At 38.4% G+C, this 230,686-nt stretch carries 217 protein-coding genes, 9 tRNA genes, 1 other RNA gene, 1 pseudogene and 1 riboswitch (2 of these 229 cut by a window edge); of the genes and pseudogenes, 101 read left to right on the top strand and 127 right to left on the bottom strand.

The annotated features are described in order from the left end of the window. The 9 genes in view from TEL01S_RS05125 to TEL01S_RS05085 are tightly spaced (at most 11 nt apart) and all read right to left on the bottom strand, a layout consistent with a single transcriptional unit that may run on beyond the window. Nucleotides 1–1,317, bottom strand: the 5' portion of a protein-coding gene (locus TEL01S_RS05125) for a helix-hairpin-helix domain-containing protein (RefSeq protein WP_012003063.1). 1,218 nt of this gene lie to the left of the window's left edge; only the first 1,317 of its 2,535 coding nucleotides appear in the window; its start codon is at nucleotides 1,315–1,317; its stop codon lies off the left edge, out of view. 5 nt (nucleotides 1,318–1,322) lie between these two features. Beyond that, complete coding sequence (locus tag TEL01S_RS05120; protein WP_028843208.1) at nucleotides 1,323–2,219, bottom strand: RluA family pseudouridine synthase; 897 nt, start codon at nucleotides 2,217–2,219, stop codon at nucleotides 1,323–1,325. Continuing rightward, nucleotides 2,182–2,643 (bottom strand): signal peptidase II, encoded by a 462-nt coding sequence (gene lspA / locus TEL01S_RS05115; RefSeq protein WP_012003061.1) that lies wholly within the window; start codon nucleotides 2,641–2,643, stop codon nucleotides 2,182–2,184. The genes TEL01S_RS05120 and lspA overlap by 38 nt, the downstream gene beginning before the upstream one ends. Nucleotide 2,644: 1 nt before the next feature. Then, nucleotides 2,645–3,460, bottom strand: coding sequence for a CheR family methyltransferase (locus TEL01S_RS05110; RefSeq protein ID WP_012003060.1), 816 nt, complete (start codon nucleotides 3,458–3,460; stop codon nucleotides 2,645–2,647). After that, entirely contained in the window at nucleotides 3,429–4,196 is a 768-nt protein-coding gene (locus TEL01S_RS05105) for a hypothetical protein (RefSeq protein ID WP_028843210.1), read from the bottom strand. Before TEL01S_RS05105 ends, TEL01S_RS05110 begins: the two co-directional genes overlap by 32 nt. Further along, on the bottom strand, nucleotides 4,193–4,954 hold the full coding sequence (locus tag TEL01S_RS05100) for a YebC/PmpR family DNA-binding transcriptional regulator (RefSeq protein WP_012003058.1): 762 nt from the start codon (nucleotides 4,952–4,954) through the stop codon (nucleotides 4,193–4,195). The genes TEL01S_RS05105 and TEL01S_RS05100 overlap by 4 nt, the downstream gene beginning before the upstream one ends. A gap of 11 nt (nucleotides 4,955–4,965) precedes the next feature. After that, the gene (locus TEL01S_RS05095; protein ID WP_028843211.1) at nucleotides 4,966–6,327 is read right to left on the bottom strand and encodes a PP2C family protein-serine/threonine phosphatase; all 1,362 of its coding nucleotides are present in this window, start codon (nucleotides 6,325–6,327) and stop codon (nucleotides 4,966–4,968) included. Continuing rightward, on the bottom strand, nucleotides 6,317–6,691 hold the full coding sequence (locus TEL01S_RS05090) for a response regulator transcription factor (protein WP_012003056.1): 375 nt from the start codon (nucleotides 6,689–6,691) through the stop codon (nucleotides 6,317–6,319). The genes TEL01S_RS05095 and TEL01S_RS05090 overlap by 11 nt, the downstream gene beginning before the upstream one ends. Then, nucleotides 6,673–7,308 carry a DUF2344 domain-containing protein gene (locus TEL01S_RS05085; protein ID WP_028843212.1) on the bottom strand — a complete coding sequence of 212 codons (636 nt, stop codon included), beginning with the start codon at nucleotides 7,306–7,308 and terminating at the stop codon, nucleotides 6,673–6,675. Before TEL01S_RS05085 ends, TEL01S_RS05090 begins: the two co-directional genes overlap by 19 nt. Before the next feature lie 106 nt (nucleotides 7,309–7,414). Between TEL01S_RS05085 and TEL01S_RS05080 the strand changes: the two genes are divergently transcribed. From TEL01S_RS05080 to TEL01S_RS05070, 3 genes are read left to right on the top strand one after another with little or no spacing between them, the layout of a single operon-like run. Continuing rightward, nucleotides 7,415–8,914: an HD domain-containing protein gene (locus TEL01S_RS05080; protein ID WP_028843213.1), complete on the top strand. Its 1,500-nt coding sequence runs from the start codon at nucleotides 7,415–7,417 to the stop codon at nucleotides 8,912–8,914. 1 nt (nucleotide 8,915) lies between these two features. Continuing rightward, nucleotides 8,916–10,715, top strand: a complete 1,800-nt coding sequence (locus TEL01S_RS05075; protein ID WP_028843214.1) for a polysaccharide biosynthesis protein — start codon at nucleotides 8,916–8,918, stop codon at nucleotides 10,713–10,715. Then, entirely contained in the window at nucleotides 10,712–11,587 is an 876-nt protein-coding gene (locus tag TEL01S_RS05070; protein ID WP_012003052.1) for a glycosyltransferase family 4 protein, read from the top strand. The genes TEL01S_RS05075 and TEL01S_RS05070 overlap by 4 nt, the downstream gene beginning before the upstream one ends. Here TEL01S_RS05070 and TEL01S_RS05065 read toward each other — a convergent pair. Genes TEL01S_RS05065 through TEL01S_RS05050 form a run of 4 tightly spaced genes read right to left on the bottom strand, consistent with a single transcriptional unit; the run spans nucleotide 11,492 to nucleotide 14,858 of the window. After that, nucleotides 11,492–12,382, bottom strand: a complete 891-nt coding sequence (locus TEL01S_RS05065) for a DUF1385 domain-containing protein (protein ID WP_012003051.1) — start codon at nucleotides 12,380–12,382, stop codon at nucleotides 11,492–11,494. The genes TEL01S_RS05070 and TEL01S_RS05065 overlap by 96 nt on opposite strands. Before the next feature lie 11 nt (nucleotides 12,383–12,393). Next, nucleotides 12,394–13,689 (bottom strand): sensor histidine kinase, encoded by a 1,296-nt coding sequence (locus TEL01S_RS05060; RefSeq protein ID WP_012003050.1) that lies wholly within the window; start codon nucleotides 13,687–13,689, stop codon nucleotides 12,394–12,396. Next, nucleotides 13,673–14,287, bottom strand: coding sequence for a response regulator transcription factor (locus TEL01S_RS05055; protein ID WP_012003049.1), 615 nt, complete (start codon nucleotides 14,285–14,287; stop codon nucleotides 13,673–13,675). Before TEL01S_RS05055 ends, TEL01S_RS05060 begins: the two co-directional genes overlap by 17 nt. Nucleotides 14,288–14,306: 19 nt before the next feature. Next, nucleotides 14,307–14,858, bottom strand: a complete 552-nt coding sequence (locus TEL01S_RS05050; protein ID WP_012003048.1) for a transglycosylase SLT domain-containing protein — start codon at nucleotides 14,856–14,858, stop codon at nucleotides 14,307–14,309. Nucleotides 14,859–14,912: 54 nt separating this feature from the next. On the opposite strand from TEL01S_RS05050, the gene dnaX reads away from it, so the two are divergent. From dnaX to tpiA, 5 genes are all read left to right on the top strand, one after another. After that, on the top strand, nucleotides 14,913–16,310 hold the full coding sequence (dnaX, locus tag TEL01S_RS05045) for a DNA polymerase III subunit gamma/tau (RefSeq protein ID WP_012003047.1): 1,398 nt from the start codon (nucleotides 14,913–14,915) through the stop codon (nucleotides 16,308–16,310). A 6-nt stretch (nucleotides 16,311–16,316) separates the two neighbouring features. Continuing rightward, nucleotides 16,317–16,661 carry a YbaB/EbfC family nucleoid-associated protein gene (locus TEL01S_RS05040; protein ID WP_012003046.1) on the top strand — a complete coding sequence of 115 codons (345 nt, stop codon included), beginning with the start codon at nucleotides 16,317–16,319 and terminating at the stop codon, nucleotides 16,659–16,661. A gap of 78 nt (nucleotides 16,662–16,739) precedes the next feature. Next, nucleotides 16,740–17,738: a type I glyceraldehyde-3-phosphate dehydrogenase gene (gene gap / locus TEL01S_RS05035; protein WP_012003045.1), complete on the top strand. Its 999-nt coding sequence runs from the start codon at nucleotides 16,740–16,742 to the stop codon at nucleotides 17,736–17,738. Nucleotides 17,739–17,791: 53 nt separating this feature from the next. Beyond that, nucleotides 17,792–18,985 carry a phosphoglycerate kinase gene (locus TEL01S_RS05030; protein WP_012003044.1) on the top strand — a complete coding sequence of 398 codons (1,194 nt, stop codon included), beginning with the start codon at nucleotides 17,792–17,794 and terminating at the stop codon, nucleotides 18,983–18,985. An 8-nt stretch (nucleotides 18,986–18,993) separates the two neighbouring features. Next, the gene (gene tpiA / locus TEL01S_RS05025; protein WP_353738046.1) at nucleotides 18,994–19,740 is read left to right on the top strand and encodes a triose-phosphate isomerase; all 747 of its coding nucleotides are present in this window, start codon (nucleotides 18,994–18,996) and stop codon (nucleotides 19,738–19,740) included. Between the two features lie 8 nt (nucleotides 19,741–19,748). On the opposite strand, the gene TEL01S_RS05020 is transcribed toward tpiA, so the two are convergent. The 10 genes from TEL01S_RS05020 to TEL01S_RS04975 all read right to left on the bottom strand — a co-directional run bounded on the left by TEL01S_RS05020 (nucleotide 19,749) and on the right by TEL01S_RS04975 (nucleotide 29,444). Beyond that, nucleotides 19,749–20,423 carry a 2-phosphosulfolactate phosphatase family protein gene (locus tag TEL01S_RS05020; protein WP_012003042.1) on the bottom strand — a complete coding sequence of 225 codons (675 nt, stop codon included), beginning with the start codon at nucleotides 20,421–20,423 and terminating at the stop codon, nucleotides 19,749–19,751. Nucleotides 20,424–20,425: 2 nt separating this feature from the next. Continuing rightward, the gene (locus tag TEL01S_RS05015) at nucleotides 20,426–20,662 is read right to left on the bottom strand and encodes a glutaredoxin family protein (protein ID WP_012003041.1); all 237 of its coding nucleotides are present in this window, start codon (nucleotides 20,660–20,662) and stop codon (nucleotides 20,426–20,428) included. Between the two features lie 50 nt (nucleotides 20,663–20,712). Then, nucleotides 20,713–21,390 (bottom strand): hypothetical protein, encoded by a 678-nt coding sequence (locus TEL01S_RS05010; protein WP_012003040.1) that lies wholly within the window; start codon nucleotides 21,388–21,390, stop codon nucleotides 20,713–20,715. A gap of 110 nt (nucleotides 21,391–21,500) precedes the next feature. Next, nucleotides 21,501–22,127, bottom strand: coding sequence for a bis(5'-nucleosyl)-tetraphosphatase (symmetrical) YqeK (yqeK, locus tag TEL01S_RS05005; protein WP_012003039.1), 627 nt, complete (start codon nucleotides 22,125–22,127; stop codon nucleotides 21,501–21,503). A 1-nt stretch (nucleotide 22,128) separates the two neighbouring features. Next, nucleotides 22,129–22,410, bottom strand: a complete 282-nt coding sequence (locus TEL01S_RS05000; RefSeq protein ID WP_012003038.1) for a DUF503 domain-containing protein — start codon at nucleotides 22,408–22,410, stop codon at nucleotides 22,129–22,131. A gap of 40 nt (nucleotides 22,411–22,450) precedes the next feature. Continuing rightward, complete coding sequence (gene fusA / locus TEL01S_RS04995; RefSeq protein ID WP_012003037.1) at nucleotides 22,451–24,511, bottom strand: elongation factor G; 2,061 nt, start codon at nucleotides 24,509–24,511, stop codon at nucleotides 22,451–22,453. Between the two features lie 16 nt (nucleotides 24,512–24,527). Next, on the bottom strand, nucleotides 24,528–26,180 hold the full coding sequence (locus tag TEL01S_RS04990; protein ID WP_012003036.1) for a phosphodiester glycosidase family protein: 1,653 nt from the start codon (nucleotides 26,178–26,180) through the stop codon (nucleotides 24,528–24,530). Next, nucleotides 26,177–27,469 (bottom strand): thymidine phosphorylase, encoded by a 1,293-nt coding sequence (locus tag TEL01S_RS04985; protein ID WP_012003035.1) that lies wholly within the window; start codon nucleotides 27,467–27,469, stop codon nucleotides 26,177–26,179. Before TEL01S_RS04985 ends, TEL01S_RS04990 begins: the two co-directional genes overlap by 4 nt. Beyond that, nucleotides 27,456–28,721 (bottom strand): sensor histidine kinase, encoded by a 1,266-nt coding sequence (locus TEL01S_RS04980; RefSeq protein WP_012003034.1) that lies wholly within the window; start codon nucleotides 28,719–28,721, stop codon nucleotides 27,456–27,458. The genes TEL01S_RS04985 and TEL01S_RS04980 overlap by 14 nt, the downstream gene beginning before the upstream one ends. Nucleotides 28,722–28,724: 3 nt before the next feature. Continuing rightward, nucleotides 28,725–29,444, bottom strand: coding sequence for a response regulator transcription factor (locus TEL01S_RS04975; protein ID WP_028843216.1), 720 nt, complete (start codon nucleotides 29,442–29,444; stop codon nucleotides 28,725–28,727). A gap of 167 nt (nucleotides 29,445–29,611) precedes the next feature. Between TEL01S_RS04975 and TEL01S_RS04970 the strand changes: the two genes are divergently transcribed. The 3 genes from TEL01S_RS04970 to TEL01S_RS04960 are packed head-to-tail and all read left to right on the top strand — an operon-like array spanning nucleotide 29,612 to nucleotide 32,366. Next, complete coding sequence (locus tag TEL01S_RS04970) at nucleotides 29,612–30,097, top strand: type II secretion system protein (protein WP_028843217.1); 486 nt, start codon at nucleotides 29,612–29,614, stop codon at nucleotides 30,095–30,097. Between the two features lie 5 nt (nucleotides 30,098–30,102). Continuing rightward, entirely contained in the window at nucleotides 30,103–32,058 is a 1,956-nt protein-coding gene (locus TEL01S_RS04965) for a hypothetical protein (RefSeq protein ID WP_232504377.1), read from the top strand. Next, nucleotides 32,055–32,366 carry a type II secretion system protein gene (locus TEL01S_RS04960; protein WP_012003030.1) on the top strand — a complete coding sequence of 104 codons (312 nt, stop codon included), beginning with the start codon at nucleotides 32,055–32,057 and terminating at the stop codon, nucleotides 32,364–32,366. The genes TEL01S_RS04965 and TEL01S_RS04960 overlap by 4 nt, the downstream gene beginning before the upstream one ends. Before the next feature lie 12 nt (nucleotides 32,367–32,378). Here the strand turns inward: TEL01S_RS04960 and TEL01S_RS04955 are convergent, their stop codons facing one another. The 8 genes from TEL01S_RS04955 to hflK form a co-directional block, all read right to left on the bottom strand. Then, complete coding sequence (locus TEL01S_RS04955; protein ID WP_028843219.1) at nucleotides 32,379–34,103, bottom strand: ABC transporter ATP-binding protein; 1,725 nt, start codon at nucleotides 34,101–34,103, stop codon at nucleotides 32,379–32,381. A 41-nt stretch (nucleotides 34,104–34,144) separates the two neighbouring features. Next, nucleotides 34,145–34,963 carry a peptide chain release factor N(5)-glutamine methyltransferase gene (gene prmC / locus TEL01S_RS04950; protein ID WP_028843220.1) on the bottom strand — a complete coding sequence of 273 codons (819 nt, stop codon included), beginning with the start codon at nucleotides 34,961–34,963 and terminating at the stop codon, nucleotides 34,145–34,147. Then, entirely contained in the window at nucleotides 34,960–35,259 is a 300-nt protein-coding gene (locus tag TEL01S_RS04945) for a metal-sulfur cluster assembly factor (protein WP_012003027.1), read from the bottom strand. Before TEL01S_RS04945 ends, prmC begins: the two co-directional genes overlap by 4 nt. 12 nt (nucleotides 35,260–35,271) lie before the next feature. Further along, nucleotides 35,272–35,754, bottom strand: a complete 483-nt coding sequence (locus tag TEL01S_RS04940; RefSeq protein ID WP_012003026.1) for a ferritin-like domain-containing protein — start codon at nucleotides 35,752–35,754, stop codon at nucleotides 35,272–35,274. A 4-nt stretch (nucleotides 35,755–35,758) separates the two neighbouring features. Continuing rightward, nucleotides 35,759–36,247, bottom strand: coding sequence for a ferritin (locus TEL01S_RS04935; protein ID WP_012003025.1), 489 nt, complete (start codon nucleotides 36,245–36,247; stop codon nucleotides 35,759–35,761). A 56-nt stretch (nucleotides 36,248–36,303) separates the two neighbouring features. Continuing rightward, nucleotides 36,304–36,936, bottom strand: coding sequence for a peroxiredoxin (locus tag TEL01S_RS04930; RefSeq protein WP_012003024.1), 633 nt, complete (start codon nucleotides 36,934–36,936; stop codon nucleotides 36,304–36,306). A gap of 133 nt (nucleotides 36,937–37,069) precedes the next feature. Continuing rightward, nucleotides 37,070–37,918, bottom strand: coding sequence for a protease modulator HflC (gene hflC, locus TEL01S_RS04925; protein WP_012003023.1), 849 nt, complete (start codon nucleotides 37,916–37,918; stop codon nucleotides 37,070–37,072). Further along, nucleotides 37,915–38,835: an FtsH protease activity modulator HflK gene (gene hflK / locus TEL01S_RS04920; protein WP_012003022.1), complete on the bottom strand. Its 921-nt coding sequence runs from the start codon at nucleotides 38,833–38,835 to the stop codon at nucleotides 37,915–37,917. Before hflK ends, hflC begins: the two co-directional genes overlap by 4 nt. A gap of 106 nt (nucleotides 38,836–38,941) precedes the next feature. On the opposite strand from hflK, the gene cysE reads away from it, so the two are divergent. The 4 genes from cysE to TEL01S_RS04900 are packed head-to-tail and all read left to right on the top strand — an operon-like array spanning nucleotide 38,942 to nucleotide 41,415. Beyond that, on the top strand, nucleotides 38,942–39,568 hold the full coding sequence (cysE, locus tag TEL01S_RS04915) for a serine O-acetyltransferase (RefSeq protein ID WP_012003021.1): 627 nt from the start codon (nucleotides 38,942–38,944) through the stop codon (nucleotides 39,566–39,568). Beyond that, complete coding sequence (cysK, locus tag TEL01S_RS04910) at nucleotides 39,498–40,376, top strand: cysteine synthase A (protein WP_012003020.1); 879 nt, start codon at nucleotides 39,498–39,500, stop codon at nucleotides 40,374–40,376. The genes cysE and cysK overlap by 71 nt, the downstream gene beginning before the upstream one ends. A 56-nt stretch (nucleotides 40,377–40,432) precedes the next feature. Next, on the top strand, nucleotides 40,433–40,933 hold the full coding sequence (gene moaC / locus TEL01S_RS04905) for a cyclic pyranopterin monophosphate synthase MoaC (RefSeq protein ID WP_028843222.1): 501 nt from the start codon (nucleotides 40,433–40,435) through the stop codon (nucleotides 40,931–40,933). A 29-nt stretch (nucleotides 40,934–40,962) separates the two neighbouring features. Beyond that, nucleotides 40,963–41,415, top strand: coding sequence for an MOSC domain-containing protein (locus tag TEL01S_RS04900; protein ID WP_012003018.1), 453 nt, complete (start codon nucleotides 40,963–40,965; stop codon nucleotides 41,413–41,415). Between the two features lie 27 nt (nucleotides 41,416–41,442). On the opposite strand, the gene TEL01S_RS04895 is transcribed toward TEL01S_RS04900, so the two are convergent. The 11 genes from TEL01S_RS04895 to TEL01S_RS04845 form a co-directional block, all read right to left on the bottom strand. Then, nucleotides 41,443–41,766 carry an SPW repeat domain-containing protein gene (locus TEL01S_RS04895; RefSeq protein WP_012003017.1) on the bottom strand — a complete coding sequence of 108 codons (324 nt, stop codon included), beginning with the start codon at nucleotides 41,764–41,766 and terminating at the stop codon, nucleotides 41,443–41,445. A 115-nt stretch (nucleotides 41,767–41,881) separates the two neighbouring features. After that, nucleotides 41,882–43,390, bottom strand: coding sequence for a YifB family Mg chelatase-like AAA ATPase (locus tag TEL01S_RS04890; RefSeq protein WP_012003016.1), 1,509 nt, complete (start codon nucleotides 43,388–43,390; stop codon nucleotides 41,882–41,884). Between the two features lie 5 nt (nucleotides 43,391–43,395). Further along, nucleotides 43,396–43,776: a divergent PAP2 family protein gene (locus tag TEL01S_RS04885; protein ID WP_038051162.1), complete on the bottom strand. Its 381-nt coding sequence runs from the start codon at nucleotides 43,774–43,776 to the stop codon at nucleotides 43,396–43,398. Continuing rightward, the gene (ychF, locus tag TEL01S_RS04880) at nucleotides 43,748–44,833 is read right to left on the bottom strand and encodes a redox-regulated ATPase YchF (protein ID WP_012003014.1); all 1,086 of its coding nucleotides are present in this window, start codon (nucleotides 44,831–44,833) and stop codon (nucleotides 43,748–43,750) included. The genes TEL01S_RS04885 and ychF overlap by 29 nt, the downstream gene beginning before the upstream one ends. Continuing rightward, entirely contained in the window at nucleotides 44,830–45,138 is a 309-nt protein-coding gene (locus TEL01S_RS04875) for a DUF1844 domain-containing protein (protein WP_012003013.1), read from the bottom strand. Before TEL01S_RS04875 ends, ychF begins: the two co-directional genes overlap by 4 nt. A 118-nt stretch (nucleotides 45,139–45,256) precedes the next feature. Continuing rightward, on the bottom strand, nucleotides 45,257–45,688 hold the full coding sequence (locus TEL01S_RS04870; protein ID WP_012003012.1) for a macro domain-containing protein: 432 nt from the start codon (nucleotides 45,686–45,688) through the stop codon (nucleotides 45,257–45,259). Between the two features lie 11 nt (nucleotides 45,689–45,699). Continuing rightward, a complete protein-coding gene (locus tag TEL01S_RS04865; RefSeq protein WP_012003011.1) occupies nucleotides 45,700–46,113 on the bottom strand; it encodes an OsmC family protein in 414 nt (137 codons plus the stop codon). Nucleotides 46,114–46,147: 34 nt separating this feature from the next. Next, on the bottom strand, nucleotides 46,148–46,750 hold the full coding sequence (locus TEL01S_RS04860) for a histidine phosphatase family protein (protein ID WP_407635793.1): 603 nt from the start codon (nucleotides 46,748–46,750) through the stop codon (nucleotides 46,148–46,150). Nucleotides 46,751–46,813: 63 nt separating this feature from the next. Further along, nucleotides 46,814–48,085: a HAMP domain-containing sensor histidine kinase gene (locus TEL01S_RS04855; protein ID WP_028843224.1), complete on the bottom strand. Its 1,272-nt coding sequence runs from the start codon at nucleotides 48,083–48,085 to the stop codon at nucleotides 46,814–46,816. Next, nucleotides 48,082–48,768 (bottom strand): response regulator transcription factor, encoded by a 687-nt coding sequence (locus TEL01S_RS04850; protein WP_012003008.1) that lies wholly within the window; start codon nucleotides 48,766–48,768, stop codon nucleotides 48,082–48,084. Before TEL01S_RS04850 ends, TEL01S_RS04855 begins: the two co-directional genes overlap by 4 nt. Then, nucleotides 48,734–49,258 (bottom strand): hypothetical protein, encoded by a 525-nt coding sequence (locus TEL01S_RS04845; RefSeq protein WP_012003007.1) that lies wholly within the window; start codon nucleotides 49,256–49,258, stop codon nucleotides 48,734–48,736. The genes TEL01S_RS04850 and TEL01S_RS04845 overlap by 35 nt, the downstream gene beginning before the upstream one ends. Nucleotides 49,259–49,382: 124 nt before the next feature. On the opposite strand from TEL01S_RS04845, the gene TEL01S_RS04840 reads away from it, so the two are divergent. Then, nucleotides 49,383–50,156 (top strand): TatD family hydrolase, encoded by a 774-nt coding sequence (locus TEL01S_RS04840; protein WP_012003006.1) that lies wholly within the window; start codon nucleotides 49,383–49,385, stop codon nucleotides 50,154–50,156. Here TEL01S_RS04840 and TEL01S_RS04835 read toward each other — a convergent pair. Continuing rightward, nucleotides 50,142–51,323 carry an MFS transporter gene (locus tag TEL01S_RS04835; RefSeq protein ID WP_012003005.1) on the bottom strand — a complete coding sequence of 394 codons (1,182 nt, stop codon included), beginning with the start codon at nucleotides 51,321–51,323 and terminating at the stop codon, nucleotides 50,142–50,144. The two genes, TEL01S_RS04840 and TEL01S_RS04835, sit on opposite strands and share 15 nt — an antisense overlap. 198 nt (nucleotides 51,324–51,521) lie before the next feature. On the opposite strand from TEL01S_RS04835, the gene TEL01S_RS04830 reads away from it, so the two are divergent. From TEL01S_RS04830 to TEL01S_RS04795, 8 genes are read left to right on the top strand one after another with little or no spacing between them, the layout of a single operon-like run. Continuing rightward, nucleotides 51,522–51,746 carry a (2Fe-2S) ferredoxin domain-containing protein gene (locus tag TEL01S_RS04830; RefSeq protein WP_028843225.1) on the top strand — a complete coding sequence of 75 codons (225 nt, stop codon included), beginning with the start codon at nucleotides 51,522–51,524 and terminating at the stop codon, nucleotides 51,744–51,746. Continuing rightward, on the top strand, nucleotides 51,743–53,341 hold the full coding sequence (locus tag TEL01S_RS04825) for a [Fe-Fe] hydrogenase large subunit C-terminal domain-containing protein (RefSeq protein WP_028843226.1): 1,599 nt from the start codon (nucleotides 51,743–51,745) through the stop codon (nucleotides 53,339–53,341). The genes TEL01S_RS04830 and TEL01S_RS04825 overlap by 4 nt, the downstream gene beginning before the upstream one ends. 1 nt (nucleotide 53,342) lies before the next feature. Next, the gene (locus tag TEL01S_RS04820; RefSeq protein WP_012003002.1) at nucleotides 53,343–54,482 is read left to right on the top strand and encodes a SpoIIE family protein phosphatase; all 1,140 of its coding nucleotides are present in this window, start codon (nucleotides 53,343–53,345) and stop codon (nucleotides 54,480–54,482) included. Nucleotides 54,483–54,494: 12 nt separating this feature from the next. Then, on the top strand, nucleotides 54,495–54,974 hold the full coding sequence (gene nuoE, locus TEL01S_RS04815) for an NADH-quinone oxidoreductase subunit NuoE (protein ID WP_028843227.1): 480 nt from the start codon (nucleotides 54,495–54,497) through the stop codon (nucleotides 54,972–54,974). Beyond that, nucleotides 54,964–56,844 carry an NADH-ubiquinone oxidoreductase-F iron-sulfur binding region domain-containing protein gene (locus TEL01S_RS04810; RefSeq protein ID WP_028843228.1) on the top strand — a complete coding sequence of 627 codons (1,881 nt, stop codon included), beginning with the start codon at nucleotides 54,964–54,966 and terminating at the stop codon, nucleotides 56,842–56,844. Before nuoE ends, TEL01S_RS04810 begins: the two co-directional genes overlap by 11 nt. A gap of 11 nt (nucleotides 56,845–56,855) precedes the next feature. Next, nucleotides 56,856–58,817 (top strand): [Fe-Fe] hydrogenase large subunit C-terminal domain-containing protein, encoded by a 1,962-nt coding sequence (locus tag TEL01S_RS04805; RefSeq protein WP_028843229.1) that lies wholly within the window; start codon nucleotides 56,856–56,858, stop codon nucleotides 58,815–58,817. Beyond that, the gene (locus TEL01S_RS04800; RefSeq protein ID WP_012002998.1) at nucleotides 58,798–59,454 is read left to right on the top strand and encodes a redox-sensing transcriptional repressor Rex; all 657 of its coding nucleotides are present in this window, start codon (nucleotides 58,798–58,800) and stop codon (nucleotides 59,452–59,454) included. Before TEL01S_RS04805 ends, TEL01S_RS04800 begins: the two co-directional genes overlap by 20 nt. 57 nt (nucleotides 59,455–59,511) lie before the next feature. Then, complete coding sequence (locus TEL01S_RS04795; RefSeq protein ID WP_070104253.1) at nucleotides 59,512–59,826, top strand: YkvA family protein; 315 nt, start codon at nucleotides 59,512–59,514, stop codon at nucleotides 59,824–59,826. Here TEL01S_RS04795 and TEL01S_RS04790 read toward each other — a convergent pair. Continuing rightward, the gene (locus TEL01S_RS04790) at nucleotides 59,809–60,951 is read right to left on the bottom strand and encodes a lysoplasmalogenase (RefSeq protein ID WP_028843231.1); all 1,143 of its coding nucleotides are present in this window, start codon (nucleotides 60,949–60,951) and stop codon (nucleotides 59,809–59,811) included. The two genes, TEL01S_RS04795 and TEL01S_RS04790, sit on opposite strands and share 18 nt — an antisense overlap. 126 nt (nucleotides 60,952–61,077) lie before the next feature. Further along, a riboswitch (Fluoride riboswitch) is annotated at nucleotides 61,078–61,139 on the top strand. A 32-nt stretch (nucleotides 61,140–61,171) separates the two neighbouring features. Here TEL01S_RS04790 and TEL01S_RS04785 point away from each other — a divergent pair. From TEL01S_RS04785 to TEL01S_RS04755, 7 genes are all read left to right on the top strand, one after another. Beyond that, a complete protein-coding gene (locus TEL01S_RS04785) occupies nucleotides 61,172–61,849 on the top strand; it encodes a DUF6062 family protein (protein ID WP_028843232.1) in 678 nt (225 codons plus the stop codon). Then, a complete protein-coding gene (locus tag TEL01S_RS04780) occupies nucleotides 61,825–62,769 on the top strand; it encodes an AAA family ATPase (RefSeq protein ID WP_012002994.1) in 945 nt (314 codons plus the stop codon). The genes TEL01S_RS04785 and TEL01S_RS04780 overlap by 25 nt, the downstream gene beginning before the upstream one ends. Then, on the top strand, nucleotides 62,753–64,033 hold the full coding sequence (locus tag TEL01S_RS04775) for a DUF58 domain-containing protein (RefSeq protein WP_028843233.1): 1,281 nt from the start codon (nucleotides 62,753–62,755) through the stop codon (nucleotides 64,031–64,033). The genes TEL01S_RS04780 and TEL01S_RS04775 overlap by 17 nt, the downstream gene beginning before the upstream one ends. Next, nucleotides 64,014–65,354, top strand: a complete 1,341-nt coding sequence (locus TEL01S_RS04770) for a hypothetical protein (protein ID WP_028843234.1) — start codon at nucleotides 64,014–64,016, stop codon at nucleotides 65,352–65,354. Before TEL01S_RS04775 ends, TEL01S_RS04770 begins: the two co-directional genes overlap by 20 nt. A gap of 248 nt (nucleotides 65,355–65,602) precedes the next feature. Next, nucleotides 65,603–66,838, top strand: coding sequence for an ornithine--oxo-acid transaminase (rocD, locus tag TEL01S_RS04765; protein ID WP_012002991.1), 1,236 nt, complete (start codon nucleotides 65,603–65,605; stop codon nucleotides 66,836–66,838). After that, entirely contained in the window at nucleotides 66,831–67,934 is a 1,104-nt protein-coding gene (locus TEL01S_RS10700; RefSeq protein ID WP_028843235.1) for a hypothetical protein, read from the top strand. Before rocD ends, TEL01S_RS10700 begins: the two co-directional genes overlap by 8 nt. Next, nucleotides 67,931–69,826 (top strand): S9 family peptidase, encoded by a 1,896-nt coding sequence (locus tag TEL01S_RS04755; protein ID WP_028843236.1) that lies wholly within the window; start codon nucleotides 67,931–67,933, stop codon nucleotides 69,824–69,826. Before TEL01S_RS10700 ends, TEL01S_RS04755 begins: the two co-directional genes overlap by 4 nt. Nucleotides 69,827–69,848: 22 nt before the next feature. Here TEL01S_RS04755 and TEL01S_RS04750 read toward each other — a convergent pair whose 3' ends face one another. The 15 genes from TEL01S_RS04750 to asnS form a co-directional block, all read right to left on the bottom strand. Continuing rightward, nucleotides 69,849–71,666, bottom strand: coding sequence for a heme NO-binding domain-containing protein (locus tag TEL01S_RS04750; protein WP_028843237.1), 1,818 nt, complete (start codon nucleotides 71,664–71,666; stop codon nucleotides 69,849–69,851). Beyond that, nucleotides 71,663–72,988: an HD domain-containing phosphohydrolase gene (locus tag TEL01S_RS04745; RefSeq protein ID WP_028843238.1), complete on the bottom strand. Its 1,326-nt coding sequence runs from the start codon at nucleotides 72,986–72,988 to the stop codon at nucleotides 71,663–71,665. Before TEL01S_RS04745 ends, TEL01S_RS04750 begins: the two co-directional genes overlap by 4 nt. Nucleotides 72,989–73,041: 53 nt before the next feature. Beyond that, nucleotides 73,042–73,941, bottom strand: a complete 900-nt coding sequence (locus TEL01S_RS04740; RefSeq protein WP_028843239.1) for a TIGR01212 family radical SAM protein — start codon at nucleotides 73,939–73,941, stop codon at nucleotides 73,042–73,044. Next, complete coding sequence (locus tag TEL01S_RS04735; protein ID WP_028843240.1) at nucleotides 73,920–75,161, bottom strand: amidohydrolase; 1,242 nt, start codon at nucleotides 75,159–75,161, stop codon at nucleotides 73,920–73,922. The genes TEL01S_RS04740 and TEL01S_RS04735 overlap by 22 nt, the downstream gene beginning before the upstream one ends. Next, nucleotides 75,145–76,584, bottom strand: a complete 1,440-nt coding sequence (locus TEL01S_RS04730) for a phospho-sugar mutase (RefSeq protein WP_028843241.1) — start codon at nucleotides 76,582–76,584, stop codon at nucleotides 75,145–75,147. The genes TEL01S_RS04735 and TEL01S_RS04730 overlap by 17 nt, the downstream gene beginning before the upstream one ends. Continuing rightward, on the bottom strand, nucleotides 76,581–78,152 hold the full coding sequence (locus TEL01S_RS04725) for a DNA repair protein RecN (protein ID WP_028843242.1): 1,572 nt from the start codon (nucleotides 78,150–78,152) through the stop codon (nucleotides 76,581–76,583). The genes TEL01S_RS04730 and TEL01S_RS04725 overlap by 4 nt, the downstream gene beginning before the upstream one ends. Nucleotides 78,153–78,167: 15 nt before the next feature. Then, a complete protein-coding gene (locus TEL01S_RS04720; protein WP_081706821.1) occupies nucleotides 78,168–80,051 on the bottom strand; it encodes an ATP-dependent helicase in 1,884 nt (627 codons plus the stop codon). A gap of 34 nt (nucleotides 80,052–80,085) precedes the next feature. After that, nucleotides 80,086–81,048, bottom strand: coding sequence for a hypothetical protein (locus tag TEL01S_RS04715; protein WP_028843244.1), 963 nt, complete (start codon nucleotides 81,046–81,048; stop codon nucleotides 80,086–80,088). Nucleotides 81,049–81,185: 137 nt separating this feature from the next. Beyond that, the gene (locus TEL01S_RS04710; protein WP_232504376.1) at nucleotides 81,186–84,503 is read right to left on the bottom strand and encodes a YjgP/YjgQ family permease; all 3,318 of its coding nucleotides are present in this window, start codon (nucleotides 84,501–84,503) and stop codon (nucleotides 81,186–81,188) included. Further along, the gene (gene phoU / locus TEL01S_RS04705) at nucleotides 84,478–85,182 is read right to left on the bottom strand and encodes a phosphate signaling complex protein PhoU (protein WP_012002979.1); all 705 of its coding nucleotides are present in this window, start codon (nucleotides 85,180–85,182) and stop codon (nucleotides 84,478–84,480) included. The genes TEL01S_RS04710 and phoU overlap by 26 nt, the downstream gene beginning before the upstream one ends. Further along, complete coding sequence (locus TEL01S_RS04700; protein ID WP_028843246.1) at nucleotides 85,163–85,957, bottom strand: NAD(+) kinase; 795 nt, start codon at nucleotides 85,955–85,957, stop codon at nucleotides 85,163–85,165. The genes phoU and TEL01S_RS04700 overlap by 20 nt, the downstream gene beginning before the upstream one ends. Beyond that, the gene (locus TEL01S_RS04695) at nucleotides 85,954–86,250 is read right to left on the bottom strand and encodes a YggT family protein (RefSeq protein ID WP_012002977.1); all 297 of its coding nucleotides are present in this window, start codon (nucleotides 86,248–86,250) and stop codon (nucleotides 85,954–85,956) included. The genes TEL01S_RS04700 and TEL01S_RS04695 overlap by 4 nt, the downstream gene beginning before the upstream one ends. Before the next feature lie 5 nt (nucleotides 86,251–86,255). Then, nucleotides 86,256–86,927: a YggS family pyridoxal phosphate-dependent enzyme gene (locus TEL01S_RS04690; protein ID WP_012002976.1), complete on the bottom strand. Its 672-nt coding sequence runs from the start codon at nucleotides 86,925–86,927 to the stop codon at nucleotides 86,256–86,258. Then, nucleotides 86,896–87,927, bottom strand: coding sequence for a Holliday junction branch migration DNA helicase RuvB (gene ruvB / locus TEL01S_RS04685; RefSeq protein WP_012002975.1), 1,032 nt, complete (start codon nucleotides 87,925–87,927; stop codon nucleotides 86,896–86,898). The genes TEL01S_RS04690 and ruvB overlap by 32 nt, the downstream gene beginning before the upstream one ends. A 12-nt stretch (nucleotides 87,928–87,939) precedes the next feature. Then, nucleotides 87,940–89,235, bottom strand: a complete 1,296-nt coding sequence (gene asnS, locus TEL01S_RS04680) for an asparagine--tRNA ligase (protein WP_028843247.1) — start codon at nucleotides 89,233–89,235, stop codon at nucleotides 87,940–87,942. A 97-nt stretch (nucleotides 89,236–89,332) separates the two neighbouring features. Between asnS and TEL01S_RS04675 the strand changes: the two genes are divergently transcribed. The 4 genes from TEL01S_RS04675 (at nucleotide 89,333) to TEL01S_RS04660 (ending at nucleotide 92,624) form a co-directional block, all read left to right on the top strand. Further along, nucleotides 89,333–89,408: transfer RNA gene (locus TEL01S_RS04675), tRNA-Cys, on the top strand. A 74-nt stretch (nucleotides 89,409–89,482) separates the two neighbouring features. After that, entirely contained in the window at nucleotides 89,483–90,880 is a 1,398-nt protein-coding gene (locus TEL01S_RS04670) for an RtcB family protein (protein WP_012002973.1), read from the top strand. Next, nucleotides 90,877–92,241 carry an MFS transporter gene (locus TEL01S_RS04665; protein WP_012002972.1) on the top strand — a complete coding sequence of 455 codons (1,365 nt, stop codon included), beginning with the start codon at nucleotides 90,877–90,879 and terminating at the stop codon, nucleotides 92,239–92,241. The genes TEL01S_RS04670 and TEL01S_RS04665 overlap by 4 nt, the downstream gene beginning before the upstream one ends. Next, entirely contained in the window at nucleotides 92,217–92,624 is a 408-nt protein-coding gene (locus TEL01S_RS04660) for a SoxR reducing system RseC family protein (RefSeq protein WP_012002971.1), read from the top strand. Before TEL01S_RS04665 ends, TEL01S_RS04660 begins: the two co-directional genes overlap by 25 nt. Here TEL01S_RS04660 and TEL01S_RS04655 read toward each other — a convergent pair. From TEL01S_RS04655 to hutU, 5 genes and pseudogenes are all read right to left on the bottom strand, one after another. Next, nucleotides 92,614–93,063, bottom strand: coding sequence for a ferritin-like domain-containing protein (locus tag TEL01S_RS04655; protein WP_012002970.1), 450 nt, complete (start codon nucleotides 93,061–93,063; stop codon nucleotides 92,614–92,616). The genes TEL01S_RS04660 and TEL01S_RS04655 overlap by 11 nt on opposite strands. A 16-nt stretch (nucleotides 93,064–93,079) precedes the next feature. Beyond that, on the bottom strand, nucleotides 93,080–94,240 hold the full coding sequence (locus TEL01S_RS04650; protein ID WP_012002969.1) for a 2-oxoacid:acceptor oxidoreductase subunit alpha: 1,161 nt from the start codon (nucleotides 94,238–94,240) through the stop codon (nucleotides 93,080–93,082). Continuing rightward, nucleotides 94,233–94,460, bottom strand: coding sequence for a 4Fe-4S dicluster domain-containing protein (locus tag TEL01S_RS04645; protein ID WP_012002968.1), 228 nt, complete (start codon nucleotides 94,458–94,460; stop codon nucleotides 94,233–94,235). Before TEL01S_RS04645 ends, TEL01S_RS04650 begins: the two co-directional genes overlap by 8 nt. 13 nt (nucleotides 94,461–94,473) lie before the next feature. Continuing rightward, a pseudogene (locus tag TEL01S_RS04640) lies at nucleotides 94,474–95,579 on the bottom strand (sodium ion-translocating decarboxylase subunit beta). Nucleotides 95,580–95,594: 15 nt separating this feature from the next. Further along, nucleotides 95,595–97,241, bottom strand: coding sequence for a urocanate hydratase (gene hutU / locus TEL01S_RS04635; protein ID WP_012002966.1), 1,647 nt, complete (start codon nucleotides 97,239–97,241; stop codon nucleotides 95,595–95,597). Nucleotides 97,242–97,327: 86 nt separating this feature from the next. Here hutU and TEL01S_RS04630 point away from each other — a divergent pair, with 86 nt between their 5' ends. After that, nucleotides 97,328–98,176, top strand: a complete 849-nt coding sequence (locus tag TEL01S_RS04630) for a fumarate hydratase (protein WP_012002965.1) — start codon at nucleotides 97,328–97,330, stop codon at nucleotides 98,174–98,176. Next, the gene (locus TEL01S_RS04625; RefSeq protein ID WP_012002964.1) at nucleotides 98,148–98,633 is read left to right on the top strand and encodes a FumA C-terminus/TtdB family hydratase beta subunit; all 486 of its coding nucleotides are present in this window, start codon (nucleotides 98,148–98,150) and stop codon (nucleotides 98,631–98,633) included. The genes TEL01S_RS04630 and TEL01S_RS04625 overlap by 29 nt, the downstream gene beginning before the upstream one ends. Nucleotides 98,634–98,687: 54 nt before the next feature. Here TEL01S_RS04625 and TEL01S_RS04620 read toward each other — a convergent pair whose 3' ends face one another. From TEL01S_RS04620 to TEL01S_RS04550, 15 genes are all read right to left on the bottom strand, one after another. Further along, on the bottom strand, nucleotides 98,688–98,951 hold the full coding sequence (locus TEL01S_RS04620; protein WP_012002963.1) for a stage V sporulation protein S: 264 nt from the start codon (nucleotides 98,949–98,951) through the stop codon (nucleotides 98,688–98,690). Nucleotides 98,952–99,010: 59 nt separating this feature from the next. Then, a tRNA-Arg gene (locus TEL01S_RS04615) sits at nucleotides 99,011–99,086 on the bottom strand. A 6-nt stretch (nucleotides 99,087–99,092) separates the two neighbouring features. Further along, a tRNA-His gene (locus TEL01S_RS04610) sits at nucleotides 99,093–99,168 on the bottom strand. 6 nt (nucleotides 99,169–99,174) lie between these two features. Then, nucleotides 99,175–99,251: transfer RNA gene (locus TEL01S_RS04605), tRNA-Arg, on the bottom strand. Beyond that, nucleotides 99,252–99,326, bottom strand: a tRNA-Gly gene (locus TEL01S_RS04600). It abuts the tRNA gene before it with no gap. Between the two features lie 169 nt (nucleotides 99,327–99,495). Further along, a complete protein-coding gene (gene lacZ / locus TEL01S_RS04595; protein WP_028843249.1) occupies nucleotides 99,496–102,768 on the bottom strand; it encodes a beta-galactosidase LacZ in 3,273 nt (1,090 codons plus the stop codon). A gap of 13 nt (nucleotides 102,769–102,781) precedes the next feature. Then, nucleotides 102,782–103,783 carry a LacI family DNA-binding transcriptional regulator gene (locus tag TEL01S_RS04590; protein WP_028843250.1) on the bottom strand — a complete coding sequence of 334 codons (1,002 nt, stop codon included), beginning with the start codon at nucleotides 103,781–103,783 and terminating at the stop codon, nucleotides 102,782–102,784. Nucleotides 103,784–103,785: 2 nt separating this feature from the next. Beyond that, complete coding sequence (locus TEL01S_RS04585) at nucleotides 103,786–105,579, bottom strand: glycosyl hydrolase 53 family protein (protein WP_028843251.1); 1,794 nt, start codon at nucleotides 105,577–105,579, stop codon at nucleotides 103,786–103,788. Between the two features lie 12 nt (nucleotides 105,580–105,591). After that, nucleotides 105,592–108,081 carry a sugar ABC transporter permease gene (locus TEL01S_RS04580; protein ID WP_038051174.1) on the bottom strand — a complete coding sequence of 830 codons (2,490 nt, stop codon included), beginning with the start codon at nucleotides 108,079–108,081 and terminating at the stop codon, nucleotides 105,592–105,594. Next, nucleotides 108,081–109,811, bottom strand: coding sequence for a DUF4896 domain-containing protein (locus TEL01S_RS04575; protein ID WP_028843253.1), 1,731 nt, complete (start codon nucleotides 109,809–109,811; stop codon nucleotides 108,081–108,083). The genes TEL01S_RS04580 and TEL01S_RS04575 overlap by 1 nt, the downstream gene beginning before the upstream one ends. Nucleotides 109,812–109,861: 50 nt before the next feature. Continuing rightward, the gene (gene malE, locus TEL01S_RS04570; RefSeq protein ID WP_028843254.1) at nucleotides 109,862–111,037 is read right to left on the bottom strand and encodes a maltose/maltodextrin ABC transporter substrate-binding protein MalE; all 1,176 of its coding nucleotides are present in this window, start codon (nucleotides 111,035–111,037) and stop codon (nucleotides 109,862–109,864) included. A gap of 190 nt (nucleotides 111,038–111,227) precedes the next feature. Continuing rightward, complete coding sequence (locus TEL01S_RS04565) at nucleotides 111,228–114,245, bottom strand: efflux RND transporter permease subunit (RefSeq protein ID WP_028843255.1); 3,018 nt, start codon at nucleotides 114,243–114,245, stop codon at nucleotides 111,228–111,230. Between the two features lie 10 nt (nucleotides 114,246–114,255). After that, nucleotides 114,256–114,933, bottom strand: coding sequence for an aspartate/glutamate racemase family protein (locus TEL01S_RS04560; protein WP_028843256.1), 678 nt, complete (start codon nucleotides 114,931–114,933; stop codon nucleotides 114,256–114,258). 11 nt (nucleotides 114,934–114,944) lie between these two features. Then, nucleotides 114,945–116,177, bottom strand: a complete 1,233-nt coding sequence (locus tag TEL01S_RS04555) for a PhoPQ-activated protein PqaA family protein (RefSeq protein WP_028843257.1) — start codon at nucleotides 116,175–116,177, stop codon at nucleotides 114,945–114,947. Between the two features lie 45 nt (nucleotides 116,178–116,222). Continuing rightward, nucleotides 116,223–117,131, bottom strand: coding sequence for a hypothetical protein (locus TEL01S_RS04550; RefSeq protein WP_028843258.1), 909 nt, complete (start codon nucleotides 117,129–117,131; stop codon nucleotides 116,223–116,225). A gap of 80 nt (nucleotides 117,132–117,211) precedes the next feature. Between TEL01S_RS04550 and TEL01S_RS04545 the strand changes: the two genes are divergently transcribed. From TEL01S_RS04545 to TEL01S_RS04535, 3 genes are all read left to right on the top strand, one after another. Then, nucleotides 117,212–118,201 (top strand): polysaccharide deacetylase family protein, encoded by a 990-nt coding sequence (locus TEL01S_RS04545; RefSeq protein WP_012002952.1) that lies wholly within the window; start codon nucleotides 117,212–117,214, stop codon nucleotides 118,199–118,201. Between the two features lie 19 nt (nucleotides 118,202–118,220). After that, nucleotides 118,221–119,075 carry a glucosaminidase domain-containing protein gene (locus TEL01S_RS04540; protein ID WP_012002951.1) on the top strand — a complete coding sequence of 285 codons (855 nt, stop codon included), beginning with the start codon at nucleotides 118,221–118,223 and terminating at the stop codon, nucleotides 119,073–119,075. Nucleotides 119,076–119,145: 70 nt separating this feature from the next. Continuing rightward, nucleotides 119,146–119,547, top strand: a complete 402-nt coding sequence (locus tag TEL01S_RS04535; RefSeq protein WP_028843259.1) for a type II secretion system protein — start codon at nucleotides 119,146–119,148, stop codon at nucleotides 119,545–119,547. 26 nt (nucleotides 119,548–119,573) lie between these two features. On the opposite strand, the gene folP is transcribed toward TEL01S_RS04535, so the two are convergent. Both folP and TEL01S_RS04525 read right to left on the bottom strand, forming a co-directional pair. After that, a complete protein-coding gene (folP, locus tag TEL01S_RS04530; protein WP_174375654.1) occupies nucleotides 119,574–120,755 on the bottom strand; it encodes a dihydropteroate synthase in 1,182 nt (393 codons plus the stop codon). After that, nucleotides 120,752–121,267, bottom strand: coding sequence for an NUDIX hydrolase (locus TEL01S_RS04525; protein WP_012002948.1), 516 nt, complete (start codon nucleotides 121,265–121,267; stop codon nucleotides 120,752–120,754). Before TEL01S_RS04525 ends, folP begins: the two co-directional genes overlap by 4 nt. A gap of 196 nt (nucleotides 121,268–121,463) precedes the next feature. On the opposite strand from TEL01S_RS04525, the gene TEL01S_RS04520 reads away from it, so the two are divergent. From TEL01S_RS04520 to TEL01S_RS04480, 9 genes are all read left to right on the top strand, one after another. Continuing rightward, nucleotides 121,464–122,543 (top strand): NAD/NADP-dependent octopine/nopaline dehydrogenase family protein, encoded by a 1,080-nt coding sequence (locus TEL01S_RS04520; protein ID WP_012002947.1) that lies wholly within the window; start codon nucleotides 121,464–121,466, stop codon nucleotides 122,541–122,543. Next, on the top strand, nucleotides 122,540–124,174 hold the full coding sequence (locus tag TEL01S_RS04515) for a cobalamin B12-binding domain-containing protein (protein WP_028843261.1): 1,635 nt from the start codon (nucleotides 122,540–122,542) through the stop codon (nucleotides 124,172–124,174). Before TEL01S_RS04520 ends, TEL01S_RS04515 begins: the two co-directional genes overlap by 4 nt. Continuing rightward, a complete protein-coding gene (locus TEL01S_RS04510) occupies nucleotides 124,171–125,088 on the top strand; it encodes a D-alanine--D-alanine ligase family protein (RefSeq protein WP_028843262.1) in 918 nt (305 codons plus the stop codon). Before TEL01S_RS04515 ends, TEL01S_RS04510 begins: the two co-directional genes overlap by 4 nt. Further along, nucleotides 125,078–125,752, top strand: coding sequence for a ribonuclease HII (locus TEL01S_RS04505; protein WP_028843263.1), 675 nt, complete (start codon nucleotides 125,078–125,080; stop codon nucleotides 125,750–125,752). Before TEL01S_RS04510 ends, TEL01S_RS04505 begins: the two co-directional genes overlap by 11 nt. Nucleotides 125,753–125,842: 90 nt before the next feature. Next, a complete protein-coding gene (gene glnA / locus TEL01S_RS04500) occupies nucleotides 125,843–127,162 on the top strand; it encodes a type I glutamate--ammonia ligase (RefSeq protein ID WP_028843264.1) in 1,320 nt (439 codons plus the stop codon). Nucleotides 127,163–127,196: 34 nt separating this feature from the next. Continuing rightward, nucleotides 127,197–127,811, top strand: a complete 615-nt coding sequence (locus tag TEL01S_RS04495) for a response regulator (protein WP_012002942.1) — start codon at nucleotides 127,197–127,199, stop codon at nucleotides 127,809–127,811. Further along, nucleotides 127,795–128,226 carry a potassium channel family protein gene (locus tag TEL01S_RS04490; RefSeq protein ID WP_012002941.1) on the top strand — a complete coding sequence of 144 codons (432 nt, stop codon included), beginning with the start codon at nucleotides 127,795–127,797 and terminating at the stop codon, nucleotides 128,224–128,226. The genes TEL01S_RS04495 and TEL01S_RS04490 overlap by 17 nt, the downstream gene beginning before the upstream one ends. Further along, nucleotides 128,223–128,882 carry a potassium channel family protein gene (locus tag TEL01S_RS04485; protein WP_012002940.1) on the top strand — a complete coding sequence of 220 codons (660 nt, stop codon included), beginning with the start codon at nucleotides 128,223–128,225 and terminating at the stop codon, nucleotides 128,880–128,882. Before TEL01S_RS04490 ends, TEL01S_RS04485 begins: the two co-directional genes overlap by 4 nt. Nucleotides 128,883–128,885: 3 nt before the next feature. Beyond that, entirely contained in the window at nucleotides 128,886–130,376 is a 1,491-nt protein-coding gene (locus tag TEL01S_RS04480; protein WP_012002939.1) for a TrkH family potassium uptake protein, read from the top strand. On the opposite strand, the gene TEL01S_RS04475 is transcribed toward TEL01S_RS04480, so the two are convergent. From TEL01S_RS04475 to TEL01S_RS04455, 5 genes are all read right to left on the bottom strand, one after another. Further along, nucleotides 130,341–132,272 carry an outer membrane protein assembly factor BamB family protein gene (locus tag TEL01S_RS04475; protein ID WP_028843265.1) on the bottom strand — a complete coding sequence of 644 codons (1,932 nt, stop codon included), beginning with the start codon at nucleotides 132,270–132,272 and terminating at the stop codon, nucleotides 130,341–130,343. The two genes, TEL01S_RS04480 and TEL01S_RS04475, sit on opposite strands and share 36 nt — an antisense overlap. A 32-nt stretch (nucleotides 132,273–132,304) precedes the next feature. Next, on the bottom strand, nucleotides 132,305–133,447 hold the full coding sequence (locus tag TEL01S_RS04470; RefSeq protein WP_051366173.1) for an MFS transporter: 1,143 nt from the start codon (nucleotides 133,445–133,447) through the stop codon (nucleotides 132,305–132,307). A gap of 135 nt (nucleotides 133,448–133,582) precedes the next feature. Further along, a complete protein-coding gene (feoB, locus tag TEL01S_RS04465; protein ID WP_028843267.1) occupies nucleotides 133,583–135,610 on the bottom strand; it encodes a ferrous iron transport protein B in 2,028 nt (675 codons plus the stop codon). After that, nucleotides 135,611–135,847: a FeoA family protein gene (locus TEL01S_RS04460; RefSeq protein WP_012002935.1), complete on the bottom strand. Its 237-nt coding sequence runs from the start codon at nucleotides 135,845–135,847 to the stop codon at nucleotides 135,611–135,613. A 3-nt stretch (nucleotides 135,848–135,850) separates the two neighbouring features. Continuing rightward, the gene (locus TEL01S_RS04455; RefSeq protein WP_028843268.1) at nucleotides 135,851–136,516 is read right to left on the bottom strand and encodes a metal-dependent transcriptional regulator; all 666 of its coding nucleotides are present in this window, start codon (nucleotides 136,514–136,516) and stop codon (nucleotides 135,851–135,853) included. Between the two features lie 127 nt (nucleotides 136,517–136,643). On the opposite strand from TEL01S_RS04455, the gene moaA reads away from it, so the two are divergent. The 4 genes from moaA to TEL01S_RS10695 are packed head-to-tail and all read left to right on the top strand — an operon-like array spanning nucleotide 136,644 to nucleotide 141,355. Next, nucleotides 136,644–137,573, top strand: coding sequence for a GTP 3',8-cyclase MoaA (moaA, locus tag TEL01S_RS04450; RefSeq protein WP_028843269.1), 930 nt, complete (start codon nucleotides 136,644–136,646; stop codon nucleotides 137,571–137,573). A 16-nt stretch (nucleotides 137,574–137,589) separates the two neighbouring features. Then, on the top strand, nucleotides 137,590–138,669 hold the full coding sequence (wecB, locus tag TEL01S_RS04445; protein WP_028843270.1) for a non-hydrolyzing UDP-N-acetylglucosamine 2-epimerase: 1,080 nt from the start codon (nucleotides 137,590–137,592) through the stop codon (nucleotides 138,667–138,669). Beyond that, the gene (locus TEL01S_RS04440; protein WP_012002931.1) at nucleotides 138,666–139,733 is read left to right on the top strand and encodes a Gfo/Idh/MocA family protein; all 1,068 of its coding nucleotides are present in this window, start codon (nucleotides 138,666–138,668) and stop codon (nucleotides 139,731–139,733) included. The genes wecB and TEL01S_RS04440 overlap by 4 nt, the downstream gene beginning before the upstream one ends. Beyond that, nucleotides 139,730–141,355, top strand: a complete 1,626-nt coding sequence (locus tag TEL01S_RS10695) for a sensor domain-containing diguanylate cyclase (protein ID WP_051366170.1) — start codon at nucleotides 139,730–139,732, stop codon at nucleotides 141,353–141,355. Before TEL01S_RS04440 ends, TEL01S_RS10695 begins: the two co-directional genes overlap by 4 nt. Here the strand turns inward: TEL01S_RS10695 and TEL01S_RS04430 are convergent. From TEL01S_RS04430 to TEL01S_RS04410, 5 genes are read right to left on the bottom strand one after another with little or no spacing between them, the layout of a single operon-like run. Continuing rightward, nucleotides 141,352–143,865, bottom strand: a complete 2,514-nt coding sequence (locus TEL01S_RS04430; RefSeq protein WP_028843271.1) for an ATP-binding protein — start codon at nucleotides 143,863–143,865, stop codon at nucleotides 141,352–141,354. The genes TEL01S_RS10695 and TEL01S_RS04430 overlap by 4 nt on opposite strands. Then, nucleotides 143,862–144,485, bottom strand: a complete 624-nt coding sequence (locus TEL01S_RS04425; RefSeq protein WP_012002928.1) for a hypothetical protein — start codon at nucleotides 144,483–144,485, stop codon at nucleotides 143,862–143,864. Before TEL01S_RS04425 ends, TEL01S_RS04430 begins: the two co-directional genes overlap by 4 nt. Beyond that, nucleotides 144,482–146,476: an alpha-amylase family protein gene (locus TEL01S_RS04420; protein ID WP_028843272.1), complete on the bottom strand. Its 1,995-nt coding sequence runs from the start codon at nucleotides 146,474–146,476 to the stop codon at nucleotides 144,482–144,484. Before TEL01S_RS04420 ends, TEL01S_RS04425 begins: the two co-directional genes overlap by 4 nt. A 12-nt stretch (nucleotides 146,477–146,488) precedes the next feature. Then, on the bottom strand, nucleotides 146,489–147,694 hold the full coding sequence (locus TEL01S_RS04415; protein WP_012002926.1) for an adenosylhomocysteinase: 1,206 nt from the start codon (nucleotides 147,692–147,694) through the stop codon (nucleotides 146,489–146,491). Nucleotides 147,695–147,704: 10 nt separating this feature from the next. Continuing rightward, nucleotides 147,705–148,745 carry a DUF362 domain-containing protein gene (locus tag TEL01S_RS04410; RefSeq protein ID WP_012002925.1) on the bottom strand — a complete coding sequence of 347 codons (1,041 nt, stop codon included), beginning with the start codon at nucleotides 148,743–148,745 and terminating at the stop codon, nucleotides 147,705–147,707. A gap of 100 nt (nucleotides 148,746–148,845) precedes the next feature. Here TEL01S_RS04410 and TEL01S_RS04405 point away from each other — a divergent pair, with 100 nt between their 5' ends. Beyond that, nucleotides 148,846–149,754: an AEC family transporter gene (locus tag TEL01S_RS04405; protein ID WP_012002924.1), complete on the top strand. Its 909-nt coding sequence runs from the start codon at nucleotides 148,846–148,848 to the stop codon at nucleotides 149,752–149,754. Nucleotides 149,755–149,820: 66 nt separating this feature from the next. Here TEL01S_RS04405 and TEL01S_RS04400 read toward each other — a convergent pair whose 3' ends face one another. After that, entirely contained in the window at nucleotides 149,821–150,423 is a 603-nt protein-coding gene (locus tag TEL01S_RS04400; RefSeq protein WP_028843273.1) for a hypothetical protein, read from the bottom strand. 148 nt (nucleotides 150,424–150,571) lie between these two features. Between TEL01S_RS04400 and TEL01S_RS04395 the strand changes: the two genes are divergently transcribed. Then, complete coding sequence (locus tag TEL01S_RS04395) at nucleotides 150,572–152,239, top strand: DUF4910 domain-containing protein (RefSeq protein ID WP_028843274.1); 1,668 nt, start codon at nucleotides 150,572–150,574, stop codon at nucleotides 152,237–152,239. Further along, a complete protein-coding gene (gene gndA, locus TEL01S_RS04390; protein WP_012002921.1) occupies nucleotides 152,236–153,639 on the top strand; it encodes an NADP-dependent phosphogluconate dehydrogenase in 1,404 nt (467 codons plus the stop codon). The genes TEL01S_RS04395 and gndA overlap by 4 nt, the downstream gene beginning before the upstream one ends. Nucleotides 153,640–153,661: 22 nt before the next feature. Here the strand turns inward: gndA and TEL01S_RS04385 are convergent, their stop codons facing one another. Together TEL01S_RS04385 and panD are read right to left on the bottom strand one after the other, a co-directional pair. Next, the gene (locus TEL01S_RS04385; RefSeq protein ID WP_038051277.1) at nucleotides 153,662–153,907 is read right to left on the bottom strand and encodes a hypothetical protein; all 246 of its coding nucleotides are present in this window, start codon (nucleotides 153,905–153,907) and stop codon (nucleotides 153,662–153,664) included. 333 nt (nucleotides 153,908–154,240) lie between these two features. Beyond that, the gene (panD, locus tag TEL01S_RS04380) at nucleotides 154,241–154,591 is read right to left on the bottom strand and encodes an aspartate 1-decarboxylase (RefSeq protein WP_028843275.1); all 351 of its coding nucleotides are present in this window, start codon (nucleotides 154,589–154,591) and stop codon (nucleotides 154,241–154,243) included. A 77-nt stretch (nucleotides 154,592–154,668) separates the two neighbouring features. Between panD and TEL01S_RS04375 the strand changes: the two genes are divergently transcribed. The 8 genes from TEL01S_RS04375 to TEL01S_RS04340 all read left to right on the top strand — a co-directional run bounded on the left by TEL01S_RS04375 (nucleotide 154,669) and on the right by TEL01S_RS04340 (nucleotide 161,939). Continuing rightward, nucleotides 154,669–155,904, top strand: coding sequence for a patatin-like phospholipase family protein (locus TEL01S_RS04375; RefSeq protein WP_028843276.1), 1,236 nt, complete (start codon nucleotides 154,669–154,671; stop codon nucleotides 155,902–155,904). A gap of 130 nt (nucleotides 155,905–156,034) precedes the next feature. Continuing rightward, nucleotides 156,035–157,582: a bifunctional UDP-sugar hydrolase/5'-nucleotidase gene (locus tag TEL01S_RS04370; RefSeq protein WP_012002917.1), complete on the top strand. Its 1,548-nt coding sequence runs from the start codon at nucleotides 156,035–156,037 to the stop codon at nucleotides 157,580–157,582. Between the two features lie 100 nt (nucleotides 157,583–157,682). Next, on the top strand, nucleotides 157,683–158,561 hold the full coding sequence (locus TEL01S_RS04365) for an RnfABCDGE type electron transport complex subunit D (RefSeq protein WP_012002916.1): 879 nt from the start codon (nucleotides 157,683–157,685) through the stop codon (nucleotides 158,559–158,561). Then, on the top strand, nucleotides 158,558–159,166 hold the full coding sequence (locus tag TEL01S_RS04360) for an FMN-binding protein (protein ID WP_012002915.1): 609 nt from the start codon (nucleotides 158,558–158,560) through the stop codon (nucleotides 159,164–159,166). The genes TEL01S_RS04365 and TEL01S_RS04360 overlap by 4 nt, the downstream gene beginning before the upstream one ends. Then, the gene (locus TEL01S_RS04355; protein WP_012002914.1) at nucleotides 159,163–159,768 is read left to right on the top strand and encodes an Rnf-Nqr domain containing protein; all 606 of its coding nucleotides are present in this window, start codon (nucleotides 159,163–159,165) and stop codon (nucleotides 159,766–159,768) included. Before TEL01S_RS04360 ends, TEL01S_RS04355 begins: the two co-directional genes overlap by 4 nt. Continuing rightward, nucleotides 159,765–160,352: an NADH:ubiquinone reductase (Na(+)-transporting) subunit E gene (locus TEL01S_RS04350; RefSeq protein WP_012002913.1), complete on the top strand. Its 588-nt coding sequence runs from the start codon at nucleotides 159,765–159,767 to the stop codon at nucleotides 160,350–160,352. Before TEL01S_RS04355 ends, TEL01S_RS04350 begins: the two co-directional genes overlap by 4 nt. Before the next feature lie 10 nt (nucleotides 160,353–160,362). Next, nucleotides 160,363–161,475 (top strand): NADH:ubiquinone reductase (Na(+)-transporting) subunit F, encoded by a 1,113-nt coding sequence (locus TEL01S_RS04345; RefSeq protein ID WP_012002912.1) that lies wholly within the window; start codon nucleotides 160,363–160,365, stop codon nucleotides 161,473–161,475. A gap of 14 nt (nucleotides 161,476–161,489) precedes the next feature. Further along, nucleotides 161,490–161,939, top strand: a complete 450-nt coding sequence (locus TEL01S_RS04340) for a hypothetical protein (RefSeq protein ID WP_012002911.1) — start codon at nucleotides 161,490–161,492, stop codon at nucleotides 161,937–161,939. A gap of 1 nt (nucleotide 161,940) precedes the next feature. On the opposite strand, the gene TEL01S_RS04335 is transcribed toward TEL01S_RS04340, so the two are convergent. Genes TEL01S_RS04335 through TEL01S_RS04315 form a run of 5 tightly spaced genes read right to left on the bottom strand, consistent with a single transcriptional unit; the run spans nucleotide 161,941 to nucleotide 165,607 of the window. Continuing rightward, the gene (locus TEL01S_RS04335; protein WP_012002910.1) at nucleotides 161,941–162,612 is read right to left on the bottom strand and encodes an amino acid ABC transporter permease; all 672 of its coding nucleotides are present in this window, start codon (nucleotides 162,610–162,612) and stop codon (nucleotides 161,941–161,943) included. Next, nucleotides 162,609–163,364, bottom strand: a complete 756-nt coding sequence (locus TEL01S_RS04330) for an amino acid ABC transporter ATP-binding protein (RefSeq protein ID WP_012002909.1) — start codon at nucleotides 163,362–163,364, stop codon at nucleotides 162,609–162,611. The genes TEL01S_RS04335 and TEL01S_RS04330 overlap by 4 nt, the downstream gene beginning before the upstream one ends. Then, on the bottom strand, nucleotides 163,361–163,999 hold the full coding sequence (locus tag TEL01S_RS04325) for an amino acid ABC transporter permease (RefSeq protein WP_228369049.1): 639 nt from the start codon (nucleotides 163,997–163,999) through the stop codon (nucleotides 163,361–163,363). Before TEL01S_RS04325 ends, TEL01S_RS04330 begins: the two co-directional genes overlap by 4 nt. A gap of 59 nt (nucleotides 164,000–164,058) precedes the next feature. Beyond that, a complete protein-coding gene (locus tag TEL01S_RS04320; RefSeq protein WP_012002907.1) occupies nucleotides 164,059–164,784 on the bottom strand; it encodes a basic amino acid ABC transporter substrate-binding protein in 726 nt (241 codons plus the stop codon). A gap of 37 nt (nucleotides 164,785–164,821) precedes the next feature. Beyond that, nucleotides 164,822–165,607, bottom strand: coding sequence for a DUF368 domain-containing protein (locus TEL01S_RS04315; RefSeq protein ID WP_012002906.1), 786 nt, complete (start codon nucleotides 165,605–165,607; stop codon nucleotides 164,822–164,824). Between the two features lie 84 nt (nucleotides 165,608–165,691). Between TEL01S_RS04315 and TEL01S_RS04310 the strand changes: the two genes are divergently transcribed. Continuing rightward, nucleotides 165,692–167,191, top strand: a complete 1,500-nt coding sequence (locus tag TEL01S_RS04310; RefSeq protein WP_012002905.1) for a methyl-accepting chemotaxis protein — start codon at nucleotides 165,692–165,694, stop codon at nucleotides 167,189–167,191. On the opposite strand, the gene TEL01S_RS04305 is transcribed toward TEL01S_RS04310, so the two are convergent. The 5 genes from TEL01S_RS04305 to TEL01S_RS04285 form a co-directional block, all read right to left on the bottom strand. Then, nucleotides 167,188–168,147 (bottom strand): ABC transporter ATP-binding protein, encoded by a 960-nt coding sequence (locus TEL01S_RS04305; protein ID WP_028843277.1) that lies wholly within the window; start codon nucleotides 168,145–168,147, stop codon nucleotides 167,188–167,190. The genes TEL01S_RS04310 and TEL01S_RS04305 overlap by 4 nt on opposite strands. Nucleotides 168,148–168,159: 12 nt before the next feature. After that, nucleotides 168,160–169,122, bottom strand: coding sequence for an ABC transporter ATP-binding protein (locus TEL01S_RS04300; protein ID WP_012002903.1), 963 nt, complete (start codon nucleotides 169,120–169,122; stop codon nucleotides 168,160–168,162). Between the two features lie 3 nt (nucleotides 169,123–169,125). Continuing rightward, a complete protein-coding gene (gene nikC / locus TEL01S_RS04295) occupies nucleotides 169,126–170,022 on the bottom strand; it encodes a nickel transporter permease (protein WP_012002902.1) in 897 nt (298 codons plus the stop codon). Between the two features lie 2 nt (nucleotides 170,023–170,024). Further along, the gene (locus TEL01S_RS04290) at nucleotides 170,025–171,035 is read right to left on the bottom strand and encodes an ABC transporter permease (protein ID WP_012002901.1); all 1,011 of its coding nucleotides are present in this window, start codon (nucleotides 171,033–171,035) and stop codon (nucleotides 170,025–170,027) included. A gap of 72 nt (nucleotides 171,036–171,107) precedes the next feature. Beyond that, entirely contained in the window at nucleotides 171,108–172,682 is a 1,575-nt protein-coding gene (locus tag TEL01S_RS04285; protein ID WP_012002900.1) for an ABC transporter substrate-binding protein, read from the bottom strand. 109 nt (nucleotides 172,683–172,791) lie between these two features. Here TEL01S_RS04285 and TEL01S_RS04280 point away from each other — a divergent pair, with 109 nt between their 5' ends. Genes TEL01S_RS04280 through TEL01S_RS04270 form a run of 3 tightly spaced genes read left to right on the top strand, consistent with a single transcriptional unit; the run spans nucleotide 172,792 to nucleotide 175,322 of the window. Then, nucleotides 172,792–173,478, top strand: a complete 687-nt coding sequence (locus TEL01S_RS04280) for a rhomboid family intramembrane serine protease (protein WP_012002899.1) — start codon at nucleotides 172,792–172,794, stop codon at nucleotides 173,476–173,478. A gap of 4 nt (nucleotides 173,479–173,482) precedes the next feature. Beyond that, nucleotides 173,483–173,662, top strand: coding sequence for a hypothetical protein (locus tag TEL01S_RS11015; protein ID WP_028843279.1), 180 nt, complete (start codon nucleotides 173,483–173,485; stop codon nucleotides 173,660–173,662). Next, a complete protein-coding gene (locus TEL01S_RS04270) occupies nucleotides 173,628–175,322 on the top strand; it encodes a glycoside hydrolase 5 family protein (RefSeq protein ID WP_028843280.1) in 1,695 nt (564 codons plus the stop codon). The genes TEL01S_RS11015 and TEL01S_RS04270 overlap by 35 nt, the downstream gene beginning before the upstream one ends. Before the next feature lie 4 nt (nucleotides 175,323–175,326). Here TEL01S_RS04270 and TEL01S_RS04265 read toward each other — a convergent pair whose 3' ends face one another. The 3 genes from TEL01S_RS04265 to TEL01S_RS10690 all read right to left on the bottom strand — a co-directional run bounded on the left by TEL01S_RS04265 (nucleotide 175,327) and on the right by TEL01S_RS10690 (nucleotide 179,755). Next, nucleotides 175,327–177,045, bottom strand: a complete 1,719-nt coding sequence (locus TEL01S_RS04265) for a hypothetical protein (protein WP_028843281.1) — start codon at nucleotides 177,043–177,045, stop codon at nucleotides 175,327–175,329. Between the two features lie 167 nt (nucleotides 177,046–177,212). After that, on the bottom strand, nucleotides 177,213–177,725 hold the full coding sequence (locus tag TEL01S_RS04260; RefSeq protein WP_028843282.1) for a hypothetical protein: 513 nt from the start codon (nucleotides 177,723–177,725) through the stop codon (nucleotides 177,213–177,215). Beyond that, nucleotides 177,722–179,755 carry an HD domain-containing phosphohydrolase gene (locus TEL01S_RS10690; RefSeq protein ID WP_028843283.1) on the bottom strand — a complete coding sequence of 678 codons (2,034 nt, stop codon included), beginning with the start codon at nucleotides 179,753–179,755 and terminating at the stop codon, nucleotides 177,722–177,724. Before TEL01S_RS10690 ends, TEL01S_RS04260 begins: the two co-directional genes overlap by 4 nt. 76 nt (nucleotides 179,756–179,831) lie before the next feature. Between TEL01S_RS10690 and mnmA the strand changes: the two genes are divergently transcribed. From mnmA to TEL01S_RS04205, 10 genes are read left to right on the top strand one after another with little or no spacing between them, the layout of a single operon-like run. Continuing rightward, nucleotides 179,832–180,881, top strand: a complete 1,050-nt coding sequence (mnmA, locus tag TEL01S_RS04250; RefSeq protein ID WP_028843284.1) for a tRNA 2-thiouridine(34) synthase MnmA — start codon at nucleotides 179,832–179,834, stop codon at nucleotides 180,879–180,881. Between the two features lie 43 nt (nucleotides 180,882–180,924). Beyond that, complete coding sequence (locus tag TEL01S_RS04245; protein WP_028843285.1) at nucleotides 180,925–181,617, top strand: rhomboid family intramembrane serine protease; 693 nt, start codon at nucleotides 180,925–180,927, stop codon at nucleotides 181,615–181,617. A 27-nt stretch (nucleotides 181,618–181,644) separates the two neighbouring features. After that, a complete protein-coding gene (gene gatA / locus TEL01S_RS04240) occupies nucleotides 181,645–183,036 on the top strand; it encodes an Asp-tRNA(Asn)/Glu-tRNA(Gln) amidotransferase subunit GatA (RefSeq protein WP_038051289.1) in 1,392 nt (463 codons plus the stop codon). Continuing rightward, nucleotides 183,033–184,469, top strand: a complete 1,437-nt coding sequence (gene gatB, locus TEL01S_RS04235; RefSeq protein ID WP_028843287.1) for an Asp-tRNA(Asn)/Glu-tRNA(Gln) amidotransferase subunit GatB — start codon at nucleotides 183,033–183,035, stop codon at nucleotides 184,467–184,469. Before gatA ends, gatB begins: the two co-directional genes overlap by 4 nt. Next, entirely contained in the window at nucleotides 184,466–185,233 is a 768-nt protein-coding gene (locus TEL01S_RS04230; RefSeq protein ID WP_028843288.1) for a hypothetical protein, read from the top strand. The genes gatB and TEL01S_RS04230 overlap by 4 nt, the downstream gene beginning before the upstream one ends. Beyond that, nucleotides 185,220–186,323 (top strand): radical SAM family heme chaperone HemW, encoded by a 1,104-nt coding sequence (gene hemW, locus TEL01S_RS04225; RefSeq protein WP_028843289.1) that lies wholly within the window; start codon nucleotides 185,220–185,222, stop codon nucleotides 186,321–186,323. Before TEL01S_RS04230 ends, hemW begins: the two co-directional genes overlap by 14 nt. Before the next feature lie 5 nt (nucleotides 186,324–186,328). After that, entirely contained in the window at nucleotides 186,329–186,910 is a 582-nt protein-coding gene (locus TEL01S_RS04220; protein ID WP_012002887.1) for a flavin reductase family protein, read from the top strand. 14 nt (nucleotides 186,911–186,924) lie between these two features. Next, nucleotides 186,925–187,716: a substrate-binding domain-containing protein gene (locus TEL01S_RS04215; protein WP_232504375.1), complete on the top strand. Its 792-nt coding sequence runs from the start codon at nucleotides 186,925–186,927 to the stop codon at nucleotides 187,714–187,716. Further along, a complete protein-coding gene (locus TEL01S_RS04210; protein WP_028843291.1) occupies nucleotides 187,713–188,372 on the top strand; it encodes an ABC transporter permease in 660 nt (219 codons plus the stop codon). The genes TEL01S_RS04215 and TEL01S_RS04210 overlap by 4 nt, the downstream gene beginning before the upstream one ends. Continuing rightward, on the top strand, nucleotides 188,353–188,991 hold the full coding sequence (locus TEL01S_RS04205; RefSeq protein WP_028843292.1) for an ABC transporter ATP-binding protein: 639 nt from the start codon (nucleotides 188,353–188,355) through the stop codon (nucleotides 188,989–188,991). Before TEL01S_RS04210 ends, TEL01S_RS04205 begins: the two co-directional genes overlap by 20 nt. Nucleotides 188,992–189,519: 528 nt before the next feature. Here TEL01S_RS04205 and TEL01S_RS04200 read toward each other — a convergent pair. The 5 genes from TEL01S_RS04200 to TEL01S_RS04180 all read right to left on the bottom strand — a co-directional run bounded on the left by TEL01S_RS04200 (nucleotide 189,520) and on the right by TEL01S_RS04180 (nucleotide 198,697). Continuing rightward, complete coding sequence (locus tag TEL01S_RS04200; RefSeq protein ID WP_028843293.1) at nucleotides 189,520–190,845, bottom strand: NAD(P)-dependent malic enzyme; 1,326 nt, start codon at nucleotides 190,843–190,845, stop codon at nucleotides 189,520–189,522. Nucleotides 190,846–190,884: 39 nt separating this feature from the next. Then, nucleotides 190,885–191,256, bottom strand: a complete 372-nt coding sequence (locus tag TEL01S_RS04195) for a CoA-binding protein (RefSeq protein WP_028843294.1) — start codon at nucleotides 191,254–191,256, stop codon at nucleotides 190,885–190,887. 6 nt (nucleotides 191,257–191,262) lie between these two features. Then, complete coding sequence (locus tag TEL01S_RS04190) at nucleotides 191,263–192,264, bottom strand: D-alanine--D-alanine ligase family protein (protein ID WP_051366168.1); 1,002 nt, start codon at nucleotides 192,262–192,264, stop codon at nucleotides 191,263–191,265. Between the two features lie 149 nt (nucleotides 192,265–192,413). After that, nucleotides 192,414–197,201, bottom strand: coding sequence for an Ig-like domain-containing protein (locus TEL01S_RS04185; protein WP_169728190.1), 4,788 nt, complete (start codon nucleotides 197,199–197,201; stop codon nucleotides 192,414–192,416). Further along, a complete protein-coding gene (locus tag TEL01S_RS04180; RefSeq protein WP_028843296.1) occupies nucleotides 197,198–198,697 on the bottom strand; it encodes a hypothetical protein in 1,500 nt (499 codons plus the stop codon). The genes TEL01S_RS04185 and TEL01S_RS04180 overlap by 4 nt, the downstream gene beginning before the upstream one ends. A gap of 85 nt (nucleotides 198,698–198,782) precedes the next feature. Here TEL01S_RS04180 and TEL01S_RS04175 point away from each other — a divergent pair, with 85 nt between their 5' ends. The 12 genes from TEL01S_RS04175 (at nucleotide 198,783) to TEL01S_RS04115 (ending at nucleotide 207,591) form a co-directional block, all read left to right on the top strand. Further along, nucleotides 198,783–199,712: an alpha/beta fold hydrolase gene (locus tag TEL01S_RS04175; RefSeq protein ID WP_028843297.1), complete on the top strand. Its 930-nt coding sequence runs from the start codon at nucleotides 198,783–198,785 to the stop codon at nucleotides 199,710–199,712. 120 nt (nucleotides 199,713–199,832) lie between these two features. Further along, entirely contained in the window at nucleotides 199,833–200,177 is a 345-nt protein-coding gene (gene rpsF / locus TEL01S_RS04170; protein ID WP_028843298.1) for a 30S ribosomal protein S6, read from the top strand. A gap of 9 nt (nucleotides 200,178–200,186) precedes the next feature. Then, a complete protein-coding gene (locus tag TEL01S_RS04165; protein WP_028843299.1) occupies nucleotides 200,187–200,624 on the top strand; it encodes a single-stranded DNA-binding protein in 438 nt (145 codons plus the stop codon). 14 nt (nucleotides 200,625–200,638) lie between these two features. Next, nucleotides 200,639–200,875 carry a 30S ribosomal protein S18 gene (gene rpsR, locus TEL01S_RS04160; RefSeq protein ID WP_012002875.1) on the top strand — a complete coding sequence of 79 codons (237 nt, stop codon included), beginning with the start codon at nucleotides 200,639–200,641 and terminating at the stop codon, nucleotides 200,873–200,875. Between the two features lie 78 nt (nucleotides 200,876–200,953). Continuing rightward, the gene (gene arcC / locus TEL01S_RS04155) at nucleotides 200,954–201,889 is read left to right on the top strand and encodes a carbamate kinase (RefSeq protein ID WP_028843300.1); all 936 of its coding nucleotides are present in this window, start codon (nucleotides 200,954–200,956) and stop codon (nucleotides 201,887–201,889) included. A gap of 66 nt (nucleotides 201,890–201,955) precedes the next feature. Beyond that, nucleotides 201,956–202,030, top strand: a tRNA-Val gene (locus tag TEL01S_RS04150). Between the two features lie 7 nt (nucleotides 202,031–202,037). After that, a tRNA-Phe gene (locus tag TEL01S_RS04145) sits at nucleotides 202,038–202,113 on the top strand. 407 nt (nucleotides 202,114–202,520) lie between these two features. Continuing rightward, nucleotides 202,521–203,285 (top strand): DeoR/GlpR family DNA-binding transcription regulator, encoded by a 765-nt coding sequence (locus tag TEL01S_RS04140; RefSeq protein ID WP_028843301.1) that lies wholly within the window; start codon nucleotides 202,521–202,523, stop codon nucleotides 203,283–203,285. A 14-nt stretch (nucleotides 203,286–203,299) separates the two neighbouring features. Then, the gene (locus tag TEL01S_RS04135; RefSeq protein ID WP_028843302.1) at nucleotides 203,300–204,769 is read left to right on the top strand and encodes a tagaturonate epimerase family protein; all 1,470 of its coding nucleotides are present in this window, start codon (nucleotides 203,300–203,302) and stop codon (nucleotides 204,767–204,769) included. Between the two features lie 13 nt (nucleotides 204,770–204,782). Then, complete coding sequence (locus tag TEL01S_RS04130; RefSeq protein ID WP_028843303.1) at nucleotides 204,783–205,607, top strand: SDR family oxidoreductase; 825 nt, start codon at nucleotides 204,783–204,785, stop codon at nucleotides 205,605–205,607. Between the two features lie 4 nt (nucleotides 205,608–205,611). Beyond that, complete coding sequence (locus TEL01S_RS04125; RefSeq protein ID WP_144313072.1) at nucleotides 205,612–206,889, top strand: lactate racemase domain-containing protein; 1,278 nt, start codon at nucleotides 205,612–205,614, stop codon at nucleotides 206,887–206,889. A gap of 627 nt (nucleotides 206,890–207,516) precedes the next feature. Then, a tRNA-Glu gene (locus TEL01S_RS04115) sits at nucleotides 207,517–207,591 on the top strand. Between the two features lie 368 nt (nucleotides 207,592–207,959). Here TEL01S_RS04115 and iscB read toward each other — a convergent pair. From iscB to TEL01S_RS04100, 3 genes are all read right to left on the bottom strand, one after another. Beyond that, on the bottom strand, nucleotides 207,960–209,075 hold the full coding sequence (iscB, locus tag TEL01S_RS04110) for an RNA-guided endonuclease IscB (RefSeq protein ID WP_232504374.1): 1,116 nt from the start codon (nucleotides 209,073–209,075) through the stop codon (nucleotides 207,960–207,962). 342 nt (nucleotides 209,076–209,417) lie between these two features. Beyond that, nucleotides 209,418–209,600, bottom strand: a complete 183-nt coding sequence (locus TEL01S_RS04105) for a hypothetical protein (protein WP_038051184.1) — start codon at nucleotides 209,598–209,600, stop codon at nucleotides 209,418–209,420. 24 nt (nucleotides 209,601–209,624) lie between these two features. After that, nucleotides 209,625–210,590 carry a nitroreductase family protein gene (locus tag TEL01S_RS04100; RefSeq protein ID WP_028843306.1) on the bottom strand — a complete coding sequence of 322 codons (966 nt, stop codon included), beginning with the start codon at nucleotides 210,588–210,590 and terminating at the stop codon, nucleotides 209,625–209,627. Between the two features lie 332 nt (nucleotides 210,591–210,922). On the opposite strand from TEL01S_RS04100, the gene TEL01S_RS04095 reads away from it, so the two are divergent. Continuing rightward, nucleotides 210,923–210,999 (top strand) — tRNA-Ala (locus tag TEL01S_RS04095). A 31-nt stretch (nucleotides 211,000–211,030) separates the two neighbouring features. After that, complete coding sequence (locus TEL01S_RS04090; protein WP_028843307.1) at nucleotides 211,031–211,852, top strand: metal ABC transporter substrate-binding protein; 822 nt, start codon at nucleotides 211,031–211,033, stop codon at nucleotides 211,850–211,852. On the opposite strand, the gene TEL01S_RS04085 is transcribed toward TEL01S_RS04090, so the two are convergent. The 4 genes from TEL01S_RS04085 to pyrH all read right to left on the bottom strand — a co-directional run bounded on the left by TEL01S_RS04085 (nucleotide 211,815) and on the right by pyrH (nucleotide 215,343). Beyond that, nucleotides 211,815–212,333: a GNAT family N-acetyltransferase gene (locus TEL01S_RS04085; protein ID WP_228369048.1), complete on the bottom strand. Its 519-nt coding sequence runs from the start codon at nucleotides 212,331–212,333 to the stop codon at nucleotides 211,815–211,817. The genes TEL01S_RS04090 and TEL01S_RS04085 overlap by 38 nt on opposite strands. Nucleotides 212,334–212,337: 4 nt before the next feature. Next, nucleotides 212,338–213,276, bottom strand: a complete 939-nt coding sequence (locus TEL01S_RS04080) for a cation diffusion facilitator family transporter (RefSeq protein WP_028843308.1) — start codon at nucleotides 213,274–213,276, stop codon at nucleotides 212,338–212,340. Between the two features lie 65 nt (nucleotides 213,277–213,341). Continuing rightward, nucleotides 213,342–214,628 (bottom strand): phosphopyruvate hydratase, encoded by a 1,287-nt coding sequence (gene eno / locus TEL01S_RS04075; protein ID WP_028843309.1) that lies wholly within the window; start codon nucleotides 214,626–214,628, stop codon nucleotides 213,342–213,344. A 13-nt stretch (nucleotides 214,629–214,641) separates the two neighbouring features. Next, complete coding sequence (gene pyrH, locus TEL01S_RS04070; protein ID WP_028843310.1) at nucleotides 214,642–215,343, bottom strand: UMP kinase; 702 nt, start codon at nucleotides 215,341–215,343, stop codon at nucleotides 214,642–214,644. Between the two features lie 143 nt (nucleotides 215,344–215,486). On the opposite strand from pyrH, the gene TEL01S_RS04065 reads away from it, so the two are divergent. The 9 genes from TEL01S_RS04065 (at nucleotide 215,487) to TEL01S_RS04025 (ending at nucleotide 224,059) form a co-directional block, all read left to right on the top strand. Further along, nucleotides 215,487–215,858 carry a DUF2089 domain-containing protein gene (locus TEL01S_RS04065; RefSeq protein WP_012002862.1) on the top strand — a complete coding sequence of 124 codons (372 nt, stop codon included), beginning with the start codon at nucleotides 215,487–215,489 and terminating at the stop codon, nucleotides 215,856–215,858. After that, entirely contained in the window at nucleotides 215,855–216,070 is a 216-nt protein-coding gene (locus tag TEL01S_RS04060) for a hypothetical protein (protein WP_012002861.1), read from the top strand. The genes TEL01S_RS04065 and TEL01S_RS04060 overlap by 4 nt, the downstream gene beginning before the upstream one ends. An 11-nt stretch (nucleotides 216,071–216,081) precedes the next feature. Continuing rightward, nucleotides 216,082–216,879, top strand: coding sequence for a DUF4097 family beta strand repeat-containing protein (locus TEL01S_RS04055; protein ID WP_012002860.1), 798 nt, complete (start codon nucleotides 216,082–216,084; stop codon nucleotides 216,877–216,879). 38 nt (nucleotides 216,880–216,917) lie between these two features. Further along, complete coding sequence (locus TEL01S_RS04050; protein ID WP_012002859.1) at nucleotides 216,918–218,681, top strand: DUF2207 domain-containing protein; 1,764 nt, start codon at nucleotides 216,918–216,920, stop codon at nucleotides 218,679–218,681. A gap of 89 nt (nucleotides 218,682–218,770) precedes the next feature. Continuing rightward, nucleotides 218,771–219,778, top strand: coding sequence for a TolC family protein (locus tag TEL01S_RS04045; RefSeq protein WP_012002858.1), 1,008 nt, complete (start codon nucleotides 218,771–218,773; stop codon nucleotides 219,776–219,778). Between the two features lie 6 nt (nucleotides 219,779–219,784). Next, entirely contained in the window at nucleotides 219,785–221,092 is a 1,308-nt protein-coding gene (locus TEL01S_RS04040; RefSeq protein ID WP_028843311.1) for a TolC family protein, read from the top strand. A 1-nt stretch (nucleotide 221,093) separates the two neighbouring features. Next, entirely contained in the window at nucleotides 221,094–222,143 is a 1,050-nt protein-coding gene (locus TEL01S_RS04035) for an efflux RND transporter periplasmic adaptor subunit (protein WP_028843312.1), read from the top strand. A gap of 16 nt (nucleotides 222,144–222,159) precedes the next feature. Then, entirely contained in the window at nucleotides 222,160–222,861 is a 702-nt protein-coding gene (locus TEL01S_RS04030) for an ABC transporter ATP-binding protein (protein ID WP_012002855.1), read from the top strand. After that, complete coding sequence (locus TEL01S_RS04025; protein WP_228369047.1) at nucleotides 222,854–224,059, top strand: ABC transporter permease; 1,206 nt, start codon at nucleotides 222,854–222,856, stop codon at nucleotides 224,057–224,059. Before TEL01S_RS04030 ends, TEL01S_RS04025 begins: the two co-directional genes overlap by 8 nt. 4 nt (nucleotides 224,060–224,063) lie before the next feature. Here TEL01S_RS04025 and ssrA read toward each other — a convergent pair. The 8 genes from ssrA to TEL01S_RS03990 form a co-directional block, all read right to left on the bottom strand. Continuing rightward, nucleotides 224,064–224,419: a transfer-messenger RNA gene (gene ssrA / locus TEL01S_RS10835) on the bottom strand. Between the two features lie 44 nt (nucleotides 224,420–224,463). After that, nucleotides 224,464–225,975, bottom strand: coding sequence for an HD-GYP domain-containing protein (locus TEL01S_RS04020; RefSeq protein WP_028843314.1), 1,512 nt, complete (start codon nucleotides 225,973–225,975; stop codon nucleotides 224,464–224,466). Between the two features lie 4 nt (nucleotides 225,976–225,979). After that, a complete protein-coding gene (locus tag TEL01S_RS04015) occupies nucleotides 225,980–226,981 on the bottom strand; it encodes an ABC transporter substrate-binding protein (protein ID WP_012002852.1) in 1,002 nt (333 codons plus the stop codon). Beyond that, a complete protein-coding gene (locus TEL01S_RS04010; RefSeq protein WP_012002851.1) occupies nucleotides 226,978–227,841 on the bottom strand; it encodes a DegV family protein in 864 nt (287 codons plus the stop codon). Before TEL01S_RS04010 ends, TEL01S_RS04015 begins: the two co-directional genes overlap by 4 nt. A 93-nt stretch (nucleotides 227,842–227,934) precedes the next feature. Continuing rightward, nucleotides 227,935–228,660: an ABC transporter ATP-binding protein gene (locus tag TEL01S_RS04005; RefSeq protein ID WP_228369035.1), complete on the bottom strand. Its 726-nt coding sequence runs from the start codon at nucleotides 228,658–228,660 to the stop codon at nucleotides 227,935–227,937. Further along, nucleotides 228,657–229,418 (bottom strand): ABC transporter ATP-binding protein, encoded by a 762-nt coding sequence (locus TEL01S_RS04000; protein ID WP_049753397.1) that lies wholly within the window; start codon nucleotides 229,416–229,418, stop codon nucleotides 228,657–228,659. Before TEL01S_RS04000 ends, TEL01S_RS04005 begins: the two co-directional genes overlap by 4 nt. 14 nt (nucleotides 229,419–229,432) lie before the next feature. Next, a complete protein-coding gene (locus TEL01S_RS03995; protein ID WP_012002848.1) occupies nucleotides 229,433–230,494 on the bottom strand; it encodes a branched-chain amino acid ABC transporter permease in 1,062 nt (353 codons plus the stop codon). 4 nt (nucleotides 230,495–230,498) lie between these two features. Beyond that, nucleotides 230,499–230,686, bottom strand: the 3' end of a protein-coding gene (locus TEL01S_RS03990; RefSeq protein ID WP_012002847.1) for a branched-chain amino acid ABC transporter permease. 721 nt of this gene lie beyond the right edge of the window; the window shows 188 of its 909 coding nt (coding positions 722–909); its start codon lies off the right edge, out of view; it ends in the stop codon at nucleotides 230,499–230,501.

The raw sequence follows: 230,686 nt of genomic DNA, 5'->3' as shown, positions 1-230,686 counted from the left end.
CCTTGCAATTAGTGGGCCTGGCCTGTTGATTGCAAGTAATACCGAGAGTTCGTTAAACTCTTGAGGCCTTACTTGTCTGCAAAGCGATCGAACTGGCAATGATTCAAGCTGAAAGATCCCTGTTGTTTTTCCAGAAGATATCATTTCATAGGTTGAAAAATCATCTACAGGCACAGAATCTATTTTCAGAGTTTTTTTCATATTAGAAATCATTGTTAGAGTTGTCAAACCAAGCAAATCTATCTTTGTAACGCCTATTCCCTGTAAGGAATCCATGTCGTACTCAAGTATGCGAAAATTGGAATCTCTCACCATGGGGAGGTTCAAAACTTCATTTGCTATGATTAGGCCGGCAGCATGCACGCTTCTTCGGTACGGAAGTTTGTTCAGTAATTTGATATGTTCATCTTTGATAGTCAAATTCAACCTCCTGGCCTCAGCATTTATGGATTTTAAAGACAGTGTAGAAAAACTGGAAATTTGAGCACAAAAGGGAAACACGCGTATTAACTGTTCTATGAGCATAGATCTTTTTCTATCCTCAACATCTATATCAATATCTGGAGGTTCCTGTCTGTACTCGTTCAAAAATCGTTCAAAAAGCAAATCATGTTTAACAGGGTCGATTTGGGTTATACCAAGAATGAATGCAACCAACGATCCAACAGCACTTCCTCTTCCAGGACCAACGCAAATATTCATGGACCTGGCAGTATCCACTATCTTTTTAACGGTATAAAAATACGACTCGAGATTCATTTTTTCTATTATCTCAACTTCGGATTCGAATCTGGGCTGATAGCCCGGTGGTACTTTTTTTGAAAAATTTCTCAGCCATCCTTTTTCGGGTTTTGGAAAACTCATCTGCACTTTCAGGTCATAAGGCTTGCAATTCAACGCGTCTGCGACATCTGTAAGATTATTTTCAAAATAAGCGCCTTTTTTTGGTTGAACGGATAATAACTGGCATAAAAAAGCGTGTGCTTCATAATCTGATTCTCTGAGGTAATAGATCAATTTGACTGAATCAATATTTACCCATGGCGTTTTGGGCTGAGATGATTCGTTATATGCTTTAATCAATTCTTCATACTGGTCGCGGTCCTGCGCGTAAAAGATTTTTTCATCAATTCTCAGGGCATGAACGGGGATAATTCCATTACTACGACAAATTTTATTGAAGTGTACACAGGCATGAAAATTTTGATCAGCAAGCATGAGCGATTTCAAGCCAAATGATTTTGCTGCATTGACAACCTCTTCAAGTCTCAGAATAGATCCTTCAAAAGAGTAGGGTGACACTATACAAGCGATCACGGCTTTCACACTCCGGATGAAATTAACCGAATAGTCTCTTTAAAATCTTCTGGAAGAGGCGCGATAAATTCAATCCACTCATGTGTTCTTGGATGGTAGAAACCAAGTTTGGTTGCGTGGAGCATTTGCCTTGAAGCGCCTGAACCTTTTCCATACAATTTGTCCCCTAATATGGGGTGATTTATACATTTCATATGTACTCTTATTTGATGTGTCCGACCAGTTTTTGGAAATGCCATGAGCAAAGTCGCATGTTCAAAATATTTGATAACTTTATAATGTGTAACAGCGATTCTCCCGATTTCACTGGCAGCCATTTTTGTGCGCAAAACTGGATGACGGGCAATGGAAATTTGTATATCTCCTTCCAAATGCTCCACCTTTCCGCTTACCAGCGCAAGATACATTTTGAAAACTTTCCTGTCTTTAAATTGATTCGACAAATTATGATGCGCAAAATCATTTTTGGCTACAACCATAACTCCCGATGTATCTTTGTCTAATCTGTGAACAATTCCCGGTCTCAACTCACCACCAATACCTTTCAAATCCTTGCAATGATATAAAAGAGCATTAACCAATGTACCGGAATTGTGTGAAGGTATAGGATGAACAATCATACCAGCAGGCTTGTTTACAACTATAATATCTTCATCTTCGTAAATAACAACAATCTGTATTGGTTCGGGTTCTATTGAGATGCTCTGGGCGTTACTCGGTATGGAAATTTTTACCACATCACCGAATTTTACCCGATAGTTCGGCTTGCGGATGACATCATTTACAGTCACTTTTCCCTCTTTTATGGCCCTTTGCACAAAACTTCTGGAAATCGCTTTTGGTATCCTCTGGAGGAGGAAGAGATCAAGTCTTAGGTTCACTTCGCTTTTCTCGACCGTCATCTGCAAAACTTCTCTCTCCCCTCAAAAGGCTCAGTAAAATCAATATACCTCCAATAGTTATGAATGAATCTGCAATATTGAATATTGCCGGAAAATATCTCACGCTTATAAAATCCACAACATAACCAAATCGAAATCTATCAATCATGTTACCTATAGCACCACCAACCACCATTTGTAAACCTACTCTGGTAAGCAGAGAACATCTAATAAAAATTGGCAAAGCCGCAAGAAGGAATGTGACTGCAAATGTTATCCAGAGAACCCAGGGAGATCTTGAAAACATTCCAAAAGCTATACCTGTATTACGAGTATATGTAAACCACAAAATCCCCGGAATAGCAAAAAACGGCTGAACAAGATATTTCTCAACTATCATTTTTGAAAGCTGATCCATTAGTATCACAAAGGTTACCCAGAACATATCACTTCACCCTTTGGTAGAAAAAAGGGCTTATTACTTTCAAATTAAGTTCGGCATAATTGAAAATACGCTCGGTGCTTCCAACAAACAAAATTCCACCGAGCTTAAGAGATTTCGCAAAATTTCTGTAGAGCTTATCTTTTGCTTCTGGTTCAAAATATATAACTACATTTCGGCAAATTATAAGGTCTACGGATTCAGGAAAAGGATCCTGGAGCATATTATGTTTTCTGAACAGAACCCTTTTCTTGGCGTTTTCTTTTATTTTGTAAGTCCCATCTAAAAGATCAAAATATTTGTCGAGATATGATTTTGGTGTACTAACCATTGATCTTGCTTCATAAATACCTGATCTTGCTTCCTCCAGGGCTCTTTCATCAAGATCAGTTGCCAGGATCGAGGCAGATAACGGAGCTCTTAATTCTTCCAGTAAAATAGCAAGAGAATACGGCTCCTCACCGCTTGCACAACCAGCACTCCAGGCTTTGAAATGCCCTCTCGAAGCATTTAAGAGCCCTGGTAGGTGCCTATCTCTGAGCTCCCACCATTTTTCTGGATTTCTGAAAAATTCAGTGACGTTTATAGTCAATTTGTCAAGAAATTCCTCTTTCGCTTGCTCATTTGCAAGCAAAAACCTTAAGTATTCCTGAAACGAGTTGAGTTTATATTTTCTTATCAATATTTCTATTCTCCGTTTTACCCTGTGAGGTTTATAACCAGACAGGTCGAGTCCAAAATATCTGTTGACTTCTCTAACGAACCATTGAAAATCTTCCAGGGGTAGCTCACCAGAAAACTGGGAAAGAAAGTCCTGCATACCATCTCTCCTTCTCAAATTTCGCAATCAGGTAAATATCCAGTATTTTTTTTCTAAAATCAATTGATTCATTTGTCGCAATGATCCATTCATCTTTGTTAAACCATCCAAAACCTATTTTTGTTTCAAATCCCATGTATTGTAGAAAAAAGTACATTCTGTTTAATGCCAGAGCGAATCTCATGCCTACATTTGGTATAACGAAAATTAAAGCGTTCTGATAAACGATTTCTAAACCATAACCATAGTTGGAAACAAAAGGTTCGAGCTCAAAGTTATAAAACTTTAATGGCACACCAAGATGATAACTTCCATTGTTACTCAACGATATGGAAAAATAACTTGACCTGAAAAATATCGAATAATCTTCCTGTACAACTCCTCCAATTGCCCCATTAAATGCCCACAGGCTTGTCGTATAAGGCTCGTAATCTACGTTGCTGTAACGAAGCCAGCTCATATCCGGCATTGAAAATTTGATCCCAGACGTATCAAAATCAAGCGAAAGATATTTAAGGCTATCGAAAGGCTTAAGCAAAGGAAACAACACCGGTTCTTTAGAATCACTGACAACACCACCGGTAAAAGCCAGATCGGCCTGGACTTTCCAGAACTCAATATGTGGCAATAGCGTAAAGCCAAACCACCGAGCACTACCAGGCGCAAAATCGAGATTTACCGTGGCAGCAAAACAGCTCAGTGGTATCAGTAGAAATACCAGCCAGATTCTTTTCATTGATTCATCTGAGAAAGTATAGCCTCCATTTCTGCGTCGTCCATTTCGAAATTCGAATAAACATCTTGAACATCATCCATATCTTCAAGTGCATTAAGCAATGCCAGAATTTTTTCAGCATCCTTGCCTGTGACCTGAACAGTATTTTTGGGAACGTAAGATATACCCGCTTCAGCCTTATACCCATTTTTTTCAAGTTCTTCTTTCACGCTCATGAGATTATCCGGCGAAGTTGTGATTCTAACTGGGTCGTCCTGATCGTCTATGTCCTCTGCGCCTGCGTCTATTGCCATCATGACAAGTTCCTCTACATTGGCAACCTGATCGCGCGGAACACTTATTATGCCTTTTCTCTCAAAAATCCACCCCACCGCTCCAAGGTCTGCGAGGCTTCCTCCGTGCCTGCTCAATACATGCCGAAGTTCTTGAGCGGTTCGATTTTTGTTGTCTGTAAGAGCGCGTATGTACAGAGCTACTCCACCTGGACCATAAGCTTCATAGATAATTTCCTGGTATTCTACACCTTCAAGCTCTCCTGTTCCACGCTTGATTGCCTTTTCGATATTTTCTCTTGGCATATTAGCTTCTTTGGCCTTTTCAATTGCTGTTCGTAACCTTGAATTCGTTTCCGGGTCTCCTCCGCCTTCGCGAGCGGCAACGATCAATTCACGAATAAGTTTAGTGAATAATTGCGATTTTTTCGCGTCCTGGGCCATTTTTCGATGTTTTATATTCGCCCACTTGTTGTGACCTGACATTTTCTTCCCTCCTAAGTTAGATTCTCTCCAAGATATTTTATCACCGTTATAGTTGTATCGTCATGTCTCTGAGTACCGTACGAAAAATCATCAACGTCTGCTTTTATCCTTTCGATAATTTCAACTGCTGTTTTCTCTCTGGTCATTAGAATCTGGTTATATAATCTTTCGAATCCATATTCATTTCCGTTCTTATCTCTTGCTTCAGTAACACCATCCGTATACGCAACAAGAAGATCGCCAGGTTTCATCTTTGCTTCAAACATTTTATACGTTATATCCTTTATTATCCCAAGCGGCATATCTTGAGCCCGAATCGATTTCAAATCAGATCCGGATAATAATAATACAGGATTATGCCCGGCATTGACAAGTTGAAGAACGCCGTTCGAATGTAAGCAAAGCAATATCATTGTCACAAACCGATCTTCCTCAAGATCATCACACAGCGCATTATTCAACTCAATAGCGAGCTTAGAAATATCATCAATTGTCCTGTACAAAGTCCTTAGAGCACTTCTCAAAGAAGTCATCATCAATGCTGCTGGTATACCTTTCCCCGATACGTCAGCAACTGTCACGAAAACTTTGTCGTCCTTTACAAGGATATCATAATAATCTCCTCCAACCTGTATTGCTGGTATGCTATCGGCACTGATTTCTACGTAACTCAAAGATGGCAACCTCGAAGGAAAAAGCTTTTTTTGAATTTGCCTTGCTATCTCAAGCTGCTCTTTGAGCCTCTGCCTTTCAACTTCTCTTTTAAGTCTGACATATCTTTCACATATTGAAGCCAATAACTGAGCAGTAGCTTCGAGAATTTTTCTGTCTGCTGCTGTAAAAAAATCCGGAGATCTTTCAACCAGGGTAATCCTCCCCCATACAATATCACTACTTTTTACAGGAACAGATAAAAGATTCCGCACTAAATTATTCTGAGATGGTTCTATTAGCAAAACCTGATCATCTTGCTCGATCAGTCTAATAGACCTTTCGAACAAATCTCTATCAAAATCAAACAACTGCTCATAATTCGTATGTTTGTCCATAACATCCAGCTCAATTGAAATAGCAAAAAATGGAATAGTTTGCTTTAAGAGTTCTACAAGGGCATCCAATTTTTCTTCCGGATCCATTACGTTGGCAAGCAAATTATTGAGTTCAAAAAGAGTGGCTATTTCCTGGTATGTTTTCGATAGTTCCTCTATGTGTTCTTCCAAAAGCTTTGTACAATCTTTACGGCGTTCGTTGAGCTCAATTAAAATTTTATCCATAGCGTTCGCTATATCTTTCAAACTCGCAAATCCTTTGTAAGGGGGGAGCTCAACGGCTTTTGAAATACGTTCATAAATTTCCTTAAGGTCACTTTCCACGCTGAATCACCCTTCTAACTTCCTCGAGCAATTTCAAAGGGCTGAACGGTTTTGTCAAAAAGCTATTTGCGCCAAGTTCAAGAGCCGTTTTTGGATCACTTTCGCCACCTTTTGCCGTCAACATTATTACCGGGATTTCTTTCAAATTCTCATCTTTTCTCATTGTTCTGAGGACTTCAAAACCATCTATATACGGCATCATAATATCAAGTATTACCAGATCTGGTTTTTCCTGTCTCAATTTTTCAAGCGCTTCTCTGCCGTCTTTTGCCTCCTGCACGGAATAACCTTCTTTGATTAAATTGAAACTAACTATTTTTCTTAAAACCTCAGAATCATCCACAACTAACACTCTGTATCCCATGAAGATTCCTCCAGAATCTCAGATAATGGTCTTTCATTACAAAAAGCCTCTGTGCATTCAATCAGCAGAAAACCATCTCTTCTGTTTAAAATAGATTCGTACAAATATTTGGCGTGAACCATTTTATCCTTTGGTTGTAAATATTTTATCACAGCAAAATCACCTTTAAAGTCAAAAGACACCTGATGAAAAAAATCTTTCATAAGGCCATATTTTCTTTTTTCAGGCACTTCCAGTGGTTTTTCTTCATCATATTTGGAAATATCCACACTGCTTTTTGGAATGATCAGTCTAAACTCATAGGAAGTAACAAGCCTGTTCATATTCATTTCTGTCCACCATAATTTGACTGGATAAAGACCACAAAGAGATGTTCTCTTCAATTTGTTGAGGGCTTCTACTTTATTTTTAAATGCAATCCTCACATACAGCGCTAAATTGATCACACCTGTTGGCACAGGGTCCAGATATGACACTTTTACCTTCTGATGAAACCCCTCTGTCATAATCAAAGGCAATCCAGAGCGCCGCAAGTTTCTTTCGATCGCATTTGAAGTTTCTATCGCTGAAAGAAATCTTATCAACCCGTATTTTTTGTATCTTACGATTGCAAACATTTTTCCTCCTGAAATATTAGACTCAATAATTATACTACGAAAAAATGTAGTCGAATTCAATTGCTTGGAGTATAATGTACTGTGAGGATTAAAAGGAGTGACGAACTTGTACTATAAGGTTTCGCGTGATCCTATACATTCAGAAATTTTTCTGTACCCCCTGGAGATTCTGGCAATTGACACAAGGCCTGTTCAAAGACTTCGCTATTTATCTCAGCTTGTTGGAGCCGAACTGGTTTATCCCGGAGCAACTCATAACAGATTTGCACACTCACTTGGTGTTATGCATATTTGCGGTTTGTATGCATCAAAGTTATTTGAAGAACCCGCTAAGAGAAGAATTATAAGACTTGCTGGTTTATTGCACGATATAGGTCATGGTCCATTCAGTCATCAATTCGATGACATAGTTTACAGGAGAATGGGATTTAACGATGGCCACGATCAATTCAGGGAAAGAATATTATTAGAGTTAATGCCAAATGAAATGATGGATTCTTACAGGAGAATCTCGGACAACAGAATGAGAAAAGCCATTGCTGAAGATTTGCGCGAAACAATGCAAACAGAAGAGATATCTTTAGAAGTTTTTCGAAAATTGATGGAATTAGTGAACAAAATTTTCAAGGGAGAAGAATCCGGGAGTGTTGAATTCAATATTGTTCAGGGCCCACTTGGGGCAGATAGATTTGATTTTCTCTTAAGGGATTCTTATTACAGCGGGACGAGGCATTTTGGAGTGGGAGCTCTCGATAGAATCATAAGGAATTCTTTCATAAAAGAGAAAGATTCCAAATCCATCCTTTGCTACCACGTGAAAATACTCGATCAAATTTATACAAGTTTGTTTGGAAGATTTATGATGTATAAAAATGTTTATTTTCATAAAACATCGAGGGCAGCTGACCTTATGATACAGGAAATACTTTCCTGTATTTACGAACCCCTCAGGCTCGCCGAAAAAGTTAATAACCTTGAGGAATTTCTCGAACTAACAGACCAGTCTATATTCGCTTTGATCAAAAATGAATTCCGTAAACTCCTGGAAAAATATGATGTAGAGGAAGAAGATCTCCTTGAAGAAAAGACAGAAGTCAATTATGTAGAGCGTCTTTTAATAAAAGCGTACAGATTGCTGAGAAGATTCGAGTCGCGGAATCTGTGGAAACTTTTAACTGAAACAAGTTTTACCGCTTCTGGAGCGGACCCTTCAGTGATGAGCAAAGCAGTAGCCAATAACACTCTTGAGAAAATAAAACTAAGATTAGAGGAACTCGAAAAATCTGCGGAAATACCGGAAGAAGACAGGCAGATTCTGTCAGAAATATTGGAGAATTTCAACGAATTTTTCAAAATCGATACGCCATACAAACTTTCCTTAATACATCCTAATGAGTTCATAAAAAGCAACGTTTTTCTATACGACCCTTCAAGAGAAGAGATCTACTCTATGGAAGATTACCTGAAAGAACACCCTGCTTATCAATTGATGGCAAGTAACCTCGTTCAAATAGTGCGAGTGTATGTAACGCAGGATATCCGGCAAATCCTTAAAAAATACAATATTTTACCAGATAATGGCCTGGAGCTGACAACGAGGTGGTGAAGTGAAAAGGAAGATGGCACTTTTCCTTATCGACATTAGCTTGACTTTTTTTGCCGGTGTAGTAGCTCTTTTTGTGAGATTAGGCTTCGACTGGCCTGAGCTTGCAAAATATTTTTTAAGTATACCTATTTACTGCACAATAGCTGCCATTGTGTATATTGCGAATGGGACATACAAAATAGTTTGGCTTTATGCTTCCTTTAAAGATATGGTGCTGTTGATGAGAGGAACAATTATCGCATATCTTTTAAATGTGGTTTTTTTTCACCTGACGAATTTTGTTGTTTTGCCCCGATCAGTTGGAATGATGACTTTTCTCGGCTCAACAATGATTCTCATAGCGAGCAGATTTTTCTGGCAATGGCTAAACACCGTCCCACCCTCAGCAGGAAAACGTGTACTGATAGTTGGTGCAGGTAGTGCCGGAACCATGCTACTTGAAGATTTTGAACACCGCCCACAGCTCGGCAAGGTAGTTGGATTCATCGACGATTCACCAAGAAAGATAGGCAGGAAAATTCATGGTGTGCCTGTGTACGGTCCCGCTGATAGAGCTATGGAAATTGTAGAGATGCTCAAAATCGACGAAGTTATTATAGCTATACCTTCAGCCACAGCTGAGCAGATGAGGAGGATCATTTCTCTGATAAATCCAAGAAGAGTAAAGATAAGAACTCTTCCTGGCATATATGAATTAACAGATGGTCAAGCAAGAGTGGGATCGCTCAGGGAAATAAAAATAGAAGACTTGCTTGGAAGAGAAGAAGTAAAAGTTGATCTGCAGCAAATAAAATCGTACATAAACGGTAAAAGAATAATGGTTACCGGTGCCGGCGGGAGCATAGGAAGTGAATTATGCAGGCAGCTATCAAAACTTGAACCTTCTACTCTTATACTGCTTGGTAAAGGAGAAAATAGCATATATAAAATTGACGAAGAACTCCGTGTAGAAAATCCATCCGTAGAAAGAATAAGGGTAATAGCAGATATATCAGATCCAACCAGAATGGAACAAGTTTTTCGACTAACAAGGCCACAGATAGTTTTCCATGCTGCTGCACATAAACATGTCCCGTTGATGGAAGAAAATCCTTATGAAGCCCTGAAGGTAAATACACTCGGAACAAAAATCGTTGCTGAATTGTGCTGTAAATTTGAAGCCGAAAAAATGATATTCATATCAACAGATAAAGCCGTTAATCCTTCTTCAATAATGGGTGCAACAAAACGATTAGCTGAATTACTTCTTCTCTCAATGAATCAGGGTTGCAAAACCAATTTCGTTATTGTGAGGTTTGGCAATGTTATAGGTAGTCGAGGAAGTGTAGTTCCAAAATTCATGGACCAAATTTCAAAAGGTGGCCCTGTTACAGTAACAGATCAGCGCATGGTGAGATATTTTATGAGCCTTTCAGAAGCAGTATCTCTGGTTTTACAAGCTGGAAGTTTTGGAACAAACAAAGATCTTTTTGTTCTTGACATGGGTAAACCCATATCCATAGATGAACTTGCAAGAACAATGATTTTGCTCAATGGGTTGATACCAGAGCAAGATATAAAGATTGTTTACACAGGCAGTAGAAGTGGCGAAAAAATGTCTGAAGAATTATTCTATGAAGATGAGTTCGTTGAGGCAACGAAGCATCCAAAGGTCAAAATGGTGAAAACAAAAAAGAAGATAGCTTATGAAGAACTCTGTAAATCACTTGAAGAAATGATAAAACTGTCAATAGACAAACCTGGAGAATTGATAGAATACGTGAAACGCTTTCTGAGATCCATTGAAGAGGGGAAAAAATGACTTTTATTGTTTCATTCTTTTTAAATCTGCTTTTCGTGGGATTTTTTGCAAGAAAATTTCCTCTCGATATGCCAAACTCAAGAAAGATTCACACCATACCCATACCATTAACTGGTGGTGTAGCTATATTCATTGCACTACTTGTAACTGAAAAAAATCTCTTAACCATAATTCCAGTTGTTTTAGCTTTTTCACTCGGATTTCTGGATGATATAGAAGATTTGTCTTACAAAATCAAGTTACCTGTTCAATTCTTAATAGCCCTGAGCGCTCTTTTTGTGGTTTCTCAGAAAATAACTTTTTTTGGAATAACATTAAACAATACATTGGGCAGAGTAATTGAATTATTCTGGTTCATGTCAATGCTCAATGCAATCAACATGATAGACGGTATAGATGGACTTGCATGTTCCACAACAATGATAAGTTCACTCCTATCAAAAGAATACAGCCTTGCTTTGGCCGTTGCGGGGTTTTTACCATTCAACTTGCCCAGAGCAAAATCTTTCCTTGGTAATAGTGGCGCAACATTGCTTGGAATATATCTTCCCATGAGGGTGCTTGAATTTTTTGATGGCGATCTGGGATTTGCCACAATCTTTCTCGGATATCCGGCTTTCGAGATACTGAGCAGCTTTACGCGCCGAATAATAAAACACAAAAATCCACTCGTTGCAGATAAAGAACATACCCATCATCTATTGATCAAAAAAACCAATATCTATAAGACTTTAATTGTTCTACTCTCTTTTTCGCTGCTTTGTAACCTCCTCGGCCTATCCAAAAAACTCTGGTCCTTCGTGATCTACTTGTGCATCTGCGCTGTTTTCTTCGCTTATTGCTTCCTTCAGCGCCGCGATAGCAACCGCTAACTGCGATTCATCAGGTTGGGCAGTTGTTAATTTCTGCAGAAGCAGGCCTGGCAAAATGAAGATCTTGCTGATCTTTGATCTTCTGGCAGAAATTCTGAGAAACTCGTACGCAACACCTATGACCAGTGGTATAAAGACAACTCTAATCACTACTCTCCAGGCCAAACTGTTCGGTTTTACTATACCCAGCAAACTGAAAACAATTATAGAGGCTATAAGAAAAATCATAGCAAAATTTGTACCACACCTTGGATGAATAGTACTATGTTTTACTGCATTTTCGACGGTCAACTCTTCTCCGGCCTCGTATGTATGTATACTCATATGTTCTGCTCCATGATACTGGAAAATTCTTTTTACATCTTTCAAAAATGAGATAATACCGACGTAGATAAGAAACATCGCGATTCTTATTAAGCCTTCTGTGAGTGAAAACAAAAACTCATTTTGTTTTAAGAATCCCAGGAGATTTGTTATCATGACAGGAGAGATTATAAATAAACCGACAGCCATCACTACAGCTAAAAAAATAGACCAGAATGTTTCTGATTTTTTCATTTTCTGTCCGGAGCTTATCTCGGCTGATCTGTCCAGAGCGTATATTCCATAATAGAGAGAGTAAAATAGACTAACAATTCCTCTTAGAAAAGGAATTTTGAAGAACTTCGATTGTGAAGGAGATTTTTTTGCTATTTCCTCTATTACTATCTTTCCCTCACTGTTCCTAACCGCAACAACAACTTTTTTGCCCATCATCAGAACACCTTCGATTACAGCCTGTCCACCTACTTTCATATCGTCCCTCCTTAGTTGCACGGTGGCATTTTTACGATAAATTCACTGCCTTTGTTGAGTTCGCTTTCTACTTCAATCTTACAATTCATGGTTTTCGCAAGTTTTTCCACCAGTGATAATCCCAATCCATATCCTTCGCTTGATCGAGATTTATCCCCTTTGTAAAACTTGTGGAATATTTTGTTTTTTTCAAATTCACTCATACCTATTCCAAAATCTTTTACACTTACCCAGCTATCACCACATTTGAGAATTATTTCTTTTCTGTCTTTTGAAAACTTCACAGCATTTTCAACCAATGCTTTTACAATGATTTCAAGTACCCTCGGGTCTGCGTATCCACAACCTTGACCTTCGACATATATTGAAAATTCCTTGAACTGTAATCGAAACTGCTCTGCAAGGTTATGTAAAAAAGTGTTGAGCTCTATATTTTGAAATTCTACTTTCGTAACAGGTTTCGAAAGCGATAGCAGAGTTTCAACCAGCTTTGCAAGTTTAATAGAAGTATCCTGGATCGTTCTGGCAGACTCAATAACTATTTCTTTGTTGTATGAAAACTTTTGCATCAATTCTGCATAACCCTGTATAGTTGCCAGCGGCGTTTTCAACTCATGGGAAACATCATTTATGAAATCATTCTGTGCTTCAAATCCAACCTGGAGCCTGTCAAGCATCTCATTGATTGTCTTTGCCAGTTTTGAAACCTCATCATTTGTTTCAGGATCATGGACTCTCTTGGCTAAATCCGCAGCATTTATATCTTTCAGTTCATCTGTTATTCGACGCATTGGTGTGAGAGATTTGTTTACAAAATAATTCCCAAGTACAAAAGAAAAAACACTGAAAATCACCCATAGCATGAAAAAGGACCTGGCAAGAATTCTAAGAAAATCACCCATGCCTCCAGCCGGAGAGAGCAGGTAATAATCTCTTTCTTTGTTAAGAACAACGAACTTTGCTTTGAAAACAAGATATTCATCTTCACCCAGTTTTATGTAGGCGGGATTTTTAACTGAGAAAACACGAGAAAGAAAATGATCAAAATTTTCATGCTCAGTATTTATAGAGCCCGCTATTAAATTACCATTTTCGTCAATAATAGCTACACCTGGGGGTAAAGCAAAATTTCTCATAACCCCGGGCATTCTGAGAAATTGAAGAACATTCTGCCTCAAAGACTCGACAGATCGGTTTAAATGTATATTTTTCACCAGCTTATAAGCACTAATCAATCCAAAGCCAAGAATTATCGAAAAAAATGTCGTATACCAGAATACCATTTTCCATTTAAGCGTCGAGAACATAACCAGTCCCTCTCACAGTTTTAATAAAATCTGCGTATTCTCCAAATTTATCCCTCAAGTACTTTATATAAACATCAACTATGTTTCGGCTTATATAACTGTTGTTTCCCCATACTTCTTTGAGCAATTCATCTCTACTCACAACTTTTCTCATGTTAACATAGAGGTGGTATAAAAGAGCACTTTCCCTGTCTGAAAGAATTGTTTCTCTGCCATCAGGAAAGCTAAGAATTTTCGATTTCATATCAAATGTCAATGGACCTATTTTCAACAAATCTGTTTTTCTAACCCTTCTGGCTACAGCTTCGACACGCGCCAGCAATTCATCCAGGTGAAAAGGTTTTGGGAGATAATCATCGGCTCCTTTTTTCAAGCCGCGTATCTTATTTTCAACCTCACCTCTGGCAGTTAGAATAACTATACCAACTTCTGCATCGGTTGATCTTATTTTTTCCAAAACCTCAAAACCATCCATACCTGGGAGCATCAGATCAAGCACAACAACCACTGGATTTTCCAGTAAAAATGTTTGCCATCCATCCTCACCATTATGAGCCACATATACTTCATAGCCGTTATTTTCAAAAAGAATCTGCAAAAGACGGGCTATTTTCGGATCATCTTCTACTATCAGTAATCTGATAGGCCATCAACTCCTTGTATTGCTGAAAAATCCTGTTGGCATACTCTGTTTTCATACTACCACCATTGTACAACTCAAGCGCCTTTAAAAGATTGCCGGAAGTTCTTTGAATCAAATATTTGAGATATAAGACACCGTATTCAATGTTCAACTCATAGTTCCAAAGCAGGGTTATCCATCCTTCTTCAGGCTCAGATAAGTCGTAGATTTGCGCGACAAATTGTGCTGTCTGTGGTTTGATTTGAACTAAACCAAGCTCACCATACATGCCAACAACATTCCTGAACTCACTTTCCACTTTTATTAGGGCTATTATTATCAAAGGATCAAGATCATATTTTTCTGATATTTCAATAATACTCTCATACAAATCATCTATTATTTGTTCATCCACGATCAGACCGTGACCAGATCGGCTTTCTATAACGAGCTCCTTAAACCAGCTCGGAGTCGTGTTAGCTACAAATGTGACACTGAAAAATACGAGAATCAATAAAAAGCCTGTTTTTAATCTCGAATATACCATTTTGCACCTCCACAAAAGTCTTATCTGTTATAATTTAATCAAAGGAGGAACCACATGGAAGCCCTTTATCGAAAATATAGGCCAAAGAACTTCGATCAAATAATAGACCAGCTTCAAGCAAAATTGGTTCTCCAAAATGCATTACTCAAAAATAAGATATCACATGCATATATATTTTCAGGCCCCCGGGGAACCGGCAAGACCTCTGTTGCGAGAATTCTCGCGAAGGCTCTGAATTGCTCAAACAGAAAGGGATATGAGCCATGCTGTGAATGCGAAAGTTGTCTCTCTATCGACAGAGGAACGCACCCAGATGTTATAGAGCTTGATGCAGCTTCAAACAGAGGTATTGATGAAATTCGCAAAATCAGAGACGCAGTTGGATTTAAACCAATGCTCTCGTCGCACAAGATTTATATAATTGATGAGTTTCACATGTTAACTCGTGAAGCATTTAATGCTTTACTGAAAACTCTTGAAGAGCCTCCTGAAAAAGTACTTTTTGTGCTCGCGACAACCAATCTTGAAAGAGTACCACAAACGATAATATCGAGATGCCAGGTCATAGAATTCAGAAATTTTAGCGAAGATGCTATCCTTGAAAACATCAGAAAGGTTGCCCATTTTGAGTCGATAGAGTTGCATGAGGACGCAGCAAGAATGATAGCTAGAAGAGCATCTGGCGGTATGCGTGATGCGTTATCTTACTTAGAGCAAATTGCAAATTATGCTGATGGTCAAGTGATAACGCCACAGGTCGTGGAAAAAGCCCTTGGACTCGTACCAGATGAAATAGTTCAAAGGTACATTAAAGCCATCAGAAACGGACTGGTAAAAGAAGTCGGGGAACTGGTGGATGAGGTACATAGAAGTGGCTTAGATGTCGATCAGTTATTGCAGTCATCTATCGAAATCATAGAAGAAGAAATTTCACGAAATCCATCAAGAGATCTAATATCAATTGGTGAAAATTTGGTTTTGATTCTCAGAGAGCTCAAATATAGTGAGAATAGAAAAGCTATTTGCAAACTCCTTTCGATGAATCTTGCTTCGAAGTTTGAATCACCTGAAAAAATTGAGCATGATTATGAAATCAAAAATAAATCAACCGAAAAATCAGAACCCGTAGAAGAGAAAAAAAGTTCAAAAGAAAAAAGCAAAATAGAGGAACTTCTGAGTTATTTGAAGGAACAGGGCGATATGGCTATTTGTATAGCTTTGTTACAGTCTAAAATCTCAGACAGAGGAGATAGTATTGAGATATCCTTACTACCTTCACAGAGATTTCAGTACGAGTATCTGAGGGAAAAAATCCTTGAAGTTGAATATTTGTTTAAAACATATGTGAAAAGAAACTGCGTGGTAGATATACGCTTGGACGAAGACCGAGAAAGGAGAATCCTCCAGAAACTCCAGGAAAGTTTTCCGGGAAAAATTCGTATAGAGGAGTGAAGTTGAGTGAAAAAAATAAAAGGGTTTGGTGGAAAAAGTTATGGCAAAATTGATAAGAGTAGCGGGTTTGAGCAGATTCAACAAAAAATGAGAGACGAGATTGAGAAACTCGAAAATTCTTTTGAAAACATAGAAGTTTCATCTACATCGGGTGGCGGAGCAGTAAAGGTAACAGCCAAGTGCAATTATGAAATTGTCTCTATTGAGTATGAAGATTCTTTGCTGGAAGATAGAGAAATGTTCAATGACTTGATAGTTGCGGCTATTAATGAGGCGTTGCGAGAGGTAACAAAAAAACGCGAGGAGGAGCTTTCAAAAATAGTTGGGTTGAGTGGATTACCTGGTTTGTGAGATTTTACACAAAGTGATCACCATTTTAAACAAAGATGATATAACATAATACTGAACATTCAAAAGGGAGGGAAAAGCATGAAAATAGCAATTAACGGGTTTGGACGTATTGGAAGAATCGTGCTCAGGGAAATCCTTAAGAGAAATTCGAAAGATATTGAAGTTGTTGCTATCAACGACATAACCGATACCGCTACTCTTGCTCATCTTTTTAAGTATGATTCTGTTCACAAGATTTATCCAGGTGAGGTTTCGGCTAAGGAAAATGAACTGATTATCGATGAAAAAAGCTACAAAGTTTTCAGCGAAAAAGATCCATCGAAATTACCGTGGAAAGATCTTGGTGTTGATATAGTCATTGAATCAACAGGAATTTTTAGGGACAAGGAAAAAGCTTCACTCCACCTTCACGCAGGAGCAAAGAAAGTGATAATTACTGCACCGGCAAAAGGAGAAGATATAACCGTAGTTATAGGTTGCAATGAGAAAAATTTGAAACCAGAACATACAGTGATTTCATGTGCTTCATGTACAACAAACTCAATAGCACCAGTAATCAAAGTGCTCCACGAAAAATTCAATATTTTGAGTGGTTTCTTAACAACAGTTCATGCTTATACAAATGATCAAAGAGTTCTTGACCTTCCTCATAAAGATTTGAGAAGAGCGAGAGCTGCTGCGGTGAATACCATTCCTACCACAACTGGTGCAGCAAAAGCAGTTGCCCTGGTTGTTCCAGAATTGAAAGGAAAACTTGACGGTGTAGCATTAAGAGTTCCAGTTCCAGATGGCTCAATCACAGATTTTGTTGCAGTAGTTGAAAAATCAACCACAGCTGAGGAAGTAAACGAAGTTATGAAAGAGGCATGCGAAACATCACTTAAGGGAATTGTCAAATATAATACTGATGAAATAGTAAGTAGCGATATAGTGGGGACACCATACTCGGGTATTTTTGATGCAACGTTGACAAATGCTAAGGGCAATTTGATAAAGGTGTTCTCCTGGTACGATAATGAATACGGTTATAGCTGCCGTGTTGTTGATACAGTTGAACTGGTTTCAAAAATGATTTAACTCAAAAGAGGGGTGTTATCCCCTCTTTTCACAAGTCAACAGGAGGTGATAAGATGAAAAAATTGACAATAAAAGATATAGATCTTTCAAATAAAGCAGTGATAATGAGAGTTGATTTTAACGTCCCTATCGGTAAAGATGGAAAAGTATCTGACGACACACGAATCACAGCCGCTCTTCCAACAATCAAATATGCTGTCGAGAAAAAAGCAAAAGTTATATTGCTTTCTCACTTGGGCAGGCCAAAAGGATCATTTGATCCAAAGTATAGTTTAAAGCCGATCGCGGAGCATTTAAAAAATATATCAGGTTTGAATGTAATCTTTGTTCCACATGTAGTTGGTGAAGAAGTAAAAGAAGCTGTGAAAAATATGAAGGTTGGCGATGTACTTTTACTTGAAAATACCAGATTTCATCCTGGCGAAGAAAAGAACGACCAGGAATTGGCTAAAGCCTGGGCGGAGCTTGCTGATATTCACGTAAATGACGCGTTTGGTACAGCACACAGGGCACACGCCTCAAATGTCGGTATTGCAAATTTCATACCCAGTGTCGCAGGGTTCCTTATGGAAAAGGAAATTGATTTTCTGAACAAGGTCACTTATGAACCAGATCACCCATATGTAGTTGTGCTTGGTGGTGCGAAAGTATCGGATAAAATAGGGGTAATAACTAATCTCTTAAACAAAGCTGATAAACTCCTCATCGGTGGGGCTATGATGTTCACATTTCTCAAAGCCCAGGGATTAAAAGTCGGATCCTCCCTGGTCGAAAATGACAAACTGGATCTTGCAAAACAAATACTTGAGCAAGCAAAGGAAAAGAAAGTTGAGATAGTCCTCCCTGTGGATGCCATCGTTGCCCAAAAAATAGAAGCCGGCGTTGAGAAGAAAACAGCTGACTTAAAAGATGGAATAGATGATGGGTGGATGGGATTGGATATAGGTCCAAAAACAATAAAAGTATTCGAAGAAGCTTTGAAAAACGCTAAGACTGTCGTTTGGAATGGTCCTATGGGCGTTTTCGAAATTGAAGATTTTGCAGGGGGAACGAAAGCTGTTGCTGAAATGATAGCCAAAATAAAAGGAACAACTGTTATAGGCGGGGGAGATTCTGCGGCAGCTGTTGCCAAATTCGGTTTGGAATCAGCTTATTCGCATGTCTCGACAGGAGGAGGAGCATCACTCGAATTTCTTGAAGGAAAGGATCTCCCAGGTATAAGGAGTATTGCTGATAAAAAAAAATAGATAGAGTCATATTAGCTGGTAACTGGAAAATGAACAAAACTAATGAACAGGCTAAATTCTTTGTTAATAAACTTGTTCAGGATCTGGCGGGTATGAATTTCAAGATAGTATTGTGCCCGCCTTTTGTTTGCCTCTCCGATATTACAGAAATACTCAAGGGAAGTAACTTACATATAGGTGCACAGAATTGTTATTACGAAAATTTTGGAGCCTTCACCGGTGAAATCTCTCCTGTGATGCTTAAGGAATTGAATATTGAATATGTAATCATCGGCCATTCCGAACGTCGTCACATTTTTGGTGAAACAGATGAAATGATCAACAAAAAGATCAAAGCTGTACTCAGCAATGGTATGAAACCAATCATATGTATTGGTGAAACAAAAGAAGAGAGGGAAAAGGGATTAACCTTTTGCGTCATTGAATCTCAGCTGAGACAAGCATTGTTTGGTCTGAACGAAGATGATGTCAGAAAGATTGTAATAGCTTATGAGCCAGTGTGGGCTATTGGAACGGGGATAGTTGCAAAACCACATCAGGCTCAACAAGTGCATATGTTTATACGAAAGTTGCTTGAACAACTTTATGGTCAGGAATTTGCTCAGCAGATACCCATTTTATATGGAGGTAGCATTAAGCCTGATAATTTCCTTGGGTTAATGATTCAGCCGGATATTGATGGCGGCCTGGTAGGTGGAGCAAGTCTTGATGATCAGTTTGTTGAACTTGCAAAGATAGCCTCCTGGTTAGTATAAACAAGCCCCTATGGGGCTTGTTTTATAAAGCGATCTTCAACAAAAACCGGTACAATGCTGTATAAATCTGTTTGAGAACAGAATGTTATATCTGACGAGAATCCATATTCAGCGAGTTCTTGAGCATGCTGCGATTCAAAGAGAAGTTTTGAAAGATCCTTTCTCCTGGATTGCTTCCATAATTCTCTTGATATTCTTGCTCCATCCGTCAATTTATCATTTAGTTCATAGACAATTGCACCGGCACAGAGTACATCTTCATACGCAATCTTTCCTTTTTGCCCGGAACATACAATTGTCACATGGTCATGATTTCTCAGCTGTTCGATAACTGCATGTAAATTTAGAAAACAAGCTGCATACAATTTCTGTGAATTGATCATTGATATAGCTCTTGTGCCATTTGTTGTTGTGAGAATAACCTCTTTGTCTTTCACAGTGAAATACTCTATAGGAGAATTTCCGAGATCAAACCCTTTTGGTTTTATTCCTTTTCTTTCCCCACAGATCAGAATATTTTCCGCTTTTCTCTTTTTAGCCTCTGCTATCTTCCTGACAGGTACCACACATCTGGCACCATTCGCAAGTGCTGTGACAATAGTACTTGTTGCTCTCAAAACATCCACAACAACACAAACATGTTGCTGTGATACAGGTTCAGGTAAAAACAGAACATCAATCAATTTTATCTCACTCCGAGGAGTTTATCTATTCTCGCTCTATCAAAACCAATTACAAGCTGGTTCCCTATTTCAACAACAGGGACACCTGTTTGACCGGTCCTTCTCACAAGTTTTTCAGCATCTTTTTGGCTTTTTGATACATCTACCTCTGTAAATTTAAGACCAAGTTCCCTGAGATAGCTTTTCACTTTGACACAATAAGGGCAACCTGGCGCGGTATAAACTGTTATTTTATACATTTAGCCACCTCCGACAAATATTGTACTCTTTTTGTCGGAATTTTCAATACCTATTTTTTTATATCATCTCTTATGGACTGTATACTATTTGCATCCAGGTAAACCCGCTGATATGTTTTCCCATCAACAACAATCTGTATGGGTTTATCGGTAATAGATTCAGGATAGTAATATCTTGAGGCATTCCTTTGCAACTCATACATTAATTTTGCAAGGCCAGCAGGGGTAAAAGTTGTCTCTGGCTTTAGTGCTGACACCCATTGTTTAAAAAACAAATAATCAAAGGTTTTTGAATTCCTGTTTGATAGCTTCTTCAGAAGGTTTTCAAAATTATCCTCCTCCTGGCCCAAGACCTGTTTTGAAAATTTCGAGATCTGTTCCTTGCTTACAACGGCGTAATATCTTCTGTTTGAAGTTGACTCGATCATTGCTTCTGAGAAGCTGAAAACTTCCAGTGGGTTTTGTACGTCCAGGGATCTGTTGGTCAATGGATTAAAAGAGTACTGTGGAAATCTTAAAATGTATATCATTCTCTTAGTTGTGTCAACTCGTATGAAATAAGCCACATTGTCATCTTTGCATACAAAAGCAAAATGGACAGTCTCGGACAAAAATTCTTCCGAGTTCTTGATAGCATTTGAACTTAGCAAAAACCACAGGCCAAAACTTCCGGCAGCAATAACAGCCACTAACAGAAACCACAAGAAGCCGCTTCTTCTTTTTTTCATAATCTCATGCCTCCCTCACGACTGCTGTCAAATTAGCTTCTTTCATCAATAACTGCTTTTTTTCGTAAGCTAATATTGGTTAAATAAATTCAAATATGAATCACTTAACCTCATTTGCTCTTATTTAAATCTACCGCTGAACCACGCCAGTTCCAGTTGGAATTTCCCTTTTGCAATTCTATCAGCCAATTCCACATCCTCACAGTTTCAGGCAAGATAAATAAACCTCTCTTAATTGCATACTGTATTTTGTTTTCAACTATCAAAAAAAGTGCCTGGTTCAAATCTTGTTTTGCTACTTGCCTTAGCCAATTAATATTGTCATAGATTCTGTTTTCCTCAAGTGAATCTGACAGAAAAACAATCTTTCCTATGTCTGCAAGATTTTCCTTGCCGCTTGTGTGGTATGCAATAGCCTGTAGAATTTCTCTGTCGCGCAGATTAAACCTTCTTTTGACAAATTCTGCCGCAATTTTACCATGCAGGAGAATCGGGTTCAATCTTTCGAGCTTTGTAATTCTAATTCTGTACGCAACAGCCATTCTCAAAAGAACATCCGGTTTTACATCTCTAAAGATATCATGCGCAAATCCAGCAACAGCCACACGATCCTCATCTACTTCATGAATTTTTGCAAGTTGTACGGCAAAATCTACACAGGATTTGATGTGTAAAAAACGTTTATTGCTGAGCAACAAATCAGAAATTTTATGTAACTCCCGAAAAATCTGATCCATCTCACCAACCTTCTCTTTCAATTTCAACTATCTCAAGGCCCATGGTGTTTTCTATCAATGCTGTTATATCCTCAACCACGGCATCGAGTATGCTTTGTGATGAAGAAACGATCGCAACTCCCAATTCTGACCATGTTTTTGAATCACTGTATCCAATCTCACATGCAGATACATTGAATTTTGCTCTAATCTCATTGATAAGTTTTTTCAATAATGAGCGCTTTTCTTTGAGACTGGCTATGCCAAACAATCTCAATTTATAACTCAAAACAGCTACGTGCATCCAAAATCACCTTAAAAATAGGGGGAATTTCCCCCCTTTATCATGCATTTTGACTTTCTTGCTTTCTCTCCTGGATTACTTTTTCCTGAATATTGGGTGGAACTTCCTGGTATCGTACAAATTTCATCGTGAAATAACCACGACCACTGGTAATTCCAGAAAGCTTTCCAGAAAAATCAAGCATTTCTGCTAGAGGAACTTCTGCCTTCACTTTTGACATACCCCTCCCGATTGATTCCATTCCCTGCGGCCTTCCTCTTCTGCTTGTTACCTCACCTATGACATCTCCTGCAACTTCATCGGGACAGAATATTTCGACTTCCATTATAGGTTCCAGCAAAACTGGTCTTGCTTCTTCCATACCTTTTCGGAATGCTTGAATGGCTGCGATCTGGAAAGATATATCTGAGGAATCAACTTCATGATATGAACCATCGAAAAGCGTTACTCGAACATCAACAACCGGATAACCAGCCACAGAGCCTCTTTTCATTGCTTCAACGATACCTTTCTCAACAGAGGGAATAAAATTCTTTGGTATGACTCCACCAAAGATTTTATCGACAAATTCAAAACCCGCTCCTCGCGGAAGTGGTTCCAGCTCTATTTTGACATGTCCGTACTGTCCATGACCTCCTGTTTGCTTTTTATGTTTGTATTCGGCTACCGCTTTTTTCGTAATAGTTTCTCTATAAGCTATCTTTGGCTTTCCCACTTCTACATCCACGCCAAAGGTGCTTTTCAATCTTTCAATCATTACATCTAAATGGATATTCCCTAAACCGGAAACTACTGTCTCTCCGGTTTCAGGATCGTATTCCCATTTGAATGCAGGGTCTGTCTCAGACAGCCTTGATAATCCATTACTAATTTTATCAATATCTGATTTGGATTTTGGATTAACTGATCTTGAGAACATTGGTTCTGGAAATGCCGGGGTTACAATAGTTAGTTTTCGATCTTTGTGTGTAAACGTTTCACCGACGGAACCTTCTTTGAGCTTTGGTAAAACAACTACATCCCCACATGAAGCCTGGTCCACTTCTATCTGATCTTTTCCACGTGGAAGATAAATTCGACCAAATTTATCCGATGTACCTCGATTGACATTCACATACGTATCGCCAGGTTTCACTGCACCGGCTATGATTTTTATATAACTGACACGTCCCACGAATGGATCGACCACTGTTTTAAAATTATATGCGCAGAATGGTTCTGTCTCAGAAGGTTTAATTTCGACCTCTTCTCCAGAATCAAGCCTCGCCATGTACGAAGTTGTTTCAGATGGACTCGCACCAAGTAGAGAAACATAATCCAAAATCAGGTCAATACCTATGTTTTTTTCAGCAGACCCACAAATAACAGGAACTATTTGGCAGGTCTTGTAGGCTTTGATCATAGCATGTATTAATTCTTCAGAACCTATTTCCTGCCCATCGAGGTATTTTTCCATGAGTGTATCATCTGATTCAACAACGTCTTCAATGAGCCTCAATCTTAACTCCTGAACTTTTTCGGAAAATTCTGAAGGTACGGGGATTTCCTCGCGTTTTCCAGAGTTGTATACATAAGCTTTCTCGGATATGAGGTCGATTAATCCTCTGAAATTTGCCTCGCTCCCTATTGGAAGAGTAACAGCAACTATTTTTCTATCGAAAGATGAGGCAAGCTCATTCACGGCACTTTCGAAATTTGCTCGTTCTTTGTCCATTTGATTTATAAAAACCATCACAGGTTTTTTCATATCTTCAGCCATCTGCCAGGTTCGCTCTGTCTGGATTTCTACTCCGGCGACAGCATTCACAACACTCAGGGCGTTTTCGCTGACAAACAAAGAATTTATAACTTCAGAGATGAAATCACCAAAACCAGGAGTATCAATAACTGTGAAACTAAAATCGTTCCAATCGAAGGAATATACATGAGAAGAAACACTTGATCCTTTAGATTCTTCAATCGGATCTGTATCAATTAGTTTTGAGTTAATTCGATCCATCAGGCCAGAGTTAAATAACATAGCACTGAGCAATAAACTCTTTCCTGATCCGTTATGCCCTATCAGTGCTATGTTTCTTTTTTTGTCGATTGGCCTACTCATATATCCACCTCCACATTTATTTGTTGTCCTTTTTTACAACAAGCAAGGATGCAGGAACTGCCCTTACCCAACCTGTTGGAACCTTACTAACTACTCTGTCAAAAATAACCATTATCGATGAACTTCCACCATCGAAATTCATAGCCGAATAAAAACCTTTTTTTAAGGAAAATTCAACAAGCTCGTCGTAATTGACTCCCCCAGAACCATCTTGATCATTGATTACAGCCAGCACCACTTTACCATCTGGAAGAGTAGCGGCTAATGTTCTGGTTGCACTCGCCCTTGCAATGCTTCCCCCATACCTGTTCTTTTCGTCATTTCTATCTGGTATTGGTGAACCTTCATAAAGAATCAGAGGACCTGCTTCTATTGCATGTTTTATGGGATAAGGAAAGTTTGTGTTCACGATATACTCAACGGTATCACCGATTTGAATCCCCTCAAGATATTTTTTATATTTCGATGAAATAGCAAGTACAAAACCATTTTTGGGAGCTTTCGATAGCCATCCAGTGCCATTAACTTTTCCATCAACAACGGAAAAATAGACCATTTCATCTCGATAAGGAATCGAGAGACCAAACTCCGGAGTAAATATAAGAACTTCACCTTGGGCGATCGTGTTAATTCCTTTAACAAGAAAAAGTAATTGCCCTACTTTAATATTCACATCAAAATATATTCTGCTTATATAAACCTCGTTCGAAAAAGTTTGAATAAATACAGGTCTATCACCATATGGCATAGATAAAATTTTACCATCTACAATCAGCAAACCGATTGGTAATCCTGTGTTAGTATCAAAATAATTTGCATTAACACCAGCTACTGCATTTTTTCTAATGACCATTTTTTCAACACTTTCAAGACTACCTATTCCCCCAGAACTGATCTCAGGTTTGAGATCAACAAACTGTGGATCTATCCACAGGTAATTTACAAGCATATCCTTATTTCCAATTTTCTCGACTTTCTGCTCCCAGTAGACTCCTTTTGCAATCTGTTCTCTGCCAAGCTGAGGAAAGCTCACAGTAATTACGAAAGAATTGTCCTGAAGTTTTGTCGAAAGAACCGGTTTTGCTTCGGTATCAAGAAAAATTTCCATCTGCAATTTGTAACCATTCTGGTTGATTTTAATCTGATCTGTAGAAACGACCTCAGATAAAACGGGCGAAAGCTCGAGAACCACTTTCGATTCTTCGGACTTTATCTCAAGCATTTCTTCAAAAGGAGAACCCATAAAATCGAGTTTCAATTCATTATGAGAATAATCTACAGAGGTGAGAACACATACTTTATCAATAAAGGCTTCCATGCCTGCTGGAGTTACATATTTTGAAAGTCCTAAAATTTTCGAAAGTAAATCAACACTTATCATTATTTTATCCGATGTATATAGTGCAGCATTTTCATAAATATCTAAAAAATCCACCGTCACTGTCCCGCTTTTCTCAACAATAATGATCTGATTTTTATAAATAAGGTATGCCCTTTCAGATCTATTTGAAATCACTATTGAAAAGCCTAAGGATTCAAGTGATTTTATGTCGATGAAACCATTATATTCTTGAACAGTGACAAATTTTCCATTTACTCCAACAAGTACTTGTGAAATCAAAATAGAACTGTACAGTATAAAAAAGGCGAAGATTAGAAAACGTTTCATTTGATCACCTCAAGCAAAATTTCAGGACTCTGTGGTCGATCATTCGAGATTTTATAGGCACTTTTTATCAATTTTATAGCCGAATCAATATCACTTTTTTCAGAAACGTAGATCCTTGCGACAGGTTCATTCGCTTCAACAAAATTTCCAACCTTTTTGAGCACCTCTAAACCAACGCCTGGATCGATTTCGTCTTCCTTTTTGACTCTGCCAGCGCCAAGTAACATAGATGCAACCCCAATTAATTCTGCATCTATTCTGTTTACATAACCTGACTCACCAATTCTGACATCCATAGTTTTGCTGCTCACGGGAAGTAAATCATAATTCTCTATTACCTCAGGATTGCCGCCTTGCATTCTGAGAAAATCTGCAAATTTGCCCAAAGCCTTTCCACTATGAATTGTATCGTAAATTTCATCCTCTTCTGCCTTCAATCCGGCAAGATCAAGCATCTCTCTGCAAAGAATCAAACACAGCTCAGTAAAGTCGTCAGGCCCTTTTCCCTTAAGAGTTTCTATTGCTTCTATTACCTCGAGAGAGTTTCCCACCATTCTCCCAAGTGGTTGATCCATATTTGACAGCACTGCTGATGCTTTTCTGCCAAATTTTCTGAGGATATTTATCATCAAATTGGCTAATCTTCTCGCCTCATCAACTGTCTTCAGGAAAGCTCCTGATCCCACTTTTACATCAAAAATTACACCATCTGCACCGCCTGCCAGCTTTTTGCTCACAATACTTGAAGCAATGAGCGATATGTTATCCACAGTAGCTGTTGCATCTCTAAGGGCGTATATTTTTTTGTCAGCTGGAACAAGTTCACCTGTTTGCCCCGCAATAGAGAAACCAATATCACGAACTATGCTGTAAAATTCATCTTCTTTCAGATTTGTCCTCATACCAGGAATTGATTCAAGTTTGTCAATGGTGCCACCTGTATGTCCGAGTCCCCTGCCAGACATTTTAGCGATCTTCAAGCCAAAACACGCTACCATTGGGAGTACGACCAGAGTCGTCTTATCCCCAACACCACCTGTGGAGTGTTTATCGATTTTAAATCCATCTATACTGGATAAATCGAGCATTTTTCCGGAATTTGCCATGGAAATAGTTAGATCATATGTTTCTCTCTCACTCATTTTTTGAAAATACACTGCCATAAGAAAAGCAGCCATTTGATAATCCGGTATTTTTCCGTTCACATACCCCTTAATTACGAAATCTATTTCATCACTCGTAAGTTCGTAGCCATCTCTCTTCTTCTTTATGATGTCATACATTCTCATCCAGATCGATCCTTTCAACAGGTAATTTTACAGTAAAACTTGTTCCTGCGCCGGGCTCGCTCTCAACAAAAATCTGTCCATTATGCCGATCAACGATTGTTTTAACTATAGAAAGTCCTAAGCCAGAGCCTCCCATTTTTCTGCTTCGTCCTTTATCGACTCTGTAAAACCTGTCAAAAATCCTGTTTAATGCATCTCTCGGCATGCCCGGACCGGTATCTGATACCCTAATTACAGCCTGCGAACCTTCTTTCTTAACAGAAATAGAAACCTTTTTCTCGCCAGATTCTTTGAGTGATGTATATTTTACAGCATTATCCGCTAAATTGAGTAACATTTGAATCAATCTATCCTGATCTCCGTCAATAGTTACCTCTTCACAATCATATTCAACCTTAACATCATAATCAATTGATAAAGGTTCAGTTATAGACACAACATACTTAACAACGGAGCAAAGGTCAATCTTTTGAAAATCAAATCTCGCTTCCCCAGATTCCAATCGTTCCAGATCCAGTAGATCATTTATCAACCTCGACATTCTGGCAGACTCATTTTCTATAATCTTGAGAAATCTGTCTCTCGTTTCTGCATCCATATCAGGATCGTTCAAAAGTGTTTCGGCATAGCCGTGAATGGATGTCAGAGGAGTACGTAGCTCGTGTGAAACGTTAGATACAAATTCGCGTCTCATCTCATTTAATTCGTATTCTTTTGTCATATCATGCAACAATATAACTACCCTTCTCTCACCGCGAGGCAATAACACAGGTGTCATTTTGCAGGAATAATATCTCTTTTTCCCCTCAACGTGCATAACTACGTTGCCTTCCTGAATATGCCAGCTTTTGACAGCTTCATCAAACATTTCGATTAAGTAATAATCTTCGAGAGCTTCGTATATTTTTCTGGTTGTAACTATTGGTCGCGACATCTTTTGTGCAGCTGTGTTGGCAAATAATATCTCTCCGCTGCTACTGTCCACAAACAAGATTGGATCCATTATACTGTCAAGGAGCGTCAGCGTATTTTCTCGACTTTTCTGAGCCATCGATAGTTCATCTTCAAGATTTTTGATTTTTTTCCTCAAAGATTCCAAAACATAATAAGGTGGCGAGTCATCAGGAACATCTGCCAACTCCGCCACCCTAACAACAAATCTCTTATATTTTTCAATTCTTTTGGATGTTATAAGTTCATAGAAAATTAAGGTTGCTGCCGATGCAACAAGGATTGCAAAAAAAACCAGCACGCATTATTCTTCCTTCCCTGGGTCTCTGAATTTGTAGCCTTTTCCTCTAACTGTAATTATATACTTTGGATTTGATGGATCTTCTTCAATTTTTGTTCTCAATCTTCTTATATGAACATCCACAGTTCGTGTGTCTCCGTAATAATCATAACCCCAGAGCTTATCTAAAAGAACATCTCTGCTGAAAACTTTGCCCTCGTTTTCTGCGAGAAATCTCAATAGCTCAAATTCAAGAGGTGTCAGGCTAACTTTTTGATCATGGACTTTAACTTCATATCTTTCAACGTCAATTTCTAAACCTTTTGCTACTATCTTTTTAGGCCTTTCTTCTCTTTCCTGTGCGCTCAGCTGTATTCTCCTGAAAACAGCCTTAATTCGAGCTATCATTTCTCTAATACTGAATGGCTTCGTAATATAATCATCTGCTCCAAGCTCCAGACCAAGCACTTTGTCAAATTCTTCGCCTTTAGCACTCAAGAAAACTACAGGTGTGTTCCTGTATTTTTCCATGGAACGGAGCTGCCTGACGAGTTCGAAACCGTCCATTCCGGGTAACATGATATCCACTATGAACATGTCAACAGATTCGTTCCCAACAACCTTTAAAGCTTCCTCTGCATCATAAGCTTTAAGAACATCATAACCTTCGCGTGCCAGATTGTAACTCACTAACTCGATGATAGACGGATCGTCATCGACAACAAGTATTTTCTTTTTCGCCATATTTTCACCCTTTACGGGTACACCTCCCCTTCTGAAAAGTACGTTTTTTCGAAACTCACTCCATGTTAACATTATAACAGAAACCTGTGAGATTGTAACATAAATTCTCATTCAATTCCATCAATTAAACAAAAAGTGATAAAATGAAGGCACAGGAGGTAAGGTATTTGAAAAAAGGATTCAGTTTATTTGAATTACTTATTGTACTGGCCGTGTTTTCGGTTTTCTTGATAGTTTTGTCAATTGTGCTGAATGATTATTTAAAAAAAGCAGAACAAAATATTGAAGTACTCGACGCGCTTAAAAGACTCACCGAAGCGTCAAATAAAGTTACTCAATATCTTTTGAGGGCATCAGGGGATGCTATATCGGTAAAAATAGCATCTTCTACAGAAATAACCTTTGATATAATAATTGCGGGCGAGAAAATCAACGCCAAACTTCAGGTAGCCGACGAAAACACGGTTCTGTATTACGAGAACAACCTTTCAGAAACAATTAAAGTTGAAAATGTCGAAATTAGGTTTGAAAAAGCTGATCCTTCGTCAGAGATAGACTTGCCTGTAAAACTAACTGCTAAGACGAGAAATCCTTTCAATAAAGATTCCAATCTTGTAATTGAATCGACGATTTACCCACCTGGAGTGAGGTGATCACCGTGAAATCAAAGGGTGGATATGTGGTTGTCTTGAGCATCCTACTTGTTTTTGTATCATCGATAGTAGCTATTGCCATATTTTCTCAAGTTGAAGCAACTACAAGGAAGGTTTCTTTAACGATCCAGAAGATGGAAAATCAATCAGATGCTCTCAAAATCCTTGCAACAGCAGCAGCATATTTAAGAAGTAGATACAGTGTTGCAAACGGTTTTTATCTTGCAGATCATCCTCAATCTCAAGAGTTCGACGCGGCAAAAGAATTCATAATTAGCAGCTCTGGACCGGTAGAAAAAACAATCTGGCAAAGTTTTTTCCAAGGAGATGCAGAAGAGATAACATTCACGGTTGCCAAAAATTTGCTCCTAACAGGCAGCACTGACTCTGATTTGAAGAAAGCTTTGAATAAGAGCAAAGAACGAGGTTTAATCAACGCAGATCTTTCGAAAGTGAAAGTTCTTGCTTTTTCTGAATCTAACGAGCGATCCTGGTCAGTGCTTCTTTATGTGAACGTAGATTCATCCTGGTGCTGGGCACTTACTGGCCCTGAGGGATTTTTTAACTATGCCGTTTTCTTACCAAACGGAATACCTTCTTACGCTTACTATAGCACGGGTGAAGTAATAGATGGCCCAAGCTGGTTTGGAGTCGATGATAATGGAAAAGGCGGACTTGGCATAGGAGGAAACCCGGGTCCGAGATTTTATGGAAAAACTTTTTATCGATTGCTCAGAAAATACTCAAATCTCAATGAAGAGAATATTTTCATAGGCGGTAGAGTGGTCCTTTCTGATGAGGATGTTGCCGCATTCAAAAATGCCTATCAGGGAAAAACTTATTGGGAAGCTCAGATGACCGCAATCGATAAAGTAGATATAATCGATCTTGTTACCGGACAGCTTCAGGCACCTGAAAACCCAGCAGGCTTAATTTTAACTTACTCAAAAGACCCCGGAAACCAGCCTGAAGATCTGATAATGACTTCAACTATTCAAAAAATCAACGGTGAAGATACCCAGGTAGTTAAATTTTACGGATACGATGGCAAATTCAGATTAGATAACAGTAATTATGAAATAGAGCTTTTGATCCCTTATCCCGGTCCTCCAAATGTACCTGTAACTATCGTGGCAACTGAAACAAAACCGAATGGAGATACAAACGTGTATACTGCAAATTTGCCATCATTTAATGGATTTCTTGGTCTTTTTTGTGATACGACCAATTCGTCTATTGCATTGGGAGAGAAAAATAAATGGATCAAGAATGTGTTCATGGGAGACTGGACTGTTCTCGTGATGGGAAATAAAGGAAGACAGCAAGAACAGACACCATGGGACGTGGTTAATATATACAGCGATGTTGAATATTACAGCGCACGCGATGATTCAACAATGATCGTCGAAACATCAAATGCAAGTTATACAGTATACATGAACCCATTTTTCTATGATGGTACGCCTATTCCAAATCAAAGAAATGTTGTCGGTAGACTCAAACTCACTGATGGGAGCCCGACTTCTGAACTTGTCGATGGAAAAAGTTTCTGGGACGCATGGTATAAGAAATTGTCACAGACAAGCACGAGAGATCATTTAAATTTCATAACAACAGGCGATATATCAACCCCCTGGCATGATGGATACAAAATCAGCTCGAAGATTAGAAATATAAGATTAGATATGAGTGTCTTTACCATGTACTGGGACAGAACCAGGAAACCCGGACATGGAAATAACGTATTGATTCCAACTCTGGAGGTTGACTACAGAAATTTCAAGGGGCTTGGCTACAGAGTTGTTTTTGGCTCTATTGCCTCGGAAGCTGTTACAGCAACGTGGGATGGAAGCAAAGGCTTGAAAGAGTTCAACATTTTTGACAACCGGTTGTACTCAGCAAGGAGGGGATTCTCTCCAATGACAGGAGCTATTTTGCTCGAAGGATTGAGATTAAGATGAAAGGTTACTCTATAATCGAGTTGATTATAAGCCTTTTTGTTATCGCAATAGCAGCACTCATATTTTCGCTGTCTATAAATCAAGCGGTGGCTTCTTTTTCAAAATCAAGTGAAAAATTGATTGAAAAAATGACATTCTTCTCTAACGTTACAAGCAATTTTGCCGGAAAAAGTTCAGGCACAATCGTCAACACTCTTGACAAAATCCTTGGATATGATCTATCAGGTTCATATGCATTTTTTGATGCTATAGAAGTAAGGCAGACAGAAAACGGATATGTCTATTCATTAAAAGATACAACTTTTTGAAAACAGCGTTTTCTATGCAAATTGTATTTGATAGAGTTTGTAATAGACTCCCTTTTTTGAAAGCAGCTCGCTGTGTTTGCCCTCTTCAACTATCTTACCGTCGTGAACTACAATTATTCTATCCGCTCCCTTTACGGTGGATAATCTGTGAGCGATCATTATAACTGTCTTTTCCTTCGACAAATCTTTGACAGCTTTTTCAATCCTTGATTCTGTTTCAACGTCGATATTACTTGTGGCTTCATCGAGAATCAGGATTTTTGCATCAAACAATACAGCACGCGCAAGTACAATAAGTTGTCTTTCTCCCGCCGACAGTGTAGACCCTCTTTCGATTATTTTTGTATCTATGCCGTTACCAAGCTTGTTAATCACGTCATAAGCGTAAACTTTTTTCAGTGCTTCTATGACCTGGTCTCTTGAATATTCTTCGTGAAACAATCTGATGTTATCAAAAACAGTGCCAGAAAAAAGAACAACATCCTGTGGGACCGCGGCAATCTGCTTTCTAATTTTCCTGAGATCGTAATCAAACATTTCTTTTCCATCAATTAAAATTCTTCCTTTCTGAGGCACGTACATACCATTTATCAGGTTCATCAGAGATGTTTTTCCCGCACCAGTTTCACCAACAATAGCTGTAAGCTCTCCAGGTTTGAAAGAAATATTCACACTTTTTAGCACCCATTTTTCAGAATTATAGCTGAACCAAACATTTTCGAAAGTAAGCTGGCCTGTTTTTATGAATTCAGTATTATTTGGATTTCCGAGAGGCTCTGGTTTTTCATCCATAAGCGAAAATATCTTTTCGCAGGATGCCGCAGTATTTTGAACTATATCATATTTTTCGGATATATCACTCAACGGTCTCATAAAAGTATCGATATACGCGACAAAGGCATACAATTCGCCAAACTGTATAGTTCCACCAACTATGTACTTTGCACCAAACCATATTACGAAACTAAGTACGAGGTAATGTATGAAATCTATAAATGGTCTAAAGATAGCAAAAACATAGAGCTGTTTTACCAGACAACGATAAAGATCTCTATTCACAGAATCGAATTCTACAGCTTTATATTTCTCTGCCCGAAACAGTTTTATTACACTCATTCCACTAATATGTTCAGCAAGATAAGCATTGACTCTTGCAAGATTGGTTCGTACCTGCCTGTAAACTTTTAAATCGAAATACCTGAACAAAAATATGGCAAGTACTATTACGGGAAACATAAACCCTATGTTTGCAAGAAGTCTATAGCTTATTCTGAGCATAAAAAAAATGACTCCTGCAAGCAGGAATACGTCCTTAACCATAGCCGTTACAACTGTTGAGAAGAATTCCTGGATATTCTGAGTATCATTAACAATTCTTGTATTGATCCTTCCTGATGGGTTCTTATCAAAGAAAGACATAGGTAGATCAAGCACTTTTCCATAAAGATCGCTTCTTATATCGTAAACGATCCTGTTTCCCAGAAAAGAATTGAGGTATGTACTCAAATAACCCAGTAAAAATTGCATACCAAATATGCCTAAAAGAATCAGCGCCATCTGAGAAACACCTTTCAAGCTCTGATCAGCACTGAGCTCAGGGTTATTCATATAATTATCTATTGCCATTCTGATGAATTGCGGTGGTAAAAGATCAATAACAGCGGCTATAAGAACTGTTATTATTGCAAGCACAAAAAACCAGAAATATGGTTTTGCATAACCTAAAAGCCTCTTCAACGTTTATTCACTCCGTATCGTTAGTCTCACGAAGTATTTTACTACTGTACAATCAGAGAAAAAAATCTAATTTTTCCAAATTGATCTTTAAAAAATGAAATTTTTCCAAAATAGTTGCAAATTTTCTGTATCTCTTCTTTTTGATCTGGAGAAAATTCCATGATCAGTATTTTGTTTTTCAAAAGATCTGGCTCTGAAAAAATTTGTCTATAGAAGTCAAGTCCATCATTGCCTGCAAAAAGTGCTTCATGCGGCTCATGTATAACATCTTTCGGTAACTTTGAAGATACAGGAATATAAGGAGGATTAGAAACAATCAGCTGTATCTCATTTATTATGTGTTTAACAGGGGTTAGAAAAGCACCTCTGAAAAACTCTATTTTTGCGGCGTAATCAGCTGCATTTTTCATAGCTGTTGAAAGTGCCTTTTTGCTGATATCTGACGCATAAACTTTACAGTTAGTGTTCAATGCAATAGCAAGGGCGATGGCACCAGATCCGGTTCCAATATCCAATACAGTAGAAAGCTTGTTCTTTCCGATAATATCAAGTGCAATATCTACCAGCACTTCTGTTTCAACGCGCGGAATAAAAACACCCTCTTCGACAGAAAGCTCCAGGCCGTAGAAATAACACTTCCCTGTTATGTACTGCAAAGGAATCCCAGAAGCGCGTGATTCAGCTAATTTGAAAGCCTCTTCTGATATTGAATAAGGAACTTCGTCCTCAAATAAAAGCAAAATCTGCTCCTTGGTCATGTTTCCAGCCTTTGACAACAACAAAAGTGCCTCCGTTGCAGGTGAATCAGAGGCACTTTCCAGCATATTTTTCATCAGTATGTAAAGTTGCCTGAATGTCATATACCAAGTTTTTCTCGCAAATCTTCGCTCATTCTGTCTGGCGTCCAGGGTGGATCAAAAGTGAGATCAATCTTTACATCCTTAACGCCATTTATCTGCCTTATTTTATCTTCGGCATCTTGCAAAATCATTCCTGCCAGCGGACAGGCCGGTGTAGTCATAGTCATGGTCACGGAAACATTGTCATCACTGTCTACAGAAATATCATAAACAAGTCCGAGGCTCACAATATCAAGACCAAGTTCGAAATCAATAACATTTTTCAACGCATCAAGAACCTGCTCTTTACTAACCATAAACTACCCCTTTCATAAACTCTCCAGCAAATCTGTTAGAGTCGCCACATGTTGCATTTCTTCTTTTACTATTAGATCTATTTTTTCTTTGCCAAGTTTTTCGTTCACTGCTTCCTTTATTCCAAGATAAAAAATAATAGAGTCTTTTTCTATATCTATAGCCACTCTTAAAAGATCGGAAATTGATTGCACATTTTTGAATTTAGTTTCAGGATCAGAAATCAGATCAAAAACCTTACTGTTTGCTATTGATCTGAGGTACTGAATCGCCTCACCTTGCGGATCTAAAAATTGAGAGATCTCCCTCTCTTTTCCTGCAAGTTCTAATCTCATCTCATGAAATCTTTTTTCGTGCTTTCTTTCCATGTCTGCAAGATTTAAGAAAACTGATTTCTTCGTGTATTCCGAAAACTTTTCAGCCGCTCTTGTATAAAAAATTACTCCGTTTCTCTCGATTTGCTCAGCAATTTCGAATATCTCGTCAATATTAAACATTTTCTCACTCCCTGCTGGCAAGTTGTCTGTCAAGCATTATTATACCAACAGAATTGTCCTTGATTTTCTCCAGAATTTCCAGAATCTTCAATGCATTTGCTTCTTCTTCAACCTGCTCATCAACAAACCACATAAGCATAGAGTAAGTCGCATGATCGTTTTCTTTTTTTGCAAGGTCAACAAGGTTGTGTATGCTTTCAGTAACTTTCTTCTCGTGTTCGTAGACATTTTTGAAAACTTCATATGGATCTTTCCAGTCCATGGGGGGTTTTTCAAGGGCGAAAAACTCTACTTTTCCTCCACGTTCATTGATATGATTGTAGAATTTCATAGCATGGTTGAATTCTTCCTTGGCCTGCAATTTCATCCAGTGTGCCATTCCCTCGAGATTTTCGGAATCAAAATAAGCCGCCATTGATAAATAAAGATATGCAGAATCAAGTTCCTTTTTTATCTGTTCGTTTAGAGCTTTCAAGATAATCTGACCTATCATCTCAATCAACCTCCTGAGTATATTATAAACCCCGAGCGACAAGCCCGGGGCAATTTTCAAATTTTCTTATGACATAACCACCAATCCAGGCATTCATATTGCTCTTTTCTCTTTTTCGCCTCTTCAACTGTCGTTGGCGGTGGAATTATAACTTCATCTTTAAACAATTCATTTTCTGGCCAGTTTGCCGGCATAGCTACTTTGTTCCTGTCTGCTATTTGAAATGCCTTAACAATTCTAACAACTTCGTCTATATTTCTACCAAGTTCTTGCGGATAATAAAGAATAGTTCTGATAACACCATTAGGATCAACAACAAAAACGGCTCTCACAGTATTGCTGCCTTTAGCAGGGTGAATCATACCGAGGGTCTCGGCTACTTTTCCTGTGTCTGCGATAATTGGAAATTCGATCTCAACTCCAACTTTTTCTTTGATCCACTCTACCCATTTGATATGAGAAAAAACCTGATCAACACTTAAACCTATTAACTCTGCTCCCAATTTTTTAAATTCATCATATCTCTTCTGAAAGCCTATAAACTCTGTTGTGCAAACCGGTGTAAAATCTGCCGGATGGCTGAAAAGCACAAACCACTTTCCCTTATAAACATCTGGAAGTTTTATTTTTCCATGTGTTGTGAGAACTTCCATTTCCGGAAATTTTTCACCCAAAAGTGGTATACCCATCAAAATCACCTCCATGTTAAATATAGCACACAAATTTCAAGGAAATTATAATAAATCCATATCTAATATAAAACGTATCAAAATAGTAATATTATTAAATAAAAAGTAAGATGGAGCTTCAGCTCCATCTCAATTATTTCATCTGATCCAGTATACTAAGATCTTCACCTACCAGAACCACGCTATCAGGAATAATCGATTTATAACTTTCAAGAGTTCTGAGCAATCTATAGAAATCATAATTTGCAGCGAAGGCTTCTGCATATATTCTGGTGGCGCTCGCTTCTCCTGTTCCTCTTATTCTTTCAGCTTCACTTACTGCTTCAGCTCTCAATATGGTAGCCTTTTTCTCTGCTTCTGATCTAATTTTCTGAGCTTCTTTTTGTCCTTCTGCTCTTATCAATGCTGCTATACTCTGCCTCTCTGATTTCATTCTCTCGAAAACAGCCTGCTGGTTTTCAGTTGGTAAATCGGTGTGCTTTACACGAACGTCTATAATCTCAATACCGAAATCAGCAAGATTACTTCTGGAAAAATTCGTTATATCTGCCAGATATTCCCGTTCACCCGTAACGATATCATCGAAGTCAAGTTTTGCAAGCGTGTTTCTCAGGCCAGAATAAACGACGTCATCTATTCTTGAAAGCGCAAGAGATACAGTTTTAATTGATTCAATGAATCTCTTTGGGTCATCTATTCTCCAGATAGCATAAGAATCAACCAGCAGAGTTTTTTTATCCAGAGTGATCACTTTTTCAACAGGTATATCGTAAATATGATACCTTTTTCCAAATCTGACAACATTATCAACAAACGGGGTTCGCAAATAAAGCCCGGGTTCCGATATAATTTTTCTTATTTCACCAAATCTCAATACAATGGCATACTCAGTTTGATCGACTATGAAAAACGAAAAGCCAAGAAAAATAATAGCTATCACCACTATAATTGCCAAACTGATCAAAATCGCTATCTTTTTCATTTAGAACCACCACCTATCAAATCCTCAAAGTTTAACAGGGCGATATTTTGTGCGTCACTCAGCAATATAATTCTTTTTGCTTTCGGTAAAACTTCTTCGAGTGTTTCGATCTTTAATCTTATTTCAGTTATTTCTGGAGAGGTTTCGTACTCTTTTAAAATACTCAGGAATCTTTGGGTTTCACCAACAGCTTGCAAAACTTTTTGCTGAGCATAAGCTTCCGCATCAAGAACTATTTTTCTTGTTTCACCTTCGACAGAAGGTATTAAATTATTTGCATATTTTGTTGCTTCATTAATGTATCTTTCTTTGTCCTGCTTTGCGTTGTTTACATCATCGAAAGCCGCTATAACCGGTTGCGGTGGGACAACTTCCTGAAGTAAAACATTCAGCACTGTTACACCTACATCATATTGATCCAGCAGCTGCTGCGCAATTTGATGGGTTTCATACGCAACGGTATCTCTTTCTGAAGTGAGAATATCATCCACTGTTCTTTTTGATATCCTATCTCTCAAAGCTGATTCAGTTGTAAATTTTACAAGTTCTTCGGGATTTTCAACATTAAAAACAAATTTTATTGGATCATTTACTCTGTACTGAACAACTGCTTCAACACTAACTATATTCCCATCTTTGGTTAAAATCAAAGCTTCATCCTGTTTTTGTACATATTGCCCCGGTCTCACCGTTCTGAATCCAATTTCCTGTTTTCTGACCGTTTGTACATCAACAATCACATGAGTCTGAAATGGAAATGGTGCGTGAAAATGTATACCCGGTCCGGATGTATGGCTATATTTGCCAAAAGTTTTCACTAAGGCAACCTGCGACGGATTAACCTGATAAACACCTGTCGCAAGATACAAAAACAAAGCTACAACTACAATCACAAGGACAATTACCTTAGTTTTCATTCTGACACCTCCCATTCCAGAATATCAGAACTTTGAAACACAAACTTTAAGATTATAAGTTAAACTCAAATTAGACTAAATTTGGAGGTGTTTATATGTTGCTGGGGTGCGAATATTCAGATTCTGGTCAGATTTCATCAATGTTTTTAGAGCTATTTCCGAAGATATAGCTTATTATTTAAAACTTGATCCCTCATCAACGAGTAGATTCCATGTGTTATTTTTTAACGCTTCCTTCCATGGTTTAGTATGCTACAGATTCTCGAACTTTTTTTATAGACACAAACTCAAAATTCTTGCCCACGTCATTCATTACTTTTCAAGAGTACTTTTCTCTATGGACCTTCATCCTGCAGCAACCATTGAACCGGGAGTAGTAATCGATCATGGTATTGGTGTTGTAATTGGGAGCACCGCTACGGTTGGAAAAGGAACATTAATTTATCACGGTGTTACACTGGGAACAAAAAAAGTTTGCCCGGGCAAGAGACATCCAGATATTGGAAAAGATGTTGTTATAGGTGCTGGAGCAAAAATATTAGGACCGATAAGCGTTGGAGACAGAGCAACCATTGGAGCCAATGCAGTGGTCTTGCACAATGTTCCAGAAAATAGCCTTGCGGTTGGAATCCCGGCAAAAATTTTGAGAAAGGAGGTTTTCAATGCTCAATTTGATAGGCAACACACCAATGATCAGGTTAAAGAGCGAACCGAAAGTATTTGTGAAACTTGAAAAGTATAATCCATGGAGCAGTATTAAAGATAGGCCAGCACTTTTTATGGTAGAAGCAGCAGAGAAACACGGAAAAATTAAAAACAATGTGATTGTTGAACCAACAAGCGGGAATACAGGCATAGCTCTATCCGGCATAGGAGCTTTAAAAGGTTACAGAGTTATTCTTACCATGCCAGAAAATGTAAGCAAGGAAAGGATATCTCTTTTGAGGGCTTTAGGCGCTGATGTAATTTTGACTCCTTCTGATAAAGGGATGAAAGGAGCAATAGACAGAGCAATTGAAATAAGAGATGAAACAGGTGGTTATATGCCAAATCAATTCGAAAATCCCTACAATCCTCTGTCCCATAGAATTACCACCGCCTGCGAGATACTCAGACAAACTAATTATCATATCAATGTATTTGTAGCAGGAGTTGGAACAGGAGGCACTATAACAGGTGTTGGAAAATTGCTTAAAGAACTTTACGGGCAAAAAGTCAAAATCGTTGCAGTCGAACCAGCAAAATCTCCTATGCTTTCGAAAGGTGTAGCCGGGAAGCATGGAATACAGGGTATTGGGGCTGGCTTTATCCCAAAAATTTTGGATCGTAGTGTTATAGACGAAATAGTAACTGTTGAAGACGAAGAAGCTATTGCAACAACCAAATTTTTATTGCACAAAGAAGGTTTAACAGTAGGAATATCAAGTGGAGCAAACATTTCGGTTGCTATGAGGATCGCTCAGAATATGCCAGAGAATTCGGTAATAGTGACAATAGCCCCGGATCATTATGAAAGATATCTCAGTGTCATTGACCGGTGAAAATTTGGTAGAATGCAAAGTGAATTTGAGTTTCTGGAAAGGGAGCTGGTAAAAAAATGACTGGGGATTTTTCCCATATTGATAAAAAAGGAAATATTCGGATGGTTGACATAACCTCTAAAGAAAACACCGAAAGAATCGCAAAAGCACTTGCTATTGTTCAGATGAATCGAGAAACCCTATTTAAAATAAAAGAAAACGAAGTAAAAAAGGGAGATGTTATAACAACAGCCAAGATTGCTGGAATAATGGCTGCGAAGAGAACATCTGAATTAATACCGCTATGTCACAATATCAATTTAACTCACGCAGAGATAGAATTCATTTTGAGAGAAGAACAAAATTCGATAGAAATAATATCAACAGTCAAATGTAGAGAAAAGACAGGTGCGGAAATGGAAGCTTTAACAGCAGCCTCTGTTGCAGCACTTACCATTTATGATATGTGTAAATCTATTGATAAAAGTATGGTTATAGAAAAAATATGCCTCCTGGAAAAATCCGGAGGTAAATCTGGCCACTGGAAAAGAAATGAGCTATCATCTGATAATACATAGAAACGGTTATTACAGGAGGAGCACAGTACATGACAAAAATTTACGGTAAAATAATTTCAATAAATGTTTCCAAGGTCAAAGGTGTGAAGAAAACACCAGTTGAAGAAGTTATTCTGGTTGAAAATCATGGTATATCAGGTGATGCACACGCCGGAAACTGGCATAGGCAGATTTCAATGTTGTCGATTGAAAGTATAGAGAAGGCAAGAAAATGGGGAATTGATGTAAATGCTGGAGATTTTGCAGAAAACATTACGATTGAAGGTGTAGAAGTTTGGAAATTGCCACTAAAAACCAGAGCTATTATTGGAACAGTAGAACTCGAGATTTCTCAAATTGGCAAACAATGTCATGATAAATGCGAAATAGCAAAAATTGTTGGCAGGTGTGTCATGCCAGCAGAGGGAATTTTCCTGAAAGTTCTTCGTGGTGGAAAAATAAAGGTAAATGATGTCGTAGAATTTTGTATTCCTGACAAATAAAAACCCGGCGAGAGCCGGGTTTTTAGCCTAACTTGCTTTTGATTTTTTCATAAAGAACGAGAGAATGAGGTTGATAATTCCCATAATCAATCCATTCGTCATAGCCGCTGTCTTTGAGCCTGTTATGCTTGGAATGAACGACGAGATGATTAACCAAATTCCTACAATCAAAATTATCCATGCTACAGTTTTCGTCTGTTTAAAATCCATGGCACTGACAGCAGCAAAAATGATTCCAGTGATGAGGAAATTAGCCAGATTTGCTCCTTTTGAGCCTGCGATGTTCGGTATCAGCACTGAGACAATTAGCCAGAGGGCCACTATCAAGATGAGCCAACCTTTCCAACTCATCTTTCCTCACCTCCTGTCAATGGCAAAAGCCACAATAATATTTTCCACCATTTGTATTCAAAATGAGATTATGTTAGGTTACATGATAGTTAAGAGGCTAAAATTAATTCTCAGATCAAAGGTGATCCTGAGTTTTATACTGGATGGCTTCCGCTACATGGTTAAGCTTTATTCGATCACTTTTATCGAGATCGGCTATCGTACGAGAAAGGCGTAGAATTTTATCGATGGACCTGTTAGAAAGGTTAAATTTCATGGTAGCTAATTTTAAAATATCTTCGCTTCTGTCATCGAGCTGGATAAAGTGGCGAAGCAACTTTGAGGAAAGTTTGGAGTTAGTCGAAAAATTGTAACCGGCGTACCTTCTGTATTGAATTTCCCTCGCAGCAATAACCCTGTTTCTTATTTCATTGCTACTTTCAGATGCCTGTTTCGAAAAATACTCATCAAATTCCATTTTCTGAACCTGAATTATGATATCAATTCTGTCAAGAACAGGACCTGAAATTTTCTTGTTATACCTTATTATATCGTATGGGGTACAACTGCAAACTGCTTTTGGATCACCGTAATTCCCACATGGGCAGGGATTCATTGCAGCAACAAGCATAAAGCGCGCTGGATATGTTATCGTCATTTTTGCCCTTGCAACGGTAACAGTACCTTCTTCGAGAGGTTGCCTCAATGCTTCAATAACATCCCTGCGAAATTCCGGAAATTCATCTAAGAATAAGACACCGTTATGTGCAAGTGTGACTTCTCCTGGTTTCGCATCGTTTCCTCCACCAATTATGGCAACACTCGAGGCAGTATGATGTGGGGAACGAAATGGCCTGAAGATTCGATTCGAGTTCATCATTCCAACAGTGCTGTAGATTTTCAGAACTTCTATAGTTTCATCATCAGTCATCGGAGGCATTATACTCGGAATTCTTCTGGCGAGCATTGTTTTTCCAGAACCAGGGCTCCCTCTCATCAAAACATTATGAAAACCAGCAGCGGCTATCTCAAGTGCCCGTTTTGCCACTGCCTGGCCCTTTACATCGGCAAAGTCAAGTTCAGATTCATACTCAGCTGGAGGTATTCCCCTAAAAGATACTGGTTCATATTTCACAACTCCATTTATGAACTCAACAACTTCTTTGAGTTCCGCAAACGCGTATAATTTTAATCCGTCAACCATTTGAGCTTCCCGCAGATTTTCTTCTGGAACGACAACTATTCCTTCATAATGAATCTCACTTAAAAAGAGCAGGGTAGTTAAAATTCCGCGAACACTCCTTATCTTTCCGTCAAGAGAAAGTTCCCCGAGGGCAAGAATATCGGCTCTCTGCAAAACTCCAGATGCTTGTAATATTCCAACAGCTATTGGAAGATCCAGCAGCGATCCTTCTTTTTTCAAATCAGCTGGCGCGAGATTGACTACAACTTTACCTTGAGGAAATTTGAATCCAGAGTTTCTCAAAGCACTTTTAACTCTTTTTTTGCTTTCCTTGACAGCTGTATCACCGAGACCAACTATATCAACATCATGTATAATGCTTTTTCTGTCGATATCTACCTCTACTTCTATTGGCGTTACATTCAATCCAACAACTGTTACTGAAGACAATTTGGCTGGCATATTAATCACCACAATGGAATTTTAGCTGGCAAAAGATGAGCAACCGTAAAGCCAACACCAATTCCTGCAAATGCTTGAAGCCAGGTGTGCCCGAGATCTTCTCTCACATATGGTCTTAAATTAACAGCATCTGCAACAACTACCATAAGCAATGCAGTGGCAACAGCAGTTGCTGGTGAATCATAACCGGTACATCTCGCCAGAGAAAAAGCAAGACCCGACATCGCAGCCGCGTGGCCGCTTGGCATGCCACCGTATTTTTTGAACATAGAGAAACTCTTCGAAAATATCACTTTAATAGTTTGAGCAACCAGAAAAGACAAAACAGTTGCTATTAAAGGTGTATTTTTCAAAAGATCAACTATGGAATAAAAAGTGGACAACATCTCCCTCCTTAATCAAATAATCTTTTCCGTGAGCTTTTATTGCCCCTGCTTCCTTGGCTTCCTTCATGCAAGAAAAATTTATGAGTTCGTTGAAAGAGATAACTTCAGCCCTGGCAAATCCTTTTTGGATATCTGTGTGTATAAGTCCTGCCGCTTCGTAAGCAGAGCTGTTTTCAGGAACAACCCAGCTGCGAGCTTCATTTTTTGTCGCAGTTAAGAAACATATTAATCTCAAGCTTTTTTTAATCTCTTCAAATAATCTTTCTTTAATGAATTTTTCAAACCCATACGCTTCGAGAAATTCTTTTGCTTCATCTTTTTCCATCTGCCTCAGTTCGTACTCAAGGCGGGCATTAATTGCCAGAAAACTGAATCCTTTGTTTTTGGCAACGCGCTCTACTTTCTTATTTAGTTCCCTGTCAATACCCCACTCATCAACGTTGGCAATATATATAACGGGTTTCTCGGTTAGAAGAAACAGGGAGTCTATTATCTTACTTTCACTTTCATTTCTTTCAAACATTACAGATAATTTCCCGCTTTCTAAGTGTTCTTTCAATCGTTGCAAAAAAATAAGCTCGTTGCGCGAATCTATATCCCCTGATTTAGCCTGCTTTGATATCTTGGCCATTCTTTTTTCTATCGTCTCAAGATCTTTCAGTATCAACTCAGTTTCCACAATCTCTATATCTCTTTCAGGGTCAACATCACCCATTGGATGCGAAACATCATCTATTTTGAAGCAACGCACAACATGAAGAATCAAATCTACCTTGCTTATATGATCTAAAAACTGATTTCCAAGGCCTTCTCCATGGCTTGCCCCTTTTACTAAACCAGCTATATCGACGATCTGAATGAAAGGATAGATGATTTTCTGCGAACCTTCCATCTGCGCAAGTTTATTGACCCTCTCATCAACAACAGTTAAAACGCCATTGTTTGGCTCAATAGTACAAAATGGATATTCTTCAGCCGGGACATTTTGATCTGTGATCGCGTTAAAAAACGTCGATTTTCCACTATTTGGAAGACCTACTATACCTGCTTTTTTCACGTTTTTTCGCCCTTTGATTTATTATATTGGTTTACATAATTAAGTTTTAGGTTAGATACAATACCTTCTAATTCTCTGTAAATCTCATCTTCGATATTCCCATTTAAGGCTTTCAATATAGCATCAAGTGTATCAATGCCTATTCTGGCTTCTTTAAGATCCTGCCTCATTTCACCATATTCATCTTTCACAAGCCCAAGTCTTGCCCAGCACCGCGCAGCAATTGTATTAAAACTGAGCAATATCAATTCAATCATCGAAAGTTTGACAATTTTTTCTTCTTTCTGATCTGTAATGGTTACCACCCCCAGAATCTTTCAAAGGTTTCCAAAAAAATCTGGCAGGTCTGATGATCTATATTGCAAATTCTTATTGTTTTAAGGGAGTTATCTTTGCATGATATTAAATAATCTTTAATCGCTCTTAAGAAAATCTCCGCGCAGTCTTTTTTGGAAAACCAAATGTACCACTACTTATTGCCGGGATACTTATGGATTTTTCTCTAAGTTCATTAGCCTTAAGCAAAACATTTTTGACCGTATTGTAAAGTTTTACGTGCTCATTTCCTTCACCCCATACCGGTCCAACGGCATGGAAAATATATCTCGCTCTTAATTTTCCAGCCCCCGTCACCGCCACACCAGAAACAGGCACCGAACCGTACTTCTCTATATATTCATCGCTCTCTTTTTGGATTTCCTCGCCACCTGCTTTTACAATAGCCCCTGCAACTCCGCCGCCATGCCTTAAGTATGAGTTCGCCGCATTTACTATAATATCTGTTTCCTGTCTGGTTATATCATCCTCAACAATCTCTACACTCACATCCTCATACCTGAAAGTTCTCAATATCACAAATTTTCACCTCATTCATATACAATTTCATAGGTAATTTCGGCAGCTTTTTTCAACATTCCAGCAACGCTACAGTATTTCTCCTGAGAAAGATTTACAGCTTTTTCCACTTTATCTACGGGTGCTTCACCTTTGAATTTAAATATATATTTAAGGTGTATTTTTGTATAAACTTTCGGATGGTCCTGGGATCGCTCGGAGGAAACTTCCATGGAAAACTTCTCAATATCGTCAAGCACTTTCATCTTCTCAAGTATTGAAACAACATCCATTCCCGTACAACCAGTTAAGGCAGAAAGGACCAGTTCCATTGGTGATGCCGCTGCATGAAGTCCTCCTGCTTCTCTCTTAGCGTCCATCAAAACTTGTCTGCCTGAATCAGTAAAAGAAATGAAGGCTCTCTTGCCAAGCCATTCTGTTTTCATATCTGCACCTCCTTTTTATATAATACAACAATCATCACAAAAGATGGCATGTGTCATTCAAAAGAATAAGCCTGGGGTTATCTGAAAAATCCAGTGCGCTCACCGAGGCATTTTCAATCCTGAAATTTTTGCTAAATGGTATTGGCAGTCCAAGTACCCAGCAAATAATCATCTTAATAGCTATTGCATGAGAAACTACTATGACATTCCCCCTGTGAGAGCTTGATATTTGCTGAATAACACTTACGGTTCTATTCTGTACGTTTTGAAGTGATTCAACCCCTTCAACCGTAGCAAGCGGATTCATAGACCAGTATTTATACTGGTTTTCATATTTTTCAAGTGTCTCGCTCATGGTCAAACCGTTCCAAAGAGATATTTCACATTCCCGCAAGGACGATTCCACAATTGGTTGCTGTAAAAGCACTTTTGAAATTTCTTCTGCAGTTTGATAACTTCTCGATAAAGGGCTGGTATAGATTGCCTCTATTGACAGGCCGGAAAATCTTTGAGCAAGCTTCTTTGCCTGAAGATACCCCTCGTCATTCAAAGGTATATCGACATTACCCTGCCAGAGTCCTCTGTCGTTCCACGATGTTTTTGCATGCCTTATTAGATAAAGAATCAAGACAATCACCCATAAAAAAATTACCATCACATCATCAAACGAATGTTTAAGTTTTGCAAATTTTGTGGCAGATCATTTTGGCAAAGTAAAAAAGAACGTGTTCAACCCATTGAAAACATACTCGACTTTCGCATGGTGTAAATCTGCGATAGCCTTGACTATTGCTAAACCAAGACCGAGTCCATCGCCCTTAGCATTACTGGCTCGATAAAATCTTTCAAAGATCTTTTTTCTGTCTTCCAGGGGTATCGGACTTGCGTGGTTAGAAACAAAAAACTCTACAAAACTATCCTTTTCACTTAATCCAACATAAACTGGCTTGTTCTTATCGGTGTATTTGCAGGCGTTCTCAATCAAGTTTGCGAAAGCATGAAACAGGAGTTCCGAAATACAGCGTGATCTTACACCAGCGGGAATTTCCAGAACAAATTCTACGTCTGGGAATCTCTGCATATTTTGCTCAACAGCCTCTAAAACAACTGTTGAAAGGTCTTCTTCCTCAAACGCATTTTCACTTTGATGTTTGGCGCGAGCAATTAGAAGGAGCCCAGAGGTAATTTGAATCATTTTTTCTACATTTCTCATAATTGCATTGAGATCATTTTTCAAAGAATATGATTCAGGACGGCTCATAGTAACCTCTAACTGCGCTTTTATCGTAGCAAGAGGATTTCTGAGTTGGTGAGATATACTTGAGGCAAATTCTCTAAGCTGATCCATAATACTGTTAAGTTTCTCAAGAGCCATGTTTATTTGTGACTGTAATTCATATGTTTCTCTGCTTGTCAGCTCTACTTCGATTCTTCTGGCGTGACCCTTTGAGATGTCTATCATTTGTTTTCCTATTTCCTCAATCGGTTTGATGAGTCTGTAAGTCAGCCTTGAGCCAAATCTTTTCACAACAAAAAATAAACCCATTACCGTAACTGCAAGGATCACACCAAGTATTGAAATGAAGAAAATCTGATCAGCAATGTTCCTCGATACAACTATTTTATAATCTCCATCGTGAATAAGATAAACCCTATTAAAACCATATGTATAAAATCCCTCTTTTTTGACAGGGATATTTTCTGTCACATTGAAGCTGGCGTAGGTCTTATTTTTCTCAAAAATCTGAAAAGAATAATTTCTTTTTCCGATAATAGCTATTGATTCATTAGCGGGATTATCCAGAAAATGTATGAGGTCGTTCGTAAATGTTAGAATCTCATGGTCAATCTGTGATTGAGTAAAATATTGAACAACGATAAACAGAATTACTGCCATAGAACATGTTGAAACCATAAAAATCGAAAGATAATATTTTTCTATAGATTTTCTCAAGGAACGCATCTCAATCATTCCTCGCAGAATCTGTACCCGTAACCCGGCACGGTTTGTATATATCTGTCGTATCCGTAAGGTTTTAATTTATTTCTCAGATAGAGAATATACACATCAATTACATTGCTTTTTATTATTTTCTCGTTTTCCCAGACTTTTTCCATGATTTCTTCCCTCGAGAAGACTATCCCGGGGTTTCTTAGAAATAGTTCCAGAAGTGCAAATTCCCGTTTGCTCATTTTGAGAACAGTATCCTCAACGGTAACTTGTCTTGATCTACTGTTTAATTTTAAGCCCTTAAAGTTGATTTCCTCTCCTTTTGTAATATTGCTTCGCCTTATCAGGCTTTTTATCCTGGCGAGTAATTCGCGAAAATCAAATGGTTTAGTTAAATAATCATCCGCACCACAACTCAGCCCTCTAACTTTGTCATTAATTGCATCCAGGGCTGTTAAAATTAAAATCGGGACATTTATCAAACTTTCTCTGAGATGTTCGACAAATTCGAAGCCATTTATCCCCGGAAGCAATACATCAACAACTAAACAATCATAATGGTCCTCGATAACCATATCAAAAGCTTGCTCTGCATCTACTGCGCAACTAACATCATAACCTTCTTTTAGCAAAAATTCCTTTATAGAATTAAGTAGATCTTCATTGTCCTCAACGATTAGTACCTTCTCCTTTTTTAGACCCACTTGATTCACCCCTGTTTGATCTACTTTGAATAGAAATCACCACAGGTGCTCTGGTGCTCACAGTTATCAGTTGTTTTGTTGTACCGATGATCCAATTGCTCTGATTTTGTAGAAAAGCAAAAAATATGTCTCGCCCACCTGAAACGAAAGCCAGGGAAATGGCGTCTTCTAAGGAAACAGGGTAGGATATTCTGTAAAGATAGGAATTTGCCGAAACATTCATTCTACCTGTAAATGGGTTGACATATATCGAACTGCTCGCTGTTACCACAACCCAAACGGGAGAATTGTTCACAAAATCAAGATATGCCGCTATCACATCTTTCTGGCCAGTTGCCCTTATGGCATCAAGTATAGAAAGCTTTATTGTATTTAGGTCAAACGAGAAGTAGAAGTCGGAAAGTTCATCTATCCTCTGTAAATAATCACTTTGACAAAATACCCCTGTAAAAATCATCGCAAACAATAAAAAAGAAATATATTTTCTCACAAAATCACCATTTAAATTTTACTCCAAACAACAGGAAAAAACACAGAACTGTATATAATAAGTAGTTGTAAAGATTTAAATTTTCTACTGCTTTCAAATGATTTTTTGGAAAGGTGATGAAATCATGAAATTTGTTGATACTCACGCCCATTTGCATTTTCCACAATTTAAAGATGATCTGGACAAAATAATTTCACTTTTTAAATCGAAACAGATAGAATTCATCGTCAATGTAGGTATAGATGTGGAAGATTCAAAAAGAGCACTGGAATTGTCGAAAAGATCAGAAAATATTTTCTGTGCAGTAGGCGTTCATCCACATGAAGCAGAAAAGGTTGAAAAAGATTATATAAAACAGCTGGAAAAGCTTGCAAAAGATGATAAAGTCGTTGCTCTGGGTGAAATGGGTTTAGATTATTACAGAAACCTTTCTCCAAAAGAAGAACAGTTGAAAGCCTTTAGAGAACAATTGATCCTTGCTAAGGAACTTGATTTACCGGTAATACTACACATAAGAAATGCGTATGATGATGCGTATAAGTTGCTTTCGCAGATAGGGTTACCTGGTCCTGGAGGAGTTGTTCATGCTTTCTCGGCGGACACAGAATGGGCGCTAAAATTTGTCAGACTCGGCGCATTCATTGGTATAGGTGGTCCTATAACTTATCCTAAAAACCACAGTCTACGATCTGTGGTTAGAGTTGTAGGAATTGAAAATATCCTTAGTGAAACAGATTGTCCATATTTACCACCACAGCAATTCAGAGGCAAAAGAAACGAACCAGCCTATGTCAGAATAGTTGTGGAAAAAATATCAGAAATTTTGAACCAAAATGTTCAGAAAGTTTCAGATGTACTGCTTGGGAACGCTAAGGAACTTTTCTCAATCAACTTTTGATTGATAGGCAAACTTTCTTATCCAGGTTGCTGCCGGGAGCGACGCTAAAAGGGCAAAAGCGGAAAATATCGAAGAAATCAAGAATACCTGCTGATAACCCAAGGCCATCGCCACATAAGCAGACAGAACAGGGGTAAAAATTCTGCTGAAAATATTCAATCCCTGAAAAAATCCTTCCCATCTCCCAAGCTCTCTTGGGGCTATCTGAATCTTTATGGTTTCTTTCGCGGGAAACCAGAGAATGAAACCTATACCCATCAAAATATGAGAAATGAAGAAAACATAAACATTTGGTATTACCCATAAGAGAAACGTCGAAAGGATCAGAAAATTTCCTATCATTAAATTGATATGTGCCTTTGTTCGAATGCGTTTCCTCCAGAACCACGACAGAGCAACAGATGCAGAAAAAACCATTTCAAAAAGAAATGGTGAAGAGCTGCTGAGTTTAAAATAATCGATCAGATAATATGAGATAACAAGAAATCCAGAGAAATTAAAAGCAACATAGGAAAGATATTGATGAAGCATGATTGAGAAAAAAGCACGAAAATTTGTGGTAGCAATCACCTGGCCTTTATGTAATACCAAGCCACTTTGAATTTTTGGGAGGATTTTCAAATACGAAAAAGCGTAGAAAAAATTCAACAGAAAGATCATAACAAAAACAGCCTTCAGGAAAGTTTTTCCACCCATAAAAGGAGACAATACAAAAACAAAAAGCGTATAACTGATAGCCTTTGTAGATTCCGTGGCAAAAAATAAATAAGAATACAGAGTTTCTCTATATTTTGGTGGAAATAACGCTCTTTCATACATTACCTGACACGGGTAAAATACATCTGTAAAACTTAACAGCATCTGTGCAATGGCAAATAACCAAAGCCCATTGCATAAAGCAAAAAGTAATGAGCCAAGCGCAAAAGAGATTTTAGCGAGAAATAGACCATAATTTGTGGAAAATTGCTCGAATTTTTTCCCAAGAACATATGTCAAAACTGCCTGCACGATGTAAGAGAAGCTAAACAGCCAACCTACATTTTCTATGGATATATTCATCAATTTTCCAAAAGACGGAACGGCAATAACCGCTGAAAAAGAAAAGCCTGATATGCTGTAAAGCCAGAGATAATTTCTGACGCCTTTATCGAGTTCTCGCCAGACCATTTAATCTGATCACCACGAAACAAGTTTACATTAAGTGATACCCGTTTTGAACAGTGAGGAACGAGTTCATATTCATGTCACTTTTGGTTAATCAACTCTTGATTTTCATTTGAAAAAGCTTCATTGACAGATGGGAAGGAAAGAGATAGAATAAATCGTGAAATAAATAACGATAAAAATATCACGATAGGTGATTTTATGTTGATCAGAGTTTGCATGGGAAGCTCTTGCCATTTAAAAGGATCCTATAAAATTGTCCAAAAAATAGAGCAGCTTAGAAAAAAGTATCCAGAGATACAACTTTATGGATCGCTCTGTTTTGGAAGGTGCTCGGACGGAATTTGCGTGGAAATAGATGGAAAACTCTATACACATGTTGATGACAAAAACATAGAGAAGATTATCGAGGAGGCAAAGACGTGAACGCTATCGTTTCGAACGATGCAAGTTGCATGTACTGTTACAAATGTTTGAGAAATTGCCCTGTCAAATCGATAAGTTTTAACCACGGCAAAGCCAAAATAATTGATGAAGATTGCATACAATGTGGGATATGTATAGAAGTGTGTCCTCAAAAAGCAAGAACATACGTGAAAAGTATAGATGAATTTAAGAAATTCATTGGAAAAAAATTTATGGTATCGTTAGCGCCTTCTTTTTTCGCACATTTCGATCAGCCGTATAAGATCATCTCCCTGTTAAAAAAATTAGGAGCAACAGTTGTTCAGGAAACAGCTGTTGGCGCAGAATTGGTATCAGGAGAATATGCCAGATATTTTTTGAAAAACGAAGAAACGGTGATAAGCACAGCCTGTCCTGTTATTGTCTATCTGGCAGAAAGATATTTTCCAGAGGTACTCGGTCATCTCTTGCCGGTTGTGTCCCCAATGGTCGCGCATGCTACTTTCTTAAAGCAAAAATTTGGGGATTTACCGGTGGTGTTTTTAGGACCATGTGTGGCGAAGAAAAGTGAAAGTCAGCTTGTTGACATTGTGATTACCTTCGAAGAATTCGACGAATTCATTAAAAATGAAAATTTTCAGCTTGATCAATTGATAGATGAATTACCCACTCCGCCTTATCCAGATAAGGCAAGAATGTACCCAACTTCAGGAGGTATAAATTACACAATTGATGGCGATTGGAAAACCCACATATCTATTGAAGGCATAGAAAACGTAATGAACATTTTTTCAAAAATAGACGAAATCAAAACTGGATTTTTTATAGAGGCATCTGCGTGCATTGGAAGTTGCATAAATGGACCTGCTATTAGAAAAGACATAAATATCCTCGAAAAAAGACGAAGAATAATGAATCATTCTGCTAATCTGAATACAGAGAAAAATTTGATTGAATTTGAAGCACCTTCTATTGATTTGCATAAAAAATTCTCCTCTAAATTTTCAAAGGTTTATGTGGATGAAAAAGCTGTTCAGCAAGTACTCAAATCGCTTGGAAAGGATGATATGAAAAAACAACTCAATTGTGGAGCCTGTGGTTATGAAAGTTGTAAAGACAAAGCTGTAGCAGTTGTTTTGGGAAAAGCGGAAAAAGAAATGTGTATCACGTATCTGGTGGATAAACTAAAGGCTGCCACAAATAGAGTTGTAGAAGAGTCGCCAAACGCTATTTTCATATATAAAGGCAACTGCCTAATCTACAAAAATAAAGCGGCTGAAAAGCTTTTCTTAGATACAGCCAATTTAATTTCACTGCTGAATGAAATAAAAATATTTTCTAACCGCATCTATGAAATTCCAGATAAGGGCTTCTTTTTTGTTAAGTCTTTCACTCTTCCTGAAGACAGTGGGGAAGTTTTGTTGCTCGTGGATATGACAAAAGAAAAATTACAGGAAGAAAGACTGAAGGAAATAAAACATGAAACTCTAAATAAAATCGAAGAAATGCTGGCAAGGCAAATGAGAATCGCACAGGAAATAGCTGGATTGTTAGGTGAATCGATAGCCGAGACCAAAAGCCACTTCGTAGAATTAAGAAAATTTATGGAGGAATGAGATGTTAACCTGCGAAATTAATTATGCTTTCAAAAACAAGCAAGGAGAAGAGATCTGTGGTGATTCAATCTGTGTAAAAAAAGGAGAACGCAGAATTGCCGTGAGTGTTTCCGACGGATTAGGGAGTGGTGTAAAAGCAAGCATACTTTCGACATTGACCACCTCCATGGCAACCACGATGCTGTTTAACAATGTTCCAACTGACGAGGTTTTTTCATCGATTCTTGCTACGCTTCCTGTCTGCAAAGTGAGGGGAATAAGTTATGCAAATCTCTGTTCGGTTGTTTTTGATACAGAAACTAACGTGTGCCATATTGTTGAGTACGAGTTTCCGGTCGTTCTTTATTTTAGGGACAAAAAATTACTTCAGATAGATAAAAAACAAATAACTGTTCTTGGGAGAAAGATCTTTTTTTATGAAATATCACCTGTACAGGGCGATCTACTGTTTTTAATGACAGATGGTGTATCTCAGGCAGGAATGGGAACAGATAATTTCCCCTTAGGATTTGGCGTTCAAAATATTGTCAGAGAAATTAAGGTATTACTTGAAAATAGAATAAATTCGTTAAGCATCGTTCGACATTTGGTTAAGCTCACCGAAAGGTTAGACAAAGGAACGAGGGGAGATGATGCACTTGTTGCGGCTATTCACTTCAAACCCTTAGAGGTTGTAAATCTGTTCGTTGGCCCGCCCGAGGACAAATCAAAAGATGAAGAAATAGTGAAAAAATTTCTTTCACGTAAAGGAAAAAAGATCGTATGCGGTGGAACCACAGCCCAGATCTTTGAGAGAGTGCTTGAAAAGAAAGTGAAACTCGATATTATGTCTTTCACCGAGGAACTTCCACCCATTGGCAAAATGGATGGAATCGACCTTGTTACCGAAGGAATAGTTACTTTGACGCATGTCTTTAGATATCTGCAGGGGCAACAAGAAAAATTAGGTTATGGAGCAGCCATGTTGACCGAAATGCTTCTGAAAGCAGACGAAATAAATTTCACCGTGGGGAGGGCTATTAACCCAGCTCACCAAAATCCGCTATTCAGTCACGACATATCTCTGAAATTCAGATTAGTTCAGGACATTGCACAAATCCTGACCAAAATGGGAAAAATCGTAAAAGTTGAATACTGTTAGGAGGTGAAATGAGTGGAAAGGACCTTTGAAAAAGTTGAGGAAATTCTGAAAAAACATCAGTACAAAAAGGAAAATCTCATAAGAATACTCCTCGATGTTCAAAAAAATTACAGACATCTTCCGGAAGATGTTGTTAACTATATCGCTGTGGCTCTTGAATTACCTCCGGCAAAAATATTCGGTGTGGGGACCTTTTATTCCCAGTTTTCTCTCAAACCCAAGGGTGAGTACACCATCCTTGTTTGTGATGGTACTGCATGTCATATGGAAGGGTCATTATCACTTTTAAAAGCAATCGAAGAAGAGCTGAATATAAAGCCGGGTGAGGTAACAAGAGATCTGAAGTTCAGCGTAGACCAAGTGGGTTGTCTTGGTGCATGTGCACTGGCTCCGGCAATGGTCATAAATGATGAAGTATACGGGAATCTTACCCCTGAAAAGGTCAAAGACATAATCAGAAAACTGAAAGAAGGTGAACATAATGCTCAATAGTATTAGTGAAGCTCTTCAATTTATAGAACTTCAAAAGGAAAAGAGAAAAGAAAAGCTTTCTAAGTTATCGATCTACGTGTGCGTTGGCACTGGATGTACCGCGAAAGGTGCTTTGAAAGTTTATGAAGAGTTTCAGAGAGTACTTCTCAGGGAAGGTCTTTTAAATTCGGTAAAATTGGCTAAAATCGAAGATTCAGAAAATCCTTTGAAAAAAACTGGATGCTGCGGAAGATGTTCCAATGGACCCCTTGTCAATATTTTGCCTCACGGTTATTTTTACTCTCATGTCACAGTAAACGATGTTGAAAAAATTGTAGAAAAAACCATCAAGCGAGGAGAACCATTAGAAGAATTGCTGCTGATTGATCCTGTCACAAACGATCGAGTTAGGAGTCTTGAGGACAGTACTTTATACAAAAACCAGAATTTTTATATTATGGAAGATATTGGTAAGTGTGAATGTGACAGCATAGAAGATTATATGGCAAGGGGAGGTTATTCATCGTTAATAAAAGTACTATCGCAAATGCAAGCAGATGAAATTATAGAAATGATAAAAAACGCCGGATTAAGAGGCAGAGGTGGCGGCGGCTTCCCAACGGGCCTGAAATGGGAAGCTGCGAAAAACAGCAAATCTGATGTCAAATTTGTAGTCTGTAATGGAGATGAAGGTGACCCGGGGGCTTTTATGAATAGAACTCTACTCGAAAGAGACCCACATCTTGTTCTTGAAGGGATGATAATTGCAGGATATACCATAGGAGCACAGAAAGCTTATGCTTATATAAGGGCTGAATATCCCATAGCTATTCAGATGTTTCAGAAAGCTATTGATGATGCTAAAAAACTCGGTTTACTGGGTGAGAATATTCTTCAAACCGGGTTTTCTTTTGATGTAGAAATTAAAGAAGGAGCAGGAGCATTTGTTTGTGGAGAAGAAACAGCTTTGTTGGCCTCAATCGAAGGAAAAAGAGGTATGCCGAGACCAAGGCCACCATTTCCCGCCCAATCTGGCTTATGGGGTTATCCAACCCTTATAAACAACGTCGAAACTTACGCAAACATTTCGAGAATAATAAGAGATGGGGTTGAAAAATACAGGTTGCTTGGAACAGAAAATTCTCCCGGAACGAAGATGTTTTCTGTTACAGGCCCCTTGAAGGTCACGGGTATTATAGAAGTTGAATTTGGAACAACGTTAAGAAAAATCATTTACGAAATCTGTGGGGGCCTTTTGTCAGGAGAGGAATTCAAAGCTGTGCAGATAGGAGGCCCTTCCGGAGCATGTCTATCTAAGGAATTTCTCGATATGCCCCTTGATTACGACACGTTGAAATCGGCGGATGCCATGGTTGGCTCAGGGGGTATAGTAGTTATAACAAAAAGGACATGCATGGTTGAGGTTGCAAGATTTTTCCTGGATTTCACAAAAAGAGAATCATGTGGCAAGTGCATTCCATGCAGAGAAGGTACCATGCAGGCTTATAACATTTTGGAGAAATTTACTCAGGCAAAAGCCACAGAAGAAGATCTTGAGAATCTCGAATTTCTTGCTAACCTTATCAAAAAAACTTCTCTGTGTGGGCTTGGTAAAACAGCTCCCAACCCAATATTAAGTACATTGAAGTTGTTTAAAGACGAATACCTGGCCCATTTAAATGGAGTTTGTCCAAGTGGAACCTGCGTTTCATTCAAAAAATACGTCGTCAATGAACAATTATGTAAAGGCTGCGGTTTATGTGCAAAATCCTGTCCACAGAACGCCATTTTCGGTGAGAGAGGAAAACCCTACAAGATAGACCAGGAAAAATGTATTAAATGTGGTCTCTGCGTCCAAAAATGCAGATTCAAAGCCATAGAAATGATTTAGGAGGTGGAAAAATGAGAATATATGTCAATGGCAGAGAAGTTGAGATAAAAGATAATTCAAAAAACGTGCTGGAAGCACTTAAAGATATCGGTATCGAGATTCCAAATCTATGTTATCTCTCAGAAACCTCTGTTTATGGTGCATGCAGAATGTGCCTGGTTGAGGTAGATGGTAAAGACATAGTTACTTCCTGCACATTGAAACCGCGCGAGGGTATGAAGATAAAAACAAACACTCCCGAGATATATGAATTGAGAAGAGGCATTCTGGAATTGATTCTCGCGACACACAACAGAGACTGCACAATCTGTGATAGAAATGGAAGTTGCAAGTTGCAAAAATATGCAGAAGAATTTGGAATTAGAGATATCAGGTTCACCAAGATAAAAAAAGATAACGTAGTTGATAAATCTTCTCCAATTGTAAGAGATAATTCAAAATGCATTCTCTGCGGTGATTGTGTAAGAGTTTGTGAAGAAGTACAGGGTATCGGAGTGATCGACTTTGCCTACCGGGGTTTTTCTACCCAAGTAACTCCTGCTTTTTCAAACGAACTTGCAAAAAGTGAATGTGTCTATTGTGGCCAATGTGTAGCTCATTGTCCAACAGCCGCTTTAACTTTTAGAAACGATCTTGAAAAACTCTATCAGGCGCTTTCTTCAGACAAAATCGTCATAGGTATGGTGGCCCCAGCTGTAAGAGTGGCCATTCAAGAAGAACTATCTCTCGAATCAGATCTTGCTATGGCTGAAAGGATCGCCACATTTTTGAGAATGTCTGGCTTTAACAAAGTCTTTGATGTAGCTTTTGGTGCCGACCTCGTTGCTTACGAGGAAGCTCATGAATTTTATGAAAGGTTGTCGCGACAGGAAAAATTACCTCAGTTTACTTCCTGCTGTCCTGCGTGGGTGAAATATGTAGAACAGTATTATCCGAAATTTGTTGAAAATCTTTCAACCGTTAAATCTCCGCAGCAGGCACTTGGAAGTTTGATCAAAAAAATCTATGCAAAAAAGATGGGGCTAAATCCTCAGGATATTTTCCTTGTTTCCTTTATGCCATGCACCGCGAAAAAATTTGAGGCAGAAAGAGAAGAGCACGCTGGTGTCGTGGATCTGGTTTTGACAACCAAGGAACTTTCCCAAATGATAAAAGCGAGTGGAATAAATATAAAACAGATTTCCCCAGAACCGTTTGATAGACCGTTCGGTATATCCTCCCAGGGCGGACTGAGCTTTGGAAAAACTGGTGGCGTTTTTGGCAGTGTAGTGTCAGTTCTTAGAGACGAGATTGGCATATCACGTGAAGAGTACGACGATTTACTGGAAGGAGTGAAAATTGCAAAAATAACACTGAAAGACGGAAAATCAATAAGGGCGGCAGTGATTTTTGGCCTCGCAAATGCAAGAAAGATAATGAAAAAAATTTCTTCAGGAGAATTCAACGTAGATATTGTAGAAGTGATGGCATGTAATTATGGATGTATTGGCGGTGGCGGACAACCATATCCAAATGACTCCAGAATGAGACAAAAAAGAGCTCACATATTAAGAGAAACTGTAGGAATTAAGACGCTTCTCTCACCTGTGGAAAACTTCTATGTGCAGAAATTGTATCAGGAAGATCTCAGTGATGAACACGCACGGCACATAATTCATACAAATTACAAACCAAGAAAACGAGTTGAATTTCAAGATATAGAAATATTACCACTACCAAAAGAAGAAAAAACGGTTGTCAGGGTTTGCCTGGGTACATCCTGTTACATGAAAGGATCTTATAATCTACTTTCTCAGTTAATTGATTACGTCAGAACGGAAGATCTATCAGATGAAGTAGAGATCACAGGAACATTTTGCTTAGAACATTGTGGAAAGTCTCCAAATGTCATGGTAAATGATAAACTTATCAGTGAAGCAACCTTCGAGAAAATCAAAGAGGTGTTAGAAAAGTATGCAAAATTATCAAAATAAAGAACTAATTTTGATACCAAAACCGACTTTGGACAGATTGAAATTGTACCACAGGTTTCTGAATGAGATCGATTTCGAATACGTTTCATCTGAAATAATGTCTCAAAGGCTCGGGGTAAGCCCCGAGCAAATTCGAAAGGATTTTACATATCTGAAAACAATGGGGAAGCCAAAGGTCGGTTATCACGTCGAAACTCTTCGCAAAGAACTCGATGAATTATTCGGCGTTCGAAAAACAACAAAGGTGATACTGGTTGGCGCAGGACATCTTGGAAAAGCCCTTGTGAATTACCCGGGCTTTACTCAATACGGGATTGAAATAGTTGCTGTTTTTGACAACGACAAAGAAAAAATAGGGAAATTCGTGAACGATCTGGCAATACTTCCCATGAGAGACCTGAGAAGAGTTATAAAGCGATTTGAGGTTGAAATAGGTATAATCTGCGTTCCCAAGGAATCAGCTCAGCAGGTTGCCAATCTGCTTCTCACTAATGGAATAAAAGGTATCTGGAATTTTGCGCCAGTAAGACTCCTTGTTCCAGATGACGTGTTTGTTGTAGATGAAGATATGATTCAAAGCTTATTAACTCTCAAGCACTATTTAGAGTTAAAAAAACAGAAAGAAAAGCATGAGTAAAAATCTCAAAAAAATTTGCTGAGAGAGCTGAATCTTACGATTTCGGCATTGTATCTCATGAATAAAGATAGGGTGCTGACAGGGAAAACAAAAGCTCTCGCTGTTATAACAATAGCCTATGCATTAAATCCACTCGACCTGATTCCTGACTTCATACCTGTATTGGGACAACTGGATGATTTCATCATAATCCCATTACTGATAAAATGTACTCTGAGTTCTATACCAGAAGAACTCTTAAAAGACTACAAAAGCAGAGCAAAAAACTTGAATATCGGAAAAAGATTCAACCTTACAACTGTTTTTATTATTGTTTTCTGGCTTTTAATGATTTTATGGTTGATAGATTCAGTTTTAAAACAAATTAGATAGAGATATAACCCACTGGGCAAAAAAGTATGTCGACAAAATTATCAGGTTTCTTGCGGGCAATTTTCTTACAAATCTGTCATAGGCAATGCATAGATCAGAAAACACAAATAACCCTGCTGATAGAGGCAGCAGAAAACCTATGTAGTACACACCCAGATAAAGCGGGCCAAATGAGAAAACCATCATTGTGGCTATCGCTAAAACATATATGAAGATGGCCAGTTTGTATTCTCCAAGATGCCTGTGAAGAACGAGAAAATATATTGCCATCAGAGTGAAGTAAATCGTTCCAAAAATCAACACGGGAGGTACCGTGAATTTTAATCCAAATCCAAGCGAATACAAAATATGCCCAATCAAAAACATGATCATACCATCTTTGAATTTTTCTGGATTCTCCAGGAAAATATCTCCCAAGAGCCCAAAAAATAAGCCAGCGCTGATAAACCATTCAAAATGAGAGCTGTTCATAACAGCTATTAACAACGCGCAGAGAGTCGTAGAGGCCTTAAAAAAGATTGCATTCTTGGATTTACTTTTTAGTAAGATTGTTAGTACTGATAACACAAACATAGTTAATGATAGAACAACAGCCAAAAGCAATCTAGAAGAATGTTTAAAACTGAAAATCCTTTCAACATCGATTCTTCTTGCCTCAATTTCTTCTTTAACTGAATAATTTTGATATTCAACGCTGGATAATGGCTGAGTGGAAAACATGTGATTCCATGTGCTAACGTAAACAACTATTTTTTCACCGTTTTTCTGAACTTTTTCAATTGGTACCCCGGCATAATTGTGTAAATTGTCGATCTGAAAATAATCTACTGATGGGCAAAAGTCATCCGGAAAAACGATTTTATCTCTCTCCACAAAAAACGTTTCAATATCATAAAAGCGTCCCCATTTAAAGAATCTGTAGACATCGTAGACGAGATCTAATAGAAAATTTGGGTAGTCTTCATCCCAGAAAACAACTGTTACTTCTGTTTTATCATCATGACTGTAGAAATAGATCCTGTGTATTCCATTTTTTTTGTCAAAAGATGGCATTTTGATCTCAACAGAAGCAGACAATCCCGTGATAGAAATAACCAGAAAGAAAAGAAAAACTAATTTTTTCATAAAAGACCTCCCAGTTAATTATATATATTCTTCAAAAATATTAAAACAGGAACTGATAAAAACACGGTGATGAAGGGCCCGCGGTTTGTGGTAGAATAATACTGTGTTTGAAGAGTTCAGGATATGAATAAGCCTGGTGATGGAGTCCACCGTTATTTGCCTTAAAGGCTGATGACTCCTACTTGAATGAGTAGGGGTTTTTTATTTTGGAGGAATCTTTGTGAACCCGAGAAATTTTGCTGAAATAAAAATAATCGAGGCATTCGAAAAGCAAACAGATGATTGTCCTATCTGTGAGTTAATCTACACCAGTGTCGAGAAGTTCGTAGAAGAAATCCTGTATGAATTCGTAAACGATCCAAATACAAGATCCAGACTGAGGCGTGGTATCTGCAGTAAACATGTTCTGGCTATTGAAAACACCCTTAATAACCACCCAGAGCTTGGATTACTTGGCTTAGCAATAATCTATGAAGATATCATGTCTGAAATGATAAAAGATATGGTGAAAAACTGTCATACTGAAAGTGAATGTTTGTTTTGCAAACATGAGTCAGAATCAGAAAAAATTTATGTTGAAACATGCACTTCATTTATATCAGATATATTATCCATATACGAGAAAAGTAAACGTATTTTATGTAGAGACCACTACTGGAAAATTTTCTCAACGACAAATCATATCAATCAAGAAAATTTAAAAGCTATTCAAGTAAAAAAACTTCTGGATTTGAAGAGCAAACTGACTGTTTTTATAGAAAAACACGATTACAGAAAAGACAAGCAAATGGGAGATACACCGAGGGCATGTAAGATTGCAGGAATGTTGATATCCAATAACAGAATTCAAGACGGGAGGAACAGACTATGGTTATGGAGGTTTTTGCCAAAAAGGTAATCACAAACATTTCCAGAGTCATCGTAGGAAAAGAAAAAATCGTTGAAAAGATACTGGCCACAATGTTGAGTGGCGGTCATGTGCTTTTGAATGATGTCCCGGGAGTCGGCAAAACAATGTTAGCAAGAGCCTTAGCCATCTCGACTGGTTTGAGCTTCAACAGAATTCAAGCGACCCCGGATCTTCTTCCGTCAGATGTAACAGGTCTGAATGTACTTGATACAAAATTGAATGAATTTGTTTTTAGAAAAGGACCAGTCTTCACTGATATCTTGCTCGTGGATGAGATTAACAGAACCACACCAAGAACTCAATCTGCCCTGCTACAGGCAATGGCGGAAAAGCAAGTAACTGTGGATGGTATTACCTATCAGCTGAGTGAACATTTCTTCGTTATTGCAACGCAAAATCCTGTCGAATTTGAAGGAACTTTTCCCTTACCTGAAGCTCAACTGGATCGTTTTTCTATTTGCTTATCCATTGGTTATCTCGATAAATCCCAGGAAATAGAAATGTTGAAAAAGCAAGAGATGTCTCATCCAATAGAAAATATCAAACCTGTGAGCAATTTAACAGAACTCGAAGAAGCCAAGAAGAAAACTAAAGAAATTTATATAGACGATTCCATACTGGATTACATAGTCAGAATTGTTGAACGAACCAGAAATCACGATGATCTTGCTTTAGGTGCAAGTCCGAGAGGCGCTATATCGCTTATGAATATTTCGCGGGGACTCGCTGCTCTCAGGGGAAGAGAGTATGTGCTACCGGACGATATCAAAGAACTGTCGGTGGATGTTCTTGCACACCGCATAGTTTTGAAACCGGAAGCGAGGCTGATGAAAAAAACAAAGCAGGAAATCCTGAATGAAATACTCAACACCGAGGAGGCCCCTATTAAAAGTGAAGCTCAAACTTAAATCAAAGTCATCTTCATTTGGTCTTCTTATTTTTATGAGTATTTTGTCATGCGTCTGGGCGCTGCTCAGTTTCAATGTATTTTCAATTACTCTTGTTATTGCCTGCATTTTTCTGTGGCTACAATTTTATGATACAAAAAGAAAATTGACACATCTTGAAATTGAAAGGTGGGTGAACCAGACACGGGCTTTTACAGACCAGGATTTGACGATCAATCATAGGATTCAAAGCCCGTTTGGTGATATAGATGCCTCCATTTCTTCACACGTCACGACGTCAGGTTTTTTGACGTACAATCTTTTTGAAAAAACACTGTTAATAAGAAAATCAGAATCAGTATATGTCCAGTCAAAAATTTCTTTTCCAACCCGTGGCAAAAAAATTCTATCTGACTTTTTTGTTCTCTACGAACACCCCATAAATTTATTCAGGCATTACGCGTGTTATTCAGGCAAAGAAGAAATACTTGTTTTGCCAAAGATTATGTATATAGAAAGCTTTCCATCCAGATTGAGGGAGCTTCTTCCAGCTGAGAGGTCAGAATTCAAACTGCTTGAGGATACCACTCAGATAAAAGGTGTTCGAGAATACTTCAACGAACCTCTCAGCAAAATACACTGGAAAATTTCTGCAAAACTTGGAAAATTGTGCGTAAAAGAACTGGATTACACCGCTATAAGCAACACAGTTCTGTACCTTGATTTGAATCTATCGTCGGAGATTTTTGCCAGAAAAGTATGGGCGCAGATTAGAAAAAATTACGAAGAAGACGCTGTAATCGCAACCTCATCGATAATATATCTGCTCGCCAATAGAGGTAACCTTATAGATCTCGTAGTGGTTGGCAAAGAAGTCTTGAGAAGAAATTACATGGTGAATTCTGACTGGGTGAGTGCTGTTGAGCTTTTAGCAAAAGCTGAAGGAGATGAGAATGGTCCGCAATTATCAGAAGAATTTTTCAAAGATTTGTACAGATTGACGCCTTCCAACACAATTCTAATAATTTCGATGTATCTTACAGATACACTTTTGCCACTACTGATTCAAGCAAGAACCAGATGTGCAAGAGTTATCGTTCTGTTAATTCCATATGGTTTTAGAGATCCCAGGTTTAAACCAGCGAAAACATATGAGATGTACCCACTGGATATGCAAAAACTTATAGAAAAAGCAAAAATCCTCGAGAAGGAGCAAATAATTGTTAGAATAATTAGACCAAATCAGAGCCTTCAGGAGGTTTTCGATGAGATTCAAAGATCTTAGGCAATTTACTATTTTCGGTGCTGGAATAACATCTTTTTATTTACTCAGTGCATTTCTGCCGTTATGGTTCAGCCTGCCTCTGACTGTTTTTTCATCTATTCTGGTTCTATTTCTCTCGGATGAAAATTGCTCTTTGGTGATAGTTTCGCCATTTGTTTTAATAGCAAGTTTCGTGGTTGCAGGTATTGCAAAACTTGGCTTCTCACAAGCATTCTTAATTCTAATAATTGTGGAGTGTGCAGCTTTGATCTTTTCTAAATATACCGTCCCATCATTTATTTCACTGCTGACTGTAGGAATATACCTGAGCATGGCCGGATCGCACGGCGTCAGGTTTGATTCATTATTCTTTGCAGTCCTGACTTTTCTGTGGTATCTGCACAAGACAAAAAAATGTAGAATCCGGCTCATAGTTGTCTATCTGCTGATAGTCCTGATTGCATCAACAATCGTGCCCGATGTGAATTTCTCTCTTTTGAAACCAGTATTTGATCAAAACAACCTTCACAGTGAGAAGATGAGAAAAAGTGAAAATTTACCTGGAGAAGGAAATTATGTAACAGTCGTTCGCCCGGACAAATCTACCGATAAAAATGTGCCAAAAGATAAATTTTCAGAGATACTGGAAAAAATATGGTTTCCATCTGTTCTGATCATTTTCGGGATTTTTCTTATAAGTTTTGCCCTGAACAATTTTGGAATAAGTGGAACGATAAAGTTGTTTCTCACTGGTGCAGCAACTTTTTTAATCATAATAACAGCTCTGTCAATATCACTCTCATTTGTTAAACCAGTTGAGAGAAATGCCGATCAAATGATCTTACATAGAAATTCAATTGTTAATGATCAACAATCTATTTACACAGCACCGGCAACAACGGTTGTAACTCAGAGAGAAAAAATGTTTTCAAACAGAGTAAACATTATCCCTTTTTTGAATGTTGTAAGCGTCGCTGTTTTGTCTCTAATGATAATAGCAGTGATCTACTCGGCAAGAATCTTGAGAAAAAAAGAAGTTCTTAATCAAAAAAAGGGTGATGAACAAGAACAACATATTTTTGAAAACACCCCACCACTCGAATTTGATAAAAGATCCATTCTCAAAGCTTACTGGTGGTTAAGGAGAAAGTATTTTGCACAGTATCACAGCAAAACACCCCATGAAATATTAGATATAGAAGGCGACAAAAATTTATCAATGTTGACCAGTATTTATGTAAAAACGAAATACGGGAGAAAGAAACTCAATGACGAAGAAATAAAAAATTTCTACGACTCTCTAATCTCATTCTGCAAATCGCACGATCAGACAAAAAAATGATTATTTTTTTCATAGAAAATCGCTGTAACAATTTTGCTTAATTGCCTTTTCAAAGAAAAAACTTCCAGCGATAACAGAAGTTAGCATACCTGAGCATAAGAAAGCATAAATGAGAAAGAGAAAGCATACGCATATTATAGAAACTTTGCCAAATATTGCCGTGAATAGCCACAGATTGCCAGATTTTGATCCAGAATCTCTATATGCTACTCTCTTTAAAAGAGGTGTATGTTCAAAGGAGGGTTAAGATGAACAGTTCCTATTTCATGAACCTTGAAGAAAAATATGGCGCTCACAACTATAAGCCGATCCCTGTTGTGATCGAAAGAGGTGAAAGAGTTTGGGTATGGGATGTCGAAGGAAACAGGTATCTGGATATGCTTTCAGCGTATTCGGCATTGAACCATGGTCACAGGCATCCCAAAATTTTAAAAGTTTTGAAAGATCAATTAGAAAAACTAACACTTACATCAAGAGCCTTCTACAACGATCTCTTAGGGAAATTTGAGCAAAGGCTGGCAGAGTTCGCTGGTTACGATAAAGTACTTCCAATGAATACGGGTGCTGAAGCAGTGGAAAGTGCTCTAAAAATTGCGCGAAAATGGGCTTACTACAAACGAGGAATAACTATGAACCAGGGGAACATAATAGTTGTTGAAGGTAACTTTCATGGTAGAACCATAACGATTGTATCCTTTTCAACAGAAGATCAGTACAAAGACGGATTTGGTCCATTTACGCCCGGGTTCAAAGTCGCACCGTTTGGCGATGCAAGGGTTATAAGAGACCTAATAGATGATAAAACGCTCGGTATACTTGTAGAACCGATTCAAGGCGAAGGTGGAGTTCGAGTACCTCCAGAAGGTTACCTGAAGGATCTCAGAGCAATTTCTTCTGAGCATAAAATTTTATTGATGTTTGATGAAATTCAGACAGGTCTCGGTAGAACTGGAAAAATGTTTGCATGGCAGTGGGAAGATGCAAAACCGGATGTCCTGATACTTGGAAAAGCTCTTGGCGGAGGGGTATATCCTGTATCAGCAGTTCTTGCAAATGACGAAATTATGGACGTACTTAAACCGGGCGATCATGGTTCAACATTCGGTGGAAACCCACTGGCTGCTGCCGTTGGCATAGCTGCAATCGATGTGCTGGTTGAAGAGAAACTTGATCAACGAGCAAAAGAACTCGGAGAGTATTTTCTGAGACAGTTGAGAGATATAAAAAGTGACTATGTGAAAGACGTCAGAGGAAAAGGATTGTTGATAGGTGTTGAGATAAAGAAAGAATATGGAACGGCAAGACCATTTTGCGAGAAACTGGCGAAACTTGGAATACTCTGTAAAGAAACCCATGATCAAGTAGCAAGATTTGCACCTCCACTTGTTATAAAAAAGGAAGAAATCGACTGGGCACTTGAAAGGATATATAAGGTTCTTACCGAACCAATTTACAATAAGGGTGATGCAAAAAAAGTTGTTTAAAATATTTTTGTTTATCACTGCTTTAATGTTCCTGGCGGCTACCGCATCCGCCAGGGTAATCTACATAGACCTGGGTAACTCAGAGGAAGCAATTAGTATAACACAAGAGGATTATGGTTATGTTCTCTTTGGCCAGCATAGAAACACCAATGAAATTTTTGCAATCACTTTTGATAAAAATCTGGATCTTCTAAAAATAAATTCTATAGGTGAAAGATTTCTTGACAGACTCAATGTTGTTGAAAAAACTCCTGATAATCGATTTTTTCTTTCTGGAAATAAACTTCTGTTAGATCAGGCAAAAATAGCTATTCTGGAATTGAACAGCTATTTTGTTGTTCTGAACTATCTCATCCTCCCAGTTTCCGGTGCCGATCAGTGGGTAGAGTCTGCTCTCCTGACTGATGATGGATATATTCTCGCTGGAGGGCACAGGTCGATTGGGGGAAACTGGTATGATGCTCTTTTAATAAAATGTGACAACTCCGGGAAGATCATCTGGAGCAAAAAATTTGGTGGTTCTTCAGACGAATGGTTCAGTAAAATCATTGACGGTGGTGATGGGTACCTTTGCGTTGGTTCAACTGAAAGCTATACTAAAGGCATGGCGGATTTCCTTGTTACGTTTTTTTCCAGAACTGGAAAACTTATCTGGTGGAAAACAGCTGGGGGAGAGAAGTGGGATAGAGCAATCAGTGCAACAATGGTTAACGATGGCTTTTTAATCTTGGGTTTGTCAAATTCTTTCACAGACTACAACAGCCCTCTGTTGTTGAAAACAGACAAAAGCGGAAAAATTATCTGGCAAAAGGTACTGGATCTAAAAACCGAGTTTTTTCCGAAAGGTCTGATAGAGTTTCAGGAAAATCTCTACTGTGTCTACGGGAATATCTGGAATGGTGAAAATAGATTTGACGTAATCTTTATATTTCTTGATCAAAATGGGGATTTGGTTTTTAAGAAAGTAATTGAAGAAAAAAATGATCAGAATATAAACTCGAGTATAATAATTTCGAAAAACGAAATAATAGGAACTGGAAGTTCAGATAATATCTCAAAAGATATTTTCCTGATATTTCTTGAGTTAAAGGAGTGATAGCATTGAAATGGGAATGTTCAACGTTTACAAAGTTTGTTGTGCCAGTTGAAGTAAAGATAAGTCGTGATGGAAGATGGATTGCTTACACACTGAAGAAAATTTCACCTGCCGAAAACAAGACTATTCGACAAATCACCATTAAAAATCTTTCCACAGGAGAATCATTTTATTTGCCTCAGGAAACTTCCAAACCAAAATTTTCACCTGATGGGAAAAAACTGGCTTTTATAAGGAAAATAAATGATTCTAACATTTTAAGTATGATTGAATTGGCACACTTTTCAGAAAAAGAGATCCTCAAGGTGGATTCTTTAACAGCTATCGATTGGTCATCAGACAGTAAAAAACTCCTGATAATGTTTGCAAAGAAGAGAAATGACAAAGATTTGTACTTTGAAGATACGTTACCAGTCTGGTTTGACGGCAAGGGTTTTCTGGATAGTTCAATAGATGTTGTTCAGATTATAGATGTAGAGAGCTGCCAGGTTCTCGATCAGATGGAAGAAAGAAATATAGCAAATATATTCTGGATTGAAAATGATATTGTTTACGCTAAATATAGCGAGAAAAAGCCATTCACGGAATTCGACATTTTTCTATATACCGATGGTAAAAAACGGTTGATTTTAGAAAAGGTCGGATTAATTCCAACTTCAGCAGAAGGCAAGAAAATCATCATGCTGGGGAGAGAGCGGAAAAGTGCATTTCAACACGAGTATGTATATTTATATGAAAATGGAAAATTACACCCCTTGACAGAAAAATACGCACTTAACAACTCCGGGCATATAAGTGCCGAGATATGGGCATCTGACAGTGAAGTTTATCCTTTGATCAGGAATAACACAGTCTATTTCAAAAGTGGATCAGGTGGAAAAATTTTGCTGGAGAAATTGAATCTTGAAGAGACAGAGAAGCAAACAATAATTTCGGATAATTCGATAATAACTGCTTTTGACGCAAGCGATAATGGAAGGATTGTATTTGTGAAGGTTAGTCCGGAAAAACCTGCAGAAGTGTATTTATATGAAAATGGTAAAGAAAACAAAGTGACCGAGTTGAACCAATCAATAATTTCAAAATTAAAAGTCAGGCCGATGAAACACCTTGATGTCACAAGTTTTGACGGCACCAACATAGATGCATGGTATATTAAACCAGATTCAGTTCCAGCTCCAGCTGTAGTCTTTGTTCACGGGGGCCCCAAAGGAGCTTATGGATACAATCTCTATTTTCTCGGGCAATTGTTAGCAGAGGAAGGTTTCTTTGTTCTGTTTACAAACCCCCGCGGCAGTGATAATTATTCTGAGCAGTTTGCCCTTACCGTTACGGAAAAAACAGGAAAGGAAGATTTCAAAGATATATTGGCAGCTATAGACAATCTTAGAAAAAATGAGCAAATCGCCAGCGTGGGTATAACAGGCATAAGTTACGGCGGCTACATGACAAACTGGGCAATCACACAAACTGATCTGTTCAAAGCTGCCGTGAGTGAAAACGGAATATCTTACTGGTTCACAAGTTATGCTTTCTCTGACATAGGTTTCTGGTTTGATAAAAGCCTCATTGGGAATGATCCTCTCAGTAATCCTAATTACAGAGAGCTCAGTCCAATTTTTTACGTAAAGAATATCAAGACACCGTTGTTGTTAATACACAGCCTCGAAGATTTCAGATGCCCTCTTGATCAATCTCTCATGTTTTATACCATCCTGAAAGATTTTGGGAAAGAAGTTTACTTGGCAATATTCAAAAAAGGAGCTCATGGGCATAGCGTTCAGGGTTCGTACACTCATAGATTGAAAAGGTACAAACTTATTGTTGAGTTTTTCAAGCAAAAATTACTGGAAGAAAAAGAAGGTTTCGATGTCAACAAATGTTTTGAATGAAAAGCGGGGCTTAACCCCGCTTTTAGAACTTGATATCCTTGAAATTTTCTTCAACTACCTTTAAAAGCTTCATAGTTTCATTAACGCTATCAAGCACAACTTTCAATTGCATAAAGAAATTTTGTATCGAAGAACTTATCTCTTCAGCTGTCGCGGAGCTTTCTTCGGAGATCGCCAGCAAGCTTTGAATATTACCCGTCATGCTCTGAAGATTTTTTGCCTCTGCGTGCAAGGTTTCTATCAGATTATTCAACTTTGAAGATATATTAGAGATAACATCACTTGATTGTTTGTTGTGCTCCGAACTTTCGATAAGTTTCTGTGATTGCTGTTTCATTTCATTAAATTCAGATTGTATAATCCTGCCAAGTTGTTCTATGCCAGCGGTTATTGACGAAAGAAATTCCGATATTTTTGCCGCGGAAGATCTACTTTCCTCGGCGAGTTTTCTAATTTCATCTGCCACAACAGCAAACCCACGCCCTGCTTCGCCGCTGCGCGCCGCTTCTATGGCAGCGTTGAGTGCAAGTAAATTTGTTTGCTCGGCAATGGTTGAAACAGTCTCGGCAACTTCCATGATAAGGCTCGCTTGATCTTGGAGTTTTTTCCCCTCATCAACCAACTTTGAAAATCTCTCACTCATTCTAACTATACCTTCAGCAGAGCCTTCAACATTTCTCGCAGAATTCGCTATGAGTGAAACAGCATCGTTGAGAGATTGAACTATCTTAGTTTGTTCATCGATTATAGATGTTATCGTATCTACATTTGAATTGACAGCACTTGATATCTTTTCTGTGTCGTTGCTGATCTGCACAGCTGTATTTGCTATTTCATTAGAAAGAGATCCCATTGTATCAAGTTGTTCTTTCATAGAATTCACTGCATCAACAACTTTTTGCGAATACGAACTCATTTCCTGAACATCACCCGAAATGCTTAAAAAAACCTCTTTCAGACTGTCAGAAGCATTCATGAGAGATTGTGAGAGCCTTGAAAATTCTTTAACGCCATCCACAGAAAGCGGGTTATCCAGATTTTTCTCTGACACAGACTCAATAGTCTGTTCAAGCGATTGATGGCCTTTTTTGAAATCAATCATACCTATGATAGATAGCACAAACGTTCCAAGGCCGACCGCCATCGATTTGATTAACGCGTTGGCTGGAAGAAATGTGTAAGACAGATATGATAAAACAAATGCATACAAAGGTATCATAAAGGCATAAGTTGGAAAAATGGATTTGAATAGCCCTAATCCTAAAACTGGTACAACTGCCAATTTTTCAAATCTGCCATAGGATCTTGTTGCTGTGACGTCCACTTCAATATGAGTTACTTTATCTCTCAATTCGGAAACAACGCTGTATTTTATGGGATCTTTAAAAAATTCTGAAGCACTCTCCATCAAACCAAGAAAATATTTTCTAAAGTCTCTCTTAGATTCATATTTTATTATTGCTCTATTGCCGTTGATCAATCTGAAAAAAATTCTTGGAGGTGTCGCTCCTTTTATTCTCTTAGTCAAAACCCGGTGAACAGCATCCATAGCAGCCATGAAAGATAGAAAGCTCGGCTTTTTAAAAAATTCTGGATAATGCTCGAAGAACGTGTAAAGGTTCTCTCTACCTGTTCTGTACCAGATTTCATCAAAACTCAGATTTTTCAAAGTTGCAAGCTTCCTTGAGACATCAATTGGTAACTCGTCAGGAACATCATCGAGAGGGCTGTAAGTATGATCCGGCTTTAATCCAAACTGAGTTTTCAGCTTTTCTACGACTTCTTTACCGTAAAGCTTACCCCACGTTTCAAACCACATATTCACGACAAAGCCTTTCAAAACAATCCCTCCCAGCCATCAAAATCTCTTTCAAAGATCGTATCAATTTCATTAAATTTCAATTCGAGCAAATCTTCCAGTACGTGGGTAAACCTGTCTGTAAAAAAATCGTCCAAATATCCATTATTGATGAGCTCTTTTAATTTTTTGCAGACCTGCGAATCCAATTTTTTGAAAGATGCTTCCTTCTCCAGAATTTCAATTGCTTCATTTAAACTCACCGCATCTCTGTAAGGTCTTTTTTCAACAAGAGCAGAAAACACATCACTAACTTGAAGAATTCTCATATAGATCGTTGTTTCATTCGATTTCAAACCAACCGGGTAACCACTTCCATCCAATCTTTCATGGTGCGAAGCTGAAACATCTGCAACCGCTTTTATTCCTGCTCTTGATAACATTCTGCGCGTCTCAACGACATGTCTTCTCATAATCAGCAATTCTTTATCGTTCAAAGAGCTTTTCTTATGGAGAATTTCAAGAGGTGTTGATATCTTGCCAATATCATGTAGAAGCGCTGCTACAGTCATAAACCTGGAATCTTCTTCAGACATCAATTCAGCCATGAGTTGCTTTGCTACACGCGTTACAAGAAATGTATGGCTCCTTGTGTAAGGACTTCTTAAATCCATCAAAGTCGCAATTAATTTAGCACCAGTTTCGAAATCTTTCAGTGAAAGTTGTTTGCTTGAAGAAAAATCATCTCGTTCATCCAGAAGATCAAAGATTTTCGTATAATCATGAATTATTTCCAGAGAAGCTTTTTTCACTTCTTCAAATAATCCTCTGTCTTTTTCGATAGCGTTAACCATTTCTTCCATAGATTCTGCGGAAAGTTCATCCCTTTTCTTTCTCATGTTTGCCAAAGAAATTGTATCGGCTGCTTTTATACAATTGGCGAGAAGAGCAATTTTTTTCGATTCTCCAATCTCATTGCCTGACATATGATGATACAGCAACGCTTTCGAGCAATCAGGATCCACAAATTGTATTTTAGATGTAACAAGGTTGGATAAAAGTGAGTGTTGATCTTTTTTATCAAGAGCCAGAACAACTTTTTCAATATCCGGCGTATTGCGAAAAATATCTTTGAACAGTTCATAATTTTCAACTGATGCTTTCAAAACCAAGCCAACGTCATGCAGAAGACCAGCTAAATAAATTTGCTCTGGTTCGTAGTCGAGATTTATATTCTGAGCTATCTGTTTTGAGAGTTTGGCTACCTGAAACGAATGTTTAATGAAATTCTTATATTCCAGTATGCCAAGTTCATGCATCAATTTTACAAATGTATTCAATGGTACAGTTATCGCGAGATTCATACTTTACCTCCATATTTGTAGAAAAATTATAGCACAACAAATTCACAAATGATTTATTTTGCCCATCTTTTTCCTTGAAATGTATCTCGCATTTCAAGCTCCTTTTCTATCTCGTTTACTATCTGAATTTTAGACATTCCCCAGTTCCCGTAAACAACCATATTCCTCGGAGGATCAGAGGCAAGCCTGTGTATTACCACATGAGGTGATAAATTCTCAAGGAACGCCACGACCCTATCTTTATATTCTTTGAAATCTATAAAATCTACCTCTCTATTGATAAAAATATTTTCTAAGGGGGTATTTCTAACCACATAGAGTGAATGCAATTTAACTCCATTCACACCAAGATAAGACAGTGTTCTGGCTGTGTCGATTACATCTTCCAGATCGTCCCAAGGTAAATCGACAATCACATGCACTACAATCTCTATGCTGTGCATCTTTGCTCTTAAAACGGCGTCAATAAATTCGGCTATGCCATGTCCCCTTTGAATTATGCGCAGGGTTTTGCTGTTTATAGTTTGAAGCCCAAGTTCGATGGAAACATCAACTTTCTTTTTGAAATTTTCCAGCAATCCAAGAACCTCGTTGGGGATACAATCAGGTCTTGTAGAAATCGAAAGCTGAACGATGCTTTCATCTACTATCGCCTGTTCGTATTTCTCTCTCAAAACATGCAGAGGAGCATAGGTATTTGTGAAAGCCTGGAAATAGGCTATAAATTTTTTTGCTTTATACTTCTGAGCGGCTCTTTCCTTTTGTTTTAGAACCTGATCTCTTATTGACAAACCATGATAAGCATTAAAACCACTACCTGCAGGGTCGCAAAATATGCATGGTTTCCCCTTTTCTCGATTAGGGCAACTGAAACCTCCATCTATAACGAGTCTGTGTACACGTGTTCCATACCTTTCTTTAAGATAAACACTTAATTTCCGATATCTATCAATCTTTGAACCACCCCTTCAAACCTGTTTTTTATCTCAGATTCGTCCACGGTTGGAAAAACTCCGTTGAAATAAACCCATCTACCCTTAACCATGGTTGCATAAACGTCAAGTGAATTAGCCGAATGTATTAAGTGAGATTTCAACTGCTCCAGTGGAAGGTACCATGGTTTCTCGATATCTAAAACTATTAAATCCGCATCATATCCGGTATCCAGTGAACCAGATGTTAAACCACTTGCTTTCGCTCCTGTTAATGTTGCCATCGACAAGGCTTCTGTTGTGCAGATTTTAACAGGATCACGTGCTTTCTGTAAAAGCGATGCCAAACGCATTTCATGCCATATGTCAAGCGTATTGTTGCTCGCAGCCCCGTCAGTTCCAAGGCAGACCTGAATATTCTTTTCAAGCATTTTTGAAACCGGAGCTATTCCATTTGCCAGCTTCAAATTACTCGTGGGACTGTGTGCCACAAAAAAACTCTCTTTCGCCAACAGTTCAATATCGCTTTCTTTCAAATGAACACAGTGCGCAAAAATTACCCTGCATTCGGATAGTTTTGTCTTTAAAATCTCTTTCAAAGAATAAGTCTCTTTCTCAGATTCATAAAGATGAATTGTTACAGGTGCTCCAAGTTCATTTGCAACTGTTGCTACACGGTCTAAATAATCCAGTGAGCAACTGTAGGGGGCATGAGGACCAAAACCTATAAACACCAACCCATCTTTTCCATTGAATTTTTCAAAATACTCTATATTTTGCCTTAATCTACCATTATCAGACCCCGACTGATTTGTTAATCCACGTGTAATTAAAGCCTTCATCCCAAAATCAATCGCTGCCTGGACTACTGCCTCACAGTGAAAATACATATCCACATATGCCACAACACCTTTTCTTGCCATCTCCATCTGTGCGATCATTGTTCCAATATAGACATCTTCAGGAGTCAATTTATCTTCTATTGGGAAAATTTTCTTAAATAACCATTCCTCAAGTGAAACATCTTCTGCCACACCACGCATCAATGTCATTGCTGCATGTGTATGTGCATTTACAAAGCCAGGCATAATCAATTTTCCAGAAAGATCGTAAACCTTATCGGCTTGCCGCTGAAATTTTCCAATCTCAACTATTTTCCCGTTTTCTATGAATATATTCTCTTTCACAAAATCGGAAAATGCGTTTTTCAGAATCAACGCATTTTTAAGTAAAATCTTCAATTCTGGTCATTCCTTTCTGCAACTCTTCGATTTTTCTTAGAGCCTGTCTCTCATTCTCATCGACCACTTTAAAATAAATTTTCAACTTTGGTTCCGTTCCAGAGGGCCTTATATAAATTTTTGCTCCATTGGCTTCCAGCAGGAGAGTCTCGTTTGGTATTTGAGTATCTTGCGAATAATCATAAACCTTCGAAACCCTTGTTGAACCAATTTTATTTGGTGGAAAATCCCGTATTTTTTCGTAGATCTTTCTTGCTTGATCAGGGGTTGTCAGGTTTATTGAAATCAATTTTTCGATATAATAACCGTATTTGTCATATAAATACTTCAGTCTTTCCAAAGGGTCAACTTTGCTGCACATAGCCGCTATCAAAGCAGAACCAAGAACACCGTCTTTATCGCGCACAAAATCACCGGTAAGATATCCGCAGCTTTCCTCAAAAGCCAGAAAATATTTGAAATTTTCCCTTGAAGACCTCTTTTCTATTTCACTGCCTATGAATTTAAAGCCTGTAGGGGTTTCCAGAACAACCTGCCCCTTTTTTTCACACATAGGATAAACCATATCGGTTGTCACTATGGTTTTTATAAGATGGCTCCCAGAAGGTTGATCTTGTTGAAGCATATCTGTTAAAAGCACTCCGATTTGATTGCCAGAAAGTTTAACAGAACCAACCTTAAGCCCAACACGGTCACAATCTGGATCTGTTGCTATAGCGAAAGTAGAATCACTCTGATATTTGTCTGACTGTGCAAAAGCACTCTCTTCTTCGGGGTTTGGTGTGGTAACAGTTGAAAAATGAGGATCTGGATTCATTTGTTCTTCAACACAAACCACTTTGAACCCAAGCATCTCAAGAACTTTCGGCACAAATCTGGCACCTGTACCATGAAGCGGAGAATAAACAATTGTTGTATCATTCTCTACCAAAGGTTCAACAACTTTTACAACCATTTCGATATATTCTTTCACTATTTGTGGTGGCACTGTGCGCACTTTAACTGGTCTTGAGAGATTTACAGGGTTATCCATATATTTCGCTATCTTTTCTGTATACTCTGGAATCGCCTGCACACCATCTTTTGTGTACACTTTGAAACCGTTGTAATCTGGAGGATTATGACTTGCTGTGATGACAATACCTGCACCAGCTTCAATTTTTCTGACAGCAAATGATAAAAGAGGGGTTGGAACTGGTTCTGGAAAAAGGTATACCTCAATGCCAAAAGACGAAATGACTGAAGCGCTTATTTTGGCAAAAAGATCAGAATTCATTCTCGTATCATAAGCTATCACAATCGTTTTCAAACCTTCTTCTACCATCCAAGATGCAACAGCTCTGCTTGCTTGCTCCACAAGCTTTTCATCGAACTCGCCTTCTTTCATCAATCCTCTGATACCACCTGTCCCAAACTTTATCACGATTCCTCACCCCACAGGATCTGTTCTCCGCCAATCATTCTGACCATCTCTTTTTTTCTTTCTTCACCGGACAACATTTTTAAAATCATTTTTGATTGCTCAGTCTTTTCAACAACAAAATGTCTGTCTGCGAAACGTGCAATCTGAGGTAAGTGAGTAACTACGATGGTCTGGAGACTCTTAGAAACTTTACTCAGCTTTATTCCCAGAACATTACCCGTCAAACCACCTATACCAGAATCTATTTCATCGAAAATCAGAGTTTTCGAAAAAAATCTGTTCGCTATTGCTAATTCCAGAGCCAGCATCATTCTGGATAATTCCCCGCCAGACAGGACATTTTTCATTGGAGCCTGTTCATTTTTGTGCGAAAGGATTAGAAAATCAACTTCGCTTATACCTGTTAACGTGAGATCTTTTAATTCTCTGATTGAAATAGTAAGTTTTGTACTCATGGATAAATCTTTTAAATGATTTTCAATCTGATATTCGAGCTGCTTTGCGGCTTCAATTCTTGCGCTATGAATTTTCTTTGCAAGATCAAAGGCATTTTTTCTCAATACAGATATCTTCTGCACAGCCTGTTTCAGTTTCAGCAACTCCTCAGCTAAACGATCTCTTTCCTGTTTTATGTTCTCGTAATATTTCATCACGTCTTCTAATTCTGGTCCATAACGTCTTTTCAATTCGTTGTAATCCCAGATACGTTCTTCAATACTCCTCAAATCCTCGATCTCCATTTCTTCAAGTGTTGTTTTCGCAATTCTTGAGAGCTCCTCAGATTTTTCAACTATTTCCTCAAGTAATTCCACAAATCCTGTCGGGAGCAAATGCTTGTTCTTCTCAAGTTTGTGTAAAATATTCCAGAGATTCCTCAAGCTACCTTCAGATTCTCCTTCAAGGATTGATAGAACTACAGCGAGCATCTCCGAAAGCTCCTGGAACTTAACCATTCTCTCGTATTTTTCTCTGAGCTCTTTTTCTTCTGACAGCGATGGATTTACTTTTTCAAAATACTCAAGTTGAGCTTGCAGTTCATCAAGTCTCTTTTGAAGGATTTCTTCATGATGATCAGATAGATATTTTTCAGTCTCTCTGTACTCTCTGTACACATTTTGATACTCTTCAAGAAGCTCTTTGCTATCGTAAAACGAATCGATCAAAGCTATTTGATTACGCGGTTTCAACAGGCTCGTTTGGGAGTTCTGCTGATGAAACTGCACCTCATCTTCAAAAAGTTGAGCAACTGTACTCTGTGGAAACATTCTACCATTCAACCTGTAAACCCATCTTTTTCCGATTGTGAGAGAAACTACCAGTTCATCCTCTTCTAAGGATAGATCTCTCAACTGCCGTTTTAAGTTTTCCGACGGATCAAACAACGCCTCAAGATAACACCCGTTACCTGCTGGTAATTCTGTTTTGTTTCCTAAAAGAGCCTGGAGGGCTTTAAGCAAAATTGATTTTCCTGCCCCCGTTTCACCTGTTATAACATTCAATTGCTCGTCAAATTCAATATCGAAATTGTTGAAATACAATAAGTTTTCACCATGGAATCTTATGAGCATTCAGACACTCACCTTTCAATAGGAGGTGTCATAAATATCAACCAATTCTTCAGGTATTTTCTGCAAGAAATCAACAGCTTTAGCCCAGTACATGTATGGAGAAGATGGGTATTGCTGAGTAACTAAATACAACAATTTTCTTGGTCTGGTAATTGCAACATAAAAAATTCTCTCTTCCTCATCAATATTATTTTCCATCAGGGCATAGTAACTTGGAAAATCTCCAGGATTAACACTTATTACGAAAACAACATCCCACTCCAAACCCTTAGCTTGATGCACTGTCGTGAGTGTAATTTTTTGCCCTTTCGAAACATTATTCTGAACATCTTCATTTACTGTCAAGTCAGATAAAAAATGCTCTAAGGAATTGTACCTGAGCGCTACCTCTATCAATCTTTCTATATCCTGTTGCCTTTCTTTATAATCTGGATAATTATCCTGAAGGTACTGTTGATAGAAACTTTCATAGAGAAAGGATATTTTGTCAGAGACGGTTGATTCCTCCTGCATTTCGCTAAGCAATTTCTTTATCTCCAGAATTTGCCCTTTTTTCTGAGAGAATCCATCCAGAATTGAAGATACATCATTCTGTAAAGCGGCACCATAAGCATGTTCAGCAAGATTTGAAGCAGTTTTCGCCCCAATACCGGGAAATAATCTTGCCACTCTAATCCAGGAGATTTTTTCGCGTGGATTCTGAAGAATTCTCAGAAAGGCTATTATATCCTTTACATGTGCTGTCTCAGTAAATCTAATGCCTGAAAGTATTTTAAAATCTATCTGCTGCTTTGAAAGTTCTATTTGAAGCTCAAGAGAGTGGGAATGACTCCTGTAAAGAACCGCTATTTCTTCAGGATCAAAGCCCTGTTCTATCAACCTCAAAATCTGTTTGCTCACATAGGCAGCTTCTTCCTGCCTATCTGAAGTTTTAATAACGATGGGTTTTTGATCAGAAAATTTCACTGCCCTCAGAACTTTTGGAACAGACCTTTTTGGTATAGTTGCATTTATCAATTTCACTATTGGTTCTACACTTCTGTAATTCGTCTGGATCTTGAAAAGTTTGGTGCCATCTATTTTCATAAAATCTCTAACATTCTCATAGCGTGCACCTCTAAATGAGTAAATACTTTGCGAATCATCTGCAACAACCACTATGTTTTTATGAAAGCTGGACAACAGTTCTATCAAATTAAGTTGCAGAATATTGGTATCCTGAAATTCATCCACAAGTATCCATTTGTATTTACGCGATTCACGCAATCTTATGTCGCTGTCCTGAAGCACCTGAACTGCAAATACGAGTAAATCATCGTAATCCACACAATTTTGATTTCTTTTCTCGATAGTATATTCTCTGTATATATCTTCGATTATTTTTTCGTAATCGATATACTTTGGATTAATTTTCAACAAAGCTGAGTGAAGTGTGCTCATTGTATTTGTAGCGTAAGAGAAAATCTTCTGAAGCACACCATGTGAAGGAAAATGCTTTATTTCTCCGGTTCTTTCAAGAACCATAGTTCTAACGTGTTTTATAAGGCTTTTGGAATCTTCTTCATCAAGTATTGTAAAATTTGGAAAAAGGCCAACTTTCCTGGCGTACCTTCTAAGGATTAAATTGCATATATGATGAAAAGTGCCAGCTGTTATACCTTCAAGATCAATACCGGTCAACATCCTGGCTCTATCAATCATCTCATTTGCTGCAGCCCTTGTAAATGTCACCAGGAGTATTTCTGAAGGCTTTATTCCTGTTTTCAAAAGGTGTAAAAGTTTGTAAGTTATAACCCTTGTCTTTCCCGAGCCGGGACCTGCTATTATTATCGATCTGCCCGTAGATTTCAAAACAGCTGTTCTTTGCTCGTCATCGAGTTGCTGAAGATAATCTTCCAAAATTGATACCTCCGCTGGAGAGATTTTATCACAGTTATTGTTTGCAAAGTTCTAACTCTATCTTGCATTTTATCAAACTAAGGTAAGTACGCGCAAAAAGAAAGGCGCTTCGAATTTGGAGAAGATCTTCTCCTGAGAAACCTTCAAAATAATGCAAGGCAAGCAACTCAAAAGTCCAATATCGTTTATTTCCATCTCCTATGTCACTGTACTGCGATGAAATATCCAGAGAATCTGCGTCGAGAAGTATATGAGTTAATCCAAGCGAAATAGCATAGATGTCATCAGATATTTCTGATCTAAATGAAGCGGGAAAAAATCTTGACTCCTCATAGGCAATTGCAAGCACAAGTTCTGTGGGCACAGATCCAAGATCTACTTCTTGTAGAAAAAACTCCGAATCAACTTGGCTTATTTTTTTTACCGTCAGAGAAGAATAACCTTCTGCAACCTTCACAAGAAACTCTGCAAATTTACGAATCTGGCTCTCTGAAAGTTCTTCATCATAAAACTTTTTGTACCACTGATAAAACATTGCTTTCGAAAAATAATCATATTTTATAAGTTCATAAACTCTTTCAGATAGCGAATCATTCACGCGAGCTTCCGGATTCAGAAAATCTTCTGGATCTTCAACCGGGATATTTTCATCAAAGTGATCAATGATCAGTAATTCTGAAGATCCGTTTTCGGATAACGTGGATTTTAGATATGAAACTATGCGCTCATCGTATATCGAAGGTTCTTTACGCTGCTGTAAAAGCTCTTCAAGGCTGATCTTTCCGACAAAGTACATGTAATTTATGAGTACATCATCATCATAACTGATTTCGCTAATGAGATTGGAGATTTCTTCCAGGCTTAGATTGTGACCCCTATTATACGCAACAGCAATATAACGAATGAGATCCGTATCAATTTGAGTAATAGTACTTTCAACACAGGAAGTAACGACAAAAAATGAAAAAACAAAAAATAGCAATTTAATCAATTTCATTGTGTCACCCACTAAAAAACAAAAGCAGGGCTTTAACCCTGCTAAATAATATTATACCATAAAACGATCAGATATGTCAAGCACTATTTTTCATATTCCATGGTTTTAGTATAACACTAAAATACAGCTCAGTCAAATCAAAAGACGTCCATATTGAAATCACCGGTAACGGGATCTACAGTAAAACTCTTTTTTGGGAATTCTTTTATATAAAATTTAAACGCCAATTTTTCAACAGAAAAAGCCGGGTCTGCAGAAAACTGCCCCTCGAAAATTAAACCCCAGCAGTGAAGATCTTTCTTGACTGTAACATCAAAACTTTCCACGGTCCATGAATCAGTATAGAGATCAAGAAAAACTCCAAAAGATGGATCTGCACCTGAGAAATCGTAAGAGATTCTAAATCTTGAAGAGCTTTTTATGTATAAACCTGAAAATTCATGCCTGGTTTCATCAACATAGAAACTACCCTTTGCTTCTACTGACAGCAGATCCACTGGCCATGGAGTGAGTTTATAAATGATTTTCAAATCTGGATTTTTCATAAAGAAAAAATCCATTCCTTTTATCGTCAATGTATTTGTAATAAAATCAACGGGTGTTTGCTCTCCATAGTAGCAGGTAAATTCTGTTGTGTGTTTCAGGGTCTTGTAGGAAACATTGAAATCAAAATCAGTTTTGTACAATTTTTCGCTGAGGGTTTTGTACACAGTGTTACTGTATAAGGCAAAGCCGACTGATCCTAATTTGAATGCCGTACTCGTCTTGAATATCAAATCATCCCACTGTCGATTGAGTAAATCATAAGTTGTGGAAAATTGAAACAAGGTTGTAGGCACATTCAACTTGGCAAGAAACTGAAGTTCAGATTCATCTTCAGAATTTGAAAAACCAGAATAGATATCATTTGAAAGAACACCTGTTCGGGAATATGTCGTCGAGAAACTCAAAAAATTCAATGGCTTAAGTGTCAATCCGGCTTCAAAAACATCGGCTATTCTATAAGCCGGGTCTTTATTAATAGATAACCGGACACCAGAATAAATATTATTCGTAACAGATAAATCCATCCATGCGAGAGAAAATCTCGCCGTTTTCAGAGGCAATTTCGAATCTATCAAAAGGTAGGTTTTCTCTGTGAAGTTCATTTGCTCAATCTCATAAAAACCCGTGAAACTCGTCGTAAAGGTTGAGAATGGCGATGGAAGATTGATTGAAAGCGTCGCGTTAAGTTTTCCAAGACTGTCAATTTCTTTCAGGTGATCAAGCAATGAACCTTCTGAATATTCGACAGTACTTCTGTGGTAAAAAGAATTCACACTGAGAGAAAAAGGTGAGGCAGAGAGAGATATTTTTTTCAACGTAATATATGGCAGGACCCAGTACACGCTATTAGAAGTTCTCAATCTGGAAAGTTCCAGAGAAAGTTCCTTAATCGGTGAAATCTGATAATAGATATAGCTCTTTTCATCTGTAAAAAGCATCCTCATTTTTGTTGAAATACCACTCGAATAGGAAAAAACACTATCAAGGCTGTATTCAATTTCTGATTGATCCAGTGGCTGGCGAACATAGTAAGAAGAATCTATCTTGAAATCCTTCCATTTCTTTTGCAAATCAAATTGCGCGTACCTCCCATTTTCAGAACCCGATTCAATCCATCCTATTTTTGCTCCTATGCTACCATCATTGAATGTAACGTTGTATTCACTTTCAAATGATAATCCCTCGTCCTTCGAGTAGCCAAATCTTACCGCGAATGGTTGAGGACCATCTTTAAGTGATACAAAATAAACAGGTAAGTAAATTGTAGGAATATCAAGTATATAAAATATTGCGTTATATGCAGCAAGATATTCATTTTCTTTTAATTCAACATTCAAAGCCTGCAACCTGTAATGTGGATGATCAAGCTCACATGTTGTCAAATATCCTCTTTCTATTTCGTATTCTGACTGATCTTTTTGCATAGTATTACCATAAAAATAAATTTTGTGTTCAACTTTTTCTTCATCGGTGTAGATTGTCTCTCCTTTTACTTTTGCAAGAAGCATATGTTCAGTTGAAAATGTATATAAAAGTGTATTTGATTTGATAAGTGTATCTTCTTTTCTGTATATGACATCCTGGCAGGCAAAAACTTTCTCTGCTGCACCCTTATCGTTTATATAAACTGTGAGAGATTCACATTGAATTTGAGATTCTTTGAAAGTCGCTATCACATCTCCTGAGAATGTTAGTGAAGTTGCATCGTAAGTTACTGAACTCGCAGTCACAGTTAAATTTGGAAGTTGTGAAGAAAATGTAACCGAAGAAATTAAAAGTACAGCTATAAGAAACAACTTGGAAAGGCTTTCCTTTATTTTATAGCTGGCAGGTGTATCGAGGAGTAAAAAGAGCAGAGCACCTGTTACACCAAAAATCGTGTTCGGCATCCATGCCGAAGTGACTGGATCAACCAGCCTCTCTTTTCCCATAGCGCCAAGCCACGCTCCACTACCCTGATACAAAACGACTATAACAAATGTCAGTATCACACCCCATGATTTGCTCTTGAGATTGAACATAAGTGAAAGAGGAATTCCAACAAGCACAATTATCACTGGCCCGAGCGAAAGCGAATATCTCGTGTGAAGTTCCACAATCCACGGGGCTGGATCCACTCCAAGTTTTTTGAAAGTGTCTATTCGCTCCTTGAGTTCCTCGCTTCTCATATCCTTTGGCGTTTTGCCGACGCGCATTATAGATTCTATATCTTCCTGAAGGTCAAGCTCAACTTTGTTGAAACTGATATCAAATCTCAGCACACCATCTTTATCAACTCTGTACATTTTCCCATCGTACATGAACCATTTGTTTTTTTCTTTAACAACCCTTTTTGCTGTTATTATCTCCTCCTCAGAAGGTTCATTTCTGAAAAGCACTACATCCTCAAGAATCCCATTTTGTCTGTCGTACTTCTTTACATAGAAATACTGGCTCTCATCAATTTTTGTTAGAACATTTTCGCTTATAAATACTTCAGGTCTCTTATAGACGTATTTCGAAATCACACTGTCTGCCTTTTGATTGTACAAAGGTACTATTCTATCGCTCAGTACATAAGTCACAAAACTCAAAGCTATTGATAATATCAAAAAAGGAACAATCAAAACTTTTAATGATATTCCATGAACTTGCAATGCCATTAATTCATGATCTGTTGAAAGCTGTGAAAGAACCCAGAATATTGAAAGCAGAATGCCAACAGGAATCCCAAGTGCCACAAAATATGGAAGGTAATAATACAGAACTTTCAGCAAAACAAATATTCCAACTCTATGTCGAACTATCAAATCAGATAGTTGATAAAGTATCTCAACACTGACAAAAATAACAAATCCCGCAAGGCCTATGAGCATAGGGCCCACAGAAAGTTTGATTATATATTTAGTCAATATTCCCAAACAGAACACCTTCGCTTTGCTTAAAAAGTTTCATTTCATCGCGAAAGCATTTATAAGCTTCTGAGGTAACTATATATAAAACTGTCTCAACAACATTTGTTGAAAGGTCCGCAATTTCCTCTATTCGTTGAGCAATCTCTGCGAGAAGCATATTTTTCTCTATTTGATCTGGTTTATTTCTAATGGAATTCAAAAGTTCGCTTCTGATTTCCTGATATAGTTCGTCGACTTCGGCATCTTTTGAACATATCACAAAAGCCCCTTCCGGTTGTAAATCTGCGAGCAGTCTGATGCTTTCTTTCAACATATTCGAAGTCAATTTTCCCAACTTTAAAATGCCTGAGGTGTTCAGAGGTTGTTCCCTAAGTAAAGTGATGGTAATTTGCGATATTCTCCTTGCGTTGTCACCAATACGTTCAAAGATATTGGCAAGCTGAATACTGCCAACTACAAATCTCAACCGAGAGCCAATAAGTGTATGAATGCCCATCATCACCGCGGCTTCTTCTCTCAGTTCAATTTCCATTCCGTCCAAAACGTTGTCATCTTCTATTACTTGTTTGGCCAATTTTGAGTCTTTATTTTCAAGAGCCTCTATCGCATTCAAAAACATCTTTTCAGTATACCATCCCATTTTCATGAGAGCCTTTCTAAAAAGTTCCATCTTTTCATCCACGATCCACTTCATTTGTAACACCCTTTCCATAGCCAACTTTATCTTTCAGCACAGCAAAAAAATCATAATAATCGGGTCTGAGTAAAGTGAAATGCTTGTTCGATTTTTGCACAGTAATAGAGTTCACCTTTCCCACAATCACGCCATCAACAATTACTTCACAGATGTCAAGAGTATCAACTGTAATCCTTTGCTCATTTGGGACGACAATGCTCCTGTTCTGCAAATAGTACGGAGCAATGGGCATAATTTGAATAACCTCGCTCACTGGTGTGACAATAGCTCCTCCGAGAGATAGATTATAAGCAGTTGAACCTGTTGCAGTCGATATAAGTATCCCGTCTGCAAAAAATAGTAAATCGCTGCATCCGTCAAAAGACAGCCTGAATTCTCCCATTCGTCTTGAAGGAAGATGAAAAACGACATCATTTACCGCATCATAATCTACTTCATTTACCTTCACTGTCAGCATGAATCTTTTTTCCATCAACAATCTCTGTTGCGATAGATCTTTGAGAAATCTATCTATTTCCTCAAGTTTATACGATGCAAGAAATCCAACTCTACCTGCCTTGAATCCAATGATAGGACATGTAGTGAACTTTGCGACTTTTATTACTGTTCCATCTCCACCTACAACTATGACAAAATCGCACCCTTTAGAAATCACTTGCTCTTCAGCCTGGCAAATCTGGTTAATCAGTATGTGTGAACTTATCTTTTGAGATAAATTTCTCGCTTCTTTTTCTTTGTCGTTCCGATAATAAATCACTGCTGAGGGTTTCAACGCAGCACCCCCGCTAAATCTATCAATGTCCTCACAAGGAAGATATCAAGAAAGGTAAGGATCAAAATAGCAACCATTGGAGTTATATCTACCGGTCCTATCGGTGGTATAAGCCTCCTTAAAGGTTTAATTATAATAGAAGAAACACCATCAACAAATTGCCTTAAAGGATAATAGTGGTATGGTGTAATCCAGCTCAGAATCGTAGACACAATAACACATGTCATCTCAAAATAAATAAAAATTTGAAGAACCTTCGCAATTGCCAGGATCAGATTAGAGATCACGAACATTTCACTCACTCTCCTTTAAAAATAGCTCTGCCTATTCTGATCATAGTTGCTCCTTCTTCTAACGCCACTTCAAAATCATTACTCATCCCCATAGAAAGATGCTCCAGGGATGGAAAATCTTTTCTATATATGTCTCTAAGCTGCCTGAGCTTTGAGAAAATCCATCGAACCTCCTGAGGGTTTTCAACGTACGGGGCCATAGTCATTAATCCCACTATTTGCACAGCGCTAAGGGAAGAAGCAGCTTTCAGGAGCTTTTCCAGCTTGATTGGGTCAACGCCAGCCTTTGTTGGTTCACCTGAGACATTCACTTCGATCAAAATTTTTTGAATCTTCTGGAATCTTTCCGCTATTTTGTTTATTTCTTTCAATTCTTCTTCTCTCCAAACAGAATGTATGTATTCGCATCTCGGAACTATATACTTCAGCTTATTTGTTTGAATTCTTCCAATAAAGTGCCAGATGGCATTCGTAAATTGCTCTGATTTTCGAACAAGTTTCTGGGCATAATTTTCTGCAAGATTTTTTATACCAAATTCAAGTATCTGCCTGATAGAATCCATATCAGCTTCCTTTGTGACAGCAATAAGCACAACCGAATCCGGGTCTCTACCACTTTTAGCCGTTGATTGATCAATCTTTTTCTTAACTTTCATCAGATTTTCGTAAAGACTCATCGAACAAACCTCCTGAAATCTTTGAAGGATACCCAAGATGTTCGTAAGCAATACCAGTTGCCACTCTTCCTCTTGGGGTACGTATAATCAAGCCCTGCTGCAAAAGATAAGGTTCATGAATTTCCTTCAGTGTATCAATCTCTAAATTCAAAGTAGCCGCAAGAGCTTCTATTCCAACAGGACCGCCATCATAGATTTCAATCAGGGTTCTCAAGATTTTTCTATCCATTTCGTCCAGACCGAGTTTATCTATTTCCAAAATATCCATCGTTTTTTCGACCAGATGAGAAATTATTTTGTTCTCTTTCCTAATTGTGGCAACATCTCTCACTCTCTTGAGAAGTCTGAGTGCTATTCTTGGAGTTCCACGTGCCCTTGAAGCGATTAACTGGGCTGCCGATTCTTCTATTTCTATATTCATTATCTTGCAGGCCCTTTTAATTATTTCCATCAATTCTTTCACTGTGTAAAATTGCAACTCAAGTATCATTCCAAAGCGATTTCTCAAAGGAGAACTTAATAACCCACTTCTTGTGGTTGCTCCAACAAGTGTGAATGGCTTTAACCCTATTCTGATAGAACGGGCCGTTGGACCTTTTCCTATCATTATGTCAACTTTATAATCTTCCAGAGCAGAATAAAAAACTTCCTCCACTGCTTTGTTTATTCGATGTATCTCATCGATGAAAAGGATATCTCCCTCTTCTATACTTGATAATATTGCAGCGATATCACCCTGCCGCTCAAGAACTGGTCCGCTCGTAATGTGAATATTTTTACCCATTTCCTTAGCTATGACAAATGCGAGCGTTGTTTTTCCAAGTCCTGGTGGCCCAGAAAAAAGTATGTGATCAAGTGGTTCGTTTCTCAATTTTGCAGCTTTCATAGCAATATAAAGTTTTTTCTTTACTTCTTCCTGGCCTATATAGTCTTCCAAAGTATCTGGCCTCAACGAAACGAGTATTGCATCACCTTCTCGATTTTGCTGAACAAAATTCATTTTTTTCTCCTTTCATGGGTAAATTCTATACAATGTTCTTGCAAATGGTATCGATTCTCTTATATGTTCTAACCCGCAAATCCAGGCAACTGTTCTCTCAATACCCAAGCCGAATCCACTATGTGGCACACTTCCCCATTTTCTAAGATCAAGATACCACTGGTATTTATCCTCAGGCAAATTGAACTCGTTCAACCTGTCGAGTAGGAGATTATAATCATGTATCCTCTGTGAACCACCTATTATCTCTCCATAACCCTCAGGAGCAAGCAGATCCCCGCACAATACAACCTCAGGCTTATGTGGATCTGGTTGCATGTAAAATGCCTTGGCTTTGCGAGGATAATGCGTAACAAAAACCGGTTTTTCAAAATTCGAGGCAATTATTGTTTCCTCATCGCCCCCGAAATCGTCACCCCAACGTATATCAGAACCATTTTTCTGCAATAACTTGATTGCCTCATCATAAGTTATTCTCTCAAATGGGACACACACTTTTTCTAACTTTGATACATCTCTTCCAAGCGCAATAAGATGCTCTGATGCATTATCCAAAACATATTTCACTATGTATGATACAAGCTCCTCCTGCAGCCTTAAATTGTCCTCATGTTCGTAATATGCAACTTCAGCTTCATGCATCCAGAATTCTATAAGATGTCTCCTGGTTTTCGATTTTTCTGCCCTGAAAGTTGGACCAAGGTTGTACACTTTTCCAAAAGCCATGCAAGCTGCTTCCAGGTATAACTGCCCGGTTTGAGTCAAATAAACTTTGCCATAGTCAAAATAATCGAGTTCAAAAAGATTGCCTGCACTTTCTCCTATAGCTCCAGTAAAAATGGGGGTATCTATTAAGACAAAATTTCTTTGCCTGTAAAACTGTCTTATTGCTGTCAGCATGGCGTCACGAACTTTAAGGATATGGAACTGTCTGCGCGAACGTAACCACAAATGGCGGTAACTCATTAAAAAGTCTATTCCGTGATCTTTTTTCGAGATGGGATATGGTTCTTCTGGTATCTGAACCGGAACAATACCTTTTGCATGCACTTCCACACCATACGGAGATCTCCTGTCTTCGACGATTTTACCCCTAATAATAACACTGGATTCAATTCTCAATTTGCTTGCCACTTCAAAGACCTCTTCACCCACATCTGATCTTTCGACCACTACCTGAACAAAGCCTGTTCCATCTCTAAATTGAAGAAAATGAATTTTACCACTTGATCGGATATTCCATACCCAACCGCGTAACTCAACTTCCTGGCCAATATAATCTTTCAAATCCTCAACATAAACCCACACCGTGATCATTCCTCCTTAATTTCTTTTTCTATATTTTTATGATAACACCTGATCTCTCTCTTGAACATCTTTGCTACCGTGGTATAATATTTTCGGTGGCGACGTAGCCAAGTGGTTAAGGCGGGGGTCTGCAAAATCCCTATGCGTGGGTTCGAATCCCACCGTCGCCTCCAGGTTTTCCTTCCAGAACATTACTCCCTTGACTAATACATTAATAGTTGCATAATCTAAATCAGAGGTGATTCGATTGAATATTAAACGCCTTGAGAGATTTATCTATCGAATCAAAGGCGTTAACGTTGATGCAGTGGTTTTCACTGATCAGGAGACTATTGATAATCCAGAATTCAAGGAGGCTCTTCAGCAAATAGTCAATGTTACACAGTTACCAGGAATTATAGCGGCGATCGCCATGCCTGATATTCACTGGGGTTATGGATTTCCCATTGGGGGCGTGGGGGTCTTTGATACTGAAACCGGAATCATATCGCCAGGAGGAATCGGATTTGATATAAATTGTGGCGTGAGATTAATGTTAACTTCTCTTCATGAAGAAGAAGCAAGACCAGTTTTGAGAAAACTAATTGAGGAAATATACAGATCTGTTCCTGCTGGTGTCGGGGCGAGCGGAGCTGTAAAGATAAACAAAAAAGATTTGCGCTCAATATGTATCTATGGTGCTCAATGGGCTGTAGATCAGGGTTATGGCAGCAAAAGCGATTTAGAAAATATCGAGGACGGTGGAAAACTCAGCCCGGCTGACCCCGAGGATGTCTCGAAAAAAGCTTTTGAAAGAGGGCTCGATGAATTAAGTACCCTTGGAGCAGGAAATCATTTTATAGAAATTCAGAAAGTCGAACGCATATTTGACAAAGATACAGCAGATATATTCGGTATCTTTGAAGGTCAGGTAGCCGTCTGTATACACTGCGGAAGCAGAGGTTTTGGCCATCAAATAGCAACTGACTATATTCAAATTATGAGAGATAATCTCAGCTCACATAACAAAAATTTACCTGACAAACAACTGATTAATGCCCCATTCAGCCACCCAATAGGGCAAAAATATTTCAGTGCCATGAATTGTGCTGCAAATTATGCATTTGCAAATAGACAAATGATTTCGTACATGATTCAGTTAGCTTTTCACAAAACTTTCCCTTCAAAAAATATGTGGCTTCTCTACGATGTGGCTCACAACATTGCAAAAATCGAAGAGTATGAAAAAAGAAAAATGATAGTTCATAGAAAAGGTGCAACACGATCTCTCGGGGCTGGAAATCATCTCTTACCACAGAAATTTATTGAAACAGGCCAACCTGTGTTGATCCCGGGAAGTATGGGGAGCGCATCTTACATACTTGTTGGCGCAAAAAAGGCTGAGCAGATCTCGTATGCAAGTACTGCTCACGGTGCTGGTAGACTTCTGGGAAGACGGGCTGCTCTGAAAACATTGAACTACGAGAAATTGATGAATGAACTGAAGCAGAAAAATATAGAAGTAATGAGTAAAGGAAAGAGAACATTAATCGAGGAGGCTCCGGCTGTTTACAAGGATGTTGATAAAGTTGTAGATATTGTTGAAAAAGTAGGTATCGCGAGAAGAGTGGCGCGATTAATACCAATGGGCGTGGTAAAAGGGTGAGATTATATCTAAATTTAGAAGGTATTGCCTCAACGCTTTACAGCATCATTATACAAGGAGCAATTTTTACTGGACTTGCATTGGCATTTAACTTGGATGAATTTTTAATAGGTGTCAGTGCATCGTTTCCAATGATAGCTCAGGTTTTTCAGGTGATTTCACCAGTAATCATAAAGAAATTTCCCAAACGAAGGTTTATGACAAATGTTTTCAACCTCCTTTCAAGATCTCCGTGGATTTTGTTAATGATTTTTCTTTTGTTTCCAAACAGAAACCCTGCGGTCTTCATAACAGTTTTTGCCATTTCACAGATATTTGGAACTCTTGCCGGGAATGCGTGGACATCTCTTGTCAGAGATCTAATACCTGAGAAAGAGCGTGGTTCGTTTTTTGGTAAGAGAAATGTATATATATCTCTAACTACACTGGTTGCTTTCTATGGCTATTCACTCTTGATCGAGAAGTTCAAAGATCCACTTGGATATGAACTAGTAATAGCCGCCGGCATGCTTGGCATGCTTATTTCTCTCTGGTCTTTGAGAAAAGTCCCCGATGTACCTATAAAGAGTTCCGGGGCTCTGGTTGAAACAAAACTTGTACTTCAGGATTTCAATTTTATGAGGTTGTGCATCTTTTATCTAATGTGGAATGCGGTGATAGCTTTCAGCTCACCATTTTTCAGTTTTCACCTGTTGAAAAATTTGAATGTTCCTTTTTCATACATAGGATTCACGACAGTTATAAACAGCGTGGTTGCCATGATATTCTATGGTTTCTGGGGAAAATTTTCAGATAGGCATGGTCATAAGACAACAGCAGTACTTGGTGTCTTCATAGCTTGTTTCATCTCCCCTCTCTGGATCTTGATGAATCAGGCAACATGGAGATATATGATGTTGATTGATGCTGTAATGAGCGCCATAGCTTGGTCAGCAATAAATCTATCGTTCTTGACATTGCCGATGGAAGTCGCAAGCAGTTCATCCCCCGCTTATTTTGCAATTTATTCTGTATTTGGGGGAATTGGAGGGCTGATAGGATCCTTGGTAGGAGGAGCAGTTGCAAAAATACTCTCTTCTTTAAGTTTCAATATTTTAGGAATACCGATTTTTGGAATTCAATTTATGTTTTTAGCAGCAGGATTCTTGAGGGCATCTGTGTTAAGATTTTTATTGAGAGTGAGAACAAAAAGATATGTTCCCGCAATAAGGCTTGCAATAAACACTCTCAGCCATTTATCAAGAAACAACGCATTTAGAACAAACGGTGTGAATATGTACGACTTAAGAAGAGTCATAAGAAAAAAAATTGAATCAAGATTGGAGGAAGACAAAAGATGGCGCGTGAGACGATGGTGGTAACACAGGTTAAAGAATCAACAGTTATTCTCGAAAAAGAAAGGACCTCAATGTGCGGTAAATGTCCAGCAAACATGTTTTGTACTGGCGAATCTCAGAAGATTCGATTAGAAGTACAAAAGGCAGGGTTTGATCTGAAAACTGGAGATAAAGTAATAGTGGAGACTCCCGCGACAGGCAGCATCAAAACTGCTATGCTTGTCTATACCCTGCCCACGATAATTTTTGTCGGTAGCCTTATAACAACCATTTCTCTGCTAAATGAAATCGAAGGACTTTTGATATCAACTGCTGCTGTAGCTGCGTATTACTTCTTTCTGAGGTTCTATGATACAAAATTCAGAAAGAAGTTTCGCCCAAGAATAATCGAGATACTCAGAGTTTGATTGAAAGAAGATCCATCAGATGCCTTTTTTCCTCAGCAATAATTTCTTTGATAATCTGTTTTTCTTCTTCGATATAGGGAATTAATTCTGAATAAAATATGATGCTATCTTTCTCCACTCCTATAGCAAAATTCAAAGCATCCTGCGATGTCATATTTGTTTTCATTTTCTCTATATTTGGGAAAATCGAAACATCTGCAAGACTTTTCAAATAACCTGCGGTCTCTTCTTCAATCCAGTTGCTCAATGAGGCATTCTTCTTCTTATCGTCTTCAATGAGTTTTCTAAAAATCTCCTGATGCTGCCTTTCCTGTTCGGCAAGATCTGAAAAGAATTTTTGTAAACTATCACTATGCTGCCGGGACAAATTTGAATAAAACTCATAACCACTCGCTTCGATTTTCAAAGCGATAGACAACAAATCTCCAAGAGACACCATGCTCTCATCCTCCCAATTAGAATTCAGCAATTTCCACCTGTAAAGAACTTATACCATCAAGTATTTCTTCAGGGCTTATCAATCGGCCTCCAACCTTTGTTACAAACTTTACTTTTAGATTCCTCTTGGACAGGGCCAGAATTTCCTTTGCGTACTGGCCGAGATTCATTTCTGCAAATAAAACTCCTTCAACACGAGACAACAATCTCTTTAACCTGTTTGCTGCAACAGGCCAGATTGTTATAGGCCTGAATAACCCCACCTTTATTTTGTCCTGTCTGGCTATCTTGATGGCCCTTATGGCGCTTCTTGCAACTGATCCATACGCAACAACCAGTATTTCTGCATCATCAGTCATAAATTCCTCATACATTGCTATTTCATCAGCATGAATTCTGATCTTATTAGATAATCTTCTGATCAATTTATCACTAACTTCAAAGCTTGCCTGTGGAAAGCCTGATTCATCATGGACAAGCCCTGAAACGTGAAATCGCGCCTTTCCCATCTCAATTAAAGGAGTAGGAGTTGGTTCGGCTGTATCCTGCTCTGAAAAAGGTGTGTAAACTTCTTCCTCCTCCAGTTCACTTTCGGTTAATCTCGGAATTACCCTTATATCTCGTTCATCTGGCATGTCAAAAGTCTCCCTCATGTGGCCAAGTACCTCGTCCATTAAAAAAATAACCGGTGTTCGGTATTTTTCAGCATAATTGAACGCTTTGATTATCAACTTGTAAGTTTCCCCAACACTCCATGGATACAGAGCTATTATTTCGTGATCTCCGTGAGTTCCCCATCTTGCCTGCATTATATCACCCTGAGCGGGTTGTGTTGGTAATCCTGTGGATGGACCTCCACGCATTACATTCACAAAAACACACGGAGTTTCTGTCATCACAGCATATCCAAGAGCTTCCTGCATTAAACTGAAACCAGGACCGCTGGTAGCAGTCATAGATTTTACCCCAGCAAGAGATGCTCCTATTATTGCAGCAGCACTTGATATTTCATCCTCCATCTGGATGAAAACTCCCCCAATCTTTGGAAGTTCTCTTGCCATGGTCTCAGCTATCTCGGAAGAAGGTGTTATTGGATAACCAGCATAAAATCTACAACCACCTTTAATGGCCCCGAGTGCACAAGCTTCATTACCCTGCATTAAAACTCTTTCACCCATTTTGAGCACTCTCCTGTACAGATTGTTTTTCTTTTATAACAATCGCGAAATCCGGACAGAGATTTTCGCACATCAAGCAGCCAATACATTTTTTTTCATCACTGACAACTGGCTCCAGTAAATTTCCCTTACCAATAGCACCAGTTGGGCAAAAACTGTAACATATTCCACAGCTTTTGCACCAGGAATAGTTTATTTCAACTTCATAACTTTTTTTCACTTTTATTCCCTCCCTATTTTATCAACGCAAGAAACACACCAGCTGCTACTGCTGATCCAATGACTCCGGCAACATTTGGGCTCATCGCATGCATCAAAATAAAATTGGTTGGGTCGGCCTCCTGAGCAATCTTTTGCGCAACCCTTGCTGAATCAGGCACAGCCGATACGCCAGCAGCTCCTATTAATGGGTTTATTTTTTGTTTTAAAAACAAATTCATAAATTTTGCAAACAAAATCCCCCCAGACAAAGAGCAAATAAATGCTAAAGCCCCAAGACCGAAAATAAGCAAACTCTGAGGTTTTAAAAATATCTCGGCTCTTGCGGAAGCACCCACACAAACCATAAGAATTATCGTAACAGTATCAAGAATATACCTACTTGCGGCTTCCACAAGTCTCTTCACATTTCCTGCTTCCCTGAGAATATTACCCAGCATCAACATGCCGATGAGCGAAAGTGATTGTGGCACCAGCAAGGCAGAGACAATCGTGACTATTATCGGAAAAAGAATCCGTTCCGTTTTTGAAACTCTTCGGGGAGGTCCCATTCTTATTTTTCGCTCTTCTTTTGTAGTCAAAATCTTAGACACTACAGGCTGAAGAATTGGTATCAGTGCGATATACGAGTAAGCTGCTATCGCTATTGATGAAAGTAGCTCGGGAGCAAATTGACTGCTGATGTATATCGATGTAGGACCGTCTGCTCCCCCTATGATACCGATTGACGCGGCTTGCTTTAGACTGAAACCAAAAATCTTTGCCAGAATAAACGTTATTGTGCTGCTCCACCAAGAAAAATGGTTAATGGGTAAGAAAGCATAAAAGAGAAATCAGTTAAGGCACCTATTCCAAGAAATATGAGAGGAGGGTATATACCCTTGGTCACACCCATATTCAAATACCAGAATAGCCCGCCTTCGTCAAAAAGTCTTGTCAACTGGGACGGAATATTGCCAAGAATTATTCCAAAAGCGATAGGTATAAGCAGTAACGGTTCAGCATCCTTCTTTATCGCAACATAAAGGAGAAGTAGAGCCACAAAATACATCAGAACATTCCCAACTGTCACATAGCCAAACGCCGATTGTTGAAAAAAGGCTATCAATCCTTCGAGCATTCTAAGACCTCCTAATTACTTCATCATTGGATAGTTCAGGTGTTGATCTATTGCCGTTTTTTTGGCTATTTCATATCCAGCATCCAGATGTCTTATAACACCGATTCCAGAGTCGTTTGTTAGCACACGTTCAAGTTTCTTTCTGGCAAGCTCAGTTCCATCAGCTACTATAACCATACCAGCATGAATAGAATACCCTATTCCTACACCTCCTCCATGATGAACGGAAACCCACGTAGCCCCACTTGCTGTATTGAGCAATGCGTTTAAAATAGGCCAATCAGCTATGGCGTCACTACCATCTTTCATTGCTTCTGTCTCTCTGTATGGAGAAGCCACAGAACCTGTGTCATGATGATCTCTGCCTATGACAATTGGAGCCTTAAGTTTTCCACTTTTTACCATCTCATTCATGGCAAGCCCCATGGCAGTTCTCTCGCCCTGACCAAGCCAGCAAATGCGAGCTGGCAATCCCTGCCAATGAATTTTTTCTCGGGCCATTTCAATCCACTTCCTGAGGTGTTCATCGCGTGGGAATAATTCCAGCACCTTTTGATCGGTAGCATATATATCTTCTGGGTCTCCACTTAAAGCAACCCATCTGAATGGTCCCTTTCCTTGAGCAAAGAGGTCCCTAATATATTCCGGAACATACCCCGGTATTTCAAAAGCGTTTCTAACTCCATGATCATATGCAAGCCTTCTTATGTTGTTACCGTACTCAAAAACCTTTGCACCGAGCTTTTTCATATTTAAAATTGCTTCTACATGTTCGCATACAGAATCATAAACTCTGTCTAAGTATTCCTGAGGATTATTTCTTCTAAGTTCGGCTGCTTGCTCAACTGTTAATCCTTTTGGAATATATCCATTCAATGGGTCATGCGCAGCAGTTTGGTCTGTGACCACATCTGGTATTATTCCAGATTCAACAAGTTTTGGATGAACCTCTGCGGCATTTGCCAGCAAACCTATTGAAAGAGGTTTTTGGGCTTTTCTGGCTTCATCGATCAGTCTTAAGGCTTCTTCGAGATCATCGGTCCATGTATCCAGATAACCTGTTTTCAACCTTCTATCTATCATTCTTTTATCTACTTCAACAGCGAGAATGATGCCATCGTTCATCGTTACAGCGAGTGGCTGAGCTCCTCCCATTTCACCAAGTCCAGCTGTTAAGACAAATTTTCCCTTCAGTGTTCCTTCAAAATATTTCTGTGCTACTGCATAAAAAGTTTCATACGTTCCTTGAAGTATCCCCTGTGTTCCTATGTAAATCCAGCTGCCAGCCGTCATCTGCCCAAACATTATCAAACCACGCTCTTCAAGTTCTCTAAAGTATTCCCAGTTGGCCCATTTTGGGACCAACAACGAATTTGCTATCAAAACACGTGGTGACCACTCACTGGTTTTGAAAACAGCAACTGGTTTACCACTCTGGACAAGTAACGTTTCATCAGATTCGAGTTTTTTCAGTGTTTCGACTATCTTATCAAAGCACTCCCAATTTCTCGCAGCTTTCCCCGTTCCACCATAGACAATCAAATTTGCTGGATCTCTGGCAACTTCCGGATCCAGATTATTCATCAACATCCGCATTGCTGCTTCAGTTTGCCAGCTTTTGCAGGTCAATGCGTTTCCTCTTGGAGCTTTGACTGTTCTCATAATCAATTACCTCCTTTCTTACTTTCTTTACAGTCTGTATTGTATCATTTCTATATATCCAGTAAGGAATAGAAAGGGGGTAAGAAATGAGAATTTACACAGTTGATACCAATCACTTAGATCATGTGCTACGAGAAGAATTGTTAAGAGCAAATGTTGTAATCAATAACGATGTAAGGATGTATGTTGAGAATTATGATGGTCCGTTCAACGACGTACTCAAAAAGAATATAGAGGTTGCAGAAAAACTCAAACTTCCGTTGTGCCAGGATACAGGAATGGTTGAATTCTTTGTTTTTGCAAATCCCAATGTGGTTACGGATAAACCTATCGAGTTTCTATTGAACGACATTGTGAGAAAATTGTATAGAGAAAATCCATTTAGATATTCTGTTGTTGAAGATCCATTGTTTGAACGAAAAAACACCTTTGACAACACACCCTGCATAGTACACATATTTCAAACAGAGCTTAAAACATTCCAGATACATTTCCTGATAAAAGGCGGAGGTAGCGAGAATCTAACTCGATTGTTCATGCTAAATCCAACGATCGGTAAGCAGGAGATCATAAATTTGGTTGTCCAGCATATTTCAGAAAACGGAGCAAAGGCATGCCCACCATTAAAAATCGGTATAGGAATAGGTGGTAGTGCCGAAAAAGCAGTTATTCTTTCAAAACTTGCCCTCATACGAAAATTCGGCGAAAGGAATGTTGATAGAAATTATGCACAACTTGAAAAAGAGTTGTGCGAAAAGATCAATTCTCTCAAGATAGGGTTTCAAGGTTTACACGCAGGTCCAACTGTCTATGATGTCCACATTGAGCAGATGCCAACACACATAGCAGTCCTACCGGTAGCTGTATCTGTGGATTGTTATCTGTGCAGAGGAGGGAGTGTCGAGATTGAACTTAGTGAAATTGAATGTAGGTGAGAGAATAGATTACAGCGGAGAGTTTCTGATAATGAGAGATGCTGCTCAAAAACGTATCAAGATGATGATTGATCATGGAGAGCAACCGTTAATTGATTTGTCCGGAAAAATTGTGTTCTACGCCGGGCCAACCAACCCAAAAAACAACAGGAGAGCGATAGGGCCAACCACAAGCGAAAGAATGGATAACTATTTAGAGATTCTTTACAAATTAGGAGTAATTGCAACTGTTGGAAAGGGGAAAAGAGGAAAAGTTGCAAGAGAGTTATGCAAGAAATATAATCGTGTCTATTTTATAACACCAAGTGGTGCTGCGGCAGCATTATCAACGCACATAGAAGACATCAGATTGATTGCGTTTGACGATCTCGGGCCAGAGGGAATATATGTGGCAAAAGTTGTAAATTTTCCTCTAATAGTAGCTATAGACTCACTTGGAAACGATCTTTTTTTATAACAGACTAAACAAAACCCCGCGCCAAAAAGCGCGGGGTTCAGATTTTTGATAACCTCAGTTTCTTGGAAAGACTATGAACTTCAAAGCTGTTCTGGTTTCCTTATCAATTTCAACATCGGTAAATGCAGGAATACTAACAAGATCAACACCGCTTGGTGCTAAATAACCTCTTGCTATAGCTATAGCTTTGACAGCCTGGTTAACAGCACCGGCACCAATTGCTTGAAGCTCTGCCTTTCCATTTTCTCTGATCATTCCAGCGAGAGCACCCGCAACTTTGTTTGGGTTAGAATTAGAGGCTACCTTCAATACTTCCATCTTTTCTACCTCCTTTAGCCAAGCGATTTCAACATTGTAGCTGCGATGAAAATTGCATTTGGCGCGCCTGGCAGGACTTGAACCCGCAACCATCGGATCCGAAGTCCGACGCTCTATCCATTGAGCTACAGGCGCGCATCCTGGGGTGACCAGCGGGATTTGAACCCGCGACCACCTGATCCACAGTCAGGCGCTCTGCCAGCTGAGCTATGGTCACCATCCCTGGCGCGCCCGGCGGGAATCGAACCCACAACCCTCGGATTAGAAGTCCGATGCTCTATCCTATTGAGCTACGGGCGCTGGAGCGGGCGACGGGATTCGAACCCGCGACCCTCGGCTTGGAAGGCCGATGCTCTACCATTGAGCTACACCCGCACAATGCCATAAGATATTTTACTATACCCTGATAAAAAATCAAGAGCTAACCTTCTTCTTGCTTTAACAAAGTGAAGATCTCTACATCAGTGATACTCTAATTCAGAAAATATTTTATCTCCTCAATGAGAATTATGTAACAACGGACAATAATCAATTTATGATTTGCTCAAAAAACATATACAGGTTTTTTATTTTTCGTATTAATACTGATCAAATGAGTGCCCTTCTCAACAAATTTGACTGAAAAATCTTTTCTGTGAGTTTCGTAAGGTGGTACAGCTACCCTTTGACAGTCGATTAACTTCTCGTCTGCAAAGAGAAGTAAATCGTCTTCATAAGTTGAAATTGATTTGTTCTGTATAAATACTGAAATCACCAATTCTTCGTTTACTTTTAACTTTTGTTTGGAAAGACTCATACTGATTTCATAGTCTTCTTCAAATGCAGGTAAGCGTCTATAAAATTCTGATGAATCTGTATTATTAGTTGCAAGCAATCTGAATTCATAATGATAAATTCCCGGTATGAGAATGTATTCAGGATGTGGCAAAGCCCCCCAGCTATCATCACCTCCAACACCCATTTGTTTGTAATCTACATTAACGGTGATTAAATCCTGTTCAATTAATTCGTTCGTGTGTTGGGCTTTTTCAAGACTTTCCATGGAAAAGGGCCAGACGCTGAAATTGATCACTGGAACACCATAGACAAAAAGTGAAGATCTTTCGTCGGATATGGAAAACCATCGAACATCTGTTCTATTACCGGTTTCTTGTGGCCTTATGTATTTATGAATCATCTCAGAAACATTCTTCTCATGTATTGAAAAAATTCCACTGTCTTTTCTATCTTCGTACGTTTCATGAGGTCCTCTTCCATACCATTTTACTTTCGTAAATGATTTCGGCATCGTAAAGCTTGTCCCGACTCTTGGAATTTCTACACGACTTTCTCTGGCGTCTAAAACATAATCAATCAGGATTTCATTGTTGGGAAAAACCGTATAAGTTAAATGCAGCAGCGAATCTCCTGGAAGGCGATTTAAAGAAGCAATACTTATGTAGTTTTTCTCGATTTGAAAATTAATCTTCTGCAGACTTTGGTGATAAGTTGCTTCCTTCCATACAAACAATCTTTCCGGCATTTTATTTCCTAAATCGTTGTCTGTAGGTGCTCTGTAAAAATTAGGTGCTAATTTGCACAAAATGGTTTCCTCTCCAAGTTTGATATATTCCAGAAACCCTGTTTTTTTTGAAAAAGCAACCGCAACGTTTTTTGATAAAACAATGTACTGATTGCTATTTTCCCTCAAATTGATATTACCTTTGATAGATATTCTTTCGTAACACGGTTCTTTAACTTGAAATTGCTCCCAGGAAACAATGTGTCCTTTTTTTGCCCATACTGTATCTTTTTTCAGTAAAAACAAAAAAATTATGAAATATTCCCCATTATCCAGCTGCGGAAAATTTATTGATATCGTTTTTCGCTCTCCTGCTGGTAGCTCTACATCGATTTTCTGGCTCATGATGATTTTCCCATCTTTTTTCAGTTCCCAAAAAATATCGAATGCACTGAGATTCGTGCAGGAATACCTGTTTTCTATCTCAAACAAATTTCTGTTGATCCTGCTGACTTTCACATACTGATAAATTTTCTTCACTTCACTTAATGCCGGAGAAGGAGTTCTATCAGGCAGCACTAATCCATTACAGCAAAAATTCCCGTCATTGGGTTCATCCCCAAAATCTCCTCCATAAGCCCAGAAGGTTCCACCGGCTTCATCTTTCTTCTCAAAACCTTGATCAACCCAGTCCCATATACAACCACCGTGAAGATAAGGCTGATTTTCCACTACCTGCCAGTAATCTCTCAGATTACCCACACTGTTTCCCATAGCATGAGCATATTCGCACATTATTAAAGGTCTGCTTTGCTCTTTTGAAGCATACTCAAGCAATTTTTCAATAGGTGGATACATAACCGAAACTACATCAAGATAAAAGGCATCACCAGGCTTCATCGCACCATAAGGCGCATAGTGCACCATGCGCGTGTTATCTCGCGATTTTATCCACAGAGCAGGATACTCAAAATTTTCTCCATCCCCTGCCTCATTTCCAAGAGACCAGAAGATGACACTGATGTGATTTTTATCTCTTTCAACCATTCGTTGAATTCTATCAAAATGTGCCTTCTTCCATTCAGGTTTATTAGCAAGAGTTTCCTCCGGGTCCCATCCCACGCCATGTGATTCTATATTTGCTTCGTCTATAACATAGAGACCGTAATAGTCACACAGATCGTACCATTTAGTTTGATTGGGATAATGGGACGTTCTCACAGTGTTTATGTTATTTTGCTTCATAAGTTCAATATCTTTGAACATAGTTTCCACACCTACGGCATGTCCACGACGTGGGTCGAATTCATGCCTGTTAACCCCTTTTATATACAGCAATTTTCCATTCAAGAGTAATCTTCCGTGGTTTATTTGTATCTTTCGAAAACCAGTATTTATCTTTTTCTCATCTTCGCCGACCTTTACTTTCAGAACATACAGATACGGAGTTTCAACAGACCACTTGAAAACTTTCCTCAAAACAAAGGTATACGATAAAGTTTCAAGCTGATGTGAAAGAATTATTCTTTCTTCTTTCAAAATCGATTCTTTGCCATCTGGATCAACTATCGATATTGATATCGTGCTTTCAATCTTATTTGCAAGAGAATTTTTGATTTCCATGTCAACAAATAGTTTCCCATTTTTGAATTCTTCATCGAGATCTGTTCTCACAAAGATATCTCGCAGGTATATCCTGGGTGTTGTGTATAAATAAACATCTCTATATATTCCTGCAAGCCACCACATATCTTGATCTTCTAAATAACTTCCATCGCACCATTTCAATACCTCAACGGTCAGAGTATTACTTCCCGGTTTTAAATAATCGTTCACTCTGAATTCAGCGGGGGTGCAGCTGTCTTTACTATAACCAACTCTTTTCCCATTTATCCACAAATAGAAAAACGACCTGACACCTTCAAAATGTAAAAATATCTCTCTATCAAACCATGAATCAGGTATAATAACCGTTTTTCTGTATATACCTGTAGGGTTGTAATTCTTAGAAATTTCTGGTGGATTTTTTCCGAAGGGGTATGTGGTATTTGTATATATCGGCTTATCATATCCAAACATTTCCCAGTTGCTTGGTACATCTATTTCATCCCAGGAACTATCGTCAAAATTTTCATCATAGAAGTTGCAAGGTAAATCGAAGGGGTTATTTGAAAAAAAGAATTTCCATTTTCCACTTAATGGTATAAACTGTTTCGGATATTCCCAGCATGCCGTAAAAGGATTGAAATAAGGTATAAACGTTGCGTGTGGTTTCTCTATGTTTTCATTCACGGCTTCAGGATCTTGCCATTCCATTTTTCAGACCTCCTTAAGCACTCTCACGAACGATCAATTCAACATCGAGCAAAATTTTTCTTGCCCGTTTTCTTTTTCCCCTCATTCTTTCAAGAAGCATTCTGAATGCTTCGAAACCCATCTCGTATTTCTTTATTTTCACGGTTGTCAACGAAGGACAGATGAACGAGGAAAAAATTATGTCATCATATCCAACAACCGCTACCTCTTCCGGTAAACTAAAATTCATTTCTTTTAGAGCTTTGATAGCACCAAAAGCAACAAGGTCATTGTAGCAAAAAACAGAATCAAATTTTATACGTTCTTCAAGAGCATTTTTAATTGCGGTATAACCGTCTTCAATGTTTATATCTGTTATGAAAACACGTCTCCTGTCAAATTCTATTCCGTGGTCACATAAAGCTTTCCTGAAACCTTCAACTCGCATTCTTGCAGCTGAATTGTAGAGTGGTCCACAAATGATTAAAGTTTTGTTCCTTCCATTTTCGAGTAAGTGATTTGCAGCGATATAACCTCCTTTTAAGTCATCATTATATATTTCGTCTATCTCAATGTCTTCGAAATGCCTTCCCAGGATAACAGCAGGAATATCTTTTCGCGATAATTTTTTTATATCTTCATCTTTTTCCTGAACAGGTGCTATCAAGAGACCATCAACTCTCCTTTGAAAGAGCAATTCGATAGCGTTCACCTCATTCTGGTAAACCCTTTCCGTATTCATAAGAATGATTTGATAACCATATTTTCTTGAAGCGGCTTCAATTCCTTTCAGGACTTCGGCATAGAATGGGTTTGAACTATCTGCAAGTATAACTCCGACTGTTTGTGTTTGCTTCTGCCTTAAAAGTGAGGCTGTTATGTTTTTAATATACCCAAGTTCCATCGCAATACTTAGAATCCGCTTCTTCGTATCCTCGCTTATATCTGGTTTGTTATTCAAAGCCCTCGAGACAGTATTAATTGAAACTCCTGCTCTCTTAGCTATATCAACTATCGTCACATACCTTTTCCTCAGACTCACTGCACTTCCCTCATTAACTTAAATTCATCAATCCAGCCCCAGTTACCGGATTTTCCTCTAACGATGACGCTTATCTTTATCTTTCCTGTGGTTATCTGGATGTTCTTTAGCTGAGGATTGTTCCATTTCAGCCACCCCGTATTGACGATTTTCACCGACTTCTCAGGACCACCATATTCACTAATTTTGAGATATACCGTATCTGACCCGCCACCTTGAATCCACATACTGACGGTGTAGACACCATCGGGTAAATTAGTTACGTTTTGATATAACTCGAATTCAAAATCCTTATCCAGCCAATAATTCAACGCATATTTGCCGTGGTGTGCATTTTGCGGTGGATCTGCGCGAATTACTTTCACCGCTTCCCTGTTGCCTGCAACCTGCCACGGTTCCAGAACAGCCAGTTCAAAACTTGCATTCTGCAGATAATTTCTTTCCTCTTTCACAATTACCGTAGCTTCTATTTTCTCACCCGCGCTTGTTATAACTCCCTTTACCACATGCTCTCCTGGAGTGTTCAGATCTTCTGCTGGAATTTCCTCCCACTGAATCTCTACTGGTCGAACAGAACCATCCGAAAAAGCAGCTTTTACTGACCCGGGTAATTCCGGTTTTTCCCCAAGAAATACTTCAATTATCGGTAAAGAAAACTCTTTTAAAACGGCAACCTTTTCGAAAGGACTCTCAAAGATTTCGACAATATCAAGTAGATTACCGTGAAAGTCGAAAAGTGCCTGATTTTCCCACGGGTTACCCTCGTTAATTTTCCACCCGACGCCTTTTACCGGTATCCATGCTCCTTCCCAGTAGAAAAAACCCTTGCATTTTCCTCTTGAAACGCTTTTCAAAGTTCTTATCAAATCGCTCAGAAATGCCTTTTGGCCTTCTATCGATGCATCATAACCCGCTATGTGTTCTTGTTGTTCGCCAAATATATTTGGATATCCATCGAAATCCTGTAAAGTCCAGGCATATGCCGTTTCTGCTATAACAATATCCTTATCGTATCGTCGCGCTATATCATTCAGATTTTCAGACAAATCTTTCAAGCTGCCATGCCAATAAGGATAGTATGAGACTCCTATAACATCAAAATCGACATTCCGCCTGACCATTTCATCAAAAAACCATCTGTAAAGTGGATTATTACCACCATCGGCGAGATGAAGCATAATCTTTATAGAAGGATCAACTTCCCGAACAGCTTTAATTGCCTTTTTTGCAAGCTTTACAAAGCCATCAAATCCACCAGCATTTTGCCCGGAAATCTGACCGTCGGGCCAGAGAAAACCGTTATTTATTTCGTTCCCTATCTGTACCATATCTGGAGAAGCCTGATTTTGCCTCATGTATATTAGAACCTCTCTTGTGTAATTATAAATAGCATTCTGAAGATCATCACCATGTAATTCAGCCCAAGCTTTTGGTTTGTTTTGTTTGCCGGGATCCGCCCACCAGTCACTGTAATGAAAATCAACAAGAACTTTTAAGCCTGCGGCTTTTGCTCTCATAGCTATCTGTGTCATTTTTACATAATCGCAATTTCCTCCTCCCAGCGGTTCACCATGATCTGTCGGATCGTTCCATACTCTCAATCTCACCCAGTTCACGCCGTGATCTTTCAAAATCTCAAGGCAACTTTTTTCCACGCCGCTGTCATAGTATTTTCCTCCAGCTTTTTCTATCTCGTATAACGTTGACACATCTACTCCTATTATGAAATCATTTGCTAAAATAGATATATTCATAAAAATCAGTATGAAAATCAAAGCAGTTAATCTCATGCCTTTTCCCCCTCATTCTTTGACTGCTCCTCTCGTTAATCCACTCACCAGGTACCTCTGCAGGGAAAGAAATAATATAACCATGGGCATCATTCCAAGAAGCGATGCCGCTGTAAACAATCCCCACTCTGTTTCATATGGCCCAGTTGAAAACGCCCATAAGCCAAGTGCATAGGTATAATTCTGGACATTTTGCAATATAATACGGGCGATGACGTATTCGTTGAAAGTTCCTATAAATACAAGAAGGAAGACAACTGTCAAAATTGGTTGGGCTAAAGGTAAAACTATTTTGTAAAAACTCTGGAATCTTGTTGCACCATCGACAATAGCTGCCTCTTCTAACGAAGGAGGTATCAAATCGTAGAAACCTTTTATCAGATACATGTTGTAAGCAATGTTGGTTAAATAGGCAAAAATTAAACCACCAAGACTGTCTATTCCCAGAAAGTCAATATATCTGCCAAGAAAATTTAGTAGGTTATATATTGCAACCATAAATATCACGCTGGGAAACATCTGTATTAATAAAAGGCTCAAAATACCATATCTTCTACCAACAAATCTCATTCTACTGAATGGATAAGCTGCAACAGCACAAACCGCAGTTGTTATAAAAGCAACGATCAGAGACACAATCACAGAATTAAGAACCCATCTAAGAAAATAATGTTTGGTTTTCTGTTTCCAAATTTGATCTACTCTAAACAAATTTTTATCTACAGCCCCAAAATCATCTTTCAACTGAGAAAAAGGCGCTATTTTCATAAGCACGCCCGATTTACGCATAACGACAGCCATATCTGATCGAACTCTGGTTACAAAGTCTAATTTCACTACATCGTACAATTTACTCAAAGGCTCCGAAGTTACAAAAATTCCATTGAATGATACTTTCAGCAATTGTTTCCATGATATTTGAAAATCCTGCAAATATCTTTCAACATCAATAAATACAGATTCGAGGTTTTTAGAAAAGTTCTCAAATTTTGTTGCAAATGTACGATATTCCTCGATCCACCTCATTTTATCGATTACATGTTTTAGTTCTTCATAAACTTCATCTCTCTCATTGTAGGAATTGAAAAATCCTCTCAACCAGTTCAAAACAGCTGAATATTTCAAAAGATCCGCTTTTTCAAATGATTTGATCGAACTGACAGTCGAAATTCTATTCTCTAACTGAGAAAGAAAGATTTTCAGATTCACCATCATTCTTTCATCATTAAACTGGCTATTTATTGTTTCCAGCTTTGCAGAAATCTCTTCTTGCTGTGCTTTGAGATCACTTATGGTAGAATTCAATTCTGAAAATTTTTCACCAAGCTGTTTAAAAGTATTAATTTTCTCCGGCAGGTTAATGGATAATTCATCAAGTTCTTTTGCTATTCTTTCTATTCTGGGTTGAAGCTCCTGGTATGCCCTTAAAAGGTCACTATAAATCAGTTTCTTTTTCATGTTTGGATTAACAAAATCAAATTCGTACAAAATCGAAATAATTCGATCAACGGTGTTTAAAACAGCTTCATAATCCAGAAAGCCCTCAAATCGACTTTTTATTTTTTCTAACTGCTCAATGGTTGAAGAGATGCTTGCGAAAAACCACTCATCTTCAATTAACCAGGGATTTTCAACAGAGCTTTCCATCAGTGAATTCTTCAAATCCAGCAAATTTTCCAACGATTCCATTATGGAATTCATTTCATTAATCAAATCCTGATTCAAGATCATATCCAAATTGAGAATCTCTTTTTGAAACTCGTTAAGCTGACTTCTCACAACTGCAAGATCTTTGTTGAGCAATTCAAGCTCTTCTGTTTTCGTCTCATATTGTCTGGAGTATTTTCCAATGTACGAATCATAAATCATTTTCAGCTTTTCAAGAGCATTTTCGAAATCTTCGGAGGAATCTATATCCAATTGTGTTAAGCTGCTCAAATCATCCTTCAAAGCGTTAAAAACAGCTGATCCATATTTTTCTTTTGAAAGATATTCGTATAAAACTACCATGAATTCTTCTGATGAAGATGGAATTTTATCCATAATTTTTTTGCTCACAGTTTCTTTCAAATGTTCCAGATCGGCTGATGCAGTGTTTTTAATCTCTTCTGAATGGTTTTGAAGAAATTCGCTGATGTATTCGTAAGATTTTCTTGCGTCTTCGTACCTCAATCGAGTTTCCTTGAGATACGATGTTATTTTTTGCAAAGATACACTGATTTTTTGCTCAGCCTGAGAATAAGAAAGCTCATTGTAAGGCTTCGCTCGAGAGAGAATATTCTGCATATCTTGAATAAGAATCGGTACATTTTTCTCCGGAGCTACAAGATCTATATAGTTTTGAAGCGTCAATCTCGTAGTAAAAAGATCACTTGAAAAAGCTGCTTCGTCTCTTCTAAATGAAGTCGTGATTACCCAAACTGTGGGAAAGAGAATAATTATTATTGAAAAAACGAGAAATGCATGCAAAAAGACTCTTCTAACATGCTTGATTTTTCTCATTATTCCACCTCTTCAAAGGCTCCTGATATCTTGAAATTGAACAAACTTATTCCCCCAACTAAGAAAAAAATCATTATTGAAATAGCACCCGCAAAACCGAAATTCTGACCTTCTCCGGCTTCGAACGCCAGTTTGTAGACATAAGATATCAATATATCAGTATACCCAGTTGGAGTAGTTGAGCCGGGAATAGGTGGACCTCCACCTGTTATCAGATAGATAATAGTAAAATTGTTGAAACTAAAAGCAAAACTACTTACAAGCAAAGGAGCTATAACTGTCATTAAAAATGGAAAAGTAACGTAAGCAAATCTCTTGAATCTGCCTGCCCCATCTATCATGGCGACTTCATACATTTCAGGGGGTATACCCTGAAGAGCCCCTAAGGATATTGTCATCATATATGGAAATGTAAGCCAGATATTCACAATCAGCACTCCAATTCTTGCCCAAAGCGCATCATTCATCCATTTGATGGCAGGCAAACCAAATAAAGGTAATAAAAATTTATTAATCAGCCCATACGTTTCGTTTAGAAGGCCGTTTCTCCAGATCAAGGCAGAAATGAAAACAGGTATAGCCCACGGAATTATAAGGAGTGTTCTGTAAACGTTGCGCCCTCTTAATCTGCTATCATTCAAAATCAACGCAAAAGGTAAACCAACCGCCAGAGAAAACACGACACTCAATAAAGCCCAGATAAAAGTCCAAATGAATATCTTCAAGAATGGGCCCGAGACATTGGGATCTGTTGCGATTCGGATGAAGTTTTTCCAACCAACATAATCAATGAAACCAATTAGAAAAACCTCCTCACCCTTCTCATTGAGGTCGTATAATGCACCTTCCCTTTCTATCAGTTTATTTTCAGTTTTATTGTTAACTAAAATCGCTTTCGATTTCACTTTTCCATCCTCATAAATTTCTTCATATCCAAGGCGATACAACCTTTCTATTTGCATAAATCTCCATTCGCCATCGGGAGCTACCCGAAGAGCATATCTGACTCCATTTTGATCTACAAAATCTGACCTGTACAGATAAAGTTGAGCTATTTTTCCTTTGAAATGAGGTTCGTTTACCTGAAGGAATGGATCTCCTGGCGAATAAAAAGCCCTGTATGTTTTTTCATATAGAGAAATCAACTTGATTTCCCCAAGATCATTCGAAACGGGGGTAATTCGGTACTGCTTTCCATCTATCTCAACATAGTCTTCCTTTATCGGATATAGATAAGCTTCACTGAGAAGTACTTCCTGCCCCCTTTTTACAGCAGCTTTCGGCTTTTCTCCAAGGAAAATCTGTCCATTTATTTTGAATAGAATAACAAAATCATCCGTCGGGGTTAACCCGTCATAACGCAGAAAAATTTTGTAATCCACACTTTTGTCATCTATAGCGTAAGTGAAATTTGGATCATAAAGTAATCTCTCAATAGCTTCTTGCTTTTGCATATAATGACCTGTCCCATAATTCGTGAAGGCTATTTTCACAGTGAAATATATCGGGTAAAGAACCAGTACAAAAAGTAGCACTAAAGCAGGAGCAACATATCTGTATGGATAAGCACGCGGATTGAAAATGAAAAAATCAATCAAAAACAATAATATGAAAAAGACTACCCCGAGCTCGTAATATCCATTTTGTATAAGAAAAGCAGCTCCCCAGAAAAAAAGCACATTCATTATCAAAAATAAAGACCATTTTAAAAATCGGAAGATATATTTCACAGATCTTCTTCCTCCTTGCACAGATGCCCGGGTGTGAGCCCGGGCTTAGTTTATTGCGTTTGCGATTTGATTCGCTCGACGGCAGTCTTTAAAGCATCTTCCACCGATGCTTTGTTATTTACCACAAGATTCAACGCATCATTCATCGCTCCCCACACAGAAGCCATCTGAGGCACATTTGGCATCGGTATACCATTTGCAGCACTCTGCGTGAAAGCCACCACATCGGGATTGTCTTTCACAAGTTCTAAAACATCTTTTCTCGCAGGTAATCTCGGATCACCCAGATATAGTTTGTACATAGTGTCCCTCTTGGCGATGAAATTAGTAAGAAATTCCATTGCCAAGAGTTTGTTGGTTGACTTGGCATTTACCATAAATCCCTGAACACCAACGAAAGGTCTTGCTACCATGTCAGGTCCAACATTTGGAATCACTGCCACTCCATAATCAATCCCTGCATCCTTGTAAGCCTTAGTGGCCCACGGTCCATTAATTATCATTGCTGCTTTCCCTTCCCTGAACATAGAATCCATGATCTGGTAATTGTCACTTGGATCAAGAATTCCCTCGTCAACAAATCTTTTTATCAACGTCACTCCCTTAACAGCTCCTTCGTTTGCAAGTCCGATATCTTTGATGTTTAATCCTTGATCAGTCTGCTTGAAAACATACCCGCCATAGCCGAATATGAACGGAACGGCATAGTAAAATTCCGTCGTTGATGTTACAAAACCTCTCACTTCCCCACCAAATTCTGTATCGATTTGCTTTGCAAACTGTATCATTTCTTCAACCGTTTGCGGAGGCTGAGGTACAAAATCTTTGTTGTAAATCAAAGCAATTGCTTCCATTGAGTAAGGCAATCCGTAGAGTTTCCCACCATACGAAAATGCATTTAAACCAGTTTCATAAAATTGGTTCAAATCTGAAAATACTGGAATTGGCTCAATCAGGCCGTTCACCACCAGCTCGCCAACCCAATCATGTGCGCCAACTATAATATCTGCACCCTGACCTTCTGGAGCGGCTGTTAAAAACTTAGGCTTGATATCCGAAAAGTTTACATACTGAACTTCCACGTCTACGTTATACTTTGCCTTAAATTCTTCAGCCAGTTTCTGCAGAATATCAACCTGCTTTTCAGAACACCAGATCACAAGTTTTGTCTGTGCAAAGATAAAAATACTCATCAGCAGAAGGGTAAAAATGAAGAATTTTTTCATTTCCAATCACCTCCTGTCGTAAACGTTACCATTATATTGAAAACCAGTCAAAGTCAATGAACATCAAATTTACAGTCCATAAATTCATCAAAGGGCAATTAACTCGTCATTTCAATGAAAAACCTTTGATAGCTTCTTCTATCTTTCCATTGCTCTTTCTGACAACCCTCAACGTGGTTTCAATGTATTATCAATGTGGACGAAATCTACGCTTTTCGAAGATTTCAGCGATCGCGGGCAAAACGAGAAGCGTAAACATAGTCGTTATAAGTAAGCCAAAAATAATGGTCCAGGCAATTGGAGATTCAAATTCAGAACCTTCAGCATTGCTTATAGCAACAGGAATTAGAGCAATAACTGTAGTCAGTGTTGTCATTAATATAGGACGAAGTCTAAGAGAGGCTGATTCAACTATCACACATCTAATCTGTTTATAGTTGCCCGTGGTTATTTTCTGATGCAGGAATGTTACCATAACTATTGCATTATTCACAACAACACCGGCAAGCGTTAAAGTTCCTATCATCACAGAGAGATTCAAATCATAATCAAAAACAATCATTACTAACGCAAGTGCGATAACAGAAACAGGCACAGTTGTGAAGATTACGAACGGAGATAGTAAAGACTCAAATTGCGCACTCAAAAGCATGTAGACGAGTATTATTGCCACCAGCATTATCACTTTAAATTCATTCAGAAATATATCCAGAGATGATTTTTGACCGCCAAGAGAATAATGCACGTCCTTGAGCTGAAGATCTTTCAGTACATTCTCCACAAGACTCGAAAGTTGCGAAATTGAATATCGCGTATCAGCTATATCAACATAAACCACTCTCTGCCCGTTTTTGTGCGAGATAGATTCATAAGTTGTTCTTTTAGAGAGTTCGCCGAGCAATCTCAAAGGGAGATTCTGATCTCTCAAATTTTTTATCTGAATTTCATCGATGTCATGAAGTTGCTGGATGTCTGAAATATTTAAACGAACTGGCAAAATTCCCTCATTTGTTCTGAGAGTATTAAAATTTTTTCCCATTGTGTAATATTGAAGATCCATGAAAATCTGGGCTGGCAATAATCCGGAAAAAACAGCCTTCGATCTATCTATTTTCAGTAATAAAGATTCCACGTTTGCCTGACCTCTAATGGAGACTTCTCCGAGGTCCTTTTCCGAGAAAATCTCTTTCAAAGAAAAAGCCACTTTCATCAATTCATCAATATCTTCTCCTGTCAGCTCAACTGTCACTGGATAACCAAAAATCATATTTAGATACTCATCCTGGACTACCCTAACCTCTAAGCCCTCGAACGATGTTTTCTTAAGGTCTCTCAAAAACATCTCTTTGTTTCTCAAGTATTCTGATCTAGTACCATCGAACCAGATGTATATCGTTGCTTGATTTTCGCCACTTTCTGTAATTATCCGGGAAAGTTCGCTCGTGGCACCCACTTCAGAATAAATTGTCTTGATTCCATAATAGTTTTTTCTGCTTAATACAAAATCTTCTATCTGCTTCGTTAATTCGTAAGTTTTTCGATAATCTGATTGATTCTCGGCCTTTGCTGTTATTGTTAAAGTGTTGGTAGCAAAATCGGGCAAAAAGTTTTTTGGCCTATGAAATACGTAGAAAACAGACAGAACAATCAGGGCAAAAACGATTGGTATAATCAGCGCTTTTCTCTCCAAAATCTTTGTCAAAATAACTTGATATTTTGACCGTATATTGAGAAAGGTTTTCGACTCCCTGGCTCTGATCCATCTTGACCCAGCCGGAATGAGGATGCCTGCAACAACTAATGAGGCTGCAAGTGACAGTGCAAATGTTGATGCAAAGTACTTAAACAGAGTCGATGCAAAACTTTCTGTGAAAACAAGTGGAGCAAATACTACAACAGTTGTAGCTGTTGAAGCAAAAATGGCACCAAAAACCTCTTTTGTCCCATCGATTGCTGCTATGTCATAGGTGCTACCTTCAGATTTATGCCTGTATATGTTTTCAAAAACAACGATTGCATTATCGACAAGCATGCCAACAGCCATAGCAAGACCGCCAAGCGTGATTAAGTCAAGATTGATACCAAAAAAATACATCAAAACTACAGCGATTAAAAGTGATATTGGAATACTCAGAGCTACTATTGTGGTACTGAAAAAATCTCTCACAAAAAGAGCTACGACAATCGAAGCTCCAAGTAATCCAAGTATCAAATTTTTCACCAGATTTTGAACAGATTTTTCAGTATAAAAAGATTGATCAATCAGGGGAACATAGTCTACTTCAAGATCATCCAGTAATCTTTTAACCTGCCTCACTACATTGACAGTATTCGCCCCTGAGCGTTTTCTTATTGATACGACTGTTGCTTCATTTCCATCAACCCGCACCAGCCCTCTTTTCGGCTCATTGGCTATTTCCACGTCAGCAATCTGTTTCAGTCTTACAGGAACAAGCAATTTTGGAAGCTGCCCTCTCATCAATGATTGATAACTCAACCCTCTGAACCCAACAATTGTATCCTTTAATTCATCCAGGCCATTAAATCTCCCATCAACAACAAGGGAATACACATTTCCAGTTTCATCTTCAACCTGGCCCATGGGATAAACCACATTTCCCGATAGAAAATATTCAATTAGAGAAAGATCAACCTGGAAGGATCTCGCTTTTTCCGGATCAATTCTGATACTAACGAATTTTTCAGTTTTTGATAAATTTTCGACACTGGCAACATCTGGCAGCCGCTTTATCTCGTCCAAAAAATGCGCTGGATCTTGAGATGTTGAAAAAACGAAAACGGGAAGCAAGGAAGGATCAAATTCGACCACAATCGGTTTAACCTGTTCCGGAAGGTTCAATTGAGAAATATTCAGATATCTCTCAAGCCTTGATGAGGCAGACAAAACATCAACGCCCCAATTATATTCAATGATAATCAAAGATAAACCTGATTGAGAAACAGATGTGAAGTTTTTGACTCCGGGAACGGTTGCGATTATTTCCTCAAGTGGATTCGTAACAAGTTGCTCTACCTCCTCACTGCTTGCACCCATATACGTGGCAAAAACAGCAGCATAAGGATATTCCATTTGAGGCAAAAGTTCTAAATGCAGTTTTTGAAGAGCTATTATGCCAAAAACAACAATAGCAAACAGGAGCATGAAAATAGCTATGGGTCTCTTTGCTGATTGACCTGCTATATTCATTTGTTCACCCCTATCTATTCACCTCTGCTCCACAGATCTCTATCACAATTTTTGCCCATTCATCGTTCACATCTATTAAGTGCAATCTTTTGCTTTTTGCAACAACTGGAAGCTCGGTGCATCCGAGCAAAACATGCCCATCTAAATATGGCTCTACGTCAGAAAACCATATCAGCGAAGCTTTTTTGATTTGACCAGCTTTCACAGTATATATAATCTGCATCAAAGATTCCTGTAATCGTTCCTCAGGAATTTTCAATGTTAATCCTATCTTCTCAGCTTCTCTTTGATAGACCCTACTGTTCAAAAGACCTCTCGTTCCTGTAAGCCATATTTCCTCGATTCCTTTTGATTTGAGTTTTCTCAAAGTCATCTCTGGCAAATTCAATACGGGTATGTTTACCTGTTTTTGAACCCTGTCTAAAAAGGCATATGCAGTATTACAGATAAATACAGCAAAATCAGCCTTTTCACACTCAAGCATTTTTACTGACTCAACAAGATACAAGGTCGGATCTTCCCCGTCATCTAAAATTGCAGCAGTTCTGTCGGGAATGGATGTGTTAAAGTCTACTATCATCCTTATGTGATCCTGATCTTTTTCTGCTTTAGTGTGCTTCACAACTTTTTTGAGAAAATCGACGGTCGCTAATGAGCCCATTCCACCAACTATTCCAGCAATCTTCATTTTAAACCCTCTCATTTATAAAGCGCTGGTGTACAAAAACTCACTCTGAGTTCCTCTATCTCGAAAACAGCTTCAGCATAGTAAGCAACATGTCTGAATTCAGGTGGTTCAACATTGATAGAATAACAACCATTCGATGGTAAAACAGGTAATCTCAACCAAAGAGATTTTCTGAAATCTGTCGTATCAGATATCGCTCTGTGCAAATATACTTCCTTAATAAACTCGCTCTCTTTTATTAATATCGTATCCCCTTCTAACTCAAAAGCGAACTCCGGTAATTTATCACTCAAAGCAAGCTTGAAGAATGAAGAAGCATTATCGACAACATAAGGTATGTTCTTTATCCCATGAGAATTATTTGGAACATACAATAAATAATTCTTTCCAATAAGATCAAAAAAGTAAAGATTGGCTGAGTAAATGGTCCAGTATTCATCGTTTGTAGCATTTATTATATACTTTGGCATGTCAAGCTTTTCTATGTAAAAATATGGGTCAACCATTTTCAAAAGTTCTTGGCCATGCTGTGTATTGACCATATCTGGAACGCCTCTTTTGACATAGGGATTTATGCTTGCACTATATTGCCCATACATCTCTAACTGTTTTTGAAGCTGCTTTTGAAAATTCAGATTGTCAAAAACAATTGGTGCAATGGCAAATACTCTTTTGTCAACAGCAGCAGTGAGCCATGTAGTCCACCCTCGCTTGGAAGCACCCGTAACGAAAAATTTTTCAATGTGAAATAGCTGTTGAATTAAATCCATTGCCGACACAGCAGAAGCAGTCATCGGGAATAACAATGGAAGGCTTGCATCTTTAATCTTCGAATATTGAACAAAGGTGTAAGCTATTAAATCGTCCTCTCTTAGTCCATAAATTGGCTGATTTGGCACATCTCCAAGAACAACAAACAAAGCCTGAAATTTCTCCGCTATCCATAAATAATCTTCAATTTCTTTCGATTTCGACGGATCGAAATCTCCTGTTATCATGAGAATTGCTACATTGGAAAATTGGAGCTGTGCTGGTCGGACAATCAGTAAATCATGAAACCACTTTATACCCTGCCAAGTTTGGCTTTCAAAGACAATATGGGTAAATTCAACACCCGTTTCTGTTATTTTTTGAGACACTATTTTGTAATCAATATTTTTATGTGTTAAAACGTAATCAGCCAGATTCTGAGAATGAATAATCACAGAAACTGTTAGAAGGAAAAACACCAATGTTTTTTTCATGTTATCACCTCCCTGTTTTATTATCTCACAACGGAAAATGTTTAATCACTTTGGTTTAAAGGAAAACACGGTGCGTACAGCAGGTACAATAAATTGATCAAAATCATCTGCCTCTGCCATATAAGTTAGAGTGTAAAAAAATTGTCCGTAATTCGTATAAACCTGAAGGCATCGATAAAAACTTCCCTTTGAATCAAACTGAAAAAGTCTCCAGAAAAAATCAAAGCCTTCTACAAGATTTACGCCACTTGCAAGAAGGTTGTAACCCGCAAGATTTTCAAGAGAGTTTTGTTGAACCAACTCTGCATATTCAAGCAAATTCACAGATCTACCTGGCTGCTCTTTTGTTATCTGTATGTATCCAACCCGTTTTTCTTTTACGGCAAGAAAAGAACCTATCTCTCCTATGGTGGTTCTCACAATTTTGAATGGTTCTGCAAGATAAATAGAATATCCATATTCATTGTTAACGTATCGCTGCTTTAAAGAATTTGTTTTGATACTTGTCATTGTCAACAAGGCAGGTACTATATGTTCAAAAAATTCTTTTTCACTCGCATAATAGGTCATTATATAAACACGTCGCTCTCTGGTGAAAATAACCTGAAGGCCTGCGGTTGAGATTTGTGGAGTGATAATGGAGATTTTTCTGACAAAGATATCTAAATCGTCGAGCTTAAAAAGACCAATGGAACTTTCACTTGCTGAAGGTATTTTGATTAACTCGACAAGATCTCTTAGATCACCTGGCTTTGATAATTGAACAGACAGAACTTGCAAGGTGCAACTACTTTCTGGAATTCTGAAAAGGCCTATCTCATTGATGTTCGTAACTTCCATTACAACAAAAGGGTCATAAACTGTTAAGGCGAGATCACCTTTTGGTGAAAAATAAAGTGTTTGACTGAATAAAGAAAGCACAAATAACAGGTAAAAAATCACCAGACATCTCACCTTTTCACCACCCATAAACTGATTATAAATAGTTTGATCGATCCTGTATAATATTTAACGTGAAACAGAAAAAAATTGCGATGTTCGTAATAGCGGCTCTAACAGTTCTGGCAACATGTGCATACAGCAAAGTAGTGGTCTTTCTGTACCACAGATTTGATGATACCAGATATCCATCTACAAATACCTGGACATATGAACTGGAAAACCACATCAAAATTATAAAAGACATGGGACTGGAAATCTGGAATATGAAAGATCTCGAAGAATACGTTTATGGAGAAAAACATCCGAAAAGTGACGCGGTAGTATTCACAGTTGACGACGGATATCGTTCAGTCTATGATTATGCATATAAAATTTTCAAAAAACACGAAGTGCCATTTACTGTTTTTATTCAGGTTGGAGCAATCGGTTATCCAGATTACCTAACATGGGAAATGATAAAAGAGATGCTTAAAGATGGCGTTGAGTTTGCAAATCATTCGTACACACATACAGATTTTCCAGCGCTTTTAACAAAAATGACCTTGAAAGAAATGCTTGATTATTTCAAGCAGGATTTCGAAAAAGCCCAGCAGGTCTTTCTGAATAACACCGGCAAAGAAATGCGTTATTACGCTTATCCATATGGGTATTACATACCTGAAATGATTGATGTTTTGAGGAACGAGGGTGTGAAACTTGCGTTTTCTCAAAACCCGGGACCTTATATTTCATCTTATGGAGCTTTCGAAATACCAAGAGAACCTTTGCTTGAAGACTGGGCGAGTGAAAGTCACCTGCGATATATCCTGAATCGTGAAGCACTTTTGACCGAAGAAATACCTTTTAAAATAGAAAACAATACCTTGACTGTGAAAGGAACCATCATTATTCCCAAGCAAATTAGAGACATAAGTGTGTATGTTTCTGAAAAAGGAATAGTGGACAGTCTGATTATTCAAAATATTGTAACAACAGATCCAGTGGAATTGAGAAAACGATACAATCGCTTGATGATAAGCGCGCGCGATGGAAAGAAAGAATATGTCAAATACTGGCTTTTGTTCAATGTCAAAGGAGATTAGCGATTTCAGAGGTGAGTAGATGAGAAAAATAGTGGCACTCATGGGATTTTTATGTATTTTTGCTGCTTCACCGAGGATAACTGTCAATTCATTTGGAGTTTTAGAGCAGGAGGAGTTTTATTCGTCAGGAGTTGCAGAGATGCAGTTTGAAAGTTATAAAGATTTGCAAAGCTTTTTTAACTCAATAAATTACGATTTATCGACAAAAAAAGTACCACTGGTTATACTAAAATGTTTGCCAAAAGATATGGACAAAATTGAAAGCATCAACCAGAAAAAAGAGTTATTTGTCAAAATAATGCTACCTATAATATTGAAGGTAAATGAGGAAATTACGGAAGAAAGAGATAAAATACTGAGTATGTCGTCTGCTGATGAGCTCTCATACTATCTAAAAAAGTATCGTGCTAAAAATAAGCAGGAACTTCTTGAAAAAGTCCTGCCAGTGCCAGTAGAAATTGCACTGGCACAGGCAGCTATAGAGTCGGCATGGGGAACTTCAAGATTTGCTATAGAAGCCAACAATATTTTTGGAGAATGGACTTTTAAACCTGGCACAGGCATAATTCCAAGTGACAGGCCTGAGGGTGAAATTTATGAAGTAAGGAAATTTGAAAGTCTCATAGATTCAGTTAGAAGTTATGTATATAATCTCAATGTTTCCTCCTTTTACAAAGAATTCAGAGATATACGAGCTGGAAAAATCAACAAACCAGTGGAGGAAGGTTTATTGTATTACTCTCAAAAGCGTCATGAATATATTCAAGAAATCAAAATTATCATTTCAAAAAATCAATTCACTGAGTTCAGTAATCATAAGCCATATCGCCTGCAACTGGCTTTATTAAGTAGTAATATTTGGAGCAATAATTAACTCATCTGCAAAATATGGTGTTGATTTTTTTCGTAAACACATTATAATATTTTTCTAAGGAGGGAGTATTATGCGTAAAGGTTTTACACTGATTGAGCTGTTGATCGTTCTGGCAGTCATAGCAGCTCTGATGGCAGTAGTCACGCCTATTGCATTGAATGCCGTTGCTCAGGCCAAAGCAACCCAAGTTGCGAGCAACTTCAGGAACATCAAGAGCGCTATCGAAAGTTATGTCAATGTTGAGAGAGGCTTACCGTCTGATTTGAATGCCCTCGTGACTTCTGGATATCTCAGTTCAGCACCATCTGATTTTTCTGTTTCTTTTGGAACATTTGACACATCAGGTGTTGCAACAGCCACTATTACATATAGTGGAACAGTTGATACAGGAAAACTTGAAAACGTTTATTCAGAAGTTGACACAACATCCAGTTCTCCAACGCTTGATATAACATTGAGAAAGTGGTGGTAAAAAACAGCAGGCAGAGCCTGCTGTTTTTATCTGACAAGGTGCGATATCATTCTAACAACCTGCGAATTTTCAGCGACATCATGAATTCTTATTATATCAACTTTTTTCATCGTACAATAAGCTGTCACCGCTAAGGTGGCAATTAATCTTTCTTCAGGGGGTACATTATTTAGCAATGCCCCGATAAAAGATTTTCTGGAATGGCCTACTAAGATAGGTACTTTAAAGGTTTTGAACTCATCTATTCTTTTCAAAATTTGCAGATTATCTGACAGTCTTTTTCCAAAACCGATACCCGGGTCAATAATTACTTTATCCATCAAACCAATTTTTCCAAGCATTGAAAGCCTTTCATTGAAAAAGTATAGCAGCTCTTCAATTACATCTTCATAATATGGATTCTGCTGCATTGTTTTAGGCTCACCTTTCATGTGCATCAAAACAACGGCGGGTTTGTACTCAGAAATGACATCAATCATTTTTTCGTCGAATCTCAAAGCACTTATATCATTTACAATATCTGCACCAGCCATAATAGCTTGTTTTGCAACCTCAGATTTATAAGTATCTATCGAGATCGGAATGTCAAAGGTTTTTCTGATTGCTTCAATCGCAGGTATTGCTCTGTTGAGTTCTTCCTCAAGTGATACCCTCTCAGAACCAGGGCGAGTTGATTCAGCGCCTATATCAATTATATCCACGCCATTCTTGATCATCGATGCTGTGTAATCTATAACCTTATCTTTTTCAACCCGGCTTTTTGAATAAAAAGAATCAGGCGTTACATTGACAATCCCCATTATCAGAGTTCTATCAAAGATGAGCTTTCTTCCTGAAGGTAAATCAATTGATCTTACCTGATCCTTGAAAAGGCATTTTTGAATCATATCAGCTATCTGATCGAGCTTCCAGTAATGCATTTTAGAAAGTTTTTCTATCAGTTTGATATGTTGAGCAATAGTCCCGAAAGTTAGCACACTGGTTTTTTGAATTTTGTGGGTGATGGCGTGTTTGTTTACAGCGGCATCAGCACCGGCTGCAAGCATTTCCTGCTTGATTACATTCGCAGCTATGACATCCACATTGTAAATCATTAACGAAATAAATTTTCCTTTTCTTTCAAAAATTGGTACCGATGCTGGATCAACCCCTACTTTTAAAAGTAGAGAAAGAGGGTCACTAACTTCTGTCACTAATATATCTGTCATTTAACCACTCCTTTAAAGTTTCTCAAAGCTTCCTTTATTTCTTCAAGAGAATTCCTGATTATCTTTGCAGTTGCTCCCCATATGACAAAATCTGGCAAAATATATCTGCATGTAATTTTTCCGTCATGTAATTTTATTTCTTCGCAGCTAATTTTCTCAAAGATCTCAATCGGTACGAAATAGATATCCTCAACCTCTCCCCTGTTTAAATGAAAATCAGGACACTCGACGATTACCAGAAACGAAGTTATTTCCACAGATGATCTGATAGTAACCACTGTAGAAAGTTGCTTAATGACTCTATAACAATTATCTTGGATACCTATTTCTTCTTTCATTTCTCTCACAGCTGCTTGTTGATGTGTCTCATCTTTTTCCAGCAAGCCTCCAGGAAAACCTATCTGTCCGGGATGTCTTTTCAGTCTTCGAGATCTTTTTATCAAAATAATATGTGGTTGTCCGTTTATGAAAATTACCGGAACAGTTACTGCTGATCTTTCTACCCAAATCACCTCACTTTTGATTATAATCGATAGTTTCTCGAAAAATCTTTGAGGTTATCGTACTCACCCTGAAAATAAATATTTATGCAAAAACAGTTTAAATTTTGACTTCAAAGGGACAATTTGATAAAATGGCATCAGCAGATGCAGATTTTTATTCCAGCCGTCAAAACTTCCATTTTTATCAGCAAAAGGAGGTTTTTTTATGAAGATATGCGTGATTGGTGCTGGGAACGGTGGCCAGGCGCTGGCTGCGTACTTGGCATTAAAAGGATTCGATGTCGCGCTTTATAACCGAAGCGCATGGCGAATAGCACCTATTATAAAAAACAAGAGGATAAAAGTTGAAGGAGAAATAAATGCCGTCGCAACTATCTCATTTGCCACGACAAATCTTTCTGAAGCAATTAAAGGTCGAAAACTTTTGATGGTTGTATTACCCGCTTTTGCCCATAGAGATATAGCGAAAAAAATAGCTCCACTTTTAGAAAATGGCCAGGTTATAATTTTGAATCCAGGAAGAACAGCGGGAGCTCTCGAATTCTATAATACACTCAAAGAAGAAGGCGTCAACAAGGATATAGTGGTAGCTGAAACCCAAACATTTATTTTTGCTTCGAGAGCATCCAATCCAGGAGTGGTAAAGATATTCAGGATCAAAAATGCTGTACCGGTTGCCGCACTTCCTTCAAGCAAAAATCCCGAATTAGAACAGGTTTTATCGCAAGTCATGCCCGAGTTTGAAATTGCTCCAAGCACCCTTTATACAAGTTTTAACAACATAGGTGCCGTGTTTCACCCTGCAACAATTATTTTGAACACCGGATGGGTAGAAACCACCTTCGGAAAATTTGAATTTTATTTCGAAGGGATCAGTCCATCGGTTGCAAAAATTCTTGAAGCGATAGACGCTGAAAGATGTGAGGTCGCCAGAAAATTCGGTATTGAACCGATGACGGCTATTCAATGGCTTGCATATGCTTATGATGTGAAAGGGACAAATTTGTACGATGCTATACACAATAACGAGGGGTATCGAGGTATACAGGCACCAACAAGCCTCGAGAACAGATATATACTGGAAGATGTTCCAACAAGCCTTGTTCCGATTTCCGCATTTGGGAAATTAGCGAAAGTGAAAACTCCCATAATAGATTCTATAGTCCAGCTTGCCTCCCTCATGGTTGGCGTGGATTTTTTCAGTGAGGGGAGAAACTTTGAAAGGCTTCATTTAAATGGTAAAACAGTTGAAGAAGTGAAGCAAATTATGGAGGTTGGGGAATGATGAAAATACTGGGAGCTTCTATAGGAAGTTGCGTGCATAATGTAGGATTGCTAAATTTTCTTGAAATAGCAAAGCAAAACAATTACGAAACAATTTATATTGGTTCAGCCATTCCTGTTGATGAACTTGTCAGAGAGATCAAAAAACATGACCCAGATATGATAGCAATGAGCTACCGACTTGCCGCAGAAGCCTTACACAATCTGCTCAGAGAATTGGAAGAGAAGCTTAAAAAGGAAAAACTTATGGACAAGATATTCGTCTTTGGTGGCACCATAGAAACTGCAAACGAGGCGAGAAAATTTTCGTTTATAAAGAAATGTTTTGACGGGAGTGAAGAAATAGACGAAATTGTTCTTTTCTTAAGAGGTAAGGCAAGAGAAAAAGAGAATCTGAGTTTTCCACAAACACTTGGTGAGCGCATAAAATTCAAAAGTCCTTATCCACTTATCAGACATCATATTGGTTTGCAAAGCCTGGATGAAACGGCAAATGAAATTAAAAAATTGGCAGAATCAGAATTGCTCGATGTTATATCTCTTGCACCAGACCAAAATTGTCAGCAATTCTTCTTTGAACCTGAAAAAATGGATCATTCGCAAGATGGTGCAGGTGGTGCGCCGATAAGAACAAAAGAGGATTTTGTCAAACTCTACGAGGCCTCGAGAAGAGGCAATTATCCGCTTGTTAGATGCTATGCAGGAACAACGCACATGGTAGAATTTTCCAAACTACTGAAAGAAACAATAAACAACGCCTGGGCTGCAATACCGATAATGTGGTACAGTGATCTGGATAGAAGATCAAAAAGACCACTGAAAGAAGCCATAAAAGAAAATATGGACGCTATAAAATGGAATGGTTTGAACAATGTTCCAGTCGAAGTTACCGATTCTCATCAATGGGCTTTAAGGGTTTGCCACGATGCTGTAGAAGTCGCAACTGCTTATTTAGCAACTTTTGTGGCTAAGAAGTTAGGAGTGAGGGAGTATGTTCAGCAGTTTATGCTTGAAACTCCTTCGGGCCTGTCACCACGCGGAGACATTGCAAAAATGATAGCGAAGAAAGAAATTGTTGAATCTTTGCAGGATGAGAATTTCAAAATCTATAGAATGGTGAGAACAGGTTTAATGTCCATGCCGGCAGATTTAAATGCGGCTATGGGGCAGTTATCTTCATCCATGTTTTATGGATGGGCACTTGAACCACACATAGTTCATGTGGTTGCATACTGTGAATCGATGAGAAGAGCCTCTGCAAAAGAAATAATAGAAAGTGTCAAAATGGCAAGGAGAGCTATAAATCTTGCAATGAGAGGCATTGTAGACCCTCTTGGTGATGAATGGGTGAAAAAAGAGAAAGAGAGAATAAAAGAAGAAGCTTTCATGATAATTGAAGCAATAAAAGGATTAAAAGATGGCAATGAAGATAGTTTGCTCGATGTCGATGTGCTGTATGAAGCTGTGAATACAGGCATTCTGGATGCACCGGCATTAAAGGGTTTTTCAGTGGCGAAAGGTGCTGTGAAAACCAAAATAATAGATGGTCTCTGCAGATGCGTAGATGAAGGTGGAAATATTCTTTCAGAAAAGGAAAGGTTGTTTACTCTGCTCGGGGGTAGATCAATATGAGAGTGGCTGTTGTTTACGATAAGTCCAATCTCGATGAATCGAGAGAAAAGATGGTTCAATCCGTATTTGAAACCTTATCAAAACACTTTGAAGCAGAGCTTGTGGCTTTTGAAGATCAATTTATTGACAAAGTAACTCAATTCGACGCGGTCTTCAATCTTTCAACAGCTGCAATGCAAACCCACGTCCCTGCGATCTTAGAACTTTTAAAGATACCGTCTACTGGCTCGGGCATAATTGGACATGCCTTGTGCATAGACAAAACAATTACAAAGATTATTTTGAATCATTATGGCGTACCAACACCAAAGTTTATTTCCTTAGAACCAGGACAGGAAACAATACCTCCTATAGACTTTTATCCGGTCATCGTCAAACCAAGTCGTGAAGGAAGCGCGCGTGGTTTGAGTGCAGATTCGGTCGTCAAAGAAGATTTTGCATTAAAAAAGGCTGTCAAAGTGATTCACAACGAGTTTCATCAACCAGCTTTGATCGAGCAATTTGTAGATGGTCGCGAATTCAGTGTTGGAATTGTTGCCGGGGAAATTTTACCCATCCTTGAAATAGATTTTTCAACATTGCCCGACGGATTGGAGAGATTTTATTCCTACAGGGTTAAACATTATTATGGAGAACAAACCAGGTATATTTGTCCGGCTCAAATAGATACGGGGCTAAAAGACAGAATCTCAGAATATGCTTTAACAGCTTTCAAAGCACTGAGACTAAGAAATTATGCACGAATGGATTTGCGCGTTAAGGATGGTCAAATCTATTTTTTAGAAGTCAATTCTCTCCCTATGCTTACGCCAGGTTATTCTGATATCGTGAAAATGGCAGAGGCAGCAGGATACACTTATGAAGATCTGATTATGAAAATTTTCATGGACGCCATAGAAAACTATGAGATCTGAACTTTTCGCATACGACAGATTTTATAAACAGAATTTTGGTACTGTGATCGGTGTTGATGAGGCAGGTAGAGGCTGTCTTGCTGGTCCTGTTGTTGCGGCAGCGGTAATTTTAGAAGTTCAATTAGACGTGTTTGACTCAAAACAGTTAACTGCGCAAAAACGCGAAGAATTATTTTTGCAGATAATGAATTCAGCTGAGGTTGGAATTGGCATTGCTACACCTGAAGAAATAGATCTCTACAACATATTCAATGCAACCAAAATAGCTATGAACAGAGCTCTGGCATCTCTGAATAAAAAAGATGCATACGTACTTGTGGATGGCAAATCATTAAATCTTTCTCAGCAGGGCGTCTGTATTGTTAAGGGTGATGAAAAAAGTGCTTCAATAGCAGCAGCGTCAATTGTTGCAAAAGTTTTGAGAGACAGAATAATGGTTGCATACGACAGAATTTACCCATGTTATGGCTTTTCAAAGCACAAAGGTTATGGAACAGTTCATCACTTAAATGCTATTCGGGAATTTGGTCCTACTGTTTTTCACCGTTTGAGTTTTTCCCCTGTGCTCTCAAATTTATCCGTTAAAAAAGTTCATGACCTCTTTTCGGAAAATATCAACTGCGAGAGGGCAAAAGTCATACTCAGAAAACTGTCTTCTTCATAGTCTATCATCGATATCTTAACAGCCGATTAGTTTTATCTCAACAAATCACATCTAAGATATTCATATAAATTTTGTAAGGGGGGCTTGAATGTGGAATACAAAGATGTTGTTGAGATGATTCGCAAGGAAGATATTCAATTCATCCGCCTTCAGTTTTCTGATATTAGTGGAAATATCAAGAATGTCGAAATTCCTTCCCAGGAACTTGAAAAAGCTTTTGAGAAAGGCATCATGTTCGATGGATCTTCTATTGAAGGTTTTGTGAGAATCGAAGAGTCGGATATGTACCTGAAACCGGATATATCGACTTTTGCTATTCTTCCGTGGACGACCAATGGATCAAAGAGTGCAAGGTTTATCTGCGACGTTTACAAACCCGATGGTACTCCCTTTGATGGCGATCCTCGATACAGGCTCAAACTTATTGTAGAAAAAGCAAGGAAAATGGGATTTGAAGCATTTGCAGGTCCTGAAATCGAGTTTTTTGTACTCCCGAGAGATGAAAAAGGATTTCCACAACCAACTCTACTGGATTTTGGCAGTTATTTTGATCTTTTACCACTTGATGAAGTTGAGTCCTTAAGAAGTGAGGTTGCTGTTGCCTTAAAATCCATGGGAATAGATGTAGAAGCATCACATCACGAAGTTGCTCCGTCTCAACACGAGGTAGATTTTCGTTATGGTGACTTGTTAAAAACAGCAGATAACACACAAACAGTAAAACTGGTTTTAAAAACTATAGCAATCAAACACAATCTTCATGTAACTTTTATGCCAAAACCTTTCTTCGGAATCAATGGCTCAGGCATGCATACACATCTGAGTCTCTTTAAAAACGGGGAAAATGCTTTTTATGACCAGGATTCATCAGATGGTCTTTCCAAAACCTTGCATCACTTTGTCGGAGGTATCTTAAAGTACACTAAGGAAATAACAGCTATAACCAATCCGATCGTGAACAGTTATAAAAGGCTTGTGCCTGGATATGAAGCGCCGGTAAATATAGCCTGGTCAAAAGCTAACAGATCCGCTTTGATAAGAATCCCGGCAGCGAGAAAAAACTCCACCAGAATAGAGTATCGATCACCTGATCCATCATGTAACGCTTATCTTGCATTTGCAGTGATCGTTGGCGCCGGACTTGAAGGAATTGAGAAAAAGATAGAACCCCCACTACCAATCGAAGAAAATATATATGCAATGTCTGAAGAAAAGCGAGCAGAATTCAAGATAGACTCTCTTCCAGGTAGTCTCAAAGAGGCTCTTGAAGAAATGAAAAATTCTGAGCTTGTAAAAGAAATACTTGGTGATCACATTTTCAAGAAATTTGTCGAACTCAAGCGTAGAGAATGGAGAGATTTTAGTATAACAGTAACTGACTGGGAAATAAGAAATTATCTCCGGGTTTGAGTTTATGATAAAATCTCTGTGCGAGGAAATATGAATGGCAAATATTCTGGTAGTTGATGATGAAAGAAATGTTAGAATGCTTATTAAAAAAATTCTTGAAGAAAAAGGCTATTCGGTCACGGCTGTGGCAACGGCAGAAGAAGCTGTAGTGGAGCTCCGTAAAGGTATGTTCGACTTAGTAACATTGGACCTGAAGCTGCCAGGGATATCTGGTATCGAGTTACTTAAAAGAATGCGGCAAGATGGCCAAGTTATTCCCGTGCTGATCGTTTCTGCTATAACAAATGCAATACCTGTGGTTGAAGCGATGAAGAACGGAGCCAGTGATTATTTGTCTAAACCTTTCCCTGCTCAAGATCTTCTGAAAAAGGTTGAAGACCTTCTCAATAAGGAGGAAATAAGTTTTGAGAAACTTGAACGTCGGATAGAGGAGAAAATTTCTCAGGGAAAGTTAGATATTGCTGAGCGCATGGCGAGGGAATTGTTTGCGATTAATCCCTCCGCTGATGCGCATTATGTTTATGCCCTTGTTATGGAAAAGCTCGGTAATTCAGAGCTCGCTTATAGATATCTGAGAGCTGCGCTGGCACTAGATCCAAACCACAAAAGAGCTATCAAGGAGATTCAGCGTTATGAGAAAGAAACGTGAAGGAATGTACATCATAATTGTTGGCTGTGGCAGAATAGGTTCAATGGTTGCTTCACGGATGTCTGCCTCTGGAAGCAATGTGGTTGTTGTGGATAGCAGGGAAAATGCCTTTGACACCTTATCAGAGGAATTTACCGGCTTCAAAATAATTGGAGACGCTACTGAAATATCCCATTTAAAAGAAGCGAAAGTTGATAGAGCTGACGTGGTTATCGCTTTAACAGGAAATGACAATACAAATTTTATGGTGTCAACTGTTGCCAAACGCTATTTTGGAGTAAAAAAGGTTATATCCCGGGTGAATGAACCGGATAACGAAAAAATATTCCAGGAATTTGACATTGAAGTGATTTCACAAACCACACTTGTAGCAAATGAAATAATACAAAAACTGACTTTGGAGGGGCTCGATTGAAGATAGTTATCGTTGGAGGTTATCGAATTGCGTATCATCTTGCCCGTTCCATGATTTCTAAGGGTTATCACGTTTACATAATAAACAAGGACCCACAGGTTTGTGAAGAGCTGGCAAGGAAGTTTTCAGCAGTGATAATCAATGGAGATGGCAGTAAAAAAAATGTCTTAGATCAGATTGAGTTTTCACCAGACGATATTGTTGTAATATTGACAAATACAGACCGCGATAGCTTAATAATTTCTCAGATGATAAGAAAGTATTACGGTGTTGAAAGAATTGTAACCCTTGTGAATGATCCTGAAAACATAGAAGTTTTCAACAGGCTCGGCGTGAGGGTAGCGGTTAGCCCGGCTGCATTACTGGGACAGACAATACAAAATTTGCTTTCCGCTCAGGAGATGGAGGATTTTTTTCCAGTCGAAGAAGGAAAATTGGTCTTTCTCAGGCTTGAAATTCCAGATAATTCTCCTTCTGTAAACAAAAAATTGAAAGAGATTGATCTTCCAAACGAGTGTATTATTGGTGGCATTTTAAGAAACAACGACGTACTTATCCCAAGGGGCGAAACAGAGTTATTAGCTCAAGACCGCGTTTTCATAATCTGCGAACCGAAAGTTCAAACCCGAGTTATAAAGACCTTAGTGGGTGAGTGAAGAATGAACATTTATTCAAAAAAAAGTTATGCAATAGTATTTCGAGTCCTCAGCAGCTTACTTATCTTTTTCTCAGTAATTCTCCTGGTCCCACTCATATTTTCTATTTTTTACGGTGAATTTTTCAGAATTGCGTATGCTTTTTTTATAGCATCTGCAATCTCTATACTGCTGGCATATATCTTTCGCATACCAAAACGAGAAAAAACCGAAGCTATAACATCTAAGGAAGGGGCTTTAATAGTCCTTATGTCTTGGATTATCGTGATATTTTTGTCTTCACTCCCGTATTACCTTTCAAATACACTTACTATGTCTCAGGCAATTTTTGAAGCAACCAGCGGGTGGACAACTACTGGACTTACAATGATAACAGACGTTGAAAATACATCGAAATCACTTCTCGCCTGGAGGAGTATCACACAATTTCTCGGCGGCGCAGGATTTGCAATTATTGTCATGGGAGCTATAATTGGTCCAACGGGCCTTGGACTATATCAAGCAGAAGGAAGAATTGACAACATTGTCCCCAACATAAGATATTCTGCAAGAATAATAATGATTGCCTACACAGCCTATGCAATAGCAGGAATGATAGCACTCGTAATAGCAGGAATGAACTTTTTTGATGCTTTTAATCATTCACTAACTGCTCTTGCTACAGGAGGCTTTTCCACAAAAAACAGTAGTATTGGTTATTACAACAGTGAAATTATTGAAATTATAATAATGATTTTAATGTGGCTTGGAGCAACAGGATTTGGAATACATTATGTATTCTGGCTCAGAAATTGGAAAGCGCTCAGAAAAAATTATGAACCCAAACAGATGGCATTTTTCACGATTCTTGGGGTTACTATTGTTTCGCTCACTGGTATTAACAAGGTCTTTCCCGATACAAGCCAGGCTTTAAGACATGCATCATTTCAGGTAATATCAGCCCTTACCGGCACAGGATTCTCAACCGTTGATCTGAGCAAATGGTCAAATTTTCCAACAGGTATGTTTGTCCTGACAATTTTGATGCTTCTCGGTGGATGCATGGATTCAACATCAGGTGGAATAAAGCAATACCGAATCACGGTCTTGATAAAAGCAATTTATCTGGCTGTGAAAAAATTTCTCCTTCCAAGAGATGCAATTATTCAGGTCGAAATCTGGAAAGGGCATACGAAAAAGTACCTTGATGACACTCTCATTAGAGAAGCTTTCATAATTATTGGCCTTTATATGGTGTCTTATCTTACAGGTGTCCTCGTTCTAACTTCGCATAATTATACGCTCCAACAATCAATGTTTGAGGTGGCATCAGCGATAGCTGGAGTCGGCCTGTCCTGCGGAATAACAACTCCTGTAATGCCTGCGGGTGCTTTGTGGACACTCATAGTGGAAATGTTCCTTGGAAGATTGGAATTTCTGGTGGTAATATATGCAATTGCAAGAATCATAAGGGATTTATCATCTCGCCGTTTTTGCAAAAAAACAGCTGTTTAACGCATCCTTTAAATACATAGGCCATCCATCTGATGGCTCATCATCTATCTTATAAACTAAAATTCTGTCACTTGCTGGTATAAAAATGGTCCCATCTTCAAGCATGATTGCGTGATTTGTTGGAACACAGGGAAGTTGCTCTGTGTAAAGAACAGTAGAATCAATTTGAGAAACAATAACCATTTGTTGTGGCGTCAAAACGATCAATCCACCAGATCTGGTAACCACAACACTTACAGCTTCGTAGTCTTTTTTCCAGATGATTCTGCCAGAAAAATCTATAGCGTAAACGCCACCTGAATTGCTCAACGCAAACAGGAGTTTTTCACTACACACAATGTTTTTGAAAGGAATATCCTCACCGAGAGACCATAGAATTTTACCAGTTGATGGTTCAACAGAGTAAATTTTTCCTCCACTCAGGCAGAACAAATTTCTTTCATTTGCAATAACTTCACCAAATTTCCCGGATTCAAGAATAGTGAACCATTTCAAATTTCCAGAAAAATCCACCAGCCTGAGTATTCCAAGCCAATCAAGTGTAAAAATTCCGAATGTCTCATGTGAGATAGGAGGGCACACAAGCCAGGCACCTATGTTAAAGGACCACAGTAAATGGGCTGTATCGTTGAAATGATAAAGTGTGCCATTATCTGTTCCAGCACAAAATCCATACGGCGTTTGAGAGACAGAAATACTTACAGCAGAATCACTCCTCAGCTTATTCACTTTCTCTTTGACGAGATAGATACTACTGTCCCATGAGCCAATAGCAACCGCCCCATCTCTTAAAATGACTGGATCTGCCGTGGTTATAAAAGCAATTTTTGAAGATGAAACTTTCCAGTTGTTGCGGTTAATTGATATCAACTCTCCAGTTAATGTAGTGGAATATACATAATCACTGTCAGCAGTTATCGATGTGTTAATTGCAGCAGGTAATTTTACTTGTTGAATGAACTCGATATATTTTTTTTCTTCGGTTTCATTAGAGATTGCCTCAGGTTGTTTTACAGCTGTTGAGTGATCAGGAAGTAATATCGCAAATCTAGCTTTTGAAGAGAGAGTTTGTAGAACTTTCAGCGAAGAAGGAAGTACGTTTATGACCCTCACAGTACCTTCTGATGTAACGGCAAAGGCATAATTATCATATATTGCCATGGATTTGGCATTGATATGCAATTCATCAATTATTTTTAAAGTTTTGAGCGAAACAAGCTGAACCATGCCGTGAGAGTTAAGCAATAACAGGTTGTCTTTCACATCAAATACCTCTGTAATGCCACCTGAAATCTTTATTTCTTTTTCGTATGTTGGAACAGATTCTGCAATATTCATAACATAAAGTCTATCCTGAGTCCAGACAAACAAAAAATCCCCATCGCTTTGAACACCTTGAAAAGCACCTGAGGCTGACAACTCCCAGAATTTATTCATGTTTTGATTATAGGCAACTATTTTACCATTTGCGTGCAATATTACTATTCCACTTTTGCAGCTGGTTACCTTGCTTACTCTATCTGAAAATGTAAAATTCCGTTTTCTGCTTAGATCTTTATTCACTATTGTAAGCCGATAATCTGAAAAAATGTAAAGTTGATCCGAGAAAAATACCGCCTGGGAAATTTTATCGTTCAGCTGCAATGAACCAATTAGTTCCAGAGACGTGTTACGGATTTCAACACTCGTTTCATAGACAAAATATACTGATTCTCCCGAAGGAATGATCTTCACAGGTTTCTTCATCTCAGCAGAAAGAACACGTAATGGAACAAGCGGGACAGAAATATCATAAACTTCCAGGACATTTTCTGTTGAGACAAACAACATTTGCGCATAACAAACATTAACTATCATAATCAATATGCACGTCAGGATTTGAAATTTACATTTCACGAAAAAGCACCTCTAAGAACAATGATAACACGTCATGAACTATATCTGGGGTTAAAAGACAGCTTTTTATGAAGCAGGTAAGTCAGCAATGCGTTTAATGCATAGAAGATAGTGCTTATTAAAAGTAATTTTGTATAATCGGAACTTTCTTTCACTATATAACCGAATAACAATGCCGCAAGCGCCCTGGATGAATTGTTCAAAAGATTTCCTACACCATTTGTAAAAGAGACCATCTGCGCAGGTATATTTGAAAAAATCAGTACAGAAAAAATAGGATTGACCATGTTCATCAGCATGAACCGCAACGTATACAGAATGGAAAAAATGGTTTGCTCCCTCACAAAAGCTATAGAAATCATCAATGGCACTACAGATGTGTAACATACTAACAAAACTTTTGTCGGGCCAAAGCGCTTTTCAAGTATGTGATTTATAGCACCACCAGCACCTGTGGCTATCTGGGTAAACGCCATGATAAGACCTATAGAGGTTGTAGACATATTGAATAAATCATTCAAGATCAAATTGCCAAAATTTATGAACAGACCTGCTCCAAATCCAACCATCATGCTCGAAATAATGTAATACCAGAAAATATTTCTCTGAAATGGATTGAAAGATAATTTTTCTTTGTTTTGTTTTGCAGGAAGTGTTGGAATGGATTTTAAGGCTATTAAACTGGTTGCGTAGATCAAAGATGCTACAATTAGTGTTGAGCGTTCTGAAAACATGTCGCTCAGAACGCCTCCAGTGACATTGCCGAGAACACCCGCAATCATAGAAATTGAAAAATTTGACCCAAATAAAATGAATTTATTCTTATGTTTCTCTGACAAGATCATCGAAGCAGAAATAACAATCAAAATAGCAGAATACACAGCACCAGAAACAAAAGCACCGGCTATTTGCCAGATTGCCGAAATAGAAAGAGCGCGCATTAAAAGAACTGTACACTGAATTAATGAGAGCGTTATCAACATTTTCTTTTTATCTATCCTGTCAGCGAACAGCCCAAGGAGACTTCCAAGTACTGCGGCTCCCCATAAATTCGATGAAACAATTTCTCCAATGAGGAGGTTGCTTATTCTGTAATGCCTCAAAAAAAGATTGAAAACCACACTATACATTTGCATGGAAAAACTGCTAATAGCTGTGTATATATAAAATTGCACTCTGTACACTCCTTTTGTTCGCAATGCAAATTATAATGGTTGCTTGAAAGTATATGGTTTCAAAAATCGAACTGTTACATTTCATCATGAAAAAAACGCACCCGGCCAGGGTGCGCTAATAAGCCAGATGAAAGATTAAGCGAAAAACTTTCCTATCTGGTAGACCAAGGTTGAAATTAACCAGGCAAGAAATGTTGTGTAAAAGACAGTAAACCACGCCCACTTTTTACCTGCCTCTTGCCTTATGATAGCTACTGTTGCAGCGCATGGAACATAAATTAAGCTAAAAAGCATGAATGAATACGCTGAAAGGGGTGTAAAATACCCGGCCAGCACTGTCCTGAGAGCATCTTCTCCACCAAACAAGGTACCAAGTGTTCCCACCACAACTTCTTTTGCAAGAAAACCGAAAACAAGCGCAACACCTGCTTGCCAGAAACCAAAACCAGGTAGTTTTAGAATAGGTTCGACAAGCTTTCCTATATATCCAATTACGCTTTTCTCAGAAGCATATTCCACACCGAATGGCAAAGAACTGAGTAGCCACACTAACACAACTACACTAAATATTATTGTTCCAGCCTTTTTCAGAAACATACTACTTCGTTGCCAGACTCGAAGTAATACATAGCCAAGTCTCGGTAACCTGTAAATAGGTAACTCCATTATAAGTGGTGAAACCGTTGAGTTGAAAAAAGTAGCGCTGAAAAATTTCCCCACGGCAATGGCAACTACAATTCCTATAACATACATGGAAAATACAACGAGTGCCTGATGTTTCTGGAAAAAAACTGAAGCAAACAGGACATATATAGGTAAACGGGCCGAACATGACATTAGAGGGGTTATTAATATGGTCAAAATCCTGTCTTTTTCAGAATCAAGCGTCCGCGTTGCCATTATTGCCGGCACATTACAACCAAAGCCAAGCAGGAGAGGTATAAAGGATTTTCCGGGCAAACCAAGAAATTGCATAATTCTATCCATAACGAAAGCTGCTCTTGCCATGTAACCAATGTCTTCCAGAAGCCCTATCAGGAGATAGAGAATAACAATGTTTGGCAAGAAAACAAGCACAGATCCAACTCCACCTATAACTCCATCAACTAAAAACGATATGACTGTTGGGGAAGTATTTATCGATTCCAAATTTCTCGTTAAAAACTCTCCAAAATTCGTCATACCAGAATCTATAAAATCTGCCAGAAAACCGCCCACGGAAAAAACAAGCGTGAAAATAATATACATTATTACCAGGAATATTGGAATGCCAAGATATTTATTGATAATCAGTCTGTCTAATTTTGCCGTTAAAGACACAGATGCTTTTGTGTCGCTTTTTCTTAGAGCAACCGAATTGTATATTTCTCTTATTTTGCTGTATTTGCTATTTGCTATCAGTATATCTATATCTTCCCCTAAACTCTTCTGCAGATCTATGGTCTCCTGAAGAACTATCTTTTCTATTTCTTTTCTGATTCCTTCATCTTTTAAATTCAAAATCTTCAGCAAGCTCATATCACCAAGAAAAAGATTGATTGAAAGCCACCTGAGGTTGATTTCTTTTGTTTGATAAGTTTTGATCTTTTCCATTATTTTCGTTAAAGATGTTTCGATGGCATTCGGATACGTTACCAGCGGTTCTGATTTTCTGCGATATGAAGAATTTCGTAATTCATCAACCAGAATTGCTTTCAATTCTTCTATCCCTATCTTTTTCACCGCAACAGTCTTCACAACGGGGCAATTCAGGATCATACTCAATTTTTTCTCATCTATTAATATACCGTCCTTTTCGGCGATATCACTCATATTAAGAGCCACAACCAATTTTTGCCCCATTTCAATCAACTGAGTTAACAAATACATATTGCGTTCAAAATTCGAAGAGTCAATAACACAGATCACTAAATCTGGCCTCTCGTGTATGAGGAAGTCCACAGCGATTTTCTGATCTATAGAATCTGCCGTTAGAGAGTAAATACCGGGTAAATCAACTATCTTGATTTCCATGCCATCTTTATAAAATTTTCCTTCTTTTTTCTCAACAGTCACACCAGGCCAATTTCCAACACGTTGATTCGACCCCGTCAAAGCGTTAAACACTGATGTTTTCCCTGAGTTTGGATTTCCAGCAAGCGCTACTGTAAATCTTCCTGACATTCATTCACCTCCTGAAATCGGTGAAACATAAATCTTTTTTGACGCACCATACCCAAGAATTAGACGCATACCGTCTTTTTCAACAATAGTTGGATATCTCTCTCCGGAGGAAATAACTCTAACAGTTACTTTTGGAACAATGCCAACATCCATGAGTTTTTTTCTAATACCCCTACCCCCCTCAATGCAAATGACCTGAACAGTTTCAGAAGGTTTTGCCATATACAGGGGGAACATATCTTATACCTCCTCAACATAGATCATTTTCGCTTCATCTTTCCTTAGAGACAGATTGTACCCTTTAACGAGTACCTCTACTGGATCTCCAAGAGGTGCTATTCTCTCCACTCTCACAATCTCACCGGTGACAATTCCCATGGTCACAAGTCTTTGCTTCACGATCGACGGTCCCTCAATTCTTACAACACGACCCTGTTGTCCAGCACTTAAATCTGACAACTTCATGATTTGTTCACTCCTTCTAAATTCATGCTTTTTCGATTTTTTCCATTCTTGCAAGCATTCAGGATGTTGAAATTTCAGAAAATCAACAAAGTCTAAAAGCCTCTGGTAAGTTTCTGTGCTTATAAAATGCTCCATCTCACAGCTGTCCCTTGCTGCAATATCAGACCTCACACCAAGAATCTCCGAGAAAAAAGCAGCAATGTTTTTGTGTTTTTGATAGATTTCCTTAGCAGCCTGTAAACCTTTTTCTGTGAGTTCAATGTATCCGTACTTCTCATGCTCAACATAACCAGTTTTAATCAATTTATTGATAGCCTTATTTACCGAAGAAACTTTGTAACTGAAATAATCCATAAGATCTGTTACTCTGACAATTTTTTTCTTTGCTGAGAGCACGTAAATTGCTTCAAGATAATCTTCTAAACTTTGTGTTAGTTCCACATTGCATCACCTCTATATCTCAAGGTATAAAATATAGCCACAGCTATAATATCAAAAAAAATTTCAAAAGTCAATATTCAGCCAAAAAAGAAATGCATAGGTTATACTTATAAAATGAGGTGTTCAGATGCAGGATTTTTACGAACGCAATATAGATTATCTCAGATTATCCATTACAGACAGGTGCAATCACAGATGTTTCTACTGTACATGCAATAATTTGTTTTTGAAAGAAGAAAATTTGATGACATATGACGAAGTGAATTTAATCAGCCAATTTTTTTATGAACTCGGGATAAAATGTATCCGTATAACAGGCGGGGAACCTCTTCTGAGAAACGACGTTGTTAGAATAGTGAAAGCGCTTTCAAGCCGATTTACTGTGTCAATGACAACAAACGGCAGCAAACTCAGTCAGCTTGCAAAAGATTTGAAAGACGCCGGATTGCATTCTCTCAATATTAGCTTGAACAGTTTGAAACAGGAAACATTTTACAAAATAACTCACGCCAGATTAAAACCAGTCCTTGTCGGTATTGACAGAGCGATCGAGGAGAAAATGAATGTAAAATTGAACGTTGTTGTAAATCATATGAATTTTGATGAATTGCCAGATCTTGTCAAATATGCTTTTTCAAGAAGGATACCAATAAGGTTTATTGAGATGATGCCGATTGGAAAGCAAAACACGGGAGTAGTTTTTGAAAAGCAAATTTTAGAAAAATTGTCCGAATTAAACCTTTCACCTGTAGATATTAAACTTGGTTTTGGGCCAGCAAGATATTTCGTAACGAAAGATGGGAATTATATCGGCGTGATATCTGCTCTGAGCAAAGCTTTTTGCAATACGTGCAACAAATTGAGAGTTTCCTGTGATGGAAAACTCTATCCTTGTCTGGGATCTGACTTTTTTATTGATTTACTGGCGGCAGTACGAAAAAAAATTCCTGAAAGTGAGATATTAAACATGATTATTAAATCAGTTGAGAAAAAACCTTTTTCCCACAACATGATTGTCTCGCAGGTCAAAAACAAAATGAACAGGCTTGGTGGCTGATAGGAGGTATCTTTAAATGAAGTTTTGCTTTGTGTTTGGAACAAGACCTGAGGTTATAAAAATCGCGCCTGTCTATCTGTATTTTAAAAAAACCGGAGAAAAGGTCCTCAGCGTAGCAACAGCACAGCACCGTGAAATGATGGATATGATGGTAGATGTTTTTAAGATGCAACCTGATTATGATCTGAATATTATGAGTCATAATCAATCTTTAAACAGAATCGTTGCACTCATTATGGAAAAACTGGAACCAATTTTCATAAAAGAAAAACCAGATATTGTTTTTGTTCAGGGAGATACTACTACTGCTTTTACTTCAGCTTTGTGTGCTTTCCACCTTTCGATTCCAGTGGCTCACATAGAAGCAGGTTTGAGAAGTGGAAATTTGTTTGACCCATTTCCAGAAGAGTTGAATAGAAAATTAATAGATGTCACCAGTTCTTATATGTTTGCCCCAACAAAAAGAGCTATGCAGAATTTACTGAGCGAAGGCATCGAGAAAAAAAGAATTTTTGTTGTTGGAAACACAGTTGTCGATGCTTTGCAATTAATCAAAAGAAAACTTGATCTGACTTCACTCAGAAAAGATATAGTGAATTTCGATAAATACATACTTCTAACTTTGCACAGAAGAGAGAATATTGGTGAAAGAATGAGATCGATACTCAGAGCTGTGGCGTCTTTTGCTAAGGAGAATAAAATAGAGGTGATTTTCCCTGTTCACAAAAACCCGAAAGTCAGAGAAATAGTTAATCAGGAAGTGGGAAGTTGTGAAAATTTTCGATTAATTGAGCCGGTAGATTATTTTCATTTTCTATCGCTTTTAGATGGCGCAAAATTCGTTGTGACAGATTCTGGCGGGATTCAGGAAGAAGCGCCTTCTTTCGGAAAATTTGTGGTGGTTACGAGGGAAACCACCGAAAGACCGGAGCTGATAGAATCAAATATGGGAATACTGGCAGGAACCTGTTATGAAAAAGTCTATGCGGCCCTTGCGAAGGCAAATGGAATAACTCTGAATGATATAGCCAATCCATTTGGAGATGGAAAGGCATCGCAGAGAATACACAAAATAGTCAGGGGTGATAAACCTTGAAATTGAGAATGGGATTGATTGGATGCGGAAGAATCGCTTCAAAACACCTTGAAGCTGTTGTTCAAAACTCAGATATTGTTCAGATTTCGGCAGTCTGTGATGTTGTTCCTGAGAGGGCACAGAAAGCTTCACTTGAAATCAAAGACAAACTCGGGTACAAGCCAGAAATTTATATAAGATATGAAGAATTGCTCCAAAGGGACGATATAAATTTTGTAGCGATAGCAACGCCAAGTGGAACACATTATCAAATATCTGTCGATGCTCTTGAAATGGGAAAACATGTCCTTGTTGAAAAACCTATGGCTTTGAGTACAGATCATATGCAACATATGGTAGACCTTTCAAAGAAAAAAGGATTGAAGATTGGTGTGTGTTTTCAAAATAGATTTAATCCACCAGTTCAGGAATTAAGAAGAAAAATAGAATCAGGGTCATTTGGAAAAATCTTTTATGGAACCATAAATGTTCGCTGGAACAGAAAAGAAGAATATTATAAACAAGCGTCATGGAGAGGAACATGGGAACAAGATGGTGGCGCTTTGATGAATCAAAGTATTCATGGAATAGATCTGCTGCAATGGATGCTTGGAGGAAAGCCGAAAAGAGTTGTGGGGATTATAAAAAATTTGAATCACCCATATATAGAGGCTGAAGACCTCGGAATAGGCATAGTGGAATTTGAATCCGGAGCGGTAGGGATTGTAGAAGGGACTTCAAACATATATGACAGAAACCTGGAAGAAATCCTCAGTATTTTTGGAGAAAGAGGTACTGTGAAAATAGGCGGCGTGGCTGTAAATCGAATCTTGAGCTGGAGATTCGTGAATGAAGAAAACCATCCCTACATGAATCTACCGGATCCAGATACAGTTTATGGAAGCGGCCATGTTTCTCTCTATAGAGATTTTTGTGAAGCTCTGCTCTATAATCGCGAACCTTACATATCCGGAGAGGAAGGCAAAAAGGCTGTCGAGATAGTGCTGGCTCTCTATAAATCTTTTGTTGATGGAAAATGGGTGAGTTTACCTGTAGATTTCTCTACTGAAAAAATGAAAGGGTGAACAATCTGAAAAAATCAACTCAATGGACGCTGTTGATCCTGTTAAATGCTGTGATTTTATTTTTCTTTCGTTTTAATTTTCCAAATCTGACAGATATAATTTTTGTTGTTTATGCGGCTATTGCCTTTACTGTTGCTGAAAATCATCTTGATCTTATGATTTCTCTTTCCATTGTTTTGGCCCACGCAGTGTACACCGAAACAACCTTTTCACCACTCATAGTACCTCTCGGAATATTGCTTTCAGTCCGTAGATCTTCTCTGATAAATAAGATTCAGACCGCTTTGATATACTTTCCAATTTTTTCTATCTCGGTTTTGATAACATATAGGTTGCAAAACGAATATTTGAGGATGAGTATTTTAACAGCTCTGGTTCTAATCTGTCAGATATTCCTGGACAAAAAATTATCAATAATTACAGAAAGAATGCTTTACTCAATAACGCTTATCATAGTAAGCTCAGTTTTGGAGATTGCTGGGAATTTGCAAACAACTGTTCCGGCAATAGCCATCTATCCGGCTCTGTTTCTCATTTATTTGAGATTCTTGCAAATCCATTCAACAATGGATCAACAGAAAATTGAGCATCAAAAGCTCAGTAATTTTAGATCAAAACTCGCTACGATTATCAATCTAACTATGTCGGTTAACCAAAAAAGCACAATTGAACAGAGCTTATTTGAGCTTGCCAGCGCAATAAGTCATATTACTGGTTACAGATATGTATTGATAAACATATTGAACAGAGAAACCGGCTTCATAATGAGGATAGCCCATTATGGTTTGAATCAAAAAGAATTCGACAGACTTAAATCCAATCCACCAACAGTTGAATATATCTCAAAATTCATGCAGCAAAGATTCAAGGTGAGTAACTCTTACTTCATTCCTGAAGGAGCGCTTGATTTACCGGCAGAGTATGTGGCAGTACTCATTGATTCAAACGAATTTGAAAAACCAGACGCATGGAGACCACAGGATATGTTGATAATTCCCATATACAATCCTCACGGTGAGATTGTTGGCTACATATCTGTCGACGCTCCCGAACATGGGAGAAGACCTTCAGTAGAAGATATTCAAGTAATGGAATTGATCGCAAATCAAGCTTATAGACTACTTGAGAGATCAGAAGTTTATCAAAATATTGTGGTCAGGCGGTCTTACGATCCTCATACACTTTTGTTGAGCCATTCGGCGTTCCTTGGTTTACTCGAAACCGAAGCGAAAAATGGTGAAAACTTCGCCGTTGCAATTCTGGATATAGATGATCTAACAAAAATAAATATTCAACATGGCCATGAAACAGGAGATAGAATTATTGAAAAAATCGCTGACGTATTGAGAATGAGAGTGAGAAAATCAGATTTTGTCGCTCGTTATGGAGGTGGAGAATTCGCTATTTTACTCCGAAATGTTTCGAAATCTAAGTCACTCGAAATAATTGATAGAATACTCGACGAAATAAGACACATAGAGGATGCTATTAAAGTCACGGTAAGTGCAGGAATAGGAATTTTCCCTGAACACGGAAATAATTACCTCGAGGTAATCAACCACGCACTGAAAGCCCTTGAAGTTGCTAAGAAATCGGGAAAGGATCGGTTTATGGTACTCTAACTTGACAACTCCAGAACTGGTTCTATGCCAAAAAATTCAGGAATTCTCACATCACTTGTGAAAAGTATAATTTGTCTGTTTTGAGATTTCTCTTTCAATATATCTATGGCTGTGCGAAGTCTAATTTTGTCGAATCTAATAGGAAAATTGTCTATAATGAGTGGCAAATTCTCTGCGGGCTGCAATGTTTCGTAAAGTGCGAGTTTGTAACAAAAGGCTAACTGATCCTGTGATGCTTTACTCAGAGAACGGGTTACCTCCATGAAAGAACTTTTCACAAATAACTTTATCGAGAGATCTTTTTCCACATAAAGATCTTGCGCGAGCTCCGAAAAACGTGAAAAGAGGTCACACAACAACTTTGAAAATTTGTCTGCATAAGAGCCAGTAAGGATATCAAGCTCTCTTTCCAGAACATGTCTGATTTTAGCGAGCTGGATTCTCTGCCTTGAATAAGCCTTCTTTTCGACATTTTTAACAGAAAGATCATGCAATAAACCAACTATCTGTTCTGGATGGAACAAATTTGAAACCTGTAAGTTCACCTTGCTCAATTCTTTTATAATATACTCCATTTCATGTGATAATCTTTCTAAATTATCTTCAAGCTCTTCTTTTCTATTAACAAGATCAGCCAGAGAAGGTTCATCTGCAAGCAATGATGCAATGTTTCCATCCTTAAGGTATCCAATCATTCTCGTAAGATAATTCATCTTTTTCTCCAGCTCGTCAATCGTGTAATTTCTTTTAAACGCATCTTCTAATTCGCCAAGGTCCTGAAGGCCTATTCTATCGATGCTTGATTCAAGCTCAAGCCTGATGTCTGAAATCTGGTTTACTACTGATTCAATATCAGATCTTACCTTTTCTATCGATTGTTGCAAATTTGCCAGTACAACCTGATTTTTTTCCCAGACTTTGACCAATTCATTGAGCCTTATCAGGATACTAGGAACATCGTTTATATCTTTCGCACCGAATATTTCAAGCTCAGATACCACTTCTTTTTGATCTTCAGAGATCTTCTGGCGCAACTTTTCCATTTGATCTTTTTCAGATCTCCAACTTTGATATTTCTGATAGGCTTCTTTTAGCGCTTCTATGCTTTCCACATTGAAAGCTTTGAGAATTCTTTGAACAGCTGAATTTCTACGCTTTTCTATAGAACGCAATTCAAGTTGCAATTTTAATTTCTGTTCATCGTCATCTTCTAATTTTCTTATTGATCTAAAAAGAAGAAAAAATGCTATTACCGAACCAGTGGCGAGAGTTGCTGACGGATAAAACCAAAGAGAGCTCATCAGGAATCCAAATACAAGTAAAGATACAGCAGAAAAAGCCATAAGAATACTGAGCGTTCGAAGTAATTTTGTTCTGCTCTTACGCTTTAGCACCTCTTCTTCAATAAATTTTAATTTATTGTTGATTTGCTTGATCTCAAGTTCCACAGAAGTTGGAAATTCTGATTCAACAAGTCGAAGAACCTTATCACCCTCATTTTCAAAATTTTCCCACATAGATTGATATTCATTACTGTAATCTTTCAACTGATCTGCCTTACTCTCCAGCAGATTGTATCTCAATTCGATATTTTTTATTCTCAACTTTATTTTTTCAAGATCATCTTCCCAGACAAGATCTTTTTTTATTCGATCCAGCTGTTCTTGTATCTCTGTGCGCTGACTGGAAAGTTTTTCTAAGAGAGATTGAAGCTCCTGCAACTTCTGTTCATAAGATTCCAACCGCTCATTTAGCTTTATCACGTGATTATATTCCTCCAGTGAGATAACTGGCAAGTTTTTCTCCCTTTCGAGCTTTATCCTGAGAGATCTCAAATTTTCCTCTGCTTCTTTTTTGATTTTCTCAATTTCTTTATTGATCTGGTCCTGGATTTCTTTAATTTGATTTCTGATATCTCTTTCTGTTTCTTTTAAATTCTCAAGCCTTTCTTCTAAGTACAATCTATTTGCGTAAGCTGTGAAAAGAGATTCTCTTTTCTTTCTTAGTTCATGAACAGCTGATTCTATGGATTTTATCTGCTCATCTATATTTTTTAATGCCGCAAGCAATCTTTCTTCAAATAACGGGATTTTCTTCAACAGAGAATTTATCTTTTCAGCTTCTTCCAGCTTGCTCATTTTGTTTCTCAATTTTGCCACCACAACCTCGTCAACTTTCAGAAATTCGACATTGTCATCTTCATCTGAAAGCAAGCACAGTGATTCGAGATATTTTCTATCAACTACGGGATTATCCTGTAACTTCAATTCTCTATCAGGATCAATCAGAGATATTGAGCCACCGAACTTATCAAAATTCCATGGTTTGTATCGATGAAAATCTTCTTGAGGCAGTTCACTCAGCGCAGAGACAATAAATTTATACAATGTCGTTTTGCCGGATTCGTTCGGTCCAACCACAAGATTTATCCCATCGTGAAATTCGATCTTAAAGTCATGGAATTTACCAAATCCTTCTACATTTAGCTCTTTTATTTTCAGATTTCTCACCCCTCAATATCCATATCCATTAATCTAATTAACGAAACTGCTGCATCGCTGGAAAGATTCTCCAGAAGCCTTTTTTCAAGAGAATTTCCTGGATCTCTGCATTCAAATATAATTCTATTGCCAAACATTTTTGCCTGATCTGCCTCAGACTTAAAAATAAACCTGGTAAAAAAACCTATCTTACCTTCGCCTGGATCTTCCGGTCTTTCCAATTCTACCGGAACGCAGCCATTCAAGCCGCTTTCGATTATCAACTCTTGCCCATCTTCCTTCATAAGAAAAGATGGTTTGCTTGATATGACAGGATTAGAGATAGCATCCATAACAAACGGTTCATCGAGAAGATAAATATTTTCATTAAATTTAAGTCCTTTCAAAATGCTGTCACTTTGAGATATCTTCAAAGGAATTTCTTTTGGCACAAGCGAAAGCAAATGGAATATCTCTGCCGGAGTTGAAAGATCACCGAATAAATCAACGGCAATATGTTCATCTGCATTGTGTCTAAGAAATTCAAAGAATATCTCTCGTTTAAGCATAGTAACTTCTTTGTAATTCAAAGGAAACCCCGCATCTCTCGAATCAAAAATTCTAAGCGAGATTAAATAAAGTTTTTTCACGTTTTCACCACCAAGTTATAACTAACTTCATAAAGCGCAAAATCATATCCTTTTAGAGAGCACCGAATAATTTTATCGGCATTCTCTTCAAACCATTCACCATATCTCCAGGATCGTATTTTTGTTGCCGAGCTTACGTTGCATGTTTTCTCTAAATCTATCTCCATTGTTCTTTCATTAGCGTCAAGATTTGCAATGACAATAACGCCATTATGCTCATTCCAGTAAGAAATATTGGCAGTTTTACCATCCTGCCAACTCAGGTAAACAGGCCTGTAAACACCATGCAAAATCAAATCAGAAAACATATTTCTCAATTTGCTTAGTTCTGATAAAAATCCAACGATCTCCGAATCTTTCCAGTGAAGCACATAATGGTCAAAAAAGGCAAGCTTGCCCTGAAATTCATCTCCGCAAGCGAGAGTGAACCTACCACATGCATTGTTGTCCAGTCCGAGATTCATGGGCTGGGTTTCCTCAATTTCCTGACCAGAGTTGATCATAAATATCCCATTTGGAGCAAAACAACACAAAAATGGTATCAAAAACCTGTATTTACCATTATCTCTGGAAAATATTCTTGGCGTATCCGGTGTTTCTGCAGCGGCAATATAAGGTAATTCTACGCGCAGGGATTCAGACTGGATGAACTCATAGGCTTTATCTGGAATTCTTGGGAGCATCCACCAGCTATTCCCAATTATTGCATCATATCCGGATTCTCTGGCTTCCTTAGACCGGTGCATTTCAAGTTCTTCTGCGATGAAAACAAAGGATGGATCGTGATCTCTTGCATTCTTTATTATCAATTGCTGTAATTGATCCGGTAAGGCATGCCCCATATCCAGCCTGATACCATCTATTCCGTACTTTTTTTGAAAATGAGGGATAATAGATGCAATATAATTCCAGAGTTCTAAATTTGGAACTTTTCCCGGGAAATTGCTTGACTTTATTACATCAAAAAGCACATAGGGGGGGTGATCTGACCCAACTTTTCCCGATGCGGTGAATGGATGATCCATGTACAACCTCAGGAAAGTTACGTCATCCCACGTTGGTTGCGGATCATTTATCCAGTCCGAGAAACCTGGTGCTGTCATCATACCAAAATGCCTTATTATAGCTGGAATAAGGCTTTGATCAGTAATTTCCCGTCTGAGCTTATCCCATTTCTCAGGATCTGTTGTTTTGGGATCAAAGCAGAATTTTTTCAGATGATTTCTTATTTCAGGACGATCATACAATTTTTGCATAATTTCCTTTGTTGGCTGGCAGAAACCAAGTTCTGGAATAACAGGAGGAAGATAGTTAACAAGTTCATCAACTTTTATCCAGTAAAACCACTCCGGATGGTTCAGTATCAAATTGCAATCTCTTGCAGCAGTTCTTGGTATAAAATCCATTAAAACTCTTATACCCAGTATGTGACATGCTTCCACAAAAGCCAAAAACTCGTCTTCAACATTCCAGCCATCGAGAAGCGGATCATGGTACAGAGGATCAATTTTGAGAAAATCTTTTACAGAATAAGGTGAACCAATCTCACCTTTTCTGAACAGATTACTACTTTCGGTGATTGGCAGCAAATACAGAGTATTCACACCAAGTCTGTAAAAATGTGGAAGCAGGGCTATCATTTTCAAAAAAGTTCCCGATTCACGATAACCAAATATATCATCAACTTCAAATCTTCCAAATCCTTTGTGGTTATAAGCAGCAGTGCATCGTGGAAGGCAGGAATATACAATCGCACTTTTTATCCAGCTTCGATCTGTTATACCTTTCTGCAAACTCACAGATTTCGTATAATCAACACCGCTTTCCTTTTTCTCCAAGATCCATTGAATAACAGAATGAAAATACTGAGATGGTTCTACAAATGCCTTACCAGATTCTATTTTCACTTCTCCGCCGTAATCTTTTAAAAGCCATATTTTTGGAATGCAATAACCAGATTTTCCAGGTCTTATAGATATCTTTTCGATCATTTTTTATCCCCCTCAGAAGCTTTCCAGATATCTCCGCTGCTCGATTGACAGCTCATCGATTTTTACACCGAGTGTTTTCAGTTTCATTTCTGCGACTCTGTAATCTATTTCTGCAGGTACCGGATAAACCTCTGGTTGCAAAGAAGTTTGCGAAAGATATATCAAGGAAAGTGTCTGCACAGCAAATGAAAGATCCATTATTTCTACTGGGTGGCCATCTGCAGCAGCAAGATTAACCAGTCTTCCCTCAGCCAGCAAAAAAATAGTCTTACCATTGGGTAAAATATAACCAGTAACATTCTCTCTTGCTTCAAATTTTTGTGTTGCTAGTCGCTCAAGTGCTTTGACATCTACTTCAACATTGAAGTGTCCTGCATTTGACAGAACAGCTCCATTTTTCATTCTGAGAAATTCTTCTACAGATATAACAGATGTGTTTCCCGTAGCGCAGATGAAAAAATCTCCATGCTCAGCGGCTTCTTTCATCCTCATAACCTCAAAACCATCCATAATGGCTTCAATAGCTTTTATTGGATCTATTTCTGTCACGATAACACGAGCCCCCAGTCCTCGTGCCCTGAATGCTATGCCCCTTCCACACCATCCGTAGCCAGCAACAACAACTGTTTTTCCTGAAACCAGAAGATTTGTATTTCTCATTACGCTGTCCCACGTGGATTGACCTGTGCCATAACGATTGTCAAATAGATGTTTCATAAGAGCTTCATTGACCGCTATAACTGGAATTTTCAATTTTCCTTGCGATTTCAAAGCTTTGATTCTTCTCACTCCCGTTGTCGTTTCTTCTGTTATACCCTTTAAATTTTTAAGTGCGGATGGGATTTTCGTATGAGCTGTGATTGTTAAATCTGCTCCGTCGTCCAGTATCAAATCTGGATTTTGTTCAAGAACAGAGACAATTCCCCTGAAATAAACATCCTCATCTTTTGTATGTTTTGCGAAAACCATGATCTCATGCTCTTTGAGGGCCTCTGCCACATCATCCTGTGTGCTTAGTGGATTACTGCCAGTAATGACAACCTTTGCGCCAAGATTTCTAAGAGTTATCGCAAGACATGCTGTTTTCGCTTCTAAATGTATGGACATACCCACCGTAAAATCCTTCAAAGGTTTCTGCTGGGAATATTCACTCTCAATCAAATTTAGTAAAGGCATAAATCTCTTTGCCCAATCTATTTTTTTATGTCCGGAAATCACTACTATCACCTCACAAAAACTTTCTAATCAGGTCTATTGCCCCACGTGGACACACCTCATGACATACATAACACCTGATACACTTATTGTAACTTATAAAATAATTCGATATATCAATGGCTTTCGCTGGACATCTTTCTTCACATATTCTACATTGAACACACCGCTTTTTGGATATTTTTGGTACACGAATAATTTTTCTTGCCAGATTTTTAAGCATTCCAGGCACAGGTAATGTTTCAGCAGTAACAGGAAGTTTTATTGTGTCAGACCAATTACCATCTATTTCATAATCAGGAATAAGGTTTCTTTTAATAGCCTCTTTCAACACGAAAACTATCTCAGGATTAACACCAATTCTTTTGCAGACGGCATGATCAACAGCAAAAGCATTTTCACCAACGACAAGCATATTAAACTGCTTCAGCTTTCCATTAGCAGGACCATTGCCTTCCATACCAATAATACCATCCAGAATAGTCAAAACTGGCTTTACCAATAAATGTATGTCCACTAACAATGAGGCAAAATTTTCATTATGTGCACATCTAATATGCCAGCCAGATTTCTCAAATCCCGGAACACATCCAAAAGTGTTTTTCACGCCCATAGTAAATATCATCTGAGAGTGGGTTTTCAGTTTTGCAACATTAACTACTTTGTCTGCCTGGAAGACCTTAGAGCTGATTTTTATCTTCTTATAAATTTCCCCATCTACTTCGACAGGATCGTCCAATTCAACTATAGGAACAGAGAGTTTTTCACATATCTGACTGATTCCAGTATGAGCGATTACTTTTTTAAAAGAACCTGAAGCTGGGCTATCACCAACAAAGGGCCTGGTCTCAAGTGATATTAAAAACTTTAAAATAGTTTTCAAAACTTCTGGATGAGTCGTCACACCTTCGTTGGGTTCTCTTGCAGAAAGTAAATTTGGTTTCACCAAAACCCTGTCTCCTTTTTCAAAGATGTGAGAATATTTTGCGAGTAGTGGGAGAAGAACTTTCTCAACACGATCATAGCTCTCACATTGTCTGAAATAAACCTTCAAATGGTTTCACTCCTTTTTTAATATTCTACTCGAATTGTGTTAAGGTTCACAATCACCATCTTTATAAGGTATGATACTTTCAGAGATTGGAGGTGGTGTATTGGCTCAAACGGTTGCCAATCAAATTTTCATCATATTTCTTTTAATTGGTCTGGGATTTTTTATTAGAAAAATAAAATTGATAAATGATGGATTCACCCAGGGTGCAACAAATCTAATAATTTATGTGACATTGCCTGCAATGGTTCTTGCATCTATGGACAGAGATTTTACCAGAGAGCTTGCTTTAAACGGATTGATCATTTTCCTGCTAGGCGGGCTTATGTATGCCATACTCTCAATTATTGCTTTTATTTTTGTCAAAGTGAGAAAAATAAACGATGACAGCAAAGGTGTCTATCTCTACATGATAATTTTTGGTAATGTAGGATATCTTGGATATCCGATAATGAGTATTGCATTCGGAGAAATAGGCGTCTTTTACGCAGCTTTTTTTAACATATGGTTCAACATACTTACATGGACTCTCGGAGTTAAATTAATGTCAAAGGACAGAGTAAGCATAACAAAATTACTACTCAATCCCGGACTTCTGGCCACTTTGCTTGGCGTAGTAATATTTTTTCTGAACATAGATTTACCATCCACAGTAAAAACCACTCTGGAAATGATAGGCAATACGACTGTCCCGCTTGCAATGTTCGTGATAGGTGCTTTTCTTGCAGATGCGAAGTTTTCTTCAACAGTAAAAAACAAAGAGTTATATATGGCGTCTTTAATGAAATTGATTGCTGGACCTCTTTTAATGGTCATAATATTATTTTCGGTCGAATTGTCTTCAACTATTAAAGCAATACCTATAGTGATGAGCGGTATGCCATCTGGCGTAAACACAGCTATCTTTGCACGAATGTTTAACAGGGATTATAAGCTTGCTTCTCAGGGAGTTGTGCTTTCAACTGCATTATCGTTGATAACTTTACCTTTGCTTTTGATGATCATTCTCTGATTTTTCTCGTTTTAGATGAAAAAGCGCCGGTTTTCACCGGCGCCATTCGAGGGGGTGGGAGGTGAGTCATCCTAAATATGTTTTTAACGCTGCCTCGAAATCATCGTCAAGCAATATTCCCAATCCAACGAACGAACCAGAAAATCCAAATCTAACATTACCGAATCTTCCATATAAATCGCCGCGTCCCATTCTTGGCATGTCTTCGGCTGGCATTCGCCCTTTAGCTGGAGATATCTGTTGATATCTTCCCTGAATCTGTTGTCTGTATTGATTGGCATTGTTATTGATGTAATCTTTCAAATTCTCAAGCTGCCCTACAGTAATCAGGTTCTCAACCTTTGTCTGAAATTCCTGCAAAATATCGATTCTTTTTTCATCAAGGCTTTTTCTTTCTGCTGAAAATTCGTTGAGTGACAGGGCTTTCGATTTTTCAAGCAAAGCTTCATACTCACTCTCAAGCGCTTCCAGCTGAGCTTTCGTTTCAGAAATAGCATTCAACAACTGCTGCGCCTGGTCTTCTGTTAAATCAAGAGCTTTAATAAGCTCTGTGTAAATGACTTGCTTATGTGTTGAATTTCTCAAACCAAAACCTGCTCCAAATGCTCCTGCAAAACTAAGGGTCGCCACTAAAACTACTGTCAATGTCACTAAAAATACTTTTTTCACACAGATCACCTCCATAAAATTTTTGCTTCCAATATAATTGTCCTGAAATGAATGTTTTATGTTCTACTTTTTAAGAAAACTCTAATAAATACCTTTTTTCAAAAAATATCGTCCACAAGTCATACAATCTATTCTGGAGGAGATTATTATGCTTAATGAACAAGAGACATTTGAAATTATGAGGTTCATATCTTCCTATCATAGAGTTCGAGGAAGCCGGGAATACAGATCACTTTTAGCAAAAATAAAAGAAATGCTTCTAAATTGGGGAATACCTGAAAAATCTATCCAGGTTATAGAGTATGCTTCTGGGGACGTGAAATATGGTAATTTTGAGACAACAATGGTGTGGGAAATACAGAATGGCGAACTTTGGATAGACACGCCAAGGACATTTATAAATTCTTTCAAAGCGTGTAAAACTTCTGTACTATTTGGAAGCAATCCAACTAATGGTTGGCAAGTACTGGAAATTGTTGATGAAAATTACAAAGGAGATTTTTCCTCCAGGGCGGTAGTCACAGATCAAAATCCAAATATGGCATTCAAAAAATACGTGAAAGAACTCGGGGCAAAGTGCCTTCTTGTTTATTTCATGAGAGCTCAGGATGAATCAATTGGAAGGGCTCCGGAAAAAATGCCAGATACTATAAATTATCTGTCTTTGCCCCACACTTTTGAAACATCACAATATGGTGCCTTCGGTTTTTCTCTAACATACAATCAATATAAATTACTCAGAGAACTTGCAAACAAGAATTTCAAGGTGAGATTGATGATTGATAGCCACCTTGAAAAAGGTTTTGTTCATGTTATGAGAATTAGTTTTTCTCCCGAAAGATTCCCTAAGATAGCTGTTGTAGCACATCTATGTCACCCGAGTCCAGGGGCAAATGACAATGCTTCAGGTGCTGCTCTTGCATTGCATCTGTGTAATTTGCTGGCTCAAAACAGGGTAAACGCAGGCGTTGATATTTTACTATTGCCAGAATTCTATGGAACTTTACCGTATGTTGCTGAGAATAAATATGATTTCGTTATCAACCTCGATATGATAGGTGAGGCACAGGATAAAACAGGTTCGGCGCTGATATTTCACGAAACAATCCCACTGTTAAATACATATTTTGACGAACTTCTATATCAATCGCTTCTATCTTGTGAACCGAATAAAATCGGTCTTTTAAGAAAAAAGTTTTTTAGATCACCTTTTAAATCGGGGTCTGACCATGTTGTGTTTCAGAGTTATGGGATTCCAGCGCCATTCATAGGTCAATGGCCAGACAGATATTATCACACAAATGAAGACACTCCTGATAAATGTGACCCAGCAATGTTCAAATGGATTGCAGAAGCTGTTTTCAGAACTATATCGCTTGCCCATGACATTCCAAAAGATATTATAGAAATAACGAAAGGGAGGGTCAAAGGATTTCTGACGAAAATCAAAAAAACTCCTGGCTCAGATGCAATAATATCTGCTGTGAAAAAAGCTCACGGTTTAAAAGCTAAACCAGCTCCATCGAAAATCAGATTAAAAACTTCGAACAATGGCCCTCTTGGATACGAATGGCTTGGCAAAGCAGAAGGAGTCCCAGATAAAGAATATATCGTGGATCTTGCCGAGGTATTAAATATGGCTGTGCGATTCACCGGTGATTTCGATGCATCTGTTTCTTTTACATCAACTTACTTATCTGTGGACCCAGAAGAAGTCATAGAAATTTTAAATCTACTGATAAAAGAGGGACTCATTTATAAACAACCAGAGAGTAAAATAACTGGGAATGAAGATAGATTGGAGGCGATAGAATGAATGATATAGGCCTTATTGGACTTGCAGTAATGGGTCAAAATCTTGCTCTGAATATTGTTAGAAATGGATACTCGGTTTCTGTTTACAACAGAACAGCCGAAAAAACGAAAAAATTTATCGAAGAAAGAGTAAAAGGTGAAAAGATAACACCATACTACGATGTCCAAAATTTTGTCAAATCGCTTTCAAGACCGAGAAAGATCATCTTGATGGTAAAAGCAGGAAACCCTGTCGATGAGATAATTCAGGAGCTTCTACCTTACCTGCAGGAAGGTGATTTGCTGATTGATGCAGGTAACTCACATTATAATGATACAGACAGAAGGCTTGAAAAACTTTCACATAAAGGCATCCTGTATCTCGGAATGGGAGTTTCAGGTGGAGAATATGGTGCCTTACATGGGCCATCAATAATGCCTGGTGGAAGTCTGAAAGCTTATCAAATGGTTGAAGAAATGCTTTTGAAAATTTCGGCAAAGACAGAAGATGGACCTTGCTGCAGTTATATAGGTGATGGCTCAGCAGGCCACTTTGTAAAGATGGTTCATAATGGAATTGAATACGCCATAATGCAATCAATAGCAGAAATTTATGACATAATGAGAAAGATTCTGGGTATGAAGAGCAATGAGATAGGTCTGATTTTTCACCAGTGGAATGAAGGTAAATTGTCTTCTTTTCTTGTAGAAATAACTTACAAAATTATGCAGCATATTGACGAACAGACCCAAAAACCTCTTGTTGAACTGATTCTTGACAAAGCAGAGCAGAAAGGAACGGGAAAATGGACCGCACAGGCAGCCTTTGATCTCGGCATTCCAACTCCATCCTTGAATCTGGCAGTTGTTGCAAGGGCTCTTTCCCATTTCAAAAAAGAGAGGGAGATTCTTTCAAATTTGTTTGGTGAAAAAAACAGAATTGCTGGTGATAGATCATTGATAAGCGACTTAGAAAAATCCCTCGAACTTTCGATGTTCTCGTCTTTTTCGCAGGGCCTCTGGTTAATTCATGAAGCTTCTATAGCCCACAATTATAAAATAAATTTACTCGAGATACTGAGAATCTGGAAAGGTGGATGCATAATCAGAGCAAAGATGCTTGATTTCATCAAAGATATTCTTAAAGAAAATCCACAAAACATCAATCTTCTTTTCAGCGAAAAGGCAATGAACTTTATCAAAGACAAAATTAAATCTGTTATCAGGGTGACAGAACTGTCAAGAAGATCTGGTATACCTACCTTTTTGCTAAATTCAACGCTGGATTATATATTCAGTCTGACAGAATCTCATTTGCCAGCTAATCTAATTCAAGCGCAACGCGACTTCTTTGGAGCCCATACATTTGAAAGAACTGATGAAGAAGGCATTTTCCATGTAGAATGGCAACCTCTGGAATAAAAGCCCCCTGGGGGGCTTTTATTTAACTATCAAAAGATAATTCCATATAATCTGCTTTTACTCCCGGCATCTTATTTAGTTTCTCGCACAACTCTTTGTGCTGTTCGGAACTTCCAACTAATTCAAGAATTATCAAACCAGCATCCGAACAGTTATCCAGAACACCATCATGCAATCCGAGTCGGGTTTTGATCAAACACCCCCAGGCCGTTAGAATTTTCTGAACTCTTTCGGCCGTTTCTTTTCTGTTATCGACCAGAATAGCCATAACAGTTTTTATTGGGACTTTTTCCAAATTTGCCACCTCCCTATCTCTTACCAATCTATATCACTAACAGTTTTTATTCTATCCTAATTAATATAAAGTTGTGTGCTCAATCTTTTCTGCTCGATTTTTATAAACCGTTTGCACGATTGCAAACTGGCCAGCTCCAAGATTTATAAATCTGTGCAAATAGATAATCTGGTCACCTTTAATGATATAAGCGCCCAAGGCAAGTATTATTCTTCTACAAACAACCTGGATAAATACCTTTTTTAGCTAAATTTCGTCTTGATGATAACACAACAAATCTGACAGGGGGTTTCTTATTATCCTGTGTTACTTTACATGAATGACCTGATTTTTCTCATTTAATATAGCCACTTTTGGACCTGAGTATTCACCATCATTAAATATACCAAAGCTCATTACGATTATTCTATCACCTTTCTCAACCAGACGAGCAGCTGCTCCATTCAATGATATGGTCCCGCTTCCAGGTTTTCCTTTTATGACATAAGTTTCGAAACGCTGCCCATTGTTTAAATCAGCTATCAGCACAAGTTCATTTTCTTTCAGGTCAACAATATTCATGAGCTCCTCATCTATCTCAATACTTCCCTCATAATTTATATTCTTATCGGTTACGCATGCCATATGAAGCTTCGATTTAAGCATAAATCGCATCACATTTATCCCTCCAAAGATTGATTATATCAGTATCACGCTGATGAATCAATTTTAGTATAATAAATCTGGTGATGTTAATGTCAACTTTTATAGCTGCAGCCACAAGTGTCGCATTGATTTTATCTGGTGGTGGAGGAAGGGGTGCTTACCAAATAGGAGTTTGGAAAGCTCTTAATGAGCTCAGGATTGAGATTGACGCAGTCTATGGCACTTCTGTCGGAGCTATCAATGGAGCAATGATTAGCATAGGGGATTATGAATTTGCTGAAAAAAGCTGGCTCGAATTGACTTTTGGAGACATAATGAATATACCAGAAAGCGTTAAAAAGTTGATCAGCGGCAAATTCGCCGATTTAAGTATTCCCGAGGCTATCGATGCCACAAGAAAGTTGATAAGCGAGAAAGGTATTGATATCTCGCCATTGCGCGAAAAATTGAAGGCATTGCTTCCAGAAGAAAAAATCAGGAATTCAAAGGTTCACTATGGTTTAGTTGCCTACTCTGTGTCTGAACTAAAGCCATACATGCTTTACATAGAAGAAATACCTGATGGAATGCTGGCTGATTATATCTTATCAAGTGCAAATTTCCCTCTCTTTAAACGAGAAGAAATAGGTGGCAAGTTGTTCATTGACGGTGGTGTTTACAGCAATATACCACTTAAAATGGCAATAGATAAAGGATATGAAAACATAATTGTTGTTGACATTGGCACTGTTGGCGTAGCCGATATACTCGAATATATAAGAATATTCATGGACAGAGGGAAAATAGAATACATAAGACCCCGGGAGCATTTTGCAACTATACTTACTTTCGATCCAGAAATTTCCAGAAAATATCTCCTTGAAGGTTATCTGGATACTCTCGCGCATTTTGGAAAACTCTACGGTGAAAATTATTACATAGCAGATAATACAGATATAATTGGATTTCTGTTTAAAAATCTTGACCCTGTTAAAAGAGATATAGCTGCCTCTTTATTGGGTGTTGGTATTCCTGTATCAGAGAAGCCAGAAGTTCAGTACAGTCAATACATATTGCCAAGATTACGACTCGAAACTTTATCAGTATCCGATAATCCGAACACGATCTGTCTCAAAGTACTTGAAGATGTTGCAAAATTTCTGAAAATAGAAAGGCTCAAAACATACACAACGCAGGAATTACTCGAATCAATTTGTCAATCTCAATTACCAGCAGGTTTGATTCAGTCAATTATGTATCAGGCTAAATATAAAAGGCTTGTCGATTTTCTAAGATTCATATACATAAACGGTCACAAGAAATTTGATGAGAATTTTTTACCTTGATTTGAAATGTTGCCATTTTCACCAGAATACATGTCTTTAAGAATTTTTTGAAATTTTGTACAATATTTTTGCCAGAGTTCCTTAGGATAATGATGTCAGCTTTTTTATTATCAGAAAGGGGGTTTTTAAGGTGAGAAAGTTCCTGGCTCTTTTGCTTCTCGTGATCGTTTGTTTTGGCTTTGCCACAAGACTAACCATTTTGCACATCAACGATACTCACGGCCACGCATGGACCTTTAGCGAAAGCGGCAATCCTGATATAGGTGGTTTTGCAGCAATTGCTACCATTGTAGAGGAAGTTCGAAAAGAAGTTGAATCTCAGGGCGGACATGTCCTTTTCCTTCATGCCGGCGATCTGAACACAGGGGTTCCTGAATCTGATCAGCTTGATGCAGCGCCTGATATTGTTGCTCTGAATATGATGAAACTCGATGCAGCAACATTTGGAAATCATGAATTTGACAAACCGAAAACAACACTTGCCAAGCAGATGAAGCTTGCTTCATTTCCATTTGTTTGTGCAAATTTTGCTGATCCAGAAGAAATAATCAAGCAGGAACCTTACATAATCAAAGATTTTGAAAATCTGAAAGTTGCTATCTTCGGACTTACCACAGAAGAAACAGCTATATTAGAACCCATTCACTTAAATGGTGCAACTTTTTCGAATGCCATCGAAACAAGTAAGAAACTTGTACCGGAGCTCAGATCAAAGGCCGACGTAGTGATCGCATTAGTCCATCTCGGTTGGGAACCACAGGGAGAAGGCAAAACAACAAGCAGAGAATTGGCTCAAATGGTGAGCGGAATAGATGTAATCGTTGATGGTCACAGTCATACAAAATTTGATGAAGCTCAGATAGTAAATAATACCATCGTTGTTCAGGCCTGGGAATGGGGTAAATATGTTGGAAGGCTTGATCTGGAAATTCAGGACGGGAAAATCGTTTCATGGAACTGGAGACCCATACCAGTTAATTTGAAAATCTACAAAGGCAAAGACGATTCAGGAAAAGATATCTATGAATACGCCGAAAAACCGTATACGGAAAACTTTTACGTAAGAACAGTTCTGAGTTATTTCAAATCGCTTGGAAGTGAAAAATTAGATGCAGTTATTGGTGAAACAAAGATCATTCTCGATGGTGAAAGAACCAACGTCAGGGCACGAGACACAAATCTTTCGAATCTGATCTGCGATGCAATGGCTTGGAAGACAAGAGCAGATGTGGCTCTGACTAACGGCGGCGGCATAAGAGCATCAATAAAATCTGGAAAAATAACCATAAGAGATGTACTAACAGTGTTACCATTTGGAAATACTCTGTATGTGATCAAAATGACCGGCAAAGAGATTATGGAAGTACTCAATTATGCTGCAACAATAAAGGAAGGTCAGGGTGCCTTTCTGCACACCTCAGGTTTAACGTGGAAGAGTGTTGCTGGAAAGGTAGTGGAAGCAAAGATAAATAATGAACCAATTATTCCAGAAAAAATCTATACAGTGGTTACCAACAATTACATGGCTCAGGGTGGAGATGGATATACAATGCTCAAGGATCTGCCTGGATATGATACAGGTTTCAGAATGGACAGTATCGTTGTAGAATACATACAAACAGCATTAAACGGTCTTATAGAAGATTACGATTCAAATCCGAGATACATCAGAGAGTAAATGCAATTTTTGCTCAAAACGGGGATTATATCCCCGTTTTTTTATTTCATTTTGTATCCTTTGAGAAACAATAGTATAATAAAACCCGGAGGGATAATAAATGCCTCTGTTTCAGAAACAACCGATGATGAGGCGTGTTTTGTATTCCCTGATACCTATCTATGTTTTTTCGATTTATCTGTATGGTTTAAGAACCATCTGGTTGAGCCTTCTGGTTTTTATTAGTGGCATATTTACAGAATATATAATGGAAAGCCGGAAGAAAAAACCTGTAAGTGAAGCCGTGCTGGTTACCTGCGCACTGTTAAGTTTGTCATTACCTCCTCTCACTCCTTGGTGGATTGCTGTTATTGCCGCGTTCTTCGGCGTTTTTTTTGCGAAAGAAGTTTACGGGGGGTTCGGCAGAAATGTCTTCAACCCGGCAATTGTTGGAAGGTTGTTTGTTTATATATCTTTTCCTATTCAGATGACTACAAAGTGGATAATACCGAAAGCAGATGTTTTTACATCTGCAACGCCGTTAGATTTACTTAGATCAGGACAAAAACTCAATATAGAGGAACTCTTCTTTGGTTTTAGATCGGGATCTATAGGCGAAAGTAGCATAATACTTATCGTGCTGGCAGCAGTATATCTTATTATCACAAAAACCGCAAGCTGGAGAATAATGGTATCAACTTTTGGTTCGGCAACCCTGCTGACATTACTGTTTGATATTTTTCATCTCGGGCCACCAGCTTTACCCATGCTACTTTCTGGAAGTTTTCTCTTTGTAACTGTTTTTATGGCAACAGATCCCGTTTCAGCTCCCAAAAAAACATCTTCTCAATGGATATATGGGGTAATCATAGGTATCTGTAGTGTTTTAATAAGGACCTTTTCGCTTTTCTCTGAAGGTACAAGTTTTGCTGTCTTACTTGGAAACACATCTGCTTCCTTGCTTGATGAACTGATGGCAAAAAAGAAGGTGAAGGTATGAAAAAAGAGAGTAAGTTGTATACAATAACATTCACCTTCGTTGTTACATTTGTTTTTGTCTTCGTGTTATCTTTTTTGAATTCTGCCACGAGTGAGCGAGTTAGTCAAAATCAACGCTTGTTCACTATAAAAGCCATTTTGAATGGATTTGGAATCGAATATAAAAACGATATAGAAGCTCTAAACATATTCAAAAAGAATGTTTTAATTCAAAAAATAGATGGTGTAAATATCTACTCTACGGTAGTTGAAGGAAAAAAACTCTATGGAATTATTTTTACAGGTAATGGGCTGTGGAGTACAATCTCAGGCTTTGTAGCTACAGATGAAAATGTAGAGAGAATAGCAGGAGTGGATTTTATATCTCAAAATGAAACTCCCGGACTTGGTGGAAGAATAGAGGAAAACTGGTTCAAAGAACAATTTAAATCTGAAAAATTGATCGATGGCAGAATAACAGTAACAGCCATCGGGCAGGCAGATGAAAATCACGAGAACGGTAAGGTGGATGCCATAACAGGTGCAACGCAAACATCCAAGGCTGTCGAGAAAATCATCAACGAATATCTCGAGAAATTGAGGGTTATCCTGGGGGTGAAACAGTGAACAGAGTTTTTGAAATAACAAAGAGAAATATTTTAACTGAAAACCAGATACTTGTTCAGATACTTGGCATATGTTCAACGCTCGCTGTAACAAATAACCTTAGAAATACCCTGATAATGGCTATAGGTGTGACATTGGTAACAGGTTTTTCCAATCTCACTGTTTCATTGATAAAAGATTATATTCCGCGCAAAATCAGAATGATGATGGAAACGCTTATCATTTCATTTTATGTGATTATTGTTGATATTATCTTGAGGGCATACCTTCCAGAGGTGAGCAAAGCTCTGGGACCATATGTTGGCTTGATAATAACTAACTGCATCATAATGGGCAGAACAGAAGCTTTTGCTCAATCAAACACTCCTCTTATTTCTTTTTTGGATGGTCTAACTGCCGGGCTTGGGTATACATTTGTACTAATAATCGTAGCTTTTGTACGTGAATTGCTCGGTTTTGGAACTATTTTTGATCTAAAAGTTATGCCGGCTAATTTTGTGCCAGTGACCATAATGGTAATGGCCCCAAGTGCATTTTTTGTGGTTGCAATCCTGATGTGGATTTTTAAGTCAGCTGTTTTGAAGGGTGGGGAGAAAAAATGACTGTTGATCCCATCACTTTGCTTTTTGCTTCAATTTTTACAAGCAACATTCTTTTGACGAATTTCCTCGGTATGTGCTCTTACATATCAATATCCAAAGATTTGAAATCCTCAAACGGTTTAGGAATGGCTGTTAGTTTTGTCATGACTGTCACAACTGTGATCAACTGGTTCGTTTATCATTACATAATTGTACCTTTTGAACTGGAGTATCTCAGATATATTATCTTCATAATTGTTATAGCTGCTGTGGTCCAGATAATGGAAATGATCATAGATAGAATTTCTCCGACTTTGTACTTGAACCTGGGGATCTTTCTACCTTTGATAACAGTGAATTGTGCAATACTCGGTGTAACTTTGTTCATGCAAATAAGAGAATACACGCTAATCCAGTCTCTGTTCTACGGATTGGGTTCGGGCTTGGGATGGTGGCTCGCAATAGTTTTGCTGGCAGCAATAAGGAAAAAAACAGACAATGCACCAGCACCAGCAGGCTTGAAAGGTAACGGGCTGACTTTTATAACAATAGGCATAATGGCTATGGCATTCATGGGTTTTTCCGGAATGATAAAAGTTCAGTGAGGTGAAGTAAATGCATGTTTTAACAGCTCCACTCATAATTGCCCTGGTAAGCTCATTGCTTGCTTCTGTTATCGTAATATTGGATAGCATTGTCAACAATTACGGTGATGTGAAAATAACCATAAACAGGAAAAAAACCCTTACTGTTAAAGGAGGAGCGCCATTACTTTTTACACTGGCCTCACAACAGATATACATACCATCGGCATGTGGGGGGAGAGGAAGTTGTGGTGTTTGCAAAGTAAAGGTACTTTCAGATGTAGGACCTTATTTGCCAACAGAAACACCTTACATGACGAAAGAACAGATTAGAGAGAACATAAGGTTATCGTGTCAAATAAAAGTGAAAAAAGATATTGAAATAGAAATACCAGAGGAATTGTTGTTTGCAAAGAAATTCAAAGCCATTGTCGAGAAAATAAGAAATGTAACATACGATATAAAAGAACTCACACTGAAATTGATAGATCCACCATCTATCGATTTTAAGGCTGGTCAATATATACAACTTTCGATTCCACCTTATGAGAAAATAACACAGACAACACAAAGAGCTTATTCTATATCTTCCGTTCCAAGCCAGAAAGATAGAATAGAACTTTTAATAAGATTGGTTCCCGGGGGCATTGCGACAACTTATGTTCATAAATACATGAAAGAAGGCGAGCAGGTTGAGATAACCGGGCCTTTCGGTGAGTTCTACGTTCGAGACACAGATGCAACCATGATTTGTGTAGCTGGTGGGTCCGGAATGGCACCGATAAAATCTATAATCTTTGATCTATATGAAAAAAATATAAATAACAGAGAAATCTGGTATTTTTTTGGTGCGAAATCGTTAAAAGATCTCTTTTATGTTGAAATTTTCGAGGATCTGGAAGGCAAATGGGATAAATTTCATTTTGTACCAGCACTTTCAAATCCAGCCCCTGATGATCAATGGAATAAAGATGTAGGTCTGATAACAGAGGTTTTGGACAAATATATGAAAGATAAAATTGATAAATCGAGACCTTTGGAGGGCTATCTGTGTGGAAGTCCGGGAATGATTAATGCCTGCGTTGATGTTATGAAAAAAAACAACATTCCGGAAGGAAAAATATATTACGACAAATTTGCATAATAAGGGGTGAGGTTATGAAAATGCCTCCTGAATACATCGAAGCTCAAAAAAACATGCAACCAGGTGTTATAAGCTCTATGGGTTTTCTGGGAGAAGATAGTAGAAATCTTGCGGATATAATTCAAACCGATGAAAACTTGATGGCCAGATTTAACCTGAGCTTTGAAGAAGTTTCCAGATGGATGAAAGAAATGATGAATGAAGCTTTGAAGGGCCTTGGAGAATCTGTGATTGTAAGAAACAAATGGGAGGTTCAGCTTTACGAAGCGAGAGGATTTATCCCATGCCCATTTAAAGATGGTATTTTCAGGAAAAGGGTGGTTGTTATTAAAAAAATCGGCAGTAATCTTCAATTAACGCTTAGTGATCTTTCTATACATCTTTTTGAAAAACACCATTTTCTGCAGGGAAGGGGATCATTTTTTAGAATAGAGCCACAGATTTTAAAAGAACTTTTGTCCTGATCTACCTTTCTCCAACCACAGTACCGGGAATCTGCAATCTTTTTTCAAGTTTTGAGAAAAGAACTGTTGCCAGCCACACCAGAGCTATATAAATAAAAGCAGTAAGGAGATATACTTTGAAAAATTCAAAATTTCTGCTTGCAATAAATTTTGCCTGAGCCATCATCTCTGGTGCTCCTATTATATAAGCCATCGATGTATATTTCAGCAAATATATGAACTCATTAGTCCATGCGGGTATAACTCTCCTCAATGCCTGGGGCAGGATTATTAACCTCACAGCCTGCCATTTTGTCATTCCTATTGATAGAGCAGCAACCATTTGTCCTGACCCGATTGACTGTATGGCTCCGCGAATATATTCTGCCTGATAAGCAGAACTGTTTATACAAAACCCAATTAAAGCCGCCATTAAAGGAGTGAGCCTTATTCCGTAGACTGGTAGACCATAGTAAAGGATAAATAATTGAACAAGCATTGGCGTACCGCGAATTAGTTCTATAAAACCTGCGCAAATAAATCTGATTATTTTTCTTCCATAGATACGACCCACGCACAAAATGATTCCCATGATAAATCCTGTTATCGCAGCAAATAATGTCATATATAAAGTTGTAACAAGGCCATTGAGTAACTTTGGAAGAGAAAAAATCGCAATTTCCCAGAAGCTCATTTTGTTTTTTCCTCTCCGTAAAGTTCACTCAGTTTTCTTAAAAATTGTCTTGTCCTTTCTTTCTGAGGATTTGTAAATATAAGATTGGTCGGTCCATGTTCAACTATAACTCCGTTTTCCATAAATATTATTTCATCAGCAACAGTCCGAGCAAAGCCAAGTTCGTGCGTAACAACGAGCATGGTCATTCCAGATTTAGCAAGATCTGTCATAACAGAAAGAACCTCACCGATCAGTTCTGGATCAAGCGCCGAGGTCGGTTCATCAAAAAGAATCAGCCTTGGTCTCATAGCAAGAGCTCTTGCTATCGCTACACGTTGTTTTTGCCCTCCAGAAAGCTGTGCTGGATACAAATTTACTTTTTCCAAAAGACCTACTTTTCCAAGTTGTTCCATCGCAATCTTCGTAGCTTCCTCCTTGGGAATCTTCTGCACCTTCACCAAACCTATTCTGACATTATCAAGAACCGTAAGATGGTTGAAAAGATTAAAATCCTGAAAAACATATCCTATTTTTTGCCTCATTTTATGAATATTATGAGATGTTATCTCTTCATCATCAAGATACACTTTTCCTGAGTCTGGTTCCACCAATCTGTTTATACAACCAAGAAGAGTACTTTTTCCTGTACCACTTGGTCCTATTATAACTTTAGTTTCTCCCTTTTTAACCTCAAGTGACACCCCTTTAAGGATCTCGTTTTTTCCGTAACTCTTTTTAAGGTTTTCCACCTTCAGGACAATATTGTTCAACGCGAAACCTCCTTGATTTCAAAACCGGGTACTTGAAGTTTCCTTTCAAGAAACATCATAACTCTATTGGCCAACAATGTCATGATCAAATATATTACAGCGCAGGTAATGAAGATTACCATCGGCTCATAAGTAGTGGAAATAATATAGCTTCCCTGTCTTAAAAGTTCCACTACACCAAGTGCATACGCCATGGAAGAATCTTTAAGTACTATGGTGAGTTCATTTGTCCATGGAGCTATGGAAAAACGAAGTGCCTGCGGAAAGACAATATATCTGAAAATCTGAATCTTTGTCATTCCAATAGACATGGCCGCGAGAGTCTGACCTTTGCCAACTGATAATATAGCTCCTCTGAATATTTGGGATTGGTAAGCCGAGCTTCTTAAACCAAGCCCAAGTACACACGCCAGAAATGGGTCAAGTCTTATGCCTATTTCTGGTAATCCATAGAAGATCAGCATGAGTAAAACTAAAAGCGGTATACTTCTCAAAATCTTTTCATAAAAAGAACTTAACAGGCGGGCAGCACGGTTACCATAAATCTGTGAAAAACTCACAGGTACTGCTACGATCAAGCCGACCGCCAGTCCAAGAACAGTCAACTCTATGGTAACCAGTGTGCCCCGAAACAGATAAGGCAGAGAATAAATGACCAGTACAAATTTGTCTACGGTTTAACCCCCCACTCAGCTCAGAAATATTTATCAATAAGCTCGGACATTTTTCCAGATTCGTTAAGAACCTTTATAGCATTGTTTATTTTTTCAAGCAATTCTTTTTCCCCTTTTCTAACAGCCACGCCGTACTGCTCACCTGTTGTTATTATTCCAACAACTCTGACGGGTTTTGTAGCAGCAAATCTATTTGCAACCGGCGAGTCAAGGACAATCGCATCTATATTTCCATTTAACAAGTCGCTTAGAGCAAGTACAAAGGTGTCATATCGTTTCAAATTTTTTTCAGGGAGCATACCTGTACTGACCAGATTGTCTGTACACCACAAATCACCTGTTGTACCAGTCTGAACTCCGATCTTTCCTTTGCTAAAGAGAACGGTAATAGTTAGAGGACTTTCCGATTTAACAATCACACTTTGATCTGCTGTCCAGTATGGAATTGAAAAATCTACCACCTGCTTCCGTTCGTCAGTAATTGTCATTGCAGCCGCGACTACATCAACCTGACCGGCACGGAGTGCAGGAATGAGCGAATCGAAACTCATATCAACAAATTTCAGATCAAATCCGGCGATTTTTGCAATTTCCCGCATTAGATCCATGTCAAACCCAACAAATTGACCATTCTCGATGTACTCAAAAGGTGGAAAATCTGCACTGGTACCAACAGTTATAGTCCTGGAAAAAGTCATGGCAGAAAGCAAAATTAATATAAGAAACATCGCACGTGTAAATTTCATCTATTCCCCCTCCTTTCGAATGAAAATTATATCATAACTACCCCTGCTCGAGTTTTGAAGATTTTGCGAGTTGAAATGAGGCTAATCCCGTAATTATTATAACAACCATCACGCAAAGGTACCCATATAATGAAAAACTCTGCTTATCGAATGGCTGAATCTTTAAAAGTGACGCTATCACCAGCCCAAAAATGAAATTTCTTGTCTGAACAAGAAATTTTTCAAAGAGATATTTCATAAAAATAGAAGCAAAAATCAAACCAAAGATTGCACCAAAACCAAACAAAAACAGTAAATCTATCTTCATTGAACTTACTGCACTCAATACATCGTTATACACACCAAAAATAAGCATAACAAGAGAGCCACTCAAACCAGGTATAACCATGGCAAAAGCTGAAATAAAACCAACAACTGGAAAAAGAAATTTTGAAGTGTTGAAGGATATACTGGAGTATTCCAAGAAAAGGAATATAATGATTCCAAACACTATGTAATGAATTTTAATTTTACCAAGTTGTTTTGCCAGAAATGGTACAGTACCCACAACAAAGCCAAAAAATGCTGCGTAGGTGAAGCCGGCAGCATGATTTAGAGACCAGTTTACAAATTTTGATCCGAGTACAATAGAAATGACCAAACCTGCGCCAACAAAAGAAACCATTTTCAGCTGATCCTTAGAAAATTTTAACTTGAGGATGCCAACAATCGCCATAATTAATTTCTCATAAATCCCCAAAACAACTGCAATTGTTCCACCGCTTATTCCAGGCACAAGATTCGCCAGGCCAATGAGAAAACCGCAGATGAATTCTCTAATCATTTTCTTCCTCCTGCTTCGTCTTCAGCTATTCTACAACAATTCTAATATATAATAAAATCGATAAACTTTCGAGGAGGTATAACAATGAGTATAGTCATTGTTTTCGTTAGTATCGCAGGATTGCTCTTTTCTCTGTTCAGGACGTCTTACTCACAGTTGTTAACTTCTATACTGTTCTGTGCCATCATCGTATTTGTACTGATAAGAAATTTCCTCAGAAGAAAGCCGTCTCAAGTAAAGTCCATTCAAGATAAGGCAGACGAAACAAACAATCTTTTCAGAGAGCTCTTCATATCCTCAGATGGCCTTAAAAAAGATGCCGAAGATCTCGCCAATGCCTCAAAACAAATGGAAAGTATGTCTAACACGCTCTCGCAGAGGTCTAAAAGAATATCAGAATTGATTCAGTCACTCACCGCTTCTCTGGAAGAGACATCATCAGGAGCAAATGAAATTGCAAATAGCGCCAAAATGGTAGAAGAAAGTACCGGAAAGATGCAATACAAATTTGAAGACCTTGAACGGGATGTTTTAAAGTTGAAAAAAGAAGTGGATGATCTTTCTCATGAAAATCTCGTTGCTAAGGAAAGGCTGAATGATCTCGTTCAAACGATGGGCAGGCTCGGAAAAGTTTCCCAGGGGATAGGGGAAATGGTAAAAGTAATTCAACAAATAGCCGAGCAAACAAACCTTCTGGCTCTCAATGCGGCAATAGAGGCTGCAAGAGCTGGTGAACATGGACGTGGTTTTGCTGTTGTCGCTGATGAAGTTAGAAAACTTGCTGAACAATCTCACAGATCTGCCCAGGAAATTTCTGATCAGGTTAAAAATATAGAGATTACTATTAATGAATCAATCGATAAAAGCAATACAGTTGTTGATTCTGTGGAAAAAACCGTGGCTTTTGGAGAAGAATTCAATTCTTCTCTTTCACAATTAAAAGAGAGCATCTCTGAATTCAAAAATATAGTGAACGAAGTTCTGTATGCGATAGATTCGCAAATACGATCTACCCAGGAAATAGAATCCGCCGTGAACAGCAACGCAACAACTGCAAGTGAAATACTCAACTTTGTGGAAGAAACCGACAAAGCCGTTCAGCAACTCAGCACACTTTCGCGGAATCTTTCGAATAGCAGTGAAATTCTCACAATAAAGTCTCTTAAACTCAGAACGCTTACTGGAACAAGAAAATGGCTGGTAAAAGAACTTGAAGATTTACGTGATTTAATCTTATCTGATGAATGCCAGAAACTTGACTGGACAAGCCTTGAGCCCAAAGTAAGGGACTTCTTAAAGCTTAAAGGCGACATTTACGAAGCATTTTTTATAGCAGACGAAAAAGGAAACTTTATAACCAGCACAGGCAAAAAAGGAAATATATCTGACAGAAAATATTTTAACTACTTGAAGCAAAACAAAACAGACTGGACAGTGTCAGATCCTATTAAGTCCCGTGCTACAGGAAACATGGTTTTAACAGTGGCTTTTTCTATAATAAAAAACAATACATTCAAAGGCGTTGCAGGAGCAAATCTGATACTAAAACGCCTTGAAAAACAAATCGAACAGGAAAAAATTTAACGACAAAAATGGCATCTGCAAAAATGCCCGGGGGCTACCTCGATAAAATCGGGAACCTGTTGCTGGCATATACTCTGTGCCTTCGGGCATCTTGTATGAAAAACACATCCTTCTGGAGGATTTGCCGGATTAGGTATTTCGCCACGTGGAACAGAGTGCTTTCTTTTCCCTCTCCCCACAGTCGGTACGGAATCAAGTAAAACAGATGTATAAGGATGAGCAGCTCTTTTGAAAATGTCATCTTTAGAACCAAGCTCCATAACTTTCCCAAGATACATAACAACGACATTCGTCGCCATATAATCGACAACTGCCAGGTTATGTGTTATAAACAGATAAGTGAGTGAAAATTTCTCGCGCAACTCTTTCAAAAGTGCAAGGACGCGCGCCTGAACGGACACATCTAATGCAGAGGTAGGTTCATCAAGTACCACAAATTCCGGCTTTAGTACAAGCGCTCTGGCTATTGCTATTCTCTGTCTTTGCCCTCCAGAGAATTCGTGTGGATATCTGAACATGTGTTCTTCTCTCAAACCAACAAGTTCGAGAATATCCCTGATTTTTACATATATTTCATCTGATCTCATATCGAAATGAATCTTCAAACCCTCACCAATGATATCTTTTATAAGCTTTCTCGGGTGAAGAGAGTTGTAGGGGTCTTGCTGGACAATCTGCATTTTTTGTCTGTATTCCATCATTTCTTTGCGAGTTAATTCACTTATGTCGTTGCCGCCATAGAATATCTTTCCAGACGTTGGTTCAATAAGCTTCAAAATAGTTCTTCCAAGCGTGCTTTTACCAGACCCGGATTCCCCTACTACAGCAAATATAGAACCTTTTGGTATCTGGAAAGTCACATCTTCAACTGCTTTCACATACAGAGGTTTTGAGAAAAAGGATTTTCTGATCTCAAAGTATTTTTTCAGATTCTCAACTTTGACTAATGTTTCCACAAACAACGCCTCCTAATTGTAAAGGTGGCATGCCACGAAATGATCTGGTTCAATTTCTAAAAGCGATGGCAATTCACTTGAACATTTGTCGAAAGCTCGATTGCACCTCGGATGAAATCTGCATCCCGACGGTGGATCAACCAAATCAGGAACAGTACCAGCTATGCCTTTAAGGTCTCTACTTTTATCTATCACAGGTATTGACTCAATCAATCCTTTAGTATATGGATGAAGTGGGTTGTTGAATATTTCCTCGCTCTTAGCCACTTCAATAACATTTCCAGCATACATAACAGCAACACGATCACAAAATTCAGAAGCAATTCCAAGATCATGAGTAATCAGTATAACCGCATTTTTTCCGACGGTGACCAATTTATCAAGCAGTTCAAGTATTTGAGCCTGTATGGTAACGTCGAGCGCAGAAGTTGGTTCGTCTGCTATGAGAAGCTTTGGCCTTGCTGCTAAGGCCATAGCGATCATGACTCTCTGGGCCATACCCCCACTCAATTCATGCGGATAGAGATCTTTCGTTCTTTGCCAATCAAGTCCGACCATCTCAAGTGCTTCAGGAACCTGAGAATATGCATCTTTTATTGTTATTTCACGGCTGTGAGCAATTGTCTCAGCTATCTGGAAGCCTACTTTAAAAACCGGATTCAGTGCTGCTATTGGCTCCTGGAAAATCATAGAAATCTTTTTCCCTCTTATTTTATCCATTTCATTCTCATCAAGTTTTAAAAGATCCTGATTGTTAAATAAAACATTACCTGATACTATCTCACCTGGTTGTTCTATCAAACGCATTATTGAAAGTGCTGTGACAGATTTCCCGCAACCAGTTTCACCGACTATCCCAAGTCGCTCTTCTTCATTCAACCAAAGCTCCACACCATTTAAAGCCTTTATAACACCTCTGTAAGTATAAAAAACCACGCGTAATTTACTGACATTCAGTAATGAGCCTCGATTCATAATTTACCTCCTGAGTCTTGGGTCGAGTATATCTCTGATACCATCACCAAGTAAATTAAAACCGAGCACGACTATAGCTATGAATAAACCCGGAAAGGTTGAAATCCACCACTGCTGTACCAAATAACTCCTCCCATCGCTTACAATGGCGCCCCACTCTGGTGTAGGAGGTTGTGCTCCCAAACCAAGAAAACCAAGCCCGGCAGCCGTCAAAATAATCGTTCCCATTCTCAATGTCAACTGAACAAGAACGGGCGATAAACACATCGGCAAAACATGGAAAAACAGAATTCTGAAATTACCAGCGCCCACGGCTCTTATTGCTTCGATATAAGGCTGGGATTTAACCCTCATTGCCTCCGCCCGAGCAAGTCTCGCGATGACAGTCCATTCAACCAAGGAAATAGCGATTATAGCATTAGTTAAACCTCTCCCAAGCATGGCGGAGAGAGCCATCGCAAGAATAAGTCGTGGAAAAGCGAGAAAAATATCTGTAATACGCATTAATATTTCATCAATGGCTCCGCCAAAATATCCGGCAGTCACGCCAACACCTATTCCAATTGCTCCGCTGATTACCGTAACGAGAAATATGATCCAGACCTCAATACGTGCACCATACATAACTCTACTGAAAATATCTCTACCGAATTGATCAGTTCCAAATATGTGCTGCGCACTTGGTGGTTGCAATCTGCTGGGCAAATCTGTCTTCACCGGATCATATGGTGCAATCAAGGGAGCAAAGATTGCCATAAGAATGAAACCTATTACGATAAATGTTCCAATCATAGCCAATTTAGCGCGTCTCCATAAATAAAAAGTGTGCTTCCAGTCTTCTATAATCGGTCTCCATTTGGAAACAGCTGTTTCTGTTTTCAAATCTGTCAAATAAATCACCCCTAAACACGCATTCTCGGATCTAAAACAGCATATATTATGTCAACTACCAGATTAACCAGTGAGTAAACAACAGCCACAAAGAGAGTACCACCCATAACAGCAGGATAATCCAGAAATAAAAGCGCATTGACAATGTACCTGCCGAGCCCTGGCCAGCCAAAGATTGTCTCAGTCAATACAGCGCCTTCAAGTAAACCACCAAAAGTTAAGCCAATAATTGTCACGACAGGTATCAATGCATTTCTCAAGGCATGCCTGTATATAACCAATCTTTTGCCAATGCCTTTTGCTTTTGCAGTTCTTATATAATCTTGTCTGAGAACATCGAGCATACTCGAACGGGTAATTCTTGCAATGGAAGCCGTGGCGGAATATCCCAGAACCACAGCCGGTAGAATTATGTGAGATAGAGCATCCTTAAAAGCCTCAAAGTTTAGAGTCAGCAATGAATCAATAATTAATAAACCTGTTATTCTATCTGGCGCTGGAGTGAAAAGACTTAACCTCCCTGTTCCTGGCAACCATCCTAACTTGTAATAAAAGAGCAGCAGCAATAACAGACCTGTCCAGAAAACAGGCATGGATACCCCGAGTATTGAGAAAACCCTCGAAAAATGATCTATGAATCTGTTTCTGTACACCGCTGAAAAAATTCCGAGTGTAATACCGAGCAAAATCGACACGAAAGTTGCAGCAATCGCAAGCTCAAGTGTTGCCGGAAAAAAGTCAGCTATATCCGTGGTCACGGGTCTATTGCTCTTTAAAGATACACCAAGGTCCCCCTTCAATAAACCGAACATGTAATCGAGAAATTGGTTTATCAAAGGTTTGTCAAGCCCAAGGCGATGCCTCATGTCATCAATCAGATCGGGTGGAGCATTTCCTCCCAAGATGGCTCCGACAGGATCAGCTGGGATAACTCGGGCAACCACAAAAACTATTACAGATACACCCAGAAGAACCAGAATCATCAGCAACAGTCTTTTTAAAATAAAAGATGTAAGCTTCATCTTCTGAAAAATCCTCCCAAAATCTCAAATAAAAGGTGGCGGGATTCCCCACCACCTTTTGTACTTAAAGTATTATTTCTTGGAAATTTTAGTGAAATCAAAAATCAAACTGTAACCTTCTCCTGCCTTTTCAAAACCCACGACATCGCTACTGACTGCCCAGTAATTGACTGGTTGATAAAGCATCGCAAATGGACCCTTTTCCATCCAGTATTTCTCAAGTTCTCTGTACATCTCGACACGCTTATTGTTATCCATTTCTAATCCTGCCTTTTCTGCAAGATCTGCTGCATAATCATCATACCACATATTTCGCCACGCAAGTTGTTTTACTCTGTAATCAGCGAAAGGTTTAGCCAGATTATCTGTATCGGGATAATCTATTCCCCAGCCAGCGACGATTATTTGTGTGCCCTGTTGTCTGTATTTTGCGTACATTTCCGACGCGGGCATCAGGGAAATATTTGCTTTAATACCTATTTCTGCAAGATTAGCCTGGATTACCACGGCTTCATTCTGACGAATATTTGTTGTATTGGTCAACAACTCAACTTCAAACCCATTCGGGTATCCTGCTTCTGCCAGCAACTGTTTTGCTTTTTCCACATCTCTCTTAAATGGGTTGTTGTTTGAAAAACCAAGATATCCGATAGGTATGAAACTTTGGTTGAGAATTGCAAAACCTCTTCTGACTGATTTTATGATCGCATCGTAATCAATAGCGTATTTTATGGCAAGCCTGACGCGTTCGTCTTTAAACGGTCCCCATTGGGCATTCATGGCTACATACTCATTTGATTGAGAGGCAGTTACAATCAATCTAACAGGTCCTCCCTTTGTTTCTCTGAGCTGTGCGGCTTGTTCTGGTGTTATATTCCATGCTACATCTACATCACCTTTTTGTACTAACAAGAATTGCGTTGTTTCTTCCGGAACATCCATTATTATGATTCTCTTCAATGTTGGCTCGCCGCGCCAGTATCTTGAATTTGCCTGCATCGCAACCTGCTCTTTACGCTTCCATTCTATAACCTGGTATGGACCAGCACCAGCCGATTTATCAGTCAAATATGTTTGACCGAGGTCACCATTTACTTCGTTCGCAAGTACAACCTTTTTGTTCACAACTCCTGCCCACGGACCGGAGAGTATTGAAAGTACGATGCTCTGGGCAAGGGGCTTGGTAACTAATTTCACGGTGCCATCATCAACTTTTACGATTGTTTGTTCCATATTTTCAGCTGTTAAACCAAGTTCGTTGAATAACCATGCCGGAGATTTATTGATAGTCAGAGCCCTTTTGAAAGAGAAAACAACATCCTCTGCCGTCAATGGATCTCCATTGGCAAATACCAGACCTTTTCTTAAATAAAAAATCCATTCGGTAACATCACCCTTATTTACAACTTCCCATTTTTCAGCAAGCTCCGGTACAGGTGTAAAAACACCGTTAACAGGCTCAATTTTTACAAGTCCAGCGTATGCTGCCTCTACCACCGCAGATGCAAATGTTTCATAACAGACAGCCGGATCAAGAGTAATAAATATCTCTGTGTTGCCTGCTATAACAAGAGTATCTTTTGGGGTCTTAGCAAAACTCAAAACCGCTAAAAATGTTAGTACAACCAAAAATGCTTTTCGCCACATAACTTTTCCCCCCTGCAATAGGTTTAATGTAACTATACCATAGACAAGGATTCTTTTCAAGTATTTCTTTTTTGTGGTAGTTTATAATGGACACAGGAGGTGCCGCAGTGTGAGAACGTTGAAAATAACACACATCATCTTAGCAGTTAATGTTTTAATAGCTATTGTGATGTTTTTTGCTGGCAATCTGTCAGCTTTCCGCAGTCAAACATACCTATTCATAAGATTTGGCGCTCAGTACGGTCCTCTGGTGAGTGATGGAGAATGGTACAGGCTTATAACAGCTATATTTGTGCATGGCGGGTTGCTTCATTTGCTCTTCAATTCTTATGCCCTTTTTTATTTTGGGACAATCGTTGAATCTGTTTACGGCCCAGAAAAATTTATCTTTTCATATCTTGCAACAGGGGTTGTCGGCAATATCGCAACACATCTTTTTTACTATAGGGCAATCTCCGTAGGGGCGAGCGGTTCTATTTTTGGTTTGGTAGGGATATTATTTTCTCTTGGTTTCAGGCGAGACACACCTTTTTTCATGAAACAATTTACTGGCTATGCCTTGTTGCCAATGATTTTGTTTAACATAATTTACGGGTTCATACCAGGCAGCGGCATCAACAATGCCGCTCATGTTGGTGGTTTTGCTCTCGGCATGCTTCTTGGATATTTGCTTTCCCCAAGACCTGCTTATTATTCGAGAAAAAGCTGGTCTTTATTATGGAAAATAATCGCCATTGTATGTGGCGTATCAATAGCCAGTTCTTTCATTTTGCTTGTAAGTTTTTCTGCGAGGTGATCAGATGCAATTTTTGATAGGCACAAATTACTGGTCAAAAAGCGGTGCTTTTATGATGTGGGAAGATGAATACTACAACCCGGAGATTATAAAAAAAGCTGCATACAATGAAAGATCTTGGCATGAGCTTGTGCAGAAGTTTTCTGTATTTGCCAACATTTTTTCCCGCGCCAAACTCTATTAGTGAAAAACATCTCGCAAGGTATAAAGAATTTCTTGGATTGTGTGAAGATATCGGTATTCAAACAATGCCAACGTTTATCGTCGGGCATATGTCTGGTGAAAACCATGATATTGCTTTCAGAGAATCAAGAAATCTTTACAGTGATCCGTTTATGCTTGAACAGCAAATATATTTTGTAAAAAATGTGGTCTCAGAGATAAAAGATTTCAAATCGATCTACGGCTACATTCTTTCAAATGAAATGCCTATTTATGGGAGTGCCGATACACCAGACAATATAATAAGGTGGGTTAAATCACTGACAGAAGCAATAAAGTCAATTGACCTGCATAGATTAGTTGGCACAGGAGATGGTTGCTGGAATGCCTTTGGCGGGGAAAATGGATTTAATTTAAAGCAATTATCAAATGTTGTGGATTTCTTCGGCCCACATTTGTACCTGAGTGAAACCGACGAGTACAGACATTCAATGTTAAGCGAGTTCACAGTGAGGTTTGTTTCACAATATGGATTACCAGTTTTTCTTGAAGAATTTGGCGCGTCATCTTCTCAAGCTTCAGACGAGAATATAGCTCTGTACTACAGGGAAGTTCTGTTAAATTCTCTCTTATCCGGTGCTTCAGGAGCAATTAACTGGTGTCTGAATGACTTTGATCTTGTATCAGTAAAGCCCTATATACATCACCCATTTGAATTGAAATTTGGTATTGTAAGAGAAAATGGGGTTTTAAAAGCCGCCGCTGAAGAAGTTAAAAACTTCAGCAAGTTTGTTTTAAACCTGAGAAATTCACAGATGGAAAATAGTGAAGCAGTTATTCTTGTCCCGAGTTACTATAATACTCAATACCCATTCAGCCACGACAGTCCAGCTGAAACATTCAAACACATGCTTCAGGCGTTAACAATGTCTTCGAAAGCCGGTTTCTCTATTGATTTTGCAGAAGAAGCAGATTTAAAACGCTGGAAACGATACAAACTTGTCATATTACCAAGTGAGAGAAAATATCTTGCCACCACATGGGAAGCTCTTTATGAGTATGTCTGCGAAGGTGGAAATCTTTATCTAAGCTATTATTGGGGAAACAGTGGTTTTCAACAGGGTATCTGGTCTCACAATATCGATAAGTTGACAAGCTGTCAGTTTAATTTGAAATATGGTCTGAACAGTGCTTTGAATGAATCAATTTCTCTTTCCTTCGAAAATAACAGCTGGGTGATTAAAACGGATCATTGCGGGATATGGGAAAAATCTTACGCCCCTCTTTCAAAGTGCCCGAATAACGTAAAAGTCCAGAACTTAGATAAACGCGAGTTGAGATTGATAGAAAATACAATTGGGAAAGGTAAGGTTTTCTTCTGCAATTTTCCAATCGAACATATTTTATCAACCAGCGAATCAGTGAATTTTACAGACAAATCCCATTTATTTTACAGGTACATCGCTAAGCAAACCAGCATAAATCTTTATCACACAGACAACGATGCAGTAAGGGTGAAAAAATTGCGGTTACCTTTGTCATCTGACAAACTTTATTTGATTCAAAACATTTCCTGGGACGAGCAAAAAATCAAGCACATTTTTGACAATGATCAAACTATTAAGACAAATATTACTTTAACTCCAAAACAATATCTGGTTGTTTTGATCAAAGCAACGTAGCATATCAGATCTGCTCTATAACTTTTAAAAGTGCTCTGGCGGCAAGCATAGTTCCTTCTTTTTCATACCCTTGCACGCCAAGCATTGTTCGGATTTCACCAATTTTGACACCTGTTTCGAACATCTTTTTTATGAAGTGCTCTGCTATCCTGTGATGTTCTTCTTTTCTTTGAATAGCTCCAAACGGATTAGCAAAATATGAGTTCGTTAAACCGGTTTCTGAAGTGGTACCTTTGCTCATTCTTTTTCCCTCAGAAAAAACTTTAAGCGCTTCATTTGGATTTTTGAAAAAGACTATCCGCTCTTCATCATTATGAACTTCCGTATAATTATTCGCATAGAGAAAGAAATCAATGTGAGTTGGGGTGATTACTTCATTGTAATTGTTGAACGGAACAATGACCCTCGCATTAATCTGATCAGGATTCATAAATATACTCCTGTCCATGGTTGAGTAGGCAAATCCGGGGGGCAGGTCGTCAAGCCTTACGAAAGCACCTGTTTCCGTACCAAAAGCTACAACATGGCCATCTATTATGTCAAGGCTCCCCATATCATCAATAATTGTATCAATTTGTGCAACTTCTTCTAATCTGTTGAGTGCATCAAGCGTTTCACTTTTTCCTGCACCGCTATCACCGACAAACATCGCAACAACGCTCTTTCCGCTTTTTAAGGTAATACGCGCCATGGAACCATGTATAGGTAATTTGCCACGATCAATTTTTATAAGATTGTGTATAGTCAGAGTAGTTTTTTTCATATATCCAAAATAATCGTTCTCGTCAAAAGCAGGTATTACTCCGGTATAGCCGTCTTCTTCCTTGAATATTACTCCGTTTCTCCATTTCTCATTATAACCTGGTATTTTATCCGCAGGCAAGCCAAATATCAAAATACCGTCAGGTTCTCTGGATTCGAGATCTTTCGGGGTTGCAAGTTCAAAAAGGTTAGCTAACCCGGCACCATGGGCTAAATATTCAACGTGAACAAAATTGTACATCAATAGATCTCCAACATAAATAGCAAATCTGTACCATTCATTTGGATCAAGTGTTATTTCGCTGAGTATATCTTTTTCAACCACTGGTAAAATACCGCGCCTTTTGTTAGATTTTGTGTAAAATATTGCAGGCGGATCGAAAATAGCTCCCCAAACAGTGGGAATTTTCGTTACCCATTCATTTTTTCGGTACTTTTCACCATTTGGCTCCTGTATCAGAAACATTACCTGCGCACCACTGGGTAGTTGCCTCATTACAGTCGGGAAGGTGTTTGATACATTCATCATTAGTTCCCTGTATAGATTTTTTATCGTAGCTTTGAACTGATCTCCTATCATGGTAACCGTGTATTCTATGCTCGCTCTTCTGTTGTAGTCTTCAGCGTATTTTTCGTTACGTACCATAAATCGGTGCTTTGAGCGCCAGAAAGTGTAAAAGGCTTCTATGAAACGTTCCAAATCTTTTGGATTAACATAATAGATGATATTTCCTATTTCTTTTATATTTCTCATGGTGAGAAGATGGAGATATTCAGTAAATCTATGAACATCATAATCGCTGTTTACTTTGAATGCATTCAGCGCGTTCAGCAAAGGACTTTGTTTTTCTTTTAATATATCGACAAACTCTCTGAGGAGTTCTTCAAATTTGCTCTGACCGATAATCTGACTGTAATTAGTATATATAATAGAACCGTCTATTATAAAACTTCTGCTCATTATATCACCTCGAATAAAAGCTTTTTCTTCATTTATATCACAATATTTATTAGATTAGCAGCAAACTTGTACGACAAAAAGATTTCGTAACCATTAACTGTCTTATATATTTAACTAATCTTATAAAAAAAACCAACTTTAATGGGAAATCTCCCCACATGAAGCAATTACATCGAAATTGGTTTGGGGTAAATAATAGTTAAATCTTCCCTTATGAAAATAACTGACAGATAAATTCTGAGATCCTCCTCATCTTTAAGAGTTATAAATGGAATAGTGTATATTTTCTTTGACTGATAAGCATCATCGACAAACAATAAATCAAGCAGATAAACTTTATCTACAATGTCTGGCTTCATACCTATATCAAAGGAATAAACAGGCGTTCCTGCCTTTGTTTCAAATGCATCTCGATATCCCTGATACTCAACTCTTTTCCCAAGCTCGCCCAGTGTCTCTTTCAACTGATTGAGATAATCATTTTGAACATTTATCACATCTCCAGAAAGGATCTTTACGTAAGTTTTGATTTGATTCAAATCGCCTTCTATAAGTTTCTGGATAGCATTAGTCAGATCTCTCGATAGATCCTCTATCGTTACAGATGGTGTGGCTGGTTGCTCGGCGCAACCAAAAAGAATCAACAACAATGAGAGAAACAATAAACCCAGCTTCTTCATATTCCCACCTCCAGATCATTTTTAATTATATCGATAAAAACTTCTGCTATTTTTGGATTAAATTGCGTTGAAGAACAACGTTTGATTTCCTCTAAAGCTTCCGCAAAACTCATTGGAACCTTCCTATAAGGTCGGGCCGTAGTCATGGCATCAAAACTATCTGCTATAAATATCACCTGAGACTCAACAGGGATTTCGTCGTTTTTCAAACCCATGGGGTAACCCTTGCCATCATAACGTTCATGATGGTAAAGTATTATCTTCGCTACATTTTGCATACCCTCTACGGCGCTTATTAACTCAAATCCTTTAACTGGATGTTGCTTAACGAGGTTAAATTCATCATCTGTTAGGTAACCTTCTTTGTTTAAAATATTTTGGGGAACACATATTTTTCCTATATCGTGCAAAAGTGCCGCAAGCTCTATCTGCTTCTCCGGTAATGACAGCTTTTGGGCCATCTTTTTGCAAAGCTCTGCTACTCGCTGAGAATGGCCCTGGGTGTATTCATCATAGTACTCCAGGGCTTTCACAAGTGCAAGTACTGTTTGATTATGCAGTTTTTCTCGAACATTTATATACCTTCTTACCAGAAAAAAAGAGACTATCAGCTTAGTCAAACTTTCTACAAGCTTTAAATCCTGTTCAGAAAAAACCTCCGTTCCACCAACTATGTGCAAAGAAATACTCCCCAAAACCTCACTTCCAAACTTCATTGGAACAATCATCGTGTGTGATGGCTTAGAAGCCATCTTTCCAACTTTCACATAAGTATTTTCGAGCACCTTTTCCTGACTCAGTGAATTTAAATTTCTTATAAGAACAGCTGTGTTTGGCACTTTCAATTTACTGACTGGTAATTTTAGCAAATTTATTGTATCTTTTTCATAACCATATGATTTAACAATTCTCAATGTTCCCTTATCAAAAAGCGAGACGTCTCCGGCAGATGCTTTGGGGAACATATCGAAAACCAGATCAAATGCCTTTTGTAAGAAAGATTCCTCGTCTTCTTCCAGATTGAACACTTCATTAATCAAAGTATAAGTATCCATAAGCCTCTGATTTGCTTTTTCAAGAGCAGTTAAACTTGCTTCCAATTCTTCGTTTATCGCTTTGATTTCCTGACTTTGAGCTTCCAGCTCTTCATTGTAGATGTTCAGTTCTTCATTTCTCTTTTGAAGTTCTATCTTTGATCTTTCAACAATCTTTTTTAGATATTGGCTGATGAATGCAAAGACAACAAACCCGGCGGCAAAGCAAAGTGCGATGATAGAAATAGTTTTTACCATTTCTGGATTTATTGACGGACTTTCAGGTATCATTGAATTAACTACCTGATCTATCTCGCGTGGCGATATTTTGTTTAAACCTTCATTCAAAATCTGTAAAATTTCTGATTTTGGTTTTGGAACAGCCCAGTAAAGCTGGTTTGAACTGAAAGGCTCAGATTTTCTTATCTCATATACCAAATCATATCTATGCAGATAATATTGAGCCGGTATGTCATCCATCAAGAAAACTTCTATTTCGCTGTTCTTTATCGCCTCAGCTAATTGAGCGTATGTGTCATAAAATTTGAACTGCACAGTGGAGGATGATTTTTTGGCTATTTCATACAATGCATCACCTTTTTTCACGCCTACTATGTATGGTGAAAGATCTGAAAGATTATTTATAGCTGGTAAGTCACGATCATAATAAATGCTGCTCGTAATTGTGTAGATAGGAATTGTGTAATTTAAAAATTCCTTTCTTTCCTGCGTCATGAAAACAAGATCCAGAACATCCACTTCGGATCTTTTTGCTTTTTCGAGAGCTTCACTCCAGTTCATAGGTATAAGCTCTACTTCTATACCTGTTCTTTCAGAAAACAATGTCCACAGTTGTTGGCTTATTCCAATTAGTTTCCCATCTTGATCTATATAAGTAAATGGAGGATAATCTATATCAGTAGCAACTACTATTTTTTTTGAAAAGCCACACGAAAAAATGGCCAGAAAAACAACGACAAAAAGGAGTTTTTTCATTAAATCCCCCTCTCAAGCTGTGGTAACACGCTCTCATTTTAGCACAGGAAAGGTTGAAGTGATAGGAGGAATCGAAGTGAAAATAGGAATTTTGCTAAGTGGAGGAGTAGACAGTGCTGTTGCACTTTATCAATTAAAAAATGAAGGGTATGAGATAGTTGCCTACCATATGAAAACCATGAAAGATGAATTTTTTCTCAACAGGCAGGTAAAACACAAGATCTGTTGCTCACCTTCTGATACTGTGGATGCAAAACTAATAGCAAAAACAGCAGGTGTGCCTTTGAAAGTCGTAAATTTGCATGAAATCTTCAAAGAGAAGATAATAACCTACTACCTTCAAGAATACACCAGAGGAAGAACTCCTAATCCTTGCTATTTCTGCAATAGATTTATAAAATTTGGTTATTTGATGGATTTAATGATTGAAGATGGTGTAGATGTAATTTCAAGTGGTCATTACGCAAGAGTTGTAGATGGAAAGTTACTCAAAGCTCTTGATAAAGAAAAAGATCAATCTTATTTTTTAGCATCAATTGAAAAAGAAAGACTGAAAAAGATTGTTTTTCCAAATGGAGATAAAACAAAAGATGAAATAAGAGATATTGCAAAAAAGGCCGGTATCCATGTTCATAGTAAAGCAGAATCCCAGGATCTGTGTTTTATACCAGATGGAGATCAAAAACGTTTTTTTGAGGAACAAGGAATAAAAATAAAATCTGGTCCAATCTTTGACAAGTATGGCAAAAAAATTGGCGAACACACTGGATTGATCAACTATACAATTGGGCAACGGAAGATAGGTGTTTCGGCAGGTGAAAGGGTTTATGTAACCAGAATTTGCGCTGATCGAAACGCGTTAATTGTCGGCAATGAAAAAGATGTTCAAAGTGATAAATTCTCAGTAATAGATTTCAACCTTCTGGTTGATATAGACAAAAATTTTGAGGCAACAGTAAAAGTGAGAAAAAATTCAACTGAGGTACCGTGCAAAGTATCACTTGAAAATCACCAAGCGATCGTTAAGACAACTATGCCTGTCTTTGCTGTAGCTCCAGGTCAGGCAGCGGTTTTTTACAGAGGAGATATTGTTATCGGTGCTGGAATTATCGAAAAGATTCTATGATAAAATTTAAGAAACAAAAGACTCACAAAAAGGAAGTGGTTTCTTGTTTCCTTTATACGATACTATTCCGAGCCGAAAAAAACCTTATATAGTTTACATAATTATAGCAGTTAATGTTGCTGTGTTTTTGTATCAAGAATCACTTTCGAGATTTGAATCGATCAAATTTTTGTACAATTTTGGCATTGTGCCAGCACGTATAACTTCCAAAAAGTGGGCGCAAATATGGCAACTGAGAACAGGAATTGAACTCTTTTCACCCAAATGGATTTCTTTCATAAGCCATATGTTCGTCCATGGTGGTTGGTCGCACTTGATTGGTAACATGTGGTTTCTCTTTATCTTCGGAGATAATCTCGAAGACAATTTAGGGCACATAAGATTTTTCATTTTCTACATATCGAGCGGAATCTTAGCTTCTCTTACACATTTTGCGCTTAACATCAATTCTCAGCTTCCAATGGTAGGAGCATCCGGAGCTATATCAGCGGTAATGGGGGCATACTACGTTTTATTTCCTTATTCAAGAATAGTATCTTTCGTGCCATTATTTTTTCTTCCTGCACTAATTGCCATTCCTGCCGCAACATACCTATTTGTCTGGTTTATCTTTCAGTTGCTCAGCGGGCTCTTTGATAGTGCTGTGAATTCCGGCGTAGCTTACTGGGCTCATATCGGAGGATTCGCAGTAGGTATGCTCTATGGATTTTTTAGGAGGAGGAAATATTACTACTGAAGGAGGTCGTTACGATTGTTTGAAAAGATGACAATAGAAGATTGTTTAAGTAAAGAGAGCGATCTAATAAATCTGTCGCTTGAAAGAATTGAGTGTATTGATAGTGCTGTAAAAAGCTTTATAACAGTGGTGGATAAGCAGGAGGAGCTGGAAGGCCCGTACAAAGGTATTCCGATAGCCGTTAAAGATAATATAACTACGAAAAATATTCGGACAACATGCGGCTCCAAGATGCTGGAAAACTACATTCCCCCCTATGATGCCACCTGCGTGAAGAGGTTGAAAAATTACGGATTCGCAATTGTTGGGAAAACCAACTTGGATGAATTTGCCATGGGTTCCAGCACAGAACGTTCGGCTTTTTTCGTCACTCGCAATCCCTGGGACCTCGATTATGTAGCGGGTGGAAGTAGTGGAGGATCAGCAGCCGCCGTTGCAAGTGGTGAAGTTGTGGCAGCCCTTGGAAGTGATACAGGAGGTTCTGTCAGGCAACCGGCCGCCTTCTGTGGAATAGTTGGATTCAAGCCAACTTATGGACTGGTATCAAGATATGGTCTGGTAGCATTTGCTTCTTCGCTGGATCAAATAGGTCCCATGACAAAATCGGTTCGAGATGCTGCACTGATAATGGAAGTCATAGCCGGAAAAGACCCCATGGATTCAACGACTGTCAGTAAAAAACTCGATTTCTTAACCCATATAGAAGATGGTATTAGTGGAATGAAATTCGCTGTTCCAGAGGAAGTTTATAAATATGAACAACTTGATAGGGAAGTATCTGATAGGTTCGAAGAAGCCCTGAAAATAGCTGAAAAACTCGGAGCAAAGGTTAGCAGAGTAAAAATTCCAACAATGAAATACGCCGTTGCAACATATTATATTATTGCACCTGCAGAAGCAAGTTCCAACTTAGCACGCTATGATGGGGTCAAATATGGTTTAAGAATAGAAGAACCAGGATTAATGGATACTTATATGAAAACAAGAAATGTAGGGTTTGGGGAAGAAGTTCGTCGAAGAATCTTCTTAGGAACATTTACCCTGAGCGCGGCATATTATGAGGCCTATTTTGGCAAAGCACAAAAAGTAAGAAAGCTTCTATCTGATGATTTAAACAGAGTGCTGGCAGATTTCGATGCTATTCTAACGCCAACTTCTCCATCTCCTGCTTTTAAAATTGGATCCGTCGCTGATCCACTTACTTACTATTTGATGGATATTTTCACCATACCAGCCAATTTATCTGGTTTACCAGCAATAAGTGTGCCTTTTGGGTTTGCTAAAAATTTGCCTGTGGGATTGCAAATAATGGGTAGAAGATTCGATGACCCTAAGGTTCTCGCAATTGCCAGGACATTTGAGAAATATTCTCCATACAATATAAATGGTAGAATTCCTCTCCCGGTGGTGAGAATATGAGTTTTAAAACAATAGTAGGTTTAGAAATACATGTTCAACTTATGACGAAAACAAAAGCTTTTTGTTCGTGCAGGGCTGATGTCTTTGATCTTCCTCCCAATACTGCCATATGCCCAGTCTGTACAGGACAACCAGGCGCACTGCCAACTGTGAATTCAGCCATGATAGATTACGCAATCAAAATTGCACTTGCCCTTAATTGCAATATACATGAATACTCAAGGTTTGACAGAAAAAATTATTTCTATCCAGATCTGCCTAAGGGATATCAGATAACGCAGTATTTTTACCCGATAGCTACCTCAGGTTACATGGATATAGATGTCGATGGTCAGACAAAGCGAATACGTATCAGGCGATTACATATCGAAGAAGATGCCGGAAAACTGATACATGAAGGCGATTCAATAACCCAGGCGCAGTATTCTCTGGTAGATATGAATCGGTGCGGGGTTCCTCTGGTTGAAATAGTTACTGAGCCTGATTTGTCTTCTCCTAAGGAAGCGAGAATATTTGTCGAAAAACTCAGATCAATCTTGAGATATCTTGAAGTCAGCAGCGGAGATATGGAAAAAGGTGCCTTGAGGTGTGATGCAAACATATCCATTTATGACGAATCGGCTCACTTACAGAGCAATAGAGTCGAAGTCAAAAATATGAATTCTTTTAGATTCATCGAAAAAGCTCTGGAATATGAACAGCAAAGAATAATAGAAGCTCTAAAGAATAATGAAGACGTCGAAAAAGAAACAAGAGGTTGGGACATAGCAACCAAGATGACTGTTTCCATGAGAGGGAAAGAAGAAGAAAGTGACTACAGATATTTCCCAGAACCTGATATACCACCGGTGATTGTTCCAGTAGAAAGAATAGAAGAAATAAAAAGATCTCTGGTAGAACTTCCAGATGAGAAGATCGAGCGTTTTGTCAGCGTGTACGGTATTCCAAAGTATGACGCAACGGTGCTTGCAATGAATAAAGAAATAGCTGATTTCTATGAAGCGTGCGTCAGAGAAATAGATAAACCCAAGGAAATCAGCAACTGGATAATGACAGAGATGCTCAGAGAGATGAAGTCGCTCGAATCGGAAAACATCACTATTACACCTGCTCATCTGTGCGAGCTGTTCAGATTGATGGAAAAAGGTGAAATATCGATGAAAATAGCCAAAGAAGTATTTCCCACAGTTTTCAGAACAGGCAAGATGCCAGGCGAAATTATAAAGGAAAGAGGTTTAAAGCAAATAAGCGATGAGAATTTGTTAGAGAACATTGTAAAGAAAGTTTTAGAAGATAATCCTAAAGCTGTGGATCAATATAAATCCGGTAAAACTGGGGTTATAGGATTTTTTGTCGGTCAAGTTATGAAAGAAACTAAGGGTGCAGCTAATCCTCAAGTGGTAAATAAAATAATTAAACAGATATTGGGGTGATAGATCTGAAAAAAATTCTCGTTTTCCTGTTCCTTTCAATAAGTACAATGTGTTTTATGATAGAGCTTGATATCTCAAATCAGATACATCATTTCATAGATGTTGGAAATCTTTTGATCAAATTGAGTAAAAACGATTTTCAAGTTGGTTTTTTATTCGAAGATAACAGATCAACTTATGCCAAACTCGGCTTTCTTAAGGTCAAATCTTCAGATTCTTCGTTTAGGATAGGGGGAACTCTGGGCAATAGCTGGACAATTTTTTTGAAGATGGGAGTAAATATCTACGGGGTCACACCGGGTGACTATACAGTAAACGTGGTTCTAAGCCCGGATATCAATTATATGCAATGTCAGATCAACCAAAAGTTTTTCTTAGGAAAAAATACATTGAGTTTTAGTGATTATGAAAGAATTGGATCTGTTTCTTTTGGGTTTAGCAGAGTTTATCTGAGATTTCAAGACAGGGAGTTTGGTGTATACAGAATCGATGATGGCATTTTCCCTGGGTTTTATCCCTATACAGTTGGCCAAACCGGAGAAGAAGGTCTTTTCATGGGGATAGGCTGGATGGACGGATTGGCTGGCTTCGTTTCATTCAGGCATCGCATTGTTTTGAAAGAATCTTCTGTGTTTTTAAATCCATTTGCTGTTGTGAAAACAGATTCGATCTACCCGGGAATAAAAATGGAACTTTTTGCAACAGATTTTAAAGCAAATTTGATTCTCACCACCAGGAAGGTGTTAATGAGTGTATCATTCTGATTATATCGGACTGTATGTGCATATACCTTTCTGTAAAGATAGATGCAATTACTGTGACTTTGTCTCTTACACAGATCTTTCGCTCGTAGAAGATTACTTTGAAAGCCTTTTGAAAGAAATAACTATTTGGAGTCAGTATGTTGGTAAAGTTTCGCTGAACAGTATATATGTTGGTGGTGGTACCCCAAGTGATATTCCATTGAAATATCTTGAGAAAACTTTTGACACAATCAGCAAAAGTTTCAATTTGTGTGATCCAGAGATAACGGTAGAAATCAACCCAAAATTCAGATATTTTTACGAACTGAGAAATCTCGGTGTGAACAGAATCAGCATGGGTCTTCAAGCGGCTGACGATACTGTTTTGAAAGCAGTAAATAGACGCCATTCGGTTTCTGAATTTCGAGAAACATGCAGGGAAGCTATGAATTATTTTGAAAATATCAATATAGATTTCATAATTGGTTTGCCATTTGAAAGTGAACAAACAATCTGGAATAATTTGAAAGTTATCAACGAATACAATCCAAAACATGTGTCTGTTTATATACTCGAATCTAAGCAGGAATTTTTAGACCAAGATACGTTAGCCGATCATCACGAGAGTTTCATAAGCGCACTTTTGGAAAATGGATATGAAAGATATGAAATATCAAATTTTGCTTATCCAGGCTATCAATGCAAACATAACTTGAAATACTGGAATAATGAAGATTACATAGGAATTGGGGTTTCTGCGGGCGGACATATTGGATTAAAGAGATATGTGAACAGTTCGAACATATTATTGTATATGGAATGCTTGAAAAACGGTAAATTTGCTTTCGAGTACTTCAAGGAAAACTCACCATTAGACGAGCTCAAGGAAACTCTGTTCATGGGTTTGAGACTTTCAAACGGAATAAAAATTGATAAATTGATGCAGTTGTCACCTGAATTGAAAATAGATGAATTAACATCTATTCTGAATGGATATTTGATTTATGATCAGGAAAGTCTAAGATTGTCCAGTACTGGCAAGGATTTTTCGAAATTCGTCCTTTCAAAAATAATAGATGAGAACATTCTTTTACATGTCATAGGGAGGTGAGTTATGTGGTTTTTATCGAAAACTTGGATAAATATAATTTCCACTATCCAGCAAATGTTGCTATTGTGTGTTCCAAACACGAAGAAAGAGTTAATCTCATGTCTGCTGCCTGGCATACACAGCTTTCTCACAATCCTCCACTTTATGGTATATCTATCTCACCAAAACGCTTTACACACGATCTAATTCTTGTTTCCAAGGAATTCACTGTAAATTTTCTGAGATTCGAACAGAGCCGTTTAGCTGCCTTTTTCGGAAAAACATCTGGAAGGGATATTGACAAGGTGAATGTTTTCGAAATAGATCTGTCAGAGAGTAGAAATGTGAAAGCACCTTTTTTGAAAGACAGCTATGCCGTCTACGAGTGTAAATTAGTTGATTTCAGAAACACCGGCGATCACACATTCTTTATCGGAAAAATCGTGGGCATTCATTACGATCCAAATGCTTTTTCACCCTCTTTGAATATATACCCAACTTTATACCTTGGAACTGATCTATATATCACAACCGACAATTCTAATAAACGCTTGCACGATGAAAAACAGGTAAAAGAATATCTATCCAGATGGGTGCAGGGTGGATAAAGGGAGTGAAATTAATGAGACGTCTGATAATTTTTCTCATGACAGCACTGAGTTCTTTCGTGATAGCCAGACAATTGATCCTTGCAACAACGACAAGTGCTTACAATACAGGACTCTTAGATTTTCTCAAGCCGGTTTTCGAAGAAAAATACAAGCATACCTTATCTATCATTGCTGTCGGAACAGGAATGGCTCTGGAATATGGAAAAAGGGGCGATGCAGACGTTCTGCTCGTGCACTCCCCACAGGACGAGGAACAATTTATGAAAGAAAATCATGGAATCTTAAGAGTGAGTTTCATGTATAATGATTTCATCATTGTTGGTCCAGAAGAAATTGAATTACCAGCTTTCAAAAATGTGGAGGAGTTTTTCAAATATATATATGATAATAAACTTATGTTTGTATCTCGAGGAGATGAGTCCGGTACTCATAAAAGAGAGAAGCAGATATGGCAATTATCAAATCTGGTTCCGGAAAATGAAAAATGGTATATAAAGGCAGGGCAAAGTATGGCAAAAACTCTTTTGATTGCAGATGAGAAAAGAGGATTTACTCTAACTGATAGATCGACTTTTCTTTCTCTAAAAGACAGGCTTGATATGAAAATCTTCTTTGAAGGCGATCAAAAACTCTTAAATATTTACAGCTTAATAGTTGTAAATCCTAACAAAAGCAATAAAATTAATTATGAAGGCGCTCTTGATTTTGTCAGGTTTATTCTCGATCCTTCAACTTTAAAGATGATTGAAAGTTATTCTGTAAATAACACGAAACTGTTCAATCTTCTATTCAGGCCAAGATGAATGAAATCGCCGAAATATCTCTGAGATCTATATATGTTAATTCATCCGCCATTTTGATATCAACTGTAATTGCAGTGCCTTTAGCACTGGTTGTTGATTTTTTCTCATTCAAATTCAAAAAAACCGTTGTACTGACTTTCCAGACCCTGACGGGTGTTCCACCTGTCTTGATAGGCTTACTCGTTTATCTCCTTCTATCAAGAAATGGTCCAATGGGGAACTTGGACCTTCTTTTTACCTCGGCTGCAATGATTTTCGCGCAGGTTTTGATAGCAATCCCTATTATTTTTTCAGTATGTTATTCTCATTTTTCAAAAGTGGATGAAAAACTCAGGATTATCATGAAAACACTCGGTGCAAATAAATTTCAACAAATGATGGGTATACTTGAAGAATCTTTTGCCGGAGTAATCAATGCAATATTGACGGCTTTTGGAAGAGTTGTCGGCGAAGTTGGTGCAGTTATGATTGTTGGTGGAAATATTTCCGGAAAAACACGAATATTAACAACGTCGATTGTTCTCTACACAAACATGGGAAGGTTTGAATCAGCCATTATTTCCGGGATAGTACTTTTGTGCATCGCATTTACCATCAACTGGGTAGTCATATTTATATCAAATATATGGAGAGTTCATGATGTTGTACGAGATTGACGGCCTCTCATTCAGCTACGATTCTAAGTTCACTCTGTACATAGAGAAATTTGAAATCGAAAATGGCATTGTCGGTATAACTGGACCATCAGGAAGTGGCAAGACAACTTTTCTTCTCAATCTTGCCTTTTTATACACTGGAAGATGGAAAATCTTCAGATTCATGGGGGAAGATGTAAGCAATGAGGGCCTTCAAAGATTGAGAAAGATTGTCACTTATGTTCCACAACACCCCGTGTTATTCAGAAAAAGTGTTTTTGACAACATCGCCTATCCATTGAAAATCAGGCAATTGTCAAATGAGCAAATAAAGGAAAAAGTTTGTAAAATTGCCGAGCAATTGTTTATTCAGGATATTCTCGAAAAAAAGGCCTGGCAAATTTCTGGAGGGCAGGCAAAAAGGGTATGCATAGCACGTGGCTTTGTTTTTGAACCGAAGGTTGTACTTTTAGATGAACCGACATCAGACCTCGATGATACTAACAAACAAATGGTTGAAAATTTCGTATTGAAAACATCAGAAAAAACGAATATTATCGTTGTATCGCATGATAAAGAACAATTATCAAGGTTGTGTGAAAGAGTATTTTTTCTTGAAAATGGCAGACTTTATTTTTAAGTTCCAGCTGTTCACGAGTGGTGTGTCAGGGAAGCCTGCGATTTTAATCGTGAGAGGAATTGCTGCCTTCCCTCAAAATTAGTAGATTAGAGATTTTATAAAGATATTTTTTGTGCAAAAATTATCGCTTTTTATGCACTATCTTCGTCAAAAGCTTGCGAGGATATCATGCGGGAGTGCATCTGAATATCTCGCGGAGATGTGATACTTATCAAGTACTGCCGCTGTTTTGCTGATTTGATTGAATTACTTATTTACGGTCCCCCGCCGAGAAAGCCCACATGTGAAATGAAAGGCAGGATAGATACCTGATAAAAATAGGAAAAAAGAGAGTATACTAAGAAATAGCTTGGATATCCACGCTGTAAGGGTGGGCCGCTCCGGACTTAAGCCTGTGGAGAGGCGAAAGCTTCTGTAAGGCAGGAAGCCCGCTCCTTTAGAAGCGGGAGGAGATCACAAGAACCTTTTGATCTCCTGGATACTATATTATCTTTCTTGCTAAAAATATCCCATCCATGAGAAAATTTCCTACGGAAGTTTGATAACATTTGCATTCACAAGAACTCTTTCCATAATTCTTCCAGCTTTAATTCTTTCTTCGATCTTTTTCCTGAGTTCCTGATCGCTCAAAGGCTTTTGTGCAACACCCTGCTCGATAGCTTTCTTCGCAACTGCAATCGCTTCTTCAACATAAACCTGGTCTTCTTCCATTGTCGGAACTATGTATTCTTCGTGTATCGCCTTTTTATAAGCAAAATCTGCAATAGCTTGAGCTGCAGCCACACACATTTCATCTGTTACCTTTGTTGCCCTGACATCGAGCACCCCTCTGAAAATGGCTGGGAAACCAAGAGAATTGTTCACCTGGTTTGGAAAATCACTTCTGCCTGTTGCGACTATTCTCGCACCCGCTTGCTTTGCCTCCCAGGGCCAGATCTCCGGAACAGGATTGGCTCCTGCAAAAACGATGGCATCTTTGTTCATTGTTTTTATCCATTCTGGTTTTATCACCCCGGGTCCACTTTTTGAATAGGCTATACACACATCTGCACCTTTTAAAGCTTCTTCCGCGCCTCCTGAGACATTTTCTTCATTCGTTTTGAGCCATAAATTTTTAGTTATCTGGTCAAAATTCTTTGCTCTGTCTTTAGTTATTACACCATTTACATCACAGGCAATTATCTTTCCCAAATCGATCCCTATTCTATCAAGGAGTTTTAAAAGTGCGTAATTAGCACTACCGGCTCCTATCAAAGCGATACGAATTTCTTTCAAATCTTTTTTAACCACACGAACGGCATTTATAAGAGCAGCAAGTGTAACTGTTGCGGTCCCCTGTTGGTCATCATGAAATACCGGAATAGAAAGTTCCTCCTGAAGTTTTTGAAGTAACATAAAACATTTCGGATTTTCAATATCTTCGAGATTGATACCCCCTATAGACGGCGAAATCCATTTACAAAACTGAATTATTTCATCAATATTTTTAGTTCCTATGCAGAGTGGTATAGCATCAACACCGCCGAGATACTTAAAAAGAAGTGCTTTGCCTTCCATGACAGGCAATCCTGCTTGTGGCCCTATATTCCCTAATCCGAGAACTCTCGTTCCATCACTCACTATTGCAATGGCATTACCCACGTTTGTATATTCGTAGACCGCCTGCTTATCATTGACTATACTTTGACAAACTGCAGCCACACCAGGTGTGTACCAGACGGCAAAATCGTCGTACGATCTGACAGGAACCTTCGGAGCTAATTGAATTTTTCCCTGATAATGAGTGTGCAAAGCCAGAGACTCTTGAGATGGTTTTTCAGCCTTTTTTTTCATGTTTTCAAAAATACCTTCCATTTTCACCACCCTTAATTTAAACCCCGCCGGGAGCGGGGGTTAAAAACTTGTCTCAATCATTATACACTTACCCATTGAATATTCTGCATCGTTGTTTTTCAAAAAGCTTTCGATGTCTTTCGAGCCTGCACCCGGTTGAAACCAAAGTCTTTTAAATCCAAGATTAAGGGCTTTTTGTGTTTCCTCCAAACCCTGATCTGGTGGTAAAACAAAAACTAAAAGCTCTATATCTTTCGGAAGCTCCTCAAGATTCTTGAAACATTTCAATCCTTCGATAATGTCACTCTTGGGGTTAACTGGATAAACCTCAAATCCTTTCGAGCGCAGATCTCTTACAATTTTATTGCCATATTTTTCTCTGTTTTTACTTGCACCGATAACCGCGATTTTTCTGTAATTCCTGGGGTCCACCAATTATCACCCCCATTGAACTAAAGATGCATCTTGTACTAACCCACTTCTTTTTACAGCATTCTCAAGGACATGAAGAACGAGTTCTTCATAAGTCAAATCAGCAACTTCTGCTATTCTTGGTAAATCAGAAAAACCTCTTGCCATACCTGGAAGTGGGTTAATCTCCAGAAAATATGGATTGTTATCTTCTTGAGAAACCCTCAGGTCCATCCTCGCTACATCTTTAATCTCGAGGGTTTTACAGATCTTCACTGCCATGTTTTTCAGCTTTCTTTCCAACATAGGATCGATCTTTGCTGGACAGGTGTAATCTACATAATAATCTGAATTTTTCTTGACCTTATAACTGTAAAATTCTTTACCATGTTTAAAATGAATCTCCATTATTGGAAGCACATGGTATTTATTTCCTTCCTGCAAAACACCAATAGTGAATTCTCTACCTCTGATGAATTCCTCTACCAAAACTGGTTCGCTGTAAATAGAAAACAGCCTGTCGATTTCTTTTTTGTACTCATCATAATTGTGTACAAGCCCAGTTTCAGAAATACCTTTTGAAGAACCTTCCGCATTGAGTTTTAAAATTAGGGGAAATCTCATGTTTTTTCTCAATTTTTCCTGCGGTGATCGAATCACCTGAAAACGTGGGGTTTTGATATCTTTGGTCAAAAGTATCTGCTTTGTGAGCGCTTTGTCAAGGCAAACTGCAAGAGTTGTCGCATCTGAACCTGTGTAAGGAATGTTGTAAAAAGAAAGAATAGCAGGAACTTGAGCTTCTCGGGCTCTACTGTAAGTGCCTTCTGCAAAATTATAGACGATATCAACTTTTTCAGATGTAAGGGCAGGAATGAATTTTTCCGGCACAGCTTCCATTAAAACAACTTCATGTCCTCCACTCTCGATAGATTTTTTAATGTCCATGACAACTTCCATGCTGTCATACTCTGCTTCCCAATCTTCGACATCCGGCCTTGTTCCTCTTGGTAAGTTATAGGCTAACCCCACTTTCGTAAAAACCACCTCCATGGTCTTTGTCAAATCGATTATCACGCATACTGGTCAAAAAATTTATTTCAATATATGGCTAATCTTTTGTCTTTTTCTTAAACAAAAAAGGCGGCATCGCCGCCTCAGTCAAAAACCGAAAAACTGCCTTATTGAACATCAACGGAAAACTCATACTTCCTACTGTTACCAGCATAATCTTTAAGCACAATCTGAATTGTTGAATCAACAGCTATATTAACCGAAATGCTAACAGAATATGTGTTATCACCCTCATCAGATTTTTCCCACTCATCACCAGGCAGGGTAGGAGAATTATTGACATAAATGAAACATCTTTCCCAGTCAATATATGGTTCAGATACATCAAACCTCAGTGGTTTATTGCCAGAAGTAGATGTGGCCACTTCGCTCTCATGAATTGATTGACCATTAAATTCTACATTACTTATTATAGGAGATAGATTGTCATACATAATTGCGATTGTTCCATTTGTTACATGACCAACCTGATCATAAATTGCAAGATTTATGTTGTTCATTCCGAGATCCAAACCAAAGCTGTGTGTGCCACTTTGTGTTTCAAGAAAAGCAGCAGATCCTTTTGTCAGTTCTGCTTTAAGGAAATTATCGTCCTCACTATTCCATATCACATTAACATTACCCTGATTGGTATAGTAGGTATCGATCACAAAAGTAGCGTCACAAGTGAATTGATTTATTCTTGGTGCAAAGGTGTCGATGCTGACATCCTGGCTAATTTCGCTTTTGTTGTTGGCTCTGTCGTAAATCTCAAATCTAATGGTTTTTGAACCCTCGTAGTTCTCCGGTGGATTGTACTCCACAATCCTGCTTACTTCTTCGCGTGACAAATTGATTGTTTCTATCAGTAAGCCATTTTCGTAAACATTCAGTGCTTTCATGCCTGAAAGATTATCTGAGAAACTCAAATTGAATGTAACTGTTCCAGATGCAATGGGTGAAGGTTCAAAATCTATGGATATATTATTTGGAGGAAGCGTATCATAATAAAGAGTACCCGAATAATTTGCAATGTTGCCTGCCGTGTCTTTAAGATACAGCGAGAATGGTGCAGAGCTATTTTGGCTTAAGCCATGCACAAAAGTAAAATTACTTTGAGGTAAGATCGGTTCACCATTGATAATAAGATATGCTTCCTGAACTCCATAGCTTTCTTCTATTTGAAGAGTAATGCTTTCTTCGTTCGTATAAATCCTCCCACTATCACTTAGCAAAGTTGGAGCGCTATTATCGAATAGCACTTCTTTGAAAGAATTGACATTTTCCATATTTGATTCATTATCAGCAAAATCGTATACTTTCAAAGCAAGTTTGTGCGTTCCATCATTATAAATGGCTGTATTTAATGCAAAGACGTATCTATATTCGCCATTTTCTACAGGCGATGTAATGGTTGCTTTTTTGATATCGTCGACATATAGCTCTACTTTCTGCACATCATGGGGCACGTCTGTTCCGGTTATCTGAGCTGCGATTTCTATTGTGCCTCTATAAATACTCCTGTTACCAAATGTCTCAGTATCTGGAAGCTGCATAGTTACAGCTATTTCTTCTTTGTTATCCAGAATTACTGAAATCTCCCCTTCGCCAGTCGCACCGCTTGTTGTAGTTGCAACTGCCTTGAATCTGGCTATACCATCGGAATAACTCGTCAAAGATATATTTTCAAAGGTCCAGCTGTTTGTCGCAAGATCTGATTTTTCACCGATCTTTTCTGTTCTACCTGATGGATCAGTGATCCAAAGCTCAACTTTGTAGATCGGCTCGGTGTTGTCCAAAAAGCTAACCTTCACATCACTGACAGTTCTAATTATTTTTTTGCCATCGTTGTTTGTCCCATAATATTTGCCCTCCGGTATGTCGAGATGGACGATAGGCGCTGTGAGGTCTTCAACAACAAGATCTTGCTGTGCTATCAAAGTCGTGTTATCGAACACGTCCACAGCCTCAAGATTGACTTTGAAGCTACCAACCTGTGCAGGTGTAAACATTGGAACATCTTGGTTACTTATAAACTTTTCTTTTAACATAGTCCCGGTGTACTCATACAGTTTTTTAACCGTTTGTTCGTAAAGTCCTCCATTTTCTTCACTATCTACGATTCTTATTCTGACTTCCTTTATACCCGTGTCATCTGTGACTTTGAACTGTGTGTTGTTGTTAAAGCTTCCTCTGATTTGAATCAAAAGCTGTGCGCCCATATCGTAGATATCGGCAGGTGGATAGAGCTGCATGGTTCTAAAGTAATCTATTTTTGGAGGTGTCTGTTCGTACGCAAAAATTACGAAGTTTCGAGTTGTTTGGTTGTTATCAAGGTCCGTTACGATTATTTTGAAATAGTTTTCAAACGGATCTAATTTGCTTAGGGGTATATCGCAAATAAGTGTGTTGCTACTTGAGGTAGATAAATTTGTATAAGTACCGGATATTTTCTTTTGTAGCTGGATACTGGCTATTTGTCTGTTATCGCTTGCAACGATGTTCACTGTAGGAGTACTTGACATTGCTACATCGTAGATACCACCTTCTACGATATCCTGTGAATTGACTCTGGCCTGTGTTATGATTGGTGGCTGGCTATCAACAACATTGACTGTTGTTCTTCCAACTCCTTCTTCACCCGCTGTTGTTTTTCCAGAGAAGTTTAATGTATAAGTTCCTGGCTCACTGAAGAACGTTGATGGTATTGTTGTTTGATAGATGCTGTATGTTGAGGTTGTAACGATTGGATCTGGTACGGAAAGTTCTAATTTTCTCGAAGCGTATGAAATTTCGAATTTTTCTTTTTCTGTGAGATAAACGCTTGCCTTAGCTCTCACGACCAATTCATAGCCACATTGATGTTGCTGTCCAGGTAAAGGTTGCTCAAAGACTACGCCAAGGTCCAATATATTCACAGAAACAGATGTTGCATCTGACAGGTTTATATCGTTTTTGTAATAGAAATCTATTTGATACTCACCAGATGACTGAACTTCCCATCTCGCACTGAAGGTGTATACCGGTCCATCACCAGTAGCCACAACAGGAATTTTCTCATCCACAGGTCCTTTGATATCAAAATAAGCTTCAGAAGGTTTATTTGTATCAACAACCTGGGCATTTAAGGAAAGACTCATATTCTGCGCAAAAGGCGTTCTAAAGCCATCTTCAGGTTGCAAAATTTTTGCAATGGGTCTTTCAGTAACAACTATCACCGTACCTGTCGCTTCTGCAGTAAAACCTTCTGAATCTACAACAACAACTTTTACATTATGGGCACCAAGAGTTGTGGCAATCCAGTCCCATTCAAAGGTATTAACAACAGGTGTCGTGGAAGATCTTTTAATATCGTTAACGTAGAAATCGCATTTACTCAATCCAAGATCATCCTGCGCAACTACTTTGAAATGAACTGTCTCACCCTGATTGAGGATTGACGGAGCGTACGAGAATTCTTTTATCTTTGGAGCCTTTACTATATATGCTTCATCAACAGGAAATTGCCCTTTCTGCGAAGAGCTGTTTTCGGAACTATCTTTTGCAACAACAATTACCTCGTAATTTCCTTTCTGTGTAAATGTTTCGGTAAGAGTAAAAACTCCACCACCCATTGAAGAAGCCTTTAAAGGCCCTTTGTTTTCAGGACCGGTGAATTGAAAGGTCACTTCCTGTACTTGAACGTTATCCGTTACAAATACATAGAAAGTATAGGCTTCATTTATTGGCACCCCGTAAGGTGGCGTAAAATAAATGACAGGTGCCTCGGTATCAATCACCCCGACATTTATAGTATAAACAGATTCCGTTGATCCGCCTGAGTCATCCATTGCAACTGCTTTTATTTTGTGAATTCCCTTTATTGCGATCCATTCATGTATATATGGTTCTTGCGTAAAAGTTCTGATAGACACATTATCTATATAAAGCACAACTTGATTTACCCTTGAATCATCACTCGCGCTAATTTCTATTCTAACTACGTCGCCTTCCTTTGGGGTTGGATTATCAACTTGTATCGAAATAGATGGTGGTAAATTCGTTCCAACTTTGATTGAAGCGGGCAATACTGTGTAGTTGTTTCTCGAATCATACGCTGTAACAGTAAAACTGTACGGATCATTTGATCCTACGTTTCTTGTTAGATTCCAGAGAATTTCTGTGGCAGGATTTGTTGGTATGTACATTATTTCTTGACCGTCATTGAAGGTGATTTTTGATATGCCGCTTTCATCTTTTGCAAGAATTGTTATATTGGCATTTGTACCTGGTGCAACTTTTACAGGAAGATTTAAAAATTCTATTTCAGGTCCAGAAGAATCTCCAACCACAGAAACATTTATAGTTGTTTTTGCAACACTCTCATTTCCCTCATTATCTTTAGCATAGGCTTCCAGTTGATAACTACCTGCCTGCGCCTGAAAAGAATATTTTCCTTCAACAAGATCAACTTCCTTTTTGTTTATTCTTAAACCCACGATTCTGACACCACTTTCTGAATCTTCAGCCGAGACATGCACAACAACCATTTCGCCAGGTTTGGGTCCTTTCGGAGAATATTCCAGCGAAACCACAGGTTCTTTCATATCTTTCGTTTTGAATGATCCAACCACCTTGCTTGAATGGTTACCAGCCCTGTCGAAAACGACAACTTTCAGGGTAAATGAACCATATGGAGCAGGAAAAGAGATTTCTCCTGATTGTGTTGCGGTGTGTATTTTTTTATCATTCGCATATATTTCAATTCTATCAATGCCACTTTGATCCGACGCAACCACGTTCAACACAATGTCTTCCCCGGCAAAGTTAGTCAATTTTGAAACAGAAACCTCCAGGGTTGGAGGAATTTTATCAAGCATAGCGCATGAAGCAATGAAAATGGATGCGACCAAAAGCAGGATAATCTTTTTCATCATCTCACCTCAAGCAAAAATTGCAAATTTTCAATGCTGTTTTCATAAATATCGCTGATACCGGATGGTATGAGATAGTACCTTCCTTGAGTCAATGAAACAGCACCAACATAAGATGCCTGTTTTAAATCATCTGAGACACTTTCCTGGACCAAAATGATTTGCGATACCGGGTTTATGTTCGGAAATCTATCTGCGGAAACTATAACTGTAACTGTTCCTCCCTGCTTCACAGAGGTATCATCACTTACGGTTAATCTCACTCCATAATATCCGGCATCAATACTTGTAAATTCGTCTGTTTTCAGTCCGGTTGTGCCAATCCTGAACAATTCAATTTTCGGTGGCTGAATATCCTGAACATCAACTTGAATCGCATCTCTCCCAATTCTGCCATCATTTGTTTCCAGCACAGCTGATAAAATATGCCTTCCTGATACCGCACTCCAGCTATATGAGAACGATGTTCCCTGTAAAACAACGATATTGTCGACATAAAAAGTGATTTGTTTGATCTGTGTTTCACCGGTCTTCACATCCAATTTAACAAGATCTCCTGCACTTGGGTTGAGTGGGCTCACTTCAAGCTCTATATTTGCTGGACCAATTCCAACGGCGAAAACCCCGCTTTCGATAGTCGATTTTCCACGTACATCTTTCACAGATATCAATGCCGAATGATGACCGACATCAAATTTTCCCAAATTCACAGACAGGTTGATCGAATTCACACCTGTGAAAGTTTCATTATACGACTCAACGCCATCACATTCTATGGTTACTGATGAAATCTCTGTATCATCCGATATCTGCAGATTCAAAATTACATTGTCTTCAGTGGAAAAGAACGATTTCTGGAAATTCACCTCAACTGATGGAGGGCCAGAATCAACAGGATAAACGCGCAGTTCAGTTGATGTTGATGTTTTAGAAAAATCTCCGGTCGATACAACTACACTTAGAGGATACTCTCCTTCGGACAATTGAGGTAATTCGAGAATAATTGGTCTATCAATAGTCTGAGCTTCAACCAAATTATTTGCGACTTTTGCTACAACTTTGATAACATCGCTCTCATTATCTTCTGCCATAACCGAGAGGTAGATGCTTGAATTAGCTTCAGGAAAAGCTGGTAAAACCTTAATTTCTTTTACATCCGGAGCTGTTTGATCAATAACTTTTACTATTCTCTGATCAGTTCCATTTTGCCCAAATATATTTTCAACATAGCCTTCAAGCAAATAAGTATCTGCTTTTGAGGGTTTCCAGGAATAAGTTAGAGGTAATTTGTCCCCATTTACGACAGTCTGACCATTTATACTTATTTTTGCCATAGTGATACCTATATCAAGTGAAGATGAAAGATTAACCGTCACAGTGCTGTCAGTTGTGGGCAAAGGCGGATCAACAGCAAGAGATATTGACACATCAGGTCTTTGCTGACATGAAAAAACAAGTGATAATATCACCAGAATGAACAAAACTCTCAATCGCTTCATTATAAACACCTCTACTATTATATTTCATCGTACAAACCTGACAGTCCTTGAGAGAATGGGTATAATTTCTGCAGGGGTGAGATTTTTGAATATATTATGGTTTTCTATAATTGTTTTTCTTTTCTTTGCGCCGTTTTTCTATTTTTACGAAGATGGTCAGTTCAGTCACAGGGAACTGGCATATCCAGATAGTCAGTTTGCGAAAATAGATGGCCTTGAGATTCATTACAGGAAATATGGACAAAGTGACAGATATATGATTCTTCTACATGGATTTGGTTCAAGCACTTACACATGGGAAAAGATTACCAGAAAACTTTCTGAGCATTTTACGTTGATTTCATACGATAGACCCGGTTTTGGCCTCACAGAAAGACGGTTTGATCTGAAACACAATCCATATACAAATGAATATCAAATAGAGCTGCTCAAAAAATTTATGGATCATTTTGACATTAAAAAGGCTATTTTGGTGGGAAATTCAGCTGGTGGTTTTGTCGCATTGAATTTTACTCTAATTTATCCTGAAAAAATTGAAGCACTTGTTCTGGTAGATGCTGCTGTTTTCAACAAAGATTGGACGAATGATTCTATCAGATTTTTGATGAACATCCCTCAGGTAAATCATGTTGGGCCAGATGTTGTTGGAAAATTAATGTTGAAATCTTTTGAAGAAACGCTCGATAATTCTTATTTTGATCCATCAAAGATTACAGAACAAGATAAAGAAGCATATAAAAAGCCAGCAAAGATCTTCGGTTGGAAAAAGGCACTATGGGAACTTGCAAAATCCACACAGTACAAAGATATAACTGGAGATCTTGAAAAAATCCAGGTTCCTGTAATTGTAATACACGGTAAACAGGATAAATTGATACCACTGAAAAGTAGTGAAGAACTTGCAAAGGCGTTGAAAAATGCCACTTTATGTGTTATAGACAACTGCGGGCATTTACCACAAGAAGAGTGCCCCGATGAGTTTGTTGAATGCTTATTGAATAATTTTTCAATGTGATACTCGATTCTGTGTGTCACAGTTTTGTAACCAAATCTATCATCGGTTTGTGTATAATTTTGTGTGCTCCCGCTTTGCCGGAGGTAGGCAAGGCCGTCAGACCGAGGGAGGAGGACTTATATGGAAAGAATCTATGAAAGCATGTTCATCATTGATCCGCGCCTGAATGACGAAGAAAGAGAAACGCTTGTTGAGAGAATTAAGGAAATTATCTCCGAGCGCGTGAAAGGAACTATTCAAACTGTCAACCGCTGGGGATTGAGAAAGCTTGCATACCCAATCTCGCACTTGACAGAAGGAGATTACACTGTTTTGCTTTTCAAGGCACCACCCACAGATTTAAACAAACTTGAAGAATTCTTCAGAGTAACACCTCAAATTTTGCGCTGGCAGACTTTCAGAAGAGAAGATCTTGAGAAAAAATCGAAAAAAGAAGAAATACCAGCCGAAGAAAATAAGGAATGAGGTGACTCGATGCCTTATTTCAACAAAGTTATCCTCGTTGGCAGGATAACGCGAGATCCAGAAATTCGGTTCACTACCTCCGGTAAAGGCGTTGCATCGTTTTCTCTTGCTGTGGATAGGCCAACAAGGGCCAATGCATCAAGTGACCAGCAAACGACTGATTTCATAAGAATCGTTGCTTTTAACAAACTGGCTGATTTTGCAAAACTTTATCTAAAGAAAGGATTGCTCATCCTCGTAGAAGGCGAATTGAGGCTCCAGAGATGGCAAGCGCGGGATGGCACTAACAGAACAACCGCAGAAATATGGGCGAGAGACATAAGGTTTCTGGAGAAAAAAACAACTGAAAGTGAATCAGATTCTTTCGTAAGAGAAGAACCAGTAGAAGAAGAAATTCCCGATGAAAGTGAGATTGAAGAACATGATCCAGATGAACCACCATTTTAAGGAGGGGTGAACTGATGGCACAGCAACAGAAGAAAAGGAGAAAAAGAAAGGTAAAAAAATGTAAGTTATGCGAAATGAAAGTTGAGTATGTAGATTACAAAGATCTACGCTTATTAAATGAATTTCTCACAGATAAAGCAAAGATAATACCAAAGCGCGTTACAGGAAACTGCGCAAAGCACCAGAGAATGATTAAAATTGCCATCAAAAGAGCAAGGCATATGGCATTGCTGCCATTTATAAAGCTTTGAAAGATTTTGTTTTTTTTGCTTGCAGAGGGACCTCCGTCCCTCTGTTTGTTTTTAGCAAATTCAAGGAGGTAGACTATTATGAAAAAAACAGCTGTTCTTGCCATTGGTGGTAATGCAGTTAATAAACCTGGGGAGAGACCTACTGCTGAAAATATGCTCAAAGCTCTCAATGAAGCTATGGGATATTTGAGTGATATGCTTGAAGAGTACGATATAGTTATCACTCATGGAAACGGCCCACAGGTTGGGAATATATTGATTCAGCAGGAAATGGCAAAAGATGTGATACCTCCTTTTCCACTGGATGTAAATGACGCCCAAACACAGGGTAGTCTTGGATACATGATAGTTCAATCTTTGAGAAATCAACTACAAAAAAAAGATATAAAAAAGCGAATCGCTGCGGTTGTTACACAGATAATCGTTGACAAAAACGATAAGGCTTTTCAAAATCCATCAAAACCGATCGGTCCATTTTATACAAAAGAAGAAGCTGAGAAATTGTCAAGATTAAAAGGGTGGATAATGAAAGAGGATGCAGGGAGAGGTTATAGAAGAGTGGTTCCATCACCAAAACCGCTTGATATTGTTGAAAAAGACGTGATTAAAATGTTGCTTGAAAATGACGTAATAGTCGTAGCCGCTGGTGGCGGTGGCGTACCTGTGATAGAAAAAGATGGCTTTTTGCACGGTGTGGAGGCTGTTATAGATAAAGATAGAGCAAGTTCACTTCTTGCAATAGAAATAAATGCTGATCTGTTCGTGATATTAACCGGCGTTGAAAAGGTGTCTTTGAATTATAAAAAACCAGATCAGATAGATCTTGATACACTTTCTGTGAAAGATGCAAAGACATATCTTGAACAAGGGCAGTTTCCATCTGGAAGCATGGGACCAAAGATAGAATCAGCAATAGAATTTGTCGAAGCAACAGGGAGAGAATGTATAATAAGCGATATCTCAAAACTGAAACAGGCGCTGAATGGTTTAACAGGGACACGCATAAAAGCATAGTTGAAATACTCTGAGGACTTGAAAAAGAAAAATACTTGTGATAAGATTACTTTAGTTCATACAGGTGGGTGCGTAGCTCAGAGGGAGAGCGTCTGCCTTACGAGCAGAAGGTCGTAGGTTCGAGTCCTGCCGCACCCACCAAGGAAATGGCCAGGTAGCTCAGTTGGTAGAGCACTGGACTGAAAATCCAGGTGTCGGCGGTTCGATTCCGCCCCTGGCCACCAATATAACATTTAGCCCGGTCAAAATGACTGGGCTTTTTGTTTTTCATAGACCCTCGCTGGATCTGTTCCTGAAAATTGAATGGATACTATTCAGTTGCCTATATCTTCTGCAAATAATCTGCGGATAATCCTATGCTTTGCTATCGAATCAACAAATTTTTTCATCAATATCCGTTGGATCTAATTTGACTGGCTTTGGATCCTGTCTATCGTGTAATCTTAATTTCATGCCAACCCCCTCTTGCAATAGCAACTCATCATGAAAAATCTACATATAATCAACTTTGACAGTTTTGAAAATTATCCTTTTTACACATCAGACTTGCTTATTCTTTCATATAATTTTGTATAGTTTCGAATTTGACTTTCATAAACTATATTGATATTATCAATTTGGAGGGGTCTAATTGTTTACAGAGGAAAGAAGAAGTTTTATTATCGATTTTTTACGAAAGAAAGGAAAAGTAACTGTAAGTGAACTGACAAAACAGTTAAAGGTCAGCAGTGTGACTATTAGAAAAGACCTTGATTTTCTCGAAGCTAACGGAATACTGGTGCGAACTCACGGAGGAGCTATATTACCCGATCACTCTCGATCAGAATGGAATTTTTTGAAGAAAATACATCAGAGAGAAAATGAAAAAAAGCGTATAGCAAAAAAGATAATATCTTTGATAGAAGACGGTGATACGGTCATTCTTGATAGCAGCAGTACTAATTATTACGCAACATTCGAGTTGAGAAAAGCAGATTTGTCAATGGTTACAATAGTCACAAATAATGTATTTATCGCGGGAAAATTAATAGAACTTGGGATAGAGGTCCTTGTACTTGGTGGAGTTGTCAGGGAAAATAGCCTGTCATTAGTGGGACCGTGGGCTGTTAGATTTCTCGAGGAAATAAACGTCGATAAAGCATTCTTGGGTACCACAGGTTTTTCCGTGGAGAAAGGTTTTATGACACCAAGCGTGGTCGAAGCAGATGTGAAAAAAGCAATGATTCGCAGCGCCTCGAAGGTCTATATAGTAACTGACTCCACAAAATTTGCCCGCAATGCTTTCGCTTCTTTCGCCTTACCGGAGGACATAGATGGGATCATAACCGATGAGGAAATTCCAAGAGAATACGAAGTTTTTCTTCTGGAAAAAGGCATAAAAGTGTATAAAGTGTGAAGGGGGTTAATTCAATGGCTGAGAATATTGTTGAAAAGTTCGAAAAGTTATTCAAAGGCAAATACAAAATCTATTACAGTTCTATCCGAAAATTAGAAAAATCGTTTTTTTTCATGATAAGGGATCAAAGGCAAAAATATTTGATTTCAATAGCCAAAAAGGGAATATGTGAAAAATTTGAGGGTAAAAAGATAGGCAGGATCAACGACTTAGATATCCTGATGTGCCCAACGAACGATTATAACTGTAAGGTAATAAGGACTTTATTCAATATAAACCCATCTGTTTGCAAGAAAAACACATCTTTTGGATTTGGTGATAGGTTAGGACTGGCTACACCGGCGCATACTACTCTGATCAATAAATATGATGTTTTTCCAGTGCTGGCACAGCAATCTGTGAGAGAACTTTCGAGAACACACAGGAATTTCAAAGATGTATTGGACAGCGCAATCTGGGGAATATTTGAAAGCGGTTATGAAGGAGAATTTGGTGCCGATGCTGATCATGTAAAAGACATTAACGATTTGATGCAAGCAGCATACGAAGGTTATAGCATGTACACTGTAGATCCATCTGATCACGTTAAAAACATAGATAAAATTAATCAAGGAGAGCTCGTTGAATTCTATAAATCCCACCCTCTCAGGAAAGAAATTGAGATGATTTACTCAGGAAAAGTTTTCTCATTCGAAAAAAGCAAATTCACGATGGAAGATAAAGAGCTTTTCCGGATATTTGTAACATATGTAGATGCCATAGAGCACGTAGTAAAGTGCTATGAAGCCATCAAAAACACCAAGAAAAACTTTGATTTTGAGGTTTCAATCGATGAAACATCTATTCCCACTTCTCCATTAGCACATATTTTCATAGTACATGAACTCAGAAGAAGGGGGGTAGATTTTCAAACCCTTGCTTTGAGATTCGTAGGGCAGTGGCAGAAAGCAATTGATTACATTGGAGATTTGTCGGTTCTCGAATCGGAGCTTTCCATGCACTGTGAGATTGTAAAGTCACTTTCGGGGTACCGGTTATCACTACACTCTGGAAGTGATAAATTCAGTGTTTATAGAATTTTTACACATTACTGCGACGGAAAATTGCACGTGAAAACTGCTGGAACAAGTTATCTGGAAGCCATCAGGACTGTCGCGGAAGCTTCACCATCTTTGTATAGAAATATACACAAATACGCACTCACTTGCTTTGAAAAAGATAACACTTCTTACCATGTAACAGCCGATATCAACAAAATACCTGATGTTGACAATGTTGAAGATAGCAAAGTTGTTAATCTGCTGGACATACCAGAAGTACGGCAATTGATACATATAACGTATGGCTCAGTTCTGACAGAAAAAATAAATGGAAAATATCTGTTCAGAGATGAAATCTATAGAATTCTTCATGAAAATGAATTTCTGCACTACAAACACATAAGAGATCATCTGGGGAAACATCTTGAATTATTGAAAAATTAGGGAGGTGTGGTGAATGAAAAATGCTTTCAAGATCTTTAGTCTTGAGGAAAAAGTAGTTGTAATAACTGGAGGAGCAGGGATACTTGGTTCGGCAATAGGAACAGGGCTGGCAAATTTTGGTGCCAAGATTGCTCTTTGTGATATCAAAAACGCAGAAACCAGGGCTGAAGAAATTTCAAAAAATGGTGCAATTGTAAAAGGTTATTACATGGACGCACTTGATGTCGAAAGTATCAGAAAAACATCAGAAATAATTTTGAACGACTTTGGAAAAGTAGACGTGCTCATCAATGCGGCTGGAGGCAATATGCCACAGGCAACCACATCAGCCGAGATGAGCTTCTTCGATCTTCCTATGGATGCTTTGCAAAAAGTGGTCTCATTAAATCTTTTCGGTGGGGCTATTCTTCCATCCCAGATATTTGGAAAATTCATGGCTAAGAACCAGGAGGGGGGCTCAATAATAAATATCTCTTCGATGGCAGCATTCAGACCCCTTACACGAACGGTAGGATATTCTGCGGCAAAGGCTGCTGTGAGTAATTTCACCCAGTGGCTTGCTGTTCATTTTGCAATGGAATACAACAAGAAACTAAGGGTGAACGCCATCGCACCTGGATTTTTCCTTACCGAGCAAAACAGATATTTATTGCTTGACGAAAGAGGAAATCTCACGCAACGTGGCAAGGCAATAATTGATCACACACCGATGGGGAGATTTGGCGATCCAGAGGATTTGATAGGTGCCTGCGTATGGCTTGCATCAGATGCCTCAAAATTCGTGACAGGGGCAATCATACCAGTTGATGGCGGATTCAATGCCTATTCTGGGGTGTGAGGAAATGAAGATGGTAGAAAACCTTCTGGGAGAATTGAGTCTGGAAAAAATAGCCAATCTGGTTGAAAATACGCTATATGAGATGAAATTAAATAAGGTCTTACTCATACATCCAGATTACACACGTCAGGATTTTTCAGATAAACTGGTTCCACTTATATATAAACAACTTAAAACCATGGGAATGAAGGAATTCCATACATTGAACGCGAGCGGCACTCATCGCGCAATGAGTGAAATTGAGATTAGAGAGAAGCTCGGCTTATTTGAAGAAGAATTCACTTTTTTCAATCACGAATATGCAAATCCGGATGCATTGGTCAATGTGGGTTTTCTGAGCAGGGAATTTGTGAGTGAAAAAACTCTTGGTGATCTGAAACAACCATTACCAATCACTCTGAACAAATTATTTTTTGAAAAATATGATCTGATAATTGTTTTGAGTGGAACCTCACCACATGAATCAACTGGATTTTCAGGAGGACTGAAATCAATAATACCAGGCATTGCAGGACCAGATGTTGTTGGCTTGTTTCATTGGGCAGCTGTATTGATCGGCATTCCAAGGATCATAGGTTCGTTGAGCAATCCTGCCAGAGATGTTATTAACGAGGCCTGCAGGGTAGCTTTCGAAAAAATTCGTTCCCCAATAATTTTCTTCAATATGGTTTATGAGGAAACTGATCACGGGATTGTTCCAAAAGGCCTGTACACAGGATCTGGGTATGAAGGTGCTTTAAAGGCCTATGAAATGGCCGTAAGGGCAAGCGAAAAGATACATATCATATATCTGGACAAACCTGTGAAAAAAGCCGTTCAGGTCATTGGAAAAAATTATGATGAAATCTGGACGGCAGGCAAGGGAAGTTATAAGTTGCAAAAGCCAGGTGTGATAGTCCCCGGTGGAGAAATCATAATTTATGCACCGCATATTCGCATCTTTCATTCTAACAAACAAATGGATAAGGCCATACGCGCTGTTGGATATCACTGCAAAGATTACGTAAAAGAATTTCTGAAAACTCATCCAGAATTTGATTTGAATGTAGCATCCCATGTAATAAATGTTAGAGGAGATGGCAAATTCGATCCAGCAACGAGAAAAGAGGAATTTGCCTTTAATGTGGTATTAGCCACCGCTATACCAAAAGAAGAATGCGAAGCTGTTGGATTGTCATATCTGGATCCAAAATCAATCAAAAAAGAAGATTTTCAATCACCAGATTGCCTCTGGATCGAGCATGGTGGAAAATTTCTATATGACCTGAAAAAGGAGGCTTGAGATATTAGAAATGCACTTATTGTGCAATATAGAGGGCCAATTTCAATGATAAATAACAGCTTTTATGGAGATGTTGAAATACTTTTCATAAAGTTTACGAAGTGAAAATGGAATTCTACAATTTGTGGGAGATAGAATCTTATTACAGGTAGCCGAGCAGTGGAGTCTCTTCTCGGAGCATCGTGGTTGTAATAAATCCAGTTTTATTGTTTGCACCTTGTAAGAAAGAAAAGATGTTCAAAGAATTGTGAAAACAGAAAATATGAAATACCTGACCTTAACTTAGTTGAAGATTTCATAAAATATGCCAAGAAGAAAAATATACAATCGCTCGAGAAATACAGAAATGAGGAAAAAGCCAACTCACCTTGGCTTTTACAAATTTTGGGTCAGCTCTTCAAATACAGAAAGTATCAACCACCAACGGAGAAATTATACAGAAAATTCAATCCGTCTGGCAAATTATTTGTTCTGCAAATCTCTGTTTTGGACCAAGCAATTTTTGTATTTTCTATCTGAATAGACAATGTTCAAAGATATTTTAGAGAACTTTCGCAAGATATGAACCTTTGAAAATAAACTCCTTCTTGCATGGTTTTGATTTTATGATACAATATTTTTTAGTGCGGCCCCATAGGATAATGGCTAGTCCATCGGATTCTCAGTCCGAAGGTCGGGGTTCGATTCCCCGTGGGGCTGCCAGGAATAATTACAGAAAAGATTCCTAACATCCTTATTGCATCGAAGCATCAAATAACAGACCTTCATTTGAGTTTTTTGAAGCTGCTGTGGCTTTTTCCAATTTGGGTCAACTAGCATGTGACTAACCTTGTTTATGGCAAATAAGATAGACGATCGCAGTGGACAAATTTCATCATAAACCAGCGCAGGAAACTCCATCTTCTTTAAGATGAAGAAAAGTGCGCTGATTCCTCCTTTCCAATATTAACGTCTTTGCTCTTTCAATAACCTTTAAGTCTTGATACTTTGCTGATGAATGAATTTTTTTCCCCACTCAATGTACGTATATCAAAATACCCAGAACTCCTCAAACCATAAATTATGCCAATTTAATTGTTATATCTTACTCTGTCAAATCTCCTAAATCCCTTGACTTCTTTTATGGTATTTAATGGTCTAATTCCACCCTTGATTGGATTTGCTTTGTGTAATGACCTGTTTTGTCTTCTGAAATATTTCCCAAAGTACCATTCAGTTGTTCTGTTAACATCTTTGCTACCACCTGCTATTACAAATGCATCGTTTCTATGTGTCTTCTCTATGCCAAGTTCTATTCTCCTTACTTTCGTTATGCTGCCGTATGTTACTTCAACGCAATAGTGCCCTTTAAGTCTATTGACTATATACCAGCCTATTGTAGATACATGTGTTGCATCTTTCAAGATTTTGATTTTCTTCAATTTGCTTTTTGGTATTTCAAGTTCACCCTTATGAATAGTTTCGTGTTCTTCACTTGTTAAAACTATTAAGCTTGAAGGATTATCAGTACCACCTTGGCTTCTTGGAATGATATGATGGACTTCAAGTATACCTTTTTTACCTGATAGTTCTGATTTATATTCTGCTCTCCATAAACAATATTCTCTTACATCGAAAAACCCTTTTTGTGGACCTTCTTGATATTGACTGCCTTCTACGTCAGGGTTGACTATTTTGTGTATATCAAACGGTGCTATTTCTACTTTTGCAATCGGTAGTATCTTGGTTATTAAGTTAACAAGTCTGTTGTGTGCATCAACCTTCCATTGCACACTTGGTGACAACCAATTATTTCGTCTCTTTCTATTTAGAAATCTTGGTTGTCTATATCTTCTGTTTCTTCTATACTCTCTTCTCTCTAAAAGCAGTTTCTTTATATCTTGTCGCAGTTCTACTTCTGCACTAAATAATTCTTGTTTGTCTGTTATGGCTGAAACACCGATTACTTTTGAGCCAATGTCTACCCCAACTGTAATAGGTTGCGTATAGGTCGTTGTGTCATACAGCAACTGAATTGTAAATGGTTCTCTTCTAACAACTTTTGCAAAACCTTGTTTTAGTAGTCTTCTTACTTTGCCATGTCTTTTTGTTGGCATTAATGGTTTATCGTCTTTTGACGATAACTCAGGGATTATCCCTGTAAGGTGCTCATCCTCAATGTTAGACAGGCTTGTTATGTCTGCCACTGCCCCTACCCCTCAGGACTGTTTAGACCTGCACGACAGAGCCTGGAACTTGAGCAGCATCATAGGGTGTACCTGTCTAACGTAGCCACTTATGTGGCTGAGGGTAGTCAACTAAGCTTTTCAAGCCCCCGCTTTTACAAGCGGTGGGGAGTTGACTTTCTGTAAACTGCCCCAACTTAATATAAGCGGAAATTTCGCGGTCAAGGTAACTTATTTCTCACGCTCAAAGGGTTGTTCTTTCTGCAAGTTTACCATTTACATGCTAATTTTAGTAAATTCTTTACCCATTTCTTTACTCATTCACAGAAGCGGGTGATTTCTGCTGGTAATCATGTTAAATGATCACGAATTTTTTCTGGAAAGGATAACACTTATAAGCAATCCGGAACCAATACCTATCAAAATGCTGGCAACAAACCACATAACAGACCTCTGCAAAAAGATGAAACCAACACCTACTCCAATCAATGTCATAGCACCCACTGCCCAGTGTTCTCGATCCTTGGGTTTATCTTGCTTGTTCATCTTCATCACCACCTTTGTATAGAATCAAATAAATTTTGCAACATTATCGAGTTTTTCGCGTTTTCGAGAGGAAAATTCAATCGCCTGATGTTTTTCAGACAGGCTGGAGATATTTCCTGATGGATAACCAATTGCTAATATGGTTATAACTGTGTATTCTTCAGGAATTGAGAGTACCTGTTTTACTAAAACCGGATCAAAACCAGCTACAGGATGCGCTATCAACCCCATCTGGGTAGCCTGAATTTGCAAAAGAGCAACGGCCTGACCAAGATCAAAGAGAAAATAATCTCTTCCATCAGATAGTTCACAATCCAGATCTTTTTTTGAATAAACAACAATTAGCGCCGGTGCATTTTTCATCCAATAATTACCGCCTGACAGTGCTTTATGAATTTTCTCGAGAAAATCTCTGGATTCAATTACAATAAATCTCCATGGCTGCTTGTTGGCACATGATGGAGCAAGGTGTGCCGCTGATATGATTGTTTTTAATGCATTTCTCGAGACTTTTTCCTGACTGAATGATCTTTTAGCTCTTCTCAATTGAATCAATGGATTCAAAGTATTATCGTCAGTAATGATTTGCTCAAATTCTTCTTTGAGTGAATCTAAGCAAATTTCATCAAACATCTTTCTAACCCTGCCCCATCTGTCTAATATAATGGTTGCCGGTGAGATTTTTTTATCTTTCAAATTATCCACTGATTGCATTAAAGAACCATTTTCATCACAGAGAAGTTCTATTCTCAGCTTGCAGGTGGTTTTAATTTGCTTCAGTTTTTCAGCCGGGCATGATAAAACAACGGCAACTCGAGCGTTTTTCAACTCGAACCATTCCACGAAATTTGATAGTTCCGCTGCGTAATGTATGAAATTTGGTAAATCCAATTCTCGAAAAAGGCTCAAAATTGTATATTTACCTATAAAATCTTTCTCCGAAATCAGCTTTTCATCTTCTGTTTTAAGAGTAAAATTAGCGAAAAACATACCTTCACCCCCTGGTTGAATTGTATCAGATCAGAGTTAACTTACATCAAAAGAATCAAAATTATCAATTTTCAAAATTACAAGTAACAGTACAGTTAAATAACACAGAAATGTAGTTATGGTGAAAGAAACTCTTTTGATTTTAGCCAATTACCAGCTTTCTATCAGCGTTTTTGCTCTACCACTCGTTTTTAAAAAACGTATATTATATATTGGAAGAAGTTACCCGGGTAATGTGCATGCACATCTGTATAAACCTATCTTTTGGAAAATATGCCATGTTGATCCCAAACTTGAAAAACTAAGCATATGGCTGTATAATAATAACAGCTGGGGCCGTAGCTCAGTTTGGGAGAGCGCTACCATGGCACGGTAGAGGTCGTGGGTTCAAGTCCCATCGGCTCCACCAGAGGTGTGTGTCTTTCTTGGAGAGATACCACATGAAAAAATTTTTGTTATTAATAATTCTGATGATCTTTATATCAACGTCAGCTCTTTCAGAAACAATAGTAACGTCAATAAAGCCTTTGGCGCTTGTGCTCGAAAGTATTTGTGGATCGCAATTTGAAATAAGAGTATTGATGGAAAATACAAACCCTCATCTCTACCAGCTAAAAGTCAGCGATGTCAAATCACTTTATGATGCCGATTTAATAGTACTATCTGGTATTGAAGAATGGATTGATAAAGCAAAAGAACTATTCCCGGAAAAAGTTATGGTTTTCTCTGACGGAATTTTTGAACAAGCGTCAAAGCAAGATCAGCATTTGTGGCTTGATCCAGTGTATACTGTTTTGTTTGCACATCAAGTATATAAAGAGATCTCCTCAACATATCCAGAGTTTTCACAAATTCTCAGGGAAAACTGGAAAAATTTTGCCGATGAAGTATTCGCTAATTTGAGCCTGTGGTATGAAAAACTCTCTCCTTTAAGAAAAAAGACGCTTCTTGAACTTCATCCAGCCCTGATACATTTTGCAAAAAGGTTTGATCTGGGCGATATCGTTTTTCTTGAAAGCGGCCATGAAGAAGGTTTGACTACGAAAAAAATAAATGAGGTAAGCAAACTCATTAAAGAAAAACAAATTCGTTACATAATAACCGAAAGTAGTATCGAAAGTTCTACAGTTATAAATCTTGCACAACAATTAAAATTGCCGGTTGTTGAAATAGATGTGCTGGCATCGAATTCCAGAACATATGTAGAGTTCATCAATTCACTGGTCAGTGCATTGATTGTCGCTGAAAATACTCACCGCTGAGGATACTCATCACAAGGACATCATAATATTTACCTTTCATATATCTTGCCTGCCTCAATTTTCCTTCGCGAATAAAACCGCATTTTTCATAAACATGAATTGCTCTGTTATTGTATTCATAAACGCGCAACGAGACTCTATGCAAATTGAGATATTCAAAAGCATATTTCAACATGAGTATTGTTGCCTCTGTTCCAAAACCTCTGTTCCAGTAGTTTTTATCGGTTATAGCTATTCCGAATTCTGCGTTTCTGTTCACCCAGTCAATGCCATGTAATCCTGTTGTTCCTACAAGCTTCTTTCCTTCAAATGGAACAATCCCCATAACGATATCACGTTGATTTGCGTAAAGATTTTTTACCCATTCTTCTTCTCTAAGTCTGTTGATCGGAAAACTTGACAAAAGATTAGCCCTGACCTCTTCGTCATTAATATTCAGCAACTGTTCAAGATCAGAAAGTTCAACAGGTCTTAGTTCAATCTTTTCACCTTTGATTATCAGAGTCTATACCCCCTTTTATCTGGTTCTGGCTAAGTCCATACGCTTCTTTTTCAACATTACCGATTGGCTCTACATGGACCATCACATCAGCTATTCTGTCATTTTGTTTGATTATAGCATGTTTTACTCTTGTTGCTATTTCGTGGCCTTCCTGGACAGAAATTTTCCCGTCAACTTCAATATCCATATCAACAAAATATTTATAACCAGCCTGCCTTACACGAACTTTATGAGGATTAAAAGCTCCTCGAACTGTTTCGATAGCCTTGAATATTTGATTGTATATATCAAGATTTGCCATTCCATCCATTAATTCATAACTTGTTTCCCTGAATATCTCGAATGCGGTTTTAATTACCATTGCAGAAATCATCAACGCAACAACTCCATCAACCCAGAGAAGTCCATATTTACTAAGAATAATACTCACAAATACTGTAGAAGATATGAGTATATCATTCCTCATATTAAGAGCATCAGCAATGAAGACAGAACTCTTTATTTTTTTGCCAACTCTATATTTATAGATAAAAAGCCACGTCTTGGCAGCTATCGATATCAATGAAACAACTATTGGCAAAACACCTATAATAACAGTATATTGACCCAAGTAAATCTTTCTGAGCGAAGAAACCATCAAACTTGCCCCGGCATAAAAAATTACAAAGGACACTATCTTTGCGGCAATTGCCTCTATCTTTTCATGGCCGTAAGGGTGTGTTTCATCAGGTGGACGACTTGATATTCTGCTCGAAATCAGGGTTATTAGCGATGTAAAAATATCTGTTGCCGTGTCAATACCATCTGCAAGCACAGCAGTACTATTAAAAAACCATCCAACAAATATTTTAAGTGCTGCTAAAAAGGCATTGGCAAAAACCCCTATCCATCCTGCTCTTAATGAAATATCGTTTCTTTCCATAATTTCATCACCCGCTGAATAAAGCGCGGCATGCATGCCGCGCTTGTTGTTTTAGACAACATTATTTAGATGTAGATGCTATAAAAAGCATTCAAGCCTTTGTACTGAGATGCTTCGGCGAGTTCTTCCTCAATTCTCAGCAATCTGTTGTATTTGGCAATTCTCTCACTTCTTGAGAGTGAACCTGTTTTGATCATTCCACAATTTGTAGCAACCGCCAAATCTGCTATGAATGTGTCTTCCGTCTCTCCAGATCTGTGTGATACCACACATGTCATACCATGCTGTTTGGCGTATTCAATTGTATCGAGTGTTTCGGTTACAGTCCCTATCTGATTCAATTTGATTAATATGGAATTGGTTGCTTTCATCTGAACTCCCTTTTGCAACCTTTTTACATTCGTGACATACAGATCGTCTCCTACTATTTGGACCTTTTTCCCTATTTTTTCAGTGAGTTTTACAAAACCTTCCCAGTCTTCCTCATCAAGAGGGTCTTCCAGGCTTATTACAGGGTATTTATTCACCAGGTTTGTGTAATAATCAACCAGTTCTTCTGTGGTTTTCTTAGTTCCGTCGATTTCGTATTTTCCTGCCTCAGCATCATAGAAAGAAGAAGCAGCGCTATCAAGTGCAATGAATACATCTTTACCGGGCTCATAACCAGCACTCTTAATGGCTTCAATCAGAACTTTAATAGCTTCTTCATTGGAAGAAAGGTTTGGTGCAAAACCGCCTTCGTCTCCAACAGAAGTTACATGCCCGGAACCATGTAATATTTTCTTCAAAGTATGAAAAACCTCTGCTCCGCATCTGAGTGCTTCACTGAATGAAGGTGCTCCAGCTGGAACGATCATAAATTCCTGGATATCAAGATTGTTGTCAGCGTGTTTGCCACCGTTAATTACATTCATAAACGGTACTGGCAAAACTTTTGCATTTGGCCCGCCCAGATACTGATACATCGGAAGATAAAGGCTTTGGGCAGCAGCTCTGGCAACTGCCATAGAGACACCTAATATGGCATTTGCACCAAGTTTCGATTTGTTATCAGTCCCATCAAGTTCAAGCATAGTCTGGTCAATTAAAACCTGTTCAAAAACATTGATTCCAATGATTTTTGGTGCGATAATCTCGTTTACATTTTTGACAGCTTTCAGGACACCCTTGCCAAGATACCTTTTCTCTTTGTCTCTAAGTTCAAGAGCTTCAAATTTTCCTGTTGATGCACCCGACGGAACTATAGCCGACGCCTGTGTTCCATCCTCAAGAAATACTTCAACCTCAACAGTTGGATTGCCGCGTGAATCAAGAACTTCTCTTGCTTTAACATCAACAATCTCGTTGTACATTCCTACACCTCCTTCAATCGGGCATGATAATACTACCAACATCTTCTCCGCGAACAGCCCTGAGCAACGAACCATCTTCGAAAAAGTTCAAAATAACTATTGGCAATTTGTACCTTCCACATATTGAAAAAGCCTCCATATCCATCACTTTGAGACCACGCGATATTGCATCATAGTAAGAAATTTTATCAAGCTTTCGGGCAGATTTGTTTTTCTTTGGATCACTATCATAAATACCATTAACCTTAGTTGCTTTTATCAGGAGATTTGCTCCCATTTCAACAGCTCTAAGGGCAGCAGCAGTATCTGTTGTGAAAAACGGATTACTCGTTCCTCCAGCAAATATAACTACATAACCTGCATCAAAGTAAAGATTTATATCATCATAATGAATAGGTCTAATCGATGGTAAAGATGTCACCTGAGAAACCACAACACATTTTATACCAACTTTTTGAAGAGAACCTTTCAAATACAGAGCATTTATAACTGTTCCCAACATTCCAATTTGATCAGCAAGCGAATGCGGAATTTCGGAAAGTTCTTCTCCTCTAAATATATTTCCTGCCCCTATTACTATTCCAACATTAACTCCGTAATCAACAATCTGTGCAATCTGCTGGACAAGATAATTTATGTTACTTTGATCAAAACCCCTCGAACCTTCCCCACACATGACTTCCCCACTCAATTTAACCAGGACTCTTTGATACAAATTAATCCCTCCCAGAACATTTTACCAAAGCCTTAACATGGTGTAGGGGAAATTTTGTTACATAAAGATGACCTTGACAAATTTTTACTCTAAATATAAAATATATTTAGTTCTGTTTGAAAAAAATGAAAGGAGATGTTTCAATGGCACGCGTTATATCAAAATGTCCCATCTGCGGTTCAAATTTGATCGTCACCGAGCTGAACTGTACGTCATGCGGTACAACTATAAAAGGTAGATTCGAATTGGAAGAATTTTTCAGACTTACGCCGGATCAGCTTAATTTTCTGAGAATATTTATCAAAGCCAGAGGTAATTTGAGCGATCTTCAAAAAGAACTCGGGATATCTTATCCAACAGCGAAATCAAGGCTTGAGGGAATTGTTAAGACACTTGGGTATGAAGCAGAAGAAGTTGCAGAAGAGAAACAGGTAGATGAATTGCTTGATAAGCTTGAAAAAGGAGAAATCTCTGCTCAGGAAGCTCTTGAGAAAATCAGGAGGTTGAGAGAGTGAAAATAATACTTGCCATTATTGGCGCTTTGATGCTGATATACATAGGCTCGAAGTTACTTCAAATGAGGGTAAAGTCTATTGCGATCGTGTATTCATTCTTTGTCGGACTTTATGCGCTATTTCTGGTTGTAGGAAATATCGTGCCAATAATAATTTATTTGATAGGTGAAGCTGTTGTCATATGGGTCATAGTCATTTTCATGGGAATTTAGGAGGAGAGAATATGGAAAAACAAAAAGTAGATTTTTCAAGCGTGAAAAAATTAATTGTAAAAGTTGTGAGCAGCAACGTTACAATAATGGGATCCGATCCTTTAGAAACATATATATCTTATACAGGACGCCAGCCTGACCTGGAACTTAAAGATGATGTCCTGACAATCACTCTTAAAGAAAACAATCTTTTCAATGTATTCGATTTTGGATTCAAAAGCTCAAATGGAGAAATAATAATTGCTGCCCCGTATGAACTGATGGAATTATCGCTTAATGGCGTTTCATCGGATGTCGAAGTAAAAACAATAAAAGTGAACAACTTATCTTTGAGAACAGTTTCAGGTGATCTATCAATTGATGATGTCTACAGCAAACAATGCCAGATTAAAACAGTTTCTGGTGACGTCACAATTAGTTCATCCAGACTTGAAAAAGCGGTTTTCACCAGCGTAAGTGGGGATCTATTAGTTAAAGGATTGAACTGTGATAATTACGAATGGATTTTGAGCACTGCGAGTGGCGATCTTACTGTCGAGACCGCAGGCATCCCGGATTTGAGACTATCTATGAGGACAGCGAGTGGTGATCTAACAACCAATATTGGTTACACGCGGGAGGGAAGAGATTATATCTTTGGAGATGGGAAAATGAAAATTACTGTGAGCAGTGCCTCTGGTGATGTATGTATAAAATCTACCAATCGTGCTGAGAGGACTGAAAATATAGAGAAAAAGATATTAAAACTCGTCGCATCAGGAAAACTCAGCTACGAACAAGCAAAGCAAATTCTCGATGAACTAATATAACCCGTGATATTATTGGAGCACCCGGGAGGTGTGCTCCAATGAAGAGAGCTGTAATTACTGGTATTATTTTCGCGGTGGTTTTATCTGTTTTTCTCATGATGGCCAATTATAGCGGTGCTATCTTTGAACTTCCTGAAAGAACCTATTCAATTGAAGTCCATGAAAATGGTTATGCAGATATTACAGAAACTGTGACTTATAAAATGAAAAAACCCTTCAGATATGTAACCTATGCGATTGATTTACCAGCTCCCATGAAAATTAGAAATTTCAAAATTGATATCCTTCAAGGACCTCCAGTGCTTGGTGGAATTTCTTATGACAAAAAAACCGAAAACAGCATCAGCACAAAAATATTGTTCAGCAGATCTATGGAAGATTACATACCAGTAACAGACAATCGGATTATTAAAGTCGCTTTTAAGTACACCGTTGAAAACATTCTCATAGAGGGATCTGATTTCACTCAGCTTTTTATAAAATATGTTGGTCATGGCACAGTTGTAAGAACAAAAGTTCTCAATGTGCAGGTTTCGTTTCCTCTCAATTTTGGTGAACCATTGATTTACCATCATCCATGGGGCCTTCAATTCAAAAGCAAAGAGATAGCAAGTAACCTCTATAAATTTGAATTTAGGAATATACCGAAAGACTGTTTTGTCGAGGGGCGTTTTGTTTTTCCTGGTTTAAGTCAAACAGGTACGGATTATTTCATGAAAAATTTGACATTGAAAGACGTAAAAGACCTTGAAGCTCTCTATTCAAGGCGTGTTTTTCTTTATGTTTCTGGATCAATTACCTATGTTCTGCTCGTATTGCTGATTCCAATATTCATATACAGAAAACTCGGCAGGGAAAATCCGGTTGCTTACGATGCAGAGTATGAAAGAGAGTTGCCATACAAGGACTTGCCAGAGCTGGTGAACAGTGTGGTTAAAACAATCTGTTCACTTCCCGGCGATGATGCAATTGCCGCTGCTGTGCTTGATTCTGTGAAAAAAGGGGACATTCAGTTTGTGGAAGATGGAAATCATCAAATCACTGGTCTCAGAATTCTCAACCCGAACTCAAACAGGAAAACACTTTTTGACGCTTTCAGAATATTTGAAACAGATGGGGTTATCGATTTTAAAAATGTCAAAAAAGGTCTTAAGAATCAGAGAAAAGCCCAGGATTTTCTGAAAAAAATTAACCAGTGGCGAGCTGAAATCAAAAAGAATGTTGATGAAAGAAAATATCTCGATTCAAAAGGAAATGTCATTGCCAAAACTTTTGCGACTATTTTTGGAGTAATTATTCCACTGTTGAGCATTGTTTTTCTCAACAGATACTATGAACCTGGTTTTGAAATTGTCAACAGCTATGTATCATTGTTGATGATATTGACATCTGGTATAGGACTGGTAATAATTGCCATGCGAAAAGACGTTTTTTCCAGGTGGAGTTCAGAAGGGCTGATATATTATCTGAGGTGGAAAAACTTTGAAAAATTTCTCAGGGATTTCTCCCTGCTTTCAACTTATCCTCCTCAATCATTAGCAATATGGGATGATTATATTATTTACGCCACGACTCTTGGAATAGCCAGAGAAGTGATTGACAATTTGAAAAAACTCTACCCAGAACCACCAGCAACTCCTGTAGCAAGAACTGCTTACATAAACCCGGTTATTATTCACGAGATTTCTTCTTTTCGTACCATAGCTGCATCAACTGTAAGTTCCAGTTCTCGAGGATCAGGTGGTTCCCATGGTTCTGGAATAGGTGGAGGCGCTGGCGGTAGTCGAGTAGGCGCCGGCTAAGATTAGAAAAAGATTAGAAACTCTAAAGCAAAATGATCACATATGATTCAATTAATTTTGAGACAGATTTATGAATGGAGGGTTGTGTTGTGAGAAAATTCTTGATAGTATCGGTTGTGTGTTTATCCATTCTCGCTTTTTCACAGATTACAGACGTTCTGGAACTTGCAAAGCAGAATACCCCGTCTTATCTGAATGCGACTCTCGAGCTTGAGCAAGCAAAGAGCGACTATGAAAAAGCAACCATTGAAGCAAAAAACAAACTCGACCAGCTTGAAGCTGAACTAAGCTGGTTACAATCTAAGCAGAGCTACAACACGGCAATAAAAGATTTTCTGAGTGAATTTTTTGATGCATACTTCGGTGTGTTTGAAAATCAACTTGCCCTGCAGGTTGCGCAGGATAATCTGAGGATCGCCGAAATTGATTTTGATCAACAACAAAGCCTTTACAAAACAGGTGTTGCTACACTTCAAGAATTGCAGGAGGCAAGCGCAACAAAACTTGAAGCAACTGCGGAATTGGAAGAGGCAAAACTTTCGTTAGAACAAACAAAGCGTGACCTTCAAAATATGCTTGGAAAAGAGATTGAATTTAAAGATCTCCCAGATATTGTACTGAATATAACATTGCCATCGCTCGATGAGTTGATGGAAAAATCTCTTTCCATTAAAATCGCAGATCTTAATGTTCAAATAGCTCAGATAAATTACGATGGGCTGGTCAATCCTTCTCAATACACAAAAAGTAAGTACGAAAGAACTTTAAAAAGCAGTCAGAATACTTTAAAAGACACACAAAATGACACGAAGAAATCTTACGAAACCGCACTGCAAAATATTGAAACTATCAGAAAGAATATCTTAGCGCAGAAAGAAAGACTTGAGGCGAGCAGACTTGAATATGAAAGCACAAAGAGTAATTACAATGCGGGCGTCTCTTCAGAAAAAGATCTTCTAAACGCAGAAATTTCGTATTTCAACGCCCAGAAAACCTTTATAACTTACGTAAAATCTCTCTTAGAGAACATATGCTCGATCTTCATAGATGCAGAACTTGACTATGTGCAAGCATTATCCCAGATTTTGGGAGGATGATAAACGATGAAAAAACTCGTTCTTGCGCTTTTGTTTGTTCCATTGTTCACATTTGCCAGTTTTACCGATCTTGTAGAGCAGCAATTGGAAAATAGCAGCAGTTATCTATCAGCCATCCTTGATTACGAAGAAGCTGAATTCAACAGATCAAAAAACAAAAATTTCTTCATACCATATGTCAGCGTTAGCAATGCGGGTTTAGAAACCGACATAAGTTCAACGGGAGATGCAAGCAGTTCTTTCGTGGCACCTTTCTCAATCACTTTTGAAAATATCGCAGGCTTTGACGTTCAAATTTCGAATGCCTGGTATTACTATTTTTCCAGCAACGATTGGAAAGAAAAAGGATGGAGCTTAACAATATCGAGGGAATTATTTTCAAACTTTGATATCACTGAATTAGAAAACGAGGCAAATTTTGCGACAGCCTCATGGAATCTTCTTTCAGCAAAAAACGAAGTATTTTTGAATCTCGTGGAAGATATTTTCAACTATCACTATTACAACCAGAAAATGAATATAACAAAACAGCAAATAGAAATCCTTCAAGACAAATTTGAATCCTTGCAAAAAGCCTATGAATCCGGTACAGCTTCAAGAGAAGATATTCTTGAAATCCAGGGAAATATCTATGATATGACACAGCAACTTGAAGAAATTAGCCAGAACCTGTCAAGTACATTGACAGAATATTCAACTGATACACTTAATACAATGATTGCGTGTCTTGAGAGAATTACATCAAATTTGCCTGTTATGGAAGAAGCAGAAAAATTTATTACGTCAAGGCTTGATCTGAACGCTCAAATTCTATCTGCTGAAATAGCAAAGCGTCAAAGTGAGAGAAGCTATCAGCAGTGGATACCGAACCCCGAGCTTTTTTTTCAGGTTAAACAGAAAGACGATGACTTTGCCTTTTCGCTTGGTTTCTCATTTGGGTATGACATCATAGATCGTGGAGAAAAGGATTACAACTATAAAGTTATAAACAAGAAATACGAACTTCAAAAGCGCGTACTTGATGAAAAGACAGATGAACTTAAAAAAGCTCTGAAAAATGCCTATTCTTCGATAAAAATTGCCGAATCTTCCAAAAAAGTGGCCGAGCTCGACCTACAGTTGAAAAAAATGGAGTATGAACGATTGCTGAAAGGTTCTGCATTCGTAGCCAAAACAGATCTGGAAAGTGCGAGGTTAGATTTCGAAGATGCGGAGCTTGAGTTGTTCAAAGCAAATTACAATTTGTTGATCGCCAAAGTCAACTTGCTCGACATACTTGGTTTCGATCTCGTTCAGCTTGCAGGAGGTAAGTGAGATGAAAAAATCTTTTGTGTACACATTCATTTTAATTTCAATTATTTTTCTTTTTTCTTCCTGTAGCAATAACAATCAACAATCCGATGTTGATCAATCAATTATCGAATACACCGTTCAAAAAACAAATATTGTTGATACAATAACCGTTTACGGGACTGTTGAAGCCGAAGATTCTGCCGAAGTAAAAGCTCTTGTTAGTGGTGTTGTTGAAAAAGTTTATGTTGAAGAAGGAGATGGTGTTAAAGCTGGAGATGTCTTGGTTGAACTCGATGATTCAGACTACAGGTTGACATATATAAAAGCTCTTCAGGATTACGAAACTGCAAAAAACTCTGGTTCAAAGCTCCTGATAGAACAGCGGCAGCTGGAGCTGGAAATTGCCAAAAGAGACCTGGAAAGATGCAAGATAACCTCTTTAGTAGATGGTGTTGTAACGTCCCTTAGTGTTAAAGTAGGAGATTATGTTTCAAAAGGCACAACAGTGGACGTTGTCGCCAAGGTTGTCAATGTAAATAATCTTTACATCTCTGCTGCTGTTGAAGAAATGGATTATTCAAAGGTAAAAATTGGACAAACAGCAATAGTATCTTTCGACGCATTCGAAAATGTATCTTTCCCTGCCAAAGTTACTTACATTGGCAGTGAAGCACAAACATCGAGTGGTATCGTTACTATACCAATAAAGCTGAGTTTAGTAACACCCAGCGAAACATCACCTAACTATGCCAAAATAAAAGAAGCCATGGAAAAGATCATTCCTGGCCTTTCGTGCGAAGCTGAAATAGTCGTGCTCAACAAAACCAGTGTGATAACGGTCCCATCAGCTGCTATTAGTTTTGAGGATGGAAAAGCCTACGTAACAGTTAAAAATGGAACATCGACAGAAAAAAGGCAGATAACTGTTGGCGATAAACTTTCGAGTAGCTATGAAGTGCTCGATGGATTGAAAGAGGGAGAAACAATTGTTGTGAATAAATCAAGTAGTTCGAGCAATTCTAACAATAGAAACATGGGAATATTCATGGGAGGACCAGCTCCACGTCCATGAAAGGCAGGTGTGAACTTTGAACACAGTCATTAGAGTTGAAAACCTTCGAAAAACTTACAAAATGGGAGACAATTTAGTTAAAGCAGTGGATGGAGTTAATCTTGATGTTTTCGAAGGAGAATATCTCATAATTATGGGACCATCTGGAAGCGGAAAGAGCACTCTAATGCACCTTATGGGATGCTTGGATAGACCGGACTCTGGAGAACTGTACATAGGAAATGTAGCAGTGTCAAAACTAAGCGACGCACAGCTTGCAAAAATAAGAAATAAAATGATAGGGTTTGTTTTTCAGCAATTTAACCTTCTTCCACGCCTTACAGCCATAGAAAATGTAGAACTCCCCATGATATATGCCCAAGTTCCTCGAGCTATAAGGCGAAAAAGAGCAAAAGAGCTTCTAAAAATGGTTGGACTTTCTGAAAGAATGTCACACAAACCCACGCAACTATCAGGGGGGCAGATGCAAAGAGTAGCTATCGCCAGAGCTCTTGCCAATGATCCACAAATAATACTCGCAGATGAACCAACAGGTAATCTGGATACAAAAAGTGGCGAAGAAATATTGAAAATATTTTCAGATCTTCATAGTCAGGGATTGACTATCGTTGTCGTAACACATGATCCAGAAGTGGCCGAACAGGGAGACAGGATAATAAATATGAGAGATGGCAAAATAGTTTCACAAGAGGTGAGAGCAAGTGTTGGAAATGCTTAAAGAAGCTTTCAGGTCTATAAGTGCAAATAAAATGAGAACAGCTCTCTCCATGATAGGTATCATTATAGGAGTTGCAGCTGTTATAGCCGTTGTTTCCGTTGCAGAAGGCACAAGCGCAAGCATCAGAGAAAATTTATCTGCAATTGGTTCAAATTTGATAATGGTCTCGCCTGGATTTACCCGGGGCGGCGGAGGAAGGGTCTCGACAAGCCTTTCTGATTCAGATCTTTTGACAAAAGATGATGCAGATAAAATTGTCCAGCTTTGCCCGTCTGTTGTGTATGTCACACCTCTTCAGCAGGGTAATTTCATCGCCCAGTACGAGAGACAAAACACAATGTCGACAGTTCTGGCTGTGTATCCAGATATTTTTAACATGATGAATCTTCAGCTTGCACAGGGAGAATATTTTACAGATGACGACGAGAATAGCAGGAAACGCGTAGCAGTTATAGGAAAAGAGGTTGCAGAGGAACTCTTCCCAGATGGGGATGCCATAGGAAAGACAATAAAAATAGCAAGTCAGTCAACACGTCAGAATTTTAGAGTTATAGGTGTTCTTGAGAAAAGTGGAACGCTGTTATTTATAAATCCAGATAGATCGATTATAGTTCCTTTCTCAGCCGCGGAGCAACGTCTATTCAGAAGAAGTTATGTTTCTTCCATCGTGGCTCAAGCAAGCTCAGAAGAAGTTGCAACTCAGGCGGTAAATGAAATAGATGCGGTGATGTTTTCAAAATTTCAAGATACAGAGAAATACAGAATTGTGAGTCAGGAGGCAATGCTCGAAACTGTGAATCAAACAATGGCACTTCTCAGTTTCATGCTTGGCAGTATAGCGGGTATATCTTTGCTCGTTGGTGGTATAGGAATAATGAACATAATGCTTGTAACTGTCACAGAAAGAACCAGGGAGATAGGCGTGAGAAAAGCAGTTGGTGCAAACAGAAGACATATATTGATGCAGTTTTTGCTCGAGTCCATAATACTAACCTTTGTTGCCGGAATAATAGGCGTGGTTGCTGGAATATTGCTATCGAGACTTGTAGCCGTGGTTGGATCAATCCAGACAGCAGTAACTCCTGTTGTTGTCTTGATCGCTGTAGCAATTTCTACTGCCGTAGGAATAACTTTTGGCGTATTTCCCGCAATGAAAGCCTCAAAAATGAACCCTGTTGAAGCTTTGAGGTATGAATAAACCCTGGTGGAGGCGGGGGGAATCGAACCCCCGTCCGGGAATGAGTACCCCCAGGCATCTCCGAGTGCAGCCTGCGTTTCGATCTTGATTTGTACTACCCGCAGGCAGGTTGTACAAACCACAGCTCTTCTTCAGCTTCCCGTCTGGAAACGAAGAGCAAATTTCCAGGCGGTAGGCTGGTTATCTCACGCCCTTTGTCCAGGCACCAGCCAGACCCGGCAAGGACGGCTGCTTATCTATTAAGCAGCAAGCGCAAGTTCGTTGTTGGCACTTCTTTTTTGTTCCACCTTATTTACGAGGTGGTGGAGACCTCGACTCGCTTCCTGGGGGATCTCAAACCCGTCGAAACCGTTCGCCCCCGTTGATTTAATTATACCACAGGATACCAAATCGGTTCTGCCGTTCTACAATTTAAAACTTCTCTTTAACACTCTTAAGAAGGCTTCGTAAAGTTTGGGATCAAATTTTACTCCCACCATTTCTTGGCTCATAATTCTGAGCGCTTCTTCCACACTCATGGCAGATCTGTAAGGCCTCTCTTCAATAAGCGCAGCAAACACATCCACTATAGAAACTATCTGAGCTCTGATGCTTATCTCGCCATCTTTCAGACCATCTGGATAACCAGAACCATCTATATTCTCGTGATGATGTCTTACAACATCTGCAACTAAATCCCAGCCTGATATATTTTTGATAATCTTTTCGCCGTATATCGGATGTTTCTTCATAATTTCAAATTCTTCAAATGTCAAACGGCCAGGTTTGTTCAATATATGCTCTGGTATACCTATCTTTCCTACATCATGAAGCAATGCACCAAATTTAACTGCTTCAAGATCTGCCGGGTCTGTTATGCTCAATTCCTTAGCCAACTCCAATGCAAGGCTAACGACCCTGTCTGAATGGCCATATGTACTGGTGTCTTTTATCTCAATTGCCTCAGCAAGAGTGGATATAATTTGAAGATTCCTCTCCTGAAGAACTTTTTGCGTTTCTTCAAGCTCGTTAACTGTATCCTGTAAACTGTTCATCATTGCTTGCATTTCGAGTTGAGATGCTTTTTCCATCTCGATCAATCTCACAAAACATTCCTGAAGTTCGTTGAGTTCCTCTATGTTTGTTTTTACAGGAATGTAGTTCGCATCTTTTCCTTTACTCGCGAGCGTCGCGGTTTTATTTATATTGTCAACAATCAATGAAGTGGCGCCGATGAGTTTTCTTGTGAATCTGCTGAAATAAAACAACCATATCACGACACCTGCCAATGCTGAAAAAGATATCATCAAATAAGGAAATATAACCGAAAGATAGCTTCGCATCGGTATAAAGACAGCACCTTTAGCATTAGCTATGGAAAAATCTTCCATATGTAGATATCCTGTGATTTTGTTTAATTTTGCAAACCGGCTTTTTGTTCCGATGTTCATACCCGCGAATGACGGATCTGATGAAATTACAACAACACCGTCAGCGTTCGCAAGCATTACTATAGAAAGCTCACTTGTAAGGATTTTTGTGAAATAACTCTGAGGAATTTCAACAAATAACAAATTTTCACCTTCTGCGACGATGAATTTAGCACTGTTTTCAGTTAAAAACAAGCCCTTGGGGTTAGCAACGAGCCAGGGAAGATTTTTGTAAGACAGAACACCTGAAAGGTCTATACCCGTAGCCCTATCAACAAGATTATTGCTCAATTCTCGAATAACAACACCAGAAATCGGTTTGCTTTCAATAACGTCGTTTATTGTTGTTTCCACCAGCTTGCTTTCAGCTTGCAGATATGTTCTTGAATAATACATATGGATGTTCTGAAAAATCATAAAAAAGCCAATTGTGAAGACGCAAATCAGGGATAAAATGAGTATCAGGCCGTATTTGTTGATATTGTTTGCAATTTTGATAAGTTGCATTCTTTCACCTCTCGTCGAGCTCGGGTTCGAATTTTCCACCTTTGACTATCAGGAAATTTGTTTTTCTCAAAGCTGAGAGATCTTTCTCGATTGTGAATGAACCTGTTGCACCATCGAATGATCTTCCAACTAAATAACTATAAGCTTCTTTGGGCAAAATGCTCTGAGCTAACAAATTATGAATAATCATCAATGAATCATAAGCTCCAGCCTGCTGGAGATTTAAAAAACCTGAATCTCTCATTTTTGAAAAATCAAATGGGCTGTAAACGATCATATCTTCAATAGAATCAAGCCCAGTTTCAAAAAGAACGTCTGTAAAGGTATAATCCGATCCATATATCCTTCCGCTGAATCCTCTGTTCGAAGCCATTTGAGCTATCATTCCAGCTACTATTCCATCGGTAATTAAAAGCATTGAATCAAAGTTTTCAAATGGATATTCAACCAGTTCATCGACAGAATTGATAAAAACAATCTGAATTTCAGCACGTTTAACTGTATTCTTCAAGATTTTTGCAAAAATTTCACTGTAAACGGGGTTTTTTTCATCACAAACAACCAGCAATTTTTTCACCTGATCTTTTTCCAACCTTTTAGATATCTCATAAACTTGTATTTCATCTGAGGAGCTTAGCGTCATTAAATATTCACTTTTTCCAATAACTTCAGGTGAAGTTACTAATGGGGCTATTGCAAAAATATTGTACCGCTCGAGAAGAGAAATTATATTCAATGCTTCTGTGCTGAGTCTCGGTCCTATTGCATAAGAATTTGAGTACTTCTTCATCACCTCTTCCAATTTTGCCATTGGTTGATCAACTCTAACTGAGACGATCTCCATTTCAAAATCGTTGCGCTCTAAATATTCACGAACGCCCAGATAAAAATCAGTCTGGCCATCATCAAACAACAAAACAACTGGATGTGGCGTTCTCAAATATAGCAAAAACACAAGCACAACCACGATTGCGATGAATAGCGCAACTGAAAAACGATATTTCATTCAACAACCTCCAGGCCGAACCCTGCTGTACCAGGCCCAACATGAGTAGTTATAACTTTTCCCATTTCACTGAAAGTAGCATCAACCACCTGATAATACCCTCTAAGAAGTTCTAGTAGATGCTTGGCATCTTCGCGAGCATCGGCATCAACCATAATTAATCTAATTTTCGAACCCTTAGAAACCATATCAAGTGCTTTTTTAATAAGCATCTCTTGAGCCCTTTTTGTGCCTCTTGCTTTTTCAAAAGGTGTCAATCTACCCTCGGGATCAATCCATAGGCCAACATGAATACTCAAAAGTGATCCGAAAAATCCCTGCATTCTGGAGACACGTCCACCCTTAACAAGAAAATCGAAATTCGAAACATAAAATATAGCCTTGTATCTTCCTTTTTCAATATCCTCGTTCAAAATTCGGGTTATTTCAGTTCCGTTCATACCCTTTTGTTCCAGCTCTCTTGCACGTCTTGCAAGTAATGGAACCGCACCAGAAGCAGTTTTACTGTTGACAACATGAACCGGAATTTTCGCTTGTTGTGACGCGCTGAGTGCCGAGTCATATGTGCCTGAAAGCTTGTTGGATATACATATCACCAAGATTTCATCGTAACCGTCTTTTTCAAGTTGCTCATAAAGTTTTAAAAATTCACCAACTGATGGTTGGGAACTTTTGGGTAAATCTTTTGCCTGAGACACTCTTTTGTAAAAATTCCTTATTTCCTCAATATCACGAGAATCATCTTCCTGAGAACCGTCAGGCCAGGTGATATGTAGTGGAGCCATTGATAAGTCGAACTTTTCAAACCATTCTCTTGGTGTATCTGAGGTGCTATCCAGCACTATCTTCAGTTTTCCCATAGCAAAACCTCCTAAGATACTTTATTTGAGTTCGACTAAATTTTAGCAAATGAGAGGCTGACTTAACAAATGAAAATTAAAACTGCTTTCACTTCATTTTGTGGCGATTCCAAGGTAAGCCTTCCTCACATCATCATTGTTCAGAAGATCCTTGCCAGAGTCCTGAATTACTACTTTCCCGGTTTCGAGTACATATGCATAGTCAGCTACCTTCAAAGCAGCAAATGCGTTCTGTTCCACAAGCAAAATTGTTACCCCTTCTTTTCTAATTTCTTCGATTATCTGAAAAACTTCTTTCACAAGCAATGGAGCAAGCCCCAAGGAAGGTTCGTCAAGCATCAAAAGCTTTGGCTTGCTCATAAGCCCCCTCGCAACTGCAAGCATTTGCTGTTCTCCTCCTGAGAGGGTCCCGCCAAGCTGCTTCAATCTTTCTCTTAATCTCGGAAATAATGTCAAAGTCCAGTTCAGATCTTTCTTTATTTTCTCCTGATCTCTTCGAGAGTAAGCACCCATCATTAAATTCTCGTATACAGTCAGGTTGGGAAAAATTTTTCTACCTTCCGGTACCAAAACTATCCCCCTGCTCACAATTTCATGAGTAGATAAATTTGTGATATCTTCACCCTCAAAAAGAATCTTTCCACCACTTTTTTTCACTAAATTAGTGATTGCATTTAAAGTTGTTGTCTTTCCGGCACCATTTGCACCTATCAAAGTGGCTATCTGTCCTTTTTTTACTTCAAGAGAAATACCTTTTATAGCATGAATGCTTCCATAATGGACATTTAAGTTTTCAATACTCAAAACACTTTGCATCACAGAAGCACCTCCTCACCGAGATATGCTTTGATCACTTGTGGATTGGACTGAATTTCTTCTGGACAACCCTCGGCGATGAGTTTGCCATAATCCATAACATATATTCTTTCACAAATACCCATAATGACTTTCATATCATGTTCTATTATCATTATTGTCAGCGAGAATTCTTCTTTTATTCTTTTTATGAAATTCATTAATTCATAAGTTTCTTGTGGATTCATTCCAGCCGCTGGTTCGTCAAGCAACAGAAGCTTCGGTTTCGTTGCAAGGGCTCTTGCTATTTCCAGTTTTCTTTGTAATCCGTATGGTAACGAACCTGCTTTCGAGGATGAAAGGTTTTGTAGACCAACTTTTTTTAGAAGATTTATACCTTCTTCCTTCATTTGTCTTTCCATTTTAATTGCATCGGGTGTCTTAATAATACTTTTGAAGAACCACATCCAGTTTTTTAGCCTTAGATGCTGTGATACCATAACATTTTCCAGAACAGTCATATCAGAAAATAACCTTATGTTTTGAAAAGTCCTTGCTATACCATACGCAGCTATCTGGTGTGGCTTGTGTCCAGAAATATCTTTTCCAAAAAAAAGAATCTTACCTTTATCTGGCGCATATACACCTGTTATCAAATTAAACAAGGTCGTCTTTCCGGCACCGTTTGGGCCAATCAATCCTATCAGCTCTCCAGGATTTATGTAACCATTAAAATGATCGACAGCCACAAGGCCTCCAAATCGCTTCGTAACATTCTCCATCTTTAATACTGAACTCACGATTTTCCACCTCTTCGAAAACACCTAAAAATTCCGTAGAATTTTTCCCATGACAGTTCCTCTCTCCCCATAATTCCTCTCTGCCAGAATAACATGAGAATAATTAGCAGTGCAGAGAGAACCACCATCCTCATACCAGGTATTCCCGGAAAAAGTATTGGTCCAATTTTAAACGGGCTCTCAAGAAATCTTAGAAATTCCAGACCAACAGTGTAAACAGCTGCTCCAATGATTGCTCCACTGATACTTCCAAGGCCACCTAGCACTGCCATGATCAATATTTCAAAGGTTTTTGTAAAAGTAAACGACTTGGGATCAATTGTTGTTATTAAATGAGCCCAGAGTGATCCACCAACACCGGCAAAAAATGATCCAAGGACAAAACTCATAACCTGGTGAGAAAAAACGTTTATTCCCATTGCCTTTGCGGCTATGGGATCTTCTCTTATAGCTTTTAAAGCTCTTCCATAACTGCTCTTCACCAAACTCGCAATGATCAGCACCGTTATAAACGCCCATCCCCAGGACCAGTATATGTTCGTATATGGAGGTATAGCTTTCAATCCAAGAGCGCCATTTGTAATCGACCAGGCATTGTTGGCTACTATCCTTATTGTTTCGCCGAGTCCCAAAGTTGCTATAGCCAGATAATCACCTATTAACCTTAAAGAAGGCGCAGCAACAACATAGCCAAAGCCGGCAGCCACAAGTCCAGCAATTATTGTGGCAGGAAGAAAAGAAATCTGAATCTGGTTCAAAGGATAAATAAGAGGCTTTATAAGAAACGTCATTTCCTTCTGTTCGACCGGAAGAGTCAGAAGAGTTGAGACATAAGCACCTATAGCTATAAAACCAGCATGTCCTAAGGAGAAAATGCCGGTTATCCCATTAATCAGAGTTAGAGAAGTCGAAAAAATGATGTTTATGGCTATCAAATTCAATATCAATATTACATATTCACTTGCGATCCTATTGGCAAAAAACAACAAAAAAGCTATGAGGCAAATTAAAACGAAGGTAGATATAAATTTCACCCGAAATGACAATCCTTTCCTCATTTGATCACACCTTTTCTGAAACTTCTACGCCAAGTATTCCGGTTGGTTTAACCAGAAGTACAAACAAAAGAATTGCGTAAGCAAAAGCATCCCTGTATCCAGCAAGTGATGGTATAAACGCCACTATCATTATTTCGCTGATGCCAAGTATGAATCCACCAATCATTGCCCCCTGAATACTGCCTATGCCTC

Origin of the sequence: Pseudothermotoga elfii DSM 9442 = NBRC 107921, assembly GCF_000504085.1 — a bacterium.
Lineage (GTDB): Bacteria > Thermotogota > Thermotogae > Thermotogales > DSM-5069 > Pseudothermotoga_B > Pseudothermotoga_B elfii.
The sequence above is the reverse complement of the archived record's forward strand: the minus strand, read 5'-3'. Positions and strand labels throughout refer to the sequence as shown.

Excerpts from the sequence above, each read along its gene's own strand:
- TEL01S_RS04320 (WP_012002907.1), bottom strand. The coding sequence starts at position 164,784 with ATGAAATTTACACGTGCGATGTTTCTTATATTAATTTTGCTTTCTGCC.
- folP (WP_174375654.1), bottom strand. The coding sequence starts at position 120,755 with ATGACAGATATATTAGTGACAGAAGTTAGTGACCCTCTTTCTCTACTT.
- TEL01S_RS04185 (WP_169728190.1), bottom strand. The coding sequence starts at position 197,201 with ATGATGAAAAAGATTATCCTGCTTTTGGTCGCATCCATTTTCATTGCT.
- cysK (WP_012003020.1), top strand. The coding sequence starts at position 39,498 with ATGCTCAATTTGATAGGCAACACACCAATGATCAGGTTAAAGAGCGAA.
- TEL01S_RS04020 (WP_028843314.1), bottom strand. The coding sequence starts at position 225,975 with ATGCAACTTATCAAAATTGCAAACAATATCAACAAATACGGCCTGATA.
- TEL01S_RS04800 (WP_012002998.1), top strand. The coding sequence starts at position 58,798 with ATGCAAAATTATCAAAATAAAGAACTAATTTTGATACCAAAACCGACT.
- TEL01S_RS04960 (WP_012003030.1), top strand. The coding sequence starts at position 32,055 with ATGAAAGGTTACTCTATAATCGAGTTGATTATAAGCCTTTTTGTTATC.
- TEL01S_RS04505 (WP_028843263.1), top strand. The coding sequence starts at position 125,078 with ATGAGATCTGAACTTTTCGCATACGACAGATTTTATAAACAGAATTTT.
- TEL01S_RS04130 (WP_028843303.1), top strand. The coding sequence starts at position 204,783 with ATGAAAAATGCTTTCAAGATCTTTAGTCTTGAGGAAAAAGTAGTTGTA.
- TEL01S_RS04215 (WP_232504375.1), top strand. The coding sequence starts at position 186,925 with ATGAGACGTCTGATAATTTTTCTCATGACAGCACTGAGTTCTTTCGTG.
- TEL01S_RS04935 (WP_012003025.1), bottom strand. The coding sequence starts at position 36,247 with ATGATAGGTCAGATTATCTTGAAAGCTCTAAACGAACAGATAAAAAAG.
- TEL01S_RS04035 (WP_028843312.1), top strand. The coding sequence starts at position 221,094 with ATGAAAAAATCTTTTGTGTACACATTCATTTTAATTTCAATTATTTTT.
- TEL01S_RS04865 (WP_012003011.1), bottom strand. The coding sequence starts at position 46,113 with ATGAAAACAGAATGGCTTGGCAAGAGAGCCTTCATTTCTTTTACTGAT.
- TEL01S_RS04660 (WP_012002971.1), top strand. The coding sequence starts at position 92,217 with ATGGCGCGTGAGACGATGGTGGTAACACAGGTTAAAGAATCAACAGTT.
- TEL01S_RS04100 (WP_028843306.1), bottom strand. The coding sequence starts at position 210,590 with ATGTTTTTCGCTAATTTTACTCTTAAAACAGAAGATGAAAAGCTGATT.
- TEL01S_RS04315 (WP_012002906.1), bottom strand. The coding sequence starts at position 165,607 with ATGATTAGAGAATTCATCTGCGGTTTTCTCATTGGCCTGGCGAATCTT.
- TEL01S_RS04495 (WP_012002942.1), top strand. The coding sequence starts at position 127,197 with ATGGCAAATATTCTGGTAGTTGATGATGAAAGAAATGTTAGAATGCTT.
- TEL01S_RS04820 (WP_012003002.1), top strand. The coding sequence starts at position 53,343 with ATGTTAACCTGCGAAATTAATTATGCTTTCAAAAACAAGCAAGGAGAA.
- TEL01S_RS04050 (WP_012002859.1), top strand. The coding sequence starts at position 216,918 with ATGAAGAGAGCTGTAATTACTGGTATTATTTTCGCGGTGGTTTTATCT.
- TEL01S_RS10690 (WP_028843283.1), bottom strand. The coding sequence starts at position 179,755 with ATGAAAAAACTCCTTTTTGTCGTTGTTTTTCTGGCCATTTTTTCGTGT.
- TEL01S_RS04375 (WP_028843276.1), top strand. The coding sequence starts at position 154,669 with ATGTCAACTTTTATAGCTGCAGCCACAAGTGTCGCATTGATTTTATCT.
- rpsF (WP_028843298.1), top strand. The coding sequence starts at position 199,833 with ATGGAAAGAATCTATGAAAGCATGTTCATCATTGATCCGCGCCTGAAT.
- TEL01S_RS04835 (WP_012003005.1), bottom strand. The coding sequence starts at position 51,323 with ATGGTCTGGCGAGAACTCGATAAAGGCGTCAGAAATTATCTCTGGCTT.
- TEL01S_RS05015 (WP_012003041.1), bottom strand. The coding sequence starts at position 20,662 with ATGTATAAAATAACAGTTTATACCGCGCCAGGTTGCCCTTATTGTGTC.
- gatB (WP_028843287.1), top strand. The coding sequence starts at position 183,033 with ATGAGTTTTAAAACAATAGTAGGTTTAGAAATACATGTTCAACTTATG.
- TEL01S_RS04620 (WP_012002963.1), bottom strand. The coding sequence starts at position 98,951 with ATGGAAGTATTGAAGGTAGCCTCTAATTCTAACCCAAACAAAGTTGCG.
- TEL01S_RS04715 (WP_028843244.1), bottom strand. The coding sequence starts at position 81,048 with ATGAAATTGATTAAATTGCTATTTTTTGTTTTTTCATTTTTTGTCGTT.
- TEL01S_RS04585 (WP_028843251.1), bottom strand. The coding sequence starts at position 105,579 with ATGAGATTAACTGCTTTGATTTTCATACTGATTTTTATGAATATATCT.
- TEL01S_RS04200 (WP_028843293.1), bottom strand. The coding sequence starts at position 190,845 with ATGGAAGGTATTTTTGAAAACATGAAAAAAAAGGCTGAAAAACCATCT.
- TEL01S_RS05070 (WP_012003052.1), top strand. The coding sequence starts at position 10,712 with ATGACTTTTATTGTTTCATTCTTTTTAAATCTGCTTTTCGTGGGATTT.
- TEL01S_RS04745 (WP_028843238.1), bottom strand. The coding sequence starts at position 72,988 with ATGAATCTCGCGATAACTGTACCATTGAATACATTTGTAAAATTGATG.
- TEL01S_RS04545 (WP_012002952.1), top strand. The coding sequence starts at position 117,212 with ATGTTCGTAATAGCGGCTCTAACAGTTCTGGCAACATGTGCATACAGC.
- TEL01S_RS04055 (WP_012002860.1), top strand. The coding sequence starts at position 216,082 with ATGGAAAAACAAAAAGTAGATTTTTCAAGCGTGAAAAAATTAATTGTA.
- TEL01S_RS04310 (WP_012002905.1), top strand. The coding sequence starts at position 165,692 with ATGAGTATAGTCATTGTTTTCGTTAGTATCGCAGGATTGCTCTTTTCT.
- TEL01S_RS04395 (WP_028843274.1), top strand. The coding sequence starts at position 150,572 with ATGCTTAATGAACAAGAGACATTTGAAATTATGAGGTTCATATCTTCC.
- gatA (WP_038051289.1), top strand. The coding sequence starts at position 181,645 with ATGACAATAGAAGATTGTTTAAGTAAAGAGAGCGATCTAATAAATCTG.
- TEL01S_RS04000 (WP_049753397.1), bottom strand. The coding sequence starts at position 229,418 with ATGGAGAATGTTACGAAGCGATTTGGAGGCCTTGTGGCTGTCGATCAT.
- prmC (WP_028843220.1), bottom strand. The coding sequence starts at position 34,963 with ATGACATTCAGGCAACTTTACATACTGATGAAAAATATGCTGGAAAGT.
- TEL01S_RS04125 (WP_144313072.1), top strand. The coding sequence starts at position 205,612 with ATGAAGATGGTAGAAAACCTTCTGGGAGAATTGAGTCTGGAAAAAATA.
- TEL01S_RS04135 (WP_028843302.1), top strand. The coding sequence starts at position 203,300 with ATGGCTGAGAATATTGTTGAAAAGTTCGAAAAGTTATTCAAAGGCAAA.
- TEL01S_RS04205 (WP_028843292.1), top strand. The coding sequence starts at position 188,353 with ATGATGTTGTACGAGATTGACGGCCTCTCATTCAGCTACGATTCTAAG.
- TEL01S_RS04025 (WP_228369047.1), top strand. The coding sequence starts at position 222,854 with ATGCTTAAAGAAGCTTTCAGGTCTATAAGTGCAAATAAAATGAGAACA.
- malE (WP_028843254.1), bottom strand. The coding sequence starts at position 111,037 with ATGAAAAAATTCTTCATTTTTACCCTTCTGCTGATGAGTATTTTTATC.
- TEL01S_RS05090 (WP_012003056.1), bottom strand. The coding sequence starts at position 6,691 with ATGGGATACAGAGTGTTAGTTGTGGATGATTCTGAGGTTTTAAGAAAA.
- moaC (WP_028843222.1), top strand. The coding sequence starts at position 40,433 with ATGACTGGGGATTTTTCCCATATTGATAAAAAAGGAAATATTCGGATG.
- TEL01S_RS05000 (WP_012003038.1), bottom strand. The coding sequence starts at position 22,410 with ATGCACGTAGCTGTTTTGAGTTATAAATTGAGATTGTTTGGCATAGCC.
- TEL01S_RS04975 (WP_028843216.1), bottom strand. The coding sequence starts at position 29,444 with ATGGCGAAAAAGAAAATACTTGTTGTCGATGACGATCCGTCTATCATC.
- TEL01S_RS04690 (WP_012002976.1), bottom strand. The coding sequence starts at position 86,927 with ATGAGTCTTTACGAAAATCTGATGAAAGTTAAGAAAAAGATTGATCAA.
- TEL01S_RS04555 (WP_028843257.1), bottom strand. The coding sequence starts at position 116,177 with ATGAAAAAAACATTGGTGTTTTTCCTTCTAACAGTTTCTGTGATTATT.
- TEL01S_RS04855 (WP_028843224.1), bottom strand. The coding sequence starts at position 48,085 with ATGATTGAGATGCGTTCCTTGAGAAAATCTATAGAAAAATATTATCTT.
- TEL01S_RS04540 (WP_012002951.1), top strand. The coding sequence starts at position 118,221 with ATGAGAAAAATAGTGGCACTCATGGGATTTTTATGTATTTTTGCTGCT.
- yqeK (WP_012003039.1), bottom strand. The coding sequence starts at position 22,127 with ATGGATCAGATTTTTCGGGAGTTACATAAAATTTCTGATTTGTTGCTC.
- TEL01S_RS04900 (WP_012003018.1), top strand. The coding sequence starts at position 40,963 with ATGACAAAAATTTACGGTAAAATAATTTCAATAAATGTTTCCAAGGTC.
- hflC (WP_012003023.1), bottom strand. The coding sequence starts at position 37,918 with ATGAAAAAGATAGCGATTTTGATCAGTTTGGCAATTATAGTGGTGATA.
- TEL01S_RS05060 (WP_012003050.1), bottom strand. The coding sequence starts at position 13,689 with ATGTTCTCGACGCTTAAATGGAAAATGGTATTCTGGTATACGACATTT.
- eno (WP_028843309.1), bottom strand. The coding sequence starts at position 214,628 with ATGTACAACGAGATTGTTGATGTTAAAGCAAGAGAAGTTCTTGATTCA.
- TEL01S_RS04940 (WP_012003026.1), bottom strand. The coding sequence starts at position 35,754 with ATGTTTAATATTGACGAGATATTCGAAATTGCTGAGCAAATCGAGAGA.
- TEL01S_RS04560 (WP_028843256.1), bottom strand. The coding sequence starts at position 114,933 with ATGAAGATTGCTGGAATAGTTGGTGGAATGGGCTCATTAGCGACCGTC.
- gndA (WP_012002921.1), top strand. The coding sequence starts at position 152,236 with ATGAATGATATAGGCCTTATTGGACTTGCAGTAATGGGTCAAAATCTT.
- moaA (WP_028843269.1), top strand. The coding sequence starts at position 136,644 with ATGCAGGATTTTTACGAACGCAATATAGATTATCTCAGATTATCCATT.
- TEL01S_RS05050 (WP_012003048.1), bottom strand. The coding sequence starts at position 14,858 with ATGGTATATTCGAGATTAAAAACAGGCTTTTTATTGATTCTCGTATTT.
- TEL01S_RS04210 (WP_028843291.1), top strand. The coding sequence starts at position 187,713 with ATGAATGAAATCGCCGAAATATCTCTGAGATCTATATATGTTAATTCA.
- dnaX (WP_012003047.1), top strand. The coding sequence starts at position 14,913 with ATGGAAGCCCTTTATCGAAAATATAGGCCAAAGAACTTCGATCAAATA.
- TEL01S_RS04795 (WP_070104253.1), top strand. The coding sequence starts at position 59,512 with ATGAATAAAGATAGGGTGCTGACAGGGAAAACAAAAGCTCTCGCTGTT.
- gap (WP_012003045.1), top strand. The coding sequence starts at position 16,740 with ATGAAAATAGCAATTAACGGGTTTGGACGTATTGGAAGAATCGTGCTC.
- TEL01S_RS04090 (WP_028843307.1), top strand. The coding sequence starts at position 211,031 with ATGAAAAAATTTTTGTTATTAATAATTCTGATGATCTTTATATCAACG.
- TEL01S_RS04885 (WP_038051162.1), bottom strand. The coding sequence starts at position 43,776 with ATGTTGTCCACTTTTTATTCCATAGTTGATCTTTTGAAAAATACACCT.
- TEL01S_RS04010 (WP_012002851.1), bottom strand. The coding sequence starts at position 227,841 with ATGGGAAAACTGAAGATAGTGCTGGATAGCACCTCAGATACACCAAGA.
- TEL01S_RS04015 (WP_012002852.1), bottom strand. The coding sequence starts at position 226,981 with ATGAAATATCGTTTTTCAGTTGCGCTATTCATCGCAATCGTGGTTGTG.
- TEL01S_RS04180 (WP_028843296.1), bottom strand. The coding sequence starts at position 198,697 with ATGAAGCGATTGAGAGTTTTGTTCATTCTGGTGATATTATCACTTGTT.
- lspA (WP_012003061.1), bottom strand. The coding sequence starts at position 2,643 with ATGTTCTGGGTAACCTTTGTGATACTAATGGATCAGCTTTCAAAAATG.
- TEL01S_RS04260 (WP_028843282.1), bottom strand. The coding sequence starts at position 177,725 with ATGAAGAAGCTGGGTTTATTGTTTCTCTCATTGTTGTTGATTCTTTTT.
- TEL01S_RS04895 (WP_012003017.1), bottom strand. The coding sequence starts at position 41,766 with ATGAGTTGGAAAGGTTGGCTCATCTTGATAGTGGCCCTCTGGCTAATT.
- TEL01S_RS04515 (WP_028843261.1), top strand. The coding sequence starts at position 122,540 with ATGATGAAAATACTGGGAGCTTCTATAGGAAGTTGCGTGCATAATGTA.
- TEL01S_RS04105 (WP_038051184.1), bottom strand. The coding sequence starts at position 209,600 with ATGAACAAGCAAGATAAACCCAAGGATCGAGAACACTGGGCAGTGGGT.
- TEL01S_RS05105 (WP_028843210.1), bottom strand. The coding sequence starts at position 4,196 with ATGAAAAGAATCTGGCTGGTATTTCTACTGATACCACTGAGCTGTTTT.
- hutU (WP_012002966.1), bottom strand. The coding sequence starts at position 97,241 with ATGAGAACAGTCAAAGCTCCAAGAGGAAACGCATTGACCTGCAAAAGC.
- ruvB (WP_012002975.1), bottom strand. The coding sequence starts at position 87,927 with ATGAATTTTGTTCAGCAAAATCGAGAAGGTGATGCAATACTCGTTTCG.
- wecB (WP_028843270.1), top strand. The coding sequence starts at position 137,590 with ATGAAGTTTTGCTTTGTGTTTGGAACAAGACCTGAGGTTATAAAAATC.
- TEL01S_RS04490 (WP_012002941.1), top strand. The coding sequence starts at position 127,795 with ATGAGAAAGAAACGTGAAGGAATGTACATCATAATTGTTGGCTGTGGC.
- TEL01S_RS04300 (WP_012002903.1), bottom strand. The coding sequence starts at position 169,122 with ATGAATCGAGGCTCATTACTGAATGTCAGTAAATTACGCGTGGTTTTT.
- TEL01S_RS04890 (WP_012003016.1), bottom strand. The coding sequence starts at position 43,390 with ATGCCAGCCAAATTGTCTTCAGTAACAGTTGTTGGATTGAATGTAACG.
- lacZ (WP_028843249.1), bottom strand. The coding sequence starts at position 102,768 with ATGGAATGGCAAGATCCTGAAGCCGTGAATGAAAACATAGAGAAACCA.
- TEL01S_RS04520 (WP_012002947.1), top strand. The coding sequence starts at position 121,464 with ATGAAGATATGCGTGATTGGTGCTGGGAACGGTGGCCAGGCGCTGGCT.
- TEL01S_RS04985 (WP_012003035.1), bottom strand. The coding sequence starts at position 27,469 with ATGAGAATGTATGACATCATAAAGAAGAAGAGAGATGGCTACGAACTT.
- TEL01S_RS11015 (WP_028843279.1), top strand. The coding sequence starts at position 173,483 with ATGCAATTTTTGATAGGCACAAATTACTGGTCAAAAAGCGGTGCTTTT.
- TEL01S_RS05065 (WP_012003051.1), bottom strand. The coding sequence starts at position 12,382 with ATGAAAGTAGGTGGACAGGCTGTAATCGAAGGTGTTCTGATGATGGGC.
- TEL01S_RS04385 (WP_038051277.1), bottom strand. The coding sequence starts at position 153,907 with ATGGCTATTCTGGTCGATAACAGAAAAGAAACGGCCGAAAGAGTTCAG.
- TEL01S_RS04535 (WP_028843259.1), top strand. The coding sequence starts at position 119,146 with ATGCGTAAAGGTTTTACACTGATTGAGCTGTTGATCGTTCTGGCAGTC.
- TEL01S_RS04065 (WP_012002862.1), top strand. The coding sequence starts at position 215,487 with ATGGCACGCGTTATATCAAAATGTCCCATCTGCGGTTCAAATTTGATC.
- TEL01S_RS04080 (WP_028843308.1), bottom strand. The coding sequence starts at position 213,276 with ATGGAAAGAAACGATATTTCATTAAGAGCAGGATGGATAGGGGTTTTT.
- TEL01S_RS04420 (WP_028843272.1), bottom strand. The coding sequence starts at position 146,476 with ATGATCGAAAAGATATCTATAAGACCTGGAAAATCTGGTTATTGCATT.
- feoB (WP_028843267.1), bottom strand. The coding sequence starts at position 135,610 with ATGTCAGGAAGATTTACAGTAGCGCTTGCTGGAAATCCAAACTCAGGG.
- arcC (WP_028843300.1), top strand. The coding sequence starts at position 200,954 with ATGAAAAAAACAGCTGTTCTTGCCATTGGTGGTAATGCAGTTAATAAA.
- TEL01S_RS04345 (WP_012002912.1), top strand. The coding sequence starts at position 160,363 with ATGCATGTTTTAACAGCTCCACTCATAATTGCCCTGGTAAGCTCATTG.
- TEL01S_RS04580 (WP_038051174.1), bottom strand. The coding sequence starts at position 108,081 with ATGAGAAAAATCAAGCATGTTAGAAGAGTCTTTTTGCATGCATTTCTC.
- fusA (WP_012003037.1), bottom strand. The coding sequence starts at position 24,511 with ATGAGTAGGCCAATCGACAAAAAAAGAAACATAGCACTGATAGGGCAT.
- TEL01S_RS04265 (WP_028843281.1), bottom strand. The coding sequence starts at position 177,045 with ATGAGCAGAAGTTTTATAATAGACGGTTCTATTATATATACTAATTAC.
- TEL01S_RS04165 (WP_028843299.1), top strand. The coding sequence starts at position 200,187 with ATGCCTTATTTCAACAAAGTTATCCTCGTTGGCAGGATAACGCGAGAT.
- TEL01S_RS04945 (WP_012003027.1), bottom strand. The coding sequence starts at position 35,259 with ATGGTTAGTAAAGAGCAGGTTCTTGATGCGTTGAAAAATGTTATTGAT.
- TEL01S_RS04630 (WP_012002965.1), top strand. The coding sequence starts at position 97,328 with ATGAGAATTTACACAGTTGATACCAATCACTTAGATCATGTGCTACGA.
- TEL01S_RS04290 (WP_012002901.1), bottom strand. The coding sequence starts at position 171,035 with ATGAAGCTTACATCTTTTATTTTAAAAAGACTGTTGCTGATGATTCTG.
- hflK (WP_012003022.1), bottom strand. The coding sequence starts at position 38,835 with ATGAAAACTAAGGTAATTGTCCTTGTGATTGTAGTTGTAGCTTTGTTT.
- TEL01S_RS04285 (WP_012002900.1), bottom strand. The coding sequence starts at position 172,682 with ATGTGGCGAAAAGCATTTTTGGTTGTACTAACATTTTTAGCGGTTTTG.
- rocD (WP_012002991.1), top strand. The coding sequence starts at position 65,603 with ATGAACAGTTCCTATTTCATGAACCTTGAAGAAAAATATGGCGCTCAC.
- TEL01S_RS04565 (WP_028843255.1), bottom strand. The coding sequence starts at position 114,245 with ATGAATATAGCAGGTCAATCAGCAAAGAGACCCATAGCTATTTTCATG.
- TEL01S_RS04830 (WP_028843225.1), top strand. The coding sequence starts at position 51,522 with ATGTTGATCAGAGTTTGCATGGGAAGCTCTTGCCATTTAAAAGGATCC.
- TEL01S_RS05010 (WP_012003040.1), bottom strand. The coding sequence starts at position 21,390 with ATGAAAAAAAGAAGAAGCGGCTTCTTGTGGTTTCTGTTAGTGGCTGTT.
- TEL01S_RS04335 (WP_012002910.1), bottom strand. The coding sequence starts at position 162,612 with ATGAGCTTCTGGGAAATTGCGATTTTTTCTCTTCCAAAGTTACTCAAT.
- TEL01S_RS04810 (WP_028843228.1), top strand. The coding sequence starts at position 54,964 with ATGCTCAATAGTATTAGTGAAGCTCTTCAATTTATAGAACTTCAAAAG.
- TEL01S_RS04460 (WP_012002935.1), bottom strand. The coding sequence starts at position 135,847 with ATGTTCCCCCTGTATATGGCAAAACCTTCTGAAACTGTTCAGGTCATT.
- TEL01S_RS05110 (WP_012003060.1), bottom strand. The coding sequence starts at position 3,460 with ATGCAGGACTTTCTTTCCCAGTTTTCTGGTGAGCTACCCCTGGAAGAT.
- TEL01S_RS04650 (WP_012002969.1), bottom strand. The coding sequence starts at position 94,240 with ATGGGTGAAAGAGTTTTAATGCAGGGTAATGAAGCTTGTGCACTCGGG.
- TEL01S_RS04655 (WP_012002970.1), bottom strand. The coding sequence starts at position 93,063 with ATGGTGTCTCTTGGAGATTTGTTGTCTATCGCTTTGAAAATCGAAGCG.
- TEL01S_RS04695 (WP_012002977.1), bottom strand. The coding sequence starts at position 86,250 with ATGTTCGTGATCTCTAATCTGATCCTGGCAATTGCGAAGGTTCTTCAA.
- TEL01S_RS04365 (WP_012002916.1), top strand. The coding sequence starts at position 157,683 with ATGCCTCTGTTTCAGAAACAACCGATGATGAGGCGTGTTTTGTATTCC.
- TEL01S_RS04480 (WP_012002939.1), top strand. The coding sequence starts at position 128,886 with ATGAACATTTATTCAAAAAAAAGTTATGCAATAGTATTTCGAGTCCTC.
- TEL01S_RS05085 (WP_028843212.1), bottom strand. The coding sequence starts at position 7,308 with ATGTTTGCAATCGTAAGATACAAAAAATACGGGTTGATAAGATTTCTT.
- rpsR (WP_012002875.1), top strand. The coding sequence starts at position 200,639 with ATGGCACAGCAACAGAAGAAAAGGAGAAAAAGAAAGGTAAAAAAATGT.
- TEL01S_RS05120 (WP_028843208.1), bottom strand. The coding sequence starts at position 2,219 with ATGACGGTCGAGAAAAGCGAAGTGAACCTAAGACTTGATCTCTTCCTC.
- TEL01S_RS04725 (WP_028843242.1), bottom strand. The coding sequence starts at position 78,152 with ATGCTCATAAGATTCCATGGTGAAAACTTATTGTATTTCAACAATTTC.
- TEL01S_RS04360 (WP_012002915.1), top strand. The coding sequence starts at position 158,558 with ATGAAAAAAGAGAGTAAGTTGTATACAATAACATTCACCTTCGTTGTT.
- TEL01S_RS05100 (WP_012003058.1), bottom strand. The coding sequence starts at position 4,954 with ATGTCAGGTCACAACAAGTGGGCGAATATAAAACATCGAAAAATGGCC.
- TEL01S_RS04040 (WP_028843311.1), top strand. The coding sequence starts at position 219,785 with ATGAAAAAACTCGTTCTTGCGCTTTTGTTTGTTCCATTGTTCACATTT.
- TEL01S_RS04350 (WP_012002913.1), top strand. The coding sequence starts at position 159,765 with ATGACTGTTGATCCCATCACTTTGCTTTTTGCTTCAATTTTTACAAGC.
- TEL01S_RS03995 (WP_012002848.1), bottom strand. The coding sequence starts at position 230,494 with ATGAGGAAAGGATTGTCATTTCGGGTGAAATTTATATCTACCTTCGTT.
- TEL01S_RS04780 (WP_012002994.1), top strand. The coding sequence starts at position 61,825 with ATGGAGGTTTTTGCCAAAAAGGTAATCACAAACATTTCCAGAGTCATC.
- TEL01S_RS04340 (WP_012002911.1), top strand. The coding sequence starts at position 161,490 with ATGAAAATGCCTCCTGAATACATCGAAGCTCAAAAAAACATGCAACCA.
- TEL01S_RS04790 (WP_028843231.1), bottom strand. The coding sequence starts at position 60,951 with ATGAAAAAATTAGTTTTTCTTTTCTTTCTGGTTATTTCTATCACGGGA.
- TEL01S_RS05030 (WP_012003044.1), top strand. The coding sequence starts at position 17,792 with ATGAAAAAATTGACAATAAAAGATATAGATCTTTCAAATAAAGCAGTG.
- TEL01S_RS04990 (WP_012003036.1), bottom strand. The coding sequence starts at position 26,180 with ATGAAACGTTTTCTAATCTTCGCCTTTTTTATACTGTACAGTTCTATT.
- TEL01S_RS04930 (WP_012003024.1), bottom strand. The coding sequence starts at position 36,936 with ATGGGTATACCACTTTTGGGTGAAAAATTTCCGGAAATGGAAGTTCTC.
- TEL01S_RS04510 (WP_028843262.1), top strand. The coding sequence starts at position 124,171 with ATGAGAGTGGCTGTTGTTTACGATAAGTCCAATCTCGATGAATCGAGA.
- phoU (WP_012002979.1), bottom strand. The coding sequence starts at position 85,182 with ATGAAGTGGATCGTGGATGAAAAGATGGAACTTTTTAGAAAGGCTCTC.
- TEL01S_RS04770 (WP_028843234.1), top strand. The coding sequence starts at position 64,014 with ATGAGATTCAAAGATCTTAGGCAATTTACTATTTTCGGTGCTGGAATA.
- TEL01S_RS04840 (WP_012003006.1), top strand. The coding sequence starts at position 49,383 with ATGAAATTTGTTGATACTCACGCCCATTTGCATTTTCCACAATTTAAA.
- TEL01S_RS04805 (WP_028843229.1), top strand. The coding sequence starts at position 56,856 with ATGAGAATATATGTCAATGGCAGAGAAGTTGAGATAAAAGATAATTCA.